The organism is Brevibacterium sp. XM4083 (assembly GCF_006489205.2).
Taxonomy (GTDB): domain Bacteria; phylum Actinomycetota; class Actinomycetes; order Actinomycetales; family Brevibacteriaceae; genus Brevibacterium.
Window position 1 is genome coordinate 287908 of sequence record NZ_VFYR02000003.1, and the last position, 226401, is coordinate 514308.

Annotated in this window: 209 protein-coding genes and 1 pseudogene (1 of these 210 only partly in view); 83 read left to right on the forward strand and 127 right to left on the reverse strand. The window is 68.3% G+C overall.

Annotation, left to right across the window (positions count from 1 at the left end; translation table 11 throughout):
• On the forward strand, positions 1 to 929 hold the 3' portion of the coding sequence (locus FJ887_RS10580; protein ID WP_137825017.1) for a methyltransferase domain-containing protein. The gene continues 304 nt to the left of window position 1, outside the view; the window shows 929 of its 1233 coding nt (coding positions 305-1233); its start codon lies beyond the left edge, outside the window; the stop codon is at positions 927 to 929.
• Here the strand turns inward: FJ887_RS10580 and trpS are convergent.
• Positions 914 to 1963, reverse strand: coding sequence for a tryptophan--tRNA ligase (trpS, locus tag FJ887_RS10585; protein ID WP_137825018.1), 1050 nt, complete (start codon positions 1961 to 1963; stop codon positions 914 to 916). The genes FJ887_RS10580 and trpS overlap by 16 nt on opposite strands.
• A gap of 233 nt (positions 1964 to 2196) precedes the next feature.
• On the opposite strand from trpS, the gene FJ887_RS10590 reads away from it, so the two are divergent.
• Positions 2197 to 2547: a hypothetical protein gene (locus FJ887_RS10590; RefSeq protein WP_137825019.1), complete on the forward strand. Its 351-nt coding sequence runs from the start codon at positions 2197 to 2199 to the stop codon at positions 2545 to 2547.
• A 165-nt stretch (positions 2548 to 2712) separates the two neighbouring features.
• Here FJ887_RS10590 and FJ887_RS10595 read toward each other — a convergent pair whose 3' ends face one another.
• The 12 genes from FJ887_RS10595 to FJ887_RS10650 all read right to left on the reverse strand — a co-directional run bounded on the left by FJ887_RS10595 (position 2713) and on the right by FJ887_RS10650 (position 16387).
• A complete protein-coding gene (locus tag FJ887_RS10595; protein ID WP_171007010.1) occupies positions 2713 to 4413 on the reverse strand; it encodes an ABC1 kinase family protein in 1701 nt (566 codons plus the stop codon).
• Between the two features lie 148 nt (positions 4414 to 4561).
• A complete protein-coding gene (locus FJ887_RS10600) occupies positions 4562 to 5356 on the reverse strand; it encodes an IclR family transcriptional regulator (RefSeq protein ID WP_137825021.1) in 795 nt (264 codons plus the stop codon).
• 3 nt (positions 5357 to 5359) lie between these two features.
• Positions 5360 to 6763: a formimidoylglutamate deiminase gene (locus FJ887_RS10605; RefSeq protein ID WP_137825022.1), complete on the reverse strand. Its 1404-nt coding sequence runs from the start codon at positions 6761 to 6763 to the stop codon at positions 5360 to 5362.
• Entirely contained in the window at positions 6760 to 7986 is a 1227-nt protein-coding gene (locus FJ887_RS10610; RefSeq protein WP_137825023.1) for an allantoate amidohydrolase, read from the reverse strand. The genes FJ887_RS10605 and FJ887_RS10610 overlap by 4 nt, the downstream gene beginning before the upstream one ends.
• A 1-nt stretch (position 7987) precedes the next feature.
• On the reverse strand, positions 7988 to 9673 hold the full coding sequence (gene hutH / locus FJ887_RS10615) for a histidine ammonia-lyase (RefSeq protein ID WP_137825024.1): 1686 nt from the start codon (positions 9671 to 9673) through the stop codon (positions 7988 to 7990).
• A gap of 78 nt (positions 9674 to 9751) precedes the next feature.
• On the reverse strand, positions 9752 to 11068 hold the full coding sequence (locus tag FJ887_RS10620; protein WP_137825025.1) for a YjiH family protein: 1317 nt from the start codon (positions 11066 to 11068) through the stop codon (positions 9752 to 9754).
• Positions 11069 to 11085: 17 nt separating this feature from the next.
• Positions 11086 to 12336, reverse strand: coding sequence for an imidazolonepropionase (hutI, locus tag FJ887_RS10625; protein WP_137825055.1), 1251 nt, complete (start codon positions 12334 to 12336; stop codon positions 11086 to 11088).
• Positions 12336 to 14093 carry a urocanate hydratase gene (gene hutU / locus FJ887_RS10630; RefSeq protein WP_137825026.1) on the reverse strand — a complete coding sequence of 586 codons (1758 nt, stop codon included), beginning with the start codon at positions 14091 to 14093 and terminating at the stop codon, positions 12336 to 12338. The genes hutI and hutU overlap by 1 nt, the downstream gene beginning before the upstream one ends.
• A gap of 194 nt (positions 14094 to 14287) precedes the next feature.
• Positions 14288 to 14785: a hypothetical protein gene (locus FJ887_RS10635; protein ID WP_137825027.1), complete on the reverse strand. Its 498-nt coding sequence runs from the start codon at positions 14783 to 14785 to the stop codon at positions 14288 to 14290.
• A 60-nt stretch (positions 14786 to 14845) separates the two neighbouring features.
• The gene (locus FJ887_RS10640) at positions 14846 to 15583 is read right to left on the reverse strand and encodes a CPBP family intramembrane glutamic endopeptidase (protein ID WP_137825028.1); all 738 of its coding nucleotides are present in this window, start codon (positions 15581 to 15583) and stop codon (positions 14846 to 14848) included.
• A gap of 64 nt (positions 15584 to 15647) precedes the next feature.
• Complete coding sequence (locus FJ887_RS10645) at positions 15648 to 15968, reverse strand: winged helix-turn-helix domain-containing protein (protein WP_137825029.1); 321 nt, start codon at positions 15966 to 15968, stop codon at positions 15648 to 15650.
• A complete protein-coding gene (locus FJ887_RS10650; RefSeq protein ID WP_140955382.1) occupies positions 15965 to 16387 on the reverse strand; it encodes a hypothetical protein in 423 nt (140 codons plus the stop codon). Before FJ887_RS10650 ends, FJ887_RS10645 begins: the two co-directional genes overlap by 4 nt.
• 297 nt (positions 16388 to 16684) lie before the next feature.
• Between FJ887_RS10650 and FJ887_RS10655 the strand changes: the two genes are divergently transcribed.
• The 4 genes from FJ887_RS10655 to catA are packed head-to-tail and all read left to right on the forward strand — an operon-like array spanning position 16685 to position 19959.
• Positions 16685 to 17620, forward strand: a complete 936-nt coding sequence (locus tag FJ887_RS10655) for a LysR family transcriptional regulator (protein WP_137825031.1) — start codon at positions 16685 to 16687, stop codon at positions 17618 to 17620.
• On the forward strand, positions 17617 to 18717 hold the full coding sequence (locus FJ887_RS10660; protein ID WP_137825032.1) for a mandelate racemase/muconate lactonizing enzyme family protein: 1101 nt from the start codon (positions 17617 to 17619) through the stop codon (positions 18715 to 18717). The genes FJ887_RS10655 and FJ887_RS10660 overlap by 4 nt, the downstream gene beginning before the upstream one ends.
• Before the next feature lie 59 nt (positions 18718 to 18776).
• On the forward strand, positions 18777 to 19052 hold the full coding sequence (gene catC / locus FJ887_RS10665; protein ID WP_137825033.1) for a muconolactone Delta-isomerase: 276 nt from the start codon (positions 18777 to 18779) through the stop codon (positions 19050 to 19052).
• A 40-nt stretch (positions 19053 to 19092) separates the two neighbouring features.
• On the forward strand, positions 19093 to 19959 hold the full coding sequence (gene catA, locus FJ887_RS10670; RefSeq protein ID WP_137825034.1) for a catechol 1,2-dioxygenase: 867 nt from the start codon (positions 19093 to 19095) through the stop codon (positions 19957 to 19959).
• A 70-nt stretch (positions 19960 to 20029) separates the two neighbouring features.
• Here catA and FJ887_RS10675 read toward each other — a convergent pair whose 3' ends face one another.
• Positions 20030 to 21124, reverse strand: coding sequence for a zinc-binding dehydrogenase (locus FJ887_RS10675; RefSeq protein WP_171007011.1), 1095 nt, complete (start codon positions 21122 to 21124; stop codon positions 20030 to 20032).
• A gap of 392 nt (positions 21125 to 21516) precedes the next feature.
• On the opposite strand from FJ887_RS10675, the gene FJ887_RS10680 reads away from it, so the two are divergent.
• Positions 21517 to 22959 carry a lipase family protein gene (locus tag FJ887_RS10680; RefSeq protein ID WP_171007012.1) on the forward strand — a complete coding sequence of 481 codons (1443 nt, stop codon included), beginning with the start codon at positions 21517 to 21519 and terminating at the stop codon, positions 22957 to 22959.
• A 41-nt stretch (positions 22960 to 23000) separates the two neighbouring features.
• On the opposite strand, the gene FJ887_RS10685 is transcribed toward FJ887_RS10680, so the two are convergent.
• The 5 genes from FJ887_RS10685 to FJ887_RS10705 all read right to left on the reverse strand — a co-directional run bounded on the left by FJ887_RS10685 (position 23001) and on the right by FJ887_RS10705 (position 29189).
• A complete protein-coding gene (locus FJ887_RS10685; RefSeq protein ID WP_249356702.1) occupies positions 23001 to 23690 on the reverse strand; it encodes a DUF1345 domain-containing protein in 690 nt (229 codons plus the stop codon).
• A gap of 164 nt (positions 23691 to 23854) precedes the next feature.
• On the reverse strand, positions 23855 to 25339 hold the full coding sequence (locus FJ887_RS10690; protein WP_137825037.1) for an amidase: 1485 nt from the start codon (positions 25337 to 25339) through the stop codon (positions 23855 to 23857).
• Positions 25336 to 26715: a M20 family metallo-hydrolase gene (locus tag FJ887_RS10695; RefSeq protein WP_137825057.1), complete on the reverse strand. Its 1380-nt coding sequence runs from the start codon at positions 26713 to 26715 to the stop codon at positions 25336 to 25338. Before FJ887_RS10695 ends, FJ887_RS10690 begins: the two co-directional genes overlap by 4 nt.
• A 107-nt stretch (positions 26716 to 26822) precedes the next feature.
• Complete coding sequence (locus tag FJ887_RS10700) at positions 26823 to 28124, reverse strand: MFS transporter (RefSeq protein ID WP_250786219.1); 1302 nt, start codon at positions 28122 to 28124, stop codon at positions 26823 to 26825.
• 132 nt (positions 28125 to 28256) lie between these two features.
• Positions 28257 to 29189, reverse strand: a complete 933-nt coding sequence (locus tag FJ887_RS10705) for a LysR substrate-binding domain-containing protein (RefSeq protein ID WP_140955383.1) — start codon at positions 29187 to 29189, stop codon at positions 28257 to 28259.
• 234 nt (positions 29190 to 29423) lie between these two features.
• Between FJ887_RS10705 and FJ887_RS10710 the strand changes: the two genes are divergently transcribed.
• Both FJ887_RS10710 and FJ887_RS10715 read left to right on the forward strand, forming a co-directional pair.
• Positions 29424 to 29594: a zeta toxin family protein gene (locus tag FJ887_RS10710; RefSeq protein WP_212743295.1), complete on the forward strand. Its 171-nt coding sequence runs from the start codon at positions 29424 to 29426 to the stop codon at positions 29592 to 29594.
• A gap of 12 nt (positions 29595 to 29606) precedes the next feature.
• The gene (locus tag FJ887_RS10715) at positions 29607 to 29966 is read left to right on the forward strand and encodes a hypothetical protein (RefSeq protein ID WP_212743296.1); all 360 of its coding nucleotides are present in this window, start codon (positions 29607 to 29609) and stop codon (positions 29964 to 29966) included.
• Between the two features lie 18 nt (positions 29967 to 29984).
• Here the strand turns inward: FJ887_RS10715 and FJ887_RS10720 are convergent, their stop codons facing one another.
• From FJ887_RS10720 to FJ887_RS10735, 4 genes are all read right to left on the reverse strand, one after another.
• The gene (locus FJ887_RS10720) at positions 29985 to 31181 is read right to left on the reverse strand and encodes a pyridoxal phosphate-dependent aminotransferase (RefSeq protein ID WP_137825039.1); all 1197 of its coding nucleotides are present in this window, start codon (positions 31179 to 31181) and stop codon (positions 29985 to 29987) included.
• A gap of 138 nt (positions 31182 to 31319) precedes the next feature.
• Entirely contained in the window at positions 31320 to 31673 is a 354-nt protein-coding gene (locus FJ887_RS10725) for a cupin domain-containing protein (RefSeq protein ID WP_137825040.1), read from the reverse strand.
• On the reverse strand, positions 31670 to 33334 hold the full coding sequence (locus tag FJ887_RS10730) for a N,N-dimethylformamidase beta subunit family domain-containing protein (RefSeq protein ID WP_137825041.1): 1665 nt from the start codon (positions 33332 to 33334) through the stop codon (positions 31670 to 31672). Before FJ887_RS10730 ends, FJ887_RS10725 begins: the two co-directional genes overlap by 4 nt.
• A complete protein-coding gene (locus FJ887_RS10735; protein ID WP_137825042.1) occupies positions 33331 to 34917 on the reverse strand; it encodes an APC family permease in 1587 nt (528 codons plus the stop codon). The genes FJ887_RS10730 and FJ887_RS10735 overlap by 4 nt, the downstream gene beginning before the upstream one ends.
• A gap of 154 nt (positions 34918 to 35071) precedes the next feature.
• Here FJ887_RS10735 and FJ887_RS10740 point away from each other — a divergent pair, with 154 nt between their 5' ends.
• Positions 35072 to 35704, forward strand: a complete 633-nt coding sequence (locus FJ887_RS10740; protein ID WP_137825043.1) for a TetR/AcrR family transcriptional regulator — start codon at positions 35072 to 35074, stop codon at positions 35702 to 35704.
• 39 nt (positions 35705 to 35743) lie between these two features.
• Here FJ887_RS10740 and FJ887_RS10745 read toward each other — a convergent pair whose 3' ends face one another.
• Entirely contained in the window at positions 35744 to 36595 is an 852-nt protein-coding gene (locus FJ887_RS10745; protein WP_171007013.1) for a carbon-nitrogen hydrolase family protein, read from the reverse strand.
• Between the two features lie 172 nt (positions 36596 to 36767).
• Here FJ887_RS10745 and FJ887_RS10750 point away from each other — a divergent pair, with 172 nt between their 5' ends.
• From FJ887_RS10750 to FJ887_RS10765, 4 genes are all read left to right on the forward strand, one after another.
• Entirely contained in the window at positions 36768 to 36977 is a 210-nt protein-coding gene (locus tag FJ887_RS10750) for a hypothetical protein (RefSeq protein WP_171007014.1), read from the forward strand.
• Complete coding sequence (locus tag FJ887_RS10755) at positions 36974 to 38428, forward strand: purine-cytosine permease family protein (RefSeq protein ID WP_171007015.1); 1455 nt, start codon at positions 36974 to 36976, stop codon at positions 38426 to 38428. The genes FJ887_RS10750 and FJ887_RS10755 overlap by 4 nt, the downstream gene beginning before the upstream one ends.
• 72 nt (positions 38429 to 38500) lie before the next feature.
• A complete protein-coding gene (locus tag FJ887_RS10760) occupies positions 38501 to 39595 on the forward strand; it encodes an alcohol dehydrogenase catalytic domain-containing protein (protein WP_137825046.1) in 1095 nt (364 codons plus the stop codon).
• A gap of 48 nt (positions 39596 to 39643) precedes the next feature.
• Positions 39644 to 40264: a TetR/AcrR family transcriptional regulator gene (locus FJ887_RS10765; RefSeq protein ID WP_137825047.1), complete on the forward strand. Its 621-nt coding sequence runs from the start codon at positions 39644 to 39646 to the stop codon at positions 40262 to 40264.
• A 32-nt stretch (positions 40265 to 40296) separates the two neighbouring features.
• Here the strand turns inward: FJ887_RS10765 and FJ887_RS10770 are convergent, their stop codons facing one another.
• Complete coding sequence (locus FJ887_RS10770; protein WP_137825048.1) at positions 40297 to 40674, reverse strand: cupin domain-containing protein; 378 nt, start codon at positions 40672 to 40674, stop codon at positions 40297 to 40299.
• A 171-nt stretch (positions 40675 to 40845) separates the two neighbouring features.
• On the opposite strand from FJ887_RS10770, the gene FJ887_RS10775 reads away from it, so the two are divergent.
• Together FJ887_RS10775 and FJ887_RS10780 are read left to right on the forward strand one after the other, a co-directional pair.
• Positions 40846 to 42297 carry an NAD(P)/FAD-dependent oxidoreductase gene (locus tag FJ887_RS10775; protein WP_140955384.1) on the forward strand — a complete coding sequence of 484 codons (1452 nt, stop codon included), beginning with the start codon at positions 40846 to 40848 and terminating at the stop codon, positions 42295 to 42297.
• Between the two features lie 461 nt (positions 42298 to 42758).
• A complete protein-coding gene (locus tag FJ887_RS10780) occupies positions 42759 to 43928 on the forward strand; it encodes a pyridoxal phosphate-dependent aminotransferase (RefSeq protein WP_137826595.1) in 1170 nt (389 codons plus the stop codon).
• Positions 43929 to 43970: 42 nt separating this feature from the next.
• Here the strand turns inward: FJ887_RS10780 and FJ887_RS10785 are convergent, their stop codons facing one another.
• The 5 genes from FJ887_RS10785 to FJ887_RS10805 form a co-directional block, all read right to left on the reverse strand.
• The gene (locus FJ887_RS10785; RefSeq protein ID WP_137826596.1) at positions 43971 to 45314 is read right to left on the reverse strand and encodes a hypothetical protein; all 1344 of its coding nucleotides are present in this window, start codon (positions 45312 to 45314) and stop codon (positions 43971 to 43973) included.
• Between the two features lie 252 nt (positions 45315 to 45566).
• The gene (locus FJ887_RS10790; RefSeq protein ID WP_137826597.1) at positions 45567 to 45755 is read right to left on the reverse strand and encodes a CsbD family protein; all 189 of its coding nucleotides are present in this window, start codon (positions 45753 to 45755) and stop codon (positions 45567 to 45569) included.
• Between the two features lie 53 nt (positions 45756 to 45808).
• Positions 45809 to 46093 carry a GlsB/YeaQ/YmgE family stress response membrane protein gene (locus tag FJ887_RS10795; protein WP_137826598.1) on the reverse strand — a complete coding sequence of 95 codons (285 nt, stop codon included), beginning with the start codon at positions 46091 to 46093 and terminating at the stop codon, positions 45809 to 45811.
• 291 nt (positions 46094 to 46384) lie between these two features.
• On the reverse strand, positions 46385 to 47056 hold the full coding sequence (locus FJ887_RS10800) for a homing endonuclease associated repeat-containing protein (RefSeq protein WP_249356882.1): 672 nt from the start codon (positions 47054 to 47056) through the stop codon (positions 46385 to 46387).
• 37 nt (positions 47057 to 47093) lie between these two features.
• Positions 47094 to 48692 carry an AMP-binding protein gene (locus tag FJ887_RS10805; RefSeq protein ID WP_249356883.1) on the reverse strand — a complete coding sequence of 533 codons (1599 nt, stop codon included), beginning with the start codon at positions 48690 to 48692 and terminating at the stop codon, positions 47094 to 47096.
• 169 nt (positions 48693 to 48861) lie between these two features.
• On the opposite strand from FJ887_RS10805, the gene FJ887_RS10810 reads away from it, so the two are divergent.
• Positions 48862 to 49671 carry a LuxR C-terminal-related transcriptional regulator gene (locus tag FJ887_RS10810; protein ID WP_140955385.1) on the forward strand — a complete coding sequence of 270 codons (810 nt, stop codon included), beginning with the start codon at positions 48862 to 48864 and terminating at the stop codon, positions 49669 to 49671.
• 42 nt (positions 49672 to 49713) lie between these two features.
• On the forward strand, positions 49714 to 52827 hold the full coding sequence (locus tag FJ887_RS10815) for a DEAD/DEAH box helicase (protein ID WP_137826601.1): 3114 nt from the start codon (positions 49714 to 49716) through the stop codon (positions 52825 to 52827).
• Between the two features lie 7 nt (positions 52828 to 52834).
• On the opposite strand, the gene FJ887_RS10820 is transcribed toward FJ887_RS10815, so the two are convergent.
• The 3 genes from FJ887_RS10820 to FJ887_RS10830 form a co-directional block, all read right to left on the reverse strand.
• Positions 52835 to 54460 (reverse strand): zinc-binding metallopeptidase family protein, encoded by a 1626-nt coding sequence (locus tag FJ887_RS10820; RefSeq protein WP_137826602.1) that lies wholly within the window; start codon positions 54458 to 54460, stop codon positions 52835 to 52837.
• Complete coding sequence (locus FJ887_RS10825; protein ID WP_137826603.1) at positions 54457 to 56160, reverse strand: amidohydrolase; 1704 nt, start codon at positions 56158 to 56160, stop codon at positions 54457 to 54459. Before FJ887_RS10825 ends, FJ887_RS10820 begins: the two co-directional genes overlap by 4 nt.
• A gap of 92 nt (positions 56161 to 56252) precedes the next feature.
• Positions 56253 to 57557, reverse strand: a complete 1305-nt coding sequence (locus FJ887_RS10830) for an MFS transporter (RefSeq protein WP_137826604.1) — start codon at positions 57555 to 57557, stop codon at positions 56253 to 56255.
• Positions 57558 to 57614: 57 nt separating this feature from the next.
• Here FJ887_RS10830 and FJ887_RS10835 point away from each other — a divergent pair.
• Together FJ887_RS10835 and FJ887_RS10840 are read left to right on the forward strand one after the other, a co-directional pair.
• Positions 57615 to 57845: pseudogene (locus FJ887_RS10835) on the forward strand (Lrp/AsnC family transcriptional regulator); the annotation flags it as partial.
• Positions 57846 to 58001: 156 nt separating this feature from the next.
• Positions 58002 to 58709, forward strand: a complete 708-nt coding sequence (locus tag FJ887_RS10840; protein WP_249356885.1) for an Lrp/AsnC family transcriptional regulator — start codon at positions 58002 to 58004, stop codon at positions 58707 to 58709.
• Positions 58710 to 58750: 41 nt separating this feature from the next.
• Here FJ887_RS10840 and FJ887_RS10845 read toward each other — a convergent pair whose 3' ends face one another.
• The gene (locus FJ887_RS10845) at positions 58751 to 58945 is read right to left on the reverse strand and encodes a hypothetical protein (RefSeq protein ID WP_137826606.1); all 195 of its coding nucleotides are present in this window, start codon (positions 58943 to 58945) and stop codon (positions 58751 to 58753) included.
• Between the two features lie 170 nt (positions 58946 to 59115).
• Complete coding sequence (locus tag FJ887_RS10850) at positions 59116 to 60105, reverse strand: cation diffusion facilitator family transporter (RefSeq protein WP_137826607.1); 990 nt, start codon at positions 60103 to 60105, stop codon at positions 59116 to 59118.
• A gap of 224 nt (positions 60106 to 60329) precedes the next feature.
• Here FJ887_RS10850 and FJ887_RS10855 point away from each other — a divergent pair, with 224 nt between their 5' ends.
• From FJ887_RS10855 to FJ887_RS18545, 3 genes are all read left to right on the forward strand, one after another.
• Complete coding sequence (locus FJ887_RS10855; RefSeq protein ID WP_137826608.1) at positions 60330 to 61367, forward strand: DUF2891 family protein; 1038 nt, start codon at positions 60330 to 60332, stop codon at positions 61365 to 61367.
• Between the two features lie 136 nt (positions 61368 to 61503).
• Positions 61504 to 61944, forward strand: coding sequence for a (deoxy)nucleoside triphosphate pyrophosphohydrolase (locus tag FJ887_RS10860; RefSeq protein ID WP_137826609.1), 441 nt, complete (start codon positions 61504 to 61506; stop codon positions 61942 to 61944).
• Complete coding sequence (locus FJ887_RS18545) at positions 61931 to 62860, forward strand: HNH endonuclease (protein WP_249356884.1); 930 nt, start codon at positions 61931 to 61933, stop codon at positions 62858 to 62860. The genes FJ887_RS10860 and FJ887_RS18545 overlap by 14 nt, the downstream gene beginning before the upstream one ends.
• Positions 62861 to 63064: 204 nt before the next feature.
• On the opposite strand, the gene FJ887_RS10870 is transcribed toward FJ887_RS18545, so the two are convergent.
• The 6 genes from FJ887_RS10870 to FJ887_RS10895 all read right to left on the reverse strand — a co-directional run bounded on the left by FJ887_RS10870 (position 63065) and on the right by FJ887_RS10895 (position 68831).
• On the reverse strand, positions 63065 to 63946 hold the full coding sequence (locus tag FJ887_RS10870) for an HTD2 family dehydratase (RefSeq protein ID WP_137826610.1): 882 nt from the start codon (positions 63944 to 63946) through the stop codon (positions 63065 to 63067).
• Between the two features lie 2 nt (positions 63947 to 63948).
• The gene (locus FJ887_RS10875; protein WP_137826611.1) at positions 63949 to 65097 is read right to left on the reverse strand and encodes an acyl-CoA dehydrogenase family protein; all 1149 of its coding nucleotides are present in this window, start codon (positions 65095 to 65097) and stop codon (positions 63949 to 63951) included.
• A gap of 137 nt (positions 65098 to 65234) precedes the next feature.
• Entirely contained in the window at positions 65235 to 66551 is a 1317-nt protein-coding gene (locus FJ887_RS10880) for an Nramp family divalent metal transporter (protein WP_137826612.1), read from the reverse strand.
• A gap of 141 nt (positions 66552 to 66692) precedes the next feature.
• On the reverse strand, positions 66693 to 67274 hold the full coding sequence (locus tag FJ887_RS10885; RefSeq protein WP_137826613.1) for a carboxymuconolactone decarboxylase family protein: 582 nt from the start codon (positions 67272 to 67274) through the stop codon (positions 66693 to 66695).
• Between the two features lie 10 nt (positions 67275 to 67284).
• Positions 67285 to 67659 (reverse strand): GNAT family N-acetyltransferase, encoded by a 375-nt coding sequence (locus FJ887_RS10890; protein WP_137826614.1) that lies wholly within the window; start codon positions 67657 to 67659, stop codon positions 67285 to 67287.
• Positions 67660 to 67754: 95 nt separating this feature from the next.
• Positions 67755 to 68831 (reverse strand): pirin family protein, encoded by a 1077-nt coding sequence (locus FJ887_RS10895; RefSeq protein ID WP_140955386.1) that lies wholly within the window; start codon positions 68829 to 68831, stop codon positions 67755 to 67757.
• Positions 68832 to 69054: 223 nt separating this feature from the next.
• Between FJ887_RS10895 and FJ887_RS10900 the strand changes: the two genes are divergently transcribed.
• Positions 69055 to 70296 (forward strand): glutaminase, encoded by a 1242-nt coding sequence (locus FJ887_RS10900; RefSeq protein WP_137826938.1) that lies wholly within the window; start codon positions 69055 to 69057, stop codon positions 70294 to 70296.
• 76 nt (positions 70297 to 70372) lie between these two features.
• Here FJ887_RS10900 and FJ887_RS10905 read toward each other — a convergent pair whose 3' ends face one another.
• The 4 genes from FJ887_RS10905 to FJ887_RS10920 all read right to left on the reverse strand — a co-directional run bounded on the left by FJ887_RS10905 (position 70373) and on the right by FJ887_RS10920 (position 74822).
• Positions 70373 to 70855: a MarR family winged helix-turn-helix transcriptional regulator gene (locus tag FJ887_RS10905; RefSeq protein WP_137826939.1), complete on the reverse strand. Its 483-nt coding sequence runs from the start codon at positions 70853 to 70855 to the stop codon at positions 70373 to 70375.
• A gap of 597 nt (positions 70856 to 71452) precedes the next feature.
• Positions 71453 to 72976 carry a PepSY-associated TM helix domain-containing protein gene (locus FJ887_RS10910; RefSeq protein ID WP_137826940.1) on the reverse strand — a complete coding sequence of 508 codons (1524 nt, stop codon included), beginning with the start codon at positions 72974 to 72976 and terminating at the stop codon, positions 71453 to 71455.
• A gap of 156 nt (positions 72977 to 73132) precedes the next feature.
• Positions 73133 to 73789: a hypothetical protein gene (locus FJ887_RS10915; protein ID WP_249356919.1), complete on the reverse strand. Its 657-nt coding sequence runs from the start codon at positions 73787 to 73789 to the stop codon at positions 73133 to 73135.
• Positions 73790 to 73874: 85 nt separating this feature from the next.
• Positions 73875 to 74822 carry a ketopantoate reductase family protein gene (locus tag FJ887_RS10920; protein WP_137826942.1) on the reverse strand — a complete coding sequence of 316 codons (948 nt, stop codon included), beginning with the start codon at positions 74820 to 74822 and terminating at the stop codon, positions 73875 to 73877.
• Positions 74823 to 74994: 172 nt separating this feature from the next.
• On the opposite strand from FJ887_RS10920, the gene FJ887_RS10925 reads away from it, so the two are divergent.
• From FJ887_RS10925 to FJ887_RS10960, 8 genes are all read left to right on the forward strand, one after another.
• Positions 74995 to 75708: a TetR/AcrR family transcriptional regulator gene (locus FJ887_RS10925; protein WP_137826943.1), complete on the forward strand. Its 714-nt coding sequence runs from the start codon at positions 74995 to 74997 to the stop codon at positions 75706 to 75708.
• Between the two features lie 132 nt (positions 75709 to 75840).
• Positions 75841 to 77742, forward strand: a complete 1902-nt coding sequence (locus FJ887_RS10930) for a dihydroxyacetone kinase family protein (protein WP_140955387.1) — start codon at positions 75841 to 75843, stop codon at positions 77740 to 77742.
• Positions 77739 to 78194, forward strand: a complete 456-nt coding sequence (locus FJ887_RS10935) for a ribose-5-phosphate isomerase (protein WP_137826945.1) — start codon at positions 77739 to 77741, stop codon at positions 78192 to 78194. Before FJ887_RS10930 ends, FJ887_RS10935 begins: the two co-directional genes overlap by 4 nt.
• Positions 78195 to 78197: 3 nt before the next feature.
• Positions 78198 to 78992, forward strand: coding sequence for a triose-phosphate isomerase family protein (locus FJ887_RS10940; protein ID WP_137826946.1), 795 nt, complete (start codon positions 78198 to 78200; stop codon positions 78990 to 78992).
• On the forward strand, positions 78989 to 79744 hold the full coding sequence (locus FJ887_RS10945) for a GntR family transcriptional regulator (protein ID WP_140955388.1): 756 nt from the start codon (positions 78989 to 78991) through the stop codon (positions 79742 to 79744). Before FJ887_RS10940 ends, FJ887_RS10945 begins: the two co-directional genes overlap by 4 nt.
• A gap of 29 nt (positions 79745 to 79773) precedes the next feature.
• On the forward strand, positions 79774 to 80706 hold the full coding sequence (locus FJ887_RS10950) for a sugar phosphate isomerase/epimerase family protein (protein ID WP_137827032.1): 933 nt from the start codon (positions 79774 to 79776) through the stop codon (positions 80704 to 80706).
• Positions 80703 to 81491: an SDR family NAD(P)-dependent oxidoreductase gene (locus FJ887_RS10955; RefSeq protein WP_137827033.1), complete on the forward strand. Its 789-nt coding sequence runs from the start codon at positions 80703 to 80705 to the stop codon at positions 81489 to 81491. The genes FJ887_RS10950 and FJ887_RS10955 overlap by 4 nt, the downstream gene beginning before the upstream one ends.
• Positions 81492 to 81515: 24 nt before the next feature.
• Positions 81516 to 82397 (forward strand): NAD(P)-dependent oxidoreductase, encoded by an 882-nt coding sequence (locus tag FJ887_RS10960; protein ID WP_137827034.1) that lies wholly within the window; start codon positions 81516 to 81518, stop codon positions 82395 to 82397.
• Between the two features lie 70 nt (positions 82398 to 82467).
• Here FJ887_RS10960 and FJ887_RS10965 read toward each other — a convergent pair whose 3' ends face one another.
• Positions 82468 to 83271, reverse strand: coding sequence for an enoyl-CoA hydratase (locus FJ887_RS10965; protein WP_137827035.1), 804 nt, complete (start codon positions 83269 to 83271; stop codon positions 82468 to 82470).
• Positions 83272 to 83353: 82 nt separating this feature from the next.
• Positions 83354 to 84544, reverse strand: coding sequence for a CaiB/BaiF CoA transferase family protein (locus FJ887_RS10970; RefSeq protein ID WP_137827036.1), 1191 nt, complete (start codon positions 84542 to 84544; stop codon positions 83354 to 83356).
• 151 nt (positions 84545 to 84695) lie between these two features.
• On the opposite strand from FJ887_RS10970, the gene FJ887_RS10980 reads away from it, so the two are divergent.
• The 5 genes from FJ887_RS10980 (at position 84696) to FJ887_RS11000 (ending at position 89648) form a co-directional block, all read left to right on the forward strand.
• On the forward strand, positions 84696 to 85424 hold the full coding sequence (locus FJ887_RS10980; RefSeq protein WP_137827037.1) for a GntR family transcriptional regulator: 729 nt from the start codon (positions 84696 to 84698) through the stop codon (positions 85422 to 85424).
• A 63-nt stretch (positions 85425 to 85487) separates the two neighbouring features.
• Positions 85488 to 86459: a tripartite tricarboxylate transporter substrate binding protein gene (locus FJ887_RS10985; RefSeq protein WP_137827038.1), complete on the forward strand. Its 972-nt coding sequence runs from the start codon at positions 85488 to 85490 to the stop codon at positions 86457 to 86459.
• An 8-nt stretch (positions 86460 to 86467) separates the two neighbouring features.
• The gene (locus tag FJ887_RS10990) at positions 86468 to 87502 is read left to right on the forward strand and encodes a 4-hydroxythreonine-4-phosphate dehydrogenase PdxA (RefSeq protein ID WP_140955389.1); all 1035 of its coding nucleotides are present in this window, start codon (positions 86468 to 86470) and stop codon (positions 87500 to 87502) included.
• A gap of 16 nt (positions 87503 to 87518) precedes the next feature.
• Complete coding sequence (locus FJ887_RS10995) at positions 87519 to 88121, forward strand: tripartite tricarboxylate transporter TctB family protein (protein ID WP_137826185.1); 603 nt, start codon at positions 87519 to 87521, stop codon at positions 88119 to 88121.
• A 9-nt stretch (positions 88122 to 88130) separates the two neighbouring features.
• Positions 88131 to 89648 carry a tripartite tricarboxylate transporter permease gene (locus tag FJ887_RS11000; protein ID WP_137826186.1) on the forward strand — a complete coding sequence of 506 codons (1518 nt, stop codon included), beginning with the start codon at positions 88131 to 88133 and terminating at the stop codon, positions 89646 to 89648.
• 15 nt (positions 89649 to 89663) lie between these two features.
• Here the strand turns inward: FJ887_RS11000 and FJ887_RS11005 are convergent, their stop codons facing one another.
• Positions 89664 to 90515 carry an aldo/keto reductase gene (locus tag FJ887_RS11005; protein ID WP_137826187.1) on the reverse strand — a complete coding sequence of 284 codons (852 nt, stop codon included), beginning with the start codon at positions 90513 to 90515 and terminating at the stop codon, positions 89664 to 89666.
• A 74-nt stretch (positions 90516 to 90589) separates the two neighbouring features.
• Positions 90590 to 90997, reverse strand: coding sequence for an MmcQ/YjbR family DNA-binding protein (locus FJ887_RS11010; protein ID WP_249356837.1), 408 nt, complete (start codon positions 90995 to 90997; stop codon positions 90590 to 90592).
• A 153-nt stretch (positions 90998 to 91150) separates the two neighbouring features.
• On the opposite strand from FJ887_RS11010, the gene FJ887_RS11015 reads away from it, so the two are divergent.
• Complete coding sequence (locus tag FJ887_RS11015) at positions 91151 to 92311, forward strand: zinc-binding dehydrogenase (RefSeq protein WP_137826188.1); 1161 nt, start codon at positions 91151 to 91153, stop codon at positions 92309 to 92311.
• Between the two features lie 10 nt (positions 92312 to 92321).
• On the opposite strand, the gene FJ887_RS11020 is transcribed toward FJ887_RS11015, so the two are convergent.
• On the reverse strand, positions 92322 to 93080 hold the full coding sequence (locus FJ887_RS11020) for an HpcH/HpaI aldolase family protein (protein ID WP_137826189.1): 759 nt from the start codon (positions 93078 to 93080) through the stop codon (positions 92322 to 92324).
• A gap of 108 nt (positions 93081 to 93188) precedes the next feature.
• Between FJ887_RS11020 and FJ887_RS11025 the strand changes: the two genes are divergently transcribed.
• Entirely contained in the window at positions 93189 to 93842 is a 654-nt protein-coding gene (locus FJ887_RS11025) for an SRPBCC domain-containing protein (RefSeq protein ID WP_137826190.1), read from the forward strand.
• A gap of 25 nt (positions 93843 to 93867) precedes the next feature.
• On the opposite strand, the gene FJ887_RS11030 is transcribed toward FJ887_RS11025, so the two are convergent.
• The 8 genes from FJ887_RS11030 to FJ887_RS11065 all read right to left on the reverse strand — a co-directional run bounded on the left by FJ887_RS11030 (position 93868) and on the right by FJ887_RS11065 (position 102255).
• Positions 93868 to 94665, reverse strand: a complete 798-nt coding sequence (locus FJ887_RS11030; RefSeq protein WP_137826191.1) for a helix-turn-helix domain-containing protein — start codon at positions 94663 to 94665, stop codon at positions 93868 to 93870.
• A gap of 38 nt (positions 94666 to 94703) precedes the next feature.
• A complete protein-coding gene (locus FJ887_RS11035) occupies positions 94704 to 96218 on the reverse strand; it encodes a tripartite tricarboxylate transporter permease (RefSeq protein ID WP_137826192.1) in 1515 nt (504 codons plus the stop codon).
• Between the two features lie 14 nt (positions 96219 to 96232).
• The gene (locus FJ887_RS11040; RefSeq protein ID WP_137826193.1) at positions 96233 to 96826 is read right to left on the reverse strand and encodes a tripartite tricarboxylate transporter TctB family protein; all 594 of its coding nucleotides are present in this window, start codon (positions 96824 to 96826) and stop codon (positions 96233 to 96235) included.
• A complete protein-coding gene (locus FJ887_RS11045; protein WP_249356838.1) occupies positions 96823 to 97896 on the reverse strand; it encodes a Bug family tripartite tricarboxylate transporter substrate binding protein in 1074 nt (357 codons plus the stop codon). The genes FJ887_RS11040 and FJ887_RS11045 overlap by 4 nt, the downstream gene beginning before the upstream one ends.
• A gap of 105 nt (positions 97897 to 98001) precedes the next feature.
• Positions 98002 to 99291 carry a CaiB/BaiF CoA transferase family protein gene (locus tag FJ887_RS11050; RefSeq protein ID WP_137826194.1) on the reverse strand — a complete coding sequence of 430 codons (1290 nt, stop codon included), beginning with the start codon at positions 99289 to 99291 and terminating at the stop codon, positions 98002 to 98004.
• A gap of 12 nt (positions 99292 to 99303) precedes the next feature.
• Positions 99304 to 100224 (reverse strand): hydroxymethylglutaryl-CoA lyase, encoded by a 921-nt coding sequence (locus FJ887_RS11055; protein ID WP_137826195.1) that lies wholly within the window; start codon positions 100222 to 100224, stop codon positions 99304 to 99306.
• 215 nt (positions 100225 to 100439) lie between these two features.
• Positions 100440 to 100976, reverse strand: a complete 537-nt coding sequence (locus FJ887_RS11060; RefSeq protein ID WP_137826196.1) for a dihydrofolate reductase family protein — start codon at positions 100974 to 100976, stop codon at positions 100440 to 100442.
• Positions 100977 to 100980: 4 nt separating this feature from the next.
• On the reverse strand, positions 100981 to 102255 hold the full coding sequence (locus FJ887_RS11065) for a CaiB/BaiF CoA transferase family protein (protein WP_137826197.1): 1275 nt from the start codon (positions 102253 to 102255) through the stop codon (positions 100981 to 100983).
• A gap of 227 nt (positions 102256 to 102482) precedes the next feature.
• On the opposite strand from FJ887_RS11065, the gene FJ887_RS11070 reads away from it, so the two are divergent.
• Complete coding sequence (locus tag FJ887_RS11070; protein WP_137826198.1) at positions 102483 to 102764, forward strand: hypothetical protein; 282 nt, start codon at positions 102483 to 102485, stop codon at positions 102762 to 102764.
• Between the two features lie 85 nt (positions 102765 to 102849).
• Here the strand turns inward: FJ887_RS11070 and kce are convergent, their stop codons facing one another.
• The 6 genes from kce to FJ887_RS11100 all read right to left on the reverse strand — a co-directional run bounded on the left by kce (position 102850) and on the right by FJ887_RS11100 (position 109644).
• Positions 102850 to 103779, reverse strand: a complete 930-nt coding sequence (gene kce / locus FJ887_RS11075; RefSeq protein WP_137826199.1) for a 3,5-dioxohexanoate:acetyl-CoA acetone transferase — start codon at positions 103777 to 103779, stop codon at positions 102850 to 102852.
• 53 nt (positions 103780 to 103832) lie between these two features.
• The gene (locus FJ887_RS11080) at positions 103833 to 104606 is read right to left on the reverse strand and encodes an SDR family oxidoreductase (RefSeq protein ID WP_212743338.1); all 774 of its coding nucleotides are present in this window, start codon (positions 104604 to 104606) and stop codon (positions 103833 to 103835) included.
• A 41-nt stretch (positions 104607 to 104647) separates the two neighbouring features.
• Positions 104648 to 106003 (reverse strand): MFS transporter, encoded by a 1356-nt coding sequence (locus FJ887_RS11085; RefSeq protein WP_171007078.1) that lies wholly within the window; start codon positions 106001 to 106003, stop codon positions 104648 to 104650.
• Positions 106004 to 106081: 78 nt separating this feature from the next.
• On the reverse strand, positions 106082 to 107206 hold the full coding sequence (locus FJ887_RS11090; RefSeq protein WP_137826200.1) for a LacI family DNA-binding transcriptional regulator: 1125 nt from the start codon (positions 107204 to 107206) through the stop codon (positions 106082 to 106084).
• Between the two features lie 63 nt (positions 107207 to 107269).
• Positions 107270 to 108211, reverse strand: a complete 942-nt coding sequence (locus tag FJ887_RS11095) for a universal stress protein (RefSeq protein ID WP_137826201.1) — start codon at positions 108209 to 108211, stop codon at positions 107270 to 107272.
• On the reverse strand, positions 108208 to 109644 hold the full coding sequence (locus FJ887_RS11100; RefSeq protein WP_137826202.1) for an APC family permease: 1437 nt from the start codon (positions 109642 to 109644) through the stop codon (positions 108208 to 108210). The genes FJ887_RS11095 and FJ887_RS11100 overlap by 4 nt, the downstream gene beginning before the upstream one ends.
• Before the next feature lie 306 nt (positions 109645 to 109950).
• Here FJ887_RS11100 and FJ887_RS11105 point away from each other — a divergent pair, with 306 nt between their 5' ends.
• Together FJ887_RS11105 and FJ887_RS11110 are read left to right on the forward strand one after the other, a co-directional pair.
• Complete coding sequence (locus FJ887_RS11105; RefSeq protein ID WP_137826203.1) at positions 109951 to 110316, forward strand: ArsR/SmtB family transcription factor; 366 nt, start codon at positions 109951 to 109953, stop codon at positions 110314 to 110316.
• A gap of 60 nt (positions 110317 to 110376) precedes the next feature.
• On the forward strand, positions 110377 to 110868 hold the full coding sequence (locus tag FJ887_RS11110) for an SRPBCC family protein (protein WP_137826204.1): 492 nt from the start codon (positions 110377 to 110379) through the stop codon (positions 110866 to 110868).
• 36 nt (positions 110869 to 110904) lie between these two features.
• Here FJ887_RS11110 and FJ887_RS11115 read toward each other — a convergent pair whose 3' ends face one another.
• A complete protein-coding gene (locus tag FJ887_RS11115; protein ID WP_140955390.1) occupies positions 110905 to 111612 on the reverse strand; it encodes a GntR family transcriptional regulator in 708 nt (235 codons plus the stop codon).
• Positions 111612 to 113471 (reverse strand): gamma-glutamyltransferase family protein, encoded by a 1860-nt coding sequence (locus FJ887_RS11120; RefSeq protein WP_140955391.1) that lies wholly within the window; start codon positions 113469 to 113471, stop codon positions 111612 to 111614. The genes FJ887_RS11115 and FJ887_RS11120 overlap by 1 nt, the downstream gene beginning before the upstream one ends.
• 412 nt (positions 113472 to 113883) lie before the next feature.
• On the opposite strand from FJ887_RS11120, the gene FJ887_RS11125 reads away from it, so the two are divergent.
• A complete protein-coding gene (locus tag FJ887_RS11125) occupies positions 113884 to 114567 on the forward strand; it encodes a YoaK family protein (protein WP_137826207.1) in 684 nt (227 codons plus the stop codon).
• Positions 114568 to 114658: 91 nt separating this feature from the next.
• On the opposite strand, the gene soxR is transcribed toward FJ887_RS11125, so the two are convergent.
• A complete protein-coding gene (soxR, locus tag FJ887_RS11130; RefSeq protein WP_395948329.1) occupies positions 114659 to 115135 on the reverse strand; it encodes a redox-sensitive transcriptional activator SoxR in 477 nt (158 codons plus the stop codon).
• Between the two features lie 112 nt (positions 115136 to 115247).
• Between soxR and FJ887_RS11135 the strand changes: the two genes are divergently transcribed.
• A complete protein-coding gene (locus FJ887_RS11135; RefSeq protein ID WP_137826209.1) occupies positions 115248 to 116630 on the forward strand; it encodes an MFS transporter in 1383 nt (460 codons plus the stop codon).
• Positions 116631 to 116759: 129 nt separating this feature from the next.
• Here the strand turns inward: FJ887_RS11135 and FJ887_RS11140 are convergent, their stop codons facing one another.
• The 3 genes from FJ887_RS11140 to FJ887_RS11150 form a co-directional block, all read right to left on the reverse strand.
• Positions 116760 to 119342, reverse strand: coding sequence for a GcvT family protein (locus tag FJ887_RS11140; RefSeq protein WP_137826210.1), 2583 nt, complete (start codon positions 119340 to 119342; stop codon positions 116760 to 116762).
• A 118-nt stretch (positions 119343 to 119460) separates the two neighbouring features.
• A complete protein-coding gene (locus tag FJ887_RS11145) occupies positions 119461 to 120852 on the reverse strand; it encodes a flavin reductase family protein (protein ID WP_137826211.1) in 1392 nt (463 codons plus the stop codon).
• Positions 120849 to 122099: an aromatic ring-hydroxylating oxygenase subunit alpha gene (locus FJ887_RS11150; protein WP_395948332.1), complete on the reverse strand. Its 1251-nt coding sequence runs from the start codon at positions 122097 to 122099 to the stop codon at positions 120849 to 120851. The genes FJ887_RS11145 and FJ887_RS11150 overlap by 4 nt, the downstream gene beginning before the upstream one ends.
• Positions 122100 to 122313: 214 nt before the next feature.
• On the opposite strand from FJ887_RS11150, the gene FJ887_RS11155 reads away from it, so the two are divergent.
• Positions 122314 to 123246, forward strand: coding sequence for a LysR family transcriptional regulator (locus tag FJ887_RS11155; RefSeq protein WP_137826213.1), 933 nt, complete (start codon positions 122314 to 122316; stop codon positions 123244 to 123246).
• 713 nt (positions 123247 to 123959) lie between these two features.
• Positions 123960 to 125174: a formaldehyde dehydrogenase, glutathione-independent gene (gene fdhA, locus FJ887_RS11160; protein WP_137826460.1), complete on the forward strand. Its 1215-nt coding sequence runs from the start codon at positions 123960 to 123962 to the stop codon at positions 125172 to 125174.
• Between the two features lie 233 nt (positions 125175 to 125407).
• Here fdhA and FJ887_RS11165 read toward each other — a convergent pair whose 3' ends face one another.
• The 7 genes from FJ887_RS11165 to FJ887_RS11195 form a co-directional block, all read right to left on the reverse strand.
• Positions 125408 to 126457: an LLM class flavin-dependent oxidoreductase gene (locus FJ887_RS11165; RefSeq protein WP_223289820.1), complete on the reverse strand. Its 1050-nt coding sequence runs from the start codon at positions 126455 to 126457 to the stop codon at positions 125408 to 125410.
• Between the two features lie 176 nt (positions 126458 to 126633).
• A complete protein-coding gene (locus FJ887_RS11170) occupies positions 126634 to 126831 on the reverse strand; it encodes a tautomerase family protein (protein WP_137826459.1) in 198 nt (65 codons plus the stop codon).
• A gap of 4 nt (positions 126832 to 126835) precedes the next feature.
• Positions 126836 to 128317 carry an aldehyde dehydrogenase gene (locus FJ887_RS11175; RefSeq protein ID WP_140955392.1) on the reverse strand — a complete coding sequence of 494 codons (1482 nt, stop codon included), beginning with the start codon at positions 128315 to 128317 and terminating at the stop codon, positions 126836 to 126838.
• The gene (locus tag FJ887_RS11180; RefSeq protein WP_171007092.1) at positions 128314 to 129168 is read right to left on the reverse strand and encodes an alpha/beta fold hydrolase; all 855 of its coding nucleotides are present in this window, start codon (positions 129166 to 129168) and stop codon (positions 128314 to 128316) included. Before FJ887_RS11180 ends, FJ887_RS11175 begins: the two co-directional genes overlap by 4 nt.
• Before the next feature lie 11 nt (positions 129169 to 129179).
• On the reverse strand, positions 129180 to 129731 hold the full coding sequence (locus FJ887_RS11185; RefSeq protein ID WP_137826457.1) for an amino acid synthesis family protein: 552 nt from the start codon (positions 129729 to 129731) through the stop codon (positions 129180 to 129182).
• Positions 129728 to 130381 carry an amino acid synthesis family protein gene (locus FJ887_RS11190; protein WP_212743348.1) on the reverse strand — a complete coding sequence of 218 codons (654 nt, stop codon included), beginning with the start codon at positions 130379 to 130381 and terminating at the stop codon, positions 129728 to 129730. Before FJ887_RS11190 ends, FJ887_RS11185 begins: the two co-directional genes overlap by 4 nt.
• Positions 130378 to 131076, reverse strand: a complete 699-nt coding sequence (locus FJ887_RS11195; protein WP_137826456.1) for a GntR family transcriptional regulator — start codon at positions 131074 to 131076, stop codon at positions 130378 to 130380. Before FJ887_RS11195 ends, FJ887_RS11190 begins: the two co-directional genes overlap by 4 nt.
• Before the next feature lie 116 nt (positions 131077 to 131192).
• Between FJ887_RS11195 and FJ887_RS11200 the strand changes: the two genes are divergently transcribed.
• On the forward strand, positions 131193 to 132167 hold the full coding sequence (locus FJ887_RS11200; RefSeq protein WP_171007091.1) for a flavin reductase: 975 nt from the start codon (positions 131193 to 131195) through the stop codon (positions 132165 to 132167).
• A gap of 165 nt (positions 132168 to 132332) precedes the next feature.
• Positions 132333 to 134012: a BCCT family transporter gene (locus FJ887_RS11205; protein ID WP_223289822.1), complete on the forward strand. Its 1680-nt coding sequence runs from the start codon at positions 132333 to 132335 to the stop codon at positions 134010 to 134012.
• Positions 134013 to 134141: 129 nt separating this feature from the next.
• Here the strand turns inward: FJ887_RS11205 and FJ887_RS11210 are convergent, their stop codons facing one another.
• A complete protein-coding gene (locus tag FJ887_RS11210) occupies positions 134142 to 135341 on the reverse strand; it encodes a M20 metallopeptidase family protein (protein ID WP_137826454.1) in 1200 nt (399 codons plus the stop codon).
• A 114-nt stretch (positions 135342 to 135455) separates the two neighbouring features.
• Here FJ887_RS11210 and FJ887_RS11215 point away from each other — a divergent pair, with 114 nt between their 5' ends.
• Positions 135456 to 136022: a dihydrofolate reductase family protein gene (locus FJ887_RS11215; RefSeq protein WP_212743347.1), complete on the forward strand. Its 567-nt coding sequence runs from the start codon at positions 135456 to 135458 to the stop codon at positions 136020 to 136022.
• 75 nt (positions 136023 to 136097) lie between these two features.
• Here FJ887_RS11215 and FJ887_RS11220 read toward each other — a convergent pair whose 3' ends face one another.
• Positions 136098 to 136466, reverse strand: coding sequence for a VOC family protein (locus FJ887_RS11220; protein ID WP_137826452.1), 369 nt, complete (start codon positions 136464 to 136466; stop codon positions 136098 to 136100).
• 114 nt (positions 136467 to 136580) lie between these two features.
• Between FJ887_RS11220 and FJ887_RS11225 the strand changes: the two genes are divergently transcribed.
• From FJ887_RS11225 to FJ887_RS11250, 6 genes are all read left to right on the forward strand, one after another.
• Complete coding sequence (locus tag FJ887_RS11225; RefSeq protein ID WP_137826451.1) at positions 136581 to 137330, forward strand: SurA N-terminal domain-containing protein; 750 nt, start codon at positions 136581 to 136583, stop codon at positions 137328 to 137330.
• A 338-nt stretch (positions 137331 to 137668) separates the two neighbouring features.
• Complete coding sequence (locus tag FJ887_RS11230) at positions 137669 to 139042, forward strand: OFA family MFS transporter (protein WP_137826450.1); 1374 nt, start codon at positions 137669 to 137671, stop codon at positions 139040 to 139042.
• 36 nt (positions 139043 to 139078) lie between these two features.
• Complete coding sequence (locus FJ887_RS11235; protein ID WP_171007090.1) at positions 139079 to 139249, forward strand: hypothetical protein; 171 nt, start codon at positions 139079 to 139081, stop codon at positions 139247 to 139249.
• Between the two features lie 134 nt (positions 139250 to 139383).
• The gene (locus FJ887_RS11240) at positions 139384 to 139809 is read left to right on the forward strand and encodes a MarR family winged helix-turn-helix transcriptional regulator (RefSeq protein ID WP_137826449.1); all 426 of its coding nucleotides are present in this window, start codon (positions 139384 to 139386) and stop codon (positions 139807 to 139809) included.
• Between the two features lie 75 nt (positions 139810 to 139884).
• Positions 139885 to 140493: a DUF998 domain-containing protein gene (locus FJ887_RS11245; protein ID WP_137826448.1), complete on the forward strand. Its 609-nt coding sequence runs from the start codon at positions 139885 to 139887 to the stop codon at positions 140491 to 140493.
• Between the two features lie 46 nt (positions 140494 to 140539).
• Positions 140540 to 141280, forward strand: a complete 741-nt coding sequence (locus FJ887_RS11250; RefSeq protein ID WP_223289823.1) for a TVP38/TMEM64 family protein — start codon at positions 140540 to 140542, stop codon at positions 141278 to 141280.
• 3 nt (positions 141281 to 141283) lie between these two features.
• Here the strand turns inward: FJ887_RS11250 and FJ887_RS11255 are convergent, their stop codons facing one another.
• The 9 genes from FJ887_RS11255 to paaA all read right to left on the reverse strand — a co-directional run bounded on the left by FJ887_RS11255 (position 141284) and on the right by paaA (position 149022).
• Positions 141284 to 142060, reverse strand: coding sequence for an enoyl-CoA hydratase/isomerase family protein (locus FJ887_RS11255; RefSeq protein WP_137826447.1), 777 nt, complete (start codon positions 142058 to 142060; stop codon positions 141284 to 141286).
• A 16-nt stretch (positions 142061 to 142076) separates the two neighbouring features.
• Positions 142077 to 142973, reverse strand: coding sequence for a 3-hydroxyacyl-CoA dehydrogenase family protein (locus FJ887_RS11260; RefSeq protein ID WP_140955393.1), 897 nt, complete (start codon positions 142971 to 142973; stop codon positions 142077 to 142079).
• Positions 142970 to 143818 (reverse strand): enoyl-CoA hydratase/isomerase family protein, encoded by an 849-nt coding sequence (locus FJ887_RS11265; protein WP_395948330.1) that lies wholly within the window; start codon positions 143816 to 143818, stop codon positions 142970 to 142972. The genes FJ887_RS11260 and FJ887_RS11265 overlap by 4 nt, the downstream gene beginning before the upstream one ends.
• Positions 143815 to 144981, reverse strand: a complete 1167-nt coding sequence (locus tag FJ887_RS11270; protein ID WP_137826445.1) for a thiolase family protein — start codon at positions 144979 to 144981, stop codon at positions 143815 to 143817. Before FJ887_RS11270 ends, FJ887_RS11265 begins: the two co-directional genes overlap by 4 nt.
• 86 nt (positions 144982 to 145067) lie before the next feature.
• On the reverse strand, positions 145068 to 146177 hold the full coding sequence (gene paaE / locus FJ887_RS11275; protein ID WP_212743346.1) for a 1,2-phenylacetyl-CoA epoxidase subunit PaaE: 1110 nt from the start codon (positions 146175 to 146177) through the stop codon (positions 145068 to 145070).
• 1 nt (position 146178) lies between these two features.
• Positions 146179 to 146703, reverse strand: a complete 525-nt coding sequence (paaD, locus tag FJ887_RS11280) for a 1,2-phenylacetyl-CoA epoxidase subunit PaaD (RefSeq protein WP_137826461.1) — start codon at positions 146701 to 146703, stop codon at positions 146179 to 146181.
• A 5-nt stretch (positions 146704 to 146708) separates the two neighbouring features.
• On the reverse strand, positions 146709 to 147686 hold the full coding sequence (gene paaC, locus FJ887_RS11285; RefSeq protein ID WP_095375249.1) for a 1,2-phenylacetyl-CoA epoxidase subunit PaaC: 978 nt from the start codon (positions 147684 to 147686) through the stop codon (positions 146709 to 146711).
• An 11-nt stretch (positions 147687 to 147697) separates the two neighbouring features.
• The gene (gene paaB, locus FJ887_RS11290; RefSeq protein ID WP_095375250.1) at positions 147698 to 148015 is read right to left on the reverse strand and encodes a 1,2-phenylacetyl-CoA epoxidase subunit PaaB; all 318 of its coding nucleotides are present in this window, start codon (positions 148013 to 148015) and stop codon (positions 147698 to 147700) included.
• The gene (gene paaA, locus FJ887_RS11295) at positions 148012 to 149022 is read right to left on the reverse strand and encodes a 1,2-phenylacetyl-CoA epoxidase subunit PaaA (RefSeq protein ID WP_095375251.1); all 1011 of its coding nucleotides are present in this window, start codon (positions 149020 to 149022) and stop codon (positions 148012 to 148014) included. The genes paaB and paaA overlap by 4 nt, the downstream gene beginning before the upstream one ends.
• Before the next feature lie 447 nt (positions 149023 to 149469).
• Between paaA and FJ887_RS11300 the strand changes: the two genes are divergently transcribed.
• From FJ887_RS11300 to FJ887_RS11325, 6 genes are all read left to right on the forward strand, one after another.
• Positions 149470 to 151128 (forward strand): stealth family protein, encoded by a 1659-nt coding sequence (locus FJ887_RS11300; RefSeq protein ID WP_095375252.1) that lies wholly within the window; start codon positions 149470 to 149472, stop codon positions 151126 to 151128.
• A 16-nt stretch (positions 151129 to 151144) separates the two neighbouring features.
• On the forward strand, positions 151145 to 153916 hold the full coding sequence (locus FJ887_RS11305; protein WP_171007089.1) for a bifunctional glycosyltransferase/CDP-glycerol:glycerophosphate glycerophosphotransferase: 2772 nt from the start codon (positions 151145 to 151147) through the stop codon (positions 153914 to 153916).
• A gap of 198 nt (positions 153917 to 154114) precedes the next feature.
• A complete protein-coding gene (paaI, locus tag FJ887_RS11310) occupies positions 154115 to 154681 on the forward strand; it encodes a hydroxyphenylacetyl-CoA thioesterase PaaI (RefSeq protein WP_095375254.1) in 567 nt (188 codons plus the stop codon).
• Between the two features lie 106 nt (positions 154682 to 154787).
• Positions 154788 to 156083, forward strand: a complete 1296-nt coding sequence (gene paaK, locus FJ887_RS11315; RefSeq protein ID WP_095375255.1) for a phenylacetate--CoA ligase PaaK — start codon at positions 154788 to 154790, stop codon at positions 156081 to 156083.
• A 58-nt stretch (positions 156084 to 156141) separates the two neighbouring features.
• Positions 156142 to 156915: a TetR/AcrR family transcriptional regulator gene (locus tag FJ887_RS11320; protein WP_095375256.1), complete on the forward strand. Its 774-nt coding sequence runs from the start codon at positions 156142 to 156144 to the stop codon at positions 156913 to 156915.
• 153 nt (positions 156916 to 157068) lie between these two features.
• Entirely contained in the window at positions 157069 to 158427 is a 1359-nt protein-coding gene (locus FJ887_RS11325) for an MFS transporter (RefSeq protein ID WP_095375257.1), read from the forward strand.
• Between the two features lie 16 nt (positions 158428 to 158443).
• On the opposite strand, the gene paaZ is transcribed toward FJ887_RS11325, so the two are convergent.
• Entirely contained in the window at positions 158444 to 160477 is a 2034-nt protein-coding gene (gene paaZ, locus FJ887_RS11330) for a phenylacetic acid degradation bifunctional protein PaaZ (protein WP_095375258.1), read from the reverse strand.
• 337 nt (positions 160478 to 160814) lie between these two features.
• On the opposite strand from paaZ, the gene FJ887_RS11335 reads away from it, so the two are divergent.
• Together FJ887_RS11335 and FJ887_RS11340 are read left to right on the forward strand one after the other, a co-directional pair.
• Positions 160815 to 162146, forward strand: coding sequence for an MFS transporter (locus tag FJ887_RS11335; protein ID WP_095375259.1), 1332 nt, complete (start codon positions 160815 to 160817; stop codon positions 162144 to 162146).
• Between the two features lie 196 nt (positions 162147 to 162342).
• Complete coding sequence (locus FJ887_RS11340) at positions 162343 to 163362, forward strand: serine/threonine dehydratase (RefSeq protein ID WP_095375260.1); 1020 nt, start codon at positions 162343 to 162345, stop codon at positions 163360 to 163362.
• Here the strand turns inward: FJ887_RS11340 and FJ887_RS11345 are convergent.
• The 9 genes from FJ887_RS11345 to FJ887_RS11385 all read right to left on the reverse strand — a co-directional run bounded on the left by FJ887_RS11345 (position 163355) and on the right by FJ887_RS11385 (position 169717).
• Entirely contained in the window at positions 163355 to 163756 is a 402-nt protein-coding gene (locus tag FJ887_RS11345) for an NUDIX domain-containing protein (protein ID WP_095375261.1), read from the reverse strand. The genes FJ887_RS11340 and FJ887_RS11345 overlap by 8 nt on opposite strands.
• Positions 163757 to 163772: 16 nt before the next feature.
• Complete coding sequence (locus tag FJ887_RS11350; RefSeq protein WP_095375262.1) at positions 163773 to 163955, reverse strand: hypothetical protein; 183 nt, start codon at positions 163953 to 163955, stop codon at positions 163773 to 163775.
• Between the two features lie 98 nt (positions 163956 to 164053).
• Entirely contained in the window at positions 164054 to 164218 is a 165-nt protein-coding gene (locus FJ887_RS11355) for a hypothetical protein (protein ID WP_171006963.1), read from the reverse strand.
• 144 nt (positions 164219 to 164362) lie between these two features.
• Positions 164363 to 165157: an ABC transporter ATP-binding protein gene (locus FJ887_RS11360; RefSeq protein ID WP_095375263.1), complete on the reverse strand. Its 795-nt coding sequence runs from the start codon at positions 165155 to 165157 to the stop codon at positions 164363 to 164365.
• Between the two features lie 138 nt (positions 165158 to 165295).
• Entirely contained in the window at positions 165296 to 165928 is a 633-nt protein-coding gene (locus FJ887_RS11365) for a response regulator (protein WP_095375264.1), read from the reverse strand.
• Positions 165921 to 167162 carry a sensor histidine kinase gene (locus FJ887_RS11370; protein WP_171006965.1) on the reverse strand — a complete coding sequence of 414 codons (1242 nt, stop codon included), beginning with the start codon at positions 167160 to 167162 and terminating at the stop codon, positions 165921 to 165923. The genes FJ887_RS11365 and FJ887_RS11370 overlap by 8 nt, the downstream gene beginning before the upstream one ends.
• A 10-nt stretch (positions 167163 to 167172) precedes the next feature.
• A complete protein-coding gene (locus FJ887_RS11375; protein ID WP_095375266.1) occupies positions 167173 to 168045 on the reverse strand; it encodes an ABC transporter permease in 873 nt (290 codons plus the stop codon).
• Positions 168045 to 168998: an ABC transporter ATP-binding protein gene (locus tag FJ887_RS11380; protein ID WP_095375267.1), complete on the reverse strand. Its 954-nt coding sequence runs from the start codon at positions 168996 to 168998 to the stop codon at positions 168045 to 168047. Before FJ887_RS11380 ends, FJ887_RS11375 begins: the two co-directional genes overlap by 1 nt.
• A gap of 137 nt (positions 168999 to 169135) precedes the next feature.
• On the reverse strand, positions 169136 to 169717 hold the full coding sequence (locus FJ887_RS11385; protein ID WP_095375268.1) for a dihydrofolate reductase family protein: 582 nt from the start codon (positions 169715 to 169717) through the stop codon (positions 169136 to 169138).
• Between the two features lie 180 nt (positions 169718 to 169897).
• Between FJ887_RS11385 and FJ887_RS11390 the strand changes: the two genes are divergently transcribed.
• On the forward strand, positions 169898 to 170821 hold the full coding sequence (locus tag FJ887_RS11390) for an IclR family transcriptional regulator (RefSeq protein ID WP_095375269.1): 924 nt from the start codon (positions 169898 to 169900) through the stop codon (positions 170819 to 170821).
• 61 nt (positions 170822 to 170882) lie between these two features.
• On the opposite strand, the gene FJ887_RS11395 is transcribed toward FJ887_RS11390, so the two are convergent.
• Positions 170883 to 171098, reverse strand: a complete 216-nt coding sequence (locus tag FJ887_RS11395; protein ID WP_095375301.1) for a thioredoxin domain-containing protein — start codon at positions 171096 to 171098, stop codon at positions 170883 to 170885.
• Positions 171099 to 171350: 252 nt separating this feature from the next.
• Here FJ887_RS11395 and FJ887_RS11400 point away from each other — a divergent pair, with 252 nt between their 5' ends.
• From FJ887_RS11400 to FJ887_RS11420, 5 genes are all read left to right on the forward strand, one after another.
• Positions 171351 to 172247 (forward strand): alpha/beta fold hydrolase, encoded by an 897-nt coding sequence (locus tag FJ887_RS11400; RefSeq protein ID WP_137824542.1) that lies wholly within the window; start codon positions 171351 to 171353, stop codon positions 172245 to 172247.
• Positions 172244 to 172822 carry a GNAT family N-acetyltransferase gene (locus FJ887_RS11405; RefSeq protein ID WP_137824543.1) on the forward strand — a complete coding sequence of 193 codons (579 nt, stop codon included), beginning with the start codon at positions 172244 to 172246 and terminating at the stop codon, positions 172820 to 172822. Before FJ887_RS11400 ends, FJ887_RS11405 begins: the two co-directional genes overlap by 4 nt.
• On the forward strand, positions 172819 to 173373 hold the full coding sequence (locus FJ887_RS11410; RefSeq protein ID WP_095375272.1) for a CGNR zinc finger domain-containing protein: 555 nt from the start codon (positions 172819 to 172821) through the stop codon (positions 173371 to 173373). The genes FJ887_RS11405 and FJ887_RS11410 overlap by 4 nt, the downstream gene beginning before the upstream one ends.
• 569 nt (positions 173374 to 173942) lie before the next feature.
• On the forward strand, positions 173943 to 174521 hold the full coding sequence (locus FJ887_RS11415; protein WP_095375273.1) for a CGNR zinc finger domain-containing protein: 579 nt from the start codon (positions 173943 to 173945) through the stop codon (positions 174519 to 174521).
• Positions 174518 to 175159 (forward strand): LysE family translocator, encoded by a 642-nt coding sequence (locus FJ887_RS11420; RefSeq protein WP_171006966.1) that lies wholly within the window; start codon positions 174518 to 174520, stop codon positions 175157 to 175159. Before FJ887_RS11415 ends, FJ887_RS11420 begins: the two co-directional genes overlap by 4 nt.
• 166 nt (positions 175160 to 175325) lie before the next feature.
• Here FJ887_RS11420 and FJ887_RS11425 read toward each other — a convergent pair whose 3' ends face one another.
• The 7 genes from FJ887_RS11425 to glyA all read right to left on the reverse strand — a co-directional run bounded on the left by FJ887_RS11425 (position 175326) and on the right by glyA (position 183077).
• Entirely contained in the window at positions 175326 to 175580 is a 255-nt protein-coding gene (locus tag FJ887_RS11425; RefSeq protein ID WP_137824544.1) for a glutaredoxin family protein, read from the reverse strand.
• Between the two features lie 128 nt (positions 175581 to 175708).
• Positions 175709 to 176554: a formyltetrahydrofolate deformylase gene (gene purU, locus FJ887_RS11430; protein ID WP_095376590.1), complete on the reverse strand. Its 846-nt coding sequence runs from the start codon at positions 176552 to 176554 to the stop codon at positions 175709 to 175711.
• Positions 176555 to 176556: 2 nt separating this feature from the next.
• A complete protein-coding gene (locus FJ887_RS11435) occupies positions 176557 to 177210 on the reverse strand; it encodes a sarcosine oxidase subunit gamma (RefSeq protein WP_095376591.1) in 654 nt (217 codons plus the stop codon).
• A complete protein-coding gene (locus FJ887_RS11440; RefSeq protein WP_137824545.1) occupies positions 177203 to 180166 on the reverse strand; it encodes a 2Fe-2S iron-sulfur cluster-binding protein in 2964 nt (987 codons plus the stop codon). Before FJ887_RS11440 ends, FJ887_RS11435 begins: the two co-directional genes overlap by 8 nt.
• Positions 180163 to 180459, reverse strand: a complete 297-nt coding sequence (locus FJ887_RS11445) for a sarcosine oxidase subunit delta (RefSeq protein WP_137824546.1) — start codon at positions 180457 to 180459, stop codon at positions 180163 to 180165. The genes FJ887_RS11440 and FJ887_RS11445 overlap by 4 nt, the downstream gene beginning before the upstream one ends.
• A gap of 15 nt (positions 180460 to 180474) precedes the next feature.
• Positions 180475 to 181692, reverse strand: coding sequence for a sarcosine oxidase subunit beta family protein (locus tag FJ887_RS11450; RefSeq protein WP_140955394.1), 1218 nt, complete (start codon positions 181690 to 181692; stop codon positions 180475 to 180477).
• Entirely contained in the window at positions 181692 to 183077 is a 1386-nt protein-coding gene (glyA, locus tag FJ887_RS11455; protein WP_137824548.1) for a serine hydroxymethyltransferase, read from the reverse strand. Before glyA ends, FJ887_RS11450 begins: the two co-directional genes overlap by 1 nt.
• 181 nt (positions 183078 to 183258) lie before the next feature.
• Here glyA and FJ887_RS11460 point away from each other — a divergent pair, with 181 nt between their 5' ends.
• Complete coding sequence (locus FJ887_RS11460) at positions 183259 to 183921, forward strand: GntR family transcriptional regulator (protein ID WP_137824549.1); 663 nt, start codon at positions 183259 to 183261, stop codon at positions 183919 to 183921.
• A gap of 149 nt (positions 183922 to 184070) precedes the next feature.
• Here FJ887_RS11460 and FJ887_RS11465 read toward each other — a convergent pair whose 3' ends face one another.
• Positions 184071 to 184649 carry a TetR family transcriptional regulator gene (locus tag FJ887_RS11465; protein ID WP_137824550.1) on the reverse strand — a complete coding sequence of 193 codons (579 nt, stop codon included), beginning with the start codon at positions 184647 to 184649 and terminating at the stop codon, positions 184071 to 184073.
• Positions 184650 to 184733: 84 nt separating this feature from the next.
• On the opposite strand from FJ887_RS11465, the gene FJ887_RS11470 reads away from it, so the two are divergent.
• Positions 184734 to 185699, forward strand: a complete 966-nt coding sequence (locus tag FJ887_RS11470; RefSeq protein ID WP_137824551.1) for an alpha/beta hydrolase — start codon at positions 184734 to 184736, stop codon at positions 185697 to 185699.
• Positions 185700 to 186024: 325 nt separating this feature from the next.
• Here FJ887_RS11470 and FJ887_RS11475 read toward each other — a convergent pair whose 3' ends face one another.
• Genes FJ887_RS11475 through FJ887_RS11485 form a run of 3 tightly spaced genes read right to left on the reverse strand, consistent with a single transcriptional unit; the run spans position 186025 to position 190632 of the window.
• Entirely contained in the window at positions 186025 to 188856 is a 2832-nt protein-coding gene (locus FJ887_RS11475; protein WP_137824552.1) for a cytochrome b/b6 domain-containing protein, read from the reverse strand.
• Between the two features lies 1 nt (position 188857).
• Positions 188858 to 189844 (reverse strand): electron transfer flavoprotein subunit alpha/FixB family protein, encoded by a 987-nt coding sequence (locus FJ887_RS11480; RefSeq protein ID WP_137824553.1) that lies wholly within the window; start codon positions 189842 to 189844, stop codon positions 188858 to 188860.
• 11 nt (positions 189845 to 189855) lie between these two features.
• Positions 189856 to 190632: an electron transfer flavoprotein subunit beta/FixA family protein gene (locus tag FJ887_RS11485; RefSeq protein WP_137824554.1), complete on the reverse strand. Its 777-nt coding sequence runs from the start codon at positions 190630 to 190632 to the stop codon at positions 189856 to 189858.
• A 466-nt stretch (positions 190633 to 191098) separates the two neighbouring features.
• On the opposite strand from FJ887_RS11485, the gene FJ887_RS11490 reads away from it, so the two are divergent.
• The gene (locus tag FJ887_RS11490; protein WP_137824555.1) at positions 191099 to 191566 is read left to right on the forward strand and encodes an Lrp/AsnC family transcriptional regulator; all 468 of its coding nucleotides are present in this window, start codon (positions 191099 to 191101) and stop codon (positions 191564 to 191566) included.
• A 41-nt stretch (positions 191567 to 191607) separates the two neighbouring features.
• Here FJ887_RS11490 and FJ887_RS11495 read toward each other — a convergent pair whose 3' ends face one another.
• Both FJ887_RS11495 and FJ887_RS11500 read right to left on the reverse strand, forming a co-directional pair.
• Positions 191608 to 192594 carry an ABC transporter substrate-binding protein gene (locus FJ887_RS11495; protein WP_140955395.1) on the reverse strand — a complete coding sequence of 329 codons (987 nt, stop codon included), beginning with the start codon at positions 192592 to 192594 and terminating at the stop codon, positions 191608 to 191610.
• 468 nt (positions 192595 to 193062) lie between these two features.
• Positions 193063 to 193689 (reverse strand): TetR/AcrR family transcriptional regulator, encoded by a 627-nt coding sequence (locus FJ887_RS11500; protein WP_137824557.1) that lies wholly within the window; start codon positions 193687 to 193689, stop codon positions 193063 to 193065.
• Between the two features lie 172 nt (positions 193690 to 193861).
• On the opposite strand from FJ887_RS11500, the gene FJ887_RS11505 reads away from it, so the two are divergent.
• The 4 genes from FJ887_RS11505 to FJ887_RS11520 all read left to right on the forward strand — a co-directional run bounded on the left by FJ887_RS11505 (position 193862) and on the right by FJ887_RS11520 (position 198209).
• Positions 193862 to 194341 (forward strand): YqeB family protein, encoded by a 480-nt coding sequence (locus FJ887_RS11505; RefSeq protein WP_137824558.1) that lies wholly within the window; start codon positions 193862 to 193864, stop codon positions 194339 to 194341.
• Positions 194342 to 194512: 171 nt separating this feature from the next.
• Entirely contained in the window at positions 194513 to 195616 is a 1104-nt protein-coding gene (gene pdhA / locus FJ887_RS11510) for a pyruvate dehydrogenase (acetyl-transferring) E1 component subunit alpha (RefSeq protein WP_137824559.1), read from the forward strand.
• Complete coding sequence (locus FJ887_RS11515) at positions 195613 to 196722, forward strand: alpha-ketoacid dehydrogenase subunit beta (RefSeq protein ID WP_212743278.1); 1110 nt, start codon at positions 195613 to 195615, stop codon at positions 196720 to 196722. The genes pdhA and FJ887_RS11515 overlap by 4 nt, the downstream gene beginning before the upstream one ends.
• Positions 196722 to 198209, forward strand: coding sequence for a dihydrolipoamide acetyltransferase family protein (locus FJ887_RS11520; RefSeq protein WP_137824560.1), 1488 nt, complete (start codon positions 196722 to 196724; stop codon positions 198207 to 198209). The genes FJ887_RS11515 and FJ887_RS11520 overlap by 1 nt, the downstream gene beginning before the upstream one ends.
• Positions 198210 to 198309: 100 nt before the next feature.
• Here the strand turns inward: FJ887_RS11520 and FJ887_RS11525 are convergent, their stop codons facing one another.
• The 6 genes from FJ887_RS11525 to FJ887_RS11550 form a co-directional block, all read right to left on the reverse strand.
• The gene (locus FJ887_RS11525; RefSeq protein ID WP_137824561.1) at positions 198310 to 199998 is read right to left on the reverse strand and encodes an ATP-binding cassette domain-containing protein; all 1689 of its coding nucleotides are present in this window, start codon (positions 199996 to 199998) and stop codon (positions 198310 to 198312) included.
• A 190-nt stretch (positions 199999 to 200188) separates the two neighbouring features.
• Positions 200189 to 202258 (reverse strand): heavy metal translocating P-type ATPase, encoded by a 2070-nt coding sequence (locus FJ887_RS11530; RefSeq protein ID WP_140955396.1) that lies wholly within the window; start codon positions 202256 to 202258, stop codon positions 200189 to 200191.
• An 85-nt stretch (positions 202259 to 202343) separates the two neighbouring features.
• Positions 202344 to 203549, reverse strand: a complete 1206-nt coding sequence (locus tag FJ887_RS11535; protein ID WP_137824563.1) for an acyl-CoA dehydrogenase family protein — start codon at positions 203547 to 203549, stop codon at positions 202344 to 202346.
• A 46-nt stretch (positions 203550 to 203595) separates the two neighbouring features.
• Positions 203596 to 204867, reverse strand: a complete 1272-nt coding sequence (locus tag FJ887_RS11540; RefSeq protein ID WP_137824564.1) for a beta-ketoacyl-[acyl-carrier-protein] synthase family protein — start codon at positions 204865 to 204867, stop codon at positions 203596 to 203598.
• A gap of 10 nt (positions 204868 to 204877) precedes the next feature.
• Entirely contained in the window at positions 204878 to 206458 is a 1581-nt protein-coding gene (locus tag FJ887_RS11545) for a class I adenylate-forming enzyme family protein (RefSeq protein WP_137824565.1), read from the reverse strand.
• 33 nt (positions 206459 to 206491) lie between these two features.
• Positions 206492 to 207019, reverse strand: a complete 528-nt coding sequence (locus FJ887_RS11550) for a DUF2207 domain-containing protein (protein ID WP_137824566.1) — start codon at positions 207017 to 207019, stop codon at positions 206492 to 206494.
• 105 nt (positions 207020 to 207124) lie between these two features.
• Between FJ887_RS11550 and FJ887_RS11555 the strand changes: the two genes are divergently transcribed.
• Entirely contained in the window at positions 207125 to 207769 is a 645-nt protein-coding gene (locus FJ887_RS11555) for a ribonuclease FAU-1 family protein (protein ID WP_171006967.1), read from the forward strand.
• A gap of 137 nt (positions 207770 to 207906) precedes the next feature.
• On the opposite strand, the gene FJ887_RS11560 is transcribed toward FJ887_RS11555, so the two are convergent.
• Positions 207907 to 209301, reverse strand: coding sequence for an NAD-dependent succinate-semialdehyde dehydrogenase (locus FJ887_RS11560; protein ID WP_137824568.1), 1395 nt, complete (start codon positions 209299 to 209301; stop codon positions 207907 to 207909).
• 394 nt (positions 209302 to 209695) lie between these two features.
• On the opposite strand from FJ887_RS11560, the gene FJ887_RS11565 reads away from it, so the two are divergent.
• The 3 genes from FJ887_RS11565 (at position 209696) to FJ887_RS11575 (ending at position 211694) form a co-directional block, all read left to right on the forward strand.
• Positions 209696 to 210310 carry a DUF6230 family protein gene (locus FJ887_RS11565; RefSeq protein WP_137824569.1) on the forward strand — a complete coding sequence of 205 codons (615 nt, stop codon included), beginning with the start codon at positions 209696 to 209698 and terminating at the stop codon, positions 210308 to 210310.
• Entirely contained in the window at positions 210310 to 210843 is a 534-nt protein-coding gene (locus FJ887_RS11570) for a DUF6114 domain-containing protein (RefSeq protein WP_181365643.1), read from the forward strand. The genes FJ887_RS11565 and FJ887_RS11570 overlap by 1 nt, the downstream gene beginning before the upstream one ends.
• A gap of 464 nt (positions 210844 to 211307) precedes the next feature.
• Positions 211308 to 211694: a hypothetical protein gene (locus FJ887_RS11575; RefSeq protein WP_137824570.1), complete on the forward strand. Its 387-nt coding sequence runs from the start codon at positions 211308 to 211310 to the stop codon at positions 211692 to 211694.
• Positions 211695 to 211700: 6 nt separating this feature from the next.
• On the opposite strand, the gene FJ887_RS11580 is transcribed toward FJ887_RS11575, so the two are convergent.
• From FJ887_RS11580 to eat, 6 genes are all read right to left on the reverse strand, one after another.
• Entirely contained in the window at positions 211701 to 212447 is a 747-nt protein-coding gene (locus FJ887_RS11580) for a type 1 glutamine amidotransferase (RefSeq protein WP_137824571.1), read from the reverse strand.
• A gap of 3 nt (positions 212448 to 212450) precedes the next feature.
• Positions 212451 to 213227, reverse strand: a complete 777-nt coding sequence (locus FJ887_RS11585) for a 3-oxoacyl-ACP reductase (protein WP_137824572.1) — start codon at positions 213225 to 213227, stop codon at positions 212451 to 212453.
• Positions 213228 to 213294: 67 nt separating this feature from the next.
• Entirely contained in the window at positions 213295 to 214662 is a 1368-nt protein-coding gene (locus FJ887_RS11590; protein WP_140955397.1) for an aldehyde dehydrogenase family protein, read from the reverse strand.
• A 13-nt stretch (positions 214663 to 214675) separates the two neighbouring features.
• Positions 214676 to 215494 carry a gamma-glutamyl-gamma-aminobutyrate hydrolase family protein gene (locus tag FJ887_RS11595; protein ID WP_249356581.1) on the reverse strand — a complete coding sequence of 273 codons (819 nt, stop codon included), beginning with the start codon at positions 215492 to 215494 and terminating at the stop codon, positions 214676 to 214678.
• Positions 215475 to 216920, reverse strand: coding sequence for a glutamine synthetase family protein (locus FJ887_RS11600; protein WP_249356586.1), 1446 nt, complete (start codon positions 216918 to 216920; stop codon positions 215475 to 215477). The genes FJ887_RS11595 and FJ887_RS11600 overlap by 20 nt, the downstream gene beginning before the upstream one ends.
• 144 nt (positions 216921 to 217064) lie before the next feature.
• Entirely contained in the window at positions 217065 to 218501 is a 1437-nt protein-coding gene (eat, locus tag FJ887_RS11605) for an ethanolamine permease (RefSeq protein ID WP_137824574.1), read from the reverse strand.
• Positions 218502 to 218614: 113 nt separating this feature from the next.
• Here eat and FJ887_RS11610 point away from each other — a divergent pair, with 113 nt between their 5' ends.
• Complete coding sequence (locus FJ887_RS11610) at positions 218615 to 219430, forward strand: FadR/GntR family transcriptional regulator (RefSeq protein ID WP_249356590.1); 816 nt, start codon at positions 218615 to 218617, stop codon at positions 219428 to 219430.
• Between the two features lie 54 nt (positions 219431 to 219484).
• Here FJ887_RS11610 and FJ887_RS11615 read toward each other — a convergent pair whose 3' ends face one another.
• Positions 219485 to 220915, reverse strand: a complete 1431-nt coding sequence (locus FJ887_RS11615) for an 8-oxoguanine deaminase (protein ID WP_212743282.1) — start codon at positions 220913 to 220915, stop codon at positions 219485 to 219487.
• Between the two features lie 520 nt (positions 220916 to 221435).
• Between FJ887_RS11615 and FJ887_RS11620 the strand changes: the two genes are divergently transcribed.
• Positions 221436 to 223031, forward strand: coding sequence for a nucleobase:cation symporter-2 family protein (locus tag FJ887_RS11620; protein ID WP_250786220.1), 1596 nt, complete (start codon positions 221436 to 221438; stop codon positions 223029 to 223031).
• A 269-nt stretch (positions 223032 to 223300) separates the two neighbouring features.
• Here the strand turns inward: FJ887_RS11620 and FJ887_RS11625 are convergent, their stop codons facing one another.
• A complete protein-coding gene (locus FJ887_RS11625) occupies positions 223301 to 224944 on the reverse strand; it encodes an HNH endonuclease signature motif containing protein (protein WP_250786221.1) in 1644 nt (547 codons plus the stop codon).
• Between FJ887_RS11625 and FJ887_RS11630 the strand changes: the two genes are divergently transcribed.
• A complete protein-coding gene (locus tag FJ887_RS11630) occupies positions 224888 to 225439 on the forward strand; it encodes a hypothetical protein (RefSeq protein WP_250786222.1) in 552 nt (183 codons plus the stop codon). The genes FJ887_RS11625 and FJ887_RS11630 overlap by 57 nt on opposite strands.
• The last annotated feature ends 962 nt before the right edge of the window (positions 225440 to 226401 follow it).

A 226401-nucleotide genomic window follows, 5' to 3' on the forward strand; every position in this document is an offset into this window, starting at 1 on the left:
GCGGGATCCAGGTGCCGACGATCCGTGCTGTCATCCCCGTGCTCGCCGACTTCCTCGACGCGACCGGCCTCGACCCCTACGATGTCTCCGCCCGCCGAGGTGAGCTGAAGTTCGTCCACGTCACCGCGGCGCCCTCGGGGGAGCTCATGGTCCGCTTCGTCGTCCGCTCGCAGTTCGGACTCGAGGTCATCGCCTCCAGGACCGCGGCGCTGCGCGCGGCGATCCCGCAGGCGACCGTCGTCTCCGTCAACCTCCTCCCCGAGCACAAGGCGGCTCTTGAGGGCAGTCGGGAGGTCATGCTCGTCGGCGAATCGCTGCGGATGAACCTCGAGCGCGTCGACCTCCACCTGCGGCCGCAGAGCTTCTTCCAGACGAACACCGGGGTCGCGACCGCGCTCTGCGATCAGGTCGCGGACTGGGTCGACGAGATCGCCCCGGCCGCGCTGTGGGACCTCTACTGCGGGGTCGGCGGCTTCGCCCTGTGGAGCGCGTCCGGCAGCGGCGATGGCAGGCCGGCGCCGAGGCGCATCACCGGCATCGAGATCAGCGACCAGGCGATCGAGTCGGCGAAGCTCAGTGCCGCCGAACTCGGCGTCGCCGACGTCACGGAGTTCGTCGCGGGGGATGCCACCGAGGTTGCTGAGACCCGCCTCGGTGCCGGGGAGCGCCCGGACGCGATCATCGTCAATCCGCCTCGGCGCGGGATCGGATCGCGGCTGTCGACCGTGCTCGAGGACTCCGGGGTCGAGCACATCGTCTATTCGAGCTGCAATCCGCTCACCCTGGCCGCGGACCTCGACCGGATGCCGAGCTACGAGGTCACCCGAGCCCGCGTCTTCGACATGTTCCCGCACACGAAGCACCTCGAGGTCGCCGTCCTCCTGCGCCGCCGGGCGCGGGAGGCCACGACCGCTCACCTGCGCCCGTAATCCATCCCCATCGCGGTGCGCACTTCGTCGAGGGTCGCCTCGGCGATGACCTGAGCCCGCTCGTTGCCGGCGGCGAGGATCGCCTCGACCGCACCCCGATCCGCGGCCAGCTCGGCACGGCGCTGACGATGGTCGGTGAGGAACTCGTTGACCGCCTCGGCGGTGAGCGCTTTGAGGGCACCCGCACCGGCCTCACCGATCTCCGCGGCGATGGCCTGGGGCGTCCGACCCGAGCACACGGCCGCGGTCGTCAGCAGCGCCCCGATCCCCGGACGGTTCTCCGGATCGAACGTGATCGTCCGCTCGGCATCGGTCGGGGCCTTCCGGATCGCCTGCGCCGTCTCATCGGCGCTCATCCCCAGCGAGATGGCGTTGCCGTAGCTCTTCGACATCTTCCGCCCGTCGAGGCCGGGCAGCTCCGGGGTCGTCGTGAGCATCGCCTCGGGTTCGGGGAACACCCGGTCGTAGCGGTCGTTGAATCGCCGGGCGATCGTGCGGGTGATCTCCACGTGCGGCAGGTTGTCCTTGCCGACGGGAACGAGGCTGCCCTTGCAGAAGAGGATGTCGGCGGCCTGGTGAACGGGATAGGTGAGCAGCAGTCCGCTCAGGGGCCGATCCGAAGCGGCGAGTTCAGCTTTGACGGTGGGGTTGCGTCGCAGCTCGCTGTCGGTGACGAGGCTGAGGAACGGCAGAATCAGCTGGTTGAGTGCGGGGATCGCCGAGTGGGTGAAGATCGTCGTCCGTGCCGGGTCGATGCCCGCTGCGACGTAGTCGATGATCGCCTCCCGGACGTGGTCGGCGACGTTCGCCGAGGTCGCCCGATCGGTGATGACCTGATAGTCCGCGAGGACGATGAACGTCTCGATTCCCCGGTCCTGCAGGGCGACACGTTCGAGGATCGACCCGAAGAGGTGTCCGAGGTGCAGCCGGCCGGTGGGTCGTTCGCCGGTGAGCATCCGGAATCTCTGCGGGTGGTCGTCGATGTCGGCGCGCAGCTGCGGCATGCGATCAAGGGTCGCGGAATAGGAATCCATGGGTGTTCTCCTCAGGGTGTGCGAGTGCGGTGTCGGCGGCACGGGTCGCACGGAGAGTCCCACGTCGGATGCGGGCTGCCATGCAGCCCGCGGGTATGCGTCAGTCGGCTGCGTCGGAAGGCAGCCACCACCAGGTGAGTCCGGCGTTGCGCATGCTCGCAGTCTACGCCGCCGGATGCCGTGGCGGCGTCCACAGGGTGGTCAGTGCCCGATGGGAGCGTTAGAGTACCCGCATGTCGATCGCAGTGAACACCCAGGGCGTCGAACAGGCGCGCACCCTCATCCGAGACGGCAAGGTCGATCGCAACGATCGCGGAGACTGGTCGAAGGATCGCCCCAGCGCCGAGGACGAGGACGTCTTCATCTCCAACAACGGGTGGGACGCCTACGCGAAGTGGCACCTCGGCATCGACGAGTCGGCTGACCCGCGCACGAAGAAGGCCTACTCGTTCCCCTACGGCGACTTCGTCGTCGTCCACCGGGCCGGAGTCATCGCCGCAGAATCGCGTGCCGGGGAGTACAAGCACGCCGAGATCGAGAAAGCGGCGAAGGAGCTGCTCACCCTCATCGACGACGGCCAGTGACGGCCTGAAGTCCCAGAGCTGAGTCAGCCTGGAGCGGCGCCGGGCAGTCTGCGCCGCGTCCGCGGTGATTGTGTGCCAGGTCCATGGCGATCTGGGCTCTGTTTTCGCCATGGACCTGGCGCAGAATCAGTGTGGCAGCCGCTGGCGGCCTCATCGCACGCGCCCTCACCGCACGCGGCGGGCCAGCTTCATGAGCTCCTCGGTGACGGTGATGTGGCTGTTGCGCCGGACCGTGAGGTTCCGCCACGTCACCACGGAGACCCCGGCCGCGGCGAGACCGGCGATCGAGACGCCCTTGACCGTCGGTCCCGTCCGGTTCGCCAGCAGCTGCGAGGCGGCGAGCAGCGACGATGACGCCATGAGGCCGTCGATGAGCTTGTCGGTGAGCTCTTCGGGGTCGCGCAGGTTGATCTCCAACCGGGTCTCGCCCTTGCGCAGCTGCTGAACGAGGATCTCGATGTCGCGGGGCAGCTCACGGGCCATCCGAGTCCAGCTCGTCGTCGACCGCACGAGCCGCTCGAGCATCTTCTTCGGACTGTTCTCCCTGATCATGTGCTCACGCAGGTACGGCCCGAGGTACTCCTCCATTGTCACGGTGCTGCCGAGCTGGATGCCGAAGCCCTCGAGCCGCCCCATGACGCGCACGAGCATCGCCAGGTCGCTCGGGAAGCTCAGCTCCTTGTCGTGGAGCAGCTGCATGCACGCGGTCATCGCGGCATTGAGGTCGATGTCCGTCGACGCCGTGTCCTCGGGCAGGTACTGCGCCATCCACTTGTCGACGGCCATCTCGAGGTCTTTGACATCCGTCGAGGCGGGGGCGTTGCAGACGATGAGGAGGATGTCGGTGAGGTCGGAGACGTCACGTCCGACGACGGCGGTGAGGAGGCGGATGACGTCGTTGCGCCGCGGGCCGGCGAGGTAGCCGACATCCCCGTAGTCGAGAAGGACGACATGCTCGGCATCGGGGATGAGGAAGTTCCCCGGATGCGGGTCGGCGTGATAGAGGCCGTTGTCGAAGATCATCGTCATCCACGCGTTCGTCACGTGCTTCGTGAGATCGTCGACACTCCACCCGGCGCCCGTGACATCGGCGCTGGTCTTCGTCTGGACGCCCGGCATCTGCTCCATCGTCAGCACCCCGGTCGCGCTGAGCTCCGGGTAGGGCGTGGGCACGAGCAGCCAGTCGAGTTCGGCGAGCTCTCGGGCGAAGCGCTGCATCGCCCGCAGCTCGTTGGTCAGGTCCATTGCCTGGCTCATCATCTCGGCGAATTCGTCGACCATCTGCGCCGGGTTGAAGCGCGCGAGCTCCGGGTCCGCGGATTCGACGAACCGCGCGACCTTCTTCATGAGGTCGAGGTCGCCGCGGACCTTCTCCTCGGCCCCGGAGTGGAGGACCTTGACGACGGCCGGGGTGCCGTCCTTGAGCACCGCGTGATGCGCCTGCGCCACCGACCCCGAGGCGAAGGGCTCGACATCGAAGGAGGTGAAGAGTTCGCTCACCGGGGCACCGAGGTCGGCCTCGACCCGCTCCTTCGCCCTGCCCGGCGGATCGGCCGGCACTTCGGCTTGGAGCCCGGACAGCGCCTCGGCGATATCGGCGCCCACGAGGTCGGCGCGCATGCTCAACGACTGGCCGAGTTTGATCCAGGTCGTCCCGAGTTCGGTGAACGCCGCGGTGAGCCGCGCGCCGGGCTCGAGTGTGACGAGGTCGGGATCGGCGAACTTCGTCGCGAGGTTCGTGCTGCCGTCCGCGGCGGCGAGCGTGCGCGCGGATCGTTCGGCGATGCCGTAGCGGGCGAGCACCTCGAGGATCTCGCGAGCGCGTCCGGCGTCGCTGCCGAACATTGTCAGATGTGGGGATTCCATGCCTGCTCCTGGGTCTCGCGCGAACCCTCGGTCGGCTCCGCTGCGGTCTGGGGTGGGCACAGTGTAACCGCCGTTCATCGGTGGCGGATGTCAGCGCGGACGATCGCCGAGGCGGTGCCCGGCGAACGCGGTGACCTCAGCTTCGCGGTCAGCGCAGCTTCGCGGTGACCTCGGCGGCAGCGGCGAGCACCCGATCGACGAGGTCGTCGGGCATCTCGGGCGTCGCGGTGGCGTCCCCGGCCCCGGAGGCTTCACCGGTTCCGGCGGACGGCGCTTCGGGCGCGGGCACGGAGAGCCCGATCGCGGCGATCGGGCGGGAGAGCACATCGTAGACGGGGGCGGCGAGCGTCGCGATGCCCGGCGTCACCTCCCCGTGTTCGATCGCCCACCCGGCGCGCCTGGTCTGCGCGAGCAGGGCGCTCAGCTGCCGCACCGACGTCGGGCCCTGTCCTGTGCGGGTGACGAAGGCGGACTCGGACTGGAACATCGCGAGCACCTCGGACTTCGGCAGCTGGGCGAGGATCGCCCGCCCGGTGGCCGTGAGGTAGCTCGGCATCCGCACCCCGGTCGCGGTGACGACGGCGACGGACTTCAGCGACTGCTCCTTGAGCACGTACACCGTCTCCCACCCGCGGATGACGGCGAGCTGCGCCGTCGCCGCCGTGTCTTCGGCGAGCTGGCGCACGACCGGCTGGGCGAGCCGCTGGAGCGGATTCATCCGCAGGTACGAGCTGCCGAGTTCGTGGACGCCGGGCCCGAGGACGAACCCCGGTTCGGTGCGGACGACCAGGCCGAGCTCCTCGAGGACCGCGAGCAGCTCGTAGACGCTCGAGCGCGGCAGGTCGAGGGCGCGCACGAGGGCACCCGCGGAGATCGCCCGGTTCGACGCCGCCAGATGGCGCAGGATCGCCACCGAGCGGCGCAGTGCGGGAACCTCAGCCACGACTCAGCCAGCCGTCCCGGACACATGGGCCTGGGGCGCAGCCGTCGCCATTCCCAGGGCGTCGAACGCCGCGGCGTAGAGATCGGCGATCGGCCCGAGCTCGGTGTGGACGCCGTCGCGGATGCGGACGATGCCGCCGCTCACCGTCATGCGAATGTCTTCGGCGGTGGCGGTGAGGACGATCTGCTCGCCCAGCGACCCCATCGTCCGCATGCTGTCGGTGGTCACGGCGATGAAGTCGCACGCCGCACCGGGGACGAGTTCGCCGACGGGCAGAGCGAGGCTGCGGGCACCCCCGGTCGTCAGGGCGGCGATGAGCTCGGCCGGAGAGAACCGACCGCGCTGGCCGCTGCGCAGCCGCTCCCCGGCCTCGAGTCCCTGCGTCTCCCTCAGAGCATCGAGGACGACGTGCTGGTCGGAGCCGAGCGCGATCGTCGCCCCCGCCTCGGCGAGCTCCCGGGCCGGGCCGATCCCGTCGGCGAGGTCGGCCTCCGTGCACGGGCACATGACGATCGTCGTCGCACCCTGCCCGAGCGTCGCGATGTCGGCCTCGGACAGATGCGTCGCATGGACAGGTGAGAGCGACTCGCTCACGACCCCGGCCCGGGCGAGGACCTGTGTCGGCGTCGTCCCGTAGGCCGCGACCGACGCCTCGTTCTCCGCGGGCTGCTCGGAGAGGTGGACGTGCAGCGGTCCGGACAGTTCGGTGAAGCGCGGCAGGTCCGCGGCGGCGACCGCACGCACCGAATGGATCGCGGCACCGAGGTGGACGAAGCTCTCCCCGGGTGCGCCGACGGGGAACTCGGCGGCGAGATCCTCACCGAGGCGCGCGTGCCGCTCGAGGTAACCGGCGATCGTCCCATCGCCGAAGCGCGCCTGCTCACGGCTCAGTTCGGCACCGATGCCGCCGGTGAGGTAGGCGGTGTCGAGGAGGCGGATCCGGATGCCCGCCGAGGCGGCCGCCCGGGCCAGCGCCCGCTCCATCGCGTGCGGGGCAGAGCCGGACTCCGTGCCGTAGGGGGTGCCGTCGGGCGCGTGGTGGACGTAGTGGAACTCGCCGACCGCGGTGTACCCGCCGGCGAGCATCTCCGCGAAGACGGCCCGGGCCACGGTTTCGTAGTTCTCCGGGGTCAGTCGGCCGGCGATCGAGTACATGACCTCCCGCCATGTCCAGAACGTGCCGCCGTCACCGTGGGTGCGACCGCGCAGCATCCGGTGGAACGCATGGGAGTGGGCGTTGACTCCGCCGGGGAGGACGAGACCGGGGACCACCTCGGCGCCCTCCGGCGGGACGGCGATGCCGGTGTCGACCGCGGTGAGCGTGCCCGTGTCATCGACGGTGAGGAGGACGCCGGTGGCGACCGCGCCGTCGACCCAGGCCGACGCGCACCAGAATGCGGTGCTCATCGGTCACCGCCGACGCCGAGTTCGCCCTCGAGGACGGCGACGAGCGCGTCGACGCCCGCCCGCGCATCATCGTCCTCGCAGGCCTCTTCCGGCGCGTGCGAGACGCCGGTCGGATTGCGGACGTAGAGCATCGCCGAGGGCACGTGCGGGGCGAGGATGCCCGCGTCGTGGCCGGCCCCCGAGGGCAGCATCGGCGCGGTGGGGAGCACCGCGCGCAGCCGGTCGTTGAGCTCGGCGGTGAAGCGCGTCGTCGGGGAGTACGACTCCTGCGAGACCTCGACCCTGACACCCGTGTCCGCGGCGTGGTCCCGGGCGCGGGCGGTGATCGCCTCGAGCACCTGCTCGACGACGCCATCGTCCTCGTGGCGGATGTCGAGCCAGAAGCTCATGCCCGAGGCGATGACGTTCGTCCCGCCCGGATGGATGAGGGTGCGCCCGACGGTGGCGACGGCAGTCGCGTCAGTGGCGGCCGCTAGGGTCGGAATGTCGCCGATCACGCGGGAGGCCGCGACCACGGGGTCGGCGCGGTGGCTCATCGGGGTCGTCCCCGCGTGGTTGCCCTGACCGGCGAACGCGAAGTGCCACCGACCGTGTCCGATGATGGAGGTGCCGATGGCCACAGCCTGATCAGTGCCGGCCAGCCCGATGCCCTGTTCGACGTGGAGTTCGATGAACGAGCCGATGCCCTGCAGCCGCTGTGGGTCCGCGCCCATGCGTTCGGGGTCGAGGCCGTAGCCGCGGGCGACATCGGCGAAGGTGTCACCGTTCGCGTCCCTTAAGTCCAGAGCCCGCGCGGAGTCGATCGCACCGGTGATGAGCCGCGAGCCGAGGCAGGCGACCCCGAACCGCGACCCCTCCTCCTCAGGGAAGACGGCGAGCGCGAGCGGACGGCCGGCGGAGTCGAGTGCCCCGGAGGCCTTGAGGTCGTCGAAGGCAGCGAGCGCCGAGGCGACCCCGAGCGGCCCGTCGAACGCCCCGCCGCCGGGGACGGAGTCGAGGTGGGAGCCGGTGACGACGGCGTCGTCGCCCGGTGCGGTCGCCCACGCCCACGTGATGCCGTTCGCGTCGATCTCGGTGTCGAGGCCGCGGCGGTCCGCCTCGGCGAGGAACCACGTGCGCAGCTCCCGTTCCGTGGCGGAGAACCCGGGCCGCTGGTACCCGGGTCCGCGCGGATCCCGACCGGTGTCGGCGATCTGGGCGAGGAGGGAGACGACGTCGCTCATCTCACTTGTCCTCGTGGTATTCGGTCGTCGCCGCGGCCGTGCCCGAGGCCTCGGCGGCGGCCTCGAGGTTGCCGAGCGCGGTGAAGTCGGGATCGTTGACGGCCGGGCCGCCGCCCACGGGCTGCCAGGTGCCGGCGGCCGCGGTGACGGTGTGGGCGAGCGGGGTGACCGCCTCGGCGGCGGCGACGAGGGATCCGTCTTTGACCTTCGCGATGGTCTCGGCGAGTTCCGGGGAGAGGAACCGGTCGGGGCCGGGACCGGGCACGGTCTCCCGGATTGCGGCGATGACGGCGCCGGTGACCGGGGCCGGATCAGCCTCGCGCATGTCGCAGGCCCGGGATGCCGCATAGAGCTCGATGCCGATGACGCTCGCGAGGTTGTCGACGACCTGGCGCAGCTTGCGTGCCGCCGACCAGCCCATCGACACGTGGTCCTCCTGCATCGCCGAGGACGGGATCGAGTCGACCGAGGCGGGGGCGGCATTGCGCTTGGCCTCGGAGACCATGGCCGCCTGCGTGTAGTGGGCGATCATCAGACCGGAGTCGACTCCGGCGTCGTCGGCGAGGAACGGGGTGAGCCCCTGGTTGCGGGCGACGTCCATGAGGCGGTCGGTGCGGCGTTCGGCCATCGAGGCGACATCGGCGGCGACGATCGCGAGGAAGTCCAGCGCGTGGGCCAAGGGCGCGCCGTGGAAGTTGCCGTTCGAGGAGACCATGCCGTTGGTGAGGACGACGGGGTTGTCGATCGCGGCCCGCAGTTCGCGTTCGGCGACCTGAGTGGCGAAGGCGACGGCGTCGCGGGCGGCGCCGTTGACCTGCGGGGCGCAGCGCATCGAGTACGCGTCCTGGACGAGGTGGGTCGAATCCCGGTGGCTCGCGGTGATGCCCGACCCGTGGAGGGCGGCGAGCATGTTGGACGCCGAGGCGGCCTGACCGTCGTGGGGGCGCAGCGGGTAGTGGAGTTCGGGGGCGAAGACAGCGTCGGTGCCGAAGAGCCCTTCGATGCTCATCGCCGCGGACACGTCGACGGCGGTGAGCAGGCTCTCGAGGTCGGTGAGGGCCATGATGAGCATGCCGAGCATGCCGTCGGTGCCGTTGACGAGTGCGAGCCCCTCCTTCTCGGCGAGCGTGACTGGGGTGATCCCGGCCTGCGCGAGGATCTCATCGGCGGGCCCGGCGACGCCGTCGGGGCCTTCGGCGACGCCCTCGCCCATGACGACGAGCGCACACGCCGACAGCGGCGCGAGGTCACCGGAGCACCCGAGGGACCCGTATTCGTGGACGACGGGGGTGATTCCGGCATTGAGCAGGTCGACGTAGGTCTGGAGCACCTCGGCGCGGACACCGGTGCGTCCGGTCGCCAGTGTCCGGGCGCGCAGGAGCATGAGCGCCCGCACGACCTCGCGCTCGACGGGGGCGCCGACACCGGCGGCATGGGAGCGGATGAGCGACTTCTGCAGCTGGGTGCGCAGCTCGGCGGGGATGTGCCGCTGGGCGAGCGCCCCGAAACCGGTCGAGACGCCGTAGACGGGCTTCGGCGCGGCAGCGAGCGCATCGATCGCCTCCCGATACGTGCCGACGCGAGCCAGGGTCGTCTCGCTCAGGGCCACCTTCGCATCGTGGCGGGCGACGTCGACGACGTCGGCGAAGGTGAGGGTATCGGGGTCGAGATCGATGACAGCGGACATCGCTGGGCCTTTCGTCGGGGTGGGAAACAGGTGGCGGATGGATGGTCGGTGGGACGGGCGTTCACAGCGTAGTCGCTGTCAGAGCAGCAGGTGGGCGAGCGGGGCGGCGATGAGGATGGTGAGGACGACGCGTTCGAACCAGATGATGACGAGCGCGCCGACGGAGATCGGGATCTCCGTGGCGAGGATCGAGGGCACCATCGCGGAGAAGAAGATGATCGCGGCGACTGAGACGACGGCGATCGTGAAGCGCAGCACGAGGTCGTCGGAGCCGGCGACCTGGGTGGCCGGCAGGAACATCTCGACGAGTCCGAGCGCCGAGGCCTTGCCGGCGAGCACGGGATCGGAGAGCTGCGTGACCCACGTGAAGGGCACGAAGATCCACCCGAGCCAGTCGAAGATCGGCGTGTACTTCGCCAGGAGCAGGCCGATGAGTCCGACGGAGAGGATCGAGGGCAGGATCGAGGCGGCCATGAGCAGACCGTCGCGGAAGTTGAGCCAGAGGTTGCGGCCGAGGCTCGGCGTCTCGGCGAGCGTCGCCTTCGCCTCCCGCCACGCAATGCGGAAGCGGTGCTTCGTCACCGTCTCCTCCGGCTGCGGGGTCGCCCCCGGGAAGTACGTGTCGGGGATCGATCGCAGCGGCGGCAGGTGGACGGTGACGGCCGTGACGACGAACGTGACGACGAGGGTGAAGAAGAAGTAGAGGAGCCAGTGGTCCATGAGGTCGAGCGTCTTGGCGACGACGATCATGAACGTCGCCGACACGGTCGAGAACCCGGTCGCGATGATCGCGGCCTCCCGCGCCGTGTACTTGCCCTCCTTGTAGACCCGGTTGGTGATGAGCAGACCGAGGGAGTAGCTGCCGACGAACGAGGCGACGGCGTCGATGGCCGACCGGCCCGGCGTCCTGAACACCGGGCGCATGATCGGCTGGACGAGGACGCCGATGAACTCCATGAGCCCGTACCCGACGAGGAGGGCGAGGAAGATCGCGCCGACGGGGACGATGAGGCCGACGGGGATGACGAGTTTGTCCCAGAGGAACGGGCCGATGTCCTCGGCGGCGAGCCAGGCGGGCGGGGCGGTGAGGATGAGGACGGCGACGACGAGGCCGGCGACGCCGAGGACCGCGAAGATCCCCTTCGTCACCGACGACTTCCACGTGCCGGTGACGAAGGGGCGAACGGCCCCGAGGAGGATGAGGGCGACGACGATGAACGGCACGACCGGGCCCGCGAACGTGCGGATGGCCGTGACGATGTGGTCGAGCGGGATCGTCGAGACCCCGGCGATCGTGACGGGAACGAAGAACATGACGATCCCGATGGCGCTGTAGGCGAAGAACCGCCAGGTGCCGGCGGGTCTCGTCTGCGCAGGGGTGGTCGGGGTGGTCATGATTCTCCTTCGAATCCTCAGTCCGCCGAGGTGGTCGGACGGTTGTCGGCGACGAGCTCACCGTCGCGGTAGACGCGGTCGACGAGCTGGACTCCGGGCCGGTAGGCCAGGTGCCGGTGGCTGGGGGCGTCGAGGACCGTGAGGTCGGCCCGGGCCCCGGCGCCGAGGTGGCCGATGTCGGTGCGATCGAGCGCGTGGGCGCCGCCGGCGGTCGCCGCCCACACGGCCTGGTCGACGGTGAAGTGCATATCGCGCACGGCCACGGCGATGCAGAAGGGCATGCTGTTGGTGAAGCACGATCCGGGGTTGCAGTCGGTGGCGATCGCGATGTTCACCCCGGCCGCGAGGTAGCGGCGGACGTCGGGGTAGGGCTGTCGGGTCGAGAACTCGACGCCGGGCAGCAGGGTGACGACGGTGCCTGCGGCGGCGAGGACGGCGAGGTCCTCATCGGAGGCGAAGGTCGCATGGTCGACGGAGACGCAGCCGAGTTCGGCCCCGAGCTGGAGCGCCCCGCCGGCGGTGAGCTGGTTCGCGTGGAGGCGCGGCCGCAGTCCCGCGGCGACGCCGGCCTCGACGATCCGCCGGGTGTGGTCCTCGTCGAACGCACCCTCTTCGCAGAACACGTCGATCCACTTCGCCAGGCCGGACGCGGCGGGGATGATCTCGTCGATGATGAGGCTGACGTAGGCCTCCGGGTCGTCCTTGTGCTCCGGCGGCACGACATGGGCGGCCATGAGCGTGGACTCCGGGGTGTGGCGGCCGATGATCTCGAGCGCCCGGATCTCGTCGGCGAGGTCGAGTCCGTAGCCGGACTTGATCTCGAACGTCGTCGTGCCGGACCGGGTGGCCTGGTCGAGGAGGTGGACGAGGTTGGCCTCGAGCTCCTCGTCGCTGGCCGCACGGGTCGCCGCGACCGTCGTCGCGATGCCCCCGGCGGAGTACTTCTCCCCCGCCATCCGGGCGGCGAACTCCGCCGAGCGGTCACCGGCGAAGATGAGGTGGTTGTGGCTGTCGACGAAGCCGGGAAGAACGGCCCGACCGCCGAGGTCGATCGTCTCGACCTCGGCGTCGGGGGCGGTGAGCAGGAGCGCTGCCAGGGCGGCGTCCGCCTCGGCGGCGGGACCGGACCAGGCGATGGTCTCACCGTCGATGATCACCGCGGCGTCGGTGAGGGCGAAGAGGTCTCCCGCGCCGAGGCTGGGGCGGGCCATGAGCTCGGTGGGGTCCGAGTTCGTGACGAGTTCGCTGATGCCGGTGAGGAGCTTCATCACTGGGCTGCCGATTCCTCGTCGCGGACGTCGAGTTCGGGGATCATCGGGATGCGCATGCCGCGCTGCCCGGCGACCTCGACGGCGCGGTCGTAGCCGGCGTCGACGTGGCGGATGACGCCCATGCCGGGGTCGTTGGTGAGCAGGCGGGCGAGCTTCTTCGCCGCGAGCTCCGTGCCGTCGGCCACGGACACCTGTCCGGCGTGGATGGACCGTCCGATGCCGACGCCGCCGCCGTGGTGGATCGAGACCCACGTAGCGCCCGAGGAGGTGTTGACGAGGGCGTTGAGCAGCGGCCAGTCGGCGACTGCGTCAGTGCCATCGAGCATCGACTCGGTCTCCCGGTAGGGGCTGGCGACGGACCCGGAGTCGAGGTGGTCGCGGCCGATGACGATCGGGGCCGAGACCTTGCCCTCGGCGACGAGCTGGTTGAAGAGCAGACCGGCCTGGTGGCGCTCCTTGTAGCCGAGCCAGCAGATGCGGGCCGGCAGTCCCTCGAACTCGACGTATTCGGCGGCGGCGTCGAGCCAGCGGTGGAGGGACTCGTTCTCCGGGAAGAGCTCCTTGAGGGCGGCGTCGGTGACCTCGATGTCCTTCGGGTCGCCGGAGAGCGCGACCCAGCGGAACGGTCCGAGGCCTTCGCAGAAGAGGGGACGGATGTAGGCGGGGACGAAGCCGGGGAACGCGAAGGCGCGGTCGTAGCCGGCCTTGCGTGCTTCGTCGCGGATCGAGTTGCCGTAGTCGAACACCTCGGCGCCGCGGTCCTGGAACTCGACCATGGCCTTGACGTGGGCGGCCATCGCCTCTTCGGCGCGCAGCGTGAACTTCTCCGCGTCCTGCTCGGCCTCGGTCTGCCAGTCGTCGAGGCTGACGCCGAGCGGCAGGTAGGACAGCGGGTCGTGGGCCGAGGTCTGGTCGGTGACGATGTCGACCTCGGCGGCCTCGGGACGGTCGAGGATGAGCGGGAGGATCTCCGCGGCGTTGCCGACGAGTCCGACGGAGAGTGCCTGCTTGTTCCGCTTCGCCTCGATGACCTTGGCGAGCGCGGTGTCGAGGTCGGTCTCGACCTCGTCGAGGTAGCGCTTGGCCTGGCGGCGGTCGAGGCGGGTCCGGTCGACGTCGATGATGAGGCAGGCGCCGCCGTTGAGGGTGACGGCCAGCGGCTGGGCGCCGCCCATGCCGCCGCAGCCGGCGGTGACGGTGAGGGTGCCGGCCAGCGTCCCGTCGAAGCGCTTGCGGGCGATCGCCCCGAAGGTCTCGTAGGTGCCCTGGAGGATGCCCTGGGTGGCGATGTAGATCCAGGAGCCCGCGGTCATCTGGCCGTACATCATCAGGCCTTCGGCTTCGAGGGCGCGGAAGTGCTCCCAGTTCGCCCAGTCGCCGACGAGGTTGGAGTTCGCGATGAGCACGCGGGGCGCCCATTCGTTGGTCCGGAGCACGCCGACGGGCTTGCCGGACTGGACGAGCAGCGTCTCATCGTCCTCGAGGTCGTTCAGCGTTCGCACGATCGCGTCGTAGGCCTCCCACGAGCGGGCGGCACGGCCGGTGCCGCCGTAGACGACGAGGTCCTCGGGGCGTTCGGCGACCTCGGGGTCGAGGTTGTTCATGAGCATCCGCTTCGCGGCTTCGGTCTGCCAGCTCTTCGCAGTGATCTCAGGTCCGCGGTCGGCGCGGATGACCCGGGTCGGGTCGTGCTGGGTGAACGACGGTGCGGTCGCCGAGGTGGTCGCGGCGCCGGTTTCGGACGTGGCGGTCATGGGATTCCCTTTCGTGGGGTCCCGCACGGGGACCTGAGCTCAGTTCGACCGGTGTCCGACGGAGTGGATTCCCGATCGTGGCCTGACGGTGAGAGGCCGTCGGGGCCGAATCGTCTCTGACTACCCTTCCATTGTGTCCGCTGGGAGCGCGGACGGAAGTGGTCTGGCCCAAGTTCCGTCCGATATTTCGGACACTATCCGCCGGCGACCGTGACGGTGCGGCGGCGCCGCTGGCCGGTCGCAAGGCCGAGGCAGAGCACGAAGACGGCGAGCGGCCGGTCGAGACCGTCGAACTCGGCGCCGATGACGCGGCTCGACCAGCCGGTGCGGCCGATCCGGCCGCAGAGCGCACCGTCGCCGTCGCGCAGCTCGAGGTCACGCGAGTCCGGGGCCGGTGCGAGGCGGTAGTCGCGGTCTCCCGCCGCGATGGTCCACCCGGTGGTTCCGGTGCGCTCGGCGGTCGCCACCGGCTGCGCCGACCCGTCGGGTGCGTTAGCGTGCGCCGCTGGGCGCAGAGTGTATGCGGTCCCGAAGGACCCGCTGGTCAGTGCGAAGCGAGCGCCGTCGATGTCGATCTCACCGCCTCGGCGCAGGGTGCGTGAGCCGATCCGCGTCGCCGGGAACCCGGCACCCGTGATCTCATAGCGGGCCGGGATGCCGGTGCGGCGGGAGTGCAGTGTCAGCGTGGTCATGGTTCCTCCTGGTCAGGTGGGCGGATGGGGTGGCGACAGGGTGTTTGGGGTGGGTGGCGGTCAGCCGCCGAGGGCGGGTGCGACGAGGAATGCGAGCCCGGTGCTGAAGAGATTGAAGATGATGTGCGCGATGATGCCCGGCCATACCGAGCCGCTGCGTCGCCGGAGTTCGCCGGTGATGAGGCCGACGATGAAGGCCGAGAGCATCGTCTGCGGAACGCCGTGGAGGATCGTGAAGAGCAGTGCGCTGCCGACGACCCCGACGATCGCACCGTACCGCAGCAGCACGGTGGTGACGACGCCGCGGAAGAACAGCTCCTCCCCGATCGGGGTGAGCACCCCGAGGAGCACGAGTCCGAGCAGCAGGGGAACGAGTCCGGTCGCCGCGGTCTGCGACCAGTCGCTCTGCGCATTGCCCGAGTCCCCGGTCACCGCGACGTAGACCCAGGTGGCCGGGAACTTCAGTGCGAAGGCGATGAGACCGCCGAGGACTCCGAGGAGCAGCCACCGGCCGGCGGTGGGGCGCAGCCCGAAGGCGGAGGCGGAGCGGAGGCGCACGGCCACCGCGGCGGCGAATCCCCCGGTGCCGGCGATGAACGACAGACCCATGAGGACGATGCTGAATGCCTCGGGGCTGATGGCGGGTTTGAGGAGGAACGTCAGCCCGAGGGTGAGGGCGACGAAGACGGCGAAGCCGACGCCGAGCTCGATCCACCCTGGCCGGCGCCCCTGGGGAGTCGGCGATGAGGTCGGGGTGTCGACGGAATTCGGGCGCGACGGGGTAGGGACAGTGGACATGGTGGTCTCCTCACCGGCCTCGATGCCCGCGCAGGGCGGCCGATTCAGTCAGTGGTGGATGGGGTCAATCTGTGGTGGTGGGGGCGGCGAGTGGATTCGCGGCGATGGCGCTGAGCGTCTCCCAGTGCGCGGCGAAGGCCGCCTGGCCCTCGGGTGTCAGGGACAGCCAGGTGCGGGCGCGCTTGCCGACGAATCCCTTGCGGATGTCGACGTATCCGGCTTCCTCGAGGACCCGCATGTGCTGGGAGAGCAGTGATTCGCTGACCTCGAGGGTCTCGCGCAGAGCCTTGAAGTCGGCTTCTCCCGTCGCGGCGAGCGCCGCCATGAGGGAGAACCGCACCGGGGCGTGGATGCGCGGATCGAGGGAGTGGCGCGGATGGCTCATCGGCGATTCCTCCTTCCCGCCCGGGCCGCCTCGGCGAAGGCCGGCAGCGCGACGACGGTCCCCATGAGCAGCCACAGATCCATCCGGTCTCCGAGGACGACGGGCCCGACCCAGGCGACGGCGACCGCGTAGAGGATCGCCCAGGCCGCGACCCATCTCCAGGTGTGGGCCCTGCTCGCCGGGCGGATCTCCTGGCGGGACTTCCAGCGGTAGAGGAGTCCGGCCCCGACGACCACGGCGAGGGTGAAGAGGAGCCCGTCCCAGGTGCCGCGCACCGCGGGCAGGGCGCCGATGATGATGATCGTCACGAGGCCGAAGCCGACCATCATCGGCGGATACCACGCGCCTCTGCGCCGGACGTCGTCGCCGGCCCGCTCGGCCCGGGCGAGCATCTCGCGCGGGTCGTCGTCCTCGATCATCACGGTCGCACCTCCTCATCGCAGCCTCGGCGGAGCACGATCAGCTCCGCACTCACTCACTTTAATACCACTAAAGTGCATGCACAACGGTGAATTCCATGAGCGCCTGCGCAGGCGACCGGACGACTGCGATTCATGCACTGAACGTCTCAATCAAGACGAAATCTGTTCTTTAAAAGTCCTGCCCCCGCGCATAGTCTGACGACACACCCTCGAGATCACTGGAAGAGGAACGACGATGTTCATCCCACCCGCACCCGCCGCGCCGACCGGCGGCCCGCTCACCCCCGCGCGGGCATGATGCTCGAGACCCGCCAGCTGCAGTACTTCGCGATGGTCGCCAGGGAACGCCATTTCGGGCGGGCCGCCGAGCGCCTCAGCCTCGCCCAGCCCTACCTCTCGCAGCAGATCCGCAAACTCGAACGGCAGCTCGGCACAACCCTGCTCCACCGCACAACGCGCTCGGTCACCGTCACCCCGGCCGGCGCTCACCTGCTCGAGGAGGCCGAACGGGTGCTCGCCGAACTCGACACCCTCGGCACCGAGGTCGGTCTCATCGGCTCCGGGCTCCAGGGCCCGCTGCGCCTCGGCTTCACCGGGTCGACGACGTACGGGGTGATGCCGCAGGTGGTGCGCCGCACCGCGGCGCTGGCCCCGCGCCTGCAACTGAGCGTGAGCGGCGAGATGATCACCCCGCAGCTTGTCACCCAGCTGCTCGACCGCACCATCGACATCGCCCTGCTGCGCGGCACCACCCCGGCAACGGGACTGCTGTGCCAGATCATCGGCTCCGAACCCTGCATCGCCGCACTCCCCTCGGATTCGGACCTCGTCGACGCCGAGGCGATCACGGCCGCCGACATCAGCGGCCGCGTCCTCGTCGGCTACCCGGAGACCTCGGTGATGTCGACGACGACGGCGAACTTCCTCGGCGCTCACCGTCGGACCCCGGACTACGCGATCCGCGCGTCCCAGACCTCGACGCTCATGTCCCTCATCGCCGCGGGACTGGGCATGGCGGTCGTCCCGGGCACCGCCTCGGCGCTGGCGCTGCCCGGCGTCGAATTCCGCCCGATCGTCGACGCCCCGTGCACCGAGCTCTCCCTGGCCCGGCGGGTCGATGACGACTCCCGGGCGACGGAGCGGATGACGGCGATCATCACCGAGGTCGTCTCCGCGGCCATCGCCGAACCTGCTGTCACCGCAGCGATCGCCGAGGAGGACGCGTCATGAGGATCACCGCCGTCGAGACCGTGCCCTACCGCATCCCCATGCGCAAACCGCTCGCGTTCGCCAGCGGCGCAGTCGACCACATCGAGCACGTCCTGCTGCGCCTGCACACCGACGAGGGGCTGACCGGCTGCGCCGACATCCCGCCCCGGCCGTATACGTACGGGGAGACCCTGGCTTCCGTCATCGCCGTCATCGACGGCGTCTTCGCCGAGGCGCTCCTCGGCGCCGATCCGCTCGACCGAGCCGGCATCCACGCCTGCCTGCGCCGCACCGTCGGCAACCACACCGCGAAGGGCGGCATCGACGTCGCCCTCTGGGACCTCATCGGGCAGGCGGCCGGGGTGTCCGTGCACCGGCTGCTCGGCGGGTACTGCGAGTCGCTCGCCGTGACCCACATGCTCGGGTTCGCCCCCACCGAGGCGGTCGTCGACGAAGCGCTCGCGTTCATCGACACGCACGGGGTGCGGTCGTTCAAGATCAAAGTCGGCCGGCGCCCGGTCGGCATCGACGTCGACCTCGTCACCGCGCTGCGGGAGGCCGTGGGCCCCGACGTCCTCCTCTACCTCGACGCCAACCGCGGGTGGACGGCCACCGAGGCCGCGCAGATGCTCGCGGGCACGACGGGGGCGGATCTGCGGTTCTTCGAGGAGCCCGACGACGCCGCCGAGGTGCTCGGCCGCCGCCGCCTCGTCGCGACCTCCCCGATCCCGATCGTCGCCGACGAGTCGGCTCCCGATCTCGGCGCGGCGGCCCGGGAGATCCACACGGGCGGGGCGAGCGCCCTGTCGATCAAGACCGCACGCACCGGGTTCACGGAGTCGGGCAAGATCCTCGCCTTCGCCGAGGCGCTCGGCCTCGACGTCCTCATGGGCAACCAGATCGACACCCAGCTCGGCAGCATCGCCACCGTGACCTTCGGTGCCGCCTTCGAGCACTCCTCGCGCTACCCCGCAGAGCTCTCCAACTTCCTCGACATGGCCGACGACCTCGCCGCCGAACCGCTGCGCATCGTCGACGGTCGCGTCGCCGCCCCCACCGCCCCGGGCGTCGGCACGGTCGTCGATGAGGACAAACTCGCCCACTACCGCATCGACTGACCCGCCCGACTCCGCTGTCCCGCCCGACGACGCAGAGTCGACAACCGAAGGAGCCTCCCATGCTGTACCTCGTGAGAATGGACGTCACCCTTCCCACCGACCTCTCCGCGGCCGAGACGACGGCGCTGCTCGCCCGCGAGAAGGCCTACTCCCAGGAGCTGCAGCGCGACGGCCGGTGGAAGGAGCTCTGGCGCATCGTCGGGGAGTACGCGAACTTCTCGGTCTTCGATGTCGCCGACAATGACGAACTCCATGAGCTGCTCAGCGGCCTGCCGCTCTTCCCGCATATGCGCCTCCACGTCACGCCTCTGGCCACCCACCCCTCCCACATCTGACGCCGCACGACGATCCGCCATCACCCCAAGGAGAGAGACAATGTCCGAGAACAGCTTCCAGTCCGAAGTCACGGCGAAGGCCGCCGAATCCGGCGCCAACGCCTCGGCCCGCTTCCGCGAACGCCAGGCACAGGGCGGCACCGCCGCTGTCGACCAGGAGCGGGTCGCCCGGCTCGCCGGCAAGGCGATCAAGGCGCTCAACGACCTCGTCGTCGAGGAGCAGCTGAGCTACGAGGAGTACAACGCGTTCAAAGCGTGGCTCATCAAAGTCGGTGAGGACGGCGAATGGCCGCTCTTCCTCGACGTGTGGCTCGAGCACTCCGTCGAAGAGGTCGCCAATGCCGACCGGGAGGGGTCGAAGGGCACGATCGAAGGGCCGTACTACCTCGGCGGCTCACCGGAGCTGGAGTGGAACGGCACGATCCCGATGCGCGACGACGAACCGGGCACACCGTTCGTCTTCAAGGGCCAGGTCACCGCGGTCGACGGCACTCCGCTGCCGGGGGCGAAGCTCGAGCTCTGGCATGCCGACAACCTCGGCTTCTATTCGCAGTTCGCGCCGGGGCTGCCGGAGTGGAACCTGCGGGGGACGTTCACGGCCAACGACAACGGCGAGTACGAGATCCACACGATCCGGCCCGCGCCCTATCAGATCCCGACCGATGGGGCGTGCGGTCAGCTCATCGCGGCAGCCGGGTGGCATGCGTGGCGTCCCGCGCACCTGCATTTCAAGGTGCACGCGCCGGAGCACCAGCTCATCACCTCGCAGCTCTACTTCCCCGGTGATCCGCACAATGACGACGACATCGCCTCGGCGGTCAAGCCCGAACTCCTCCTCGACCCGCAGCCGAACCCCGACGGCGAGGGAGAGGTCACCGTCTACGACTTCGTCCTCGATCCCGCCTGAGGACCCGTTACGCGCTGAACTGACGGTCGCCTCGGCGGGGAATATCGCCGAGGCGACCGACCGTCAGCGCCTAGAAGCGCGTGATGATCGAGCGGATGACCTCGCCCTTCTTCAGCTTGACGTAGGCCTCGTCGACGTCGTCGAGGGAGATCTCCTGGCTGATGAGTCCGTCGAGGTTGAGCCGCCCCTGCATGTAGAGGTCGGCGTACATCGGGATGTCGCGTTTGAGGTTCGTCGATCCCATGCTCACCCCCTGCACGCTGGCATGGCTGACGAGGGCGGCGAGCGAGGTGTCGAGAGTGACCGTGGCGTCGGGCTTGGCGATGCCGATGAGGTAGGCGTGCCCGCCGACGCGGCGCAGCGCGATCGCCTGCTCCTGGGTGGCCGGCAGTCCGATGACCTCGAACGCGTGGTCGACCCCTCCCCCGGTGAGCTCCCTGACCGCCTCGACGGCGTCGACCTGTGAGGAGTTGATGACCTCGGTGGCGCCGAAGCTCTTCGCGACCTCGAGCTTCGCGTCGATGATGTCGATGGCGATGACGTGCGTGGCTCCGGCCAGGAGCGCGCCGGAGATGACGTTGAGTCCGACCCCGCCGGTGCCGATGACGGCGACGGAGTCGCCGACGCGCACGCCGGCGGTGTTGATCGCCGATCCGGCCCCGGTGACGACCGCGCATCCGATGATCGCCGCCTGCGGGAACGGGAGGTCGTCGCGGACGACGGCGAGCTGGTTCTCGTGGACGAGTGCTTGGGAGGCGAAGCCGCCGAGACCCCACCCCGAGGCGATCGCCGTGCCGTCCTCGGCGCTCAGGCGCGACGGCTCGTCCGGTCCCCGCACCGTCGCCTGCGGGTTCGGGCACTCGTAGGTGCGCCCGGACAGGCACGTCGTGCACACTCCGCAGAATTGGATGAGGCAGCCGACGACGTGGTCGCCGACTTTGATCGTCGTGACCTCGGAGCCGACCGCCTCGACGACGCCGGCGATCTCATGGCCGAACACAGCGGGAAAGGGGAAGCCGTAGCCGCTCTCGACGATGTGGAGGTCGGAATGACAGAGTCCCGACGCCCTGACATCGATGAGGACTTCGCGCTCGCGGGGCTCGTCGATGGCGACGTCCCGCGTGGTGAACGGTGACCCGACTCCCTCGGACACAGATGCTCGCATGGTTGCTCCTTTGCAATCGTGGCGGTGATCGAACCGGTGACGATGACGTCCGCCGGATCGCGGTGACCAGCCGACGATCACGCAGGCAGAGCAGTGACACAACGGTCGGCACCCATTTTTGAGCGTACGCCCGATCAGGATCGGTGTCGATGAATTCCGCGGGTCGAGGCGGTGATCAGTCGGTGCGCGGCCCCTGGTGCGAGGCGATGCGGTCGCCGGGCCGACCGATGATTTACTACCGATCAGTCGTTCTGTTCGGTAGGATGTGTGGCGCCGGTCACCATACGGGCACCCCGTCCTGGTCGACCCCCGCGGCTCCACCGAAGCCCGGGCGGTCGGCTGTTCGCGCACTCTCAACGCCGAGATCCACGACAGAACAGGAATGCAGACCTATGAGCACGCGTCGACCGACTTTGATTCCGCCCCTGCGACGGCTCACCACGGTGGGCACCGCAGCGATCGCCGGCCTCGCGCTGGCGGTGGGCACGATCGCGACCCCAGCCCACGCCGCCGACCCCGTCCCGACGACGGACGCCGAAGCCGAACGCCTCAACGACGAACGGGCCGCCGAGGATCCCGCCGAACTCGATCGCAGCAGCGTTCCCGCCGGTGTGAGCGTCGAACAGGCACGGTCGGTCGTCGAGTCCTCCGACGAGATCACCGTCGCCGATGTCGAATACGCAGCCGCCGTCGAGGACCTCCCGGCTTCCGGTGTCCCCGCGGACTTCTACGACACACCCGCCACGCTGCCGGAGGAGAACGGTGCGGTCGTCAGGCAGGCCGAATCCGACTTCTACCTCGACCCCGTCCGGCTCATCAGGCACAACGCGAAGACGACGACGTTCATGTACCGCACCACCGACGACCGCGGCACCGCCCGTGCCGCCACCGCCACCCTGCTCAGCCCCGCGAACTCCCAGGGTCCGGCACAGGACGCCGTCGTCATCGCCCCGGGCACGCAGGGCACTGCCGACAAGTGCGCGCCCAGCCGGCAACTGAGCATGGGCACGGAGTACGAGGGCATCGGGGTGACCTCGGCGCTGGCTGCCGACCGTCCGGTCATCGTCGTCGACTACATCGGGCTCGGCACCGAGGGCCCGCATCGCTACCTCAACCGCGTCGAGGAGGGCCGAGCCGTGCTCGACGCCGCCCGCGCCGTCCAACAGGTCGAGGGAAGCGGTATCGATGCGAAAACCCAGCTGCAGCTGCGCGGCTACTCCCAGGGCGGGCAGGCGACGGCGGCGGCTCTCGAACTCGCCGCGGAGTGGGCTCCCGAGCTCAACCTCGCCTCCGCCTCGGCGGGGGCCGTCCCGACCGACCTCAACGACGCCGTCGGCAGGCTCTCGGGCGTCTACACCGGTTTCCTCCTCTTCGGGGCGGATTCGTTCGCGGAGCAGGCGGGCATCGACCTCGACGATCACCTCAACGAGAAGGGCCAGGAGACGGTCGAGCGCGCCGCCGGCCAGTGTACGGTCGAAGCCGTTCTCACCAACGCCTTCGTCGATACGAGCACGCTGACGAAGAACGGCGGGGACTTCCAGCAGCTCGTCGAGGAGGAGTTCGCCGCGGTCCTCGACGAGCAGCGGTTGGGCATGACGGCGATCCCGGACGTTCCCGTCCTCGTCAACCACAGCCGCCTCGACGACGTCGTGCCCTTCGCGCAGGGTCGGGGGCTGGCCGCGGCCTGGTGCGATGCGGGCAGGTCGGTGACCTTCGCGGACAATCTCGCGCCCACGCACATCGGCGGGTACCTCGCCTCGCTGCCGCGCGTCGAGGCGTTCACGTCGACGACCTTCGCCGGCCAGTCACCGCTCAACAGCTGCTGGCGGCTCTGATACTGCAGATGGGGAGGAGCCCACGCCGGGGAGACGCTCGACTACGCCTCCATGACGTAGGAGAGGATCATCGAGACGAGGGTGGCGACGACAACGGAGTTGAAGGCGAACGCGACGATGACGTTGGTGCGCACGAGTCTCCACCCGGCGCGGGTGATGGCTCGGCCCGGCAGCGCCGCCGTCATCGTCGAGGTGAGCACGGAGAAAGTCAGGTAGTCGCTGAAGGCCCGTTCCGCCTCCATGTCGAACTCGAGGTGTCGCGCCGCCTGGCTGCCGCCGTCGCACAGGTCGAGGCGCATGTAGTCGAGGGCGAACGAGTAGACCATGACCGCCCACGAGGCGATGACGTTGGCGATGCCGAGGGCACCGGCGACGACGGTCTCTTCGCTCGATCCGAGGGTGACGAGGTAGACGTTGAGCATGATGGCAACGAAGGCGGCGACGACCGTCCACGACACGGCGCCGCCGCTGCCGAAGAGGATCGACGTCCAACGGCGCCTGCGGGCGATGGCCCAGCGCGAGTGGACGGTGAGCTCCGCCTGAGTGAGATCCTGCAGTCCGGCGTGGGTCCAGAGGAGGTAGACCAGCGCGTACACCGGCCACGCGACAAGGAAGACGGCGATGAGTCGCTGCGTCGCATCGACGAAACCGGCCGAATCAGCGCCGAACGGGGAGAATCCGAGACCGACGATGACGACGGCCCCGACGAGGAGTGCGGGGATCAAGCTCACCGTTGAGCGCATGTCATCGGAGATCGTGATGATCTGGCTGTGGCGGGGGCGCAGGCGCAGGACGGCTCCGGTTCACTCGATGTCGGCTGGTCAACTCACCCTAGTCGAAAGGCGCCCGGAGGTTCCGTCAGGCGAGCAGCGGGTTCCCCTAGAACGGGGTGCCCTCAGTCCGGGGCGAGTCCCGTCCACGGGCGCAACAGCTCGATGGCGGCGGCGACGGCGAAGGCCGTGCGGTCGTCGAACGGCCGTCCGATCACCTGGATGCCGGTGGGGATCCCGCAGTCGGCCATTCCCGAGGGCACATTGACGACCGGCACCCGGTTGCCAATGTTGAACGGCATCGTCATGTGCGCCTTCCAATAGTGGTCGAGGCGGAGCCCCGCTCCGTCCCCTTCGCGACCGATCCCGTCGGCGCCGATCCGGATCCCGTCGAGGTAGCTGGCATCGGCGAGGAGAGCTGCCACCGCCGAGGTGGGGGCCAGGAGCACATCGAACCCGGAGAGAGCGGCGGTGAGCTCGGACTGGATCTCGGCTTCCAGGGCGAGCCCGTCGACGAGCGGGCGGCGGGCGGCGACCGCCTCGGCGTCGGCCATGAACTGCAGCGTGTAGTCGGCGAGCGTGTCCTCGTGTCCGCGGGTGGCGGCCCTCATCGCCGGGGCGAGGATGGCACCGAAGTGGGCGAACGCGGTCTCGAAGATCCGGTCGGCCGTCCACGGCAGGACGACCTCCTCGACATCGGCCTCGGCGAACGCGAGCGCTGCGGCGACGGCGCTCGTGTTGCGGGCGATGTCGTCGCCGACGGGGAAGTCGCCGAGCCGGAGGCACACAGCGATCCGTAGCCCCTTGAGCCCGGCAACCACCTCGGCGGGGGCGCTGGGCAGACCGGCGAGGTGGTCGGGTGAGTCGATGGTCGCGTGATCGCTGGGGTCGCGGCCGGCCATGACCCGGGCGAGCAGTGCAGTGTCGGCGACGGTGCGGGCCATCGGGCCGTCGCCCCGGTACCAGTCGGCGGCAAGCGGAGGCTGACCGGGGATGCGGCCGTAGGGAGCCTTGAATCCGACGGTGCCGGTGAACGCGGCAGGCAGCCGCGTCGATCCGGCGATGTCCGAGGCTGTGGCCAGCGGTGCGAATCCGGCGGCGAGCGCAGCGCCCGATCCGCCGGAGGATCCGCCCGGGGACAGGTCCCGGTGCCACGGGTTGCGGGTCACTCCCCACAGCGGTGAATGGGTGACCGTCGCGCAGCTGAACTCCGGCGAGGCGGCGCGGGCGTGGATGTAGCCGCCGGCGTCGCGAATGCGGCGGATGACCGCGGCGTCCTCGACGGCGATGGTGGCGCATTCGGCCACGAGGCCCTGGGAGATCGTGTGCCCGGCGAGCGCGTGCTTCTCCTTGGCGATGACGGGCAGACCGGCGAGCGGGCGCATCGCGAGCACCTCGTCGAGCTCCTCGGGTCGTGTGCGGACGTAGAACCGCTCCGCATCCCGCGCCGAGGCGGCCGCCTCCTCGACGATCTCCGTGACCGCGCCGATGTCCGGGTCCTTCTCCTCGATCCGCGCGATGAGCGCTTCGAGGTAGTCGACGGGTGAGAGGTCCTTCGTCCGGAACCGCGCGAGCACCTCGGTGGCCGACAGGGCCCAGAGTTCGGTCATGCGCCCGCCTCCGCGGTCGTCTGCAGATCGCCACCGGAACGAGAGTCAGCTGCGGGAATCGGGACAGGAGTTTGGGCGGTCGCTGTGGAGCGTCCGATCCATACAGCACCGTCCCTGTCCTCGCTGAGCTCTCCCCGGACGAGGTCTTCCGCCACAGACGTGAGAACGCCGAGGCCCCGCACCATATCGGCGTCCCTCGTGAACTCACGCTCACAGTGGGAGACTCCGTCCACACTGGGGACGAACATCATCACCGCGGGGACACGGTGATTCATGGCTACTGAGTCATGGCCAGCCATCGTCTCCAAGCGACGGACGGACAGCCCCTCATTGGCGACTGCCTTTTCGACGAGTTCGACACCGGTTTCGGGGAAGTACCGTTTATCCCGGATGTCGAAGTCTTCGACGTCGATGGTGATGTCATGGTCTTTCGCGATCTCGGTGATCTGAGCGTGCAGTGAATCCCGCGCACACTGCACGATCGCAGGGTCAGAGGACCGAAGATCAGCCACCATGTGCACTCTTCGGGGAACGACGATCGGGGAGTTCGGTTCGACGACGTGTTGGCCGACCGAGGACACCAGGGCTTCATCATCGAACTCGTCAACGACTCCAGCCACCGCGAGGACGACCTTGGCCGCCGCGACGAGCGCGTCGTGACGGTCGGCCATCGCAGTGGCTCCGGTGTGGGACTGCTCGCCGAGGACGTCGATGTCGAGTTTCTGGGTGTACCAGCTCGATTCGACGACACCGATATCCGTCGCCTCGCGTTCGAGGATGCGTCCTTGTTCGATGTGGATCTCCGCATAGGAAATCGCGTCGGGCGGGGTGTCCGTGCCGGCGTAGCCGATTGCGGCGAGCGCCTCAGCCACCGAAACGCCGGCCAGGTCGCGGACGGCGAGCATCGCGTCGAGGTCGAAGAGACCGGCGTAGACGGAGCTGCCCATGATCGAGGGGGCGAACCGGCCGCCCTCCTCGTTGAACCAGTTGACGACCGCCATGTTGAACTGGGGAACTTGACCCGATTCCGCGATGCTCTCCCTGACCCTGAGCGCCGCATGAAGGGCTGCGATCACCCCGTATGCGCCGTCGAAGCGCCCGCCCAGCGGCTGCGAGTCGAGATGCGAACCGAGTAGGACATACGGAGACCCGGGAACGAATTCGTAGCACGCGAACATATTGCCGATGGCGTCGATACGGACCTCAAAGCCGTGGGCCTCCGCCCACCCGCGCATCCAGTCGCGAGTCCGCGCGTCATCGACCGTGGCAGCCTGCCGGTCGACGCCGGCATTGTCGGTTGCCCCGATTGTCGCGACATGGTGGAAGTCTTCGAGGAAGTCTGCGTCGCTCGAGGCGTTCGCTTCAGTGTCATTCATAGGCTTACTCTTTCCTGATTCTCGGATCGTCTCATGAGGTTCTGACATAACACCTGAGGCATATGAGGCTCGGTCGCAGCGGTCAGTTTGGTGAGGCTGGCTGTACGTCATCCGAGACGTCCTCGGGTTTCGGGTAGGCGGGTGATGAATATCAGAGCGAGGACGACTGCAGCGCACGCGGCCATGTAGAACCCTGGTGCAGTATTGACGCCCGTGGTGTCGACGAGCCAGGTTCCGACGAATGGTGCGGTGCCGCCCATGACGGCGTAGGCGATGTTGTAGCTGATCGCTGCTGACGTGAAGCGGGTCTTCGTCGAGAAACGTTCGCAGAAGAACGTGTAGCATCCACCGCCGTAGCAGCACAGTGCGAGGACGAAGATTGTCTGCCCGATGAATGCCGGCCCCATGTTTCCACTCGTCACAAGGGTGAACGCGGGAATCGACACCACAGCAAGGAGAATCGATCCGGCGATGAGCATCGGTTTGCGCCCGAAGCGGTCGCTCAAGTGACCGGCGATCGGCAGGAAGAGGGTGTAACTTGCCATCGCAATGGCGTTCGTCAGAAGCGCCTGTTCCCGATTGAGGTCGCCGGCGGTCTGGATGTAGGTGACGAAGTAGGCCGAAAGCATGTAGAAGCCAAGAGCGGTGAGGCCCAGAACGAAGAAGACCTGAAGCATGCCGACCCAGTTCTCGCGGAACGACTCGCGGATCGGGCTGAACTCCTTCGGGCGCGCCTCGGCGGTCTTCTTGAAGAGTTCGCTCTCATCAGTGCGCGAGCGGATCCACAGGCCGACACCGGAGAGCGGCAATGCGAGCAGGAACGGAATGCGCCAGCCCCACGACTCGAATGACGCGTCGGAGAGCACCGTCGAAAGAAGGAGGATGAGCCCACCGGCGAAGACCGAGGGCAGCGCCGTGGCGGCCAGAGTGATGTTGATCCACAGCCCGCGCTTCTCGATCGGTGCATGTTCATAGACGAACGACGGGCCGCCGACTGATTCTCCACCGGCGGAGAATCCCTGGCCGAGGCGAGCAAGGATGAGCAGGGTGGGTGCGATCCAACCGATCTGATCGTAGCCGGGAAGGACGCCGATCAGGGCGGTGCAGATGCCGACGAGGAAGATCGTGATCGTCAGGGTCCTGCGACGACCGACCTTGTCTCCTAGGGCTCCGAAGAAGAGTCCGCCAAGAGGGCGCATGACGAATGCGACGCCGAACGTGGCGAAGATGACGAGCAGGCCAGTGATTCGGTCGCCGTCCGGAAAGAAGTACTCGGAGAGGATCACGGCCGAGAGGCCGTAGAGAGTGAAGTCGTAGAACTCGACGAACTGGCCGATGCTGCCGCCGACGAGCACCTTCTTCTGCATACTCGTCGATTTGCCGGTCTGCTGAACCTGTGTTGCGGACATCATTGCTCCCGAGGCTGTCGTCGCGGATTTCCCCCATCATTGCGTCCAACGTCACATTGGTCCAACAGATACTCTTTGCCTTCGGCATCAGGAAAATCTATGGGGCCATCGCGTCCGCCGTGCCCGGACGAGTCACCTCGCTGCCACCCGGTCCGGTCGCCCCAGAATCTCCTCGGTGAGCTCGCAGAACGCTCGCGCCCGCCGGCTCAGGCGCAATTCGCGGGGCCAGACGAAGGCAAGATCGATAGTGGGAAAGTCATCGAGGAGCGGCACGTCGACAGTCTTCGAGCCGATGTAGGTTCCCGAGGACACACTCTGACTGAGCAGCGAATATCCGTGCCCCATCGCGACGAACGACCGCACCGTTTCGTACCCCGAGAATGAATGCCGCACTCGCGGAGCGATCCCGGCAATGCGGAAGAGTTCGTCGTAGTACTGCCGGCTGAACGGCAGATCGAGCTGGATGTAGTCCTCATCAGCGAGTTCCCTCAGGTGCACCGGAGCTGGGATCCGACCCCTCCCGCCGAGGCGGTGGTGCTGGGATACGAGCACATGCGGTTCGACGACGTCGATGAGATAGGCATCGAAGCGGTCGCTCAGTCCCAAGGTGTAAGTCAGCGCGAGATCGCAGTCTCCGGCGAGGACAGCCCGTTGAAGGTCCTGCAGGTCGGCTTCGAGGTAATTCACCCGCACGTCGGGGTAGCGCCTTTCGAACTCGTCATGGATGAGCGGGAGCCTTGTAGGAGCGATCGGAGAGAACACCCCGACCGTGAGGTCTCCGCTTAGCGATCGCGCGAGGCCAAGAGCGGTCTCTCCAAGGGCGTCGGTCGCCTCGAGCACGGCGTTCACCTCGGCGAGGAATCGCTTCCCGGCGGTTGAGAGAAAGACTGACCGATTCCGCCGACGGATGAACAGGTCGATTCCGAGGACCCGCTCGAGCTGAGCCACCGCAGTCGAAATCGCTGACTGCGTGACATTGAGATGCTTGGCGGCCTCGGTCATGTTCTCTCGTCGAGCCACCTCCTGGAAGTACCTCAGCTGGACGAGGGTGAAGTCGAGCGCCATGCGCCTATCCTGCCATCAGTTGAGCAACGGCGGTGGGGCGGACGAAGTGGATCGCTGTGCACGATGTCATCGCCGCACACACGCGGCCGGCGACCTCCCCGTCGACGACACACTTGCCCAGATGGAGCAGGGCCTCGACACAACTCCTCTTGCTGACCTGCTCACAGAGGCCATCGGCTGGCGGCGAACGGTCGGTCTCCTGAGCGGAACCAATCGGCCCGTACACTGACGACCATGAGCGCCGACATCATCATCCTCGCCGGTCCTCCGGGAGCCGGGAAGTCGACGACGGCCCGCGCCCTGGCTCACGATTTCCCCCGATCCGTCCACCTGCACACCGACGATTTCTGGCATTTCATCGCCGCCGGTGCCATCCCGCCCTACCTGCCGGAATCCGAGGCGTAGAACCACACGGTCATGGAGGTCATCGTCCACGCTGCCGAGATCTACGCGCGGGGCGACTACACCGTCATCGTCGATGGGATCGTCGGACCGTGGATGCTCGATCACTTCCGGGTTCTCACCCGGCACCCTGATCCTCCGCCCGTCCACAACCTCATCCTCCGGCCGAGCCGCGAGGTCGCTCTCGACCGCGCCACCGCGCGCACCGGTCCCGACGACCTCACCGACGAGGAGCCGATCACGACGATGTGGTATCAGTTCAGCCACCTCGGCGAGCTCGAGGACCACGTCATCGACAGCAGCATCCAGACCTCGGAGCAGACGCTCGCCGCTGTCCGCGACGCCGTGGGGACGGCGACGTTCCGTCTGCGGTGACCGCCCACCGCCCCTGACTCACCCGGCCTCGACCCAGTCCCTGAGCTTCGTCAGCCCTTCGACGATATCGTCCTCGCCGATACCCGAGTACGCGAGCCGGATGTACTTCTGCTCCTCCCCCGGCTGCGGGCGACCGAAGTGCTCGCGGGTGCAGAACGAGACCCCGGTGTCGTGGAGGGCCTGAGTGGAGAAGTCGGAGAGGGTCGCGATCCCCTTGACCGCCATCGCCTCGGTGACGTCGGGGAAGATGTAGAACGTCGATTCCGGCACGGCGACCTCCATGCCGGGGATCGCGTTGATGAGCGAGCACGCGGCGTCACGGCGGGCACGGAGCACGTCGAGCATCTCCGCGACCGGCTCCTGCGGTCCCTGCAGCGCCGCGATCCCCGCCCACTGGACGTAGTGGGTCGTGCACGATTCGTCGTTCGTGTTCATCGTCGAGATCGCCTCGGCGACCTCCTTCGGGGCCACCGCACACCCGAGCCGGGACCCGGTCATCGCGAACTTCTTCGAGAACGTGTAGAGGATGACGGTGCGCTCGCGCATCCCCGGCAGGGCGGCGATCGACGCGGACTCACCGCCGTAGCGCATCTCGAAGTACGCCTCATCGGAGAGCACCCAGAGATCGTGCTCGGCAGCGATCTGCGCGATCGCCTCCCGCTCCCCCGGCGTCGACTCCGCGGAGATGGGATTCTGCAGATCGTTGTAGATGATCGCCACCGTCGTCTCGTCGATCGAGGCCCGCAGATGGTCGAGGTCGATGGCGAACCCGTCGGCGGTCGGCACGTACCGGTACGGCAGCGCCCGCCCGCCGAGGTATTCGATCTGTGACTCATAGATCGGGAACCCGGGATTCGGGTAGAGCACGGAGTCACCGGGATCCATGACCGCCTGGAGGAACTTCGTGATAACCGGCTTGCCACCAGTCGTGACGACCACCTCGGCGGGATCGATGTCGAGACCGCGCCGGGATCCGATGTCCTCAGCGAGCGCGGCCCGAAGCTCGGGGATCCCCGGCCCCGGACAGTACCCGGTCCTGCCGTCCGTGATCGCCCGGTTCATCGCCTCGACGATGTGCGGGGCCATCGGAAAATCGAGATCGCCGAGGTGGAACGGATAGACCCGATTCCCCTGCGCCTTCCAATCGGCGGCGGCCTGGGCGACGCGGAAGGCGGTCTCCGTGCCGAGGTCGTGCAGTCGCTGGGCAGTCTTCATCGGCGGCTCCTTCGAACGCCCGTTCCCCGACAGCGGTGCCGCAGGGAACGGTGGTGCAGCTGGTGGGAGGCGCCGCTTCCCGCGCGAGGCGGTGGGCGGCGCCTTCCTCACACGATAGACGACCGCGTCAAGGGGTCCTCACTCTGTGACGCCGATGAAGACCTTCCGCGTCGGTTCGAGCGTCACCCAGCGCCCGGCGAAACCCTGCGGGATCGTGAACGCATCACCGGGGCCGTACTCGAAGCGCTCGGCGCCGTCGCGGCTCTCGACGGCGACCCGACCGGAGACGATGACGCAGAACTCCCGGTAGGGCCACGAATCGAACTCGACCCAGCCGGGTTCGCCCGCCCAGCGTCCGGCGACGCTGTTCGACCCGGTCTCGACCTGGAATTCCGTCTCCGTCCACCCTTCGGAGTGGGCGTCGTAGTCGGCGAGGTCGGGGATGACGGCTCGGTCGGCCGCCTCGGTGAGCGTCTGGACGGTGGCGGTCATGAGGTCTCCTTCTCTGATGCGGTGTGACCGGTGGTCGCGGCAGTCTTCCCGCCGGCGATCGGGGTGGCGATGAAGCGGTCGAGGACGTTGCGGGTGATCGTCGTGACGAACGGGTCGTTCGCGGCCAGGCCGTAGGGCCAGTCGGTCGTGCCCGCGCAGTAGACCTCGCCGTCGCCGCGGGCGAACGCGGCCATCATCGCCGATCCGTAGCCGTTGCCTTGGTGGTGCGGGGGCGGGCCGTCGGGGTAGATGCCGGCGAAGAGATCGGCGAGTTCGGCCGCCGGCGCGCCGATCGGGACGCGCCCGCCCCACCGATCCTCACCGCCGGAGACCGCCGGTGCCATCGCGATGATCTCGAGGTCCTCCGGCGCCCCGTCCGCGCCGGTGGCATACGGCAGGCCGTGGCGGAACGTGTAGTCGCAGCCGTCGACCTCGAAGGCCGCGATGCACAGCGGCGCCTGGCCAAAGACGTCGCCGTAGTAGAGGTCGGTGCCGGCCAGCGACCAGTGGTTCTCCCGGTAGACGGTGAAGCCGCCGCTGCCGCGGGGCACCGCCGAGCCGTATCGGATGTACGCGCCGCCGAGCCCGGTCAGGCCCATCGTCGCCGCCCCCGGTCGGCCGATCGCCGGGGCGTCCCACGCCGTCGTCAGCCGGCTCGGGTCGGTCTCGGCGATCGGGTCGGCCGTCGGGTCCTTGAAGCACGTCTGCACACCCTCATCGAGGTCGAGGCGCACCTGCCACACGTAGTTGCCGCCGAACCGCGCGACGTGACCGCCGGCGTCGACGTAGGCGTCGAGGGTGTCGCGCATCTCCCACGACCAGTACTCGTCGTGGCCGACGATGACGACGCAGCCGTACCCGTCGAGCACGTCGGGTTCGGCGTGGAGTTCGACCTGGGTGATGTGACCGACCCGGTAGCCCTGGTCCTCGGCCCACACCGTGAACGGACGCTCGTAGTTCGCCCAGCCGGCGTCGTTGTGGTGGCGGGAGTACCCGCGCTGCCACGCCCATTCGTACGTCGGATGCCGCGGCTCCCAGCCGATGGGGACGCTGACGTCGAGGTGGGCGTTGCGGGGTGCGCCGACCGGTTTGCGCAGCATGCCGCGGGCGATCGGGCGCCGCATCGACGAGTACGGGGAGGGGATGTCGTTGCGGTCGCCGTCGGGCAGCCCCCGGTAGTGGTTGCCGCCTCCCCAGTCGTTATAGGCGAGCATCGTCGAGGTGGCGTGGACGAGGAGGACGTCGACATCGGCGGGACCGGCCGGGCGGACGATGAAGAAGGACTCCTGTTCGACGTCGCGACCGTGGTCATCGGTTGTCGAGAAGACGACGAGGTAGTACGCGGGGGTGAAGTCCGCGCCCAGGTCGACCTGCAGCGAGCTCGACCACCCGCACCCGCTCGCGTACGCGTCCGCGGGGGTCTCCTGCCGTGTTCCCGGCAGGCCGGTGGCGGTGAAGACGGTTTCGGGGCGGGCGCCGTCGCGGATGATCGCGACGTCGAAGGTCTCCGCCGTCGTGTGCACTCGGAGGTCGACGGTCTCGCCGGCCCGGTAGGCGAACCGGTCGCTGTAGCCCCAGAGTTCGGTGGTGTCGGGGTATTCGCCGGGGCGTTCGACGAGTCCTCTCGGGGTCGACCAGGCGTAGTCGATGCGTGCGCTCATGGAGTGGGGTCCTTTCGGTCGGGGCGGGGGTTCGGGTCGGGGTTCGGGTCGATCGCCCTCGCCGAGGCGGTGCCCGCGGTGCGGGCGGACGTCGCCCCCACCTCGGCGATGGTGGTCGTGTCGGGGTCGATGGCTGCGTCGGTGCCGAGGGTTGCGAGCGTCGCCCGCGCCGTGTCGATCCGGCTGGCGCGGACGAGACCCCAGGCAGCGGCGAGGACGAGTGGGGCGATGATGACGGCGTTGCCTGCCGGGCCGAGACCGGTGAGAGCGCCCATCTGGGAGATGAGGAGGATGAGCGCGAGCGCAAGGAGGACGGCGGAGGCGAGCGGGGCGATCATCCGGTTCCATGCCCGCTCCCCGCGGCTCCGGCGGCGGAAGAAGACGATGACGGAGAGCGAGGTGAGGATCTGCAGGACGAGGACGGCGATGATCGTCGGCGTGTTCGTCCAGGTGACGATCTGCGTGTACGGGTCGGCACCGGCGACGGCGAAGAGGCAGAGGACGATGAGGACGAGTCCGGTCTGCACGAAGTTCGCCGTCAGCGGGCTGCCCGACGCCGCGAGCTGGGACAGGCCGGCGGGCATGAGGCCGCCGCGGGCGAGGTTGACGAGGTACCGGGACGAGGTGTTCTGCAGTGCGATCACTCCTGCGAAGAAGCTCGTGACGACGAGCACGAGCATAATCGGCGTGATCGCCGTGCCGACGAATTCGTCATTGAGTGAGAACACGAGCTGGGAGGGATCGCCGGTGAGCAGGGAGGCGAGGCGCGATTCCCCGGCGGCCTGGAGGATCACCCAGGCGCCGAAGGTGTAGCCGAGGACGAGGACGGTCACGGCGAGGTAGGTGGCGCGCGGGATCGTGCGGTTGGGGCTGCGGGTCTCAGTCCGGTAGACCGTCGTCTGCTCGAAGCCGACGAACGCGACGAAGGTGAGGACGAAGACGCCGGGCAGGGCCGCACTCACCCATTTCTCCGGTGCGAAGGCCGTGAGCGTCAGCCCCTCATAGCCGCCCTGGGCGAGGACGGCGACGGCGAAGATCGCGAGGATCGCCGCCTCAGCGACGAGGAGGACGGCGACGGTCACCGCGCCGACCCCGACCCGGCGCAGGCCGAGGATGAGCACGGCGAGGGTGATGACGAGGGCGATCGGCAGCCACGGGACCGTCAGACCGGTGAACCCTTCGACTGTCAGGGACGCGAAGACCGACGCCGAGGCGGTGAATCCGATCTGCCCGCCGAGGTAGCCGACGTAGGCGACCATCCCGGCCACCGACCCCGTGCGGGCCCCGAGGCCGGCGGCGATGTAGGTGAGGAAGGCCCCGCCGCCGGGCACATGACGGGCGATCGTCGTGTACCCGACGGCGAAGAGGAGGTAGACGAGACCGGGATAGAAGAAGCCGAGGACGACCGCGTCACCGCCGGCGAGCATGCCGAGAGGCACGAAGCCGGCGAGGATCGTCAGCGGCGCGGCGGCCGCGAGGACGAAGAAGACGAGTCCGGGGGTGCCGATGCCGCGGGGGCGGACGGCCGACCCCGGGGTGTCGCTCGGAGCGTCGCTCGGAGTGTGAGCAGGAGGGAGAGCCACGGTGCGTCCCTTCGACGAGATGAGGTCAGGGCACAGCGCCGTGCCCAGAGAATTAACCTATCGGTCGATAGATTAAACGCCAATCTATCAGATGATAGGTTCACTGTGAAGAGCCGATAGGCTGTCTCGAGACGCCCACCACGAGAGGACGGCGATGGCACGGCCGACGAACGCGAGCAGCACCGGGGATACGAGAGAGCGGATCCTGCGCGAAGCGGCCCGGCTCTTCTCCGAACTCGGCTATCAGGGGGCGAGCACGCGGGCGATCACCGAGGCCGTCGGCATCCGACAGCCCTCGCTCTTCCACTATTTCCCGGGCAAGGAGGCGATCGGGCACGAGCTCATCGAAACCCGCGTCGCCGCCTCGGCGCTGCTCAGCGGCAGGTTCGCCCGCTCAGCCGACGATCCCGCCCTCGACCTGTTCCGCCTCTTCCGCGATGAGATGGTCATCGAGCTCGGCGGGGAGTTCGACACGCGCTGGCTCTTCCGCCTGCCGCCGGCCGTCGGTGAGAAGTTCCCCGCCTGGGGTGCCGCCGTCGACGTCGCGCGGGCGACGATGGATGCGGTCCTCCGGGACGGCATCGCCGCCGGTCGGTTCATCGCCGAGGACCCCGAGGCCGTGCTCGAGCTCTTCGACGCCGTGGCCAATGAGGCGATGTTCTGGCCCCACGACAGTCACGACGTGCCTCCCGAGACGATTGCGAAGGTGCAGCTGCGCCTCGTCATCGCCGACCCGCAGACGATCGCCGAGGTGGTCGCCCGGGCGGGTGGGAAGCCAGCCGGCTGAGGCCGCCGGACACTCGTCCTCAGCTCAGGGGCGATCGCCTCAGCCCCGCAGTCGCCTGAGGTCGGCGAGATAGGGGTTGCGGGCTCGCGCCTCGGCGATCTCCGCGGCGCTGATCACGGTGACGGCAACGCCGGTGCCCCCGTCGAGGAGATCGACTTTGCGGCCGTTGGGGTTGACGAGGCAGCTGTGGGCGGTGAAGCCCTCACCGCTGTGGTTGGCATAGGCGATCGCGAGGCCGTTCTCGAGGGCCCGCGCGGGCACGAGCAGCGTCGAGGTCTGCGTGGGCGAGAACGCGAGGGCAGGATCGCGGGGCTCGTCACTGGAGGGTGCGGGCACGGCGGTCGGCACGAGCAGCACCTCGGCTCCCGCCTCGGCGAGCGCGCGGGCGAATTCCGGGTACTCGATGTCGTAGCAGATGCCCATTCCGAAGCGCATGCCCCGCCAGTCGACGACATCGCCGTAGGCGTCGGCCGGCGTGAAGAAGTCGCGTTCGATGTCGAAGAGGTGACGCTTGTGGACCCGGGCGAGTTCAGCACCGGAGGCGTCGAAGAACGAGGCCGCGATGAACCGGCGGGTGTCGACCTCGTCGACACTTGAGGCGACGAGCGCGACCCCGAGGTCACCGGCGATGGCGGCAAGGCCCTCCCGCACCCGCGCCCCATCATGGGTCCATGCCCGAGTCGGGTCGTAGCCGGTGGCGAAGAGCTCGGGCGTGACCACCACCTCGGCGCCGAGGTCCCGTGCCTCCGCGATCCCGTGCCGCAATGTCCGCAGGTTGCCCTCGATGTCGTCGATGCGGGCGGCCGCCTGGACGATCCCGATCGCCACTGCCGGACCCGCGCCGGCCTGGCCCGCGCTGGCCACACGTTCCGGTGTGCGCTGGTTGCTCATGGAGCATCTCCTCCTCCGCGCGGAAGTTTTCCTTCCGACACCATTGACGGCACCTTCGCCGGTCAGTGACAATTGTAAACCAAATCGGATTTGGTTTATTGGCCGTCCGGTTCGTCGAGCGCATCGCAGCCGCTGCCCTCGACCCGACCACCGAGAGCCCGAGGAGTCACCGATGACACCGCCCAGCGAGTTCGCATCCACCATGGCCGCGAACGGCACTTCACCCGCCGTCGCCGAGGAGATCGAGCGCAGAATCGCGATCGTCGAATCCACCGAGGCGACCGATCCCTCGCGTCTGCCGCTGTCGGCGACAGAGCTCACCGTCTACACCGGGTCGGCCGTCGCCGCCTGCCTCATCGGCCTGCTGGTGGTGGCACTGTGAACGGGGCACCGGATCACACGGTCGGCGCGGCGACGGCCGCCGAGGACCCGGTCAGCCGCGAACTGCAGCAGGAACACATCTACGGCACGTTCCCGCTCCTGAAATCCGAGCGGACCTGGTCGGGCTGGGACTTCACGTGGGTGAACACGGCGCTCGCGATCGCCACGTGGGCGTTCCTCGTCGGCGGCTCGACCGCCCTGCTCGTCGGGTTCGCCGACGGTGTCGCGGCGATGATCATCGGCAACGCGATCGGCCTGTGCTTCATGGTGCTCGCCTCCGTGCCGGCCTCTCAGCGCTACGGCTCCGAGCAGTACACACTGCTGCGCGGCGCGTTCGGCGTCGTCGGGGTCGGCCTCATCGTCTTCACGGTCATCCTCGTCACAGAGATGGGCTGGTCGTCGCTGCTCGCAGTCATGGCCGGCCGCGCGACGAGCCAGGTCGCGGGCACGCTCGTCGGAGCGGAGTTCGATCAGTACGGCCCGCTCGTGACGATCGGCGGCCTCGTCGCCATCGGCATCGCGTGGTTCGTCCTCTCCCGCGGCCCGGTGACGATCGGGAAGTTCAACAAGTTCGTCGCCCCAGGGCTGGCGATCATCACCGTCGTCATGATGATCGTCCTCGTGGCGACCACCTCGTGGGACACGCTGCGGGACGCGTCCCCACTGGCGCCTTTCGACGATCCGACGCTCAACTTCATGGTCGCCGTCGAGTTCAACGTCGGCGTCGGGGTCTCGTGGTACCCGGTCATGGGTTCACTCGCGCGGATGACGAAGAGCCGCCGGGCAGCCGTCTGGCCCGCCTTCGGCGCCCTGTTCTTCGCCACCCTCATCGCCCAGGCCGTCGGGATGGCCGCGGCCCTGACGATCGGCGACTCCGATCCGACGTATTGGATGGTGCCGCTGGGCGGGCCGATCCTCGGGGTCGCAGTGCTCGCCTTCATCGGGTTCGCCAACATCACGTCGATGTCCTCGATCGTCTATTCGACGATCCTCGCGATCCGCCAGTCCGCCGGTCACGCGCTGAGACGGGTGCCGTGGAAGGCCCTCACGGCGGCCTTCTTCGTCCTGCCCGCCCTCATGACGTTCTTCCCCCAGTTCATGTACGAACAGTTCATGGTGTTCGTGTCGTTCTCGGGAGCATTCCTCACCGCGATCTGCGGCGTCGCACTCGCCGACTACTTCGTCCTCCGCCGCCAGCACATCGACCTGCGCGAGCTCCACCTCGGCGGGCACGGCCGGCTCTACGCGTACACGGGCGGGGTCAACTGGGCGGGGATTGTCGCCGTGATCGCCGGCGCCGCCTTCTACATGTGGCTCTACAACCCCGTCACGCTCGAGACCGCACCGGCGTTCTCGGTCATCACCGCCGCCCTGCCCGCCGCGCTCGTCGCAGCCGTCGTCTACCTCCTGATCTTCCGGGTCGCCTACGCCTCCCGGCATCCGGTCCGCTGAGGACCGACCGCCTCGTCGAGCCCTCCGTTCCCCGTCAGCCCACCGCACCACGCACCATCACCAAGGAGAGACATGCCCACCGCTTCACGTGCCGCCATCCACACCGCCGGACCCGACCTCACCATCGCCGAGGTGGTCGTCCGCGATCCCGGCCCTGGCCAGGTCCTCGTCAAGCTGGGGGCCTCGGGGGTGTGCGGCTCCGACCGGCACGTCCTCGACGGCGACTGGAACCTGCCGAGCCCCACCGTCATGGGCCACGAGGGGGCCGGCACCGTCGTCGCCACCGGGGAGGGCGTGACCGACCTCGACGTCGGCGACCACGTCGTCCTCAGCTGGTTCTACCCCTGCCTGCAGTGCGCGGCCTGCCGCGCCGGCCGCATGTGGGTATGCACGGGCAGCGGCGCCTCGGCCGGGCTCCTGCCCGACGGGACGACGGCGTTCGCGCAGGAGGATGACCCCGTCTACCCGTACCTCGCCGTCGGGTCGATGAGCGAGTACACCGTCGTCGCGCAACAGGCGGCGGTGAAGATCCCCGACGACGTCCCCTTCGACGTCGCCGCCCTCATCGGATGCTCGATCGCCACCGGCTTCGGCGCCGTCGCCAACGACGCCGCGGTCGAACCCGGCCGCTCGGCGCTCGTCATCGGCGCCGGCGGGGTGGGGCTGAGCATCATCATGTCCCTCGCCCTGGCCGGGGCGAACCCGATCATCGCCGCCGACATCTCCGACGAAGCGCTCGCGCTGGCGTCATCGTTCGGTGCCACGCACACGCTGACATCGGGACCGGACCTCGCCGCCGAGGTCGCCGCGCTCACCGGGACCGGCGTCGACTACGCGTTCGAGGCGATCGGCCGGCGCCAGACGATCGAGCAGATGCCTGAGTGCCTGATGCCCGGCGGCACCGCCGTCGTCGTCGGCCTGCCCCCGGAGGACGATCCGGTCTCCATCGACGCTCTGCTCCTGGCCGAGGAGGGCAAGCGGCTCGTCGGCTCGAACTACGGGTCGACGGTTCCCGGCCGCGACTTCCCGCTGCTCGCCGAGCTCTACCGCGCGGGGAAGCTGCCGATCGACCGTCTCATCACCGATCGGGTCGGCCTCGACGAGGCCAATGCGGCCTTCGACGCGATGCGCGCGGGGGCCCAGGGCCGGACGGTCATCGTCCACTGACCGCCTCCTGACGGGAGGGGATGCGCAACGCTCTGAGAGAATGACGCCATGGCGCGACCGAGCAAGAACATCCTCTCCCCCAGCATCATCGCCGAGGCGGCCCTGACGATGGTCGAGCGCGATCACGATTTCACGATTCCCGGGATCGCGAAGGAGCTCGGGGTCAACCCGTCATCGCTCTACCACCACGTCCGGGGCGGTCGCGACGAGATCATCAACCTCATGCGCGAGGCGCTCTACGGTCGCATCGACCTGGGTGCCGCGACCGCGGAGGGCACCCCGTGGCAGGGCCGGCTGCGGGCGTGGATCCGCAGCTACCGGGCGAACATGGCGAAGCTGCCCGCTGCGATGCCGCTGCTCGTCGGCTCCCCGGTCGACGACCTTCCGACGCTGCGGATCTACGAGGTCGCATTCGCGATCCTCGACGAGATCGGCATCCCCGCCGAGGACCAGGTCGACGTCGTCTCGATGCTCGACGCGGTCGTCCTCGGATCGGCGCTCGATCGCGGTGCCCCGGTGCCGATGTGGCAGCCGGGCGATCATGCGGTCCCGCACCTGCAGCGTGCGGTGCCGTTCGGCGACGACGATGACCGTTCGGCCAGGGGTCTCGAGCTCGCGATCACCGGTGCCGTCGCCGCGATCGAATCCCTCATCGCCGAGGCGGCCTGAGGGCCGGCGTCACCCGCGGGCTGGGCTCGGCGTCAGTCCTCGCTCGGGGCGATGAAGAGCTTCCGCAGCGGGGACTTTTCGATGTACCACCGCGTCTTCATCCCCGCGGTCAGGCGGACGAGAGAGCCGGGTGCCAGCGCGACCGGCTCCTGCACGGGGTCGTCGAATTCGATGCGACCGGCACCGGAGAGGACGAGGAAGACCTCGTCGCCCTCGACATCGCGCATCGCGCCCGTGCTCATCTCCCACAGTCCGTAGTCGACGTCGCCGATCGTCCCGAGCTCGGCGAACGCCGTCGTCGTTTCCGCGGCGGGCCCCTCAGCCTCGGCGGGGTCGAGGCGCTGCCACTCCTCGATCGGTTCGTGGTCGAGAGGGTAGGTGGTCGTGTCGATCGGCTCCGCTGCGCTCATGCGCCCAGTGTAGTCATCGGGACCGGAACGCGAGCACGAAATCCGGAGCCGCCTCGGCGATTTCATATGCCAATACGCACGATCGCAACCATTTACAGCGCGACCAACCTTGGGATAGAACTGAATCCGTACACTCGCAGCAAGCGGGCGCACTCGAACAGGAGAGCTCCATTGACCTACCTCAACGGTGAGGCGTCGTTCTGGCTGGCGCAGTCGCCGGCCGCGCCCATCCCCACCCCACTCCCTTCTGACAAGCAGGACCTCGTCATCGTCGGCGGCGGCATGACCGGGCTGTGGTCGGCCTACTGCGCCCGCCAGGCCCACCCCGACTGGGCGATCACGGTCATCGAAGCGACGACGGTCGGCTACGGTGCCTCGGGTCGCAACGGCGGGTGGCTCTCGACGCTCATGCCCGGCAATCGCGCCCGCTTCGCCGAGGCGGTCGACCGTGCCGTCATCGACGACCCGGACGGCCCGGTCGGCTCGGCCCGACGGACCGGCGTCGAGAGCGTCAGGGCCTTCCAGTCCGCACTCTTCGACTCGATCGACGAGGTCCTCGACGTCCTCGAGACCGAGGGCATCGACGCCGAGGCGGTGCGCGGCGGCCACATCGACATCGCCCAGTCCGCGGCCGGGATGGCCCGCCTCCACGACCTCGTCGAGGGCAACCGCCGGTTCGGCTACGGGCCTGAGGACATGGAGGTCCTCGACGCCGCCGAGACCAGGGCACGGATCAACGTCGACAACGCGCAGGGCAGCGTCTTCGTGCTCGGCACCGCGCGCATCGACCCGGCACTCCTCACCGAAGGACTCGCCCGCGTCCTCCGCGAGCGCGGCGTGACGATCTGCGAGGGCACGCGGGCCCGGCACATCGGCACAGGCCTCGTGTCGACCGAACGCGGCCCGGTCACCGGGGAGACGATCTTCGTCTGCCTCGAAGGGTATTCCGACACCGTCGCCGGTGACCTGCCCGGCCTCGAGGGCCGCCAGGTCATCCCCGTGTTCTCCTCGATGATCGCCACCGAGCCGCTGCCGGCCGAGGCGTGGGAGCAGATCGGCTGGGAGGGTCGGGAGTGCCTCGGCGATGCCGCGCACACCTTCATCTACGCGCAGCGCACCGCCGACGATCGGATCGCCCTCGGCGGGCGGGGCGCCCCGTACGCCTTCGGCTCGGGCCTGCCCGGTGACGGGCGGGTCCCCGCCGAGGTGGTCGACCTGCTCCGCACGCGCCTGTCCTCGCTCTTCCCGACCCTCGATGTCGAGATCGCCCACGCGTGGCGGGGTGCGCTCGGGGTGACGCGCGACTGGTGCGCCGGGATCTTCTTCGACCCCGCGCAGCGCATCGGCGTGGCCCGCGGGTATGCCGGGCACGGGGTGACGGCGACGCATCTGGCGGCGAAGACGCTGCTCGACCGAGCGGCCGGCACGCCGACGCCGCTCACCGCGTTGCCATGGAACGACCACGTCTCGGGGCAGTGGGAGCCCGAGCCGATCCGGTGGCTCGGCATCCGGTCGATGTACAAGATCTTCACCCTCGCCGATGGGTGGGAGCGCATCACCGACGCGAAGAAGACGAGTCTCCTCGCCCGTTTCGGTGCGCGGCTCGCCGGCCTCGCCGAGTAGGGGCGTCTCCCCCGACGCCAGGTCGTTCCAGGCAGGGAATCCGGTGGCGGGTTCAGGGGTGCAGTGCACCAGCGGGGTGCCTCCGGGTCACGCCCGCAGGGGGCACTCCCCCCTCGCACGTCTGCCGTTCTCCGGACGCAGAGTGTCGATTTCGGACTCGATGATCGACACTCTGCGTCCGGAGAACGGCGGCGCGGGGCGCCGGGAGCGTCGGGTCGGCGCGTAGGTGTCGGTTCGGTGCGTAGGTGTCGGTTCGGTGCGTAGGTGTCGGTTCGGTGCGTAGGTGTCGGTTCGGTGCGTAGGTGTCGGTTCGGCGCGTAGGTGTCGCTCCACTGCGTCAGTGCGCGGGGCGGCCGGGCGTGCGGGGCTGGGTGCCCGCTGGGCTGGTTGCCAGCTGCTTGCGGTCGGGCCGAGATCTGCCAGACTCAGCGTGAGGACAGCGACGACGAAGGAGTGCGATCATGACGACCCCGGACCAGCGCATCTCGCCGATGGCGCAGACGTATCCGGCCTCGGACATCCGCAGGATGTTCAACCTCGCGCTCGACCACCCCGATGCCGTCAAGCTCACCGTCGGCGAACCGGACTTCCCCACGCCGGAGCACATCAAGGCCGCCGGGATCCGGGCGATCGAGAACAATGAGACCCGCTATGTCGCCAATGCCGGGATCCTGGGGCTGCGTCAGGCGATCGCGGAGAAGTACGCGGTCCGCTGGGATCGGCCGGTCGGCGTCGAGAACGTCATGGTCACCTTCGGTGCGATGGAGGCGCTCACCCTCTCCCTCGATGTCACGGTCTCGCCCGGGCAGGAGGTCATCATCGCCGATCCGAGCTTCCCGAACTACCGCGGTCAGATCCACCGCCTCGGCGCGGTTGCCGTGCCCGTACCCGTGCGCGAGGACAGCGGCTTCAAGGTCCGCGCCGAGGCTGTCCGGGCCGCTGTCACCGAGCACACCGCGGCGATTATCCTCAACTCTCCGTCGAATCCGCTCGGCTCGGTCATCGATCGGGCCGATCTCGAGGCGATCGTCGACCTCGCCGAGGAGTTCGGTCTCACGATCATCTCCGATGAGGTCTATGACGAGATCGTCTTCGACGATGCGACGTTCACTTCGATCGCCGAGGTGCGGCCCGGGTTCGATCGGCACCTCGTCATCGGCAGCTTCTCGAAGACCTATGCGATGACGGGGTGGCGGTGCGGGTTCGTCATCGCCCCTGCCGATCTCATCGCACCGATGCCGCTGCTCCAGGAGGGGCTGACCTCGAGTCTGCCGGGCTTCGTTCAGGAGGCGGCGATCGCCGCGCTCACCGGCCCGCAGGCGGTGGTGGGGGCGATGGTCGAGTCGTATGCGCAGCGCCGTGACCTCATCGTCGACGAGGTCAACGCCATCGACGGGATGAGCGTGCTGCGCCCCGAGGCGACGTTCTACGCGTTCGCCAACGTCAAGGACTGGGGTCTGAGTTCGTGGGACGTCGCGCTCGAGCTGCTGAGGCACCACGGGCTCGCCACGATTCCCGGGTCGGCGTTCGGCCCCGCCGGTGAGGGCTATCTGCGGCTGACGTTCGCCGTGTCCCCGGAGACGATCAGGGAAGCGTGCCGGCGCCTCGCGGACTTCGCGGCGACGCGGTGAACGCGTGACACTGTGACCCAGCGCTGCGGCCCGGCGCTGCCGTCAGCCGGCGGAATCCTCCTCGACGATGTCGGCGCCGTGGGCGGCAGTGATGGTGACGTTCGTCGGCACGGTGCCCGCCCCGCTGACGTGGACGCCGTCGGAGTTCTCCCCCTCTGCGCGAATCCCGCCGGGGACACTCCACGATCCCACCCGGTCGGCGATCTCGACGGTGACGACGTCGTCGCCGGTGGTCCTGATCGCCCCGCCGACGCTGAGCCGATCGACAGCGCCGCCGGGTCTGATGCTCACGCCCACGGCCTTGAGCCACGTCTGCACTCCTTTGACGAGGCTGAGTCCGGCACCGCCTGCGGTGCTGATGTCGCCGTCGACGGTGACTTCGGGCAACGGCTTCGCCAATTGGATGCCGATCGACCCGTCGCCGTGCGTGGCGATCGCGCCGAAGTGGGCCGAGCCCATGGTGCCCTCGTAGAGGTTGAATCCGCGAGCGCCTCGCCCGAACGTTCGGATGGGGCCGGTCACGGTGAGGGTGCCGATGTCGCTGAAGTTGACGAAGCCGATGCCGCTGGGCCCGTACGAGGTCACCGGGGCCTGTGCGATCCACCGGTTCACCGTGCCCCAGTTGTCGAGGACCATGTCGTTCTGCCCGTAGGTCGTCACCGGTCCCTCGTTGGTCACGGTGTCGACGGTGGCGCCGGTGATGACGAAGACGCCGGCGCTGATGAGGTCGGCCGTCCCGGGCACGATGCCGCCATCGGAGTGGATCGGACCGGTCGTCAGCCGGCCCATGGTCAGCGTGCCGCCGCGTGGGACGGTCTCATCGCCGAGGATGCCGAAGCCGCCGACGAAGACGCCGCTGCCGCGCACGGGCTCGTCCTCCGTGCCGGCGGAGACGTTGACCGCCTCGGCGGTGATCTTGACCGCGGAGTGCGACTGTCGATTCCAGATCGTCAGTGCTCCCTGGAGGGCTTCGACGCCGTAGCTGAAGGGGCGGCGCAGCCGTCCGCGCACGTCGGCAGCGGTGATGGTGAGCGTGTCGATGTCGATGTGACCGGAGCGCACACCGTCCTCGGCGATGAGGGAGACCTGACCGGTGGTCGTGACGTTGTGGAGGCGCAGGGTTCCCCACTCGCGCTGTTCGGTGTCGGCGTAGACCGCGGCCTCGTAGTCGGGCACGACGAGCTCGATGTCCTCGAGCGTGTTGTCCTTCGTCATCAGCACGCCCTTCGAACCGAACTCGAGGCGGCCGCCGCGCAGCGCCGATCCGGGCGGCATGACGATGCGGGTGCATCCGGTGATCGTGCCGTCCACGCGGATCTCGGGGACCGCCTCGGCGAGGGCGGCCTGGAGTTCCTCCACCGTGGTGACTGTGCGTGATTCCGACATGGCTGACTCCTCTGGCTGAGCGACCGCGGGGTTGGGAACGCCCTCAGGTGCGAGAGTAGACCTCTTCGACCGTCGCGGCGAGACCCCTGCCGCGGCTTCAGCACGCCGCGAACGCAACAGGGGCGAGTGCACTTGAGTGCACTCGCCCCTGCGCTGCTGGGACCGCCGCAGATGACGCAGCGCGACCGAGCCGCTGTCCGGTGTGAGATCACCGGAGCCAGGACTCGCTGATCAGCGATCAGCGCTTGTCATTCAGCGACGGTCGGTGACGTCCTTCGCGGTGTCCTTGAGCTTCTCACCGGCCTGCTTGGTGCCGGCGGCGGCCTGGTCGGCCTTGCCCTCGGCCTGCATCTGCTCGTTGTTGATGAGCTTGCCGGTGGCGTCCTTGGCCTTGCCCTTGAGCTCCTGGGCCTTGTTGTCGAACTTGTCCTTCGCGCTCATGGCGATATCCTTTCGTTGTTCCAACAGGTGATCCGGAAGAGACCGGATCGTGGTCAGGCAGCGTTCTTGCTGCGGTTCTTGATGATCAGTCCCCAGACGAACGAGAACACGATCGCGCCGATGACGGCGATGAAGAACGAACCCCACGACCAGGGATCCGAGAAGACTGCGCCGATTCCCTTGCCGCCGAAGAGGCCGAAGAGGAGGCCACCGACGAAGGCGCCGATGACACCGAGGATGATGGTGCTGATCCAGCCACCACCCTGCTTGCCGGGCAGAATGAGCTTCGCGAGCGCTCCCGCGAGCAGTCCGACGATGATCCAGCCGATGACAACCATGATTCCATCCTTCTCTCTAGGGAACGGAGCCCGCAGACCGGCAGGCCTGCTTGGTTCCATTCCACCTGTACAGACGCAGTGACACTACAAACCTCACGCACATTTTTCAAGGATTTTTCCCGGAGTTTCACCCAGGTGAACTTGCCGTGTCGGATCACGCAGTCGGGCGTTTCCCCGCGCAGGCCCCGCGCTCACAGGGCAGGCGGCCGTCGAGGTCAGGGTTCCGACGCCGTCAGCGCGGGTCGGCATCGATACCATCGGTTCCGTCGCGACGACGGCTCCGCGATCGGGTCAGGTCGCCGAGGCGAGCGCCGCGTTCCAGCTTCCGTAGAACTTCCGCACCGCGGCAGCCGAGGGCACCTCGCCCTTGTGCGCCGTCGCGTACTCCCCGTACTCCTTGTACGTGGCGCCGACGCCGCGGGATTCGCAGTCGGCGACGAAGGCGGCGATCGCCCGATCGTAGGCAGCGGCGTCGAAGCGCAGCTGCCCTTTCGCGCGGCCCGTGCTGCTCGTCGCCAGTCCCGCGGCCGTGAGCGCATCGTTCCACGATCCGAACCGCTGGACGGCGGTCTGACTCGTCGGCGGCCAGAGGCTCGCGCCCTTGCCCGAGCCGATGCCGAGGTGACGCAGCAGCGCGGTGCGCTCGGCGTCGTAGCGTGCCGCGGTCAGGCCGGGCTTCGTGTCACGACGGCGGATGGAGCCGATCGCCTCGGCCACCTCGGTGACGGTGCGATCGACGAGTGCCGCATCGTCGGGGAACTGGGCGGACAGCGTCGCCTCCACCTCGGCGAGGATCGTCTCATCCGGCGCATCGAGGCCCACGGTGGTGCCGGCCGGTGCGGCGGCCTCGGTCGATGCCGTGGTCGCCGGTGTCGTATCGGTCGTGCGCGCGGACGCGAGCAGCAGCGCCCCGAGCACCGCAGGAGTGGGGGTGTGGGATCTGTCGCGCGCTGCATCCGTCATCCCCACCATCCTACGGGGCGGCTGAGACCTTGAGATCTCAGACCTTGAGATCTCGGAGGACGAAGCGCTGGATCTTTCCGCTCGGCGTCTTCGGCAGCTCGTCGACGATGTGGACCCGGCGCGGATACGCGTGTGCGCCGTACGTGGTGCGCACGGCGTTCTGCAGCCGTTCGACGAGGTCGTCGGTGTCGGAGGAGTCCCCGAGGACGACGAAGGCCTCGATGACCTCGCCTCGCACCTCATCCGGGCGTCCGACGACGGCAGCCTCGACAACGGCGTCGTCGGTGACGAGGATGCTCTCGATGTCGAAGGGGGCGATTCGGTAGCCGGCGGCCAGGATGATGTCGTCGTCGCGGGAGGCGAAGAAGAAGTCCGGTCCTTCCGCCCGGCCCATATCGCCGGTGAAGTACCACCGGCGATCCGGCGTGAACCGCTCCGCCGTCTGGCGTGGTGCGTCGACGTAGCCGGTGAACCACATCAGCGGGCTGTCCTCGACCGAGAGCGTGATCGACCCGCCGGTCGTACCGGCGACGAACCCGGGCAGCGCCTGCCCCATCGACCGGTCGGCGACCGTGGAGCGAAGACGCTCGTCCCACGCGTTGCCGATGGCCATGCCCTGTTCGGTCTGTCCCCAGTGGTCTCGCACCGTCACCCCGAGCGCTCCCGGTGCCCAGTCGACGACGTCCGCGGTCAGCGGCTCTCCCGCCGAGGAGGCTGCGCGCAGGGGTGCGGCAGCGGTGATGCCCGACTTCTTCAGGGCGCGGTAGATGGTGGGGGCGGCCGCGAGGTTGGACACCTGCAGCTCGTCGAGGAGGCGCCCGGTCGTCGCGGGGTCGAAGCCGCCGGCGAAGAGGATGTTGGGCACACCGATGGCGAGCGGTCCGACGATGCCGTAGTAGAGGCCGTAGGCCCATCCGGGATCGGCCGCGTTCCAGAACACGTCGTTGTCGGCGACGCCGAGACCGTAGCGCATGTAGGCGATGAAGGCGGCGAGCGCGGAACCCGGCACACCCACGGCCTTGGGGGTGCCCGTGGTGCCGGAGGTAAAGAGCTGGAGGAACAGACCGTCCCCGCCGATCGCCTCGGCGGTGTCGAGCGGTTGACGCGCATCGATCTCCCGGTCGAGGTCAGGGCCCGTCCCGAGCACGGGAACATCGATCCCCTCGAGTTTGGGCTGCTGGGCGGCATCGGCGACGATGAGCGCGGCATCAGCCCCGGTCACTCGGGTCGCGATCGCCGGTCCGGCGAAGGCGGTGAACAGAGGCACTTCGACCGCGCCGAGGCGCCAGAGCGCCATGAGGACGATCGGCAGCTGCCGCGTCTTCTCCATGAGGACGCCGACTCGCGATCCGCGCCCGACGCCGAGTTCGCGAAGCAGCGCGGCAAGGCGCTGGGAGCGATCGGCGAGTTCGCCGAACGTGAGGCGGTAGGGGTCGAGTCGCTCGTCGACGCAGACGAACGCGGTGTCGGCTGCCGGGCGACTGTCACAGAGCACCTCGGCGAGGCAGAGGTCGGCGACCGTGAACCGACGGCGCAGCTCCTCGACCTCGGCCACGATGTCGGGATGTTCCTGCCACGGGGCGGGCGCCACCGCGACGTCCTCGTGCACCTGTCCGGTCGTCATTGCCTCGTTCATTGTGCGCTCCTCGCTGTCGGTCGTCATCGTCCGGTCTCGACGGCACCGTGGTCCCGTGGGCCGCTGTGTCGAGTCGTTGAAGCGAGACTAGGCAAGGCGCGCATCGTTGACTACCCTCCGAAGTGGGCAGCGGGTGCTGCCGAGGCGATGAGGCGCGGATGGGGCGGCGATGGGCATGGAGCACGACGAGCGCATTCGACGGTCGCTCGATCGCGTGCGCACCGGCACCGGTGTCGACCTCGCCTTCGGCGGGGTGGTCGACGACTCCCGCGGTCTGCTCCTCTCCCACTTCTTCGGGCCCACTGTCGGTGCGCTTCCGGGCGTCACGCTGTCCTACGATGCGGGGCTCGGCGGTCGCACGGTCGCTCTGCGGCGGCCCCTGGCCGTGGCCGACTATGTCGAATCGGAGGCGATCTCCCACCACTACGACGGGGTGATTAGGGCTGAGCGCCTGCGGGCGATCGCTGCGGCCCCGGTCGTCGTCGACCGTGAGACCACGGTCGTTCTCTATGCCGCGTTCCGCAGCGACGCCGTCATCGCCGACCGCATCCTCTCGACCCTGACCGACGAAGCCCGCGAACTCGAGCACGCGCTCATCGTCGCCCGCACGCAGCAGCTCGAGAGCGACGCCGAGGCGGCCCGCACTCTGCTCAACCGGATCCGATCCGTTCATGGGCAGCTGCGGGCACTGAGTGCCGCGGTCACCGACAGCCGCTTGCGCCGTGAGCTGCGTGAGATCGCCGAGGGGCTCGCGCTGCCCGAGCAGCGTGAGCCGACGGTGCCGGTATCTCTGACCGAGCGGGAGACCGATGTCCTGGCGCTCGTGGCGACGGGCATGACGAACCGGGAGGTCGCCGAGGCGCTCGGTCTCACCGTGCTCACCGTCAAGGCGTATATGAAGGCGCTCATGGCGAAGCTCAATGCCCGAACCCGGTACGCCGCGGTCATCGAGGCGCAGGAGACGGGTCTGCTGCCGTAGTTGCATGGGCCCCGTGTCAGGACGGGGTGAGAGGATGGGCTCGTGCCTACCGATCGTCCGACCTCGCCGCAGCCTCGGCGGTCTGAGAGCTCCCACACCGATTGGCGCACGACGTTCGCTTCCTTCGCCGAGGTGACGCCGCAGGAGCACACGCCCGTGGCCCTGGGCTTCGAGCTCATCGAGGTCGTGCCCCGCACATGGTACGAACCGCAGCGCACGGTGCTCCTGACGCGCAATGCCGTGAGCCCGCGGGCGAACCCGACCCTGGCGATCCGTCCGCTCGTCCTCAGCGAATCCGGGAACTGGGTGAAGACGTCGCTGACGTGGCGCACGATCGACCGGATGACCACGCAGTTCGGGGTCGACCCGCGCCATCAGGAGTGGTTCTCCCAGCTCGCGGGCCTGCGCACCCGCGACAAGACCGATTTCACGCCCGACGGTGCACCGTACCACCTCGGCGATTTCCACACCCCGCTGATCTGGGACATCTTCACCCACGGGGCCGAGCTCGGGATCGCGTTCGTCGGTGTCAACCAGGGCATGGACGTCCGCATCGGGCGGAGTGCCACCGCCCTCATCGACGTCGCCCGGGTGCCCGGTCGTCTCCGCGTCCAACCGCAGGTGACGATCGATGAGCGCGAATTCGCGCCGGGGTTGGCGAAGCCGATCTGGACGCACGGATTCTTCGGTGTCGACACCCGCACCGGTTTCACCGTCACCCTTGCGCCGGCGGCGGTGCCGACGACCACCTCGGCGCTGCCGGTCTTCTCCGCCCCCGGCCCGATCACGATTCCCGCGGCCGAGGCCGAGGAGTTCTTCGCGGAGTACTACCCGCTGCTGCGCACCTCCGCGCAGGTCGTCAGCTCCGATGATTCTGTGACGTTTCCGCACTTCAGGGACCCGCGTCTCGTTCTCTTCCTCACCTTCGGGACCGCGGACCGGCTGAGCGTGCGCTGGTACTGGGAGTACTCCGGGCCGCGTCGCAGGCTCCCGGTCCGGCCGGTCGACCGCCTCGGCGAGAACCGCCTCGGCGACGAGCGTCGGGACCACGAGCACGAAGCCGCGGTCCTCGCCGAGGTGAGCACCCACCTCGCCCGGTTCGCCCTGTCCGACCCTGGGGCCGAGTTCCCCACCACCCCGACCGATATCGACCTCGACGACGCCGACACCGCGGATTTCGTCGCGAACATCCTCCCCGGCCTCGAGGAGATCGATCACGTCACGGTCATCACCCGCGGCAGGAGGCAGCCGTACCGTGAGCTCGGGGGCGATCCGAGCGTGAAGATCACCTCGGTCGAGTCGGAGAAGAACGACTGGTTCGACCTCGGCTTCCAGATCACCGTGGGCGGCAAGCCGATCCCCTTCGCGAAGCTCTTCACCGCGCTCGCGAAGGGGGTGAAGAAGATCAAGGTCGTCGACGACACCTTCCTCACCCTCGATCGACCCGTCTTCGACCGCATCAAGGCCCTCCTCGCCGAGGCGGAGCTCATCCCCGAATGGGAACCGGGCGCCCCGAAGATCAGCCGCCTCCACGTCGGTCTGTGGTCGGAGTTCGAGGACCTCGCCGACGAGGCCGAACCCGCCGTGACCTGGCGGGAGTCCGCGCAGGCCCTCACCGAGCTCGACCGGCTTCCCGCCACCCCGGTGCCGCACCTCGACGGCGTCACCCTTCGGCCGTACCAGGTGCAGGGGTTCCGCTGGCTCGCGCTGCTGCACCGGTGCCGCCTCGGCGGGATCCTCGCCGACGACATGGGGCTCGGCAAGACCCTGCAGACGCTCGCGCTCATCGCCCATGCACGTCGTCAGGCCGCCGGCAGGGAGCCGCCGTTCCTCGTCGTCGCCCCCACCTCGGTGGTCCCGGTCTGGGCTCAGGAGGCCGGACAGCACACCCCTGATCTCGATGTCCGCGTCGTCAGTGAGTCGACGAAGAAGCGGGGCACGTCCGTCGCCGAGGTGGCCGCCGGTGCCGATGTCATCGTCGTCTCGTACGCGATCCTCCGTCTCGACGACGACGAGATCGCCGGCCTGGACTGGGCGGGGCTCATCCTCGATGAGGCGCAGTTCGTCAAGAACGCGTCCTCGCAGGTCCACCAGGCGGCGAAGGCGGTGCGCGCACCGTTCCGCCTCGCGCTCACGGGCACGCCGTTGGAGAACTCGCTGCGCGACGTCTGGTCGCTGCTCTCGATCACCGCACCCGGTCTCTTCCCCTCGCCGCACCGGTTCGAGGAGGAGTACGTGCGGCCGATCGAAGGCGGGGAGAATCCGGGGCGGATGCAGCGTCTGCAGCGCCGGATCCGGCCGTTCATGATGCGTCGGACGAAGGATCTCGTCGCCGCCGATCTGCCGGAGAAGCAGGAGCAGGTCATCACCGTCGAACTCTCGGCCGCGCACCGGAAGCTCTACGATCGGATCCTGCAGAAGGAGCGGAAGAAGATCCTCGGCTTCATCGAATCCGACTACGACCGGCAGCGGTTCATCGTCTTCCGGTCGCTGACCCTGCTGCGGATGCTCGCGCTCGATCCGCGCATCGTCGACGCCGAGCACGCCGAGGTGCCCTCGAGCAAGCTCACTGCGCTCCTCGACCACCTCGACGAGGTGGTCGCCGAAGGGCACCGGTCGATCGTCTTCAGTCAGTTCACGTCGTTCCTCGATCACGTCGCCGAGGAGCTCGATCGTCGCGGTGTCCCCTCCCTCATGCTCGATGGGTCGACCCGCAATCGCGCCGAGGTCGTCGAAGCGTTCCGGTCGGGGACGGCGCCGGTGTTCCTCATCAGTCTCAAGGCCGGCGGGTTCGGTCTCACCCTCACCGAGGCGGACTACGTCTTCCTCATGGATCCGTGGTGGAATCCGGCGGCGGAGAATCAGGCGATCGACCGTGCGCATCGGATCGGGCAGACGAAGCACGTCATCGTCTACCGCTATGTCACCGAGGGCACGATCGAGGAGAAGGTGCTCGGTCTGCAGCGGAAGAAGGCGGAGCTCTTCGACTCACTGATGAGTGAGGGCCCTGCGAGCGGCGAGACGCTGTCCGGGTCGGGTTCCCGGTCAGGGTCGGGGGCGTCGGATGGGTCGGCGTCGGGGGCTTCCGGCCGCGACGGGCAGGCGTTCAGCCGGGAGATCACCGCGGAGGACATCCGGGATCTCTTCGACGGGTGAGGGGCGCTCACCAACGTCGTTCTCCATTGAATCTGTCGAATCGATAGTCTGGCCAGGGCAAATCGAACGGTGCCTCGAAATCGGCTGGCAGCAGTGCCGGCATCGGTTCAGACGCTGCCCGCGACTCGAACTCGGCCTTCGCCCTGGCAAGTATCTCCGGCTTCGTCAGCAGATCAAGGAACGTTCCGGCAATGGTCTTCCCCGCAGTGACGATCGTTGGTGAGATGGTTTCCCGAATGCCTCCGAGGGCATTCATCACCCACGCTGGGTATGCTGACACATTTGGCAGAGATGCCAGTGCCGGCCGGGAGACATAGAATCGCACGAGCGGCGCGTAGTGGCTCATCTCGACATAGTCATCGCTCGTCCAGTTCGTCTGCCACGCCGGCATCTGATTGCGAAGCTGCCGCTCGGCTTCCTGTGGTTCGATCAGACGCTCCGATTCCGCAATGAAGGGATGCTCAGCCGCCTCGACGCCGAGAGAGCGCTGCATTGCGCGCGCAATCTCGACCGCTTCGGATCCGTACGTCGGCGGTCCCACTTCCACTAGGTTGTCGTACAGCGCCTGCGCAAGGACGTGGTTCGTCCGTCCTGGACGGCTGCGAGCGACCCACCGCTCTTCCACGGTGCAATGACCCGCGAGAGCGGCCGCCTGTGCGTTGCGATCGAGGACCTTGAGAATGTGCTCGGCCATCTCGATGTCCGGCGTCCTCCACGAGAATTGGACTCGGGCAACTCGGTGAGGAAGATTATCTGCCGTGGCCTGGCCATCCGGCAGAATTGCGTCAGAGAAGCTCCAACCACCGGATGCCGGCAGCATCGAATCGAGCATCGACCGGGACATCGTGTACATGGTCGTCAGCGAGAGATTCGCTCCCGGGGCTCGAGCAGCTGAGTGGGACGCTGGAATCGGCGAGTGAGGATCAGCGCTGCTGAGCTGCCAGGTCTCGGGACTGTCGCAGAGGAATGAGTACACCTTGCTGTAGTAGGCCCCGCACTGGGTGTCCCACCGAGCCGTGTTGCACAGCGGCAGCATATAGAACGGATGGAATGACACGATGGCGTCAGCCGCGTCGTAGTAGCCGCGGAGACCGTGAACGACCTTGGACCCGTGCATCTTCTCTGCAGGCTCCCCGGTATAGAGCAGTGTCCCTGGAATGTTGTGGATCTCCATCGCGTTCTTCGTCGCGAGCAGACCTGCGAGTGTGGAAATACCCAAGGCCGAATGCGGATCGGTGTGACCAGGCGCAAAGCGATTCAGCCCGCTTCGCGGTGTTTCCATCGTTGCATCGGCCTGACAGTTGCCGGGAACTGCATCGTATTCGGCATACGTGAGCAGGGTTGGAATGAACAATCCGGTGTCGCTGCAGTTCGTCCACCGAGCGAAGAATGCAGTCGGCATTCCGCCGGAGCCGCTCTCAACCTCGAAACCTTCTGCTCGCAGCTTGGACACATACCAAGCCTGCGACTCGTATTCACGCCAAGCCGGCTCTGCGAGATTCCAAATATGCGCATGCCAGTCGAGAAGCTCCCCCAGATGGTCATCTACCCACGCGCACGCTGTCGCTTTTGCCTCGCGTCCGAAGATGGGCCCGGTCCCTGATGCGTCTGACCAACCTGCGCCAACGATCATTCTCGGACGCCTACCGGTCGTGCAGATTTCGCAGCAGCCGTTGAATAGCAGCGTCGACCATCAACCCAGGTCTCGATCACGGGAATCGACGCGATATCCTCGACAGCACTGGTGATCGGATCGTCTCCCAGCACCGTGAAGTCTGCGCGCTTCCCTACTGCGAGAGAGCCGAACTCATTCTCACGGCCAAGCGTCTTAGCCCCTTCAAGAGTGTGGGCCCGAAGTGCATCTTCGGCAGAAATACGTAGAGAATCCGGTCCGAGCTTGTGTCCGCGGCTGGTCATGCGAGTAACTGCGGTCTGGATCGCTTCGAGTGGTCGTGGCTCCGCCACCGGCGCGTCCGAGGAGAGTGTCACCGGCACTCCCGCGTGGACAAATTCGCCAAGCGGATTGAATCGCTCTCCGGGTGTGCCAATTGCCTGCTCTACTCCTTCACCCCAATTGAAGTAATGCTGCGGTTGGTTGACAGGTCGAATTCCGAGCTCTGCCATGCGGGTGATTTCGACCGTGTCCGGCAATCCGCAATGTTCGATCCGGTGGCGGGAGTCGGGATCCGGCCGCTCGATCATCGCCGCTTCGATGGCGTCGACCACTATTCGAATCGCCACTGGGGATTGAGCGTGGGTCGCCGTCTGGAGGCCGGCCGCGTGGGCTCGGCGCACGAGGCCAGAGTATTCGTCGACAGAATGATAGAGCTGTCCGGTACGGCATGGATCCCCGACATATCCTTCAGGGAAATAGGCAGTCCATCCACCGAGAGTGCCGTCAGCATAGAGTTTGATTCCCGCTGCCGAGAGGAAGGCATTGCCGAAAGGTCCGGTGAGCCCGAGGTCGAGCACCTGGTCCAGTAGATGCGAGAGAAAGTACATTGACACGCGAACCTTGAGTTCGCCGCGGTCAACCATGCCGAGGTATGCCGCGAATTCGCGCTTGGAGACTTGAGCGTCGCCGATGGCCGTGACCCCTCCAGCGAGGAACTTCTGCTGGACGATATCGAGTTGACGCTGATGTTCAGCAGGCTCGTCTCCGAGGTGGAAATTGGGTCCGTGATGCCCGATTTTCACGCCGCCGAGTCCGGTGAGCACGTTGCTCGCGGCGTCCGAGAGCTCACCCGTCAGTTCCCCGTCCGCGTCGCGAAAGAATTCACCGCCGTCCGGATTCGGGGTGTCCTTCGTAATCCCGAACTTCTCGAGCGTGAACGTGTTGACAACACCACCGTGGCCCGATGCATTCATGACGTAGACTTCACGGTCTCTTGAAACCTCATCGAGCTCGTACCGAGTTGGGTGGCGTCGTTCCACCAGGTTTCGCTGTTCGTACCCGTATCCGCGAATTGGAGTCCCGGGAGGAAGACTTTCAGCGCCGACTTTGAGCCTAGTGACGATATCCGGTATCGAGGCGGCTTTCTCAGGAGAAACGTCGACCCATGTGAGCATCTGCCCAAACATGAGCGGATGCGCGTGCGGATCCACGAAGCCAGGAACAATCGTGGCGCCTCGACGATCAATTCTCACAGGGTCAAGTTGCATCTCAGCGGCAGCGTCCTCGACGTCTGCGGGAGAACCGATTGCGAGGATTTTTCCTCCTTCGATGAGCATCGCTGTGGCATTCGGGGTGTCGTCGTCGACGGTACGAATCAAATCCGCGGTGATGACCGTTGGATCGGAATCGCGATCGTCAAACGTGGCAAGTTTGCGCATGTGATCTCCTTGGACTGCTAATGCTTTTGATTGATTTCGACATCGGACCAGATGGTTTCTGAGGATGAGCGATTGCTGCTCAGATCGTGAGTTCAGTGCGTCACCGGTACGTCGTCTTTGTGCTGCGGAGCCAATGCCGTCGATACCCAGGCGACGATGGAAAGGAAGGCGAACAGACCTATGACTGACCACACGGTTCCCGTCGCTGCTTGGAGAGTTGTGGCCGCGATGGGGGACAGTCCTCCCCACACCGCGGCCCCGACTCCATAGGCGAGCGACATGGAGGTATAGCGCGCCTGCGGCCGGTACATCTGAGACATCAGGGCCGACAAGGGTGCCCAGGTCGCACTCATAGTCACCCGTATCGCCGAGACGAGGATGTAGATGAGCAGCACATTATGCCCCTCGATGACGAGGACCAACGGAATCGCACAGAGGAATGACAGTCCGACACCGAGGTACATGAGCATTTTCGAGCCCCATTTGTCACCGAGCCAGGCCAATGGCAGAGTCACGACCGCTTCCAGGAACGACGCCACTGTCATCGCACCCAGAATGATCGAAGCCGCAAGACCGACATCTGGACTGGTGGCATAGCTCTGCACGTAAGTGGTGGCGAGGTAGTAGCCGCCGGATGCAATAGCCACCATGCCGAATCCCAGCAGGATCGGATACCAGTTGAATCGCAGTGCGTAGAGGATGGGGGTTGATTGGGACGAGCCGGACTCTTCGAAGACTGGAGTTTCTTCGACACGCAGCCGAACCCAGATCCCCACGCCGATGAGGATGATGCTGGCGAGGAACGGTATCCGCCAGCCCCAGCTGAAGAGCGCCTCTTCACCCATCAATGACAGCGCCCAAAAAGCCCCCGACGAGAGGAGCGCGCCAAGAGGGTTGCCCAACTGCGTGAAACCGCCATAGAAGGTCTTGAACTTCTCTGGCGCGCTCTCGACAGCCATGAGGCTCGCGCCTCCCCATTCACCGCCGACGGCGAGTCCCTGCACGATGCGAAGGAGGATGAGGAGAACCGCTGCCGTTGCACCAAGAGTGGCATAGCCCGGCAGGCATCCGACGAGAACGGTCGCAACTCCCATGAGCATCAACGTGATCGTGAGCGCAGGTTTGCGACCGAGTCGATCACCGATGTGACCGAAGATGATGCCCCCGAGCGGACGCACGAAGAAGGCCACCGCATAGGTACCGAAAGACGCGAGTGTGCCCAGCGTTCGGTCGACCTCAGGGAAGAAGACCTGGGGAAACACGATCGCCGCCGCCGTGGCATAGACATAGAAGTCATACCACTCGATAGTCGTACCGACTGAGGCAGCGAAGCCTGCTCGCAGCGCACGCCTATGGGACCGTTCCGGTGCGGTAGGCGAATGAGTTGAGCTGGTCATTGTGAGCTCCTTTGCTCGGACGGGCCCGTTTCATGTTTTCCCGATCACGGACTTGGCATGAGTGTAGGACCGCCGCCTTCAACTGTCACCGACACTTCATTGGTCAAATACGGACGTTTCCAGCTGTTCTGTCGCTATTCATTCCACGACCTCCGCCTATCTGTGCTAATTTCGCTCTACCAGGAACGTTATGGAGGTCATTTGCCGCAGTCTGAGCATTCTGAACTCGACGCCCATCTCATACGCGCCCTGCAACGGGATGGACGGAAGAGCGTGCTTGAGCTCGCCCGCGAGCAGGGAGTTTCCCGGCATGTGGTTGCGGAGCGCCTGCAGGTGCTGCGGAAGCGCGAAGGACTGCGAATAGTGGCCGCTCTTGACCCAAGTGCTGTAGGCCATCACGTTCTCACTCACTGCATGGCACGTGTCGAGGGACCCGTCCGCGCAATGGCTGATCAAGTCGCCGACTTGCCCAATGCTGTATTCGTCTCGGTCACCAGCGGGGACAGGCCTCTGGTGTTCGAGTCACGGCATGCAAACAGCCGTGAATTGCTATCGACATTGGATCAGGTGCGCTCAATCTCGGGAGTCCGGGACATCAGAGTCACTACCTATGTCGATGTGCTTCGCGGATTCTTCGTTGCGCGCGAGTTGAAGCCGATCAGGCTCGATGCACTGGATCACGACCTCATTGCAGAGCTTCAGCAGGACGGAAGGGCAAGCTATCGGACGCTCGCGGACGCCATTCGTTTATCGCCGTCCGCCGTCCGGACGAGGGTACGACGCCTCGTCGATTCTGGAGCGATCAGGATTGCTGCGGTCAAATCCGGAGGACTGTCCCCGGGACGCTTTGCCACTGGATTGGGCATTGTTCTGCGTGGACGTGACGAGAGAGTTCGTGAGTTCGTCCTCGAGTCACAGACGATCGAGTTCGCAGCTCGATCACACGGTGCGTACGACTTCGTCGCGACTGCGGTCGGAGGCTCTTCCGCTGAAGTACTGGACACCATTGAACGAATTCGCGGGTTCCCCGAAGTGTCCATGGTCGACACCTGGGCCCACTATGACCTGGTCAAAGAAGACTATGCAAGAGCACTGGGTCGAGTCCTCAAGACATTGCCGCCGCCTCCTGACGAGGCGTTCAACACAATCTGAAGACGACCAACATCGACAGACAGGCTTTGGATCTCAGGTATTCATTCGGCGGTCTCTCTGAAGTGCAAATCCACAACACGGCGATGTCCAAACTGCTCGCCGCCCACGTTCATTTCGATACCCAGCACTGCTTGGACGTCTAATGTTTCAGAGTCAGAACGCAACGGCGTCGAGGTGACGCAGTCTGGTTCTTCAATGTGGGAGGGCAAACGGACGACCGCCTTGGTCGCTGTCACGCAGGCATCAGCACCGTGACCGAAGCCTTGACGACAGTATCCGGCTAGCGCTCCAGCTCATTAATGAGACTACATCAGTACATGACAGATTCCGTCCTCACGTCAGGGAGAACGATTGGGCCCGTTGCGTCAGCAGGCGCACGGAAGTTCGGGTTCGTCACAAACTGAGGTCAGAATCCCGCATCCACCAGCGGCACGAGCGGCTTCTCCCCGGGAGCCGACGGGGTGAGGACGACTTCCTGGACCATGGGGTTTTCCTCGAGGTGGCGTTCGACGGTGCGCAGGCGCACCGCGAGCTGGCTCTCCTTCGCATCGCCGACGAGGTCGACGGCGGCGACGACGTAGACCTTGCCCGAGCCGACGAATTCGACGTGGAGGTAGGTGACCTCGACGATGTCCTTGTCCTCGAGGAGGGCGCGGAGGATCATGTCGCGGATGCGCGGAGTGACGTTCTCGCCGACGAGGTAGCGGCGGTTGCGGTCGATGAGGACGATCGCGACGATGCCGAGGAGGATGCCGACGAGGATCGATCCGATCGCGTCGAAGGCGGCGATGCCGGTGATCTGGTGGAGGAACATGGCGAGGAACGCGATGACGAGTCCGATGAGAGCCGCGGCATCCTCGGCGAAGACGGCCCGCAGTGTCGGGTTCGAGCCCTTGAGCACGTAGCGGAGGACCGGCTGCCGCAGCTCCGCCGCCCGGCCCCTGGCCTGACGCACCGACTGCAGGAAGGAGAATCCTTCGAGGACGAACGAGATCGCGAGCACGATGTACCCGACGAGGTAGTTGCTGTCGTTGGATTCGTGGGAGAACAACGATTGGAATCCGTGCCAGATCGAGACGGCGGAGCCGACCGTGAAGATGCCGAACGCCGCGAACATCGACCAAACGTAGGCCTCGCGTCCGAAGCCGAGGGGATGTCTGGCGTCGGCGGGGCGGGAGGATTTGCGTTCGGCGATGAGGAGGAACACTTCGTTGCCGGCATCAGCCCAGGAGTGGGCCGCCTCGGCGACGAGGGCTGCCGACCCGGTCATGCCCGCGGCGATCGTCTTCGCGATAGCGACGGCGAGGTTCGCCGCGAAGGCGATGATGACGGTGAGCCAGCTGCCCCCGGCGGCTTTGTGAGCCTCCGTATCGACGCCACCCTTGCCGGCAGTCATGCCCGAACCTCGAGGAGGGACACGGCCTGGATTGCAGGGCACCCTGCGGTCGAAGTCGTCATGGCAGCGTCCTCTCGGTGGGCGGTCGAACCGTTGGAGACCAGCTTACGTCCGACCGCCTCGGCGGAGGGGCTGTTTCACGTCAACGACGCTTGCCGGTCTGGTCGGATCATCCGACTGCACTCGACTACTGTTGGATTACCCCAGCCGAAGAGGACTCACGCATGACCGCACCCGCCGATTTCGTTCATCCGTTCGCGCAGGTCGCGCTGACGAACATCACGCAAGACTATCCGTACGCGGCGCATCACGTGGCGAGCAGTCTCGCCGACATCGTGCCTGCGAGTGAGAAGCACCCGGCGTTTGCGAACTCGTTCGACTGGCACTCGAGCGTTCACATGCACAATCTGCTCGTGAAGCTCCTCGACACCGAGGCGGCGCAGGACGCGCCGTGGCGCGACGAGGCGATCGAGCTGCTGCAGCTGCACCTCAGTGCCGTGAAACTCACTGCGGGGGCCGCGTTCCTGCGCGACCATCCGGGGTGGGAACGGCCGTACGGATGGGCGTGGGCGGTCGAACTCGTCGAGGCGCTGCGGACCAGCTCGGACCCGCAGTTGCGCGAATTAGCCGAGGGCGCGCAAGTTCTCGCGGACACGGTGTTCGATCTCGTGGTCGCGTGGCTGCCGAAGGTTCCGGAGCCTGTTCGGCACGGGGTGCATTCCAACACTGCGTTCGGTCTGCGTCGGATCCTCCTCAGCGCTCGCGCAGAGGGCCGTCGGGACGTCGTCAATGTCATCGCGGGTGCGGCGCGACGCTTCTATGCCCAGGACGAGGCATGGAACTTCCGTCAGGAGCGCAGCGGTCAGGACTTCCTCTCGCCCGGACTGTGCGAGGCCGACCTGATGTCGGAGATCCTCACCGAGGATGAGCTCGCCGTGTGGCTGCCGGCGTTCCTCTCGGAGCTGTCCCCCGAGTCGCCTGCACTCTCACCGGTCGAGGTGCTCGACCCCACCGACGGCCAGCAGAGCCACCTCTATGGCTTGGGGCTGTCGGTCGCGGCATCGATCATGCGCCTCGCCCCACAGCTCGAGGAGATCGCCCAACGACACGACAGGGCCGACCTCGACTCCCTGGCCAAAGGCATGCTGACCCGTGTCGATGCGCTCATGGCACCCGGGCTTGAGGCTGCCGTCTCCGATGAGTACATGTCGTCGCACTGGGTGGCGACATTCGCGTGGGGGGCACTTGAGCTGCGGAGCTGATAAGTCCGGAAGGTTCAGCTTCCTCGGTACACGCCATAAAGTTCCCGATACCTCTCGCAAGAGAATCTTTGGGTGATTGGATAGTATTTGCCACTCGAGCAACGTTGATTCCCGCCTTCTGGCATAGCATGAGGTCATGGTTGAGATGCTCAGAGTTGTGGGAGCGGTAATCGAGCGGGACGGCAAGATTCTTGCCTGCCGCCGCCGGCCCGAGAAGGCCGAGGGCAGCAAGTGGGAATTTCCGGGCGGAAAAGTTGAGAGTGAAGAATCTCCTGAACAGGCACTCAAACGCGAATTGGCCGAAGAGCTCGAATTGTATGACGTTCAGGTACTTAGTCTGGTCGAGCGCGCGACTACCGCAAGCAACGGCAAACACATCGACCTCGCTTGCTACCGAGTAGAGGTGGCGGATCTTCCGGTTACGAGCACCGACCATGATTCGATGCAATGGTGCACCCCAGACCAACTCATCACTTTGGACTGGGCCTTGGCAGATCGACCGATAGTCGACTCACTGGTATCTGTGACTGCCCACCCGGAAGATAAGCGTAAGAGGACCCGTCGTGCCAAATGCTGAACCCTCAGGACTCCGACAGGCCGCAATCGATTGGCTCCAGCTACGCTCAGACGGCGGCCTCGAACCATTAACGCGAGAAGACATTCTTGACTTTCACTTCGCGGGTGAGCCTGTCAGGCTCCAGGCTCCGATGCAAGGAATCTGGAAACCAAGTGGATACCAGGCCGCGTTGTCGTTCCGCACCGCCTACACTAAGCCAGGCGATCCGCCTCCTTATGAGGATAAGACCGGAGATGACGGCCTATTCCGGTACAAATGGCGCGGAACTGATCCCAATCACCCTGAGAACGTCGGACTCCGGGAGGCGATGAAGCTCCGTTTGCCGCTTATTTGGTTCCTCGGTGTCGCCATGGAGCCAGCTAGGTATCAAGTCATCGCTCCGGTCTACATCGTCGCAGAGGAGCCCCGACAGCAACAGTTCGCATTCACTGCTGCCGAAGATGCTGTTGCCGCCTTTGAACTTGAATCCTCTGTACATGAAGAAGTCACCCGTCGCTATCTCCAACGACTGGCCAAGGTGCGGGTACATCAACCTGCTTTTAGGTCCATCGTCCTATCTGCCTACGAGAACCGCTGCACCATTTGCAATCTCGGCCACCCGGGCTTGCTCGACGCGGCGCACATTGTTCCTGACCGAGACGAGGGAGGAATCGCGGCAGTGACCAACGGTTTAGCGATGTGCAAAATTCATCACGCAGCATTCGATCACAACTTCCTCGGCATTCGCCCAGACAGTGTTGTCGAGATCAGGCACGATTTACTCAAAGAAGTCGACGGCCCGATGCTTAGGCACGGTCTCCAAGAACTCCACGGGCGGCGCCTGATGAAAGTCCCGGCGCATCGCCGAGACCGCCCTAAACGGGAATTGCTAGAGACTAAGTACGAAGAGTTCAAAACCGCGACTGCGAGGGGTTGAAAAGACAACAAGTAGTTCGGCACGAAATACGAGCCGATTTAGCCTCCGGCTTGAACTTCCTCGCAGCTGCTGCACGGACAGATGCCATCTGATCTCGCTTGCCCGGAAGTTGGCCCACCATTGTGACCTCAGCGCAGCGCTTCAGAGATCAGTTTCGTAGTACTTGGCTGTCGGTGATAGCGCCCACCTTCTGATCCATCACCGTCACTCCTCCGTCGTCGCCCCTGCAGTCATCACCGTCACTCCGCACGGGCCCACGGCTTCGAGCTCGTACCGTCCCTCCTCCGCTTTCCGTCCGACGAGATGGATCTGCTCGTTGACGAACACCGGCGCCTTCGCCGTGAACGCATACCCCGTCACCTCAGTGTTCGGATGAATCCGGAGAAACGCGTCGAGGAGGAACGTCGCCGTGAGAGGGCCGTGAACGATGAGTCCCGGGTAGCCCTCCACTTCGGTGACATAGGGGTGGTCGTAGTGGATGCGGTGCGAGTTGAACGTCAGCGCCGAGTACCGGAAGAGCATGACCTCATCGGGGCGCACCGTTCGAACCCAGTCCCATCCCTCCGGTGCCGGCGTGTCCGACCGCGGCGCCGCAGCCGCCGACCCCGCGCCGCGGTGTCCCCCGTCGGGCGTTCCTGCCCGAGGTTCGGTCGCTTCCCGGTAGACGATCGTGTGCCGGTCAACGGTGGCAAGCGTGCCGTCTGCACTGATGTCGTGCCGAACGACGACGAAGCACAGTGGCCCGCTGCGTCCGGCCTTCTCCGTCACCGATTCGATCGTGGACGTCCGCGCCAGCGCCTGGCCGGGGCGGATCGGGCTGTGGAACTCAAGCGCGCTGCCTGCCCACATCCGCCGCGGCAGTCCCACCGGCGGCATGAAACCACCGAGCAATGCATGGCCGTCGCCGCCGAGCTCGCTCATCGGCACATCGTCCTCGGGGAACTGGAGCCAGTGCCCGAGCGGGAACAGCGCCGTAGGCTCGTCCGCGGCCTCACCCCCGAGCAGCACAGTCAGCCTCCGAGCCCGCTCAACCGAGGCGACATCTTCCCCGGTCTTCGTCCGTCCGACCCACTCCTGAAGATCCATCGTCACACCCGGTTTCGTTCGATGAGCTGCTTGGCGATGACACCCAACTGGATCTCGTTCGTCCCCTCGCCGACGATCATCAGCGGCGCATCCCGGTAGTAACGTTCGACGTCAAACTCGGTCGAGTACCCGTATCCACCGTGGACGCGGATCGCGTCAAGGGCCACCTCGGCGGCCATCTCCGAGGCGAAGTGCTTCGCCATTCCCGCCTCCATGTCGACCCGCGCCCCAGCGTCGAAGGTTCGTGCGGCGTGAAGGACGAGCTGGCGAGCGGCCTCGAGCTTCGTCGCCATCTCCGCGAGCCGATTGCCCACCGCCTGATGCCGCCAGATCGGCTTGCCCATCGACTCCCGCTCCTGGGCGTACTTCACGGCGTCATCGAGCGCGGCCTGCGCGACCCCGAGCGACCGCGACGCCACCTGGATGCGCCCGATCTCGAGCCCCTTCATCATCTGCTTGAAACCGAGACCCTCGGTGTCGCCGAGCAGCTGCGAGCGCGGCTGACGCAGACCGTCGAAGAGAAGCTCGCACGTCTCTACGCCCTTGTATCCGAGCTTCGACAAATCCCTCGAAATCGTGAAGCCCTCGCCCTTCTCGACGAGGATGATCGAGATTCCGGCATGCCGTGGCTCGGCGTGAGAATCGGTCTTGCACAGGAGCGCGATGAGGTCGGACCGGCGGGCGTTGGTGATCCACGTCTTCGATCCCGAGATGACGTAGTCGTCCCCATCGCGCACCGCCGTCGTCCGGATCGCCTGGAGGTCGGAGCCGCCACCGGGTTCGGTCAGCGCCATCGTCGCACGCAACTCTCCCGTCGCCATCCGCGGCAGGTAGGTCTCCTTCTGCGCGTTGGTGCCGAAGTCGGCGATGAGTTTCGCGACGACGGTGTGACCACCCATCGCCCCGGCCAGCGACATCCACCCCCGCGCGAGCTCCTGGGTGATGAGCGCGTACGCCTCCGTCGAGACCTTCCCCGCACCCCACGGCTCAGCGATCGCGAGCCCGAAGATGCCCATGTCCTTCATCGTCTGGATCCACGCCTCGGGATATTCATCGGCGTGCTCGACCCGGTTGACGTGCGGTCTGACGTCGTCGTCGATGAACTTCGCAACGGTGTCGATCATCATCTGCTCTTCAGCGCTGACAGCCATAAGGCGATTCTCGCCGTTCCGACGCCAATGCGCACCACCTCGGCGGATGACGGGACGGAGCCCCACCTCGGCGCGGTCAGGTTCTCAGGAAACCCCCGCCTCGGCGCGGTCAGCTGGGGAAGCGGAACCGCACCGCCCTACCCCACGAACCCCGACACGGACTCGATGACCTGGAGGACGGCGAGGAACCCGAAGAGGCCGAAGCACACGGCCAGCAGCACATTCGACCACCAGCTGTTGCGCAGGGACACCGGCACCGAGGAGCGGTTGAGGATGACGAGGAGGGCGAGTGCGAGCACGGGGAGGATGAACGCGCTGATCGCGGCGTAGACGAGGACGAGGGTGACGGGCCTGCCGAGACCCATGATGATGAGCGTCGCGACGCTGAGGTAGACGAGGACGACGCGGAACTCGATCGACGTCGCCGACATCTCGAACCGCGCCTCGTCCTGGTGCGGGTAGCGGCGGAGCACGCGGATGCAGTCGGCGGTGACGTAGGCGATGCCGGAGAACCCGCCGAGCACGCTCGTGTAGACGACGGCGAGGAAGCTGAGCAGGAAGATCAGCCGCCCGACGTCGCCGATCGAGGCGATGAGACTGTCGGCGATCGCGAAGAGGGCGTCGTTGTCGGCGATCGTGAAGCCCTGACCGTAGAGGATGAACGCGCCCACCGCGCTCATCGCGACGGCGAAGACGAACACGAGACCGTAGCTGATGAGCAGGTCGAGGCGGACGACGGGCTTCCAGTCGGCGCTGCGCCACGACTTCTCCCGGATCCAGAACGAGTACGCGAGGATCCCCGTCGCCCCGCCGACCCCGCCGATGAGCGACATCACCGTGATGATCGAGGTCTGCGGGAAGACCGGCACGATCGTCTCCGCCGCGACCTCCTGAGCACCCTGACCCTGATAGACCGAGAACGCGAGGGCGATGATCCCGAAGAACATGATGATGCCGAAGCCCATCATCGCCTTCTCGACGATGCCGTAGCGGCCGATCCCGACGAGGACCGCCGCGGAGAGGAGGACGACGATCGCCGTCGGCCAGAACGGCAGGACGGGGAAGATCGCCTGGAGGATGTTCGCGCTCACGGCGACGACGCCGGCGCCGAAGAAGAGTCCGACGAGGAGTTCGGCGATGAGGAAGAGCGCGGGGAACAGTCGTCCCCCGAACCGGGTGAGGTGGGAGAGCAGCGACCGGTCACCGCTCATCTGCAGCCGCGACACCGCCTCGGAGAGGACGAACTTCAGGGCGATCCCGACCGTGAAGACCCAGATGAGGGCCAGCCCGTACTCGGCCCCGGAGTTCATCGTCGTGATCATGTCCGAGGCCCCGACGCTCGCGAGGGCGAGCACGATCCCCGGTCCGATGAGCCGTAAGCGTGCGGGCAGAGTCGCCGGCGCCGAGGCGGTCGCGGGCTCGGTGGTCGACGGCGGTGTCGGTTCGGCTGGCATTCTCGTGTGACTTTCCTCAGGTCGGCGCAGATCGGTCGCACCTCGGCCGGCAGTGGGCCGAGGTGCGACAATCAGTGTGCCTGGAGGCGACCGCCGGTGCCCCGGCGGTCTCAATGGCTGGGCGCGTCAGCCCTGCGCAGCTCAGCCTTCCGCAGCCCTCGTCCCCGCGGAACCGCCGCTGGTCGAACCGCCGCCGGACGCCGCCGCACTACCGCCGGAGCTCGGCGGCGCCCCGCCCCCGGCGGCGAGCATCGCCGCGAGCTGCTTGCCCCCGACGGTGGGATGGTTGCTCGCGATCGAGATGCGGTTGAACGCGTTGATGAGCGTGACGACCCATTCGATCGCTGAGATCTGCTCCGTGCTCAGGTGCTGCCCCACCTCGGCGGCGACCGCTTCATGGTCGACCGGGACGGACAGGTCCGTCAGCGACTCCGCAAGGAGCAGGGCCGACCGTTCGACATCGCTGAAGATCTCCGCATGCCGCCACGCGGAGAGGATGTCGAGTTTGAGCTGGTCGACCCCGGCCTTCCGCGCGGCGGGCACGTGGATGCTCAGGCACGTGTGGCACCTGTTCATCTGTGACACACGGGAGTTGACGAGCTCGATGAGCGCGACGTCGAGGCCCGCAGCCACCGCCGCCTTCCGGGTCGTCTGCGCGGCGGTGACCGCAGCCTTGTAGATCTCGGGATTGGCCTTGTCGATGAAGGGTCTGTTCGCGTGCATTCCGCTGCGCTCAGGCCTCTTGCTTGACCTGATCGAAGTCCGCGCCCGTGGGGTTGCGGAGCTTGCCGCCCTCGGCGATGTACTCATCGCCGGACTCCTGCAGCTTCTTGACGAAGAGCGGGCAGATCGCGACGACGGTCTCGCCCTTCTCCCGGGCGTCCTTGAGCGCCTCGTTGACGAGGATCTTCGACAGGCCGCGGCCGCCGAACTTCGAGTCGACGGTCGTGTGATAGAAGATCCGCTCATTGGCGTCCTTCGCTCCCACGAGGTAGTGCGCCCGACCGGCGACCTCCCCGTCAGCGACCTTGATGTCGTAGGCGAGACCCGCCTCGTCGAGTTCGACGGTGACGTCTTCTCCGGTGGAGTCCTTGAGTGCATCGTTCATCGTTCTTCTCCTTGTGTCGGTGGTGCGGGGTGGGTGGTCGGGGGTCGTGGCCTGGAGCCGGGGGTCGGGAGGGGGTGGGCGGTGAGCCCCTCAGTTCAGAACTGCGTCTCCTCGTAGGTCTCGTCCTCCCCGCCCTGAACCTTCGGCGGCGGGTTCTTCCGGGCGGGGATCGGGGTCTCGGGAAGATCGGGGGCGGGCAGCCTGCCGAGGCCCTCGGCATTGCGGCCGGGCCCGCCGCGACCGACGTAGCCTTCGACGACGCCGAAGCGGTCCGAATGGTCCTGCCACTCCTGCCGGTATTCGACGATCTCCTCATGGGTGCGGCCCACGAAGTTCCACCACATGACGATCTCCTCGGTGAACGGCTCCCCGCCGAGGAGGACGAGGCGGGCCGGGGTCTCACCGCGGTTGGCGATGCGCAGCTCATTCAGCCCGACCCCGGTGTAGCCGATCGCGGCGACCGGAAGGGCGACGTTCTCAAGCGCGACGTCGCCGGCGTCGACGAGGAGGCCGTGCTCGAAGTCGGGGTTGACCGGCAGACCGACGCTTGCCCCGGGGTCGAGCCGGATCTCCGCGCCGAGGAGGGGCGAATGGGTCGTCACCGGGGACGACTCGCCCCACAGCTCCCCGAGGAAGACGAGGAACTCCCCACCGTCGAACGCTCTGGCCTGCGGGGCGTAGTGCTCGAACTCGCGCTCCTTCTGGTTCCGGGAGGAGTCGGGCAGCGCCAGCCACAGCTGGACGCCGTGGAGGGTCGTCGTGTCCTCCGTCGAGACCTCGGAATGGCAGATCCCGCGTCCGGCGGTCATGAGGTTGACCTCGCCGGGCAGGACGAGCCCGGCATTGCCGCCGGAGTCGATGTGCTGAATGGCGCCCTCGAAGAGCCAGCTCACGGTCTGCAGACCGGTGTGCGGGTGCGGCGCGACGTCCATCCCACCGGAGGGGGCGACATCCTCGGGGCCGTAGTGGTCGATGAAACACCACGGTCCGATGAGGGAGCGCTGCCGCTGCGGCAGCGTGCGGCGGACGGTCATCGCGCGCGGTCCGCCGAGCGGAACGTCGCGGGCGGTGATGATCTCGACAGGAGCCCGACCCTGCTGATCGCACTGCGGACCCGGCAAGCCCCCTGACCGGCAGACCACCTGGTCCGGGCGGGTCTCGACGTTGCTCATGGACACCTCCACTCCTGCCTGCTCCGACAGATCCTCCCCCGCCGAGGCGGTCGACCCGACCGAGGTTGCCTCTATGGTGCCACCAGGGGGCACGTCGTGCGCGACCGGGTCCCGCCTCGGCGCGGGATAAGGCGTCGAAGTCGTTGCGATCTCAACAATCCCACACATGTAAGGTTGCGTCCAGAGGCGGCCCGCCGGGCCGAAATCGCAGAGAGGCAGACCCATGCGCACTCCCATTCCCGACTACCTCAACGAGATCCTCGACGACCTGCGCGACGACGACCGTGGCGCCGTCGCGGACTACATCCCCGGACTCGCCGCCGCCGATCCCGACCGCCTGGCCGTCGCCCTGACGACGGTCGAGGGGCGCACGTACGCCGCCGGCGACAGCGACGTCGAATTCACCATCCAGTCGATGTCGAAGCCCTTCGCCTACGCGGCGGCGCTGACCGACCGGGGAACGGCCTTCGTCGACGGTCGCATCGACATCGAACCCTCCGGTGAGGCGTTCAACGAGCTCTCCCTCGAGACGGGCACCTACCGGCCGAAGAACGCGATGATCAACGCCGGCGCGATCACCGCCCACAGCCTCCTCGTCGGTGAGGGGGCGAGCCGGGACCAGCGGGTCGCGCGGGCCCTCGCGTTCTTCTCGACGCTGGCCGGCCGGCAGCTGCGCATCGACGAGGAGATCTACGAATCGGAGCTCGAGACCGCCGACCGGAACCTCTCGATCGCGCACATGCTCCACAACTACGGGATCATCGAGGACGACGCCCACGAGGCGGTCGAGGGCTACACGGCGCAGTGCTCGATCCTCGTCACGGTCTCCGACATCGCGACGATGGCCGCGACCCTGGCCACCGGCGGAGTCCAACCGGTCACCGGGGAACGGGTGATCGCGAAGCCTGTGGCCCGGCAGACGCTGTCGGCGATGGCGGCGGCGGGCATGTACGACGCGGCGGGTTCGTGGTTCAGCGATGTCGGGATCCCCGCGAAGAGCGGGGTCGCCGGTGGCCTCCTCGGCGCACTGCCCGGCCAGGTCGGGCTCGGCGCGTTCTCCCCGCGGCTCGACGAGCACGGCAACAGTGTGCGCGGCGTCGAACTCTTCAGCCGGATGTCCAAGGACATGGGCTTCCATCTCATGGAGGTCGAGACGACGGGGTCGCGGGCGCTGCGCGAGATCCGCACGGCCGGGGACACGACGACCGTCGACCTCCAGGGCACCGTGAACTTCAGCGGCGCCGAGGCGATCCTCTACGAACTCGACGACACGGCCGCACCGTCGGGCGCCGTGGTCTTCGACGTCAGCCGGGTCGACGCGTTCACCGACGTGGGTCGTCGCATGGTGCTCGAGGCGATGCGCCGGCTCACCCTCGACGGACTCGAGGTCGGGCTCTTCGACCCCGAGTCGAAGCTGCCCGACCCGGACATGGGCGACGGCAACCACCCGTTCGACGCCTCCTGAGGCGCGGGATATCTCACCTCGCCGCGGCGCGGTGTGGGTGAGGCGCCGAGGCGCTCGCTCACGCCGAGGCGCCGGCTCACTCCGGAGCAGCCGCCAGCGGTTTGAGCGGCTTGAGTTTGCTGACGAGCCCGAAGAGCTGATCGGCTTCGGCATCGGAGAGCCCGGAGAAGCCGTCGAGGATGATCGCAGCGTTCGTCTGCGCCGCCTCGTCGCGGAGAGCGACGCCCTTCTCGGTGAGCTCGACGAGCACCCCGCGCTGATCCTCGGGATCCGGGGTCTGGGTGACGAGACTGCGGGCCTCGAGTCGACGGAGGAGACGGCTGAGCGCGCTGCGACTGAGCACCATGAGCTGAAGCAGATCGCGCTGGCGGATCTGCTCGTCCGGCGGAGTGTTGATGAGCGCGTCGAATTCGTTGACGGTGAGGTCGTGGCGGTCACGGAAGTCGGCGGAGAATCGCACGATGAAGTCCTGATGCTTCTCCATCATGAGGCGCCATGCGGCGATCTGGATCGGAGCGATCTTCCTGAGGATGGTGCTCACGGGCGTCGTCTCAGTCATCCTGGCCCCTCACTTCCCCTGCGCGCAGACAGCTCGAGGGTCTGTCGCGCCCGGGTCCGGGATTCGCCGGATGATGCGCGCAAGACGCCGCCGCAGGGGCGGAGATGAGCGTCAGAGAGGCGGAACGGACGGGAAGCGACATATCGACTCCTGCAGACATTCGGGCACGGCACTGTGATGGCGAATCGGCAATCCCACTTGCAGGTAACCAACAATCCTGCTTGTGAGGTGGAGATGGTAGCGGAGATGAACTCTTCTCAACATTTGTTGCCACGACAACATTTTCATTGTTCAATGGAACTGTTCGGCATTCCGACGGGCGTAGTGCTTCGCGGAAGGCCGACAGCCCCACGAGTGAACCCGATGCATCCCCGCACCTTCCCCGCTTCGGGCTGACGGTGCGGCGCCCGGGAGGGCGTCGCACCTCAGAACTCCTTCCCAGCATATCCACCGTTTCTGCCTTGTCCAGGTAATCGCGCGTCCGCGCGCGCCTCTCACCACGGATTTCTCGCACGAGGCCTTCGGTTTCCGCTGACAAGCACCGACCGCCTCGGCGAGGGATGATTCCCCCACCGAGGCGGTCGTCCGGTCGTTCGCTCAGCTCCGCGACGCGGGTGCCATCTCCTGCCCGGCGCCGGCCTGGGCTCGGGCCTTCCGGCGCGCTCGCCAGCCGAGGATGACGTCGAGGACGAGGAAGGCGACGAGGCTCAATCCGACCAGCGGCAGGAAGAGTCCGATGCCGACGGCCGCGACGACGACGAGGGCCACGCCCCACCACGGTGCCTGCTTGAGCGCGCCGCGCGCCGGGGCGATGCCGAAGCGGCGCGACGGGTCGTGCTTGGGCCGGCGCTGCCACCACATCGTGTATCCCCACACGACCATCGAGGCGATTCCGATGGCGAGGAAGAAGAGCACGATCTGGTTGGGCAGACCGAACAGGGTGCCCATGTGAAGGTCGATGGCCACGCTCGTGAGCATCGCCGCGACCCCGTAGTCGGAGAATTCGACGCGGTCGGTCTCGGCCATCGTCTCCATGTCGTAGGCCACCGACACCGTGCCCGTGTTGTCCGGGTAGTTGTGCTGGTAGCGCTCGACGAGCCAGGCGGTGTCCGCGTCGGCCGGCGGCACGATCTCGATGTAGGTCGTCGTGAAGCCGGCGTTCTCGGCCATCGAGGAGATCATGTCGAAGTCCGCGGGGCTCGGGGTGCCGGCCGGAGCCGCCTCGGTGCCCCCGGATGCGGCACCGTGCCCGGCATGGGCACCGCCGGCGTCGGCCGCCTCGGCGTCGGTGTCCTCACTGAGTTCGGTCGAGATCGACGGCGTCGTCCAGTTGAGTGCTTCGCGCAGCGCGCCGACGTTCCCGCCGCCGAGCTGCGACCACGTGATCCCGGTGGCGGAGAGGAAGAGCATCCCGACCGCGATCCACACTCCCACCGAGGCGTGCCACGACAGGGTGCGGCGCAGCCCCTTGTGCTTGCGGGAGGGCTTGAGCATCGACCTGATCTTCTTCGCCTTCCGCGCCCGCACGATCCACAGGCACAGTCCCGCGGCGGCGATGATCCCCAACCACGAGGCGGCGAGTTCGCTGTAGTACCGGCCGACGTCGCCGAGGTGGAGGTCGGTGTGGAGGCGGGAGATCCACGTCCGCACCGGCAGGGTGCTCGACGCCGCGTACACGGGAAGGTCGCCCTTCACCTCGGCGGTCGTCGGGTCGACGAAGATCGTCCGGTAGTCACTCGAGTCGAGCGTCGGATCCTCGTACATGACCCGGGTCGTCATGCCCGGTTCCGGGGCAGGACGCACGGTGGCGATCGTCTGGCCCTCCCCGATGTACGCGTTCGCGGATTCGACCTGGTCGGACAGCGGCAGCGCCGGTCCCTCCGTCGAGGCGGTGAGTTCGTCGGAGTAGACGACGCGCTCGATCTGCGGGCTGATCGCGTAGACGGCGCCGCTGAGGGCGGCGATGAGGATGAACGGGCCGACGAGGATGCCCGCGTAGAAGTGCAGGCGGCGCAGGAGCGAGGAGAACCACGGCTGCCGGCGGTCGGAGACAGTCCGCCGGGTGGGCGGCTCGGTGGCGGTGCCCGAGTTTTCGGGCAGGGGTGATGACAGTCCTGTCATGGTCAAGCTTTCTGTGTGGAATGGTCGGCGAAGGGCGACTTCGCCTGCTCGGCGGCGGTTCCGGGCGCACGCGCGGCATCACCGTGGCACAGAGAAAGTCGTGGCACGGCGATGCCACGGCATCGGGCCGGGCGGCCGAGCCGTGGAGGTCAGTGATCAGAAAGCGGGAAGCGGGGGTCCGCGCCGGAGCACCGGTGAGCGCAGGACGCCTAGCGGTGGGGGCACGAAATCGCTGACCGGGACGGCCAGACGGGGGCGCTCGGGCAGCGCACGAACCGTGCCGAGGGCCGGCACGAGGGCGCGGACGACGAGGCGGACGAAGGCGAGCAGCCGGGCCGGGAGGACTTCTGCCCAGTAGATGAGGGCGATCGTGACGATCGCGGCCACGCAGTGCATGATCGTCATCGGCACAGAGAAGTGCGAATGCATTCCGCTCATCTGTCCCGCCGAGGCGGCCATCTGTCCGGCCATCGCCCCCGAGCCGTCCATGCCCGCATGGTCCATGGCCTGACGTTCGACGGCGGTGGCGCCCATCGCCATCGGATGCATCGGGGTGAAGACGGAGAAGAGTCCGTGGAAGAGCCCCTGGCTGACGAAGACCGAGGGCACGAGTCGGGCCAGGGTCATCCGCCGTCCGGCGAGGAGCACGCAGACGAGCATCGAAAGCGCCAGCGGCGCGATGATGCCCATGAGGGTCGGCATCGACCCACCGCCGAGGAGGTGGGAGGTGAGCGCGAGGAAGGTAGCGGCAACCGCGGCGGCAGCGCCCCGCAGGGCGCGCTGGCGGCGCCTGTCCTTCCTCACGCCCACCATTGTCACATGAGCGGGCGGGTGTCCCTCACCGTCCCGACGGGATGCTCCTCACCGCCCCACCCCGCCTCGGCGAGGGACCTTGTCCTCACGCGAAGACGGGTTCGAGGGCCTCGAGACGGGGAACGTCGACGCCGAGGCGGCGCGCTTCGGCGAGGACTCGGCGCGGATACATCGCCGTCATCTCCGGATTGCCGTGCGCACTGGCGAGCACGAGCCGCATGAGGTGGCCGTAGAGGTTGTCTCCGCCGAGGAGGCGGCGCAGACCGAACGCGACCACGCCGGTGGGCAGGGTCCGGAACGCCTTCGCCCCGACCCGGCGCACCCCGCCCTTCGCCTCGAGCACAGCCGTCATCTCGTCGATGAGCTCGACGGTGAGCTGACTCGCCGTCGCCGAGCGGACGTAGGCGTCGAAGCCTCCCGCGGTGCGGATGCCGGCCATGAGTCCCGCATCGAGGATGAAGTGGAACCACAGCCAGCTGCGGAAATCGGCGACCTCGGTGACGGAGAAGCCCGCCCCCTCGAACAAGGTGCGCACGGCCCGGTGCCGTGCGGTCGGCTCCGCGGAGTCGATGAGTCCGAGCGTCACCGCCTTGACCATGCCTCCGCGCAGCGTGTCACCGAAGTACCCGCCGCCCCCGCCGGGAAAGCCCCACACGACCTGATCGCGCGGGACCCCGGCGACGACCTCGGTCGGTTCGTCCCAGACGTTGGAGAAGACGAGCAGGGTCGCCGCGCCGAGGCGGTCGCCGATGTCGGCGACCGCGCCCTCGAGCTGGTCGGGGTTGACGCTGAGGACGACGAGATCGTAGTCATGTCCCGCGGGCAGGTCCTCGCGGAGGGTGACCGACCATCGTTGCCGCACGGGCCGACCCCCGCGCACCGACCTTCCGTCCCTGATGTCGAGGTCGACAGACGGACCGAACTGGGCGGCCCGCCCGGGACGGACGAGGAAATCGACCTCGTGCCCGGCGCGCTCCAGCGCCCAGCCGTACAGCGTCGAGATCACACCGCGTCCGATCATGAGAATCTTCATCTCCGCACTCCTTCTGTGAGCCTCCACCGGCATCCGCCGGGCGACCCACCGCGTTCCGGGCTCCTCACCCGTGAATCCTCACCGCCTCCGACTGTTCCGGAGCGGCCTTTCCACTTAGGCTAAGACCACACGCGGAGCGAGCATTCCGCTCCGCGGGGAAGTGAGAGCAGAAATGAGCGAGACGACTCAGATGGCACCCGACGGAACGCGGGAACCGACCCTGCGAGCGGACGCCGCGGCCAACCGTGCCCGCATCGTCGCCGCCGCCCGGTCGCTCTTCGCCGAACGCGGACTCGACGTGCCGATGAACGCGATCGCCCGCCGGGCCGGAGTCGGCATCGCCACGCTCTTCCGCCGCTTCCCCGATCGCAGCGCTCTCATCGCCGAGGTGTTCGCCACCCAGATCGACCGCTGCGAGATCGTCCTCGCCGAGGCCGCCGAGGACCCCGACCCCTGGCACGGCTTCACCCGTTTCATCTCCGTGGTCTGCCGCATGCAGATCGAGGACCGTGGGTTCACCGAAGCCCTCCTCACCTCGCTTGCGAGCACTGCCGACGTCGACGCCAAGCGCCGCGACGCCGAAGCCGCCTTCACCCTCCTCGTCGACCGCGCGAAGACCGCCGGCATGCTGCGCCCCGACTTCGCCGTCAGCGACCTCACCATGCTCATCCTCGCCAACGGCGGCCTCACGAGCGCCCCGCACGCCCACGCCCACGACCTCTCCCGCCGCCTCGTCGCCTACCTCCTCAGCGCCTTCGGCACCGAGCGTGCGCGTGCCGCGGGCTCACCCGAGGACTCCCCGACCGCCGACCTGCGCGGCGGCCGTCCGCTGCCGCCGCCGAGCCGCCTCGGCATCGACGCCCTCTACTCGTCCCCCGAGGCCTGAGCACCGCTTCCCGAATCCCCGACGCAGCTGTCGGGACCGCAGCACCGCTTCCCGCTCATCAACCCCGGGTCTTGCATCCGACGAATAATCCTATAGGATCTTTGAAATAGGAACTGGTTCGAAGGGGAGCTCGTGGCCCGATTGTTCAATGACCCGAATGACTTCGTCGCCGATATGTCGCGCGGACTCAGCCTCGCCGCCGCGCGCTGGGTGCGCGCGGTGCCCGGCGGGGTCGTGCGCTCGACCCGCGCTGCCGCACCGACCGTCTCACTCGTCATCGGCGGCGGCAGCGGACACTTCCCCGCGTTCTCCGGTCTCGTCGGTCCCGGCCTCGCCCACGGCGCGGCGATGGGCAACGTCTTCGCCTCCCCGTCGACGAAGCAGATCCTCTCCGTCGCCCGCGCAAGCGACCAGGGCCGCGGCGTCCTCTTCAGCTACGGCAACTACGCCGGCGACGTCCTCAACTTCGACCAGGCCCAGGAGCAGCTGCGCGCCGCGGGCATCGACACCCGCACCGTCGTCGTCACCGACGACATCTTCAGCGCCCCGGCCGACGAGATCGACCGCCGTCGCGGCATCGCCGGGGACCTCGCCGTCTTCAAGATCGCCGGCGCCGCCGCCGAAGCGGGCCTCGACCTCTCCGAGGTCGAACGCCTCGCCGCCTCGGCGAATGACCGCACCCGCTCGATCGGCGTCGCCTTCTCCGGCTGCACCCTGCCCGGCGCCGACGCTCCCCTCTTCACCGTCCCGGACGGGCGCATGGCCGTTGGCCTCGGCATCCACGGGGAACCCGGCATCGACGACGTTCCGCTGCCCTCCGCCTCGGAGCTCGCCGAGCTCCTCGTCACCCGGCTCCTCTCCGAGGCGCCCGTGACGTCGGGACGGATCGTGCCCATCCTCAACGGCTTGGGCACCGTGAAATACGAGGAGCTCTACCTCCTCTACGGACTCATCGACCCGCTCCTGCGCGAAGCCGGACTCGTCATCGTCGACCCTGAGGTCGGCGAGTTCTGCACGAGCTTCGACATGGCAGGCCTCTCCCTCACTCTCGTGTGGCTCGACGACGAACTCGCGCCCCTCTGGGACGCACCCTGCTCCTCGGCGGCCTTCACCCGCGGCGCCCTCGGCGTCGCCCACGAGAGAGTCGAGGACGACGACGCGACGACGGCCGACGCAGGAGACCGAGAGACCGCGACCCGAGACACCGCCGACCCAGACACCGCCGCGCCCGACACGTCCGCGCCGGCGGCGGCAGGCGGCGATGCCGGCGGCCCCCGCTCCACCGCCCGGTCGCGCGCGCTGGGCCGGGAGATCGCAGCGGTCCTCACCCGCATCGCCGGCGCCGTCGACGACGCCTCGGACGACCTCGGGCACCTCGACAGCATCGCCGGCGACGGCGACCACGGGATCGGCATGCAGCGCGGCTCGAAGGCCGCGGCCCTCGAAGCCGAAGCGGCCGCCGCCCACGACCAGTCGGCCGGCGCCGTCCTCCGCGTCGCCGGTGAGGCCTGGGCCGACGTCGGCGGCGGCACCTCCGGCGCCATCTGGGGGCGCATCCTCAGCTCACTCGCCGCAGCCGTCGACGACGACCCCACCCCCGAGGGCGTCGCCGCCGTGCTGGCGACCACCCTTGACGACGTCCGCGCGTTCGGAAAGGTCGAGGTCGGCGACAAGACCCTCGTCGATGCCCTGGCCCCCTTGGCCGACGAATTCGCCGAGGCGGTCGCCGAAGCCGCTGCCCCCGGCTCGGACAGCAGCGATCGAGCCGGCACCGGCCCGCTTCCCCGCGTCGCCGCAGCCGCCGCCCGCGCCGCGCATGCCGCCGACCGCGGCGCCGACTCCACCGCCGAGCTCGTCGCCCGCCGCGGCCGCGCCCGCTCCCACGGGGACAAGAGCCTCGGCACCCCCGACCCCGGCGCGGTCTCTCTGGCGATGATCGCCTCGGTGGTCGCCGAGGAACTCACCCGCCGCGCCGCCCCACTGACGACATCGCCACCCCTGGCGCCCACCGAAGGAAAGGCAACCCGATCATGACACTGCGAGTGGTCGTCGGCTCCGACGACGCGGGGTTCGACTACAAAGAGGTCATCAAGGCCGACCTCGAGGCCGATGAGCGCATCTCCGCGGTCACCGACGTCGGCGTCGACGCACAGTCGCACACCTTCTATCCCTCGATCGCCACCGCCGCCGCGGAGATCGTCGCGCGCGGCGACGCCGACCGCGCGATCCTCATCTGCGGGACCGGACTGGGCGTGGCGATCGCGGCGAACAAGGTCAAGGGCATCCGCGCGGCCACCGCACACGACTCCTTCAGCGTCGAACGCTCCGTGCTCTCCAACGACGCCCAGGTCCTCTGCATGGGCCAGCGCGTCATCGGCGTCGAACTCGCCCGGCGCCTGGCACACGAATGGATCGGCTACACGTTCGACCCGACGAGCGCCTCGAACGACAAGGTCGCCGAGATCAGCGCATACGAGTCCCGCTGACCCATGGACGCGGTCACCTCTCCCCTGCCCGATCGGCTCCTCGGCACGAGCCTGAAGATGTACTTCGGCCACCGGCAGACCCTCGACTGGCTCGCCGAGGTGACCGCGCTGACCCGTGACCACCCGGCGGTCACCTCGGGTGCGACAGGGCTCTTCCTCCTCCCGCAGTTCCCCTCGATCCCTGCGTGCCTCGCGGCCGCAGGCCCCGTGCTCATCGGCGCGCAGAACGTCGCCGCCCACGACTCCGGGGCCTGGACCGGCGAGGTCTCGGCCGCCGTGCTCGCCGAACTCGGGTGCCGGTTCGCAGAGATCGGGCACGCCGAGCGCCGCCGCCACTTCTCCGAGACCGAAGGCCTCATCAGGGAGAAGACCGCGACCGCCCTGCGTCACGGACTCATCCCCGTCCTCTGCGTCGGGGAGGTCGACGCGGTCCCGGCTGAGGAGGCCGCCGCCGAGGTGATGGTCCAGATCCGCTCGGCCCTGCCGACCGCGACCGCCGAGCTGCCCCGCCCGCTCACCGTCGTCATCGCCTACGAACCGGTGTGGGCGATCGGGGCCGCCGAGCCGGCGGATCCCGACCACATCGCCGCGGTGTGCACCGTCGTGCGCTCGCGCACCCGCGCCCAGTACCCCGGCCTCGACTTCCGTCTCATCTACGGCGGCAGCGCCCGACCCGGCCTGCTCACCCGCCTCGGAGCTGCCGTCGACGGTCTCTTCCTCGGACGCTTCGCCCACGACCCGGCAGCGCTCCCGGCGATCCTCGACGAGCTCCCCGACGTCATTAAGCTGTCCCCATGAGTTCACTCCCCGAGATCCGCCGCCCCGACATCGAGAGGCGCGGCCTGCGCGACCACGTCTACGATCACATCCTCGAGATCCTCCTCACCGGTGAGCTGACCGCCGGCGAGCGCGTCTCCATCGACGGCCTGGCCCGGCTCCTCGACGTCTCCCCGACGCCCGTGCGCGAAGCCCTCGTCGACCTCGAGCGCACCGGCCTCGTCGTCCGCGAAGCCCTCCGCGGCTACCGGGTGGCACCGCCGCTCGACCGGGAGCAGCTCGACGAGCTCTTCGTCGCCCGTGAGACCATCGAGACCGCGGCGACACGGCTCGCCACCCCCGCCGACGACGCGTTCCTCCGTGCGCTCGAGGACGCCCACGCCGAGCACGAGAAGTCCGGCGTCCGCGTCCGCGAGGCGGCCCGCACCGCTGCGGAGTCGGCCGAGGATCCCGACGCAGCCCGGCACATCGAAGTCGCCGCCGCGCAGGACTACTACGCGAAGGACCGCGCGTTCCACAGTGCCATCCTCGAGAGCTGCGGCAACCGCTACCTCATGAAGATGTCGGCCGACCTCGGCGCCCAGGTCCACCGCCTGCGCCAGGCCCTGCCCCACGGCATCACCGACGTCGACGAGGCGATCGCCGAGCACCGCGCGATCCTCGACGCCTTCGCCTCCCCCGACCCCACCGCCCCCGAAGCCGCGATGCGCCATCACCTGCGCATGGTCGCCCACCGCGCCCTCGTCGAGGACCCGCAGCCACCCGACGCCTGACCGGCACCACCGAAGAAGAGTGAGGACACATGAGTATGATCGCCTGCTGCATGCACGGCTTCGCCCCCGTCGACCGCGACGGCCTCGCCCTTCACGATGCCGACCCCACGGCCTGGCAGCACGTCACCGACACCGTCGCGGGTCTCGGATTCACCGCCCTCGAGATCGCCGACAGCCACATCCGACCCGCCGACCTCACCCCGCAGCGACGGACCGAGCTGGCCGCGGCAGCCGCCTCGGCGGGCATCGACTTCGCCGCCGTCCATGTCCAGCGCCGGTCCGTCATCGACCCCGCCCACGGCGAGGACAACCTCGCCTACGCCCATCGGACGATCGACGCCGCCGCGGAACTCGGCTGCCGGGTCTTCTCCACCGGACTCCACCAGCCCTTCACCCCCGCGCAGAAGCAGGCGCTGTGGTTCTGGACGGCACCGGGCTGGACCGACCCCGATGATCCCGAGGTCCGCGCGCTCGCCGTGACCCGGCTGCGTGAGCTCGGCCGTCATGCCGCCGAGGTGGGTCTGCCGATGTCGCTGGAGATGTACGAGGACACGTACCTCGGCACCGCCGCCTCCGCCGTCCGGCTCATCGAGGAGATCGGGCTCGACACCGTCGGCCTCAACCCCGACATCGGCAACCTCATCCGCCTCCACCGACCCATCGAGGACTGGCGGGAGATGCACGAGGCGACGCTGCCGTACGCGAACTACTGGCACATGAAGAACTACCAGCGCGACGAAGCCGCCGACGGCTCGTGGTTCACCGCCCACCCGACCACCCTGCGCGACGGCATCATCGACTACCGCGCGATGGTCGCCCGCGCCCTCGACCTCGGATTCGACGGACCGTTCCTCATGGAGCAGTACGGCGGCGACAGCCTCGGCGTCTGCGCGGAGAACCGGACGTATCTCACCGGACTGCTCGCCACCGCACGCCGCCCGACGAAAGGTGTCACCCCATGACCGGATCCGCCCAGCCCGGACCGGCGTTCCCCGCCCAGCGGACCGCCGTGCTCACCGGGGTCGGCAGCGCCAACGGCATCGGGCGGCACACCGCCCACCGGCTCGCCGAGGCCGGCTGGAACCTCGGCCTCATCGCCCGGCGGGAAGACGAGGCCACGGCACTCGCCGCCGAGCTCACCGCGGCACACGGGATCGCGGCACGCGGCGCCGGGGTCGACGTCACCGATTCGACGGCCATCGCCGAGGCGGCCGCCGCCTTCGAGTCCTCCCTGCCCCAGATCGTCGCGCTCGCGAACTTCGCCGGCGTCTCCTCCTCGGTGACCTACTTCGAGATCACCGACGACGAGTGGACCCGGGTCATCGCGAACAACCTCACCGCCACCCACCTCGTCACCCAGGCCTTCGGCCGGATCATGGCCGCCCACGGGCTCGGACGCATCGTCGGTCTCTCCTCGGTGACGGCGCAGAAGGGCGGCGGCACGTTCTCGAAGACCGCGTACGCGGCGGCGAAGGCGGGGATCATCGGGCTGATGCGCGGGGTCGCCCTCGAACTCGGTCCGCACGGGGTCACCGCGAACACCATCGCCCCGGGACCCGTCGACACCGACATCATGGGCGGCCCCCTCGACGACGCGCGCCGCGACGCGATGGGAGCGGCCACGCCGCTCGGCCGCATCTCCGTGCCCGAGGACGTCTCCGCGACCGTCGCCTTCCTCATCAGCGAAGGGGCCGGCCACATCACCGGCCAGACGCTGAGCATCAACGGCGGCCTCTACTTCCACTAGACCCCCCGATCCACTGGAGGATCAATGTCTGAGCACGTGACGTTCCTCGGCCTCGGCGCCATCGGCCTGCCCATGGCGCTGCGTCTGCACGACGCCGGTCTCAGCGTGACGGGCGTCGACCCGTTTCCCGACCCCCGCAGCCGTGCCGCGGCAGGCGGGCTGCCGGCCGAAGCGCAGCCGCAGTCGGCGGCGAGGGCCGACACCGTCATCGTCATGGTCGCCGACGGCGCGCAGCTCGAGGCCGCGCTCACCGGCGACCCGAGCGCCGACACCCCGGGACTGCTCGACCTCATGGCCGACGGCTCCGTCCTCATCATCATGAGCACGGTCGGCCCCGCGGCGGTCCGGACCGCCGCGGATCGGGCCGCGCACCAGGACATCTCCGTCCTCGACGTGCCCGTCACCGGGGGCATCGCCGGAGTGCGGTCGGGCACCCTGCGCCTGCTCGCCTCCGGTCCGCCCGCAGTCCTCGACTCCCGGCGGCCCGTGCTCGAGGCGCTCGGCACGATCATCGACTGCGGTGAGCGGATCGGCGACGGGCAGGCGTTCAAAATCGTCAATCAGCTGCTGTGCGCCGTCCACATCGTCGCCGCCGCCGAGGCCCTGTCCCTGGCGGATCGGCTCGGTCTCGACGAGGAGTCGGTGCTCGCGGCGATGACCGCCGGCGCCGGGCAGTCGTGGATGCTCGGTGACCGCGGACCGCGCATGCTCGAGGGCCTCGACGCTCCGGTGGCCAGTGCCGTGAGCATCTTCGTCAAGGACACGACGCTGGTCGCCGAGGTGGCGGCCGGATTCGACATCGACCTCGCCCTCCTGCCGGTGGCGGGGAGGAAGTTCGCCGAGGCGGCCGACGCCGGTCTCGCCCGCCGTGATGACTCCCAGGTCATCCGCACCTATGACCGGTGATGAGCGGAGCGACCGGGGCGCGGGTCAGGGCCTCGCCTCGGTGCGGCTCAGCGCCTCGCCTCGGTGAGTCTCAGCGTCCCGTCCACTCGTACGGGGTCTTGGCGATGAAGGCGCCGACGGCGTTGTGGAAGTCCTCGGATCCGTAGATCCGCTCGACGACGTCGGCGTCGTCGATCGACCCGCCGGAGGCCGCGAGGCGCCGGACGACCTCCTTGACCGACCACATCGTCAGGGGTGCGTGGCCTTTGAGCGTCTCCGCCCACTCGGCGGCCGCCTGGTCGACGTCATCGGTGATGAGACCGACGAATCCGGCGGTGAGCGCTTCGTCGGCCTCGATGAAGCGGGCGCGCAGCAGCATGTCGACGACCCGGCCGCGACCGAGCAGGTCGATGAGCAGACTCAGGGTGTCCCCGGACAGGCAGTTGCCGAGGGTCCGGGCGATCGGCACGCCGAACCGCGCGCGGGGGGAGGCCACCCGCAGATCCGCGCACGCGGCGATGCCGAGCCCCCCGCCCACGCAGTACCCGTCGATCGCGGCGATGACGGGCACATCGACGGCGCGCAGCCGGGTGAGCACCGCGGAGATCCGCTGCTCGTAGGCGACTCCGGCCGGGCCGTCGAACTCCGTGAACTGGGCGATGTCGGTGCCGGCGACGAAGGCGCGGTCACCGGCCCCGCGCAGCACCATGACGCGCACGGAGGCGTCCGAGTCCGCCTCCTCGCAGGCCTCGGCCAGACCCATGTACATGTCCCACGTCATCGCATTCCGGGCTGCGGGACGGTTGAACGTGATCGTCAGGACGCCGTCGGCGAGGTCGACGAGGAGGTCGCCCGAGCTGACAGCGCTCGTGGCCTCGGGCGGGTTCTCGGTCATGGTCGGGCTCCTTCGCTCGTCATCGCGGCCGCCATCGTCGACGGCCCCTCTCCGGCTGCGGCTGACCGCAGCCCCCTGGTGCTCATTGTCCCCTGAGCTTCGCCAACTCCTCGGGCGTGAACCCGAGGTCGTCGAGGACGGCGTTGTCGGCCCCGAGGGACGGTCCCGCCGGCCCGCGACGGGCGGGCGTGCGCGAGAGCCGCATCGGCGAGCCGATCTGGCGCACGGTCCCGGCCACCGGGTGGTCGGAGTCCCAGTAGAAGTCGCGGGCCGTGAGATGGTCGTCGGTGAAGACCTCGCCGTAGTCGCTGATCGGCGCGCACGGGACTCCGGCCGCGTTGAGGACGTCGACGATCTCATCGGTCGTCATCGTCTGCGTCTTCTCCTCGACGAGGGCGATGAGGGCTTCCCGGTGGGCCAACCGGTCATACGACCGGCCGAACCGCTCGTCGCTGAGCAGCTCCTCGAGACCGAGGGCGGCGCAGAACCGCTCCCAGTTCCGCGGCGTGTTCGCCCCGACGGTGACGAACCCGTCGGAGGAATGCACTGCCTGGTAGGGCGCTTGGTTCTGGTGCGCCGAGCCGTTGGGTCGGCCGATCGTCCCGTCGGTGAAGTACGCGGCGGCCTCCCACACGGCGTAGGAGACACCGCTTTCGAACAGGGACACGTCGATGTGCTGGCCCTGACCCGATCGGTCGCGCTCATAGAGCGCCGAGGTGACCGCCAGGGCCACGTACATCGCCGCGGTGAGGTCGCAGATCGGCACCCCGACCTTGGCCGGCGGGGAGTCGGGGAACCCGGTGATGCTCATCAGCCCGCTGCGCGCCTGCGCCATGATGTCGAGCCCGGCAAGCGGCGCCAAGGGCCCATCCTGGCCCCAGCCCGAGGCCGAGGCGTAGATGATGCGCGGGTTGCGCGCGGCCACCTCCTCGTACGAGGTGCCGAGCCGGGCCATGACGCCCGGGCGCATGTTCTCGACGACGACATCGGCGCGGTCGACCAGGCGCATGAACGCCTCCCGGCCCACCGGATCCTTGAGGTCGAGGGTGATCGACTCCTTGTTGCGGTTGAGGAGCATGTTCGGCACGCTCTCACCGCCGACGTAGGGGCCCGTGCTGCGGGTCTGGTCACCGCCGTCGGGGTTCTCGATCTTGATGACCCGGGCCCCGAGGTCGGCCAGCTGCATCGTCGCGAACGGCCCGGCCATGAAGACGCCGAGCTCGAGGACCGTCACCCCGGCCAGCGCTCCCCCGCCTGTCGCATTCTCGTCCATGAGATCTCCTCTGATCGCCGTCGATCCTGTAGGAATCTTCGTCCGGTCCATCGCACACGATGCGACACTCCGGCGAAACACCCATTGATTACTGCTGTGATCCGCGTTACAGTCTTTGCACTACTGTATACAAAAGAGGATCTATTCAAAAGTGTCGACTCTCGTTTCCTCCCAGCCCAGCCTGTCGGTGCTGGCGCGGCAGGCCCTCGAACGCACCATCCTCGAAGGCAACTACCTTCCCGGTGAGCGTCTCGTCGAGGAGCGCCTGTGCGAAGAGCTCGGCATCTCCCGTCCGCCGCTGCGCGAGGCGCTCAAGGAACTCGCCCACACCGGACTCGTCGAGCACACTCCCCGCAAGGGCGTGCGGATCATGGCGATCACCCAGCACGACGTGTTCGAGATCGCCACCCTGCGCCGCGAACTCGAGTCGATGGCGCTGCGCCTCGCCCTGCCGACCCTCGTTCCCGAACGCGTCGACCGGTGCCGGGCGGCGCTGGCGACGATGCAGGACATCGCGGATTCGGGATCCGAGGGCGACATGGTCGCGGCGGGCTTCGAGTTCCACTACGCCGTCGTCGGCCTCGCCGGCCACGCCCGCATCGAATCGACGTACCGGGCGATGGCGATGCAGCTGCAGATGTGCATGGCCCTGAACAACCAGGCGCGGCGGGAGATCGAGGACCTCGACGGCAACGTCGCCCGGCACGCCCACATGCTCGAGGTCATCCTGCGCGGCGACATCGACGAGATCGAGACCGAACTCGACAACCACGGAAACCTCTCATTCCTCATCGACGTCGTCGACCGCCTCGACGGGGCGACTCCGGAATCCGACCGCTGGCTCGAGGAGGTGCGTGCCTCATTGCGCACTTCCGAGTGATCGCCTGATCGCTCCGGCTCCACCGGCACCACCGACCTGGAAGTTCTGTCAAAGGAGATGGACATGCATTCGAAGAAGCTGCTCACCACTGTCGCCGTGGCCGGCGCCCTGTCGCTGGCCCTCAGCGCATGCGGTCAGGGATCGTCGGGCTCATCCGACGGCGGATACGAGCCCCCCGGCAACGTCACGATGATCGTGCCCTTCGCCGCCGGCGGCGGCAGCGACATCGCCGGCCGCGCCACCGCCTCGGGTCTCGAGGAGGCGACGGGCAAGTCGATCACCGTGCAGAACATCGACGGCGGCTCCGGCGCGGTCGGGTACTCGGAGTTCCTCGGACGCAGTGGGGACCCGAGCTACCTGCTCGCCACGGAGACGGCGATGCTCGCCCTGCCGGCGACCCAGGACGTCGAGTTCACGTACGAGAGCTTCACGCCGATCATGAAGCTCGGCGACGACTACACGCTCATCGTCACGAAGGCCGACTCCCCGCTCAACACGTGCTCGGATCTCACGGACAAAGCGCAGAACGAGCGCACGGTCGTCGCGATCTCCGGCGCCACCGGCCTCGACAACATCACCTTCACGCTCATGGAGAAGGCCACCGGGGCGACGTTCGACCGCGTGCCCTTCGAATCCGGCGCCGAGGTGATCACCGCAGTCCTCGGCGGTCAGGTCGAGGCGATCTCCGTCAACCCCGGCGAGGTCGCCGGTCAGCTCGAGTCCGGTGACCTCAAGCCGCTGTGCGCCGCCTCGGACGAACGCTACGAGTACGACGCGCTCAAGGACATCCCGACGGCGAAGGAACAGGGCATCGATGTCGCCTTCGCCCAGTTCCGCGGCGTCATCGCCCCCGGGAACATCCCGGATGAGGCGAAGCAGTACTGGATCGATCAGTCGAAGAAGTTCGCCGAGTCCGATGCCTACAAGAAGTACATCGAGGACAACATGATGCAGCCCAACGTCGCCTACGGGGACGACTTCTCCGCGTATCTGGCGGAGAACGACAAGGAGCTGCGTCAGGCGATCGGGAAGTGAGCGCCGCCGTGACCGAGACCACGACCCGCCCCCGCCTCGTCCTCGTGCCCGGCGATCTCTCCGGGGTCGGCCCCGAGCTTCTCGCCCGGCTCCTCGCCGACCCGGACAACCGCTCACGCGCCGATGTCCTCGTCACAGCCACCCCCGACGAACTGCAGGCCTTCGCCGACACCGCCGGGGTGAGCATCCCCGACCGCGATGCCATCGAGTTCCTCGGCACCGCCTACGACGGTGAGGAGATCGCACCCGGAGTGGTGAGCACGGCAGCCGGTGAGCGGGCCCTGGCCGACCTCGGCACCGCGCTCGACCTCTGGTCGGCCGGACGCGCCGACGGGGTGCTCTTCCTCCCGCTCAACAAGGGCGCGATGGGCCGGGCGGGGATGACGGAGGAGGACGAGCTGCGGTGGTTCGCGAAGCGCATCGGGTTCACCGGCTTCACCTCCGAACTCAACTTCATCTCCTCCCTCGTCACCGCCCGCGTCACCTCGCACGTGCCGGTGTCCCAGATCGCCGCGGGCATCCGCGCCGGCCGGGTGCTCGAGACGATCGAGCTCCTCGACCGCGTCGTCCGAGAGACCCGGACCCCGACACCGAGGCTGGCAGTCTGTGCGCTCAACCCGCACGCCGGGGAGGGCGGGAAGTTCGGGCGGGAGGAGATCGAGGACATCGCCCCCGCCATCGAACTCGCTCGCACCCGCGGCATCGACGTCGAGGGCCCGTTCCCGTGCGACACGCTCTTCGGTCGCGCCGCCGGCGGCGACTACGACGGGGTCGTGACGATGTACCACGACCAGGGGCAGATCGCGATGAAGCTGCTCGGCTTCGATCAGGGGGTGACCGTCCACGGCGGGCTCCCGATCCCCATCGCCACCCCCGCCCACGGCACCGCGCACGGGATCGTCGGCACCCGCACCGCCGATCTCAGCCCGAGCCAGCACGCCTTCGACCTCGCTGTGGCGATGGCCGCCTCGCGCCGGGACACGGCTGCCGCGCAGGACCCGATGACCGGGACGACCGCCTCGGCGGGGGCTGAGACGCGATGAACGGAATGGAGGAGCCATGAACACGGTCACTGCGAAGAATCCGCCCCGCAACCGCCCTGAGGTCTCCGACGTCATCGGCACCGCGATCCTCGGGGTCGTCGGAGCCGTGGCAGCGGTCATGGGGATCGGCTACGGGCTGAGCGTCGACAGCGGCGAGGTGGGGCCGGGCCTGCTGCCGTTCCTCACCGGCACCTTCATCTTCCTCGCCTCGGTGGCGGAGATCTTCCGTCTCTTCTTCGCCCGCGTCGGAACCTCGGGCGGGCGCATCATGTCCGCCGTCGAGGACATCGAGGCCACGGCCGCGGAATCGATCGACTCCGCCTCCGAGGCGGTCTCAGCCAGCGGGGACGACGTCGACACCTTCGGTCGCACGGAGAAGCAGCGCAACCGCGCGCCCTTCGTCATCTTCGCGACCTTCGGCATCGCCCTCGCCCTCGTTCCGGTCCTCGGCCTCATCATCGCGCTGTCCCTGGCGATCCTCTTCCTCCTCATCGTCGTGGAGAAGCAGAAGTGGTGGACCTCGGCGGCGGCGACGATCGGGGCCGCCGTGTTCGTCTACATCGTCTTCGGCCTCGTCCTCTCGGTTCCCATGCCGACGGGGATGCTCGGCCTGATCTGAGGAGTTCTCATGATCGACAATCTCATGCTCGGGCTGGAGACCGCGGTCAGCCCGGAGAATCTGCTGTGGTGCTTCGTCGGCGTGCTGCTCGGCACGGTCATCGGATTGCTGCCCGGCCTCGGATCGACCACGGGCGTGGCGATCCTCCTGCCCGTCACCCTGACGTTCGACCCGGTGACCGCGCTCATCATGCTCGCCGGCATCTACTACGGGTCACAGTACGGGTCGTCGATCAGTTCGATCCTCATCTCGACCCCCGGTGACTCCTCGAGCGTCGTGCTCACGATCGACGGCTATCAGATGGCGCGGAAGGGCAGAGCCGGAGCGGCGCTGGCGATCTCGGCTCTCGCCTCGTTCTTCGCCGCCATCGTCTCCCTCATCGGCCTCATCGCCCTCGCACAGCCGATCGCCCGGTTCGCCCTCAACTTCGGTCCGGCCGAGAACCTCGCGATCATCCTCCTCGGCATGGCGACGATCGTGTCGTTCGCCGGGGAGAACATCCTGCGCGGCATCACGATGGCCGCGGCCGGACTGCTCGTGTCGATGGTCGGGGTCGCCTCGGGATTCTCCACGGCGCGGTTCACGTTCGGCAGCGTCAATCTCCTCTCCGGCCTCGACTTCGTCGCCGTGATGATCGGCATCTTCGCCGTCGGTGAGGTCCTCCACCAGATCCGCCGAGGCGGGGAGAAGCCCATCCGCGCCGGTTTCCGGGATCTGCTCGTGACGAAGGAGGAGCTGCGGCGGGCGTTCCCGTCGACGGTGCGCGGCACCGGTCTCGGCTTCACCGTCGGAGTCCTGCCCGGCGCCGGGGCGACGCTCGCGACGTTCCTCGCCTACGGTGTCGAGAAGCAGGTGAGCCGGTTCCGGCAGTTCATCGGCAAGGGCGCACCCGAGGCCGTGGCGGCTCCCGAGGCGGCGAACAATGCGGCCGCGAACGCGAGCTTCATCCCGACCCTCGCCCTCGGCATCCCCGGCAGCGGCACGACGGCGGTCCTCCTCGGCGCCTTCATCATCTTCGGTCTGCAGCCCGGACCGCTGCTCTTCCAGCAGGAGCCGGATCTCGTGTGGGGTCTGCTCGTGAGCTTCTTCTTCGGCAACCTCATCCTGCTCGTGCTCAACCTGCCGATGGCGCCGGTGTTCGCGCAGATCCTGCGGATCCCCTACGTCTACCTCTATCCGATCGTGCTGATGATGAGCTTCATCGGCGCCTTCGCGCTCGGCAACAACATGTTCACCCTGTGGATCGTGTTCTTCTCCGGGCTGCTCGGCTACTTCATGAAGCGCTTCGACTTCCCCGCCGCGCCGTTCGTCCTCGGCCTCGTGCTCGGCCCGCTGCTCGAGAAGTACCTCGTGCAGACCTCGGCGCTGGGCAACGGCAGCCTGCTCATCATGTTCCAGCAGCCGCTCTCGCTCATCCTCACCCTCGCGGCCCTCGTCGCACTGGCCTACCCGCTCATCGCCGCGGTCATCCGCAACCTGCGGACCCGGCGGGCCGATGCGAAGCAGCGCGAGACCGTGACGCACTGAGGCCGCCGCGGCCGGTCACATCTCTTCGTGCGTGAGCGGGTCCCGGTCCTTCATCCGGCCGCGCTCGAGTCCGGAGATCGCAGCCACCTCGGCGGGGGTGAGGCTGAAGCCGAAGATGTCGGCGTTCGTCCGCTGGCGGGCCGGGTTCGCGGACTTCGGGATCGGGATGCTGCCGATCTCGACGTGCCAGCGCAGCACCACCTGGGCCGGTTCGACGCCGTGGGCGGCCGCCGCCTCGGTGATGGGCGCTTCGGCGAAGAGCCCGCCGTCGCGGTAGAGCGGTGACCACGATTCGGTCTGGACGCCGATCGACCGGTGGAAGTCGACGAGCGCGGTCTGCGGGAAGTACGGGTGGAGCTCGACCTGGTTGACGGCGGGGGTCACGCCGGTGGCCTCGATGAGTTCGGTGAGCATGTCCGCGGTGAAGTTCGAGACGCCGATCGATGTCACGAGTCCACGGTCGCGCAGTTCGATGAGGCCGCGCCACGTGTCGACGTACTTGCCGACGCTGGGGTTGGGCCAGTGGATGAGGTGGAGGTCGAGGTGGTCGAGGCCGAGTCGGGCGAGGGATTCCTCGGTGCTCGCGATCGCCTCGTCGAAGCCGTGGTGGCGGCCGGGGATCTTGCTCGTGACGAACAGGTCCTCGCGGGCGACGGGGCTCTCGGCGATCGCGCGACCGACTTCGCGTTCGTTCTGGTAGTTGACCGCGGTGTCGAGCAGTCGGTAGCCGCCGGCGATGCCGGCGTCGATCGCCGCGACGCCCTCGTCACCGGTCATCGCGTAGGTGCCGAGGCCGATCTGCGGGATCGGACGACCATCATTGAGATCGACGGTGGGAATCGGGGTGCCGTTGCCGGATTCAGTCATGATTCCACCCTACGACCGTCAGCGCACGACCGCACCCGTTGCCCTCACCTGCAAGTGTCGACGTCGGGGTCGTCTCAGGACTGCGAGTCCGCTTCCGCCTCGACGAGCCTGGCCAACGTCCTCGGTGCGGTGCTGCGGTAGGAATCGGTGAGCAGCTCGCGGAGTTCCGCGTCGGGAAGGTCGTCGATGTCGATGCCGATCCATCCGGTGGGCCCCAGGTACATCGGGACGAACGTGTCGTCGCGCTCGAGCATCACCTCGGCGTCTTCAGGATCGAGCAGGAGGAGGACGGCGTGCGGATGCTGCTCCATCTGCCCGGTCACGTGCTTCTCCGTGCCGCCGAAATACGCGAAGATCTTCTTCGTGAAGAACGCCGGGCGACCGTGCGAGACCTTCTCCTGCGCATCGGGATACCCGAGCGCGAGCGTCCGGAACCGCGCGAGCACCGGGTCATCATCGTCGAACATCTGCGCGTGCGCCATGTCCTCACGATACTCCCGCCGAGGCGGGACGGCCCGAACCCCGACGAGGACGATCCTCCGCCCGACAACGGCGCATGAAATCATCGTGGCGCGTGCGTGAACTCGGGCGACTTGTGTAGACAAGTCACGCCGAGGTTGGTCAACTGGTCGTCTATGGACGACCAGACCTCGACTGCGACCGCGGGCTCCAGCCGCCGCGACACCGCGACCCGGACCACCCCGACTGCCTCCGCGACCCCGACTGCCTCCGCGGATCTTCCCGCCGCCTCATCGAATCCTCTGCCCGGGCCTCCGGCGGCGACCGCCGAAGCGCTCGTCTGGCTCGGCGATGATCGCTTCGACCGGCAGACCCTGCCGATCCCGGTCCTCGCGGACGGGGAGAGCCTCGTGCGCCTGAGCGCCGCGACCGTCTGCGGATCGGACCGCCACACGGTCTCCGGCCATCGCTCCGGGGCCTGTCCGTCGGTGCTCGGCCATGAGGGAGTCGGCGTCATCGAGGCGACGAGGGGCGATCTCACCGTCGGCGAGCGCGTCGTCTTCGCCGTCACCTCGGTGTGCGGGACGTGTGAGAACTGCCGGCGTGGACTGAGCGCGAAATGCGCCGCGGTCGCCAAGGTCGGCCACGAAGCAACCGACTCCGGCTGGGCCCTGTCGGGCACCTACGCGTCGCACATCCTCCTGCCCGCCGGCGTCGCGGTCGCCCCCGTTCCCACGCACGTGCCCGACGCCGTCGCGGCGACCGCCGGCTGTGCGGTGGCCACGGTCATGGCCGCCCTCGACGCGGCCGGGGAGCTGGCCGGACGACGAGTGCTCATCAACGGCCTCGGGATGCTCGGACTCGCCGCGGTCGCGGCGGCGAAGGCACGCGGGGCTGCCGAGGTCGCCGCGTTCGACCCCGCCCCAGACCGTCGCACCCTCGCCGCCGCGGCAGGCGCCGACGTCCTCGTCACCGGTGACGGAGACACCCCTGCCGAGGTCGACGTCGCCATCGAACTCTCCGGCGCTCACGCGGGAGTCCGCACGTGCCTGGACGCGCTCGGCGTCGGCGGCACCGCGGTCCTCGTCGGCAGCGTCTCACCCGGCCCGGACGTCACCGTCGACCCCGAACGCATCGTCCGCGGGTGGCGCACGATCACCGGGGTCCACAACTACGAGCCCCGGCACCTCACCGCCGCCGTCGACTTCCTCGCCACCGCCGGATCGGTGCTGCCCTGGGACGACATCCTCGGCGGCCCCATCGGGCTGACCGATCTGCCGGCGGAGTTCGCCCACCCCACCCCGGGCCTGCGCACCGTCGTCGACCTCCGTCGCTGACGGCAGACTCTCAGCTGCGGGCTGCCTCGAGGTCCTCCCGCAGCGCCCGGCCCGCTGCCCCGATGTCACTCGCCGAGGTGATGAACCGGAATCCCTGCTCCTCCCGCAGCTTGGCCTCCGCCCCGGTCGAGCAGTGGATGCCCGGCACGATGCTGGCGGAGTCCGCGGCGGTGCGGATGCGCACGAGCGCCTCGGCGTGGGCGTCGTTGGGCTGGCCCGGATCCGTGCCGACGGCGAACGCGAGGTCCGCCGGGCCGACGTAGACCCCGTCGACGCCGGGCACCGCGCAGATGTCCTCGACGGCGGCGAGCGCCTCGGCGGTCTCGATCATGACGAAGAGGAGCGGACGGGCGGCGCGGGAGTCCTGCACCCGGCCGGTGAGGATCTCCGCGGTCGGACCCCACGAGCGGCGGCCGCCGCGACTCGGGTAGTCGAGCGCGGCGACGGCTGCCTCGGCGTCGGCGACGGAATCGATGAGGGGAACGATGATCGCCTCGACGCCGGCGTCGGCGAGCAGCCCGATCTCCGTGAACCGGTTCGCCGCGACTCGGGCCGTGACGAGCGCGGACCCGTGTGCGCGGACGGCATCGGACAGGCGCACGACGTCACCGGACCGGGCGAGACCGTGCTGGAGGTCGAGGCACACGTAGTCGAACCCGGCCGCCGCCCCGATCGTCGCGAGCTCCGGGGCCGCCGACATCATCCACAGGCCGTTGTAGATCGCCCCGTCGCCGAGGCGGGCGCGATGGGTCTCGAGTGCAGCAGTCATGGTTTCATCGAACCATATCGCGGCGCCGCGGCGGTGGGGACGACCGCGATCCGGGCGGGCCTATGATGAGAAGCGCCGACCGCCGGCGACCGACCCGAAGGAGCACGCATGGCGTACCGCACGGATGACGAGATCATCGCCGCCCAACCCGATTCCGTCGCGCGCACCCTCACCGTCGACGTCGCCGACGGCATCCGGCACACCGCGCAGTCGCTGACCCAGACCTTCCCCGTCTCACTGGAGAACCTCTGGGAGGCGTGCACCGATCCCGAGCGCCTCGGCAAGTGGTTCGCGCCCGTGGCCGGTCACTTCCGGCTCGGCGGACGCTACGTCATCGAGGACAACGCCGAGGGCACGATCACGGCCTGCGAACCCCGCGAATCCTTCACCCTGACGTGGGAGAGCGCCGGTGATGAGAGCGTGGTCGACGTGCGCATGGCCAAGGACGGCCGCCACGCCCGGCTCACCCTCGAACACCGGTTCACCGCCGAGGCCGACGCCGACTTCTGGACGCAGTTCGGCCCCGGTGCCGGCGGGGTCGGCTGGGACCTCTCGTTCCTCGGTCTCGCCCTCTACCTCGAGTCCCGCAGCGATGAGCCCCGCGACGAGGCGACGTTCGAAGCCGAATCCGCCCACGACTTCATCCGCATCGTCAGCGATCGCTGGGCTGAGGCGTCCCGGCAGGCCGGCACCCCCGACGACGAGGCCCGGGCCGCCGCCGAGCGCACGACGGCGTTCTACCTCGGCGAGGGCGACAGCTGACCCAGCACCGGCTTCACTGAGGCGGTCATCGGGGTCCGCTGCGGGCCGCCCCGACCGAGAGGCGGGCGATGTCGCGGAGGACGTTGAGCTCCTCGCTGCCGTCGAGCAGCGACTTCAGCTCGGTCGCGGCATTCGTGAGCAGTCCGCGGTAGGCCCCGGCGACGTTGTCGGGTTCGCGGGAGAGCGGATAGGACACGCAGAGCGCGAAGACCGTGGGCCCGACCGTGAAGGCGACACTCGCCGAGGCGGTCCCCTTGACCCGTGCCTGCTTCGTTGCGTAGAACTCCTGCGGACTGCCCGGTCCGCACAGGGCGAGCGCCCCGGACCCGCCGTCGACGAGCGGGAGGATCGTGCCGACGCTGCGCGTGACCCGCAGTTCGTGGTCGGCTTCGACGTTGCGCACGCACACGCGGTCCTCGCCGACGCGGACCCACAGCTGCACGGACTCGCTCGCCCGGGTCCGCAGGTGCTCGAGGACGGAGTTCGTCGTCGCGATGCTCCGCCGCCCGGGGAACGGCCCGAGTCGCAGCAGACCCGAAGGGTCGCGGACGATGAACCGGTGGGCGCGCAGATCGGCGAGCAGCCGGTAGGTCGTCGACTTCGAGTAGCCGAGTCGCCGGCACACCTCGGCGGCGGTCAGCGGTGAGTCCTGAAGGGCGGTGAGGATCGCTGCGCTGCGGGCGATGACCCCGACCTCCTGCACTTCACCGGTCGGCGGGGTCTCCGCGGACCTGCGGTTGCCGCCGTCGGGCGGGTCCGGGTCCGGTCCGGCGCGCACCTCGGCGATGGGGTTCGCCTCTGCCGTGTCGATGGACCGTGCCATGGGGGCCTTCCTCTCGTGTCTGACGGTGTGCGGTCGGGTCAGCCGACGCTGACGTCGGCCAGGAGCTTCCGCCGACGCACCCACCAGCGGAAGAGGAACGGACCAACGATGCCGGCGAGCATGAGGATGATGATCGCCAGGGACACCGGCCGGGTGAAAAGGGGCGCGATCGAACCGCCGGAGATCTGGAGCATCCGGCGGAAGTTGTCCTCGAGGAGCGGGACGAGCACGAGCGCGAGGATCGACGGGGCGAGCGGGATGCCGCCCTTCTCCATGAGGTAGCCGATGACCCCGAAGATGCCGAGCAGCAGGAGGCCGAAGAGGCTGAATTCGATCGCGTAGGCGCCGATGACGACGAGGACGAGGATCGCGGAGAAGAGGATCTCCTTGGGCATCTTGAGCAGTTTGACGAAGACGCCGACGAGCGGGAGGTTGAGGATGATGAGCGCGACGTTGCCGATGTACATGCTCGCGATGATCGTCCAGATCAGCGCCGAATCGTCACGGAAGATCAGCGGTCCCGGCTGGAGCCCGTACATCGTGAAGACGAAGAGGAGCAGCGCCGTCGTCGCCGATCCCGGAATGCCGAGGCTGAAGAGCGGGATCATCGCCCCGCCGACGCCGGCGTTGTTCGCCGCCTCGGGACCGGCCACGCCTTCGATCGCCCCGTGCCCGAACTCGTGCTTCCGCCGTGAGATCCGCTTCTCCATGATGTAGGACATGAATGATGCGAGCGACGGCCCGACCCCGGGCAGAACGCCGATGATGAAGCCGAGGACCGACCCGCGCGCCCACGGTCCCGCCGAGCGCTGCCAGTCCTCCTTCGTCATCCACCTGTCGCTGCCGAAGCTCTGGATCTCCTCCTTCGCTCCGCGCCCGAGGGCGAGGTTGCGGATCGCCTCGGGGATCGCGAAGAGCGCCATCGCGAAGATCGTGAAGTCGATGCCGTCGGAGAGGAGTCCGATGCCGAAGGTCTGGCGCGGCAGCCCCGTCTGGAAGTCGAGGCCGATGAGGCCGACGGCCAGCCCGATGAAGATCGAGATGAGCGCCTTGGCCCGGGACCCCGCCGACATCGTCGAGGCGAGGAGCAGCGCGGTGGCCATGAGGAGGAAGTACTCGGTGGCGCCGAAGTAGTTCGCGAGCTGGACGAGCAGCGGGGAGAGGAAGGTCAGCCCGATGATGGCGAGCGTGCCGGCGAGGAACGACCCGATCGCCGCGGTCGCGAGCGCGGCTTTGGCCCGACCGCGGCGGGCCATCTCGTAGCCCTCGATCGCCGTCACCGCGCTGGCGACCTCACCGGGGGTCTTGATGAGGGTCGCGGTGATCGACCCGCCGTACATCGACCCGTAGTAGATGCCGCAGAGGAGGATGAGCCCGTGCACCGGCTCCATGCCGAAGGAGACGGGGATGAGGATCGCGATCGCCGAGATCGGTCCGATGCCGGGCAGGACGCCGACGACGGTGCCGAGGAGGACCCCGAGCAGGGCGAAGGCGAGACTGGCCGGCTGCACCGCTGCGGCGAAACCGCCGGCGAGGTCACCGAGAGTGTCCATGTCCGTGCCTCCCTCTACCCTAGGATTCCCACGGGCAGGTAGACCTGCAGCCCGTAGACGAAGGCGACGTAGATGATGACGGAGAAGAGCACCGAGTAGAGGAGGTTGCGGATCCACTTCTCCGGGGCGTAGAGGCTCGTCACCGTCATGAGGAAGGCCGCCGTCGAGAGGAGGAAGCCGACGGGAATGACGATCGCGAGGTAGACGAAGAAGAGCGCGAACTGGAGCACGACCCTGCGGGCCGGCGGGTCCTCGGGCGCGGGGAGGACGACGCCCGAGGCGGGTTCAGGCTCCTTGTCGCCGGGGGCCGTGTCTGCAGGCGTCGCGTCTGCGGCTGTCGTGTCGCCGGGCCCTGTGTCTGCCCTGGTCGCGTCCACAGCCGTCGCATCTGCCCTGGTCGTGCCCGCGGCCGTCCTCCTCCCCTGCCACAGGGCCTGACCGGCGAGGAAGAGACCAAGGATGATCAGTCCTGCCCCGACGATCGCCGGGAACGTCCGCGGCGTGACGATGTCGGACGTCTCCTGGATGGAGAACGTCGCGAGGTAGTAGATCACGCCGATGACGGCGACGACGACCCCGGTGACGAGGTCGCGCCTCGTCGCGGTCATTTCTCCGAACCGATGCCGGTGGCCTTGACACCCTCGTCGACGGTGGTCGCGGCCTCCTTGACGTAGGCCTGCGCGTCCTCGCCGGTCTTGAACTCCGGTGCCCATTGGTTCTTCTTGACCGTGTCCTCCCAGGTGGGTGACGTGCTCATCTCCTCGAGCGTCGTCGCCCAGTAGTCGACGGCGGTCTGCGGCATGTCCGCGGGACCGTAGACCCCGCGCCAATTGCCCAAGGTCACGTCGTACCCGGAGTCCTTCGCCGTCGGCACCGTGTCGAAGGGAGCCGCCAGCGGCTGCTCGGCGAACGTGACGAGGGGGACGATGTCGCCGGCTTCGAGCACGGACCGGAACTCGCTGAGCCCGGCGATCGCGACCTTCGCATCGCCGTTGAGCATCGCCGTCGTCTGTTCGCCGCCGCCGTCGTAGTTGACGAAGTTGACGTCGGCGGGCTTGACCCCGGCGGCCTGGGCGAAGAGCGCGAACGGCAGCGTGTCGTCACCGGCTGCGGCGACGGTGACCTTCTGCGGGTCGTCCTTGAGCGCGGCGACGAGGTCCTCGAGGTTCTGGATGTCGCCGTCCTTCGGGCCCACGACCATGAAGTCCTCGACGTAGAGCGTGGCGATGAGAGTGGCATCCTCCGGGCCGTACTCGCACAGTCCCCGCGCCTTCATCGTCTGGCTCGCCAGCGACGTGATCGCGATCTGATCGTCCTTGCCCTTGTCCTGCTGCATCATCGTCGTCAGCCACGAGCAGCCCGTGCCGCCCGGCCGGTTCTGCACCGGCAGCGGCGAGGTGACGAGTTCGTCGCGCTGCAGCGCCTCGACGACGGCGCGTGCGGTCGTGTCCCATCCTGATCCGGGTTCGGCCGGGGCCGTCACCGTCACCGGGCCGCTCGGGTAGTCCCCGCTCTCGCCGGGCGGCTGCGCCTTGCCCTGGCACCCCGAGAGGACGAGCGCGGTCGCTGCCACCGCGGCACCGATCCCCGCCCAGCGTGTCCTTCCCCGCCTCATCGCCGAGGCGGTCGCCGCGCCGCCCGTCGTTCCTGTCTGACCTGAGATCTCCGTTGATCGCATTGTCACTCCTTCACCGGCTGCAGTTGCCTGCAGTGCCCTTTCTTCTTCCGTCTGCGTGCGGACCTCTGTCGGCGGAAGCCCCGCGGTCGCGGAACCCGTCGCGGGTCATGGCGACTGCACCTCCGCCTCGGTGCGCTCGGGTGCGTCCTCGCTGCCGGCGAGGTCATCGTCGCCGTCACCGGCCGCCGCGTGCGCTCGCGTGCTCGGGTGCTCGGCCTCAGCGCCGGGCACCGGCTCCTCCGGGTTCTGGTCGCGGTAGATCCCGTTGTGCTCCCCCGGGGCGGGCACGTCGCTGCGCTTCGGCAGATGCACACCGTCGAAGGTCAGCGGCAACAGCGGGACGTCGACGCGCTCTCCGGTCGGCAGCGCCGTGGCCGCCAGCGCCCCGGAGGCGACGAGGTGGGGGTCGGCGGTGAGATCGGCGGGCGTGTTGACGGGAGCGACCGGGAGGCCGCGCCGAGTGCACTTCTCGACGATCTCGTCGAGGCTGAGGTGGGACAGCGCGGCCTGGAGGACGCGGTGGATCCGGTCGCGATTGTCGACGCGCCCCTGATTGTCAGCCAGGGCGGGGTCATCGGCGAGCTCGGTGAGTCCGAACTCGTCGCAGAGGTCACGCCACTGTCCGTCGCTGACGGCGGCGACGAAGACCTGGCTGTCGTCCCGGTCGCGGAAGATGTCGTAGACCGCCCAGGTCGCCCGCCGGGTGGGCATCGGCCGCAGCGGTTCGTCGCTCAGCTGCGCTTGGGCCATGTGGGTGCCGACGAGGAACGCGTTGTTCTCGAAGAGCGCGGAGTTGACGACCTGCCCGTAGCCGGTCCGCTCCCGAACCCGCAGCGCCGAGAGGATCCCGATGACCCCGAACATGCCGCCCATGATGTCGTTGACGCTCGCCCCCGCGCGCAGGGGCTGGCCGGGCGGTCCGGTCATGAAGGCGAGACCGCCGAGCATCTGGACGACCTCGTCGAGGGCGGTCCGCTCACCGTAGGGGCCGGTGAGGAAGCCCTTGAGCGAGCAGCAGATGAGTCGCGGATTGCGCGCGGCGAGCTCCTCATAGCCGAAGCCCAGGGACTCCATGCGCCCGACGCGGAAGTTCTCGAGGACGACGTCGGCGGAGTCGATGAGGGTGAGTGCGATGTCACGGTCGGCCGCCTCGGCGATGTCGAGTTGGACGCTGCGCTTGTTGCGGTTGAACGCGGGGAAGAGTCCTGAACCCGAACCCGGGAGGTAGCGGGTCTTGTCGCCGCCTCCGCGGGGTTCGATCTTGATGACCTCGGCGCCGAGGTCGGCGAGGATCATCCCGCAGCTCGGCCCCATGACCATGTGGGAGAACTCGATGACGCGGATGCCGTCGAGCGGCAGCGGTTCGGGGCTCGTGGTCGTGTCCTCTGCGCTCATGGCTCGCCCCGCTCAGCTCGTCAGGTTCGCGGGAACCGCGGGGATCTGGGACAGGCTCGAGGTGAGGTCGTGGCCGACGGCCGCGGTCAGCGGCGTGCGGACCTGGGCGAGCGCGTCGACGTCGATGCCGGTGGCGACCCCTTCGCGGTGGAGGAGGTGGACGAGGTCGTCGGTGCCGATGTTGCCGGCGGCTCCGGGGGCGAACGGGCATCCGCCGAGGCCGCCCATGGCGGCGTCGAAGTTCTCGATGCCGAGGTCGAGGGCGGTGATGACGTTGGCCATGCCGAAGTTGTACGTGTCGTGGAGGTGGAGGCTGACCGGCTTGCCGGGGAAGGCGTCCATGACCGCCGAGGTGTTCGCGGCCACGAGCGAGGGGTTGGCGTTGCCGATGGTGTCGGCGACTCCGATGCTGTGCGCGCCGGCGTCGACGAAGGGACGGAGGACCTCGACGAGGCGGCCGGCGTCGGTGATGCCGTCGAAGGGGCAGATGAAGCTCACGGCCGTCGTGATGTCCCAGCGCAGTCCATGTTCGGTGGCGTAGTCGGCGGCGGCGAGCAGGCGTTCGGTGGCCTGCGCGATCGGAGCGTCGGAGTTCGCCTGCGAATGGCCTTCGGAGGCGGAGACGACGAGTTTGATGTTCTTCGCCCCGGCATCGACGGCCCGCTGTGCCCCTTTGAGATTGAAGACGAGGGTGAAGAACTCGACGCCCTGGTCCTCATAGGGCTGGAGGCGACGCAGCACATCGTCGGTGTCGGCCATCTGCGGGACCTTCTTCGGGTTGACGAAGGAGCCGACCTCGAGCTGGGTGAGGCCTGCGGCGATGAGCCGTTCGGCGAGTTCGACCTTGACGTCGGTGGGCACGATGGTCGACTCGATCTGGAGGCCGTCGCGCAGCGTCGTATCGAGGATGTGAACCGCGGTCGGCCGAACCATGAGACTCCTTCGGGGTGGCTCCCGGTCAGCGGGACGGCCGGCCGGGATGCCTGGTGCTGCACGCACCGTTGCGTGCTGTTGTCAGGGATACCATAGCCCCGCGCGCACGGGGAAGAAGCAGCGGTCGGTATGTGAGAGCGAAAGGGAAACTCATCGACGCAGTTCCCGTTTTTCGGGAATGGTCGCGGCACTCAGCGTCGGGTGCCGACGGTCGCTCAGCGTTGGGGACGGTAGTCGAGGACGACGGCGCCGGATCCGAGTTCGGTCCGCCCTGTGAGTTCGAGGTCGAGTCGCGGCTCGAGGCCCGCGAAGAGGTAGGGTCCGTGTCCGGCGACGCGGGGGTGGATGACGAACTGGTACTCGTCGATGAGTCCCAGCTGTGCCAGCGCTGCCGGCAGGGTCACGCCGCCGACGGCGATGCCGTCGGTCGAGTCGGCCTTGAGGCGTTCGATCTCCGTCCTCAGGTCACCGGTGATGAGCTGCGAGTTCCAGCCGACCTCGGTGCGGGTGGAGGAGACGACGAACTTCCGTGCGGCATTGATCGCCTGGACGAACGAATCCTCGGCGATCTCGGGTGCAGGGTTTCGCCAGGCCGCTTCCATCATCTCGTAGGTGGTCCGGCCGAAGAGGAGGCCGTCGGCGCAGAGGAGGTTCTCGGCGTGATGGCGGTGGAGCTCCTCGTCGACGACACCCTCGCGGTGGTCGACGCAGCCGTCGAGGGTGACGTTGATGGCGTAGCGCAGCGCGGCCATGGGCTCAGTCCGCGTCCGTCGGTTCGGTGGTGCCGCCGTCGTCCGGGCGGCTGAGTCCGAGCCAGGCGAGGACTTCATCCGTGTGTTCGCCGAGGTCGGGGCCGAGGTGATCGATCGGCAGCGAGGCGGTGCCGATGACCGGGGTGATCCCGGGGAAGGCGACGTCGGTCAGCGTCTCCTCGCCGGTGGAGACGTCGAGGTGCTGGATCATTCCGCGGGCGCGCAGCTGGTCGTCGGCGACGAGGTCCTCGGCCGTGTAGATCGGTCCCGCGGGCACTCCGGCGGCGTCGAGGACGGCGACGACGTCGTCGACCTCGCGGGTCGCGCACCAGGCGCCGATCGCCTCGTCGAGTTCGTCGCGCCTGGCCCACCGTCCCGCATTGGTCTGCAGGTCGGGGTCATCGCCGAGATCGGGGCGGTCGATCGCGGCCATGAGGCGGGTGAAGATGCCGTCCCCGTTGCCGGCGATGACGACGGACTTCCCGCCGGCGCAGAGGTAGCCGTTCGACGGCGCGATGCCCTCCATGCGGCCGCCGGTCCGGGTCCTCACCTCGCCGAAGGCGGAGTAGTCGGGCACGAGGGACTCCATGACGGAGAACATCGCCTCGTTGAGCGCGACGTCGACCGTGCGGTCGGCCAGCGGGCCCTCCCCTTCGAAGCCGGTCTCGGACCCGACGACCGCCTCGGCGGCGCCGTGGATCCTCTGCTGCTGACGGTCGAAGAGCATCATCACGGCGCCGAAGGCTGCCTGCATGCCCGCGATCGAATCGCCGATCGAGACGCCCACACGCACCGGCGGGCGGTCGGGATCGCCGACGAGTTCGCGGAAGCCGGAGTATCCCTCGGCGACGGCGGCGAAGCCCGGGCGCGCGGACAGCGGGCCGGTCTGACCGAATGCGGAGATGCGCACGAGGATGAGTTCGGGGTTGACCTCTTCGAGGACGTCGGGGCCGATCCCCCACTTCTCCAGGGTGCCGGGGCGGAAGTTCTCGAGGACGATGTCGGAGCGGCGGACGAGTTCGAGCACGGCCTCCCGTCCCGCCTCGGTGCGGAGGTCGAGGGTGACGGACTTCTTGTTGCGGTTGATCGTGCGGTAGAGCATCGACGTCGTGCCGGCCGTCAGGCGCCAGTTGCGCAGTTCGTCACCGGTGCCGGGACGCTCGACCTTGATGACCTCGGCGCCGAAGTCCGCGAGCATGCGCCCGGCGGTCGGCGCGGCGATGTAGTTGCCGAGTTCGAGGACTCGCACTCCGTCGAGCGGGAGGCGTCTGGTGGTCATGGGAGGCTCCTGTTCTCGGGCGGCCGCGACAGGCACCGCCGGGCGAACGATGGTCGCTTGACCTCCCATAGTGCCAGGTCATGGTCGCGGGCGCGGAGTCCTGCGTGTCCGCAAACTCAGAGTTCGATGAGTATTGCACAAACCTCCTTGCCGAATCGGAGGAGACGGCCAAGACTGACGAACATGTCGCGCAGTGCGACGGTTCGGCACCAGAGAAGGAGTGGGACATGACTTCGGAGAACTTCGGCAACGGCGGCTTCAACTCCGAGCAGGGGCAGGATCCGCAGGAGTCACAGCAGGGCCACCCGGGTCCGGGCAGCCAGTCCGAGTTCGGCGAGCAGGACACCGGCGGGCAGCCGCAGGGCGACCGCGGCGGGGTCGGCGGCCTCGACGGGCAGCAGGCGGGCCGCCCCGAAGGCGATGGCCTCGGCGACGGGCAGGACCGTCGACGCCTCGAGGAGAGCGAGGACGAGGGATTCGGCGGGACGCAGCAGCCTGAGACCGACTGACGCCGCACTCACTCGATCCGGGACCGATGGGTGGGGTCTCTTCGGAGACCCCACCCATCGCCGTCTCATCGGGGTCTGAGCCGGGTCAGAATGCGACCTGATCAGCACCTTTGAGTCCGAGCATGGCACGCGCTTCGTCAGGTGTGGCGACTTCCATCCCGAGTTCCTCGACGATTGCGCGCATCTTGGTCACCTGCTGCGCGTTCGACTCAGCCAGCCGACCCGGCCCGATCCACAGCGAGTCCTCGAGCCCCACGCGGATATGCGATCCCATCGTCACGCCCATCGTCGCCAGCGGCTGCTGGTTCCTCCCCGCGCCGAGGATCGACCACTCGTAGTCGTTGAGCAGTCGATCAGCGGTACGGCGCATGTGCATGAGATCTTCCGGGTGGCCACCGATTCCGCCGAGCAGCCCGAACACCGACTGCACGAACAATGGCCCCTGCGCCAATCCGCGATCCTGGAAATGGGCAAGCGAGTACACGTGCGAGATGTCGTAGCACTCGAATTCGAAGCGCGTGCCGTTGGCGTTGCCGATCTCGAGGATGCGCTCGATGTCGGCAAAAGTGTTCTTGAAGACGAGGTCACGGGAGTTCTCGAGGTGCACTCGCTCCCATTCGTGGTGGAAATCCGGATACTTGTCGAGCATCGGGAAGAGTCCGAAGTTCATCGACCCCATGTTGAGGCTCGCCAGCTCCGGCTTGAATGTCGCCACCGGCTGCATTCGCTCCTCGACGCTCATGTGCGGCGACCCTCCGGTGGTGATGTTGACGACCGCATCGCTGTTCGCCGCGACCTTCTCGAGCACCGGAGCGAAGTGCTCCGGTTCCTGAGAGGGTCGTCCGTCCTTCGGGTCACGCGTGTGCAGATGGAGGATTGCCGCGCCCGCCTCGGCGGCACCGATGGCGGCATCAGCGATCTCATCCTGAGTGACGGGAAGGTGAGGTGACATCGTGGGAGTGTGGATGGCGCCCGTGACCGCCGAGGTGATGATGACTTTGCGTGGTTGTGCCATGACTTCGAGTTCCTCTGGAATCAGTGATCGAATGAGATGAAGGGGCGAACAGCTCAGTAGAGCTTCTCCGTGTTGCCGTCGACGGCCATCGCCTGCCCACTGACATGTGAGGCCATCGCCGACGCGAGGAACACCGCCATATTGCCGATGTCATCGGCATCAGCGAGCTTTCCGAGGGAGGACTGCCCGGTGTAGAGCTCGGTGACTTCAGCCACGGTCGTGCCCAGCATCTCAGCCTTCGCCGCGATGACACCGTCAATGCGCGGACCGCCGACCGCTCCGGGGCAGATGGCGTTGCACCGGATCCCCTCAGGTCCCAGTTCGATGGCCAGGGTCTTCGTCAGTCCGACAACAGCCCATTTCGACGCCGAGTACGGGCTGCGACCGGCCATGCCCAGTCGCCCCGCAGCCGACGACAGATTGACGATGGACGGCCTCTCGCTCTTGCGCAGCAGTGGTAGGAAATGTTTGATGCAGTAGAACTGACTGTGGATATTGACGTCGAAGGTCGACAGCCACGCGGCAGACTCGAGGGTTTCGACCGGTCCTGTCGGGCCGGCTATCCCGGCATTGTTGACGAGGACGTCGAGTCCTCCCCACTCGGCGTTCACTTCGGCGGCGAGTGCGTTGACCTCATCTTCGGCTGCGGCATTCGACACCGTGGTGCGCAGGCCGGCGCCGCGAGCTTCGGTTGCCGCCGCTTCATCGACATCGGTCACCCACACTCGCGCGCCGACGTGGCGGAAGCGCTCGGCGATCGCTCGCCCGATGCCGGCGGCTCCCGCAGTGATGAGGACGCGGGCGTCATCGAGTTCGAACATGTCCATGGCTGGTCCTTTCGCTGTGTCTGCGGTGTCGATCATCGGGATCACTGCCCGGGGTGAGGCGTCGGGGTCCGACCGGGCGATTCGGCGACATCGCTGCGGTCGGTCTCGTGTCCCTGCTTGAGGAACGGGATGAGGCACGCGCCGATCACGCAGACCCCGACGATGAGCCAGAGGCCGGAGACTGCCGAACCGGTCAGATCCTCCATATACCCCATGATGTAGGGTCCGAGGAATCCGCCGAGCAGCCCGATCGTGTTGACGAGCGCGAGTCCGGCCGCGAGGCTGACGCCGGTGAGTCGCGTTGCGGGGAACGTGAAGAGGATCGGCTGCAGCACGAAGAAGTTGAAGGCCGCGAGGGAGAAGCCGATGAGCCCGAGCACAGGTCCCCCGATCGCCCCGATGATGTAGCCGACGATGATGCCGATCATGGCAGCCAGCGCGATGCGCTTCGACATGCTGGCGGTCTTCGCGAACCGCGGCAGGATGAGGGCGCCGACCGCGGAGAACACCCAGGGAACGGCAGTGAGGAGTCCGATCTCGATCGAGCTCATCTCACCCCAGCTGCCGATGATCGACGGCAGGAAGAAGTTGAGGGCGTACACCGCCAGTTGGTGACCGAAGTAGATGCCGATGACGAGGATGATCTGCCGGTCCCGGACGATGTCGATGAGCCGGTGGTTCGCCGCCCCCGATGCTCCCGCCTGTTCTTCGGCAGCGATGGTCTTCTCCAGTCGGTCAGCTTCCTCGGGAGTGAGGAACTTCGCCTGGCGGGGACCATCGGGCAGGAATTTCCAGACGACGAAGGCGAGGAAGCACGCCGGCAGACCTTCGATGAGGAACATCCACTGCCACCCGTGCAGTCCGAGGAACCCGTCCATCGTCAGAAGCAGTCCGCCGATCGGAGCGCCGACGATGTTCGCGATGGAGACGCCGAGGAGGAACGCACCGTTGGCCTTGGCCCGGTCCTTCACGGTGAACCATTTCGTCAGGTAGTACATGACACCGGGGAAGAGTCCGGCCTCGGCGATGCCGAGCAGCATGCGAAGGATGTAGAACGACCATTCGCCCTGGACGAACATCATCGCCGCTGAGATCAGGCCCCAGGTGATCATGATCCGCATGATCCACCAGCGTGCACCGACCTTGTGCATGATGATGTTCGAGGGGACCTCGAAGAGCGCGTAGGTGAGGAAGAAGAGTCCGGCACCGATTCCGTAGGCTGTCGCGGAGATTCCCAGGTCGATCTCCAGGCGGTCCTTGGCCATCCCGATGTTCGTCCGGTCGAGGAACGCGAGAATGTAGGCGGCGATGAGCAGCGGCATGAGCCGGGCGAAGATCACCCGATTGAGGACTTCGGGTGGGCGAGGGGCTGTCCTCGGATTCGCAGAGTTCGACATGATGTTCCTTCGTGAGAGTGGATCCGGTTCGGCTGCGCTGCCGAACCTCAGGTGCGCAGGTGCGCCGGAGGCTGAGAGTCAGCCTCGGTGCGAACGGGTGGTCAGAGCGTTGAAGGTCTCAGGGTTGCAGCCGCAGCTCGTGCCGATATGGAGAGCATGCGCGCAGATCACCGTGCGTGCGGAGGTTCCCGGATCGGAGATCCGCTCAAGGAGCACGCTGAATGCCGTGGTAGCCATCTCGACGACCGGTTGCACGACTGTCGTCAGTCCCATCAGGGGCGAGCGCGAGCGCGCAAGACCGTCGCTGCCGACGACGATGAGGTCATCGGGGATGTCGATGCCGTTGACGAGCGAGTGTTCGATGATGCCCAGTGCGACCTCGTCCGAGCCGCAGACGATTGCTTCGGGGCGGTCCCGCGGATCTGCGAGCAGCTCTTCGGCGGCGACCCGTCCCCCGTTGCGGTTGAGCGGAGTGCTCACCCGCCAGCGACCGGGAATGACGATCCCATGATCGGCGGCCGTGGCGATGAACGAGGTTTCACGGGTCGCCGAGGCGGTCGAGAATCGAGGACCGATGACCGTGGCGATCCGACTGACGCCGTGGTCGAGCACGTGAGTCATGAGTTCCCGCGCGGCTCGTTCGTCGTCGATCCCGATGAAGCTCGCGTCTGCGTGCTCGACGGTGCGGGAAAGGTTGACGACCGGGATCTTGGCAGCGCTGAGCGTGCCGTGCAGACGCGCGTCAAGACGCATCCCGCCGGTCGAGATCACGCCGTCGACGTTGCGCGCAGCCATGGTCGCGGCCACGTGGGCAAGGCGTTCGGGATCGTCGCCGGTGGTGGAGACGAAGACGTCGAATCCCTCTTCGGCGGCGGCTTCGATGATCGCCTGTGCCCAGTGCATGTGCATGTAGTTGACCATCGAGGGCACGATGAGTCCGATGACGCGGGTGAGCGTTCGGTTGTGCTTCGCCGTCGTCAGCGGAGACCGGTAGCCGAGTTCGTTCGCCGTCTCGATGACGTGTCGGCGCACCGTCGAGGACACGCCCTGCTTGCCGTTGAAGACATAGCTGACGGTAGCGGTGGAGACGCCGCAGGCGCGCGCCACCTGGGCCGCGGAGACTCGCGGTCGAGGTTTCGCCGTCCGGTTGTCGTTGTGCATCGTCTGGTCCTTCACGTCCTTGTGCAGATCGAATACTGCCATTGGACGCCCACTCACATTCGTTAAGCAATGTTAAGCAGCAGGAAGGGGCTCTGACGATGCGGCCTACTCCTCCGCGCCGAGATCCGAGCGGCCCCGCGCCTGGGACATGTAACCGGCCTTGGCACGGCGGGGAACGACGACGACGGGGACCGGCGAATTCTGCAGGATCCGCATCGCGTGGCTGCCGAGTGACACCCGTTTGAGCGTGCCGAGCCCCGAGGATCCGAGCATCATCACCTCGGGGTGCTCCCAGCCGATGCTCTCGAGCGCGGCCGCCCAGTTCGGCCCGGTGCCGATCGCGACCTCCGTCTCCCCCGGGTTGATGTGGAGCTGGCCGATCGAGCAGAGGATCTCATCGGTGTCGCGGCGGACGACCTTCGTCCACTCGTCGACGATCCCCGCCTCGGCGTTGAGCCCGATGCTCGCCGCCGACAGCACACGCGAACGCGGAGCGAACGACGCGATGCGGAAGGGAACCCCGGACTCCTGGGAGACGAACGCGGCACCGAGGATGAGCTCCGCCGAGGTCGACGATCCGCTGTAGGCCGCGGTGATCCGCTTGAGCCTCGCCCCCGCCTCGGCGCGGAACCCCAGAGGGGCGAGGACGACGGGCAGCTCCGCACTGTGGAGGAGTCCGTTCGTCACCGACCCGAGCGTGATCCGCCCGTCCCGACCGTCGGCGGCCGAACCGACGACGAGCCGGTACGCCCCGACGCGGCGGCAGACCTCGAGCAGGCCGCGGCGGGAGGAGCGGGCCGCGTGGACGATGTAATCGGCCTCGATGTCATCGGGAATGAGCGGTCGCACCTCCTCAAGGGACGCCTCGGCGACGGTGCGGATATAGGACTGGAACTCCTGGTCGACCTTGTCGCGGTTCGGCGGCCACGCCGTCGAACTCACCGACACCAGGGTGAGTGAGCGACTGTACGACCGGGCGAGCACGACTCCGAGCTCGACCGCGGAAGCGTTCTCCTGACCTGGGGCGACACCGACGACGATGCTCATCGCTGACCTCCTGCGGCGTCGCGGTCGGCGGCGGCCATCTGCTTGCCGAGAACCGAGTTCTTCCGGCCGAAGACGAGGTAGAGGCCGATGATGACCGCCGTCCACACGACGAACACGACGATGGTGATCGGGCGCAGGCTACTGATGATCCACAGGCAGCCGAGGATCGAGAGGATCGGCAGGACCGGGTAGAAGGGCACCTTGAAGCCGCGTTCGAGGTTCGGTTCGCGCACGCGGAGGATGATGACGGCGAGGGCGACGACGACGAAGGCGACGAGGGTGCCGATGCTCGTCATCTCGGCGAGGAAGTTGATCGGGATGAAGCCCGCAAGGATGGCAATGACGACGGAGACGACGATCGTGCCCTTGACCGGGGTCAGCGTGCGGGGGTTGACGTCCTGGAAGAGCTTGGGCATCATCCCGTCGCGAGACATCGTGAAGAGGATGCGGCTCTGACCGTAGATCGAGACGAGGGTGACGCTGAAGATCGAGATGACGGCACCGGCGGCCACCACGGTGCCGGGCCACGTCGAGCCGACGATGTTCTCGAGGATCGCCGACAGTCCGGCATCCTGCCCCTCGAACTCCTCCCACGGCTGCGCGCCGAGGGCGGCGACGGCGACGAGGACGTAGACGGAGGTGATGATGAGCAGGGCGAAGATCAGCGCCTTGGGCATCGTCTTCTTCGGATTCTTCGTCTCATCGCCGGCCGTGGCGACGGCGTCCATGCCGACGTAGCTGAAGAAGATGATGCCGGCGCCGGAGACGACGCCGGAGAGACCGAACGGAGCGAAGTTCGCGAAGTTGTCGGAGTTCCAGCCGGTGAGGCCGACGACGATGAAGAAGACGAGAACGGCGACCTTGATGCACACCATGACGGTGTTGACGACGACCGATTCGCCGGTGCCGCGGACGAGGAGGAAGCAGCACATCGCGAGCAGAAGGATCGCGGGAAGGTTGACGATGCCGCCCTCCTCCGGGGCGTAGGCGAGCGCGTCGGGGATCTGGAAGCCGAAGAGGTTGAAGAGGAGCTGGTTGACGTACTGCGACCAGCCGACGGCGACGGCGGCCCCGGCCACGCCGTATTCGAGGAGAAGACACGCGGCCACGCCCATTGCGGGAAGCTCACCGAGGGTGGCGTACGCGTACGAGTAGGAGGACCCCGACACCGGCACGCTGCCGGCGAGCTCGGCGTAGCAGATCACCGCGAGACCGGCGACGACGCCGGCGATGACGAAGGACCAGATGACGGCCGGACCGGCGACGGGCACCGATTCGGAGAGGATGAAGAAGATGCCCGTGCCGATCGTCGATCCGACGCCGATCATCGTCAGGGAGAAGAGCCCGATAGTGCGCTTGAGGTCGCTGCCGGACTCCTCGCTGTCGCGCGGCACCGGTTTCACTCGGAAGAGCTGTTGTCGCAGGGTGGCCATGACCGTCCTTCCCGACGTCATCGTCGTTGTTGCAGGGCGCGACGCCGAACCGCCGATCGGTCGCAGCAGGCCGCGCAAGTCACTTCTGTTATGCAGACCTTAGTCGACTGTGCGCCGATCGACGGATGAGCCAGGCGAATTGATGCGATGTCTTCGCGGGTCGCGGGGTGTGCGCGCGAGCGAGCGCCGTCGACCGCCATCGTTATTCAACCAAATGGTTGACAAAAACCCTGCGCAGCCCTACCGTTGTAATCAACCGAATGGTTGAGAAGCCGTTCACTGGCGACGGCAGCCGAAGGAGGTGCGGTGACCGACCAACTGTCGAAGGTGTTCGCGGCGCTGTCGGACCCCACGCGCAGGGACATCGTCGCCCGCCTCAGCGTGGCCGACGCCACGGTGAGCGAACTCGCCGAGCCCTACGACGTCAGCGTCCAGGCGGTGTCGAAGCATCTCAAGGTGCTCGAGGACTCGGGACTCGTCACGCGCTCCCGGGACGCCCAGCGTCGACCAGTCCATCTCGAGGACAACGTCTTCGATCTCATGACGAAATGGATCGAGCGCTACCAACACCAAGCCGAGGAGCGCTACCAGCGCCTCGACGCGGTACTCGACGAGATGGCCGCGGACGAGGACGGGGAGGACGCGAACCCGGGGACCGCCTCGGCGAGCTGACGCCCAGCACGACCACACCACCGGAAACGATCGACCGACACTGATGCAAAGGAGCATGACATGACCACCGACACCGATTTCAGCACGACGCGAATCGAGGCGCCCGAGGGCGTCCAGACCGTCTCGATCACCCGCGATTTCCAGGCACCGCCGGAGAAGGTGTTCCGGGCGCACGTCGACCCGGAGCTGTTCATGAAGTGGAACGGACCCGCCGAGATCACCAACACGGTCCGCGCCTGGGATCCGACGACCGGCGGGAACTGGAGCTACGTCTCCACCGACGACAACGGCGAGTACGGATTCTTCGGCTCGTTCCACGATGTGCGCGAGAACGAGCGCATCGTCCAGACCTTCACGTACGAGGGCTTCCCCGACGCCGTGAGCCTCGAGATCCTCACGCTCACCGACCTCGGCGACGGACGCACCCGGCTGAGCTCGACGGCGATCTTCGACTCCCTCGAGTCCCGCGACGGCATGGTCGCCTCGGGCATGGAGACCGGAATCGTCGAGGGCTATGACAAGCTCGACGCCCTGCTCGCCGAGGCGGGATGACCCGAGCTGACTCTCCCGGGACTGCTCCCGGGAGAGTCAGCTGCCGGCGGCAGGACTCTCCCGGGAGCGGTCGGCGGCTTCGGCCACCATCGCGAAGTACGCATCACGGCTGCGACGGACATGGACGGACATGAGGTCAGCGGCGGTTGCCTCCTGCCCGACGTCGACAGCGGCGAGGATCCCCCGATGCTCCGACCACGCCTGCGACCCGCGGGTGGTGACGTTGAGCGAATACAGCCATTCGATCTTGCCCGAGATCTGTCTCAGCAGGCTGGTCAGCGACAGACTGCCGCTGAGTTCGGCGATGGCGAAATGGAAGCGCATGTTGAGTTCGGCGAGCTCGTCGAAGCGCTGCCGCGCGATGACAGCATCACCGTCGTCGAGGATCACCGTGATCTCCTTGCGCACCTGCCGCCACTGCGCATCGGTCGCCCCGCCGCTGCTCTGCGCGGCCGCCCGCTTCGCCGCCTTCCGTGCCGTCGCCGATTCGAGGACGTTGCGGATCTCGAAGAGGTCCTCGGCGTCATCGACCGGCGAGGGGGCGACCACACTGCCGACGTACGGCCGGGATTCGACGAGCCCTTCGGACTCGAGCGCCCGCAGCGCCTCGCGGATCGGGATGCGAGACACCGCGTAGTGGGTGGCGAGCGCCGCCTCCCGCAGCTTCGTGCCGGGTGGCAGCACACCGGCGATGATGTCGTGACGCAGCAGCGCACCGACGGCGGCGGCACTCGACCCGCTCATCATCGCCCCGCCGCGTAGCCTTGGGCACCGCGCGGATTCGCCGCCGCCGCGAGCGTGCCTGTCGTCGGTTCGCGGGTCACACACGACAGACGGCCGAGTTCCCAGTCGCCGGCCCGGGTCACCGCATGTCCGCGCTCGATGAGCCCTGCAATGACGTCCTCGCCGAGGCGGTCCTCGACGACGGCGCCCGCCGGCACCCAGGTGCGGGGCCAGAACGACCCGGCCAGCGCCGTCGTGTGCAGAGCCGGCGCGTCGATCGCCTGCTGGGGCGCGTATCCGCCGACGAGCATGCGGAGGATCATCAGCAGCTGCCACTGCTCCTGCTGGTCGCCGCCCGGGGAGCCGAACGCGATGATCGGCTGCCCGTTCTGCGAGATGAGCGTCGGTGTCAGGGTCGTCCGCGGGCGCTTGCCCGGCGTCAGCGCCGACGGCGAGTCCGCGTCGAGCCACGTCATCTGCAGGCGCGTGCCGAGGCAGAACCCGAGTTCGGGCACGACCGGCGACGACTGCAGCCACCCGCCTGACGGCGTGGCGGAGATGATGTTGCCCCAGTGATCGACGACGTCGATGTGGCAGGTGTCGCCCTTGCTGACTCCGTTCTTCTGGACGGTCGGCTCACCGATTCCCGCTCTGCTGAGCTCCTCCCGGTCCGCGCCTTCGGGGACGAGCGGCGGGGTGAACGTCGGAGCCTCGCCGGCCCGATTCGGCCCGGGTCGGAACTCCGCCGAGGCAGTGTCGGCGATGAGGTTGCGGCGGCTCGCGGCGTACTCGTCACTGAGCAGCCAGTCAAGGTCGACCGCGGCGTCACCGTAGTAGGCGTCGCGGTCGGCCATCGCGAGTTTGAGGGCTTCGAGGATCGTGTGGGCGCCGATCTCCGTCGACGGATCGAGGCGCTCGTCGTCGAATCCGTCGAGGATCGTCAGCGCCTGGAGCAGTGCCGGCCCCTGTCCCCACGGTCCGATCTTCGCGATCTCGTATCCCCGGAAGTCGATCGTCACCGGCGTCTCGTATCCTGCGTCGAAACCGGCCATGTCAGCGACCGTGATGACTCCGGCGTGGTCACCGCCGGTCGAATGGCGGTGAGGGGTCCGCACGAACTCGGCGATCGCCTCGGCGACGAATCCGGTCTTCCACTCGGTCCGGGCGGCACGGATCCGCGCCGCCCGGGCATCCGCACGGTTCCTGGCCCGGCCGCCGTCCGGCCCGTCCGCGCTTTCACCGGCGGCAACGCCCTCACCGGCGGCGATGAGTCGTCGGAGCACCTCGGCGTAGGCCGGATTGACGATGATCTCTCCGGGCTCGGGAACCCGGCCACCGGGCATCCACAGCTGCGCCGAGGTCGGCCAATGGTCGGTGAAGAGCTCCTGCACCCGCTCGATGGTGCCGACGACCCGCGCGAGGACGGGGTGTCCGTTCTCTGCGTAGTCGATCGCGTAGGCGAGCACCTCGGCGAGCTCCCAGGTGCCGTGGTCCTCGAGGAGGGCGAGCCACGCGTCGACGGAGCCGGGCACGGCAGCGGCGAGGGCACCCGCTCCGGGCACCATGTCGAGCCCCTCGCTGCGGAAGTGCTCGATGGTCGCCGCCGCCGGAGCCGGGCCCTGGCCCATGAGGATCTGCGGGGAGGACGGGTCCTCGGCCGTGGCGAACACCCCCGTCATATCGCCGCCGGGCCCATTGAGGTGGGGTTCGACGACGTGGAGGACGAAGGCTCCGGCCACCGCGGCGTCGAAGGCGTTGCCACCGCGTTCAAGGACGGCCTGCGCCGAGGCGGTCGCGAGCCAATGCGTCGATGCCGACATTCCGAAACGGCCTTCGAGCGTCGGGCGGGTCGTGAACGCGGCAGGCGCGGTAAAGGTCATATCGGTGTCCCTCCGTGGAACCGGTGACGCGTCGGGAATTCGTCGTTGAAGCCATCGTAGGCAATCGGGAGAGCGATGCCGGCCTTCCGTTTGCATACAATCTATCGACGGTTATGCTTTTTGTATACAAACCCAAGGAGTCTCCCGCACCGTGGGAGGCCCGATTCGGGCCGGTCCCCAACCGGCCCGCGACTGTGCCCGGCACTGCGCAATCCGCAGGATCCGCGCCAGTCGAGAGAGCCGCGCGCTCGGGCGGCCATGACCTGGCCGAACAGGTGCCGGCTCAGCAATGAGACGACAACACGTACGACTCACCCTCACCCCCACGCGCGTGCGAGAGCACGCGCGTGGACCCCTCCTGACAGGCGGCCCCCGCCTCTGCGCGTGGACCCCTCCCGACGAAAGGGGCGCAATGGATCGCCGCCTCGACCTCGCGATGCTCCTCGTCCTCACCTTCTCAACAGGGATGGTCGACGCGATCGGCTATCTCGGATTCGACAAGATCTTCACCGCGAACATGACCGGCAACGTCGTCATCCTCGGCATGGCGCTCACCGGCGCCGACGACCTGCCCGTCCTCCGCCCGGCGCTCGCGCTCGCCTTCTTCATGGTCGGCGCGGCACTCGGCGGACGCATCCTCGGCCGTCGCGGCGAGGCCTGGCACCACCGGACGACGCTGATCTTCACGCTCGTCGCGCTCGGCTGCGCGGCGCTGTCCGTCTACGTCGCCGTCGTTCCCGATCCGGCCCTCGGGGCGTCCGGCACGATCTTCACCTCGGCGCTCTCCACGCTCATGGGCGCGCAGGCCGCCGCGGCACGGCGGATGAAGATCGCCGATGTCACGACCGTCGTCGTCACCTCGACGATCGTCGGTCTCGCCGCGGACTCCCGGCTCGCCGGCGGCGACAGCACGAACTGGATCCGCCGTGGCCTCGCCGTCGCGCTCATCCTCATCGGCGCCCTCGCCGGGGCCGCCTCCCTGCTCATCAACCAGTGGATCGGCATCGCGCTCGTCGCCGTCATCATCGCCGTCGCCGCGGTCATCGGCCACCGTGCGATGCATCGCCGCACCCTCGCCGAGGCGGTCGCCGCCTGATCCGCACAGGCCGGGTTCGTCTGTCGCCGCGGTGAGAGGCGGTTCGGCGTCGCGGTGGTCACCCGCATCGATCGCGTGTGCCGCCTCCCGCTCACTCTGCGGGGATCTCCGGCAGCAGCCGGGGGCCCGAGCCGTTCGTCCCGAGTTCGTCATCGGGATTGAGCACGCGGCAGCTCTTCAGCGACACGCACCCGCACCCGATGCACTCGACGAGTTCGCTCTCCATCCGCTCGATCTCCCGCCGCCTGGCCTCGAGCTTGCCGCGCCAGCGCTCACTGATCCGCCGCCAGTCCGCCTTGCCGGGCATCCTGTCCGACGGCAGGTCGGAGAACACCTCGGCGACCTCGACGAGGGGAATGCCCATCCGCTTGGCCACCTGGATCACCGAAACCCGGCGGATGACGTGGCGCGCGTAGCGTCGCTGCCCGCCGGAGGTCCGGGTCGAGGAGATGAGTCCCTGGCGTTCGTAGAAGTGCAGCGCCGAGACGGCAACGCCCGTGCGCCTCGCGACCTCACCGACCGAGAGCAGATCGGTGGGCGAGGGCTTCGCGTCGGGAGAATTCTTCACATTCATCATTGACCTCAACTTTGGTTGAGGTTTTAGCGTAGCCGATATGAGAGACGACGACAGGCCCCCAACTGCCTCCGATCCGACAACGACTCCCGATCCGACGACGAGCATGCCGCGTCAAACCGGCAGCTGGCGCGAGCTCTTCGGCCCCGACCATCTCACCGCCTCCCTCGTGCTGGCCGGCGGCATCGCCGTCTACGCGATGAACACCTTCGTCACCGCCGCCCTCCTGCCCTCGGCGATCGCCGACATCGGCGGCGAACCCTACTTCGCCTGGGTGACGACGGCCTTCCTCGTCGCCTCCGTGCTCACGTCGATGCTCGTCGCCCGCACCCTCGGAGCCTGGGGTGCCGCCCGCGCGTACCTCTTCGCCTTCGTGCTCTTCGCCGCCGGCTCCCTCGGCGCGGCGCTCGCCCCGACGATGGAGCTGCTCGTCGGGGCCCGCATCATCCAGGGCGCCGGCGGCGGTCTGCTCGCCGGCCTCGGCTATGCGGTCATCCGTGACGCGCTCCCCCGCAGGCTGTGGACGCGCGCGACCGGACTCGTCTCGGCGATGTGGGGCGTCGGCACCCTCGTCGGGCCGGCCGTCGGCGGCCTGTTCGCCCAATTCGACTTCTGGCGCGGCGCGTTCTGGCTGCTCACCCTCATGTCGCTGGCGCTGGGACTCATGGCGGTGCGCAGCCTGCCCGGCCGCTCCGCCGACCGGCCCGACTTCGGACGGCTGCCCTACGCCTCCCTGACTCTCCTCGTCCTCGCGGCCTCGGCATTCAGCGCGGCCGCCGTCGTCCCCGTCGGCGCGCCGACGGCCGTGGCCCTGACGCTCGGCGTCGGCCTCGTGCTCGCCTTCGTCCTCACCGACAGACGCTCCGCATCGCCCGTCCTCCCCCACATCACCTACCGCCGCGGCAATCCGCTCAAATGGATCTACCTCGTCCTCGGCATCCTCTCCTCCGCGGCGATGATCGAGATCTTCCTGCCGAAGTTCGGCCAGGAGCTCATCGGGATGTCCCCGTTCCTCGCGGCCGTCTTCGGCGTCGCCATCTCCGTGGGCTGGAGCTTCATCCAGATCTTCAGCGCGAGCGTCGACAGCGCCCGTCTCGCCCGCCGCTTCATGGTGCTCGGGCCGATCCTCGTGACCGCAGGCCTGACCGTCTACGCACTCACCCAGCACGTCGACGGACGGTGGATCGCCTGGGTCTGGGCAGCGGGGCTCGTCGTCGCCGGAACCGGCATCGGCCTCGCCTTCCCTCACCTCAACGTCGCGGCGATGAGCAGCAGCGACGACCCGGTCGAGGGCTCGAAGGCGGCCGCGGGACTCGGCACCGCGGAACTCATCGCCAACGCGATCGCCTCAGCCCTCGTCGGCGTGCTCGTCGCCGTCGGCGGCCCCGGCGCGGGCGGGTCGACGACGATGGGTGCAGGGCTCGCCGCCCTCGGTGCCGTCGGCGTCGTCATCGCCGTGCTGACCTTCCGCACCCGTTCGCCGGGGTGACGTTCCATCACGTTCGCCCACCTCGGCGCCCTCGTTCAGCACTTCGCGTGAAAATCGCGTCTTGGGAGAGCCGATTCTCACGCGAAGTGTTGAGCGAGCACTGACAGGCGAGTCACGCCGACTCCCGGTCTACCCGCGCAGTCGCGTCATCTCCGGATCGTAGAGAGGTTCGGCGGAGACGGTCGCCGGCACCCGGCGCCCGAAGTACTCGATCTCGACGGGATCACCGACGGACAGGGTGTTCGGCAGCCACGCGTAGGCGATCGCCTTCCCGATCGTGTACCCGTACGCCGCCGAGGTGACGTACCCGTCGGCCGCACCCGACCCCGAGGCGGTGCCCGATCCTGAGGCCGCACCCGACCCCGACACAGTACCGCCCACCGCGGCACCACCGCCGGCCTCCGACCGCCCGACGTAGACGGGTTCCTTGCCGAGGACGATGTCGCTCGGCTCATCGAGGGTGAGGCACGTGAGCTTCTTCTCCGCCGCCGCGGCACGGGCCGCGAGCGCCGACTTCCCGACGAAGTCATCGGTCTTCGAGGCCTTGACGGCGAAGCCGAGACCGGCCTGCTCGGGTTCGTGCTCGCTCGTCATGTCCGTGCCGAAGGACCGGAAGCCCTTCTCCAGTCGCAGGGAGTTGAATGCCTCCCGACCGGCGGCGATGATCCCGAACTCCTGTCCGGCCTCCCACAGCACATCCCAGAGCCGGTGCCCGAGATCCGCCGAGGTGTAGAGCTCCCAGCCGAGCTCCCCGACATACGACAGCCGCATCGCCGTGACCGGGATGCCGGCGATCGTGATGGGCTTCGTCCGGAAGTACTTGAGCCCCTCATCGGTGAGGTCGTCGTCGCTGACCGCGGCGATGACGTCCCGGGCGCGCGGTCCCCACAGGCCGATGCAGCACGTGCCTGGTGTCGTCTCCCGCACCGTCACCCACTGGCTCGGGTCCTCCTCGGTCTGCCGCCGCGCGGCCCGGGAGATGTAGGCGAGATCGATATTGCTGTTGGCCCCCACCTGGTAGGTCTCCTCGTCGAGGATCGCCACCGTGATGTCCGAGGTGATGCCGCCGGCCTCGTCGAGGAGCAGCGTGTAGCTCACCGCTCCGGGCTTGCGCAGCATCGACGAGGTCGTCAGCCCGTGGAGCAGTCGGCCGGCTCCGGGACCCTTGACCTCGAAGCGCTTGAGCTGGGTCATGTCGAACATCGCGACGTTCGTCCGCGTCTTCCACGCCTCGACGGCGGCGATCGGCGAATGGAACTGGTCGGCCCACGCCTCCCGCTCCGGGGCCCGCCACTCCTCGGGCAGCTCGTCGAGCAGCGCGGCGTTCGCTTCGTACCAGTGCGGGCGCTCCCACGCCGCGGCTTCGAGGAACACCGCCCCGAGCCGCTTCTGCTGCTCGTTGAATGGGCTGAGCCGCACATCGCGCGGTGAGACCCGGGGCTGGAGCGGGTGGAGGACGTCGTAGATCTCGCGGAAGTTCTGCTGCGAGGTCTCGCTGACGTACTCCGGTGTCGTCTGGACGTCCTCGAAGCGGTTGAGGTCGAGCCCGCTGAGGTCGGTCGACGAGTGCCCGCGGGCGATGAGCTCGGCAACGGCCTTCGCGACGCCGCACCCGTGGGTGACCCACACCGCCTCGGCGACGAAGAATCCGTCGACGTTCCGGGACTCCCCGACCAGCGACCCGCCGTCGGGGGTGAAGGAGAAGATGCCGTTGAAACCGCGTTGGATGTCGGTCTGTGCCAGCTCCGGGAGGATCTGCCGGCTGAGCTCCCACTCGCGCTCGAAGTCCTCGGGGGTGAAGGTCAGGGACGACGGCATCCGCTCGGACGTGATCTCGTCGGGGTCGTACGCCGGCAGCTCATCGAGGTCGACGGGCATCGGACGGTGCGCGTACGAACCGATGCCGATCCGCTCGCCCCATTCCCGGTAGTAGAGGTCCTCGTCCTGGTAGCGCAGGATCGGCGCCTGCGCACCGTTGGGCAGCTCGTTCTTCCCGACCAGGCTCGGAACCTCGGTCGACCACGCGAACTGGTGGGCCAGCGGCAGCAGCGGGATCGGGGTGTCGGCCATCGCCCCGATCGTCGGTCCCCAGAAGCCTGCACACGAGACGACGATGTCGGCGGGGATCCGCTCGTCGCCGGCGATGACCGCCGCGACCTTGCCCCCGGCATGCTCGATGCCGGTGACGACCGTGCGGTCGCGGAACTCGACCCCGGCGGCTTGGGCGCGCTCGATGACGAGCTGTGTGCCCCGCGCCGCCAGCGCCAGTCCGTCGCCGGGGGTGAAGAGGCCGCCCAGGACCATGTCCGGGTTGAGCATCGGGAAGAGCCGCACCGCCTCCTCGGCGTCGACCACCTCGGCGTCGACACCCCACGCGCGGTTCCAGCCGGCCCGCCGGTCGAGGTCGGCGAGCCTCTCCGGGGTCGTCGCGATCTCGAGCCCGCCGACGGGGAGGAACGATCCCCGCCCGTTAGGTCCGGTCAGCGATGTCAGCTTCGCGATCGTGTACTGCGCGAACTCCGTCATCGACTTCGACGGATTCGACGAGAACACGAGTCCCGGGGCGTGCGAGGTCGAGCCGCCGGGGATGGACAGCGGCCCCTGTTCGATGACGAGCGTGTTCGTCCAGCCCAACTGGGCGAGCTCATCGGCGAGGTTCGCCCCGACGATGCCCGCTCCGATGATGACGACCCGCGGTGAGGAATTCGACACTGGGTTCTCCTTGCTGTGGTGACGCTGCGATGGACAGGTGTGGTGATGCGTTCGCCGAGGTGGTCGCCCCGTCCCGTCCCCGCGCCGAGGCGGGTGCCGGGACCAGGGACCTCGTGGCCTAGGCGTCGATGACGAGATCGGTCGTCGCTGTCGAGCAGCAGGGGAGGAATTTCCCCGCCTCGATCTCGCGGGCGCGGATGCCGCCCTGGTGGTTCATGTCGACCTCCCCGTCGAGTTTGACGACCTTGCACGACCCGCACATGCCCTCCTGGCAGTTCGCTCCGATCCGCACCCCGGCCCGCCGTGCGGCCTCGAGGATGTTGGCCTCCGGGGCGATGCGGACATTCACCCCGGTGCGGAGGAAGGCCATGGTGAGTTCGCCTTCTCCCACGGTAGCGAAGCTGTCCGGATCCGCGGGTCTCGTTTCGCCATCATCGGCACTCTCGGAGGTCGTCTCGCCCTCGGCGGGCACGGCCTCGAGGGGGACGCCCACGGCAGCGTCGGCCGCCTCGGCGTCGTACTCGGGTTCGTAGAGGTCGAGGGCGGCCGGCTGCTGTTCCCAGTACTCCTCGGTCGACGAGGCGATCTCCCCGGCGATCTCTCCGGCCAGCGCCACCTCCTCGGCGTATTCGAGGCGGGTGGCCCGGTCGCCGGAGAAGAACTCCATGAAGATCGAGGTGTCGTCGACGCCGACCCGACTCAGGCATTCCGTGGCCGTGTTGAGGTATCCCTCGGGCCCGCAGGCGAAGACCTGGCGTCCGTTGGCGTCGGGGACGACCTCGTCGAGGAGCGCGGCCGAGAGCCGGCCTGTCCGTCCCGTCCACGCCTCCGCCGTCTGCGCCCGATCGCCGAGGCAGTAGACGACCTGGATCCGGAAGTCGGCCTTCTCGAGGAAGTCGAGCTCGTCGGTGAAGGCGAAGCGGTCGGGCTCCGACCCGTGGTAGAGGAGGATGACGTCGGCCTGCCCGGGCAGCGAGTGGATCGTGCGGATCATCGACATCAGCGGCGTGATCCCGGCCCCGGCCGCGAGCAGCAGGTAGCGGGCCCGTCGGTCCCAGTCGGCGAGGTGGAAGGCGCCGACGGGACCGAGCATCTCGAGCACCGTGCCCGGCCTGATCGACTCGTGCGCCCACGGTGAGACGAGCCCGTTGTCATCGCGTTTGATCGTCACGGAGAACGTCCACGGTTCGGTGGGCGCCGAGGACAGGGAGTAGCTGCGGGACTCCGGCTCCGCCTCGGCGCCGTAGATGGGGAAGTCGATGTTGACGTACTGTCCCGACCGGAACGCCAGCGGTGCGCCGTCGGTGCGGCGGAAGACGAACGTCATCATGTCCCCGGCCTCGGGGATCGTCTCGACGCATTCGGCGGTGAACTCCTGCGGATGCCACGGTCCCAGCGCGGTCGCGGCACCGGCCGGGCCCGCGGTCGAGCCGAGGACCCGGTTCCACGGCATCTCGAGGCCGCGGATCCGCTGCGCGAGCGGGATGGTCGGGTCGGCGATCGACCTCATTCCACGTGCTCCCGCATCCGGCCGACGTACCAGTTGATGAAGGCCTCGACCTGGTATTCGCTCTTCATGTACGGGCCCTGTTCGTACATCGGGCTGGCCGCGCCTTGCTGGCAGAGCTCGACGAACGCCTTGTCCTGGAGGTTCGTCTGCTTCCACGTGTGGGTGAGCGTCTCGAGGTCGTAGTCGACGCCCTCGACCGCGTCATCGGCGACGAGCCACGTCGTGCGCACGAGCGTCTGGTGGGCGCTGATGGGGAACGCGGCGAAGGTGATGACATGGTCGCCGAGGAGGTGGAACCAGCTGTTGGGCTGCAGGTGCATCGAGCACCGCCCGAGCCGGAAGTCCGGCAGATCGCCGAGGAGCTTCTTGACGAGCCGACGCCCGTCGGCGGAGAACGACTCGCCCTCCCCATCGAGGGACTCCCGGGAGATCCGGATGCCGGCGACGCGGGTGTCGAGCTCCTCGATGACCTCGTACGGCAGCCCGTAGCGGCGGCACCGGTACTCGAGCGAGGCCTGCGCCTGCTGGTTGCGTTCCCACACCTCGGTCAGGTGCGGGGGCACGGTCTCGTCGCTCAGCCCCCAGGTCGGGAAGAGCGAGCACGCGAGCTCGGGATGGCCGTCGCAGTGGTAGCACTCACGGTTGTTCTCCATGACGAGCTTCCAGTTGCCCTCCTCGACGATGTTCTGCTGGTAGGCGACCTTCGTCTTCGCGAGCTCGTGCGGACCGACGTAGGGCGCGAAGAGGTCGGCCACCTCGGCGAAGTCCTCCGGCGGCTCCTCGGCCAGGCAGAGGAAGACGAGGCCGGCGACGACCGTCGCATGGGCGCGCTTGAGCGCGTAGCAGGCCTTGTCGAAAGACATCTCCCCCGGCGCCGAGGCGTGGATGAGCTCGCCGTCGGGCGAATACGTCCACGAGTGGTAGCCGCACACGAGGTTGCCCGTCGTGCCCGAGGGCTCGGTGAGGACCCGGGCGCCGCGGTGGCGGCAGACGTTGTGGAGGGCGTTGACGCCGCCGTCGTCGGTGCGCAGGACGATGAGCGAGTACGGCCCGAGGTGGAGGGTGATGTAGTCACCGGGCTCGGGGATCTCGGCGACGCTGCACGCGAAGACCCAGTGCCGTCCGAAGATGCCCTGCATGTCGAGGTTGAAGAGGTGGTCGTCGGTGTAGAACGGGGCTTCGAGTGAGAAGCCCTGGCGCCTGGTGTCGAGGAGGAGGCGGATCTCGTCGAGCCTCTCCTCGCTGATCCCCGCGGGGAATCCCTGCTTCGTCGGTGCCAGGTTGGTAGCGGTCAATTCCGATCTCCCTTGATGCGCTCATGAAGGCGAGCGGCCCCTCGGGCGTGGCCGACCCATCGCCCAGCCCCGCCGCCTCGCTGATGTCACGATAGACCTGGCGAACACTGCGGGAAAAGCGCGAGATTCCGGAGATCAACGTGCGGAATCAGTGCATAATGTCAGCATGCTTGACCCGCGTCTCATCACGCTGCGGACGTTCGCCGAATCGGGCACGATCGCGGCCACCGCAGAGCTCACCGGATACTCCCCCTCGGCGGTGTCCGCGCAGCTGCGCGACCTCCAGAATGCGCTGGGAATGACGCTTCTGACCAAGGACGGGCGCGGCCTGCGGCTGACGGCGACGGGCCGCTATCTCGTCCGCCGGTCCGACCGGCTGATCTCCGTGTGGGAGGAGATCCGCGCCTCCTCGTTCACTGCCGGTGACCAGGCGCCTTCCCATTTCGGGATCGGCGGGTTCTCGACCGCCTCGGCGAATCTCCTCGCTCCGCTCGCGGCCAACCTGCGCACCACCCATCCGGAGGTCAGGGTCCACGTCATCGAGGCGAGCCCGAGCCGCTGCTTCGACCTCCTCGTCGCCGAGCGCATCGACCTCGCCGTCGTCGTCTCCCCGCGTGGGGACGCCCGGGCGGAGAACGATGCGCGGTTCGAGAAGGTCGACCTCCTCGACGATCCGCTCGATGTCATGGTGCCCGCCGACCACCCGGTCGCCGGTCTCGACGCGGTCGATCTGTCGGATCTCGCCGGCGAGGACTGGATCACCGCGGTGCCCGGCTCGCCGTACCACGCGCTCTTCATCGCCGCGTTCACTGCGGCCGGGCTGACGCCGACGATCGCACACGAGTCCGTCGAGTGGGAGACCTCGGCTGCGCTCGTCGGCGCCGGCATCGGGGTCAGCCTCGTCCCCCGGCTCGCGAACCTCTCCGGAGAGGACAACGTCAGGCGCGTGCGGCTGACCGGCACGGCCCGACTCTCGCGGAAGATCATCGCCGCCGTGCGCACCGGCAGCCGCGGCTCACCGCTCATCCGCGAATCCCTCCGCCACCTGCGCGCGACCTCCCAACGGATCCTCGCCACCCGCCTCGGCGAGCCCGACTGACGAGGTGGGGCGGACGTGCGGGGCGGGATGCCAGGCGGGGGGGGTGCGCGGAGGCGTGTCCAGCCCGCAGCGATTGCGCGCAAGACAGCCGCGTGCGAGGAGGCGAGCACTGCCTTCCTCCACCAGCGACACCGACGCAGTGATTTGACAAATACGCCCTCACCCAACGCCCGCTGACGCATCGACGCCCTCAACCGACAAATACGCGGTTAGCACACGGCGTATATGTCGGTTCACCGCGTCAAAGGACACTCCCGGCCGGTTGCGCACCGGCTGAGCCCCCGCGCCGAGGCGGTTGCGGCGGAGCGGGCACGGGTCTGACCCAAGGAGGCGGTGTGCGCGGAGGCGTGTCCCGCCCGCAGCGATTGCGCGCAGGGCAGCCGCATGCGAGGAGGCGAGCACAGCCTTCCTCCGCCCGCGACACCGACGTGGCGAACCGACAAATACGCCCTCACCCAACGCCCGTCGACGCATCGACGCGGTGAACCGACAAATACGCCGTTAGCGCACGGCGTATATGTCGGTTCGGGGCGTCGATGTCTCCTGCCCCGTCTCCTGCCCCGGAGTCGCACAGTCCGAACTCGGGTATTGACACGGACGGAGACGCCCAGCAAGACTGACAGCACGTCTGATACAAGACTGATATTTCAGGAGGCCGATCGGTTCTCCCGCCGATCACGTCCTCACCATCAGCTCCGAACGGAGGCTCAAGGATGAGCAACAGGGCAATCAGCTACGCAGGTCCCGGCAAGGTCGAGGTCATCGACACCGAGTACCCGGAATTCGTCCTCAAGGACGGCCCCGGCGTCAATCCCGCCAACGTCGGCCGGAAGGTCGACCACGGCGTCATCCTCAAGACCGTCGCCACGAACATCTGCGGCTCCGACCAGCACATGGTCCGGGGCCGCACGACTGCTCCCGAGGGTCTCGTCCTCGGTCACGAGATCACCGGTGAGGTCGTCGAGGTCGGTCGGGACGTCGAGTTCGTCAAGGTCGGCGACCTCGTCTCGGTGCCGTTCAACATCTCGTGCGGCCGCTGTCGGAACTGCAAGGAGGGCAAGACGGGAATCTGCCTCAACGTCAATCCCGACCGTCCCGGTTCGGCCTACGGCTACGTCGACATGGGCGGCTGGGTCGGCGGGCAGGCCGAGTACGTCCTCGTCCCCTACGCGGACTGGAACGTCCTGAAGTTCCCGGACAAAGAGCAGGCGATGGAGAAGATCCTCGACCTCACGATGCTCTCGGACATCTTCCCCACCGGATTCCACGGCGCCGTCGGGGCGGGAGTGCAGGTCGGCTCGACCGTCTACGTCGCAGGCGCCGGTCCCGTCGGTCTCGCGGCGGCCACCTCGGCGCTTCTCCTCGGTGCCGCCGTCGTCATCGTCGGCGACCTCAACGAGGACCGACTGGCGCAGGCGCGGAGCTTCGGCTGCGAGACGGTCGACGTCTCGAAGGGCGACCCGAAGGATCAGATCGAGCAGATCCTCGGTACCCCCGAGGTCGACTGCGGCATCGACGCCGTCGGCTTCGAAGCCCGCGGACACGGCAAGGACGCCGGACACGAAGCACCCGCGACCGTGCTCAACTCGCTCATGGACATCACGCGGGCCGGCGGCAGCCTCGGCATCCCCGGGCTCTACGTCACCGGTGATCCCGGCGCCGTCGACGAGGCGGCCAAGGAGGGCTCGCTGTCGATGCGCTTCGGTCTCGGATTCGCCAAGTCGCACGTCTTCGTCACCGGCCAGTGCCCGGTGATGAAGTACAACCGCGGCCTCATGCAGGCGATCCTCCACGACAAGGTCTCGATCGCGAAGAACGTCAATGCCACGGCGATCTCGCTCGAGGACGCCCCGCAGGGTTACGCCGACTTCGACTCGGGCGTCGCGAAGAAGTTCGTCCTCGACCCCCACGGCCTCATCAGCGCGTGATGGGCTGAGGCCGCGCGAGCCGAAATTGTGCCCTGCGCGGCGAGCGCTGCACCGCGGTTCCGGGGCTCGCACGGCGAGCGCACGAAGAGGCCCGGTGGGCGAAGGAGAATCGCTCCTTCGCCCACCGGGCCTCACGCGCTCATCGACGTCGCCGCGTCTGCAGGCGGCACGTCACTGCGGTCCCCGGAGCGAAGTCGTCTCGGGCATCAACCCCACGCCAACCCTCACCCCGATCACTTGAAGTTCGGCACGACCTCGTCGATGAAGAGCTGCAGCGAGGCCTTCTTCTCCTCGTGGCTGAGCGCATTGTCCGACCAGAAGCTGTACTCGTCGTAGCCGAGGTCCGCGTAGTGCCTGATCCGCTCGGTCACCTCGGCCGGGGTGCCGATCATCGCCGACCGGTGGAGGGACTCGAGTTCGAACTCGGGACGGTCGGCGAAGCGCTCCTCGGGGGTCGGGTCGAGGAAGCCGTCGACGGGGTCCTTCTTCCCGAACGCCCACGCGGAGAACGTGCGGTAGTACTTGTTGATGCCGGCGGCCCCGACCTTCCAGCCCTCCGGATCCTCCGGGGAGTGGAGGTAGGTGTGGCGCAGCACCATGATCTCCGGGCGCTTCTCGACCTCGGGGTGGGCGGCGAGGGCCGTCTCGAACTTGTTCATGAGGTCCTCGACCTCGCGGTCGTCCTTCATCAGCGGCGTGACCTGGACGTTGCAGCCGTTGGCGACGGCGAAGTCGTGGGTCTCGGGGCTGCGGGCGGCGAGCCAGATCGGCGGCGTCGGCTGCTGCACCGGTTTGGGCACCGCCGTCGAGACGGGGAACTGCCAGTGCTCGCCGTCGTGGGCGTAGTCGCCCTGGAGGAGAGCGCGCATCGCAGGCACGAGCTCGCGCAGGTACTCGCCGCCGTCGGCCGCGGGCATGCCGCCGGCCATCCGATCGAACTCGAACTGGTAGGCCCCGCGGGCGATGCCGACCTCGGCGCGCCCGCCGCTGATGACGTCGAGGAGCGCGACCTCACCGGCGGCGCGCAGCGGGTGCCAGAACGGGGCGATGATCGTGCCCGACCCCAACCGGATCGTCGAGGTCTGCGCGGCGAGTGCGGCGAGCTGCGGCATCGGGCTCGGCGAGGAGACGTACTCCATCGAGTGGTGTTCGCCGATCCACACCGTGCCGAAGCCTCCGGCCTCGGCGATCTTGACGAGTTCGACGAGGTTGGCCCAGTGCTGTTCGGGGCTGATCGAGTCGTCCCAGCGTTCCATGTGGAGGAAGAGCGAGAAGCGCATCATCGGTCCTTTCCATCCGCCGGCGGTGCCTGGCGGATCTCTGCTCGTGGGGTGAGCGAGTGGTGTCGTTGTGGTGGTGAGTTCGCCGAGGCGGCCGTGCCACCCGCAGCCGGCCCCGGTCCACCCGCGGCAGGCCCAAGTCCGCCCGCGGCAGGCCCGGGGCCGCCGCGGTCAGCGGGTCAGCCGGAGGCTTCGCGTTCGGCGATCGTCGTGTTCGACCGCGACCAGAGCTCCTTGTCGACTTCGCGCACGATCACTGTGATGTTCTCGTCCGCGGCGCCCGTGGTGCGGGCGGCGACGTCGTGGACGCCGGCGATGAGGGCGCGCAGCTGCTCGGGCGTGCGGCCTCGGCCGATCGAGATGTCGATGAGCGGCATGTCCTCACCTTCCCAGCACGAAGGGATCGGCGACCGGGCCTTCGTCCGTGTTGATCCAGATGCTCTTGAGTCGGGTGTACTCGTGCATCGACTCGATGCCGTGCTCGATGCCCACCCCGGAGTTCTTGAATCCCTGTCGCGGCGACATCGGCGACATCGCGCGGTACATGTTGATCCAGATCGTGCCGGCCTCGAGCTGCTGGGACATCCGCATGCTGCGGGCGAGGTTCTGGGTCCACACCCCGGCGGCGAGCCCGTAGTCGGTGTCGTTGGCGAGCTCGAGGACCTCCTCCTCGGTGTCGAAGGGCATGACCGCGGCGACGGGTCCGAAGATCTCCTCCTGGACGACGCGCATGTCGTTCGTCGTGTCCGTGAGCACGGTGGGCTGGAAGAAGTAGCCGGGGAGGTCGACGTCGGGACGGTCCCCGCCGTAGGCGATCCGTCCGCCCTCCGAGACGCCGAGGTCGACGTACTCCTTGACCTTGCCGAGCTGTGCTTCGAAGGCCAGCGGCCCGAGTTCGGTCTCCGGGGCCATCGGGTCGCCGATGACGATGGAGGCGGCCCGGGCGGTGACCTTCTCGAGCAGCTCATCGTAGATCCCGCGCTGCGCGAAGACCCGGGACCCGGCGATGCACGTCTGCCCGGCTGCCGCGAAGATGCCGGCGATGACGCCCATCGCGGCATTCGAGACGTCGGCGTCGTCGAAGACGATGTTCGGGCTCTTCCCGCCCAGCTCGAGGGTCGAGCCGATGAACCGGCCTGCAGTCGCCGAGGCGATGGCTGCGCCGGTGCGGGTCGATCCGGTGAAGGAGATCTTCGCGAGCTTCGGGTTGTCGACGAGCGCCTGCCCCGCCTCGGCACCGAGACCGGTGACGACGTTGACGACACCGGCGGGGAACCCGGCCTCATCGGCGAGCTCGGCCAGGCGCAGGATCGTCCGCGAGGTGTATTCGCTCGGTTTGATCACCGCGGTGTTGCCGGCAGCCAGTGCCGGTGCGAGCTTCGAGAGCGTCAGCGTCATCGGCGAGTTCCACGGGGTGATGAGCCCGACGACGCCGAGCGCCTCCCGCTGCGTGAAGTTGATGACCTCGGGCGAGTTCGTCGGGATCTGCGACCCCTGCACCTTGTCGGCGAGTCCGCCGAAGTAGTAGAGGTATTCGGGCAGCCCGGCGAGCTGGCCGACCATCTCCCGCAGGAGCTTGCCGTTGTCCTGGCTCTCGAGCCGCGCGAGCTCGTCGGCGTTCTCCGTGATGAGATCGCCGAACCGTCGCAGCAGGTGCCCCCGCTGGGTCGGCGTCATCCGCCGCCAGATCCGTGAGGAGAAGGCCTGCGCGGCGGCATCGACGGCCCGGTCGACATCGGCCGCCGTGCCGCGGGCGAATTCGTAGAGGGTCTCCAGCGTCGCCGGGTTCGTGCTCGTGAGGTAGCCGCCGTCGGCCGGGGCGCTGTGCTCCCCGCCGATGAAGTGGTCGAGTCGCAGCGTCATCGCTGACTCCTTTCGCTGTGGTCGTGGGCAACGGCAGTGTGGTCGTGGTCAACTGGGCTGCCGCCTTGGGCAACGGGACTGTCGTCGTCGAGGACAGCATCCAGATCCGTGGGAACAGCACTGTCGTCGATGAGCGCGCCCACCCGGCGGGCGAGCGTCTCGGGATGGGTGACGGGAAGCATGTGGCGGGCACCCGGAATGATGACCACCTCGGCGCCGGTGATGAGCGCGCCGAGGCGACGGCTCATATCCGGTGTCGACCCGGGGTCCCTCTCCCCGGTGATCGCCAGGGTCGGGGCGGTGATCGCCGGCAGCCGCGGGGCGATCGCCCGGTCGCCGGTGGCGAACACCGCATACGCGTGCCGATAGGAGTCGGGGTCGTTGGCGAGCAGGACCGTCCGCGTCTCCTCCCGCCAGTCCGTGGTCTCCGGGCTCTCCCCGGCGGGGAACCAGCGGTCGAGCGCACGTTCCATGCTGCCCGTGAAGTCCTCGTACGCACCGTCGAGGCGGGCCCGGACCGCGGCGGCCTCGTCATCGGTGCGCGCGGCCACGGAGCTCACGCACGTCAGGGTGCGGACGCGTCCGGGCAGCGTCGCCGCCAGCTGCTGGGCGATGAGCGAGCCGAGGGAGAATCCGACGAGATGGACGGGTCCGGCGGGCATGCGCGCGGCGATGTCGCCGGCCATGTCCTCCAGGGTCGTCGCCTCGGTCAGCGGCGGCTGGCTGCCGTGCCCGGGCAGATCGAGGGCGACCGTCGGACGGTCGAGGCGGTCCTCGACGCGCGCCCACACGGTCCGGTCGAGGCCGACCCCGTGCAGGAGCACGACGGGGGTGCCCGCATCCTCAGCCATCATCGCGCCGACTACTTGTCCGCCGAGAGCGGGGCGAGCCGCTCCTGCGGCCGTCCGCCCGTGGCACCGGCGAGCGCGACGAGGATCTCGTCGGCGTGCGGGGCGTCGGAGACCCGCCATTCGAAGGTCTGGTGGTGTGAGCGGATCGTCGCATCCGTGAAGTGCTTGAGCGGGATGTCGAAGATCGCTCCTGCGTCCGCGCGCTTCTCGACGGCGGGCAGCAGGGTGCTCGCCGAGGCGGCCCTGCGGAAGTGGTCACCGAACTTCAGCGTGTGGATGAGGGCAGAGCCGTGCTCGATCTCGCCGTCGAGTCCGACGATCGCCGCCTTCCCGTACGCTTCGAGCTCACCGCCGAGGGCCTCCATGACGCGGGGAGCGAGCAGGGCGCCGAGGTCGCTGGCCGTGGCGTCGATGCCGGGCCCGAGGTCGTCGACGAAGCCCTGCCCTGCCCACGGGTTCTCGATGACCGCGGCGACGGCGGCGACGCGGGTGATCGGGTTGACGTCGCGTCCGCCCTCGGTGAGCACGTCTTCGACGACGGTGGTGATCTTGCGAACCTTCATGAGATGAGTCCTTTCAGGATGTCGGTGGTCACGGCGCCGTCGGTGCGACGGTCGCCGATGCGGGCGAAGGGCCGGGGCCCGTTCGAGGCCGCGGCGATCACGCAGATCTCGTCGGCGTGAGGGGCGTCGGGGAGATTGACCTCGATCGACTGGTAGTGGTCGCGTGAGGTCGCGTGGGTCTTGTGCCACAGGGGCACGCGGATCGTCGTCCCGGCTGGTCCGCGGCCGTCGGCGAAGCAGAGCACCGAGGTGCCGGCGAGGAGCTCGCGCATGATGTTGCCGAAGTACGGGGTGTGGATGAGGGCGCCGGCGTGTTCGAGCTCCCCGCCCGTGCCGACGACCGCACCCTTCCCGAAGGCCTCGACCGCCTCGGCGGATCCGATGGCCGCCAGCAGACGGTCAGTGAGCACCTTCGCGAGCACCGGCGCGAGCTCCTGCGTCGCGGCGGCGAGGTCGGCCGCGGGTCCCTCCCCGATCCACGGGTTGGGGACGACGGCGACGGCGGCCGCCTGGACGAGCGGGCGGTCGAGGTCGGTGCCGGCCTCGGAGAGGATCTCCTCGCGGTGGACGGTGAGAGAGCGCACGCCGAGGCGGCGGGCGAGTTCGTCGAACGACGCAGGCAGGCGCTCGGTCGGGGCTGCCGCGCTCACTGTGCCTCCTCGGTGCCGGCTCCGGCGGTCTGCCGGTCCTGTTCGGTCAGGGAGAGCAGGGCCGCGCGGGAGGAGGCGCTGACGTGTTCGCGCATCGCGATCTCCGCGCCGATGGCATCCTTGTTCTCGATCGCGTCGATGACGGCATGGTGTTCGCCGACCGATTCGCTCAGCCGGCCCGGCCGCTGCACGGCCTGGAGGACGATGCGGTGGTAGGCGAGCTGGTGCATGAGGCGCTCGTAGGTCTCGGTGAGCTTGCGGTTGTCGGCTCCGCGGACGAGCGCCCAGTGGAATTCGTGGACGAGCCGGGCGTAGGTCTCGGCGTCCTCGGCCAGCGCCGCGGCGTCGGAGGCATCGGAGTTGTCCTTGAGCATCGCGAGCTCGGGGATCGCCCCCCGCTTGGCGAAGAGGTTCGCGGCGAGGCCCTCGAGGGACTCCTTGAGCTGGAAGAGCTCGACGATCTCCCGGCGCTTGGGCTGGCGGAGGAACGTCCCGACCCGGGGGCGGATCTCGACGAGGCCCTCGCGCTCGAGCTGCTTGAAGGCCTCGCGGACCGGGGTGCGGCTGACGCCGAAGGATTCGGCGAGCGTCGATTCGGGGATCATGTCACCCGGCTCGTACCCGTCGCTGAGGATGAGCGTGCGGACCCGGTCGAGGAACGATTCGGTCTGTGCGTCGCTGGAGATCTGTTGCATACAAGAAATCTACTTGCATACATGCGAGCATGTCAACAGCATGGTTGAAACCTTGATTTCACTGAGTTTCCCGAATCTGTTGACGGATGCATGGTGGCCAATCTATGGTCTCTGGTATGCAAGAAACACAGAATGCCGCCCTCAGTGGTGTGAAGAAGACCATCAGCGACGCGTGGCACGCCGTCTGGGACACCGATGACCTCGACGCCTTCGACGCCCTCGTCACCGACGACTACGTCCGCGTCTCGACGAATTCCGGACAGGAGAAGGACGCCGCCGCGATCAAGGAGGAGATCGGCGAGATCCGCGCCGCGTTCCCCGATCTCACGACGACGATCGACCACATCCTCATCGAAGGCGACGAGGGTGCGATCTACTGGCGCTCCGTCGGCACGTTCACCGAGCCGATGGGCGACATCCCGCCGACCGGGCAGCAGGTGACGACCCACGGCTCGAACCTCATCACCCTCGACGGCGATCGGATCGCACGGGAGACGGTGACCTGGGATGCCCACGAGCTGCTGGCCGACCTCGGACTGAAGTCGCTGTCCTCGGCGTTCGAGGTCGCCCCCGACGACGTCGTCACCGCCGATCTCACGGGCAGTCCGACGAAGGATTCGCTCAAGGCCTTCAACCGGCAGTTCATCACCGGCGTCACCGTGGTGACGACGACCGACGACGAGGGCAGGCCCCGCGGCCTCGCCGTCAACTCCTACAACTCCGTCTCCCTCGACCCGCCGCTCGTCCTCGTCTGCGTGCAGAAGACCTCGTCGACGTATCCGGCGCTGTTCCGTTCGACGCACATGGGCATCAACATCATGAGCCGCAACCAGCGGGACACGATCGGCGTCTTCGCCTCGAAGGCCCCCGACAAGTTCGCCACCCTCGACTGGCATCCCGCCGCCGGCGGCTCGCCGCTCATCGACGGCTCATCGGCCTCGATCGAGGTCGAGATCAAGGAGCGGTTCCAGGCGCTCACCCACACCGTCTTCATCGGCCGGGTCAAGAGCGCCGAGACCTCGGAGGACTCCCCGATGATCTACAAGGCGGGCAGGTTCTTCGACAGCGAGGACCTCACGTCCCTCGACTGAGCCATCCCGACCGCCGTCCCCACCGGTCGAGTGCCCCATCCGACACCGGAGTCCCCGCCAGCACCCCCTTACCCGCTCCCCTGAGCACCGCAGCTCCACCAGCACCACCCGCAGACCGATCACCGAAGTCCCGAAGAACTGACTCACAAGGAAGTGGAGTTCGCCATGGAACACGTCCCCGGCCCCGCCGATGACCCCTCATCAGGCCCACCGCACCGTCACGCCCAGCTGCCCGGCGGCGGCATGGACTACGATGCCGGGATCTCCCCGGCGATGGCCGAGGCCAACGCCCTGCGTCACCGGCCGGGGTCGGTGTTCTGGATCTCGATCGCCGGCGTCGTCGCATTCACCCTGTGGGGCGTGATCTCACCTGAGGGCATGTCGACGACGATGACGACGGCGATGAACGCGGTCGCCGCGAACGTCGGCTGGTCCTACCTCGTCGTCACCCTCGGCTGCATCGGCCTCCTCGTCTACCTCGGCTTCGGCCGCTTCGGTCGGGTCCGCCTCGGCGCCGAGGACGACCGTCCCGAGTTCAGCACGTGGGCGTGGCTGGCGATGATCCTCTCGGCGGTTATGGGCATCGGGCTCATCAGCTACGGCGTCGCCGAGCCGATCTCCCACTTCACGACACCCCCGCATGACCTCGCCGAGGCGGGCACCACGCAGGCGGCGGTCGTCGCCCTCCAGTACTCGTACTTCGACTGGGGTCCGCACGCGTGGGCGGTGTTCGGGGTCTTCGGGCTCGCGATCGCCTACTCGACGCACAAGCGCGGGAACACCGGGCTCATCTCCCCGATGCTCAAGCCGCTCTTCGGCAGCGCGATGGACCGGTGGCCGGGCAAGGTCGTCGACATCATGGCCGTCATCGCCACGCTCTTCGGGACGACGACGTCGCTCGGCCTCGGCGCCTCCCAGATCTCCGAGGGCCTCAACCGGGTCTTCGGGATCCCCAACGAGCTCTTCGTCCAGATCATCATCATCCTCGGCATCACCGTCGTCTTCACCCTGTCGGCGCTGTCCGGGGTCAACAAGGGGATCAAGTTCCTCAGCCAGACGACGGCGGTGCTCTCGATCTTCCTCGGCCTCTTCGTCCTCATCGTCGGCCCGACGGGGTTCATCGGCAACCTCTTCTTCCGCTCGACCGGCCAGTACCTCGGCGAGTTCTTCACGACGAGCCTCCTGACCCCGCTGGCCTCCGGGGATGTCGAGTGGTACCAGTTCTGGACGTACTTCATGATGGCGTGGTGGCTGAGCTGGGGCGCTTTCGTCGGGGTGTTCCTCGCGAAGATCTCGAAGGGCCGCACGGTCCGCGAGTTCGTCCTCGGCGTCATGGGAGTGCCGAGCCTCGTCTTCTTCGCGTGGTTCACCGTCTTCGGCGGCACCGCGATCAAACTCGATATGGACGGCAGCGGCGAGATCGGCCAGGCCGCGGCGGCCAACGTCAACTCCGCGTTCTTCGAGACGCTCGGGCAGCTGCCGTGGACCGGTCTGACCTCGGTCATCGCGATCATCCTCGTCATCCTCTACTTCGTCTCCGGGGCGGATGCGAACACCTTCGTGCTCAGCATGCTCACCTCGCGCGGCACGCTCGAACCGAGCCGCTGGGTGCTCACCGTGTGGGGCGTGCTCACGGGCACGACGGCGATGGTCCTCTTCTTCGCCGGCGGTCTTGCCGCCCTCCAGCAGGCGGCGATGCTCTCGGCCCTGCCGTTCGCCGTCATCGTCGCACTCCTCGGCATCTGCATCGTCAAGACCCTCCACGAGGACCACACCTTCGACGCCTACCGCACGGTGCGGCGCCGGGATCTCGAGCAGCCGGTCGCCGTCGCCGACGAGACCTGAGATACCCAGCTCCCTGGCTCCCCAGCCACCGAGCCACCGAGACCGCCACTTCGCATCGAGACTGCCGGTGAGAACTGTCAGTCTCGGTGCGAAGTGGCGGTCTCGGCGCTCAGTCGCCCTGCTCGGCGCTCAGTCGCCCGCCTCGTCGCGCAGCCGGGCGAAGGCGAGGTGGGCGAGCGCGGCGGCCTGATCGCCGAGCAGTCCGTCGTCGAACTGCACCCTCGGCGAATGGTTCGTCTCCGCGTCGGGGTCGATCCCGACCGGAGTCGCGCCGAGGAAGACGAAGGCACCGGGCACCCGCTCGAGCACGTAGGAGAAGTCCTCGGATCCCATCCGCGGATGGTCGAGGACCGTGACGCTCTCCTGCCCGAACAGCTCCCGCAGGCGTCCGAGGACGACGCCGGTCTCGCCCGGGTCGTTGACGGTGACGGGGAACCCGACCTCGAAGTCCACCGAGGCGGTGCACCGGTGCGCTCGGGCGATGCCTTCGGCCACCTCGGTGACCCGCTGCCTGAGCAGGGCGAGCGAGTCCGCGGAGAGGAAGCGGATCGAGGCGCCGAGTGACGCGGTGTCGGGGATGACGTTGTTCGCCGCCGACCCCTGCAGCTGGGTGACGGAGACGACGACGGGGTCGAAGATGTCGAAGGACCGGGTCGTCATCGTGTTGAGCGCCAGCGCGATCTCGGCGACCGCGGACACCGGGTCACGGGTCGCCTGCGGCTGGGAGCTGTGGCCCCCGGCGCCGTGGACGGTGATGTCGAGGTCGGCGAAGCCGGCCATGAGCGGACCGCCCCGGGTGGCGAAGCGGCCGCGGACGTCGGCTTCGACGTGGATGCCGTACGCGGCGACGACGGGTGCACCGGCCGCCTCGAGGACGCCTTCGGCGATCATCGGCTCCGCCCCGCCCTCGCTCTCCTCGGCCGGCTGGAACATGAAGATCACGGAACCGGGCAGCTCGTCGCGGTGGGCGGCGAGCAGCCGGGCAGCACCGACGAGCCCGGCCGTGTGCATGTCGTGGCCGCACGCGTGCATCGACCCGTTCGTCGACGCGAAGTCGAGTCCGGTCTCCTCGGTCACCGGGAGGGCATCCATGTCCCCGCGCAGCAGCACCGCCGGTCCCGGGCGTCCGCCGCGCAAGACGGCGACCACCGAGGTGAGCGACTCCCCCGTCGTCACCTCGAGCCCCAGCCCCGCAAGGGCCCGGAGCACTTCGGCCTGCGTGAAGGGCAGCTGCGTGCCGAGCTCGGGGTGGGCATGGAGCGTGCGACGCAGGGTGACGAGATCGGGCAGGAGGTCGGTCGCCTCGGCGCGGAAGTCAGGGATCGTCATGGTCCCGATCCTAGCCGGGCCGCACGACACCGTCGCCGGGGTGAGCACTGCCCCTTTACGCCCGCTCACCGGGTGCGTAGCGTGATGGGCACACGCCCGACGAAGGAGCCCACCGTGCGCATCATCATCACGCAGAACGTCACCCTCGACGGTCGGGTCGAGATGCTCGACGACTGGTTCGACCCGCAGGCCCAGGACGACGAGCTCGTCGCCGAGCTGATGGCGCAGTCCGCGCGTGAGCAGATCCTCCTGCTCGGCCGGCAGACGTTCGAGGACTTCCGCGGCTACTGGCCGCAGCAGACCGACGACACGACGGGCATCGCCGCGCATCTTGAGAAGGTGCGCAAGGTCGTCGTCTCCTCGACGCTGACCGAACCTGCATGGACGAACACGGAGATCATCACCGAGCCCCTCCTCGAGGTCGCGGCGCTGCGCTCCCAACCGGGCCTCGACGTCATCATCACCGGCAGCATCACGCTCGCCCACGAGCTCATCGCCGCCGGTCTCGTCGACGAGTACCGGATGTTCGTCCACCCCGTGTGGCAGGGGCGCGGACGCGGCTTCTTCCCCGACGGCCACCCGCAGCCGCAGCTCTCGCTGCTCGACTCCCGGCCCTTCCATCGCAGCGGCGTCGTCTACTCCTCCTACGCCCCGACCGGAGAGGTCCCCACGAGCCTGTGACCCGGGCCCATCCCGTGATCACGCCGTTCCCCGCCGAGGCGGTCGCGGGCCCGCCGAGGCGGTGCTGAGCCGGACTCAGGCCGTCCCGAACATCACCTTCCGACCATCCGGGTCGGCGACCGTGACGACGACATCGTCGAGCGCGACCGGGATGATCCCGGCCGCGTCGAGGCGGTCGAGGAACGCCGCGCGGTCTGCGATGCGGAAGTAGAGGTGGGTGAGGTTCGAGTCCGGGTTCGGCGGCGTCGTGTAGTCGGCGAACGCCTCGGCGTCGTGGAGGGCGAGCTGGATTCCGTCGACGTCGATGAGATGGTACGTATAGTCCTCGTCCCCGGCTGGGGTGAGAGCGAGTCCCGCGATGTCGCGGTAGAAGGCCGCCGTGGTCTCAACATCCGCGCAGGTGAGGAACACTCCGCGGAACTGGGTCTCCGTGGGTTCGGTCATGTCCGCAGTCTAGCTGCGCAGTCACCGCGCGCCCAGGCTGTGACCGCCTGCGCACAGGCCGCACTGATCCCGGCCTGTTAGCGTGGTGGGCTGAATCGATTCGCAGGAGTGATTGTGGTCAAGTCCAAGTGGTGGGTGGGACTCGCCGTATCCGTCTCCGTCGTCGCGCTCGCCGGCTGCGGGACCAGCGGCGACGACTCGTCGGCCGCTCCGACGACCCCGGCCGCCGAGCAGAGCGACACCGGAGCGCCGAACACCGACGACATCCCCGACGTCGTCGCCGAGGTCAACGGTGAGCAGATCACGAAGGACGAGTTCGTCCCCCTCTACGAAACCCAGTACGGGCAGATGATGATGGCCGCGCAGCAGGGCGGACAGCCCGTCGACGAGGCCGCACTCAAGCAGCAGACCGCCGACAACCTCGTGAGCACCGAGCTGCTCAGGCAGGAAGCCGACAAGCGCGGCATCGAGGTCACCGACGACGATGTCGCCACCGCTCTCGACGAGACCGCCCAGGCCTCGCAGATGAGCACCGAGGAGTTCCTCTCGGCGATGAACGACCAGGGCATGGACGAAGCGCGGGTGAATGAGGAGATGAGGACCCAGCTGAAGATCGAGGGCCTCATCGCCGACGAGTTCGGAGAGTTCGACGTCACCGACGAGGAGGTCGGGGCGGCCTACCAGCAGGCGAAGGACCAGCAGGAGCAGATGGCCGCGCAGACCGGTCAGGAGGCGCAGGTGCCCTCGATCGAGGAGATGCGCCCGCAGCTCGAGGAGCAGGTGAGGAGTGACAAGGCCAACGAGGCGACCCAGAAGTACGCCGGGGAGCTCCAGGACCAGGGCGACGTGACGATCAACCTCTGAGGCCGCTCGGGACACCCCGCCCTGTCGCTTGCGCGGAAACGCCTCTTGTCACCGTCGACCGGGGACTGCGGAATCCGCGCGCACAAGGCCACCTGAGGACAACCTCGGCGAGGATGCCCGACACACCGCGGATCACGGGCATCGTGGCGTTTTCAACTACCTGCCCGTAGGTCACGGATTCCAACGATTCTGGGGAATGTCTTTCAGGATCTCGCAAAATCGGTGAGAGGCCTCTAGTCTGTATGGGACGAACGCGGTTCTCGGGAACCGCTGGCAGCAATCCGCTTCCCCCGCCGACGTCGGCGACCGGGGATGCGGCGCAGACGAAAAGGGTCCTCATGGCTTCCGTACTCTCCCGCTCGGCGATCATCGCGCCGATGGACTTCAACCGCTGGCTGATGCCGCCGGCAGCGCTGGCGATCCACCTGTGCATCGGCCAGGTCTACGCATTCAGCGTCTTCAAGATCCCGTTCATGTCGCGCTTCGACGCCGGTGAGATCTCGATCGGCTGGATCTTCTCGATCGCGATCCTCATGCTCGGCATCTCCTCGGCGATCTTCGGCACCTGGGTCGAGAAGGCCGGTCCCCGCGCCTCGATGGTCGCGGCCGGCTCGTGCTGGGTCGGCGGCTTCCTCATCGCCACCCTCGGCATCATGACCGGCCAGCTGTGGCTCGTCTACTTCGGCTACGGCTTCGTCGGCGGCATCGGACTGGGCATCGGCTACATCTCCCCGGTCTCGACCCTGATGAAGTGGTTCCCGGACCGCCCGGGCCTCGCCACGGGACTGGCCATCATGGGCTTCGGCGGCGGTGCGCTCATCGCCAGCCCGATGTCGAACGCGCTCATGTCCTTCTACGGCGGCGGCTCCGAGCCGCAGAACCTCGTCGCCGGCCTCGCCCCGACGTTCCTCACCCTCGCCGTCGTCTACGCCGTCGTCATCGCCGCCGGCGCCTACGTCATCCGCGTGCCGCACCCGGACTGGAAGCCCGAGGGCTTCGACCCCTCGACGATCAAGGCGAAGCCCCTGCAGACGACGGGCAACGTCTCAGCGAAGAACGCGATCCGCACCCCGCAGTTCTGGCTGCTGTGGATCGTCCTCTTCCTCAACGTCACCGCCGGCATCGGCATCCTCGAGAACGCCGCCCCGATGATCCAGGCCTACTTCGGCATCACCGCGGCCGCGGCCGCCGGCTTCGTCGGCCTGCTCTCGATCGGCAACATGGCCGGTCGCTTCGTGTGGTCGACGACCTCGGACTACCTGGGCCGGAAGAACAACTACATGATCTACCTCGGGGGCGGCGCGCTCCTCTACCTCGTCGTCGCGCTCTTCGGCGGTGGGTCGATCGTCCTCTTCGTCGTCGCGACCCTGCTCATCATCTCCTTCTACGGCGGCGGCTTCGCGACGATCCCCGCCTACCTCCGCGACCTCTTCGGGGTCTACCAGGTCGGTGCGATCCACGGTCGCCTGCTCACCGCGTGGTCGGCCGCCGGTGTGGCCGGACCGCTCATCGTCAACTCGGTCGTCGAGGCCGGTGACAAGGCCGGCAAGACCGGTCCCGAGCTCTACACGCCGGGCATGTTCATCATGGTCGGGGCGCTGGCGATCGGCTTCGTCGCCAACCTCCTCGTCCGCCCGGTCAACGACAAGTACCTCGAACCGGAGACGAGCGGCGCGAACCCGTCGACGGCGACCGCCCCGAAGAACGACTGACCCCGACACAACGACTGAAGGAAGGACTAGAGACTCATGAGCGCACCAGAATCGTGGTCATCGGTTCCCGCTGAGGGCTCCCCGCAGTCGCCCACGGGCGGCGCATACAAGGTCATCGGCACCGGCCTCACCGTCGTCGTCGTCGGCGGCCTCGCCTGGGGGCTGACCCTCACCGTCATCAGGGCGGTCGCGATCTTCACCGGCTGATGCCGGCAGCACACCCCCACTCACAGGCGGCCCCGCCCCGGATCCAGCGTCCGCGGCGGGGCCGCTGTCGCATTCATCGTGACGGGGTGCGACACCTCTTGCAGTCCATTAACTTAAGTGCTTAACTTAGTGCCATGGACCTCGCCTTCGAACTCCACGATCTCGTGCGCACCCTCGACCGGTGGGCCGAGCGGATCCTCGCCCCCGAGGGCCTCACCTACAACCAGTACGTCGCCCTCGTCATCCTCGGTCAGCATCCCGGCATCACCGGACGGACCCTGGCGACATCCCTCGGCGTCACCGAGGCGGCCGGATCGGGCATCGTCAAGGCCCTCCTCGGCGCCGGCTTCGTCGACAACCAGGCGGCCAAGGGCTCGGGCAATCGGCGGGAACTCCACCTCACCGAGGCGGGAGCGGAGAAGGCCGACCACTGCGGTCGCCTGCTCGGGACCTCCCTCGACGACAACGCCCGCGCGATCGGACTCGACCCGGAGCGCCTCGCGCTCACGATCCGCAGCCTCCACGACGAGGTCCGCACGGTCCGCCACCCCGACGGCTGACCGGACCCACCTCCCCCACCCGCACGCCGAACCTCAGCACAGCGAACCTCACCACCCCGAACCTCAGGAGCACCCATGGCACTGTCCCTCGCCCTTCTCGCGCTCGTCTTCGGCCTCGCCCGCCTCGGCGTCTTCATCGCCCTCCACCTCGTGCCCAGCGACTACACGATCGTCGGCCATGCCGTCAGCGACTACGCGGTCGGTCCGACCAGGCGGCTGAGCAGCGTGATGACGTGGCTGACCGCGATCTTCTGGGCCCTGCTCGCCGCCGCGGTGGCCACCGGCGTCCCCGACTGGTCGGACGCCACCGGCATCGTCATCGCCCTCATCGTCCTCGCCGTGATCTTCGCCGTCCTCCCGTTCGCCCCGACGACGCTCGAGGGTGAGGCGCCCACGCTCATCGGCCGGCTCCACTATCTGCTCGCGATCGCATGGTTCGCCATCAGCTACGCGTGCATGGGCAACTTCTCGCGCTTCTTCGCCGGCACCGGACCGGCCTGGCTCGGCACCACCCTGACCGTCATCGGGTGGATCGCCGCGCTCTCCCTGGCCATCAGCGTGCTCGTCCTCATCGTCAAGCGCCTGCGGCCGAAGGTCTTCGGCATCTCCGAGCGGATCTTCATCCTCTCCGTCAGCGTCTTCTACTGCCTCGTCGCCCTCGGGCTCGCGCTGCTGGCCGTGTGAGCGCCGCGAGCGACGTCCGCTGGGCCGCGAGGCGTACACTCGACCCGTGCCGCTGACGAATCCCGGACCCGCCAGGCGCGGCCGCCCGCGCCTTCCCTGGGGCTCGATCCTGCGCAATCTCGCCCTTGCGCTCGTCATCCTCGCCGGGCTGTGGCTCGTCATCAACGTCCACCTCCCCGGCCCGGGTGATCTTCGGGAGGACATCGCCGAGGCGGGGGTCTGGGGCGCCGGATTCTTCGTCCTCCTCTACACCGTCGTCGCCGCGACTCCGATCCCGGTGACGATCGTCGCCGTCGCCGGCGGACTCGCGTTCGGCCTGCCGCTGGGCACGCTGCTGTCGATGATCGGGGTCGTCCTCGGCGGGTGGGCCGGCTACTGGGTCGCCCGGGTGCTCGGACGGCAGACGGCTGCGAAGATGCTCGGCTCCCACGCCGAGGCGGTCGAATCCCAGCTCCGCGGCGGTGGCCTCTACGCGGTCGCCACGCTCCGGCTCATGCCGGGGTTCCCGTACTGGCCGGTCAACTACGGCAGCGGCGCATTCGGCATCGACAATCGCACGTTCGTCATCGCCACCGTCATCTCGTCCCTGCCCGGTCAGCTCTCCCTCGTCGCGATCGGGGCGTTCATCGGCGACCCGACGATCCTCAACGGCATCGCCGTGGCGGTGGCGTGGCTGCTCGTCGGCGGACTGACGATCCTGTCCTTCCGCCGCTGGCGCGGGACCAGGCACTCCGCACCCGCGCCTCCGCCGGACGGACCGGAGCCTGGGGCCACCGCCTCGAGCTGAGGCTCACCCGAAGTTCGGGGTGCGGCGCTCCTGGAAGGCCCGGAAGCCCTCGACGTAGTCCGGTGTCTGCCGGGCCGCCTCCTGCAGCTTCGCCTCGGCCTCGAGGACCTCGGCGATGCGCGGGCGGTCATCGACGAGCTTCTGCACGAAGCTCTTCTCCATCGCATACGCCTCGGCGGGTCCGGCGACGATGCGCTCGAGCTTCGTCGCGACGAAGTCGCTGAGTTCGGACGCGGGCACCGCACGGGAGACGATCCCGCTCGCTGCCGCCTCGGCGCCGGTCATGAAGTCACCGGTGACGATGAGGTCCATCGTCCGGTGGTAGCCGACCCGATCGAGGAACACGTGGTGGGCGCCGGAGTCGAGCATCGCGCCGATCGCGGCGAACGGCGAACCGAACTTCGCGTCATCGGCGGCGTAGATGATGTCGGCGGCCGCCGCGATCCCGAAGCCGAGCCCGAGCGCGGCCCCCTGGACCTGTGCGACGACGGGGATCGGCAGCCGCCTGATCGCGCGGAACACCGGGGTGAACGACTCCTCGAGGAACGCGTACGCGTCGTCGGTGGCGACGTCGACGGCGGAGATGTCGCGCCCGGAGGAGAAGACCTTCCCCTCCCCGCGCAGCAGGAGGGCGCGCATGCCCGGCGTCGCCTCGGCGACCTTGCCGACAGCGGCCGCCAGCTCACCGAGGTTGTCGGCGGTGAGCGCATTGCGGGAGTCGGGTCCGTCGAGGACGATCTCGGCGATCGGTCCGCGGACGTCGAGTCTGATCTCGGTCATCGGCTGTCCTTCCAGGTCACCAGTCGTAGAAGCCCTTGCCGGTCTTGCGACCGAGCTCCCCGGCTGTGACCTTGTCGCGCAGCAGCTGAGGCGGGGCGAAGCGGGGTCCGAGTTCGCGCTCGAGATGTTCGGCGATGCCGAGGCGCACGTCAAGTCCGACGATGTCGGTCGTCTTCAGCGGTCCGGCCGGATGCCGGTACCCGAGCGTCATCGCGGTGTCGATGTCGGCAGCGCTCGCCACGCCCTCCTCGACCATGCGGATGGCTTCGAGGGCGAGTGTCACGCCGAGGCGGGAGGAGGCGAAGCCGGGTGAATCGGTCACCGTGATCGGGGTCTTCCCGAGGCCGGCGACCCAGTTCGCCGCCGCTGTGACGAGCTGCGGTGAGGTCTGGGAGCCGACGACGATCTCGACGAGGTCGGAGACGGGCACCGGGTTGAAGAAGTGGAGGCCGATGAGCGCCTGCGGACGCGGCAGTGCGGCGGCGAGTTCGTCGATCGACAAGGCACTCGTGTTCGTGCCGATGCTCGCCGCCGGGGCGTACTTCGCGATCGCGGCGAGGATCGTGCGCTTGAGTTCGATGTCCTCGGGCACGGCTTCGATGACGAGCAGCGCCTCATCGAGCAGGGTGGGGTCGCGGACGACGTCGACGCGGCCGGGCACCGCGATGCCCTTGGCCTCGGACTTCGCGATCGAGGCGTCGACCCGGTCGCGGGCCGCGGCCACGGTCTCCTCGGTGCTCTCGATGACGATGACATGGGCGCCGGCGGTCGCGAAGGCGTGGGCGATGCCCGCCCCCATCCGGCCTCCGCCGTAGACGCCGACCGTGTCGGGGACGTGTGCCCGGTCCGTCGCCGAGGCGGTCGCCTCGACCGTGCCGGTTCCTGTGCCTGCTGGGGTCGTCGTCTCGCTCACTCGTGACCGGCCTCTCTCTTCGCCTGCTTCTTCGCATCGCGGCGGGCGAGGAACGCATCCATCCGCGCGAACTTCTCGTCGGTTTCGAACAGCACCGCCTGGGCGATGTTGTCGATGAGGGGGTGGGCCTCGCGGGGGGCGTGGAAGGCCGACTTCGTCAGTCGCACGGCCAGCGGCGCGAAGCTCGCGATCCGGTCGGCGAGCGCCTCGCCGGCGACCTCGAGCTCATCGGGGTCGACGACATCATTGAGGAGGCCGATGGCCCTGGCCTCGTCGGCGTTGAGGGTGCGACCGGCGAGGAGGATCTCCTTGGCCCGCGGCTCCCCGACGAGCTCCCGCAGCCGCCAGGCGGCACCGGCGGCGGCGAGGATGCCGAGGCCGGGTTCGGGGTTGCCGATCTTCGTGCTCGGGGTGCCGATGCGGAAGTCGGCGGCGAACGCGAGTTCGGCCCCGCCGCCGAGGGCGTACCCGTCGACGAGCGCGATGACGGGCATCGGCAGGTCGAGGATGCGGCTGAAGATCTTCGAGTTGATGCCGGCCAGGGCGTCGTCGCGACGGCGTTCGCGCAGCTGTCCGATGTCGGCGCCGGCCGCGAAGGTCCCCCCGGTGCCGGTGATGATCGCGACCTGCGGGTGCGCTTCGAGTTCGGCGCACACCTCGTGGAGGGCCTCGACCATCGGCAGGTCGATGGCGTTGCGCACCTCGGGGCGGTTGAGCCGGATGATCATCCGGTTCTCCCCGCGCTCGACGAGCAGCGGTGAGCCTGCGTCCGCGCCCGCCTGCGTCGCGGAGTCCCCGCCCGCAGGCGCCGCAGACCCTGCGCCCGTGCCGGCCTGCTCGCTCATGCGCGTTCCAGGAGGACGGCCGAGCCCTGCCCGACGCCCACGCACATCGTCGCGAGTCCGCGCTTCTCCTCGCCCTGCTCGAGGCGGTTGAGCAGGGTGAGGGTGATGCGGGTGCCGGAGGCGCCGAGCGGGTGGCCGAGCGCGATCGCCCCGCCGAACTCGTTGACGATCTCCGGGTTGAGGTGGAGGTCTCGGATGCACGCGAGCGACTGGGAGGCGAAGGCTTCGTTGAGCTCGACGGCGTCGAGGTCGTCGACGCTCCAGCCGACGCGCGCGAGCGCCTTCTCCGAGGCGGGCACGGGGCCGATGCCCATGATCTCCGGCGGCACGCCGGCGCTGGCACCGGCGACGACGCGGGCCCGCGGGGTGAGTCCGTGCTTCTCCGCGTAGCGGTCGGAGACGAGGATCGTCACGGCCGCACCGTCGTTGAGCGACGACGAGTTGCCGGCGGTGATGACGCTGTCCGGGCCGTGGAGGGTGCGCAGCTTCGCGAGCTTCTCCGGGGTGGTGTCGGCACGCGGGCCCTCATCGGCGGTGACGTCGCCTACGGGCATGATCTCCGGGTCGAACTTCCCCTCGGCCTGCGCGGCGAGCGCCTTCTGGTGGGAGGCGTAGGCGAAGGCGTCGAGCTCTTCGCGGGTGAGGTTCCAGCGCTGCGCGACGCGTTCGGCCGTCTCCGGCATCGACAGCGTCGTGTCCTCGTCGAACTGCGGGTTGGGGAAGCGCCAGCCGATCGACGTGTCGAAGGTCTTGCCGGGCTTCGACCAGGCCCGTGAGGGCTTCTCGGTCACCCATGGGGCGCGGGTCATCGATTCTACACCGCCGGCCACGACGACGTCGGCATCGCCGGCGGCGATCATCGCCCGGCCCTGGATGATCGAGGTCAGGCCCGAGGCGCAGAGGCGGTTGACGGTGAAGCCGGGCACGGAGACGGGCAGCCCGGCGAGCAGCACGGCCATGCGGGCGACGTTGCGGTTGTCCTCACCGGCCTGGTTCGCCGCCCCCATGATCACCTCGTCGATGTCGGCCGGGTCGATCCCGGTGCGGTCGACGACGGCCTTCAGCGTCGTGGCGAGCAGATCGTCGGGCCGCTGATCGGCGAGCACTCCGCCGTAGCGGCCGATGGGGGTGCGCAGTCCGTCAAGGATGTAAGCCTCAGGCATGGTGCTCCTTATTCTCGGGTCAGACGTGATGATCGTAGCGCGGTGCCCGGCCGGACGTGCGGACGGGTCATCCTGCGGAATCGGGCTCAGGAGTCGAAGTCGATGGTGACCTCGTCGCTGACGGGGAACGTCTGGCAGGTGAGCACGAAGTTCGCGGCCACCTCGGCGTCCTCGAGGGCGTAGTTGCGGACCATGTCGACCTCACCGGCGCACACCTTGGCCCGGCAGGTTCCGCACACGCCGCCCTTGCACGCGAACGGCAGGTCCGACCGCGATTCCTGCGCGGAGTCGAGGATCGTCATGCCCTGTGACATCGCCGAGGTGGTCCGCCGTCCGTCGAGGATGACCGTGACCTCGGAGGTCGCCCCCTCGAGGACCTTGTCGGCGTGGACGACCTCGGGTGGGGGCTCGTCGACGTAGAAGAGCTCGAAGTGGACCTTCTCCTTCGGCACCCCGAGTTCGTCGAGGACCGCACGGGAGTCGCTGAGCATGCCGAAGGGGCCGCACAGCCACACGTGGTCGACGTCGTCGATGGGCACGAGCATTGTCAGCAGCTGACGCAGCTTGTCGGCGTCGAGGCGGCCGGAGAAGAGGTCGACCTCGCGGGGTTCGCGGGAGAGGACGTGGACGAGGTCGAGCTGCTGGTTGCGGGCGTCCTTGAGGTCGGCGAGCTCCTCGGCGAACATCACGGTGTTCGTCGAGCGATTGCCGTAGAGCAGGGTCACCGAGGCGTCGGGGTTCGCCAGCACGGTCGTGGCGATCGAGAGCATCGGGGTGATCCCCGAGCCGGCGGCGATGCACAGGTGCTTTCCGCCGAGGCTGGGGTCGGCCTGGAAGCTGCCGCTGGGCGGCTGGACCTCGATCGTCTCACCGGGGCGGACGTCGCGCACGAGCCACTGGGAGAAGAGTCCGTCGGGGATCTCGCGCACGCCGATGCGCGGGGCGGTGCCGGCCGGGGCGCAGATCGAGTACGTGCGGCGGTGCTCGACGCCGTCGATGATCCGGCGCAGGGTCAGCGACTGGCCGGCGGCGAAGTCGAAGAGCTCGGCGAGGTCGGCGGGCACGTCGAAGGTCACGGCCGCGGAGTCTTCGGTGAGGTGGTCGACAGAGGCGACCGTGAGCGGGTGGAAGCCCGTGCGGTCACCGGACTGGGGGGCTGCGGAGGTCGGCGTGTTCGCACCCAGCGTTTCGGTCATCTCAGATCTCCTTGACGTGTTCGAAGGGTTCGAGGCAGGTCCGGCACTGGTACATCGCCTTGCACGCGGTCGGCCCGAACTCCGAGGTCAGCGCCACATCGTCGGATCCGCACAGGGTGCACACGATGGCGCGGCGGGTCGGCATGAGGGTGAGTGCGACCGGGCCCTGGCGGCGGGGCGCCTGCCCGGGCGGGGAGATCCCGGCTCCGGCGAGTGCGGCCCGTCCCTCCTCGGTGATCCAGTCGCTCGACCACGCAGGGGTGAGCGAGACGCGGATCTCCGCATCGGGGAAGCCGGCGTCCTGGAGTTCGCGCTGGAGGTCATCGCGCATCGTCGCCATGGCCGGGCAGCCCGAGTAGGTGGGGGTGATCGTCGCGACGACGTGATCGTCCTCGATCGTGACGTCCCGGAGCACGCCGAGGTCGACGAGCGTGAGCATCGGCATCTCCGGGTCGGTGACGCGGGCGGCGGCGGCACGGGCGCGGTCGACCGCCTCGGCGCCGTCGGTGAGCGGGGTCAGGGGCATCGCGGTCACCACTGTCCCTCCGGGTGGGCGCGGGCGACGACCTGCATCTCGGCGAGCATGCGCGAGAGCGCCTCGGTGTGGAGGCCGTCGCGGCCCTTCTTGCCGCGCACGCCGGCGAGCGCCCCGCGGTCGGGACGGTCGATGCCGGCGGCGGCGAAGACCTGGTCGAGGATGACCCCGGCTTCGTCCTCGACCGCGGCGGGGTCGACGCCGATGCCGGCCGCGGCGACGACCGCTTCGGTCGGGTGCGTCTCGAAGAGCTCGGCCCACAGCGGCCACAGGCCGGACAGGGCGGTCAGCAGCCGGGCCCGGGACTCCTCGGTGCCGCGGGCCAGGGTGAGGACCCAGCGGGCGGAGAAGTCGCGGTGGTAGGACATCTCCTTGACGCCCTTGGCCGCGATCGCCGCGAGCACGGAGTCGCGGCTGTCCGTCAGGCGCTCGAAGATCGCCAGGCGCCAGGTGGAGTAGATGAGGATCTTCGCGACCGCCTCGGCGAAGTCGCCGTTGGGGACCTCCGCGAGCCGGACGTTGCGGAAGGCCATGTCGTCGCGGAAGTACGCGAGCCGGTCCTCATCGGGCACCGGCGAGGAGGCCGGCAGCTCGGGCACGAGGCTCGGGTCGGCTGCGGCGGCGCGGGCGAGGAGGAGACGGGCCTGCCCGAGGAGGTCGAGGGAGATGTTGGCGAGCGCGATGTCCTCTTCGAGGTCGGGGGCGTTCGAGCACCACTCGGAGATGCGCTGGGAGAAGACGAGGGCGTCGTCGCCGAGCATGAGGCAGTAGGCGGCGAGCGCGGCCGGGTCGACGCCCTCGGGCACGGTCGTGTCGACGCCGGCCAGCGGGTCCTCGAAGTCGGTGCCGAAGGCCCAGTGGGCGTCGTTGACGAGGAGACCGGAGTAGGCGCTCTCGTGCGAGTCGTGGTCGACGGTCGTGCCGGCCTCGTCGTGTTCGACGTGGACCTTGGGGGCGTTGGGTTCGTTCGTCATCTGCTCGTCACTCACATGTGCGGGACATCGTCGGGGATGTCGTAGAAGGTCGGGTGCCGGTAGACCTTGTCGCCACTGGGGGCGAACATCGGGTCCTTCTCGTCGGGACTCGACGCGGTGATGTCGGACGAGCGCACGACCCAGATGCTCACGCCTTCGTTGCGGCGGGTGTAGACGTCGCGGGCGTGGCGGAGCGCGAGCTGGTCGTCGGGGGCGTGGAGGGAGCCGACGTGGACGTGGTTGAGGCCGCGCTTGCCGCGGACGAAGACCTCGTAGAGCGGCCATTCGCCGCGGGCGCGGGGGGTATTCGCCGAGGTGGTGTCGGTCATTTCGCGGTCTCCTCGGTCGTCGTCGCGGGGGAACTGCCGGTCTGTCCGGGGGCGCTGCCGGTCTGTGCGGGGGCGGCCGCCTCGGCGGACTGCTCAGCGAAGGCGAGCGCAGCCTCGCGGACCCACGCCCCCTCGTCCCACGCGCGCTTGCGGTGGGCGATGCGCTGGTCGTTGCAGGGGCCGTTGCCCTTGACGACGGACCAGAACTCGTCCCAGTCGGGCGTCGAGAAGTCGTAGTGGCCGCGCTCTTCGTTCCACTTGAGGTTCTCGTCGGGGAACGTCACGCCGAGGGCCTCGGCCTGCGGGATCGACATGTCGACGAACTTCTGGCGCAGCTCGTCGTTCGTGTGGGTCTTGATGCCCCACTCCATCGACTGCGCGGTGTTCGGGGAGTCGTCGTCGGGGGGTCCGAACATCATCAGGGCCGGCCACCAGAAGCGGTTGACGGATTCCTGGACCATCTCCCGCTGCTCGTCGGTGCCGCGCATCATCGTCATGAGCAGCTCGTAGCCCTGACGCTGGTGGAAGGACTCCTCCTTGCACACGCGGATCATCGCGCGACCGTAGGGTCCGAAGGAGGTCCGGCACAGCGGCACCTGGTTGCAGATCGCGGCACCGTCGACGAGCCAGCCGATCGTGCCGACGTCGGTGTAGGACAGGGTCGGGTAGTTGAAGATCGACGAGTACTTCTGCTTGCCGGCGATGAGCTTCTCGGTGAGCTCGTTGCGGCTGGCACCGAGGGTCTCGGCGGCGGAGTAGAGGTAGAGGCCGTGACCGGCTTCGTCCTGGACCTTCGCGAGCAGGATCGCCTTGCGGCGCAGCGAGGGGGCGCGGGTGATCCAGTTGCCCTCCGGCTGCATGCCGATGATCTCCGAGTGCGCGTGCTGCGCGACCTGCCGGATGAGCGTCTTGCGGTAGGCCTCGGGCATCCAGTCGCGCGGTTCGATGCGATCCTTGGCTTCGATCGTGTCGGCGAACTGCGCCTCGAGCTGTGCTTCAGTTGTCATGACCACTCCATCGGACCATTTACTGACCATTTGTTCTGTAAAGTTCTCCACCAGTGTGGCATACCCCACGCCCGCACGCAATAGGTCACCCCGCGCAGGCGAGGCGCCGAGGCGGACAGTCGTTGACGAGCAGGGCGCCCTGAGGCGAGCGGCCGATCAATCCTCAGGCGCCGCGGCGGACAGTCGTTGACGACCCGACTGCCCCGGAGGTGGCTCCCGCTCGATTCCGCGCCGAGTATCGAGCGGGATTCACCTCTGGAAACATGGGCGCACAGCATGAATTGGCAAGCATTGTTGTTTTTCTGCTCTCCCCGTCGGACTACAGCTCAGAATCCAGGCGATTCCCGTGATCCACTACACCTGATTTGCTCGTGTCAATCCGCGGTGCAAAGATGACTTCGCATTAAATTGAAAGTGACGTGACAATGACCTGCGGAGGTACTGCCAGTGAACGGGCTGAAGTCGAAGGTGAATACCGTCGTCGGCGGTTTCCGCAGAACCATGGTCGACGCACTCAGCGACCAGCAGAAACTCCTGCTCTCCGAAGTCCGTCACGGAGAGACCGAATGGCAGCAGCGAGTGCGGTCGACGGTGCGCAATCGCTCGCCACGGTCGTCGGATGCGGTGGCCCATCAGGCGCATGATTCCCGGGCCGCCCGAGCCGAGAATCTTGCCCAGGTCCGCGCAATCCTCGCCGCCGCACAGGTGGACTTCGTCGAACTCCCGCGCAGGTCACGCGAGAAGACACGACTTGTCGTTCCGCGCTCGCAGATCCGGCGCGTCCTCGCCGCAGTCGCGCGACTGACACCGGAGAACGGCTGGGCGAAGGTCTTCCGCGATCAGTTCTCGTCGTCGATCGGTCTGCAGAAGATGCGCCACGATCCCGGTGTTGTCGCCGCCATCGAATGTCGCCGCCTTGCCGCAGCACCCGATGGCCGACGCCTCAACACCGAGAATGAGACGATCATCGTCGAGGCCTGGGCCGACCTCGGTCCCCGGGAGCCCCGGGTCGACGGCTCGTGGCATGTACCCGGCACTCTTCACCGCGTTCTCACTCAGCCGCGCACCCTGGTCGAGTACTTCACGCCGGCTGACTGGGCTGCCTCGCTGGCCAACGGCAACCGAACGGCTCAGCCGAGTGCTCCGGATCTGTACGAGATCGACGGTCCTGTCGATCTCGTCTACACCTGGGTCAACGGCTCCGACCCGACATGGCTGTGGAAGAAGCTGCAGGCCCAAGCGGCTCTCACCGGGGAGACCATCAACAAGTCGGCGGTGTCCGACTCACGGTTCGCCGATCGCAAAGAGCTGCTCTATTCCCTGCGATCAGTCGAGTCGTATGCGAGTTGGGCGAACCACATCTACCTCGTCACCGACGACCAGGTTCCCGACTGGCTCAACGTCGATCATCCGAAGCTGACGGTCATCGACCATCGCGACATCTTCACTGAGCCCGGAAATCTCCCGGTCTTCAATTCGCATGCGATCGAATCACAGCTGCATCACATCCCCGGGCTGAGCGAGAACTACGTCTACATGAACGATGATCTGTTCTTCATGCGCCCGACCGAACCCGATCTGTTCTTCACCGGAAGCGGGCTTTCGCGCTTCTTCCCCTCGACTGCCCCTCTCGACCTCGCCGAACCGACCGCTCGGGACCTCCCCGTGCTGTCGGCCGCCAAGCACGGTCGTCAGTTCATGCTCGATGAGCATGGCAGGCGTGTCGGCAACAAGTTCAAGCACACCCCGCATCCGCAGCTGAAGTCGGTGATGACCGAGTTCGAAGAGTCACATCAGGATCTGTTCGACAGCGTGGCCCGATCGAAGTTCCGGCACCCCGATGACTACTCCATCGCCTCGGCGCTCTACCACTTCCACGCGTATGCGCAGGGCAGGGCCATCGACTCCGGGATTCGGTACGCATACATGGACATCTCGCGCCCGGACGCCGAGCTCTACATGCGACGTCTGCTTCGTCGCAGGGATCTCGATGTCCTCTGCCTCAACGACACCGATTCCTCCCCGGACATGCAGGACCACCTCGATGAGATCGTCAGGTGGTTCCTCGATGAGAAGTTCCCCCTCCCGAGCACCTTTGAAAAGTAGAGGACACCAGCCTCCGATGCCGCAATTCAGTCTGATCTCCGCCGTCTACAACGTCGAGCAGTACCTGCCCGACTTCCTGCGCTCCCTCGATGAGCAGACCTTCGATCACAGCGCAGTCCAGGTGGTGCTGGTCGACGACGGGTCGACGGACTCCTCCGCGGAGATCATCGAAGCCTGGGCGGCGACCACCGACTATTCGGTGGAGGTCATCCACCAGGCGAACGCGGGGCAGGCAGCAGCCCGGAACACCGGCCTCGACCACGCAAGCGGTTCCTGGGTGAGCTTCCCCGACCCCGATGACATCCTTGAACCCGAATACCTCGCCGCAGTTCACGATGACGTGAACGGCGATGAGACTCCTTCCATGGTGGTGTGCCGACTCATCGACTTCTGGGAAGCGCGAAACGAAATCGGGGAGACTCACCCGCTGCGTTTCCGGTTCCAGGGCGGTACGCAGATGGTCGATATCGATCGCTTCCCCCGAAACATCACACTTCATTCCACAATGGCGTTCTTCCTCAGAGATCGGGTTGAACGGCACGGTCTGCGCTTTGATCCCCGCATTCGCCCCGTGTTCGAAGACGCCCACTTCATTCAGAGCTACCTGTTGGCCTGCGATTCTCGCAAAATCGTCTTCGACGCTGTTGCCCGTTATATCTACCGCCGCCGAGCCGATGGCAGTTCGTCCCTGCAGACAAGCTCCGCGGATCCTCGACGCTACACGGATGTGCTGCGCTACGGCCTGCTCGAGCTTCTGAAGCGAGCGAAGGCATCCGGTCCGATTCCACTCTGGTTGCAGAACATCGTCCTCTACGAAGTGTTCTGGATTCTGCGATCGGAGGAGTCACTCTTTCCGAAGACAGGTCACCTCTCATCGGCAGTCGCTGAAGAGTTCTGCGAAATCATGGCTGAGGTACGGAGTCATATCGAAACCCCACTGATCGAAGCTTTCGATCTCATCAAGGTCTCACACTCACAGCGAGAAACACTTCTCCATGGCTTTTCGGGATCCGATTGGTCTTGGGACTTCGTGCAAGTTCAACAGTTCGACGCAAAGAAGAAGCTCGTCAAACTCCGTTATCGGTTCACAGGCGAACGCCCTGATGAGGTGCTGAAGTTCCGTGGACTCGAGGCGGAGCCGATGTACGCCAAAACCCGCGCCATGAAGTATCTCGGTCGCCCGCTGTTGTTCGAACGCATCCTCTGGGTGAGCGCCCGCGGGACCATCACGATCTCCCTCAATGGGATGGACGTGCCCATCACAGAATCTCTGCCCACGCCAAAGCAATTCGTACTTCGTCCAGCGCGGGCAGAGAAGCGCGGCCCTGCACCGCGGGATCGGGCCACACGCTCACATTCACGGACCCGGAGACACCGGAACGTGTCGATCGACGATCGAATCACGACTGCGCTCGCTGACTCACCTCGGCTCCGTCGCAAGTTCAAGGATGCCTGGGTGTTCATGGACCGCATGGACAAGGCTGGCGACAACGCCGAGCACCTTTTCAAGTATGTACGCAGCTCGCAGAAGAACTGCAATGCCTGGTTCGTCCTAGACAAGGATTCTCCCGATTGGGCCCGGCTCAAGGCCGAAGGAGTGGACCGGCTTATCGCTCACGGTTCGCGCCTGTGGAAAGCTCTGTGCCTCAACGCCGAACTGCTCGTGTCGTCGAACATCGAACGGAATCTCACCCACCCGTTCAAACTGAGCAATGGACGTCAACCGCAATGGGATCACGTCTTCCTTCAACACGGAGTCACCAAGGACGACCTCTCAGGCTGGCTCAACACAAAAACTCCCCGGCTGGTGGTGACAACAACTGAGCCGGAACATCAGTCGATCGTTGGTGATGGAGGCGCGTACGCCCTCAGCAACAAGGAAACGATGATGACAGGAATGCCGCGCTATGATCGGCTGGCTTTGCTCGACGCCTCCCGCAAGGATTCGCCTTCATCAACGATCACTTTCATGCCGACGTGGCGAAGAGGACTTGTCGACGCCCTTGCCACGATCGATGATCCTTCGCGACGCGGAGATCTCCTCCGGCAATCCGACTGGTGGCTCCAATGGTCGGCGCTGATGCGCTCACAGGAACTCCGCGACTTCGCCGGCAAACACGATCTGCGCCTCCGCTTCGTGCCTCACCCGTCAATCGACAAGCACATCGAGCAGCGGGATCTTCCCGATGACGTCGAGTTGGTTCGCCATGCCGACATGGACTTTCAGAGTGCACTGGTCGATTCGCGGCTCATGGTGACCGACACCTCGTCAGTCGCCTTCGACGCTGCGTTCATCGACCGCCCGGTGGTGTATTTCCAGTTCGACGTGGACAACATCTACGGGGGTGGGCACACTGCTCGACCCGGTTACTTCTCATTCGACAATGATGGGTTCGGTCCAGTTGTGTCCACCGCCTCCGAGGCAGTCGCAGCGATCGTCTCACTCGTCTCGGGTGACGATCCTCGTATCGCCGAATTCGCCCGGCGACGGAGTGCAACGTTCACCCTCCCGAAAACGGGGAACTGCGAGCGCACTTACAAGGCGATTGCCCGGTCCCTCAAAGTGGTCTCGCCCAAGGACGGAACCGCGCTCAGACCAAACCCGACGGCACAGCCCACCCGATACCTCGACGACCTTTCACGAGCCGAACGATCACTGAAATCCGAACATGTCTCTCACCTGGCCGTCGAGTCCCAACCGAAGGCAGATGCCGCCGTGCATGCAACGACAGAGCCGGTGCACACGAGCTCAGAAGAGACATTGTCGGAGACCGCACCCACAGGTTGAGGTGGGAGTCTCCTGTTCTCACCGATGATGTGCCCGCGCTTGTCCGCTCCATTCGGAGTCAGCCGCCACTTCGCTGACTTGACAGAGACGCCGATCACAACGATATTTATTGACCAGATGGTCGTTTATTCTCTTGCCGCCGTGCGGCACGTCTGAGACGGCGACCCTGCAGCGCAGCGACTCGAGGAGGAGCCCGACATGGCACATGCCGACATCGACGCGACGGACACCGCCCGCACCGACACGGCCGCACCCCCGGCTCCGGCCGCCTCGACAAGCGCAGCCTCGGCAAGCGCAGCCTCGGCGAGCACATCCGCCTCACCTGAGCGAAGCACGCCCGGCATCGGCAATGAAGCGCACACGGGCGCGGCGGCGATGTACGCCAACGATCGCGCCTCCCAGCACCTCGGGATCACTCTCGACGATCACGGACCCGGCTGGGCGCAGTGCTCGATGACCGTCACCGACATCATGGCCAACGGTCACGAGATCACCCACGGCGGCTACATCTTCCTCTTCGCCGACACGACGTTCGCGATGGCCTGCAACTACCCCGGATCGGTCACCGTCGCCTCGGGCGGGGACATCACCTTCCTCAAGCCCACCCGCGTCGGCGACGAACTCGTCGCCCACGGCCGCGAGGTCGTCCGGCAGGGCCGCTCCGGCATCTACGACGTCGAGGTCAAGCGCGGTGATGAGACGATCGCCGTCTACCGCGGCCGCTCGCGCACCCTTCCGGCCCCGAAGCCCGACGCCGCCCCCTGACCCTCACCCCGCGGACCCCGCTCACCCGGCGCCGCCCGCGTCGCGCCACCACCTCGGCGCTCCAGGACATCCACACCGCATTCGACACACCCGCCAGGAGACCACGATGACCGCGACCGCCAGCGACGCCGGTGAGACGATGAGCCTCGATGAACTGCGCGCTCATCAGCTGACCAACCTCACGACCACGGTGTCCACCGTCTACGAGAAGGTCCCCTTCTACCGGAAGGCCTTCGACGAGCTCGGCATCACTCCCGCAGACATCACCAGTCTCGACGACATCGCGAAGCTGCCGTTCACGAGCAAGCAGGACCTGCGGGAGAACTACCCGTTCGGACTCTTCGCCGTCCCCCGGGAGAACGTCGCCCGCATCCACGCGTCCTCGGGGACGACCGGACTGCCGACCGTCGTCGGATACACGCAGAACGACCTCGACGTGTGGAGCGACCTCATCCGCCGCTCGATCATCGGCGCCGGCGGACGCCCCGGCCAGATGCTCCACAACGCCTACGGGTACGGACTCTTCACCGGCGGACTCGGCGTCCACGGCGCCGAACGCCACGGCTTCACCGTCGTCCCCATCTCCGGCGGACAGACCGAGCGCCAGGTCCAGCTCATCCAGGACTTCCAGCCCGACATCATCACCGCCACCCCGACCTACCTGCTCACGATCCTCGACGAATTCCACCGGCAGGGCATCGACCCGACCTCGACGAGCCTCAAGGTCGCGATCTGCGGCGCCGAACCGTGGACGGACGAGATGCGCCGCGAGATCGAGAAGTCCTTCGACATCGACGCCGTCGACATCTACGGCCTCTCCGAGGTCATGGGCCCCGGCGTCGCCTGCGAATCCGCAGTGACCAAGGACGGCCCGACGATCTGGGAGGACCACTTCTACCCCGAGATCGTCGACCCCTTCACCGGCGAGGTGCTGCCCGACGGCGAGGAGGGCGAACTCGTCTTCACCTCCCTGACGAAGGAGGCGCTGCCGATCATCCGCTACCGCACGCACGATCTCGCGAGCCTGCTGCCGGGCACCGCCCACCCGAACTTCCGCCGCATCTCACGCATCACCGGCCGCTCCGACGACCTCATCATCATCCGCGGCGTCAACGTCTACCCCGCCAACGTCGAGTCCGTGCTCTTCGAGTTCGAGCACCTCAGCCCGCACTTCCAGCTCGTCCTCACCCGCCCGGGCCGAATGGACGAGGTGACCGTCGAGGTCGAGTGCCGCGACGGCGTCGGCGCGGTCGAACGCGAGGGGCTCGGCAGCCGCGTCGCCGCGCGGATCAAGGAGCGCCTCGGCGTCTCCTCGACCGTCGACGTCAAGGATCCCGGGTCGCTGCCGCGCTCGGTCGGCAAGCTCAAGCGCATCATCGACCATCGCGAGAACATCCGCTGAGGCCGGGTGTGACCCGTGTCGCGGCGGCGGCAGCGTCTCGCTGATTAGACTGGTGCGCATGTCCAAGAGCCCGTCACCTGCGCAGACTCCGCCGACCTCGGCCGGAGAGGCCGTCGTGCCGTCGGCTGCCGGCGGGGATCCTGCCGCTGAGGCGGCCGGTGCGAATGCCCCGGGTGGGGCTGGTGCCGCCGGTGGGGCTGGTGGTGCCATCGTCGCCGAGGCGACCGCACAGTCGCGTCCGCGCCGTGGCCGTCCCGGCTACGACCGGGAGACGCTCATCAACAAGGCCACCGAGGTGTTCGTCCTCCGCGGCTACGACGGGACGTCGATGGACACCGTGGCCCGCGAGCTCGGGATCACGAAGTCGGCGATCTACCACCATGTGAAGTCGAAGGAGGAGCTGCTGCGGCTCGCGATCAACCGCGGCATCAGCGCCCTCGATTCGGCGGTCGAGACCGAGAGCCGGCGCACCGGCACCGACGCCCTCGAGCGTCTGCGGCTCGCCGTCCACGCCAGCGTCCTCATCCTCATCGAATACCACCACTCCGTCACTCTGCTCCTGCGGGTGCGCGGCAACTCCGAGGTCGAACGCGAGGCCCTCGAACAGCGGCGCGGCATCGACGACAAGATCCGCGCCCTGGTCGCCGAGGCGATCGCCGAGGGCGGCATCCGCGCGGACTTCCCGCCCGGCCTCGTCACCCGCCTGCTCTTCGGGATGGTCAACTCGATCACCGAGTGGTACCGCCCCGGCTATCCTGTCGACCCCGAGACCATCGCCGAGGCAGTGACGGCGATGGCGTTCACCGGCCTCGAGGCCCCACCCCCGACGTGAGAGGCCCCGAACCCGCCGACTTCCGGTCGCAGAGTGTCGATGACGGGCGCGCAGATCGACACTCTGCGACCGGAAGTCCGAGACACGAGCCTCACCGAGTCACGCGCCGCGACCTTGCCCAGTGAGCCTTGCCTGAGGGCGTACTCTGACAGGGTGACTTCTCGCATCCTGTGGATCGCCGTGCTCGCCTCGTTCGTGGCGTTCCTCGACGGCACAATCGTCAACGTCGCTCTGCCCGCGATCGACCGTGAGCTCGGCGGCGGGCTCGTCACCCAGCAGTGGGTCGTCGACGGCTACTTCATCACGCTCGGGGCCATCATGCTCGTCGCCGGCTCGATCAGCGACGCCTACGGTCGCAGCCGAGTGATGGTCATCGGCCTCATCGGGTTCGGCATCGCCTCGGTGATCATCACGCTCGCCCCGGACCCGCTCATCCTCATCATCGCGCGGATGCTCCAAGGTGCTGCCGGCGCCTTCCTCGTCCCGAGCTCGCTCGCGCTCATCAGCGCCCACTTCTCCGGTGCGGCCCGCGCGAAGGCCATCGGCACGTGGACCGCACTGACCACCGGCGCGATGATCGTCGGTCCGCTCATCGGCGGCGTCCTCGTCGACTTCGCGAGCTGGCGGTTCGCCTTCCTCATCAACGTCATCCCGATCGCCATCACACTGTGGCTGCTGCGCAAAGTGCCCGATCCGCCCCACCGTCCCGACGCGCGCATCGACATCCTCGGGGCGATCCTCTCGATCCTCGGCCTCGGCGGCCTCGTCTTCGGCCTCATCGAACAGCCGCGGCTGGGGTGGGGCAATCCGCTCATCCCGATCACCCTCCTCGGTGGGGCCGCGCTCTTCCTCCTGTTCCTGCTGCGCCAACGGCGGGTCAGCGACCCGATCCTGCCCCTCGATCTCTTCCGGGCCAGGAACTTCTGGGTCGGCAACATCACGACGACGCTCATGTACGGAGCCCTGTCGCTCAACGGCTTCGTCGTCGCCATCTACCTCCAGGAGGAGGCCGGACTGACGGCCACGGCCGCCGGTCTCGCGAGCCTGCCGACGACGATCATGATGATCCTCTTCAGCTCCACGAGCGGTCGCCTGGCCGGACGCATCGGTCCGCGGCTGTTCATGGCGCTCGGACCGATCCTCATGGGCGTCGGGTCGCTCATGCTGCTCCTCGTCCGCGAGGACTTCAACTACTGGTGGCAGGTGCTGCCGGCGATGATCGTCTTCGGCCTCGGACTCGCCGCCACCGTCTCCCCGCTGACCTCGACCGTCCTCGGGGCGATCCCGGAGGAGCGCAGCGGCATCGCCAGTGCCGTGAACAATGCGATCTCGCGCGTGGCCGGGCTCATCACCATCGCCATCGTCGGCGTCATCGTCGGCGGGGCCATCGATCTCACCGGCTTCCATCGTGCCGCCGTCTTCGTCGCGATCCTCCTCATCATCGGCGGGCTCGTGTCCCTGGCCGGCATCCGGAATCCGGCCGTCCCCGCCGAGGACGAAGCGCGCACCTGAGCATCCCCGCCGGCCCTCACTCCTTCGCGACGAGGGTGAGGACGTCGTAGTTCGCGACGGGCTCGCCGTCCTGGTTGACGACCTCGGCGTCCCAGCGGACCTCACCGTATTCGTCGGTCTCGCGCGGGGTGATCCGCTTGGCGGTCAGCGTCACCTTGAGCTTGTCACCCGGGGAGACAGGCGTGACGAAGCGCAGGCCTTCCAGCCCGTAGTTCGCGAGCACCGGACCGGGATCCGGCTGGACGAAGAGGCCGGCGGCGAAGGAGACGATGAGGTACCCGTGGGCGACGCGGCCCGGGAAGAACGGGTTGGCCGCCGCGGCCTCCTCGTCGGTGTGCGCGTAGAAGGTGTCCCCGGTGAACTCCGCGAAGTGCGCGATGTCCTCGAGCGTGACCTCCCGCCACTCCGATTCGAGGGCGTCGCCGATGCGCAGATCAGCAAGGGACTTCGTGAACGGATGGTCGCCGAGGTGGCGCTCCGCTCCCGTCACCCATTCCCCGCCGATCGCGGTGAGCATGTCCGGGGAGGCCTGGACGGCGGTGCGCTGCATGAAGTGCGTGACGCCGCGCAGACCGCCCATCTCCTCGCCGCCGCCGGCACGGCCGGGCCCACCGTGGACGAGGTTGGGCAGCGGGGACCCGTGACCGGTCGACTCCTCGGCGTCATCGCGGTCGAGGACGAGGATGCGGCCGTGCCACGGTGCGACCGAGCGGACGAACTCCGCGGCGAACGCGGGATCGTGGGTGACGACCGAGCCGACGAGGGACCCGCGCCCGCGCGCGGCGAGGTCGACCGCCTCGGCGAGGGTCGAGTACGTGATGAGCGTCGTCACCGGACCGAAGGCCTCGATGTCGTGGACGGCGTCGACCCAGGGGTCGTCGGCCTGGAGGACGGTCGGGGCGATGAACGAGCCGCCGAGCTCGGCAGCGAGGGCGTCGGAGGCTTCGCGGCCGCCGGTGAGGAGGTGGGCGCCGCCGGCGACGATCTCATCGACGGCGTCGAGGACGTCTCCGCGCTGTTTGTCGGAGATGACGGGGCCGAGCTTCGTCGACCTCTCCCGCGGGTCGCCCGCGGTGACGGTGGCGAGCTTCGCCGTCAGGGCCTCCCCGACCGCCTCGGCGTGCTCGGCGGGAACGAAGGTGCGGCGGATCGCGGTGCACTTCTGCCCGGCCTTGACGGTCATCTCGGCGATGACGCCGTCGACGAAGAGATCGAACTCCGGGGTGCCGGGAGCGGCATCGGGGCCGAGCAGGGAGAAGTTGAGCGAGTCGGCCTCGGCGAAGAAGCGGGTGCCGCGCTCGGTGACGCAGCTCAGCGACGCGAGGCGACGGGCGGTGCCGGCCGAACCGGTGAACGCGATCGTGTCCTGTTCGGCGAGTTCGTCGAAGAGCGGGGAGATGTCGCCGGTGACGAGCTGGATCGCTCCCTCGGGCAGGAGTCCGGAGGCAATGATGTCGGCGACGACGGCGCGGGTGAGGTGCGCGGAATCGGTCGCGGGCTTGACGACGACGGGGACACCGGCGACGAACATCGGGGCGAACTTCTCGAGCATGCCCCACACGGGGAAGTTGAACGCGTTGATCTGCAGCGCCAGACCCTGGCGGGAGGTGAGGATGTGGCGGCCGACGAAGGTGCCGTTCTTCGACAGGCGCTCGACATCGCCGTCGAGGAGGACCGTCGAGTTCGGCATCTGACGGCGTGCGACGCCCGAGTAGGTGAAGAGCGTGCCGATGCCGCCCTCGATGTCGACGAACGCGTCGCGCTTCGTCGTGCCGGTGGTGAACGAGATCTCGTGGTAGTCCTTCGCGCTCTCCATGAGGTGCGCGCCGAGCTGCTTGAGGATGACGCCGCGCTGGTGGAACGTCAGCTTCTGCAGGGCGGGGAGGCCGACGAGGCGCGCGTGGTCGGCGACGGCGGTGAAGTCGATGCCGTCGGAGGACACGCGGTGGAGCAGCTGCCCGTTCGTCGCATCGCGGACATCGCGTGCCCCGGCGGTGTCGGCCGGAGTGTGCCAGGTGCCGGCGGCAAAGGAGCTCAGGGTCTCGGTCATAAGGTCTCCCGCATTCTCGACGCTCGGGGCCGCTCGTGCCCCGTCGCCGCTGTCGACTGTTCAGCGCCCGGATCCGCACCCGGGCGCGGCCCGGAGGTGATGGTTTCCGAACCTGGCCCGGAATGTGTGTCCGAGCTCACCGATCAGTCCATATACTAACCAATCGGTCGGTAATTGTCATCGGCGGTCCCGCGGGTGGTGCGGGTCACCTCGGTGGACTATGATCATCCGTATTAACTGACCAAACAGTCACCAAAGGTCGCCTCCCTGCCGCTCACCGCAGAACGACAGGCAGCGTGCGACCAGCGGGCCCCGGATTTCAACGGAGAGATCACCCATGTCCACCGCGACACAGCCGATCACCCGCGAGGAGCGCAAAGTCCTCGCCGGCACCCTCGTCGGCACCACCATCGAGTGGTACGACTTCTTCATCTACGCGCAGGCCGCGGGCCTCATCCTCTCGGTGCAGTACTTCGGTCCGCTCGCCGCCGACAACCCGGCGCTCGGCCAGATCATGGCATGGGCGTCCCTGGGGATCTCGTTCCTCTTCCGTCCGCTCGGCGCGATCATCGCCGGCCACCTCGGTGACCGGATCGGCCGCAAGCGGATGCTCGTCCTCACGCTCATCCTCATGGGAGCGGCGACCTCGCTCATCGGCCTGCTGCCGACGTACGCGGCGATCGGCGTTGCCGCCCCCATCCTGCTCACCCTGTTGCGGATCCTCCAGGGGTTCTCCGCCGGCGGCGAATGGGGCGGGGCGGCGCTGCTCTCCGTCGAGCACGCCCCCGATGCCAAGCGCGGCATCTTCGGGGCCTACCCGCAGATCGGCGTGCCCGTGGGCATGATCCTCGCGACCGGCGTCATCTGGATCCTCACCACGGTCCTCACGCCCGAGCAGTTCGCGAGCTTCGGCTGGCGCATCCCGTTCCTCTTCTCCGTCGTCCTCGTCATCGTCGGCTACTACATCCGCAAGCAGGTCGAGGAGAGCCCCGTCTTCGCCGAACTCGCCGAGCGCCGGGCCGAATCCTCGGCCCCGCTGGGCACCCTGTTCAGGAAGAACACGAAGGAGGTCGTGCTCTCGGCGATCATCTTCATCGGCAACAACGCCGTGGGCTACATGATCATCGCGTTCTTCGCCGCCTACGCCTCCCGCCCGCTCACCGAGGGCGGCACCGTCGGCCTCGACCGCGCCCCCGTGCTGCTGGCGACGACGCTCGCGAGCTTCGGCTGGCTGATCTTCACGATGTGGGGCGGGGCGCTGTCGGACCGGCTCGGGCGCGTGCGCACCTTCCAGATCGGCTACATCCTCCTCATCCTCTGGCTCATCCCGACGTTCCTCATGATCGACGCGGTGAACATCTGGATGTACGGCATCGGCATCTTCATCCTCACCGTCGGCATGGGCCTGAGCTACGGCCCGATGTCGGCGATGTACGCGGAGATGTTCCCGCCCCAGGTCAGGTACTCGGGCGTGTCGATCGGCTACGCGCTCGGCGCGATCCTCGGCGGCGCGTTCGCCCCGACCATCGCCGAGACCCTGCTCGCGCGGACCGGCAACTCCCTGTCGATCGCGATCTACCTCATCATCGTCTGCGTCATCTCGCTCATCGGCGTCAGCCTCGTCAAGGAGACGAAGGGCACCCCGCTGGGCGTGCCCAAGCACCACTGACGCGCATCGTCGGCCACGGAGGGATCCTCGCCGAGGCGGCCGGCCGGAGCCGTGCCACCTCAGCGGCCGACCGGAGCCGTGCCACCTCGGCGGCCGGCCGGAGCTGTGCCACCTCAGCGGCCGGCCGGATCCGGGATTCGATCCCGTGCGTCTAGGGTGGAGAGACACGTCAGTGACGACCACCGAGGAGGCGCCCATGCCCGAGCCCACCCGCACCCGGCTCGACTATCCCGACATCGAAGCGGCCGCCGAGCGGATCACCGGTCGCGTGCGCGCGGTGTCCGTGGCTGCCGCGCAGCACGGCCGTCGCCCCGAGGCCGAGACCGACACCGGGGCGACGTGGGTGGCGCTGCCGACCACCGACCCCGCGGCCGCCGGGCTCTACTTCGCGCTCGAGTTCATGCAGTACACGGGGACCTTCAAGGCCCGCGGCGCGCAGAACTTCATCCGGGCCCACCTCGACGAGGGCTCGTTCCCCGCGGCGGGGGTGACGATCGCCTCGGGTGGGAACGCCGGGCTCGCGTGTGCGTGGGCCGCCCAGGCGGCCGGGGTGCGGGCGACCGTCTTCGTGCCCGAGACCGCCCCGGCCGTCAAGGTCGACCGACTGCGGTCCTACGGTGCCGATGTCCGGTTGGTCGGATCGGAGTACGCCGAGGCGGCCGCGGCCTGCGCGGAGTTCGCTGACTCCTCCGGGGCGCTGGCGTCCCATGCGTATGACAATCCGCTCATCGCCGCGGGTGCCGGCACGGTGTTCACGGAGATCCTCGCCCAGGTGCCCGATCTCGACACCGTCGTCGTCTCGGTCGGCGGGGGCGGACTCTTCGCCGGGGTCGCGACGGCGGCGACGTTCCACGGGGTGCGCACCGTTGCGGTCGAACCGCAGGGGTCGCGCGCGTTCAATGCCGCGCTCGAGGCCGGTGCGCCCGTCGACGTCACCGTCGATTCCGTCGCCGCTGATTCCCTCGGCGCACGGCGCGCGACGCCGCTCGCGCTCGCGGCGGCACAGACCGACCTCGTCACCTCGGTGCTCGTGAGCGATGCCGACATCAGCGCGGCCCGCCGTCATCTGTGGGCCGAGCACCGGCTCGTCGTCGAGCACGCGGCGGCGACCGCGCTCGCCGGGGTCCACAGCTCGGGCGGGTACACGCCGGAACCCGGCGAGAAGGTCGCGGTCGTCCTCTGCGGAGCGAACACCGACCTCGGCGATCTCACCTAGGGTCGAAGACCCGCGCCCGACGCAGATAGCCGGCGAGGTCGTCGGTGAGGTCGAGGGCGTCGAGTTCGGCGTCGGTGAACCAGCGGACGTCCGCGGCGTCGTCACCGGCCTCAAGAACGCCGCCGATGACGGTGGCGGCGAAGTCGTGGACGTCGTATTCGCGGCCGCCGGCCGCGGGGATCGTCAGGGACCAGAGTTCGCGGTCGACGCGCACGTCGAGGCCGGTCTCTTCGCGCGCTTCCCGGGCGGCCGCCTCGGCGAAGGTCTCCCCGGCTTCGCACTTGCCGCCGGGCACCGACCACTTACCGCGGTCGGGTTCCCGGCCGCGCCGGACGAGCAGCACACGAGCATGCTCGTCGACGATGACGACGCTGGCCGCGCGAATGGTCTCCACGGGTGACGGGGTGCCGCTACTGCCGGTCCTTCGCGCGGAATGCGCCCTTGAGGAATGCGTAGACGACGGCCGCAACTGCGACGACGATGAGGGCTTTGACGAGGAACCATGCGATCGAGAACACGACGCTGACGAGCCACCACGCAATGATGATCGCGAGTACCGCGCCGACGACGCTCCAGACTGTGCTCATCTTCATGAGTCCAGCCTAGGTCGCCGCGGCAGCAGGCCGCAATGCGCTGCGACCCGCGCCGAGGCGACCGGCGCCGAGGTGGCCCACCCCGAGGCGGTCGTCACTCACTCCTCCGCCGGCAGGCCCTCCTTGCGGCGCTCGTCCTGCGACCCCGAGTCGTCGACGTCGCCGTCGGTCTCCGCGAAGACCTCGTCGCGCAGGTCCTGGCGGTGCTGTTCCTGCTCGAACCGCTCTTCGCGCAGTTCGTCGTTGTTCTTGTGGTGTCCCATGGCGTCCTCATTTCCCTTGCGTGTCGGGCTGAGCATGCCCGTGTCCACAGTCTGCCCGTCCGCGGCCGCCTTGGCCAGACCCCTTGTCGGACTGCCGTGGGTCGTGGTCGTCAGGTGAGGGGTATCGAGAGGTAAAGAGCGTTGTCACACCCGCGCACGCACCGTCCGTGCTGACCAGCGTCCGTCGGCGTGCCCGACGTCGATCGGGTGCTCGAAGGCCGCCGAGACCGCCTCGGTGGTGAGCACCTCGGCGATCGGGCCGGCGGCCGTGAGCCTGCCGCGGGAGATGAGCACGGCGTGCGAGGTCGTCTCGGGGATCTCCTCGAGGTGATGGGTGACGAGCAGCGTGGTGAGCTCCGGCGAGGACTCGGACAGGGCATCGATTGTCTCGAGCAGCTGTTCGCGGGCGGCGACGTCGAGGCCGGTGGTCGGCTCGTCGAAGAGGAGGAGTTCGGGGTCGGCGATGAGCGCGCGGGCGACGAGAGCGCGACCCCGCTCCCCCTGGGACAGCACCTGCCACCCGGCGTCGGCACGGGAGGTCAGCCCCACCTCGGCGAGCATCGCAGCGGCGCGCGCGAGGTCGGAGTCGGTCGGCTCCCACCGCAGCGGTCGCTCGATCGTCCCCGTCAGACCGGTGAGGACGACGTCGCGGACGGGCAGGTTCGACCGCAGCGGATGGCGCGGATTGACATGCCCGATGTGCCGGCGCAGGGCCGCGAGCTCGACCCGGCCCATCCGCTGCCCGAGGACGTCGACGGTCCCCGAGGTCGGGAACACCTGGGCGCCGGCGAACGAGAGGATCGTCGACTTCCCCGCCCCGTTCGGGCCGAGCAGCACCCAGTGCTCGCCGCGCGCGATCCTCAGGTCGATCCCGTGGAGGATCTTCGTCTCCCCGCGCCGGAACGTCACCGCGCTGAGATCGAGGACTGCTTCGGCCACAGCGCCGCCTTTCATCGTCCGGTCAGGATCGATTCGAGTCTAGGACCGACGCTCACCGAGGCGGTCGACCGCATCCGCGATCGTGTTCCGCATCGTGGATGGGTGGCTCTGTCGGCGGGACCGACCCCGCCCGTGACCTCACGGTCCGGGGAGATACCCGGCCCGCATCGCCTCGAGCACCGCGCGCGTCCGATCCTGGGTGCCGAGCTTCGCGAACGCGCGCACGAGATGGGTCTTCACCGTCGCCTCGGTGATGTGGAGGCGTCTGCCGATCTCGGCATTGCTCAAGCCCTCGCCGACCCCACCGAGGACCTCGATCTCCCGCGGTGACAGCGGCGGTCCGGACGGGGCGCGCAGATGGTTCATCAGGGTCGTCGCCATCCGCGGCGCGAGCACCGTCTCCCCCCGCGCGGCGTCCCGCACCGCGCGCGCGATCTGGTCGGCACCGCTGTCCTTGAGGAGATACCCGACCGCCCCGGCCTCGACCGCGCGGACGATGTCGGCGTCCTCGTCGTACGTGGTGAGGACGACGACCTTCGTCGCCGGATGCGCCGAGGTGATCGCTGCGGTCGCTGCGGCCCCGTCGAGGCGGGGCATCCGCAGATCCATGAGCACGACGTCGGGATCCAGCCGCGCCACCGCCTCAACGCATTCCTGCCCGTCACCCGCCTCGGCGACGACGGCGATGCCGTCCTTCGAGGCCAGCAGCGCGACGAGTCCGCTGCGCACGACCGGATGATCGTCGGCGAGGATCACTCGCACATCAGGCATGCCCGGCCTCCCTTCCGGTGCGCCCGACCGTGATGTCGAGGCGGGTGCCGTGCCCCGGCCGGGAGGCGATGGAGAGGTCTGCGCCGATCTCGGCGGCACGCTGCCGCATCGACGGCAGTCCGAAGTGGCCGTGTCCGTCGGTCGCGCCCTGTTCGGCGTCGGGATCGAAGCCGATGCCGTCGTCGCTGACGCTCAGGCGCACCGTGTCCTCAGCAGCGGTGAAGGTCACCGTCACCGAGGCGGCCTCGGCGTGCTTGATGACGTTCGACAGTGCCTCCTGGAGACCGCGGAGGACCACGATCTTCTCAGTGACGTCGAGTCCGGTCGCGGACTTGTCGATGGCGGCCCGCACCTCGGTGCGGCCAGGACTCGCCGTCTGGGCTCGGGCACATGTGCGCTCGAGCGCCCCGAGGAACGCGGTGTCGTCCCACCGCTGCTGGCCGGACTGGACGAGCGCCCGGGCCTCGCCGAGGTTGTCGTGGGCGACTCGACGGATCGAGCGCAGGGTCGCCTCCGCCTCGGCGGGCCGGCGCACCTGGTCGAGTCCGGCTTCGGAGAGGAGCACGATCGAGGTGAAGCCCTGTGCGAGGGTGTCGTGGATGTCGCGGGCCACCCGTTCCCGCTCCGCGGCAGCCCCGGCGAGGTGGTTGACACGGGCGAGCTCGTCCTGGGTGCGCCGCAGCTCCCGCAGCAGCTCGGCTCGGTCCTCGCTCTGCCTGATGATCCGATCGATCCACAGGCCCATGGCGAAACTCCCCGCGCACGGCAGCACCACTTGGAGGACGATGTCCAGGGGATTGAGTCCTCCGGTGCGGATGCCGATCCCCGCAGTCAGTCCCGCGGCGAGGACGATGAAGGCGATGACCACTTCGCGCAGCCCGCCGGAGAACATCCAGATGTGGCCGAGGGCGAAGAAGTACATGAAGGCGCCGTAGGGCGTCAGCGTCGTGGCGACGACGAAGCAGACGATGACGATGAGGACATAGGCGCGCCCGCGGTTCGGCGACGGCCAGTCGGGAATGACGAGCAGCGAGTAGGCGACGACGATGACGGCCAAGGGGGCGAGCGCCAGCAGCGCCTCGGGCCACGGGATGACGACGGCATAGAAGACCGCAGTGCCGGCGAAGCAGAGGTAGAACGCGAGATGCCACCAGCGCGCAGAGGTCTCGACGACCGAGGTCCCGCCCACCGCCTCGGCGTCGGTTCCCTCGTCCCTCACCGCTGCCCTGTCCATACCCATGACTCTATGAGTCTTTCGGCTTCCATTTGAAGGTCTTCATCGCCAGAATCAGTCCGAGCACGAACCAGGCGGCGATGATGCCGATGCCGAGCCACGGGTCGGCCGTCTTCATCTCCGGGATCTCGAACGCCCACTCCGGGAGGAATGCGTATTGGAGTCCCACAGCCGTCCACCGCAGCGGGAAGATCGCGGAGATGCCGAGCAGCCAGTCCGGCAGGAGGCTCGGCAGCATGTAGACGCCGGAGATGAACGACAGCACCATCGTCGGCGCGACCGCCAGTGTCGTCCCTGCCTGCTCGGTCTTCGCAGCGGAGGCCAGCGCGATCCCGAGCACCGCCCCGGCCGCCGTCGACAGCAGCATGACTCCGGCGATGACGACCCAGCGCATCGGGTCCGCGGGAAGTGGGACGTCGAAGACAAGCGTGGCCACGAGCAGGAGGAGGACGCTCTGAGCGACGACGAGAACGAGAGTCATCCCGATCTTGCCGAGGAAGTAGCTGACCTCCGGCAGCGGGGTGGACGAGAGTCGGCGGATGGTGCCGTTGAAGCGGTCGACGGCGACGTAGCCGGTCAGGTTCTGAAAACCGCTGAGAACGGTGCCGACGGCGAGCAGTCCGGGCAGGTAGGTCTGGGCCACGGACAGACTCTGACCGTCGGGACCGGGCAACGGCGGCATATCGTCGAAGATCATCCCGAAGAGAAGCATGAGCAGTGCGGGGAAGAAGAGGACGAGGAAGAGGGAGAGGTAGTCCTGGGAGAGGATGGCGATCTCGATCTTCGTCCGCTGCCAGCCGAGCGCGACGACCGACGGCCGCCACTGGGGACAGATCGTGGTTGCGGACCGTCGGTCGACCTCGGCGGTGTGCTGTCCATTCATCACCGGCTCCTCACCTCAGCGCTCGGGGAATCTGCTGTCGCGGGTGACTGTTCGGTCGGCGCCCCCGCGGCAGCGTCACTGACAGTGCCGGCATCGTCGGCACTGCCGATGAGCTCGACGTAGACGTCTTCGAGGCTCGGCCTCACCACCCGCAGACCGGTGATCTCCCCACCGTCGGGCGGGGCCAAGGAGGAGATGAGGGCGGTCGGAGTCTCGGTGCGCTCGACGCGGTCGGTGCCGACCTCATCGACCCACCGGACGCGGGGCACACGGGCGAAGGGACCCCCGATGGCATCGGGTGGGCCCTCATCGATGAGCACGCCGTGGTTGATGATGCCGATGCGATCGGCGAGCGCCTCCGCTTCGTCGAGGTAGTGGGTGGTCAGGACGATCGTCGTGCCGTCGCCGTGGAGTCGGCGGATGAGGTCCCAGAACTGCCGTCTCGAGACCGGATCGAACCCGGTGGTCGGTTCGTCGAGGAAGAGGATCTCCGGGCGCCCGACGAGTCCGAGCGCCACGTCGAGTCTGCGCCGCTGCCCGCCGGAGAGGCTGCTCACCTTGTCGTTCGCCTTCTCGGACAGGCCGACTGCGGCGATGAGCTCGTCGCAGTCGGCGGGATTCGGGTAGATGCGAGCGAGGTGGCGCATCGTCTGCGCCACAGTGAAGTGAGAGCCGTCCGTGGCTTCCTGCACGACGACGCCGATGCGGGCGCGGAATGCGGCAGGGGCGCGGGCGGGGACGAATCCAAGGACGGAGAGCTCGCCCGAGGTCGGCGTTCGGGCACCGTCGAGCATCTCCACGGTCGTCGACTTCCCCGCACCGTTGGGTCCGAGCAGGCAGTAGCACTCGCCGAAGTCGATCTCGAGGTCGATCCCGTCGACGGCGTTGACCGGATCCTGTTGGGGTCGCCGATACGTCTTGACGAGTTCACGGGCGATGATTGCGTGAGCCATGCCTCCATCCTCGGCGCACGGCGGCCTGCCCGAAACGCCCGAGCAGTGGACGACCGCTGTCCCCCGATCGGTGGACACCTCCGGTCACGACCGCGCCGAGGCGGCTCGCCCTCCCGCCGTCAGTGCAGGTGAGGCGCTCAGTGCAGGTGCGGGCGGTAGATGAGCTCCTGGGTGCGCCCGTCGAGGGTGCGGCAGTAGAGGAGTTCGAGGTCGAAGTCCTCGGCGCCGTCGAAGATCGGTTCGGTTCCGGTGCGGCCGGTCAGGGCGGGGAAGATCGTGACCTGCAGGCGGTCGACGAGGCCCGCGTCCATGAGTGCGCGGTTCATCGCGAGGCTGCCGTGGGAGCGCAGCGGCACATCGGAGCTCTCCTTGAGCCGGGTGACGACCTCGACGGCATCGCCGCGCACCAAGGTCGCGTCGGGCCAGTCGAGCGGTTCGCTCAGCGTGTTCGAGATGACCGTGGTCGGGAGGTTGCGCATCTCGGTCACCCACGGGTCGAAGACCTCGGAGTCCTCCCCGGCTGCGGCGATCATCGCGGCGAACGCCCGGTACGTGTTCGCCCCGAGGACGAGCCGCTGGCTGCCGGAGTACTCGCCGAGGCGCTCTTCGAGGAGTTCGGGACCCTGCTTTCCCCAGTAACCGCCCCAGTCGGACTCCTCGGAGACGGTGGCGCGTGAGTTGAGGCTGCTGAACACGTCGAACGTGTACGTGGCGGTCATGGCGGTCCTCCCAATGCAGCGGTGCATGTGGTTGTCGAGTGCTTCGAGACTAGCCCTCGAACCGCCTCGGCGATAGGGGTTCGGAACAGGACACCTTGGGACTGTCCGCTCTGCCGTCGCCGAGGTTCCACATCATGGATTCTCCGTGGTGGGACCACCTCGGCGCGCGATAATCGAACCATGGTCACTGGCGTGGATCCCGAGGACATCGGGCGGATGAAGATGCGGGGGAAGATCCTGCGCCGGTCCGCCTCGTTCAACGTCGCCCACGCCGTCGATGACCTCGAGCCGGGCACCGGCGCGCAGAGCATCCAGCGGGCGCTCTCGCTGCTGGGACTCGTCGGTCTGCTGGCCAGTGACGGGAAACACGGGGCGAGCCTGTCGGAGATCGCCTCGATCAGCGGCCGGCCGAAGGCGAGCGTCCACCGGATGCTTCAGGCGCTCATCGCGATGGGCTATGTCGAGCGCCTCGATGAGGGCGGGTATCGCCTCGGGGTGCAGTCGCAGATCCTCGGGCAGCTCGCGCAGAAGTCCGTCGACCCTCTTGTCATCGAGTCCGAGTCGAGTCTGCTCAGGCTCGCCGAGATCACCCAGGACACCGCGTTCCTCACCCTGCGCACCGGCAGCTATTCGATCTGCGCGCGGCGCGAGGAGGGCTTCGGGGAGATCTTCAACAACGCCCTCGCCGTCGGCGACCGGCATCCGCTGGGCATCGGAGCCGGCAGTCTCGCGATCATGGCTGAGCTTCCCGGCGCCGAGGTGGACGCCCTGTTCGCGGCGAACGAGCAGATTCTCGCGCAGCGCTATCCGAAGGTCCGCATCGACCAGCTTCGCGACATCATCGACCAGGCCCGCATCGACGGCTTCGTCCACAACCCCGGACTGTTCGCGCAGGGGTCGTGGGCCGTGGGAGTCGCACTCAAGGTCCGCGGGGAGCGCCCGCGCGCCGCCCTGTCGATCGCCTCGATCGCCGATCGCGTCACCGGTCAGCGGGTCGAGCACCTCGTCGCCCTGCTCCGGCGTGAGGCGAAGATCATCGCCGAGGCGCTCGCCGCCGACGCGGAGCCGGGGAGTTCACCGTCGTCCGCCGAGACGGCCAGTTAGCGCCGAGCCCGACACTTCTCAGCGTCGGTCTCGGTGAGAAGTGGCGGTCTCGGTGCGGACGTCAGAGCAGAGCGAGGTCCTTGAGCTTGGCCTCGACCTCGGGGTTGGTCGGCTCGACCTGATGGGAGCCGTCGGGGTAGACGACGACTGGGATGTTCGTCCGACCCGAGATCGCCTTCGCGTCGTCGGCCCGCTCGGGCTCCGCGACGAGATCGACGTAGTCGAAGTCGAGTTCGGTCAGAGGAGTCAGTGGTGCGCGAATACGCGTGCGACGGATTCCTTGATTTCGGAGAGCGAGCTGGTCTCAGCGATCAAGATGTGTTCGTCAGCGAAGCCCCGACGCCGCATCTGATGAACAGCAACCCGATCAGGAGGCTGCTGTCTTCAGAATCGGCCTCGTCGTGGACAAGGTCAAGACAATTCGGCCGCCTCGGTCGAACCCCGCTCTGTTCGTAACCTGGCAGTAACCGTTAAAATAGCAAACAAGGGTTACTCATGAGGGGCGAGTCGGTAAAGAGAGGAGAGCCCCATGAAGCACATAGCCAAGACAAGGCATCGCGATCGTGAGGTGGCAGGCTTGCGGGTTCACTACCGCGAAGCGGGGGCGCCCTCATCAACGGCGGTCGTGTTGCTGCACGGAGCACCAAGTTCGTCTTACTCCTTCCGCGAGGTGCTCCCGGCCATGGGCGAGCATGCCTACGTGGTCGCACCCGACATCCCGGGCTTCGGGTTCTCCGACTCCCCGCCGGTGGAGCAGCATGATTACACATACGAGGGGCTGTCTCGAGTGGTCGAGGCGCTGCTGGACGACCTCGGCGTGGAGCGGTACATCGTTTTCGTGACGGACTACAGCACGCCGGTAGGCTACTTTCTGGCCACCCGTCACCCGGAGCGGGTGCTGGGTCTGGTGGTGCAGAACGGCAACGCGCACGAGGCCGGCTTGGGTGAGGGGTGGGACTCGGGCCGTCGTTACTGGGCCGCGCCCACCGAGGAGAACAGGGCTGCGTTGCCGGACTGGTTGACCTTCGAAGGCACTAAGGACACCTATCTCGGAGGGTTGCCCGAGGGGGTTGCGGAGTTGCATCCGCCGGAGTCGTGGCATCTGGACTGGGAGCACTTGTCGCGGCCGGGCAATATCGAGGTGTACTTTCAGTTCTTCTACGACTATCGCAAACATGTGGCCCGCTTCGATGAGATTGCCGAGTATCACGCCACGTACCAGCCGCCGTGCATGGTGCTGTGGGGACGTCACGATCCGGCCTTCGATATCAGCGAGGTGCTGGCTTACCACCGGGCGTTGGACACGTTCGAAGCGCACATCTTCGACGGCGGGCACTTCCTGTTGGAGACCCATGCCGCCGAGGTCGCCGACCTATTGGTCGCCTTCACCCGTGACGTCTTCTACCGCGCGAGCGCCGGCACATGAGCGGGCTGACGCTGACGGTCAAGTCGCTCGAATCGGCCACGTGGGACGACTTCGAGACAGTGATGGGCAAAAGGGGCGGTGCTCGTGGCTGCTGGTGCATGCACTGGCGGCTGAGAATCGATGAGTGGATGGAGAACAAGGGCGAGGGCAACAAGGCGGCCATGCGGGAACTGGCCGAAGGCGATCGGTCGCCGGGCATCGTGGGGTATCTGAACCACGAACCGGTCGCATGGTGCGGTTTCGGTGACCGCGCCGACTTCTCCCGCCTGCGACGCTCGACGCTGCTGAAGTCGGTCGATGACGAACCGGTCGTCTCATTGACCTGCCTGTTCATGGTCAAGAGTCATCGCGGCGAAGGACTGCTGTCGGCGTGGATCGCTGCCGTGTGTGGCCATATCGCCAAGACGTCGCCGACCCGCATCGTCGAGGCGTACCCCGTTGAACCTCGCAAGAGGCGCAGGGCTGGCCCGGACACCGCGATGACCGGCATCTCCAGCGCCTTCACTGATGCCGGGTTCACCGAGGTCGCCCGGCGCAAGCACGATCGCCCCGTTCTGAGATACGAGCTGCCATGACCGCCACCACCGAATGGATCGAGGACCACTTCATTGCCGGGAACCTCGCACTCGACTTCGCCAACACCGTCTACCGCCGCTGGCCCGAGCCGGGCCCGGACCTGTTCAGCGACACCACCGATCTCGCAACCTGGCTCGCCCACACCGGTCTGCTACTGGACGGTGAATCCGACGTGGACGAGGGGACTCTGCACGAAGCTCGCGCGCTACGAGCGTTGCTGTGGACGGTCTTCGATGCGCACAAGGACGACCGCAGTATTCCCGCCGACGCCTTCACAGACCTGCTCGACACCACCCAGCGTTCCATTACCGACATGACCGTCCACGCTGACGGGACAGCCACTGCGCAGAACGCGCAGGGTTCACTCGCTATCGTGGCGCTCAGAGCTATCACGCTCCTCCTCGATCCACCGCCCCAGGGTGTACGCGCCTGCGATCGGTGCGGGTGGTTCTTTGTTGATTCCTCCCGCAGTCGTCGGCGGCGCTGGTGCAGCATGAAGACTTGCGGCAACCAGGCAAAAGCCGCGCGTTACCGTTCCACTCACGCATGATTCATTGGCAGACCCCGGGCCAACCGAATCTGCGACAACCAGGTCTCGCCTGAAAGTCCACTGCGATGCAAGGGTGGATCGTCGGCCGCCGCTTGCCGCCCGATATTTGGTCGGTCTCGCCGCATCCATCAAGTGATCGCACCGACTCCGCCAGACTGATCCTTTTTTCTTAAGTCCAGCGTCGGCGATTGCATCTCTCACGACGTCTGCCATCGTCGCCTGGATCGGCGAATCGGAGCAGCCGAGCTTGCTATGCGTTCACCCGATGAAGGATCGGGCAGCAATCGACTCCCCTTAGAGCCGGCGTTCACAACGTCACCGCAACTGCGGAAGTCCCAGGCCGATTTCGCCGAACCACCATCATCGTGACTCACGTCTGGGTCATCGGTCAACGGATATCTATGATCTGGAACATTGCTTTGCAGAACGTCGCATCCAGGGTCGCGATCGTTCCGACAGTGCGCGATGGCGCACGCTGGGCGATTTCCTTCAGTCGGTCAAGCGACGCCCTCAATGTGGTGATGTAATGGTTTTTGCAAAACTTTCCGTTACCCCTCCACACTGGGTCTATGAATCGATCAGAGAAGTGGATTTGGCTCGGCGACCATCTTGCCGTCGATTTCGCGAACACGACTATTGGTCGCGAGTTCGAGACGGTTGACCTCATCGCAACAGTGGAGGACGCACACGAGTGGATCGACCTCGAGCCGACCGAACTGCCGAAAGTGGAGATCACCGATGAGAATCTGCCTCATCTCCGCGCCCTGCGAGATGCCGCCGGTCGCACGCTGCGTGCTGCGGTCCGTGAAGAGGAGTGGGATCCCGCCGACACCGCCCTCATCAACAGCCTCGTCGAAACGGGTCGGGTGTTCCGTCTGCTCGGATCCCGACCCCGCGGCAGTCGGCTGACGGCTGGCGACGGATTCGCCGCCTTTGCCGGGGTGCTCGCGGCATCGGTCGTCGACCTCCTCGGCCGGGATGACCTGGCGGCCATCGCTATCTGCGAGGCGCCAGGCTGCGGACAGATCTTCCACCGCTCACGGGTCAACCAGAAGTGGTGCAGCCCGGGATGCGGGAACCGGGCACGCGTCGATCGGCATCGCCACCGGAATCCACACGCCCAGCGCCGAGCAGCGGTGTCGCCATGATCGACATCAGCGTCCTGCCGCCGTTCGTGCTCGCAACTGTGCTCATCTGCATCGCGCCCGGAACCGACTTGGCGTACATGATCGGCGTCGGCATCGCCGGTGGCCGGGGAGCGGCGCTTCGCGCCTCGGCCGGCGTGGCCGTCGGCGTGCTCGTCTACAGCTTCGTCGTGGCCGCGGGTGCCGGTCAGCTCGTTGCACGAGTGCCGTGGGCACTGACCGTCCTCCAAGCGGTGGGCGCCGCTTATCTCGTCTGGCTCGGAATCGACTCACTGCGCTCGGCGCGGAAGGGTGTCTCGCTCAATGATGCCGACACCGGAGACCATCGCTGGTTCCTCCGAGGCGTCATCGTCAACCTGACGAATCCGAAGATGGTCCTCTTCTTCCTGTCGTTCCTTCCGCAGTTCGCAGGGGATGCAGGGTCGACGACTGCACAGTTCATCACTCTCGGGCTCATCTTCATGGTCATCGGGCTGACGGTCGACTCGCTTGTCGGCGTCTTCGCCGGCACTCTGCAGCAGCGCCTGTCGGACAGCCCTCGCGCAGCCACGACTCTCCATTCCGTGGCGGCCGCAGTCTTCTTCGGCTTGGCAGCGTTCGTCGTCTACGAGATCGTCGCCGGTGCTCTCGCGGGTCACTGACCGGCCGGGGAGGCTCTGGCGCGTCGGGCCCGCCGCTGGCCTATAGCGCTCGCCGCCGACGCGGAGCCGGGGAGCTCGTCCTCGTCCGCCGAGACGGACAGTTAGCGCCGAGACGGACAGTCATAAGTGTCGGTCTCGACGCTAAGTGGCGGTCTCAGTGCGGACTTCAGAGCAGAGCGAGGTCCTTGAGCTTGTCCTCGACCTCGGTGTTGGTCGGCTCGACCTGGTGGGAGCCGTCGGGGTAGACGACGACCGGGATGTTCGTCCGACCCGAGATCGCCTTCGCGTCGTCGGCCCGCTCGGGCTCCGCGACGAGATCGATGTAGTCGAAGTCGATGCCGAGCTCGGTCAGCTGCTTCTTCGTGCGCCGGCAGTCGCCGCACCATTCCGCTCCGTACATCGTGATGGTGTTCTCAGCCATGCTCGACCTTTCGTGTGAGGCGCTATCGCCGGAGTCGACCGGCGCATTCTTGTGAACCGCAGCCGCGGCCTGACTATTCCACCCGCCGGGCCCGAATGCCGCAGTCGACTGCGACCCCACCCCACCTCTCACCGGAGGACGACGGTGCGCTTCCCATTGAGGAACACCCGGCCCTCGCAGTGCCAGCGCACTGCGTTCGACAGTGCCTTGCATTCGGTGTCCCGGCCGGCGGCGACGAGATCCTGCGGACCGAAGGCGTGGTCGACCTCGGTGACGGCCTGCGCGATGATCGGCCCCTCATCCAGCTCGCTGTTGACGAAGTGGGCGGTCGCGCCCACGGTCTTCACTCCCCGCTCGTACGCCTGATGGTAGGGCTTCGCCCCCTTGAACGAGGGGAGGAACGAGTGGTGGATGTTGATCGCCCGCCCCGTGAGCTCACGGGCCAGATCGTCGGAGAGGACCTGCATGTACCGGGCGAGGACGACGAGGTCGATCTCGAACCGGTCGACGAGGTCGAGCAGCTTGGCCTCGGCCTCCGGCTTCGTCTCTGCGGTCACCGGGATCCGGAAGAACGGCACGTGATGCCATTCGACGAGCTCCCGATGGTCAGGATGGTTCGACACGACCGCGGCGATCTCGACGGGCAGCTCCCCGATCCGGGCGCGGAAGAGGAGATCGTTGAGGCAGTGCTCGAACTTCGAGACCATGATGAGGACTCGGCGCTTCTCCCCCTTCGGCCAGAGGTTCCACGAGGCATCGAGATCCCCGGCCACCGCCTCGATCTCACGGCGCAGATCCTCGAGCGCCTCAGCCTCGAGCTCGAACTCGACGCGGAGGAAGAACCTCTTGCTCAGGGCGTCGTCGAACTGTTTGAGCTCCCTGATGTCACCGCCGTGTTCGAGCAGCGCCCCGGTGAGTGAGTGGACGATTCCCCGACGCTCATCGCATTCGAGGGAGAGGACGTATTCCGGCATGCTCAGCCCTTCCGATCGTGGTTCGCGGCCCCGGTGACCCCCGAGGCCCCGGTGAACTCGGCCATTCCGTCGAGCAGCCACCGCACCATGAAGTCGGCGAAGCTCGAGCGCGGCAGGATCCGGAACTCCTCCTGACCCGACCGATGGAGGAGGACGGGCACCGGCCCGAGCTGCGTGACGATCGCCGTGCCCACCCCGAAGACCCTGGGGTGGAGGTCGGCGCGGCAGCTCTTCTCGAGCACGGTCCGCGCCCGTGGCCCCGTGAGCTCGAGGATCGTCCGGTTCGCCGAGAGCTCGACGACCTGCACGGGCGGTCCCTCGAGCGCGGCCTCGGCCTCGTCCGTCTCGCCCGGGCGCTGCGTGGCCGCGACGTCGACGGTGAGGAATTCGTCGGGGCTCAGCCACAGCGTGTGCCGCCCGGCCGCATCCCCGGTCACCTCCCCGACGGCCTCGGGCAGAGTGATCCCCAGCGCGGACTCGATCGCCCGCGCCGAGGAGGTCCCCGGCACTGCGCGCACGCCGATCTGGACGGCGAAGGGACGTTCCCGCAACCCCACCTCGGCGCCGGACGCACTCGCCTCAGCCATCGCCTCGGCGAGGTGGGCGGCCGGGGACACCCGCAGGTCATCGAGGGCGGTGTCGGTGGTCTCAGCCATCGCGACGCTCTCCTTCCGGATCGTAGAACACAGGTGAGGTGATCTCGACGTCGATGACCGTGTCACCGAGCGGTGATCGGACGATCTCGCCGAGGCGGTTCCGGCCGTTCTCGACGAGCGCGAGCCCGAACGGCCGGTCCAGGGTCGGGGACAGATACGACGAGGTGACGTGCCCGATCATCGGCACCGGTCCCGCCTCCGGGGTGAGCGGGGTGCCCGCGGCGACGAGCTGCGCGCCCTCGATCAGCCGGGTCTCCCCGTCGACGGGGAGAACCCCGACGAGGTGCTTGCGGTCCTCGCGCGCGGTGTCGACGCGGGAGTACGAGCGCTTGCCGATGAAGTCCTTGACCTTCGAGACGATCCACTCCATCCCCGCATCGGCCGGGGTGACCGTCCCGTCGGTGTCCTGCCCGACGATGATGAACCCCTTCTCCGCGCGCAGCACGTGCATCGTCTCCGTGCCGTACGGGGTGATGTCGAACTCGGCCCCCGCCTCGGCGACCATCTCCCACACAGCCAGCCCGTAGAAGGCTTCGACGTTGATCTCGAACGCGAGCTCCCCGGAGAACGAGATCCGGCAGATCCGCGCCGGGATCCCGTTCTCCAGCGTCGCGTGCCGGAACTCCATGAAGCCGAACGCCTCATTGGACACGTCGAGGTCGGGGGCGACCCGGGCGATGACCTCCCGCGACTTCGGTCCGGCGACGGCGACGGTCGCCCATTCCTCCGTCACCGAGGTGAAGACGACGTCGAGCTCGGGCCATTCCGTCTGGTGCCACTCCTCGAGCCAGTCGAGGACCTTCGCCGCCCCTCCGGTCGTCGTCGTCATGTAATACCGGTCCTCGGCCACGCGCAGGGTCACGCCGTCGTCGAAGATCATCCCGTCCGGGGTGCACATGAGCCCGTAGCGGGCCTTGCCGACCCCGAGCTTGGCGAACCCGTTGGTGTAGATCCGCCCGAGGAACTTCCCGGCGTCGGTGCCGCGGATCTCGATCTTGCCGAGCGTCGAGGCGTCCTGGAAGCCGACGGACTCCCGCACTGCCCGGCATTCGCGCAGCACCGCGGCGTCCATGTCCTCGCCCTCCTGCGGGTAGTACCACGGCCGCTTCCACTGCCCGACGTCCTCGAACTGAGCACCATGGGCGACGTGCCACGGATGGATCGACGTGACCCGGGCGGGATCGAAGAGCTCCCCCTTGCGCCGCCCGGCCAGCGCCGCGAACGCGACCGGGGTGAAGGGGGCGCGGAACGTCGTGTGGCCGACCTCGCCGAGGTTGTCCTCCCCGAGCACCGAGGCGATCGTTCCGATCGTGTTGACCGCTGAGGTCTTGCCCTGGTCGTTGGCCGTCGAGATCGACGTGTACCGCTTGATGTGCTCGACCGAGCGCATGCCGGCGTTCATCGCCCGGAGGATGTCGGCGACGCTCTGGTCACGCTGGAAGTCGACGAAGTGCGTGGTCAGGTCGCCGGGATCGGCCTCGGCCGAGGTCACCGCCCACAGGGGTCGATGCGGGGCGGGGGGCGTGTCGGACGTGTCGGGGCGCGGGATGGTCAGCTCGGCGTCGAAGCCGGTGGCCGCCGCGGCGGCGTGGCCTGCCTCCGCGCCCTGCCGCAGCGCCGAGGCGAGCGCATAGTCCCCGGTCATCGCTCCGACCGTGGACTGGTCACGGACAGGGCCGGTGGGCACGAAGGCGGCGATGTCGGCGTCCCAGGCGATGGGCCCGCGACGCTGGCCGTGGAGGTGGATGACCGGCGAGTGGCCGCCGGAGACGGCGAGGAGGTCGACCGCGACGTCCTCGCCGCCGGGTGCGGCGACCGCGTCCTCGTCGAGTGCGGAGACGGTGATCCCGGAGATCCGTCCCGCCGGGCCCTCGCCCGCGGTCCCGGTGACCGCGGCGCCGAGGATGAGGCGCACACCGGTGTCGGCGACGACCTGGGAGGCCCGCGCCGAGGCGGTGGCACGGGAATCGATGACCGCGACGACCTCGACTCCGGCGGCCTGCAGCTCGGGGACGAGGGCGTAGGCGGAGTCGTTCGTCGTCGCGATCGCCACCCGCTGCCCGGCGACGACACCGTAGCGACCGAGGTAGGTGCGCACGGCGGAGGCGAGCATGATGCCGGGTCGGTCGTTGTCGGCGAAGACGATGGGACGTTCGTGCGCTCCGGTGGCGAGGACGACCTGACCGGCCCGGATGTGCCACACGCGCTGCCGGGGTCCCGCCTCGGCGCCGGTGCGGTCCTCGAGGGCGACGAAGTAGTTCGAGTCGTAGCTGCCGAAGACGGTCGTGCGAGGAACATAGGTGAACTCCTCGGCGGCGGTCGCCTCGGCGAGAGTCGAGGTGATCCACTCCGGGGCCGGCACCCCGTCGATGATCTCCGCGGGAGCGGCGAGGAGCGCCCCGCCGGGCACGGGTTCGTCGTCGAGGAGGAGGACGCGGGCCCCGGACTTCGCGGCCTCCCGGGCGGCGGCGAGCCCGGCGGGACCGGCCCCGACGACGAGGACGTCGGTGTGGGCGTGCGTGTGCTCGTAGACGGCGTCGTCGCGGCCGGGGTCGAGGATGCCGAGCCCGGAGAGGTAGTCGGCCTCCAGGCCTTCGCGGATGAGGACGCGGGTCGCCGGGAGCATCGATTCGGCCACCTCGGCGCGGTCGGGGGCATGGACGTCGGGGGCGTGGACGCGGACGAGGGCGTTGGGCTCCTCGACCCCGGCGGCGAGGATTCCCCGGGGCCGGTCGAGGTACGTCGAGCTCCCGCAGTCGAGGCGGCCGGCGGCGATGAGGGCACTGGCGATCGTGTCCCCGGCGAACCCGGTGTAAGACCGGCCGTCGACGCGGAAGGTCAGCGGCCGGGTGCGGTCGATGCCGGTCGCGTGCGGCAGGCGCTCGCGCTGTCCGGTCGCCGACCCGCTGGTCTCGGTGTGCGACTCTGCGTGCGAGTCGGTGTGCGTCGAGGTCATCGCTTCACGCCTCCTTCGAATTCGGCGGGCCGCGGCTGTCCCATCGGGTAGACGGCGGCGAAGTCATAGGTCACGGTGTCGCGGATCGCGTTGAACCACTTCCGGCAGCCGAGGCTGTGGCACCAGCGTTCGGCGAAGAGGCCGCGGTCGTTGTCGCGGTAGAAGAGGTATTCGGCCCATTCGCGGTCGGTGAGCGCGTACGGGTCCTCGGGGTAGGGCACGTGCGCCTGACCTCCGTAGGTGAATTCGGATTCGTCACGGGCCCCGCAGTTCGGGCAGGTGATGAGCAACATGGCGGTCCCTCTCCCTCAGTGGGCCACGGCGGCGGCGCCGTGTTCGTCGATGAGATGGCCGGTCTCGAACCGCTCGAGAGCGAACGGCGCGTTGAGCGGGTGCGGTTCGTCGTTGGCGATCGTGTGGGCGAACGTGTAACCCGCACCCGGGGTGCCCTTGAACCCGCCGGTCCCCCACCCGCAGTTGACGTAGAGGCCGTCGACTTCCGTCTTCGACACGATCGGGGACGCGTCGAGGGTGACGTCGACGATGCCGCCCCAGGTCCGCAGGACGTGAGCACGGGCGAAGATCGGGAAGAGCTCGACGGCGGCGGCGAGCTGCTCCTCGATGATGTGGAAGCCGCCGCGCTGCCCGTAGCCGTTGTAGGAGTCGACGCCGGCGCCCATGACGAGTTCGCCCTTGTGGGCCTGGGAGACGTAGACGTGGACGTGGTTCGACATGACGACCGTCGGGTGGACGGGTTCGAAGAGCTCGGAGACGAGCGCCTGCAGCGGGTGGGATTGGATGGGCACGCGGATGCCCGCCATGGCGGCGACCACCGAGGTGTGGCCGGCGACGGCGATCGCGACCTTCTCCGTGGCGATCCTCCCGAGGTTCGTCTCGACTCCGATGACCTGGTCGCCGTCGCGGTAGACGTCGGTGACCTCGCAGTTCTGGATGATATCGACGCCCATCTCGTCGGCCTTGCGGGCGAACGCCCACGCGACGTGATCGTGCTTGGCGATGCCCGCCCGCGGCTGGTACGTCGCCCCCATGACGGGGTAGCGCAGGTCGTCGCCGATGTTGATGATCGGGCAGACCTCCTTGACCTGGCTCGGGTCGAGCCATTCGGCGTCGATGCCGTTGAGGACGTTGGCGCCGACGCGGCGCTGCGACTCCCGGACGTCGCCGAGGGTGTGGGCGAGGTTGAGCACACCGCGCTGGGAGAAGAGGAAGTCGTAATCGAGCTCCTCGGGCAGCTGCTCCCAGAGCTTTAGCGACTTCTCGTAGATCGCCGCGGACTCGTCCCACAGGTAGTTCGAGCGGATGATCGTCGTGTTCCGGGCCATGTTGCCCCCGGCCAGCCAGCCGCGCTCGAGGATCGCGATGTTCGTCATCCCGTGGTTCTTCGCGAGGTAGTAGGCGGTCGCGAGCCCGTGTCCCCCGCCGCCGACGATGACGGCGTCGTAGGAGGACTTCGGCTCGGGATTGCGCCACAGGAAGTCGGGGTGTTCGGGCAGGTGGTCGGCCATCAGCGTGCTCCGATCGGGGTGAGGTGCGGGTAGAGCGGGTGGTCGGCGGCGAGGCGGGAGACCCGGGCGCCGAGGTCGTCGATCGTCTCCTGGCTCGGTCCGCCTTCGTCGGTGCCGGCGATGAGGACCTCGGCGATGATGTCGGCCGCCTCGGCGAAGGCAGCGGAGCCGAAACCGCGGCTGGCGAGCGCGGGCGTGCCGATGCGCAGCCCCGAGGTGACCATGGGCGGACGCGGATCGTTGGGCACGGCGTTGCGGTTGACGGTGATCCCGATCCGCGCGAGGAGATCCTCGGCCTGCGCCCCGTCGAGGACGGAGTCGCGGAGGTCGACGAGGACGAGGTGGACGTCGGTGCCGCCGGTGACGATCGTGATGCCGCGCTCGGCCACGTCATTCTCTCCGAGGCGGCGGGCGAGTTCGGCGGCGCCGGCGAGGGTCCGGCGCTGTTTGTCGGCGAACTCCTCGGTCGCGGCCAGACCGAAGGCCACGGCCTTGCCGGCGATGACGTGTTCGAGCGGTCCTCCCTGCTGACCGGGGAAGACGGCCGAGTTGACCTTCTTCGCCACCTCGGCGTCATTGGTCAGGATGATGCCGCCACGGGGACCGCCGAGGGTCTTGTGCGTCGTCGAGGTGACGACGTGGGCGTGCGGGACCGGGGAGGGGTGGAGGCCCGCGGCGACGAGGCCGGCGAAGTGGGCCATGTCGACCATGAGGTAGGCGCCGACCTCGTCGGCGATGCGCCGGAACTCGGCGAAGTCGAGCTGTCGCGAGTACGCCGACCACCCGGCGACGATGAGCTTCGGCTGGTGTTCGCGGGCCAGTCGCGCGACCTCGGCCATGTCGACGCGGTGGGTGTCCTCGTCGACGCCGTAGGCGACGATGTCGTAGAGGCGGCCGGAGAAGTTGAGCTTCATCCCGTGGGTGAGATGGCCGCCGTGGGCGAGGTCGAGGCCGAGGACGGTGTCGCCGGGACGGATGAGGGCGTGCATCACCGAGGCGTTGGCCTGGGCGCCGGAGTGCGGCTGGACGTTCGCGTAGGCCGCTCCGAAGAGCTCCTTGACCCGGGCGATCGCGAGGCGCTCGACCTCGTCGACGAACCCGCAGCCGCCGTAGTAGCGGCGGCCCGGGTAGCCCTCGGCGTACTTGTTCGTCAGCACCGAGCCCTGCGCCTCCATGACGGCAGTGGCGGTGTGGTTCTCCGAGGCGATCATCTCCAGGCCCTCGCGCTGACGGCCGAGTTCGGCGTCGATGAAGCCGGTGATCTCCGGGTCGAGTTGCGCGAGCGGAGTGCTCAGCTCCTCGGGGGCGCGACTGGGGAAGTCGGTGGGCAGGGCCGTGGACCCGGCCTCAGGCGCGTCCGGGATTCCTGTGAGCTGCTCGGTCATGCGATCTCCCTCGATCGTTAATCGTCAACTAATATATCAGCTGTGTTCCTGTAGTCTAGGCGCAGAATTTCAGCCGTGGCAATGGGTGCGGGAGAACTTTTCCCCCGGCCTTGCCACCTGACCTGTCCACCCGCCCGAGCCTCACTGGCCGGGTCGGCTCGACGACGCATGGAGGAGTGGGATGACAACGACGGCGGACACCTCGGCAAGCAGCTCGTCTCTGGCCGACCGCGCGTATGAGGCGCTGCGTCATCGGCTCGTCATGCTCGACATCGCTCCCGGTGACGTCATCAACGAGGCGGCTTTGAGCGCCGAACTCGAGGTGGGGCGCACCCCGATCCGCGAGGCCCTCAAACGCCTCGAAGGGGCCCACCTCGTCGTGTCCTACCCGCGGCGCGGGACGTTCGCGGCCAATGTCGACATCACCGACCTCGCGGCGATCACGGAGATGCGCCAGGCGCTCGAGCCCATTGCCGCAACACGGGCCGCCCGGAACATCACGCCGGAGCTGCGCGAGGAGTTCGCGGCGACGATCTCCGAACTCGGCGAGCTGAAGGCCGGCCTCGACGCACGCACGCTCATCGAACGCGACCTCGAGGTCCACCGCCTCATCTACCGCGCCGTCGACAACATCCACCTCCAGGAGACGCTCGTGCGCCTCGACGACCTCGCCACCCGGATCTGGTGCCTCGTCCTGCCGAAGATCCCCGACCTGCTCGGCCACATCCGCGAGCACATCTCCCTCCTCGAGGGCATCCTCGCAGGCGACGAACCCGCCGTCAGCGCGCTCGCCGGCGAACACGTCCGCGAGTTCGAGGCCACCGTCCGCAAGGCCCTCGCATAAGGGCGGTCCACACCCTTCTGCGCCACCTCCATGGCGAAAATCAGACCGATCTCACCATGAACATGGCGCACAATCACCGCGGAAGCTCCCCACATTGCCGGCGCGCCCACTGATCACCCTGGCGCCGCGCGCGTCCGGCCGCCGGGCGCTCACATCCCCGGGGTGAGCACTCCCATCGCACGATCGAGGTCGTCGGCGATGCCCTCGGCGCCGGTCGCGCGCGCCTGGCGCATCGCGACCGTCAGCGCTGCCCCGCAGGCTCTGGCGAGCATCTGCGCCCGCACCTCGGCGACTCCGCGGGAGACGAGGACGGCGGAGAGCGCCTCGGCGAGGAGGTCGACCTTCGCGACGAATGCCGCGCGCAGGGACGGCGTGGAATCGACGACCTCGTCGAGGGCATAGCTGTCCGTGCGCCGAGCAGGATCGGCGTAGTGCTCGACGACGCCGGCCAGCGACGCGCGCAGCGAGGCCCACGGCTCCTCGTCGGCGGGACGCTCGATGAGCGCGACGACGATCCCCTCGCCCATCGCCGTCCACTTCCCCGCGAGGACGTCCTCCTTCGACGGGAAGTAGCGGAAGAACGTGCGCCGTGACATCCCCGAGGCGGCGGCGAGGTCATCGACGGTCGTCGCCTCGTACCCGCGTTCGCGGAACAGTCGGAGGGCGACCGCCATGATGTCCTCCTGGATGAGGAGGCGCTTGCGATCGCGCAGGGAGGGCAGGTCCATTCCAGCATTGTACGCACGAGTCAGTATTGACACTCGGTGTCATTTCTGTCGTAAGGTGTTGTCATCGTCGACGTGAGGACACGCATGGCAAGCGCAGCGCTCTATAAGGATCAGCAGGCGTGGCAGGACCTCCAGGAGTTCCTGCCCGAGCGATTGCGACTCGACGAGACCTCCGCTCCCGATGAGGAGTTCTGGGGGTGGCGGGGGCACGGGATCCATCTTGATCGCTATCGCCGACCCGAGGCGAAGGCCCGTGTCATCCTCCACCACGGCGTCGGGACGAACGGGCGCCAGATGTCGCTCATCCTCGGTGCTCCGCTGGCCCGGCAGGGCTACGACGTCGTCGCGCTCGACAATCTCGGCTACGGGATGACGCGGGTCGAGTCCGGGTACGTGCCGTCGTATGCGGACTGGGTCGACATGGTCATCGACTTCCTCGCCGCCGAGCAGGCGCGAGACCCGAAGCCCACGGTGCTCTACGGCCTGTCGGCCGGCGGCATGCTCGCCTACCATGTCGCCGCGAAGGCCTCACCGGGTGCGCTGAGGGGCATCGTCGGCATGACGTTCCTCGATCAGCGCCATCAGGAGGTCGTCGACCGGACGGCGCGCAGTCTCATCACCGCCCGCGTCGGCATGCCCTGGGTCCGCCTCCTGGCGAGGACTCCGCTGCGCAGCGTCCGTTACCCGATGCGTCTGGCGTCGAAGATGTCGGCGCTGGCCAACAACCCGGGCGCAATGAAGGTCTTCCTCGCCGATCAGACCTCGGCGGGCAATGCGATGTGGCTGCGCTTCCTCGCCGACTACGCCACGTACGTCCCGGCCGTCGAGCCGGTGGACTTCGATGCGTGCCCCGTCCTCCTCACCCAACCCGGCGAGGACCGATGGACCCCGCGAGATCTGTCGGACCCCGTCGTCTCGAGGCTCGATCCGGAGCTGTTCTCCGAGGTCATCCTCGATCGCGCGGGCCACTTCCCGCTCGAGGAGCCTGGGCTGCAGCAGCTCGAGGAGGCCGTCGTCGAGTTCGTCGAGCGCGTGCGTGCCCCAGCCTGAGCGTCACCTCCCTTGGATTCTGCGCCAGGTTCATGGCGACCCTGGGACTCTGCGCCAGACTCATGGCGAAAATCGCGTCGAGATCGCCATGGGCGCGGCGCACAATCGCCGTGAACCTGCCGCAGACCGAGAAACGGTCGCCTCTCCACGCTTCCAGCGCCCGACGACCCCCGCGACAGAACCATGAGGCAGACGCCAGAAGGCCCCGCGTGACGAGATGCCACGCGGGGCCTCCGACAGGGCGAACGCGCCAGCCTGGCACCGCGAACCCTTCAGTTCGACTGCCTGCTCAGGTGGGGTGTCCAGCCTGCTCAGGCGTGCTGTCCTACCTGCTCGACACCCTGCCGAAGAGGTTCGCGATCGGGGCGAGCACCAGCGGCCTGGCGGCGAACCATGCGCCGACGACCACGGCCAAGGCCACGAGGAACCAGATGGCTCCGGCCCAGCCCACGACGTTCGTCCCGGCGAACATGTAGCCGAGGTTCTGCCTCAGCCCGGTCGTGAAGACCAGGAACACGTGGACGGCGATGAAGAACACGAAGAAGATCATCGTCGGGAAGTGGATCGCCCGCGCCAGCGGTGCCGGGTAGATCTTGTTGAGCGTCGTCGCGTTCTTCGGCCACCACTCACTCATCCGCACACCCGTGATCGCAGCCAAGGGAGCGGCGATGAAGACGACGATGAAGTACATGAGCTGCTGGAGCGAGTTGTAGTTGACCCACGCGTCCTCCATCGGCCATTCCAGGGTCATGTACTGCAGCATCGCCGAGAGGGCATTCGGGAAGACCTCCCAGCTCGTCGGCACGATCCGCGCCCAGTGGCCGGACACGAAGAGGAGCACGACGAAGACGACGCCGTTGAGCAGCCAGAGAACGTCGAGGCTCGTGTGCAGCCACAGGTTGATGCTGATCTTCTTCCCGCCGTTCTTCGGCGTGTAGAACGCCGGGGGCTTCTGCTGGTGACGCACCTGCAGTCCCGTGCGAATGATGAGGACCATGAAGAAGAAGTTGAGGAAGTGCGTCCACCGCGCCCACGCCGGGAAGCCCGGTTCGACGAAGTCGGGCAGGTGATACTCGCCCGGGTAGCGCTCGAGGAATCCCGGCACTCCGGGCAGGGTCGTGACTCCGCGTGCGGCGAGGATGAGGATGCCTGCGGCGACGATGAGCCCACCGAGTCCGAGCGAACCGAGACCGATCCACTGCCCCAGCGACTTCGATCCGATCATGATCGGGTCGCGCTTTGCCGGGGCGGCGGGGGCAGGCTTATCGGATGCAGGCTTCGCCGAGGCGGTCGACTTCGCGGCCGTCGAGTCCCCTGTGGACGTCGTGGACTTCGCCGCTGTTCCCGCCGAGGCGGTCGCTGCGGCCGCCGTCGAACCCGCGGCTGCCGGTTTCGCGCCGGTCCCCGCGGCCGGAGTCTTCGCCGCCGGCTTCTCGGCCGGTTTCGTCGCCGGTCCGCCGGTCTTCGGCAGGCCGGTCCGTCCCGCGGGCTTGTCGCCGGGCTTGCCGGTGTCAGGGCCGGTGGACTTCGGCAGGCCAGTCCTGGTCTTCGGCAGACCCGTGCGGCCCGCAGGCTTGGCGGGTTCGTCCGCCGCAGAGTCAGCTGCGGCACTGTCCTTCTCAGCGGCACTGTCCTTCTCTGCGGCACTGTCCTTCTCTGCGGTGTTCCCACTCGCCGAGGCGGCAGCGCCGGCAGCCACGGCGCCGGCCACCCCAGCGCCCGCGACTGCCGCCGTGGCACCCGCGGTGCTTGCTGTGTCGGCGGTGTCCGCTGCACCGGTGGCATCGGCCGTCGGTGCAGGCGTCGGCTGCTCATCGGTGGGCGCAGTGGCCGTTACTGGGGCGAAGCCCTCGGGCGGCCAGGGGTCGCCACCTGCGGTGCGCGGCAGACCGCGGCGCAGCGGAACATCGCTGAGCTCAGCGGCACCACTCACTGGAGCGGTCTTCGCTCCACCGGCGGCAGGTGCCGCGGCAGCAGCTGTCGAGGCTGCAGGGTCAGCACCTGCAGGAGCCTCAGCACCTGCCGAGGAAACGGACGTGGTCTCGGTCGCAGTCACAGCGTCCGCAGTCACAGCATCCGCAGGCACAGCGTCCGCGCTGGCAGAGTCGACACTCTGGTCACCCGCCCCGGGTGCTGCGGAATCAGCGCTCGCGGCAGAAGGCGCTGCGCTTCTCGAGGGTCCCGTAACCCCGGCAGGGGCGAAGCCCTCCGGCGGCCACGCGTCCCCACCGGACCGGCGAGGCAGCCCACGGCGCAACGGCACCGATGACGCTTCGTCCCCGGCAGAGGCAGCGGCGATGCCGGCTCCGGCAACGCCTGCCCCGGCAGCAGAGCCGGCACCAGTCACACCAGCATGCTCCGTCGCCGCACCGGCGACGGCGTCCTCGGCGGACGTCTGATCGGCAAACGTTTCATCAGCGCGGGAGGTCTGCTCGACGACGGGTTCTCCACCACCGGGCTCAGTCGCACCCGGCTCGGACAGCCCGGTACCAGGCTCGGCGGCTCCTACGGCCTGCGCGGGAGCTTTCACTCCGGCAGGGGCGAGCCCTTCCGGCGGCCAGGCCTCTCCACCGCTCACGCGGGGAAGACCACGGCGCAGGGGAACCTCGGCCGCAGGCGCCGAATCGGCCGAATCAGCGGCGACGGCAGCAGCCGCGCCTGCTCCAACAGCTGCACCCGCGCCGGCAGCGACAGCGCCGCCGGCCGCCTGTGCATCGGCGTCGCTCGAGGCACTGGCGTCGCTCAAGCCAACAGCATCGCTCGCGGCACCGGCAGGCACTTCGGCGTCGGACCCACCGTCGGCCTCAACGGCCACGGTCTCGTCGACACCAGTGTCGACGCCGGAGTCAGCACCGGGCTCGACCCTGGTCGCATCCGATTCGACGGAGTCCACGGTCGAGGTCTCGGCAGCGGTCACCTCGGTGACGGCTCCCGAATCGGCAACGCCCGCAGAATCGACGGGAGCGCCCGAATCGACGGCGCCCGAATCGACAGCACCCGCAGGCTCAGCCGCAGGATCAGCGGCACCCGCCTCGGCGCTCACCCATTCCCGGGATTCCCACTCGACAGCCTGACCGACCGTGCCCTCCGGCGGCCACGGATCGCCGCCGGAGACCCGGGGCAGACCCGAGCGCAGCGTGTTGGAGAAGGTGGCCATATCAGCCCTGTTTCGCTTTCAGGGTCTCGACGGCCTGGGGGACGACCTTGAAGAGGTCGCCGACGACGCCGAAGTCGGCGATGTCGAAGATCGGCGCTTCGCCGTCCTTGTTGACCGCGACGATCGTCTTCGAGGTCTGCATGCCCGCCTTGTGCTGGATCGCCCCGGAGATGCCGAGCGCGACGTAGAGCTGCGGGGACACGGACACACCGGTCTGTCCGACCTGGTGGGACTGCGCGATGTAGCCGGCGTCGACCGCGGCACGCGAGGCGCCGACAGCGGCACCGAGGACATCGGCGAATTCGCCGACGAGCTCGAACGACTCCTCCGAGCCGACACCGCGGCCACCGGAGACGACCTTCTGCGCTCCGCGCAGCTCGGGGCGCGAGGAGGTCTCGACGACGGCTTCGTACGAGGTGACGTCGGCGCTTCGCTTGCCGGAGTCGGTCACCTCGAGGGTCTGCGCGTTCGCGGGCTGGGCCTCAGCGCGGTTCTCGATCGCGCCGAGGCGGACGGTGATGACGGGCGCGCCGAAGGTCGGGGCCGACTGCGCGGTGTAGCCGCCGCCGTAGACGGAGTGGTCGGCGACGATGCCCTCGGAATCGCGTTCGACGCCGATCGCGTCGACCGAGAGCGCCGAGCCCGTGCGCACGGCGAAGCGGCCGGCGAGGTCGCGGCCGTCGATCGAGTTCGGGACGAGGACGGCATCGGGTGCGGTGAGCTCCGCGGCGCCGACGAGGGCGTCGACGGCGAAGGTGCCGAGCGCGGAGCTGCCCGCGGGCACCTCGGCGATCAGGGTCTGGACGGCACCGAGCGAGGCCGCCGTCTCCGCCGCGGCGTCACCGGTGCCGGCAGGGGCGACGATGAGTGCGACGGGGCTGCCGATCGCGGCGGCACCGCCGAGGAGTTCGGCAGCGGGCTTCTCGAGAGCGCCTTCGGGATCGACCGTGAGCGCGACGAGGATGGTGTCCTGGGGGAATTCAGCCATGTCTTCTCTCCTTAGGCGAGGCGGTTCTTGATGAGGAATTCGGCGAGTTCGGCTCCGCCGTTGCCGTCGTCGACGACCTTCTCGCCGGCTTCGCGCGGGGGCTTCTCGGCGACGGAGACCATGATCGACCGGGCGGTCGACTGGTCAGCGGCGTCGATGTCGAGATCGGCGAGGCCGATGACCTCGAACGGCTTCTTCTTCGCCGCCATGATGCCCTTGAAGTTGGGGAAGCGCGCTTCCGGCAGCGCCTCGGTGATCGAGATGACGGCGGGCAGCTCCGCGGTCACCTGCTGCTGACCGCCGTCGACGGCGCGCGTGCCGGAGACGGTGGAGTCGGTGAGTTCGACGGTGCTCAGGCCGGTGACGTGCGGGAGGTCGAGGTGCTCGGCGAGCATCGCCGGGAGCATGCCGGCGTTGCCGTCGGTCGAGATGTTGCCGGTGACGACGAGGTCGTAGTCGCCGCGGCGGATGGCGGCGGCGAGCACCTCGGCAGTGAGCCCGAGGTCGGCGCCGAGGAGTTCCTCATCGGAGATGTGGACCGCATTGCCGGCGCCCATGGCCAGGCCCTTGCGGATCGTCGCAGTCGCACCCGACGGGGCCATCGAGATGACGGTGATCTCGGTGCCGTCGTGGCTGTCCGCGTAGTTGAGGGCGACTTCGAGGGCGCGTTCGCCGATCTCGTCGAGCACGGCTTCCGAGGCGGCACGGTCCGCCAGGCCGGTTTCGAGATCGAGCTTGCGATCCCCGTACGTGTCCGGGACCTCTTTGACCAACACAGCGATCTTCAACGTGGCTCCTATTCGAATGACGCAGGTCCGCCGCCGAGCAGTCAGTCCTGCTGAGTGTCGTCTCCCCCATAATCTACAGGCGGGAAACATGCCGTTCGCCCGCCGCATCCGCGTGCGCATGCGGCGGCGTGCTCCGCCCTCCATGGTACGTGGTGGAGGCCACACTTCGGACACCAGGGTGCCTGTCGGTGCGGGACGAGCTCATCGTTACTGAACGAACGATCGATTTTAAGCCTACCAGCCCGCCGAGGCGGCCCGCACCTGCCGTCGACACCGCCGTGACCCGTGAGCGCCACCGCGATCCCGGTCGCCGGGATCCGCTCCGGCCCCCACGACCTGCCGCACCCACTTAGAATGGTGGAACCTCGACCGGATGCTGGTTCACGACGAGCGCGACCCCGGTGAGGAGCACGACGCACCGAGGCTGCCGGGCGGCAGCCAGCAGCGACGCCGAAGGAGCACGCCCTTGTCATTCGACCTCGACGACATCGACCGCAGCATCATCGCTGCCCTCGTCGAGGACTCCCGGCTGAGCGTGCGCCAGCTCGCCGAACGCGTGCACATCTCCCGCTCCGCCGCGCACAAGCGCCTCACCGCCCTCCTCGAGTCCGGGGCGATCAAGGGCTTCACCGCCGAGGTGGATCGCGCCGCCCTCGGCATGTCCGTGACCGCGGTGGTCGTCGTCAAGGTCGGCGAGCGGCCGTGGCCGGAGGTCCGTGACGAGCTCGCCGCACTCCCCTTCGTCGAGAAGGTTCAGGCCGTCAGCGGCGACATCGACGCGCTCGTCACCGTCAACGCACCTGACAACACGGCGCTGTCCCAGGTCATCCTCCGCCGCATCCACGAGGTTCCCGGCGTCACCTCGTCACGGTCGCTGCTCATCCTCGACGAGGCCGAGGGTCACCGTCCCGGAGCGCAGAGCTCGCTGGGCTGAACAGCCCACCAGGCTGAACAGCCCACTGGGCTGAGCTGCACTCACCTCTGCCGGTACGCCTGCAGCGCCTGTTCGACCATCTCGAGGCTGTAGTTCGCGTCGGAGTATCCGGCGATCGTCGACTTTCCGTTGGGATAGACGTTGCCGGCCTGCGCGGCGGGCAGCTGAGCGAAGACCGGTGAGTCCATGAGCGCGGTGCTCAGCTCGTCGTACTCGCCGCGCAGATTCGAGGTGACGAAGACGATGTCGGCGTCCCCGGCGGCCTTGTCGACGAGTTCGAGCGAGACCTCGGCTTCGGGCTCCGCCGCCTCGGCGTTCTCCGCGATGACTCTGTCCTCGTCGGCCGACCACGTGAGACCGAACGGATCGTAGATCGTTCCGAGCATGTTCCCGCTCCCCCACAGGTACGCGGTGTTCTCAGTGAATGAGGAGAGCGTCGCGATCGTCGTCCCGTCGGTGACGTCGCTGTACTCCTCGCTGATGCGCGTCTGCTCGGCGATGAAGGCGTCGTCGAGGGCCTTGAGCTCCGTGCTCCGGTTGACCGCGTCGGCGACCTCCCCGACCCGCTGCTTCCAGTTCGCGCGGTCTCCGCCGCGCAGGGTGAACTGGTAGACGGGAGCGATGTCCTCGAGCTGGTCGACGACACCGGTATCGAGGGTGTTCGGGGCGAGGATGAGGTCGGGGTCCGTCGTCGCGAGCCGCTCGATGTCCGGTTCGTCGGTCGCCACGACGGGCACCTCGCCGAGGCGGTCGACCCACCCCTGAGGCACCGAGGCCTCCTGGTACTCGCCCTGTCCGACGGGCGTCATCCCGAGGTCCATGAGGGTCTCGGTCGCGGCGTAGTGCAGGGTGGCGACAGCCTGCGGCTGGGCGGGAATGACGATGTCGGCTCCGGTGGCGTCGGTGACGGTGCGGGTCTCGCCTCCGCCTGCCGCCTCGGCGTCGGCGGAACCGCCTCCCCCGCAGCCGGCGAGGAGGGCGAGCGCGGCACAGCCGGCGGTCAGCGCGGTCATCGTCTTCAGTGTCATGGCGTCCTTTCGCGGAGCGAACGACGGAAACCCTCGAAGCGGTCGTCGCTGAGTCGTGCGCGCACGATGATCGGCAGCATCTGCGCGGACGACCGAATCACCGCTGTCGAGGGTTCCGTGTCGGATGAAACAGTGAGATCCCGCGGGACGCGACTCCAAGCAGGTGTGTCAACTGCCGTGATGCGCGGTCCGTTCGTGATCTCGTAGGTTAGCCTAACCTGATTTATCGTCGCCCCGCAATCCGCCGAGGCGGTTGATCGTCAGGCGAACACCGCGCCCCGACGAATGCCGTGTGCCGACCCCACAGGGCCGCTTGCCCCGACTCCCCGACGCCGACACGCGGGCGATGTCGGCGAGAAGTCGATGCGCCGGCGACGAGTTGCCCGCCTGACGATTTCCTGCCGACATGGCGTGCGTGTCGCCGTTCAGCGCCCGCACAGTCGGCACCCGCACAGTCGGCGGCCAGGGTCAGCCGGCGGCCAGGGTCAGCCGGACGGCGCGGATCGTCAGTGCGAGCGCCCGCGCCCGAGCCTCCCGATCAGCGACTCCGGCGCTGACGGAGTGGAGATGCCCGGAGCCGACGGTGAGGAACACGTACATCGCGGCCCACTCGACGGGCACCTCGGAGGTGATCGACCCGTCGGCCTGACCGCGGGCGATGACCGCCTCGAGGGCGTCACCCTCAGCCCCACCCTGCTGACCGACGGCAGCATCCCCGTCGCCAGCCGCGGCGGCGCGACGCTCGCGCTCCACCTCGGCGAAGGTGTCGTCGGTGATGATGGGATTGTCGGCGAAGAGCAGGGTGAGCACGTCGGGGACGGTGAAGAGCTGGGTGCACACCCGCTCTACGGCGTCGAGACCGTTGCCGACCTCGGGCCGGGCCGATCGGAAGGCGTCAGTGAACACCCGCGCACCGTGGCGGGCCACCTCGGCGATCATCGCCTCCCGATCGCCGAAGTGCCGGTAGAGCGTCGTGCGACCGACTCCGAGGTGCGTCGCGACCTCGCCCATCGACGCCGCCGGATTCGCCGCGAGCACCGCCAGCGCTTCCCGCACGAGGGCATCCCTGCCGAGCCGTCCCATCCCTGTGCCCATCTGCGCCCTTCGTCGTCGGATCGTGTCTCATCGCCCAGCCGCATCGCCGACCGTCGGATCGAGAGATCGCCGTCTCTCGATTCTCCCCCATGGAACACTAATGTTCCATCCTGGTACACTGATGTTCCAGAACGGCGTGAGATCCGCGCTGTCACGAGACCCGGGAGGATCGATGTCACGCGCGCCCGCCGACGTCTTCGCCCTCAGCCGTTCCGACATCGTCGTCATCAGCCTCGTCTGCGTGGCCGCGGGCATCGCGCTCGGCTTCTTCCTGCCTGCGGTCGCCGGGCTCGCCGCCCGCTTCCCGATTCCCTTCGGCGACATCATCGAGAAGCTCAGCGCCTTCGACGAGCAGTGGATCGTCGTCGCCCGGCCGATCCTCGGCGCACTGCTCGGCGGTGTGGCCGCGCTCGTCGTCGTCGAGTCGACGTCGCGGCTGACGATCGGCGAGGACGGGATCACCGTCGGGTCGCGCAGCGGAGACCCGGTGCGGATCACGCGGCAGTCGTTCGTCACCGCCTACTTCGACGGCCGTCAGCTGACGATCCTCACCACCGGCGGCCACCAGGCCTTCAAAGGCGGCGTCGAGGGCAGGAGGGAGAAGGTCGCCGAGGCATTCACCGCCCGCGGCTACCGCTGGGGTGAGATCTGAGCGGCTCCCACGCTCAGCAGCTCCCGCTCGACCATTCGACCCCGGCCATTCGTCCCCTCCACCCCGCCTCGTTCGGGCAGTTCGTCCACCGTTCGCGACACGATCGGCACCCCCGTCCGTGACCGTCTGGAGAGCCTGGATCGGTGATCGCGGTCACGTCATCATGAAGTCATGACCATCGACGTTCCCACCACAGGCCGCGCTCTTCCCCAGCTGCAGCCCATCAGCTTCATCGGCCCCGACGGCCGACCGACCGACACCCCGACCGAGGGACTGACGATCCCGAGCGATCGGACCCTGACCGGCCTCTACCGGCAGATGGTCCTCGTCCGCCGGTTCGAGGCGCAGGTGACCCACCTGACCAGGCAGGGACGCCTCGCCACGTATCCGTCGGCGGCGGGACAGGAGGCGTGCGAGGTCGGCGCGACGACTGCGCTGTCGCCGAACGACTGGCTGTTCCCCACGTACCGCGACTCCGCGGCTCTGCTCACCCGCGGCGTGCCCGTGAGTGAGATCCTCGCCGCCTTCCGCGGTGACTGGCACTGCGGCTTCGACCCGCAGGAGTACCACACCTCACCAGCGGCGACGCCGCTGGCCACGCAGACCCTCCATGCCGCCGGCTTCGCGATGGCCTCGAAGCTCAAGGGCCGTCACGCGGCGACGCTGACGTTCCTCGGCGATGGTGCGAGCAGTGAGGGCGACACCCATGAGGCCTTCAACTTCGCCTCGGTGTGGCAGACCCCGACGGTCTTCGTCATCCAGAACAATCAGTACGCGATCTCGACCCCGCTGCGCGAGCAGTCGAACGCGACGATGCTCGCCGACCGCGCCGCCGGTTACGGGATGCCCGGCATCCGCGTCGACGGCAATGATGTCGCCGCCGTGTTCGCCGCCGTCTCCGCGGCCCTCGAACGCGGTCGCGAAGGCGACGGGCCGACCCTCATCGAATGCCTCACGTACCGGATGGAGTCGCACACGAACTCCGACGATCCGACGAAGTACCGCGACGCCGAGGAGGTCGAGCACTGGAAGCAGTTCGACCCGATCGACCGCCTCGAGACGTTCCTCCGCGACCGCGGCGTCCTCGATGACGACCGCGTCGCAGAGATCGCTGCCGAGGCCGAGACGCTGGCCGCCTCGGTGCGCGAGGCGATGAACACCGAGGCCGAGGTCGACCCGACCGAGCTGTTCGCCTTCGTCTACGGGACCGAGCGCACGAGCCTGAGCGAGCAGCGCGCCCAGCTCGAGGCCGAACTCGCAGGGGCTGAGGCATGAGCGTCGACTCCACGACCGACACCGCGCCCGCCGACACCCCTGAGCCGGCGACCGCAGCGACGGCGACCGCAGCGACCGCGGACACGGCCACAGACACAGACACCGCTACGACCGCGACCACCGCCGCCCCCGCCTCGGTGACGATGACGAAGGCCCTCAACCAGGCGCTGCGCGATGCCCTGGCCGAGGACGAGAACGTCGTCGTCTACGGCGAGGACGTCGGCCGCCTCGGCGGGGTCTTCCGGGTCACGGAGGGCCTGCGGAAGGAATTCGGACCCGAACGCGTGTGGGACTCCCCGCTCGCGGAGTCGGGCATCGCCGGCACCGCGGTCGGCATGGCGATGGCGGGAATGCGCCCGGTCATCGAGATGCAGTTCGACGCGTACGCCTACCCCGCGTTCGAGCAGATCGTCTCCCACATCGCGAAGATGCGGAACCGGACGAAGGGCCGTGTCACCCTGCCGATCACGATCCGCATCCCGTACGCCGGTGACATCGGCGGCGTCGAGCACCACTCGGACTCCTCCGAGGCGTACTGGACGTCGACGCCGGGACTCACCGTCGTCACCCCGTCGAATCCGGCCGACGCGTACTCGCTCCTGCGCGAGTCGATCGCCTCCGACGATCCCGTCATCTTCATGGAGCCGAAGTCCCGGTACTGGATGAAGGACACGCTCAGCCTGCCGGTGACGACGGCTCCGATGAACCGCGCCGAGGTGGTCCGCGAGGGCAGCGACGTCACTCTCCTCGCGTACGGGCCCACCGTCCGCACGGCCCTCTCGGCCGCCGAGGCGGGAGCCGAGCACGGACTGTCCATCGAGGTCATCGACCTGCGCTCGCTCTCGCCGTTCGACGACGAGACCGTGTCCGCCTCCGTCCGCCGGACCGGACGGGCCGCGGTCATCCATGAGGCCGCCCAGTTCGGCGGCTACGGCGCCGAGGTGGCCGCCCGGGTCACCGAACGCAACTTCACGTACCTCGCCGCCCCGATCCTCCGGGTCACCGGCTTCGACGTGCCCTATCCGTCCCCGAAGCTCGAGGAGTACTACTTGCCGACCGCCGAACGCGTCCTCGACGCCCTCGAATCCTGGGATTGGGAGCTGTGATGAGTGCTGTCTCGACCACCGGAGCACGCGACTTCATCCTCCCCGACCTCGGCGAGGGCCTCACCGAGGCGGAGCTCATCGGCTGGAAGGTGGCCGTCGGCGACACCGTCCACGTCGACCAGATGGTCGTCGAGGTCGAGTCCGCGAAGAGCGTCGTCGAACTGCCGTGCCCGTTCGCGGGCACGATCGTCGCGCTCCACGCGAACGCCGGTGACACCGTCGAGGCCGGGCAGGCCCTGCTCTCCGTCGCCGAGGCGGGGGCCACTGACGCTGCCCCCGCGGGCGATGCCGCCGGTGCCGGTTCCACTGGTGCCGATTCGGGTGCCGCCGCGGACGAACTGCCCACCGACGACGCCGACCCCGTCGGCATCGAAGGCGGAGGAGCGAACCTCATCGGCTACGGGACGACCGCGCCGAAGGCGCGCTCGGGCAAGAAGCGCTCATTCGGCGCGAAGTCGCCCGTCTCACCGGCGGAGACGCCGAGCACACCGGCCCAGTCGGCTGAGCCGGCCGCGCCGTCCACCCCGGCTCCCGCGCAGCCGGCAGACACCGCCACCACCTCCCCCGTCTCCTCGCCGATCGTGCGCAAACTCGCGAAGGATCATGGCATCAGCGCGAAGCACCTGCCGGGAACCGGCCCAGGCGGGGTCGTGACCAGGGCAGACGTCCTCGCCGCCGTCGACCGACAGGGTGCGGACGGCCTCCAGGGCACTCCTGAGCGCCAGGCCACGCCCACCTCGGCGCCGGGCCAGCCGCACACCGCGGCCACGACGGGAACCCCGATCCCGAGCACGGACCGCGACACCCGCACTCCGATCACGGGACTGCGGAAGGTCGTGTCCGAGCGGCTCTCCCAGTCGCGGAGGGAGATTCCCGAGGCGACGATCTGGCTCGACGTCGACGCGACCGAGCTGCTGACGACGAAGAAGGCCCTCGAGGCCCGCACGGGCGAGAAGTTCTCGCTGCTCGCCCTCGTCGCCCGCTTCGTCATCGCCGGGCTGAAGAAGTATCCGATCCTCAACTCCTCGATCGACACGGCCGCGAACGAGATCGTCACCCACGGCGACATCAACCTCGGGCTCGCAGCCCAGACGCCGCGCGGACTCATGGTTCCCGTCGTCCACGGGGCCGGGGAGATGAGTCTGCGGCAGCTGCGCGACGAGATCGGCGAGACCGTGGGCAAGGCCTCGACCGGCAAGTTCGCGTCCTCGGAGCTGACCGGCGGGACGTTCACCCTCAACAACTACGGCGTCTTCGGCGTCGACGGGTCCGCCCCGATCATCAACCTCCCCGAGGTCGCGATGCTCGGCCTCGGTCGGATCAAGGACCGGCCGTGGGTCTCACACGGCGAGCTCACGGTGCGCAAGGTGATGTTCCTCAGCTTCGTCTTCGACCATCGTGCGTGCGACGGTGCCGAGCCGAGCGAGTTCCTCACCTTCGTCGCCGACTGCATCGAGAACCCGATCTCCCTCCTCCCGGAGGTCTGAGCCAGCGGCGGTCGTCACGCCGCCGCGTGACGGAAGTTCCGGACGCGGAGTGTCGATTCTGGTCACCGAGATCGACACTCCGCGTCCGGAACTTCGTCGCTCACGCCGAACCTGAGGACTCGAGTGCGAGCTGCGGCCATGTCGCGAGGTCAGCGCGCAGCTGCCGGTCATGCGTGGCGACGACGATCGCCGAGGCGGTCGTGCCCAGGGCATCGGTGAGATCGTCGACGAGCGACGCGGAGAGATGGTTCGTCGGCTCGTCGAGGAGGAGCAGATCGGGCTGCTCGGCCAGGCACAGCGCGAGCTGGAGGCGTCGCTGCTGCCCCTGGGACAGACGTCCGACCGGCGTCCTGGCCGCTGCCGAGTCGAGCAGGCCGAGACTCGTAAGCGACGGCGCGCCATCGTCGTTTCGCGCGCGTGCCCGACCATTCTCCCGTGCGCTCCGCTCGACGTGTTCGACGTGTTCGACGTGTTCGGCGTAGATGCGGAACGCCGGCGTCGTCGCGTCCCAGTCGGGTGGCTCCTGGGTCAGCAGTGCGATCCGCGCCTCAGGATGCCGCGACACCACCCCGGTGCTCGGGGTGACCAGTCCGGCGAGCACCGCGAGCAGCGTCGACTTGCCTGCCCCGTTCGGACCGCTGAGCACGAGCCGATCGCCGCCGTCGACAGCGATCGACACCGGCGCAGTCAGACGCCGCTCGACTGTGATGTCGTCAGCGCTGAGGATCGGTGACCCGGGGCGCGTCCGCGACACCGGCCAGGACAGGCGCAGCGGGGGTTGCGGCACCGTCACCCGGTGGGACTCGAGCTCCTCGACTCGCCGGTTGAAGGCCTGGACGACTCCGGCTGCCCGCGTCGCGCGCTGGTGCTTGCCCGTGCCCTTCGGCGGTCGCCACCCGGTGGAGAGGCGCCCCCGGGCATCCTCGGCGGCCTGCGTGAGACGGGAGTGCTCGGCCACCTCGGCGGCATAGTCCTGCTCCCAGCTCTCCCGCTCGCGTCGCACCCCGTCGACCCACCCCGCATAGCCGCCGGCGTACGTGCGTGGCCGCCCGTCCCGGCTGGGATCGAGGTCGAGGAACGTCATGGCGACGTCGCGGAGCATGGCCCGGTCGTGGCTGACGATTGCGATCCCGCCGGGATGCTCCCGCAGGCGGGTCGTCAGGTAGTCAAGGGCAGCGGCGTCGAGGTGGTTCGTCGGTTCGTCGAGGAGGAGCAGGTCCGTGGTCGATCCGAGCACCATGGCCAGGCGCACACGGTAGCGCTGCCCGACCGAGAGGCTGGCCAGAGTGCGGGTTCGGTCCGTCGTCGCGTGCAGCCCGGCAAGGGCGATGTCGATGCGCCGTTCGGCGTCCCACGCGTCGAGGCCCGTCGCACGGTCAAGGGCTGCGGCGTAGTCGTCCTCGGCCCCGGTCTCACCGCCGGCCAGCCTCGCGGTCGTCTCCTCGAGCGCCGCCAGTGCCGCGAGTTCGTCGCTGATGGACTCGGCGATGAGGTCGCCGACAGTCCGCTCCCCCACGGCGTCGAGCTCCTGCTCGACGAGCGCGAGCGTTCCGGTGCGGGTCACCGTCCCCGCGTCGGGAACGAGCGCACCGGCGAGAACGTGGAGCAGGGTCGTCTTCCCGCGCCCGTTCTCGCCGACGATGGCCAGCCGGGAGCCGGCGGAGAGCGTGACGTCGACGCCGTCGAGGACCAAGCATCCGCCGCGGTCGACGGTGAGGTTCTCAGCGCGGATGTGCGCGGCCGCGCCTGCGGGAAGGGTGATGTGTCGAAATGGTGAAGTCAGTGGCATTGCAGTCTCTCAGCTCGTCATGGAGCCGGACAGCACAATGGAGCCGCCCGGCGATCAGCCTGGACGGCGAACGAGAGATCAGAGGGTTGAGAAGACCGGTCCCGCCGCCGTCAGCGGCGGTTCCACAGTTTCATCGAATCGATCATGGCACCCAGTCTAGCAAGCGGCTCGCCCCGGTCAGCAGACCCGCTCACGCCCGGGCGGGCTCGGGGCGGTTCTCGTGGGCGATGCCCGAGTGCTCGTCGCCGTTGCCGAACCGCAGCAGCCGCAGAGCGTTGAGGACGACGAGGAACGTCGATCCCTCATGGATGAACACGACCGGTCCCATCTGCAGCCCGAGCAGGCTCGCGGGGACGAGGAAGGCGACGATGACGAGGGAGGCGATGAGGTTCTGCCGGATGATCGCCGAGGAGGCCCGGCTCAGCCTGATGAGGAACGGAACCTTGCCGATGTCGTCGCTCATCAGTGCGACATCCGCGGTCTCGAGCGCGACGGCCGAGCTCGCGGCCCCCATCGCCACCCCCACCGAGGCGTTCGCCATGGCCGGGGCGTCGTTGACGCCGTCGCCGACCATCGCAGTGTCGCCCTGCGAGGAGAGTCGGCGGATCGTCGACACCTTGTCCTCGGGCATGAGGTCGCCGGCGGCGGTGTCGACGCCGACCTCGGACCCGATCGCGTCGGCAACGCACTGATTGTCCCCGGAGATCATCACGAGCTCATCGACGCCGGAGGTCCGCAGGGAGCTGATGACGGCCTTCGCCTCGGCGCGCGGGGCGTCCATGACGCCGAGGGCCCCGAGGAACCGGCCGCCCCAGCGGACGACCATGATCGTCCGGCCCGCGTTCTGCAGCTGCGTGACGAGGTCCTCGATCTCCGGAGTGAGATCGCCTGAGAACATCCGCAGGCTGCCGAGTTCGGCGCGCTGCCCGGCGATCGTCGCGGTCACGCCCTGACCGGTGACCGATTCGACGTCGCCGGCCTCGAGCCGGTCGGCGGCCGGCACCTGCGGGTCGAGCCCGGTGACGATCGCCGTGGCCAGGGGATGGTCGACGGAGGATTCGAGGGCGAGGGCGACGCGGGAGAGCTCGTCGGCCTCGACACCCGCGGCGGGTCGGATGTCGGTGAGCCGGGGCAGTCCCCAGGTCAGCGTGCCGGTCTTGTCGAAGGCGATCGAGCGCACCTTCCCGAGCGTCTCGAGGGGTCCACCGCCCTTGATGAGCAGTCCCGCCCGGGCCGCGCGGGCGACACCGGAGAGGACGGCGGCGGGAGTGGCAATGGCGAGCGCGCACGGGCTCGCTGCGACGAGGACGAGCATCGCCCGGTAGAAGCTGTCGGCGAACGTCTCGTCGAGGACGAACCAGCCGACGGCGAGGACGATGAGGACCATCGCGATGACGGCGGGAACGTACCAGCGCTGGAACCGGTCGATGAAGCGCTGGGTCGCGCTCTTCGTGTCATCGGCTTCGCGGACCATCGTCACGACCCGGGAGAGCGTCGAGTCCGCGGAGACGGCGAGGACGACGATGTCGAGGGAGCCGGAGCCGTTGACCGTGCCGGCGAACACCCGGGAGGCCGGGTCGATGCGACCAGGGTTGTCGACAGCCTCGGTGCGGTCGGTGACCGGGGACTTCTCCGCGGGGATGCTCTCGCCGGTGATCGCCGACTGGTCGACGGCCGAGTTGCCGACGGCGACGAAGCCGTCGGCGGGGATGCGGGCATGGGGGCGCACGACGACGACATCGCCGATCTCGAGGTCCTCGGTGGGCCGCTCCACGACGACATCGCCGATGCGCACGAGCGCGGTGGCCGGGGCGAGCTCCGCGAGCGCTTCGATCGAGCGCTTGGCCCGTCCCATCGCGTACTCCTCGAGGGCGTGACCGAGGGAGAAGAGGAAGAGGAGCACAGCGCCTTCGGCGAACCGGCCGACGCTGGCCGCGCCGATCGCGGCGACGAGCATGAGGAAGTCGACCTCGAACCGGCCGTGCCGCACGGAGTTGATCGCCGTGGCGAAGGTGAAGAACCCGCCGAAGAAGTACGTCGCGAGGAAGAGGGGGATGGCGATCTGGGTCAGGGGTGCGCCGGGGACGAAGTACTCGAAGATCGCTCCGGCGATGTAGGTGACACCGGAGGTGATCGCGAACCCGAGCTCCCAGGCAGGCCCGCCGAGGCGACCGTGGCCGTGCCCGTCATCGCCGGGTTTCGCACGCGACCGGTCGTTCGTCGCTGTGACAGCTGCCGACTCGTTCCGCTTCTCGTCCATACCCCAATCGTATGCACGTATATTTATATGTCAATATGTTTGCGGGAATTCCCAGTCGTCCAAGGGCTCAGTCGCCGAGGAGCGCTCAGTCGTCGAGAAGCACTGCGGCGTACATCGGGCGGGCGGCGTCGGGGCTCGGCGGGTGGAAGAGCCCGGCCGTCGCGTCACGGTAGAGCCGGGAGGCCTCGTGGCTGTTGTCGAAGCCGCTGCCGCCCGTGCTCAGCAGGGCGGCCTCCGCGGTGCGGCGGGCCACCTCGGCGGACTTGATCCGCGCACCGACGAGGCGCAGAGGCCAGCCGGCGCCGTGATCGACGAGGTCGTCGAAGTCGCGGGAGTACGCGTCGATCATCGCGGGCACCGTGAGGGAGTCGAGGTGGGCGTCGGCGAGGCGGGCGCGGGCTTCGGGGACCTCGGCGAACGTCGTCCCGGACTTCGCCGATCTCCGCGTCTTCAGCGCTGCCGCCCCGACTTCGAGGGCGCGCGCGGCGATGCCGGCGTAGACGGCGGCGATGAGGAGCTGGAAGTTGCTCGTGATCGCGAACGTGAGCAGGTCGGGGTGACGACCGGCGGGGATGACCCGCGAGACGCGGTCGGGGCGCATCGGCACGCGGTCGAGGATCGTCGCCCGCGACTGGGAGCCCCGCATGCCGAGGACGTCCCACGTCTCCGACACGGTGATTCCCGGGGCGTCGCGGTCGATGAACCCGTAGACGAGTTCGCCCTCCGCCGGCTCGTCGCCGTCGGGGCCGGCGATGCCGTCGTCGACCGGGGTGATCGCGCCGTGGACGATGAGCCGGGTCCACACGGGTGACAGCGAGGTGAAGATCTTCACCCCGGTGAGTTCGTAGCCGCCGTCGGGGGTCGGGACCGCCTCGGTGTGCGAACCCTGGAGCACCCAGTCGTTGCCGGGTTCGGAGATCCCGAACGCGAAGATCTCACCGGCCATCGCCTCGTCGAACACCCAGTTCAGCGAATCGTCGCCGCGATCGGCCAAGGCCTTGACGACGCCGGTGGTCATGAGGTGCATGTTGACGGCGAGCGCGGTCGCCGGGGCCGCCGAGGCGAGGCGCTGCTGGAGTCGGGCGACCTCGAAGAGGCTCAGCCCCGGTCCCCCGTGGGCGACGGGGACGAAGAGCGTGAGGTAGCCGCGGGACTTGAGCTCCTCGAGGTCCGCGTCGAAGAAGCCGTTCTCCCGGTCGGTGACAGCTGCGCGCTCCCGGAAGCGCTCGAGCATCTCTGCGGGCAGGAAGCGCTCGCCGAGTTCGGTGATGTGGGCTTCGCGATCGGTCATCGTCTCTCCTTGTTCTCTGTTGTCACGCTGTGATCCGGGCGAGTCCTCACGGGGTGATCCGGGCGAGGATGATCGCGCCGTTGTGGCCGCCGAAGCCGAAGGAGGTCGACAGCACGGTGTCGATCGGCGACTCGTCACCCACTGACCTCGCCTGACCAGCGACGATGTCCCAGCCCTCGGCGTCCGGGTCGCCGAGGTTGAGCGTCGGCGGCAGAGTCTGATCCCGCATCGTGTGCACGGCGATGATCGCTTCGACGACTCCGGCGGCGCCGAGGAGGTGGCCGGTGCTCGACTTCGTCGCGCTGATCGGGATCGTGCGGGCGGTCTCGCCGAGGGCGGCGTCGAAGGCGGCGAGTTCGGCTCGGTCGCCGGCCGGGGTGCCGGTGGCGTGGGCGTTGATGTGGTCGATGTCGGTCGGTTCGAGTCCGGCATCGGTCAGTGCCGCGCGCATCGCCGCTGCCGCACCGCGGCCCTCGGGGTGCGGGTTCGTCGGATGGTGGGCGTCGCTCGCGGCTCCGAACCCGGCGAGCTCGGCGAGCACCGCGGCACCACGGGCGGCCGCGCTGTCAGCGGATTCGAGGAGGATCGCCGCAGCCCCGTGGCTCATGACGAAGCCCTTCCGGGCGGCGTCGAAGGGTCGGCTCGCCGCATGCGGATCGTCCTCGTACCCGGCGGCGAGGGCCCGGAGGTTGGCGTTCGAGGCGAGGTTGACCGGTCCGAGGCAGTCCTCCATCCCGACGACGAGGACCGCGTCGGCGTATCCGTGGCGGATGCGCCGCATCGCCTCGCCGAGGCCGATCGCCCCGGACGCGCAGGTGGCCGACACGCCCTGTGCGGGTCCGCGGAGGTCGAAGCGCTGACTGAGCAGGGCGGCCGCGGAATCGGGGGCGCCGTGGATGGCGAGGGTGAGCGGGACACCGCGCGGGCCCGCCGCGTCGAGGGCGCGGGTGGCGGCCTGCATGGCATCGACGGGTCCGGATCCGGTGGCGGCGATGACGCCGACGCGCTCGCGGTCCCACGGCAGCGCCGCGGCAGGGTCGGGAATGCCGGCCTGCGCCAGCGCCTGGTCGCCGGCGGCGATCGCCCAGTGCTGGACCGGGCTGAGACGACGGGCGAGCGCTCGCGGGAGGACCGCCTCGGCGTCGAAGTCCGTGATCTGCCCGCCGATGCGCACGGCGAGGTCGGCGAACTCCTCGCCGACGAGGACGTCGATCGCGCTCCGTCCCGCGCGGACCGCGTCCCAGAGGCTCTCGGGGTCGAGCCCGCTCGGGGTGATCGCGCCCATGCCGGTGATGACGGCGCGGCGGTCACCGCTCACGGTCGCCGCCTCACAGTCTGCGTCCCTGTTCGTTCACGATGAGGTCAACGGTTTCTGCGCGTCGAATCTTCCCGCCGACCGTGCGCGGGAGCTGATCGAGGACGTAGAACCGCCGCGGCACGAACTGCGGTGCGAGCTGGGTCCGCCCGTGCGCGAGGAGAGCCGCCTTGTCCGGGAGGCCCGCCATCGACTCTGACTCCGGCTCCGACTCCGGCTCCTGCGTCGGCGTCGGCCGGTCGCCGCCGTCCTCGATGACGAGGGCGACGACGGTGCCGAGGTTCGCATCGGGGAGGGCGATGGCGACGACCTCGCCGAGGTGGGGCACGGTGCCGTACGCCCGTTCGACCTCGGGGAGGGAGACCTTGTGTCCCCCGGTGACCGCGATGTCCCCGGCCCGTCCGGCGAGCTGGAGGAGACCACCGGCCATCCGCCCCTGATCATGGACGGTGGCCCAGCCGTCGGGGCCGCGGAGGACCTCGGTGCTCGTGCCGGTGACGTAGCCCTCGGAGCATGCGGCGGCGAGGATCCACAGCGTCCCGAGCTCACCGTCGGGCACGGGGGAACCGGAGTCGTCGCGGATCTGTGCGCCGATCGTCGGATAGATCGTGATCCACGTGCCGTCGCCGGCGCGGGAGTCTCCGATGAATCCGATCTCCGCGGCCCCGTAATAGCTGATGAGACGGGTGTCGGGAAGAACGGCGCCGAGGCGGTCGCGGATGACTGCGGGCAGGTTCGCTCCCCCGGTGACGACGAGGTCGAGACCGGCGAAACGCTCGGGGTCGCGGTCGGCCGCCTCGGCGAGCGCCCGAACGATTGCCGGCACCGCGACGATCCGGGTGACGTTCTCCTCGGCGATGCGCCGACCCATCGCGGCGGGGTCGAACTCGTCGGCGACGTGGACGCTGCCGCCGGTCGCGAGGCTCTCGATGACGGCGTAGAGGGTGAGGCTGTAGGACACGGGTCCGGGCGCGAGCGTCGCGACGCCCGGCAGCGGTTCGAGGTGGGCGGCGGAGACGGCGACGTTCGCCCGGTACTGCTCCCGGGTCTTGATGAACGCCTTCGGGTTGCTCGTCGTGCCCGACGAGAAGAGCATGAGGAAGGGCTCCGCGGGGGCGCGCACGCGCGGGGCGGTCAGGTCGGGATCGGACCGGTGGGCGGCGACGGCGGCCTCGAAGGCGGTCGCGGAGATGACGGTGCCGGTCCATGCGGAGGCGGCGAGCGCCTCGGCGAGGGCGGGTGAGTCGCTGATGACGACGCCGATGCCGGTGGCCCGGATGATCCCGACCTGGTGGCTCAGCGGCCAGCGGGGGTCGATCGTCGCGGAGACCGCGCGGAAGCCGGCGAGCCCGGCGACGATGCGGGCGGTGAGGAACGCCGAGGTGTGGCTCACGGCTGTGATCGGCACGCCCGCGGCCTCCGGGGCCGGTGTCGGCGGGGCGCTTTGGGCGCGATGGAGGGCGTCGACGGCGGCGAAGACGGCCCGGGAGTCCGCGACGAGCTCGGCGTAGGTGAGCCGGTCGTCGCCGCCGACGATCGCGGGACGGTCGGGATGGGACGCCGCGGTCTCGAGGATGCTCGCGGTGATGGGCACGGGGACCTCCGTCGGTCGTGCGGCTCGAGGCGGTCAGGCCGCCTGGCTGCGCGCGCTCATGTCCGGCGCCTTGGCCGGTGTCGGGTCCGTGGAGACGGTCTTCGGGGCGCCGACCATGATCTCGGCGTCGGGGGCCGGAACGATCATCCCGAGCGGGTCGGTCAGTCCCGCCTCGGCGTAGAGCCGGGTGACGCGGGAGCGCAGGGCGCGCATGATGAAGATCGCGGCGATGGGGATGAGGACGATGATGATCACCGAGGTGACGCCGACGGCCAGCGAGATCGAGTCGGCGACGCCGTACATCGGGAGGCCGAAGAGCCCGAAGATCACACCGAGGATCGCGAGTGCGCCGAGCCAGACGAAGACCATCGTCACCCGGCTCCACACAGTGTCGAAGCGGCTGAGCTCCTCGTCGAGGGCGACGATCTCGGAGAGTTCGGGGCGGCGGTCGGCGGGAATCCGCCGGAACACCTGTTCGCCTGCGTCCGTGCTGTTCGACCACTGTCGGATGACCTGGCCGTTGCCGGTGATGTGCCACCGTGATGTCCACTGCTCCGTCATAGTGCGCAGTCTAAAGGGTGGAGATGAGCGCAGAATTCAGGGCTGATGTCGAGCGGGATCCGCCTCGGAGGCGATGCATCCACCTCGGAGGCGATACTGGGAGGCATGGATGACCGACGATGGCACCGCGGGGACGCGATCCTGTGGACCTATATCAACCCCGATTTCCCTGATCTCGTCGATCAGCGTCCTGTCACGGTCGTCGCCGACGACGAGCGGCATCTGGCGGTGTGGCTGGCACCCGGAACGCGCGTGCTCCATCAGGTCCTCGCGGACGGTTCGGAGCTGCGCAGCGCCGAAGGATCCGCACGATTCACGGCTCCTCGGGCGCAGGCGGTGCGGTCCTGGGTGGGCAAGGGAATCCTCGCGGTGTTCCAACCCGACACGATGCACTCCGTGTGGTTCTTCGAGAGCGCGTCGGGACGACGCGATTCCTACTACGTCAACATCGAGGCTCCGTTCACCCGCGACGGCTCAGGCATCACGACCTCCGATCTCGTCCTCGATCTCGTGGTCACCGCGGACGGCACGCATCGGTTCAAGGACGAGGACGAACTCGAATTCGCCGAGGCAGCGGGGCTGTTCTCCTCCGCCGACGTCACGTCGATCCGCGAGGCCGCTCAGCGTGCGGTGGCCGATGTGGAGCAGTGGCGGTTCCCCTTCGGCTCGGGCTATGAATCGTTCCAGCCCGATCCGAGCTGGCCCGTGCCGTCGCTGCCTCACGATGCCGACTGGGAATTCGAGACCTGACGCCGCCGGATCCGGCGGCGAGCGATCAGCGCACAGCGACGCGGGCGCCGCACCGAGCCCTGGGATGACTCCCGGACCCGGCGCGACGCCCGCGCGGTGATCGGTGCGCGACCGATCAGGCTGAGTTCACCAGGTGGTCACTCGGCGACGTAGTACATGCGCTTGTTGACGAACTCGTCCATGCCGTAGGGACCGAGCTCGCGGCCGAAGCCCGAGCGCTTGGTGCCGCCGAACGGGATCTCCGCGCCCTCACCGGCCGGGGTGTTGACGTTCGACATGCCGACGTCGAGGCGCTGTGCGATCTTCGCGGCGCGCTCCTCGTCCTTCGAGAACACGGCGCCGCCGAGGCCGAAGTCCGTGTCGTTGGCGAGGTTGAGGGCGTCGTCGTCGCTCGAGACCTTGTAGACGGTCGCGACCGGGCCGAAGAGCTCCTCGCGGTAAGCGTCCATCTGCTCGGTGACGTTGGTGAGCACGGCCGGGGTGATGTAGGCCGAACCGTCGTCGGCGAGTTCACCGCCGACGAGCGTCGCACCCTGCTCGACGGCGCGGTCGAGCTGCTTGCGCAGGTTCTCCGCGGCAGCGCGCGAGGACAGCGGCGAGTATCCGCCTTCGATCGGATCGGACGGGTTCGACTTCTGCGAGCTCTGCGCGCGCTCGGTGAGACCGGCGACGAAGTCGTCGTAGATGTCGTCCATGACGATCATGCGCTTGTTCGCGTTGCAGACCTGACCGGTGTTGTAGAGACGGGTTCCCCACGCGGTGTCGACCGCCTCGTCGAGGTTGTCGGTGTCGAGGATGATGTAGGGATCCGAACCGCCGAGCTCGAGGACGGCCTTCTTGAGGTACTTGCCGGCGAGCGCACCGACGATCGAACCGGCCCGCTCCGAACCGGTCAGGGACACACCCTGGACACGGCGGTCGGCGATGATCGTCTCGATCTGGTCGTGCGAGGCGTAGACGGTGTTGTAGACGCCCTTGGGCACACCGGCGTCGTCCATGATCTGCTGGATCGCCGCCGCCGAGCGGGGGCAGATCTCCGCGTGCTTGAGGATGATCGTGTTGCCGAGCACGAGGTTCGGGGCAGCGAAGCGCGCCACCTGGTAGTACGGGAAGTTCCACGGCATGATGCCGAGCAGCACGCCGACCGGGCGGCGCTGGATGAACGCCTTGCCGCCGGAGAACGACTTGATCTCCTCGTCCTTGGAGAACTCGGGTCCGTTGTCGGCGTAGTAGTTGAAGATCGCCTCGGAGAACTCGGCCTCCTCGACGCCTTCGGGGATCGGCTTGCCCATCTCCTCGGCGATGATCTTCGCGAGCTCCTCCTTGCGCTCCCCGAAGAGGTCGGCGACCTTGTTGACGATCGCGGCGCGCTCCTCGATGGTCTTCTCACGCCAGGAGAGGTAGGCCTCGGCAGCGTCGTCGATGACCTGGCCGATCTGCTCGTCCGTCGCGGTGTCGAACCGCTCGATGATCTCGCCGGTCGCGGGGTTCTCGACCCGGTAGCCGGTCGCGGCACTGACTGAATTGCTCATATCGGACTCCTTTGACTCGCGGTGCCCTGGGTGGGCTCCGATGACGCGATTGCATGCCACAGCACCGTCTGGGGCGACGGATCGCGCATGCCTGCGTCTCACGCTATCAACACGTGACCTGAGCAACAAGTGGCGAAACCTGGGCGAATCATCACTGCTCGGACGGTCATCATGCCCTCACCGAGGCTGTGCGGATTTCGCGGCGGACCCGACGGAATCCGCACACCGGCACTACGGATGTCACGGTTTCGGCGGGGGTGCCCGCGCTCCGGTCGACCCGCGAACAGGGTGTTGATTTGCCGCCGACGATCGTTATACCGTGCAGTAACACCCCGTAGTAACTTACGTCACATTCGAGGCGCCGACGCTGCAGTCGGCGTCGGGAAGAGGATCAATGAAGTTCCCCATGCTCCGTCATCTGCGCGCACTCGGCTCGACTCACGCAGGGCGCATCGCCCTCGTCGCGATTCCCGCGGGCATCGTCTCCGCCGGCCTCATGGGCGGGGTCGCCCAGGGTGCCGTCCCCGTCTCGTTCTCCGTCTCCGGCAGCCAGTTCCAGATCAGCGCCTCCCAGCTCGATGGCACCGGATTCTCCCAGTACGGCGGTGTCGCCAAGGACACCGAGGGCGGCGACCACACTGTCGCGATCGCGAACATCAAGAGCGCTGAGCTGAACGATCTCTGCCAGTCTGCGGTCACCGACACGCCGCTGGGCAAGGTCGGCGTCCTCATCACGGCCGGAGGAAACGGCGAACCAGCGACCGCGAGCGATCTGCAGATCGGCATGACCGGACTCAAGGGCGACGCCGAGTTCGAGAACATCCGCATCGGCGTTGACGCCTCGGACGTCGAGACCAAAGCCAAGGGCTCGCCCGGCGACTTCGCCCAGGACGCCGATACGATCGCGATCTCGGGCCTCGAGCAGACGGCCTGGAGCACCCAGGCGTCCGTCTTCACCCTCAAGGGGATGAAGCTGGAGCTCACCGACGGCTCGAAGACGTGCTTCTGATGGCTGAGGCATCGACCAACACCGAGAGCACCGCCACCACCACTGACGCGGCAGTCTCCCCGGACGCGCAGGCACCGCCGTCGCGGCGCAGCCGCCGCAGCACGGAGAAGTCGCGTGCCACCGAGAAGTCGCGTATCGCCGCGACGACGCGCACGGCCGAGAACGGCCGGGGCTTTCGGCACTGGCGTCGGCAGCGGCCGTTCATCGGCGGGGTGCTCGTCGTCCTCGGCGGGCTCGAGCTCTTCTTCTCCGGCCAGCTCGACACCGGTAACATCCAGATCCAGTTCGGCATCGAGGGCCTGCAGGCCACGGTCATCCCGATCGCGCTCGTGCTCCTCGGCGTCCTCGCGATCACGATGCCGACGCATCATGTGTTCTACGGGATCCTCGCGCTCATCGTCGCGATCTATTCGCTCGTCGGGGTCAACCTCGGCGGATTCGTCCTCGGCATGCTGCTGGCGAGCATCGGCGCCGTACTCGTCGTCGCCTGGATGGGACCGCGCGCCACGGCGAGCGATGAGGGGACTGGATGAGGGCGCGGGGGCGTCGGACGGCGCTGCTCCTGGCTGCTCTCGCGCTCACGGTCCCGGCGTCCGTGGGGGCCACAGCCCCCGAGGCCTCCGGGGCGACGACGGTCGATCGGACGGGTGGGCTCTGCTCGCCGCTGACACCGTGCGAGCGCCCCGTTCTGCCCGGTCCGGCTGCGGGACCGACGCCCCAGGTGCCCCGAGCACCGGTGGCCCCCGGCCCGGCTGAGCCCGGACCAGCCGAACCGGGACCAGCCGAACCGGGACCAGGTGACCTCGGACCCGGAGACCCCGCACCCACCGAGTCGCCAGCGCCGACCGGGCCAGCGCCGATCGGCCCATCACCCACCGAATCACCGTCACCGACCGAGTCACCCACCGAGTCACCGAGTCCGTCGCCGACACCGACGGCACCCGTCGACGCGGAGGAGGACGACAACGCCCCGGTCTTCGCGAAGACACCCGCGTCGATGGGATCGGAGAAGCTGTCGTTCACCGGCCTGAGCGGGATCTCGATCGTCAGCGTGCCCACGGCCGACGGCGGGAGCATCCGCGCGCTGAAGATCACCGCGGAGTCGATCACGATCGACGGGTTCTCACTCACGGTGCGGCCGCCCGATGAACCGGGGCTCGTGACGAAGGCCGACCAGATGACGCTCAAGGGCCACGTCAGCGTCTACCTCGGGTCGATCACCGCGACGACGAAGAGCGGGGATTCGGTGACCATCGGCACCGACACGCCACCGCCCCTCGACGATGTCGAACCGGGGCTGCTGCGCGTGACGATGGGCCTCGTCGGCTCGATGGCCGATTCGATCAGCTACAGCAACACCGACCAGAAGATCGTCTACCCCTGAGGTACGTCAACCCCGCTCCCTGAGGTACGTGACGAAGCTCTGTGCGAGCAGGCGTCCCACGCGCACGAGCTCGGCATCGGCGGCGTCGAGCTCGGCGACGATCGAGTCCGTCGTCTTCCCCTCGGGCAGTGCGACCGCGTCCGAACGCAGCCACCGCCGGATCTGGCCGGCGTCCGTCTCCGGGTGGAACTGCGTGCCCCACGCGAACTCGCCGACGCGGAAGCCCTGCACCGGGGCGTCCGACCCGGTGACGAGCAGCTCTCCGCCCTCGGGCAGCGCCATCTCCTCCTGGTGGAAGAGCACGGACGGCAGGGTCATCCCCGACAGGGCGGCGAACACCGGGTCCGCCTCCCCCGCCGAGGTGGTGTGCAGATCGTAGATGCCGATCTGCGGGCGCGCTCGCCGGGTGATCGGCGCGTCCGTGGCCGCGGCGAGCAGCTCCCCGCCGAGGCAGATGTTGAAGCTCGGGAACTCGCCGTCGGCTGACCGGCGCAGCAGGCTCCTCACCTCCGGGAACCACGGATTGTCCGCGTCCTCGAGGGGACCGGACGCCCCACCGAGGACGATGAGGGCTGCATAGTCGCCGAGGCCGCCGCCCCCGTGACCGTCGACGTCGACCGGGATCGCGTCGCCGAGGTACGGCCGGACGACGACCACCTCGGCGCCGGCCTCCTCCAGCCACTGACCGAACCGCTCCGGCCCGGTGCCCTTCTCGTGCTCGATGACGAGGATCGTCACGCCGCCTGGTCCCATGTCCTACTCCGCGGTGACGTACGCCGAGGTGATGCCGCCGTCGACGGTGAACGTCGAGGCGTTGACGAACGTCGAATCGTCGCTGGCGAGGAACGCGACGGCCGCCGCGATCTCCTCGGGCTCGCCGAAGCGTCCGCTCGGAACGTGGACGAGACGCCGCTGCGCCTGCACCGGGTCAGCGGCGAAGAGCTCGGTCAGCAGCGGCGTGTTGACCGGTCCCGGGCACAGGGCGTTGACCCGGATGCCCTGTTTGGCGAATTCGACGCCGAGTTCGCGGCTCATCGACAGCACCCCGCCCTTCGACGCGGAGTACGAGATCTGCGAGGTCGCCGCCCCCATGAGCGCGACGAACGACGCCGTGTTGATGATCGATCCCGACCCCTGCTTGACCATCTGCTCGAGCGCGTACTTGCAGCAGAGGAAGACAGAGGTGAGGTTGACCGTCTGCACCTTCTGCCACGCGGCGAGGTCGGTCGTGAGGATCGAACTGTCATCGGTGGGGTTGATGCCGGCGTTGTTGAACGCGACGTCGACGCGTCCGTAGTGCTCGACGGTGCGGGCGAAGAGGTTCCTCACGTCCTCCTCCTCGGCGACGTTGACGCGGACGAACAGGCCGCCGAGCTCCTCGGCAACCTCGGGCCCGCGCGTCTCGTCGAGGTCGGCGATGACGACCTTCGCCCCCTCTTCGGCCAGGCGCCGCGCGCTGGCCAGCCCGATGCCCGAGGCACCGCCGGTGATGACGCAGACTTTGTCCTTGAGTCGGGTTGCCGCAGTGGTCATTGCTCTCCTTGATGCTCTGGTGTGGCTGGTGTGACTGGTGTGGTGTGGGGTGGACTCGGCCGGTCGCTCAGTCCGCCGGCTGGGTCGCGAAGAAGACGTTCTTGACCTCGGTGAACGAGGCGACCGCGTCGGGTCCGAGCTCCCGGCCGAAACCGGACTGCTTGAACCCGCCGAACGGCGTCGAATAGCGCACCGAAGCGTGCGAATTCACCGACAGGTTCCCGGCCTCGACACCGCGGGACACGCGCATCGCGCGGTCGAGGCTCGCCGTCCAGATCGACCCGGAGAGCCCGTACTCGGTGTCATTGGCGATCCGCAGGGCTTCCGCCTCGGTGTCGAAGGGCACGACCGAGAGGACGGGCCCGAAGATCTCCTCGGTGAAGTCGACCGTCGAAGTCGTCGGCGGGGTGAGCACGGTCGGCGGGAACCAGAAGCCGGGCCCGGTCGGCGCGGTCCCGGTGAACGCGACGTCGCCGGCAGCGACGTAGCCTGCGACCCTGTCCCGGTGGGCGGCGGTGACCAGCGGACCCATCGCGGTGTCGGGCAGGGTCGGGTCGGCCGCGGCGAAGTCCCCGACAGCCTCCTCGAGCGCGGCCATGAACTCGTCGTAGATGCCGCGCTGGACGAGCAGGCGCGACCGCGAGCAGCAGTCCTGCCCGGAGTTGTCGAACACCCCACCGGGGGCCGCGGCCGCAGCGGCGGCGACGTCGGCGTCATCGAACACGATGTTCGCGTTCTTGCCGCCGAGTTCGAGGGTGAGGTTCTTCACCTGGTCGGCGCACCCGGCCATGATCCGCTTGCCGACCTCGGTCGACCCGGTGAAGACGACCTTCCTCACCGCCGGGTGGGTGACGAAGCGCTCCCCGACGACCGATCCCTTGCCGGGGATGATCGTCAGCACGCCCTCGGGGATGCCGGCCTCCCGGGCGAGCTCCCCGATCCGGATCGCCGTGAGCGGTGTGATCTCCGCGGGTTTGAGGACGACGGTGTTGCCGGCCGCGAGCGCCGGGGCGAACCCCCATGCGGCGATCGGCATCGGGAAGTTCCACGGCACGATGACCCCGACGACGCCGAGCGGTTCGTGGAACGTGATGTCGACCCCGCCGGCGACGGGGATCTGCCGGCCGAAGAGGCGCTCGGGCACCGCCGCGTAGTACTCGATGACGTCGCGGACGTTGCCGGCCTCCCACATCGCGTTCGAGATCGTGTGCCCGGCATTGGCGACCTCGAGCGCGGCGAGCTCATCGATCGCGGAGTCGACGGCGGCGGCGAAGCGCCGCAGCAGCCGGGCCCGATCGGCGGGGGCGACGTGGCGCCACGTCTCGTACGCCTCGGCGGCCCGCGCGATCGCCCGGTCGGTGGCCGCGAGGTCCGCGAGCTCCACCTCGGCGATCGACTCCTCCGTGGCCGGGTTGACGACGGTGTACGTGCTCAATGCGGTGTCTCCTTCACGCTGGTGCGGTCATGCTCATGGGGGCGCCGAGGCGGTCCCGCGCGGCGTCGACGAGGGCGGTGACGACGCGGGCGTCGTCCGGGTTGTGCTCGGGGTGCCACTGCACCGCGAAGAGCCATCCGGTCCCGTCGTCGGGCTGGTGGGCGGGGTCGATCTCGATCGCTTCGATGAGGCCCTCGGGGCTGCGCGCGGTGACGGTGAGTCCCGCGCCGAGGCGGTCGACGGCCTGGTGGTGGTAGCACGGTGCCGTCGCCGTCTCCCCGAGGACCGCGCGGGCGATGGTGCCCGGCTCCGTCGTCACCACGACCTCACCGTAGACCCCGGGGCTCGGCTGGTAATCGGTGTGGCCGGTCACCTCGGGCAGGTGCTGGATGAGCGTGCTGCCGTGGGCGACGGCGATGACCTGGAGGCCGCGGCAGATGCCGAGGACGGGCAGACCCCGCTGCCGCGCGGCGGCGAGCAGGAGGAATTCGCTGTCGTCGCGGAACGGCTGCGAGCCGGTGCGCTCGTGCGGCTGCGCCCCGTAGGCCGCGGAGTCGACGTCGGCACCGCCGGCGATGAGGAGCCCGTCGAGGCGCTCGAGCACCGCAGGCGACTGACCGTGCGGGGGCAGGAGGACCGGGATGCCGCCGGCGGCGGCGACCATGCGGACGTAGTCGGCGGGGACGAGGGCCGCCTCGGTGTCCCACACTCCCCACTGGGCCTGCTGCAGGTAGCAGCTGATCCCGATGACGGGAGCGGGCACCACGGGATCCTCATGCGCTGCTGCGGACCCGGGTCCCGCCTCGGCGATGTCAGAGTCGTTCGAAGCCACGGATCCTCTCCCAGTCGGTCACGGTCGAATTGTAGGCGGCGAGTTCGATGTCGGCGGCGTGGACGTAGTGGCGCACGACGTCCTCGCCGAACGCCTCCTTCGCGATGTCGGAGGTCTCGAGGAGGTCCCGCGCGCCGGTCAGCGTCGTCGGCAGGCGCTTCGCATCGGACATGTACGCGTTGCCCTCGGTGATCGCCGGCAGCGGGAGTTCGTGCTCGATCCCGTAGAGCCCGGCGGCGATGAGGGAGGCCGCGGCGAGGTACGGGTTGAGGTCGGCCCCGCCGACGCGGCATTCGACGCGCAGCGAGGGACCCGAGCCGACGACCCGGAACGCGCACGTGCGGTTGTCGAAGCCCCACGCGACCGCGGTGGGGGCGAAGGAGCCTTCGACGAAGCGCTTGTACGAGTTGATGTTCGGGGCGAAGAAGTACGTGAAGTCCTCGATGCACGCCAGCTGCCCGGCGATGAAGTGGTTCATGAGGGTGGAGAAGCCGTGCTCGCCGTCGCCGGCCATGACCATGTCACCGTCGGCGGAGCGGAAGCTGAGATGGATGTGGCACGACGACCCCTCCTTCTGGTCGTACTTCGCCATGAACGTGATCGACTTCCCGTGTTGGGCGGCGATCTCCTTCGCCCCGTTCTTGTAGACCGCGTGGTCGTCGCAGGCCTTGAGCGCCTGCTGGTAGCGGAAGGTGATCTCGTGCTGGCCGAAGTTGCATTCGCCCTTCGCGCCCTCGACGTAGAGGCCGGCACCGGCCATCGAGTTGCGGATGTCGCGCAGCAGCGGCTCGACCCGGGCGGTCCCGAGCAGGGAGTAGTCGACGTTGTACTGGTTCGCCGGGGTCATGTTCGTGTAGCGGGAGTCGAAGGCGTCCTCGTAGCTCGTGTCGAACGTGATGAACTCCAGTTCGGTGCCGACATGGGCGCTCAGTCCCGCCTCGGCGAGCCGGTCGAGCTGGCGCTTGAGGATCTGCCGCGGGGAGGCGGTCACGGGTTCGCCGGTCGTCCAGAACAGGTCGCAGTTGACCATCGCCGTGCCCGGCTGCCACGGCAGCAGCCGCAGCGTCTTCAGGTCCGGCTGCATGACGAGGTCGCCGTAGCCGGTCTCCCACGAGGACATCTCGTAGCCGTCGACGGTGTTCATGTCGACGTCGACGGCGAGCAGGTAGTTGCAGGCCTCCGAGCCGTGTCCGGCGACGTCGTCGAGGAAGAACTGCGCTCCCAGGCGCTTGCCCTGGAGCCTGCCCTGGGCGTCGGTGACGGCGACGACGACGGTGTCGATCGAGCCGTCCTCGGTGCGCCGTCGCAGTTCCTCGAGCGTCAGGGGCTCAGCCTGCACCGATCCGCGCGACGTCCGCTGAGGCGAGTGCGCGGTCGTGGGCGCCGAGGTGATCGTCGGTTTCGGTGAGGTCGTGAGGTCGTTCATCAGGGTTTCCTCTTGTTCTCAGTTGTCGTGCGTCGGTGTCGTGAGTCTGTGTCGTGAGTCGGTGTCGTCAGCCTGTGGATGAGTGGGGATGGGGATGAGTGGGGATGGGGATGCGCCGGGGGTCGGAGACGCCGAGTGGTTCGGCTATTTGAGTTCGCTCTCGGCGGCCTCGATCTGTGCGAACTCCTCCTCCGGGGCGCTCGCGACGAGGCGGTGGCGGGAGTAGAACCAGAAGTAGGCGAGCGCGACGAGGAAGACGGCTGCGGCGATGCCGGCGGCGAGGATGTCGACGAAGAACGTCGCGATGACCGCCACCGAGGCGAGGACGAGCGCGATGCCCGTGGTCACGACCCCGCCGGGGGTGCGGTAGCCGCGCTTGAGGTCGGGCTCCTTGAAGCGCAGCCGGATGTGCGAGAGGTTGAGCAGCACGTAGGAGACCGTGGCACCGAAGACCGCGACGTTGAGGAGGACACCGCCGTTGCCGCCGGAGAGCACGGCGATGAGGAAGCCGATCGTGCCGGGGACGATGAGAGCGAGCACGGGGGTCTTGCGCTTGCCGGTGTGGGAGAGCCACCTGGGCAGGTAGCCGGCCCGGGAGAGGGCGAAGAGCTGCCGCGAGTAGGCGAAGATGATGGAGAAGAAGCTCGCGACGAGTCCGGCGAGTCCGGCCCAGTTGACGAACGTCGCCAGCCACGAGCCCTCCCCGTAGGCCGCCCGCAGCGCCTCGGGCAGCGGGTTGTCCGACTCGCCCATGGCGGCCGCACCGGCGATGCCCGGGACGAGGAGGAGCATGAGGGCGCCGAAGACGACGAGGATGGCCATCGCGGTGATGATGCCCCGCGGCATATCGCGCTTGGGGTCGGCCGACTCCTCGGCGGCCAGGGGCACACCCTCGATGGCGAGGAAGAACCAGATGCCGAAGACGAGGGAGCCGAGCAGGCCGCTGATGCCCATCGGGAGGAACGTGCTCGAGCCCAGCGCCGCCGTGGGTGCGATGTCGAAGAGGTTGCTCGCATCGAAGTGCGGGATCGCGGCGAAAACGAAGACGATGAGCGCGATGACGGCGACTGCGGTGATGACGAACATCAGACGCAGCGCCTCGCCGACGCCCCACAGGTGGATGCCGATGAAGATCGCGTAGGCGACGAGGTAGATCGTCCACGAGGGCACGGACTCCGGCAGGATGCCGAGCGCCTGGACGTACCCGGCGATGAAGGTCGAGATCGCTGCCGGGGCCATCGTGTATTCGATGAGGACGGCCATGCCGGTGGCGAAGCCGCCGAGGGGGCCGAGCGCGCGTCTGGCGAACCCGTATCCCGCACCCGCCGTCGGCAGGGTCGAGGAGAGCTCCGCGAGACCGAAGACCATGCACACGTACATGAGTCCCATGAGGAGGAATGCGATGAGGAGACCGCCCCACCCGCCTTCCGCGAGGCCGAGGTTCCAGCCGGAGAAGTCGCCCGAGATGACATAGGCGACGCCGAGGCCGGCGAGGAGGATCCACCCGGCCGCGCCCTTCCTCAGCTGTCGCTTCTCGAGGTAGTGCTCATCGACGTTGCCGTACTCGATGTTCTTGGACATATCCGCTCCCAGCGATTCAATGGATCATGTTCAGACCATTGGCTGGAGTCGAATGTAGTATGACCCAGATCACGGTGTCAAGGATCGCCCGAGGTTAGTCTTGAGGAGTGGACGTGGATCGGAACGCAGACGACTCAGGCGGCGGCGTGGGCGGCAAGGCTGACGTCACCGCGGACGCCGGTGCCACCGAGGAAGCTGATGTCACCGAGGCGGCTGCGGGGTCCCAGCGTCCGGCCCGGCTGCGCGGCGGCAACGTCTTCGAGCACACGATCGCCGAGCTGCTCCGCGCGATCCGTCTCGGCCAGTACCTCGTCGGCGACAAGCTGCCGCCCGAACGCGAGCTCGCCGCGCGGATCAACGTCTCCCGGGCGACTCTGCGGCAGGCGCTCAGCGAGCTCCAGACCGCCGGTGTCGTCAGCGTCCGCCGCGGTCGCTACGGGGGCACGTTCGTCACCCGCCTGCCGGCCGCCGACAGAGAGGCCGGGATCGACCTCGGCGAACTCGACGATGCGGTGCGGTTCCGGCTCATCCTCGACACTGCGGCCGCCCGGGTCGTCGCCGCCCGCGAGCTCAGCGCCGAGGAGCGGGAGACGCTCACCGCCGCGGAGCAGGGCTGCTGGATGCCGCTGGGCAGCTCGGCCGAGGACATCGAGCAGTTCCGCGCCCTCGACGCGCGGTTCCACCTGACGATCGCCGAGCTCACGGGAATCCCCTCGCTCGCCGAGGCGGCCGCGACGACCCGGGACCGGATCAACGCGCTGCTCGATCAGATCCCGTTCATCCACACGAACGTCGAGCACTCGTGCATGCAGCATGCGCGCATCGTCGAAGCGATCTTCGACCACGACGCCGAGGCGGCGGCGACGCTGGCCGCCCAGCACGCCGAGGGCACTGAGCAGCTGCTGCGCGGATTCCTCGACGGGAAGTGACCGGACCCGGCCCCGGCGTGACCGACCGAGGGCGACCCCGCCTCGGCGAGGGCATCACCCGGCGACGAGCCTGCGGGCCTCCTCCCGGTGGGCGGCGATGAGGGCCTCGGTGTCGAGCGTCTGACCGTCCGCGCCGATCGCGCGACCGTCGCGGACGCGCCAGGCGCCGGCGACCATGACCCGGTCGGCCTTCTCCGCCCCGCAGAGGACGAGGGCGGGGAGCGGATCGTGCGCGCCGGAGAACGCGAGCCCGTCGAGGCGGAACAGGGCGAGGTCGGCCTGCTTGCCCACGGCGATCTCGCCGATGTCGTCGCGGCCGAGGGCCGCCGCGGACCCCCGGGTCGCCCAGTCGAGGACGCGGCCGCAGGTGACCGCCTCGGCGCCGTAGCGCAGACGCTGGATGTAGAGGGCCTGGCGGACTTCGCGGATGAGGTTCGAGGCATCGTTCGAGGCGGAGCCGTCGACCCCGAGTCCGACGCTGACGCCGGCGTCTTCGAGTTCGACGGCACGGGCGATGCCCGAGGCCAGGCGCATGTTCGAGGTCGGGCAGTGGGCGACGGAGACCCCGGCCGCGCCGAGGCGGACGATCTCCTCGTCGTCGAAGTGCACGCCGTGGGCGAGCCACGTGCGGTCGCCCAGCCAGCCCACGGATTCGAGGTAGTCGACGGTGCGCAGGCCGAAGCGCTCACGGCAGAAGTCCTCCTCGTCGAGCGTCTCGGCGAGGTGGGTGTGGAGGCGGACGTCGAGGTCGGCGGCGAGCGCGGCGCTGTCGCGCATGAGTTCGGTCGTCACGGAGAACGGTGAGCAGGGGGCGAGGCCGATCTGGACCTGTGCGCCGATGCCGCGCTCGTGGTAGGTCTCGACGAGGCGGCGCGAGTCGGCGAGGATCACCTCGGCGTCCTGGACGGTCTGCTGCGGCGGCAGGCCCCCGTCGTCCTCACCGAGCGACATCGAGCCGCGGGTGAGCATCGCGCGCATGCCGAGGTTCCGGACGACGCCGACCTGGACGTCGATGGCATCGTCCATGCCGGTCGGGAACAGGTAGTGGTGGTCGGCGGCGGTCGTGCATCCGGATTCGAGGAGTTCGGCCATCGCGACGGTCGTGGCGAGTTCGAGGGCGCGCGGGGTCAGGCGCGCCCAGACGGGGTAGAGGTTGGTCAGCCAGCCGAAGAGGGGGAGGTCGGCAACGGGCGCCCAGGCGCGGGTGAGCGTCTGGTAGAAGTGGTGGTGGGTGTTGATGAGTCCGGGCGTGATGACGTGCTCGCTCGCATCGACGATCTCGTCGGCAGGGATGCCGGGCGCGCCTCCGGCGGGCACGAGTTCGACGATCGTGCCGGACGCGGTGTCGACGACGATGCCGCCGCGTGCGTCAGTCGCGTCATGGGTGTCGTGGGTTGCAGGGCTCCCCGCCGGGGAAGCGCTGTCTGCCCGGGTGGAGCGCCCGAGGTGGACGGCCAGGGGGTTGCGCAGCCAGATTCTCGTCATCGTCATCGCCTCTCGATGGGTGGGCTGTCGCGGTCGGGCGCGTGCCCGGCCGCCGGTGAGGCGAGGACGCTGGGGCCATCGCCACCAGCTCAGGTTTCACGGCGTCTGCTGCTCCGCCGGTCGATGCGGGGGTGATTCGCGCTGCTCGTCCACCCTGTGCGGATCCGGCGCTGATCTGTGGGATCCGGCGCTGATTTGTGCGCGGAACCGACACCGACAAGACTGAACTCTAACATGTGCTCCGCATCACGATTTCGAGTTGCCAACCCGACAGCATTCGCTTAGCATTCTGCGATAAGGAAAAATACTTTCACATCTTGGAAGTGATATTCGCCAGAGGAACATTCCGGCCGACCTCACCGGAAGCAGTACAGCGATCCGATCCTCTCAAGGCGCAGGCCGGGTTCACGATGTGAGCCTTCGTTCTCGGCGGTGCATTGACGCACTCCCGGACGGCACCGCCTTCAGCGACCGGCCAGCAGGTTCGCGCCCGATCATTCGGGGCGCGAGCAGGAATTCGATGGAGAAGACAATGTCGGTGTCCAAACAGTCCAAGCACAAGACGCAGCGGCCAGAGGACGAGCGGCTGCCGGTCGGCACGTCGTTCGCGTACGGCCTGCAGCACGTCCTCACGATGTACGGCGGCATCATCGCCGTCCCCCTCATCATCGGCAAGGCCGCCGGTCTCGACGATGCCGGCATCAGCGTGCTCATCGCATCGTGCCTGTTCATGGGTGGTCTGGCGACGATCCTGCAGTCGTGGGGTGTGCCGTTCTTCGGTTCTCAGCTCCCGCTCGTCCAGGGCGTGTCGTTCGCCGGGGTCGCCACGATGACGGCGATCCTCGCCGGCGGCGACGGTCTGCCCGAGGTCTTCGGAGCAGTGCTCGTCGCCTCGGCGATCGGGCTCATCGTCGCGCCGGGGTTCGCCCTCATCGTCAAGTTCTTCCCACCGGTGGTCACGGGCACCGTCATCACGACGATCGGCCTCTCCCTCATGCCGGTGGCCGCCGGGTGGGCGATGGGCGGCAACGCCGAGGCGCCTGACTACGGCAGCGCCCGCAACATCCTCATCGCGGTCGGCACTCTCGCCGTCGTTCTGCTGCTCAGCAGGATTCCCGTCGCGATGATCTCGCGCCTGTCGATCCTCCTGGCGATCGTCGTCGGCACCGTCGTCTGCCTGATCTTCGGGTGGGCGGACTTCTCGAACGTCCTCGATCGCGGCATCTTCGCGTTCCCCGAGCCGTTCGCGTTCGGCATGCCGACCTTCTCCGCCGCGGCGATCATCTCGATGTTCATCGTCATCATCGTCACCTTCGCCGAGACGACGGCCGACATCATCGCCGTCGGCGAGATCGTCAAGACGAAGGTCGACTCGAAGCGCATCGCGAACGGCCTGCGCGCCGACATGCTCTCCTCGGCCGTCTCGCCCGTGTTCAACTCGTTCACGCAGTCGGCGTTCGCGCAGAATGTCGGCCTCGTGGCGATCACCGGCGTGAAGTCGCGCTTCGTCGTCACCGCCGGCGGTGTCATCCTCGTCGTGCTCGGTCTGCTGCCGGTCATGGGCGGAGTCGTCGCAGCGATCCCGTCGCCGGTTCTCGGCGGTGCCGGCATCGTCCTCTTCGGCACGGTCGCGGCCTCGGGCATCCGGACGCTGTCGAAGGTCGAGTACGAGGGCAACCTCAACATGATCATCGTCGCGGTCTCCCTGGCCTTCGGCATCATCCCCGTCGTCGAGCCGGACTTCTACAACTCGTTCCCGTCGTGGGTCGGCATCATCCTCCACTCGGGCATCTCGTCGGCGACGATCATGGCCGTGCTGCTCAACCTCATCTTCAACCACATCGGCGCGAAGACGAAGGACCGCTCGGACCGGTCCGTGTTCGTCGCGGGCACCGGGCGCGTGGTTCGGCAGCAGGATCTGCAGCGTCTCCTCGACCACGAGGCGATCCTCGCCGAGGGCGACACGATCAAGGACGGCAAGATCGTCGACTGCAACGGCGAGGAGGTCCCCGTCGTCACCGATGACCAGCACGAGAAGATCGTCGAAGCCACGAAGAACGGCGAGGTGAAGACGAAGGACGACGTCCGCCGCGTCATCGAAGAATCGGAGCAGTGACCCGCCGAGGTTGTCGTTCGTGATCGTCGACGTCGCCCAGCGGGGGTGAACGCGAATGGCGCGCAGCGTCGGAGATCGTGAAGGTCACACGGCGGGGTGATCGTGATCGCCGGCGTCGCGTGGCGGGGTGATCGCGAATGTCGCGCAGTGTCGGTGATCATGAGCGTCACACTGTGGGGGTGATCGTGAACGTCGCCCGGCGGTGGTGATCGTCAGTGTCGCGCAGTGTCGGTGATCATGAGCGTCACCCCGAGGGCGCTGTCAGGCTGTCAGAACGGCGGGGGTTCGCCGTTGTCCCACACCCATTCCCTGTCTTTCGGGTTCTTCCACTCGATCGACCCGAACTTCGCCCACCACCCGGGGTGTCCGCCGCTTCCCTCGGGTCCAGGAGATTCGGCGGACCGCCGCACCTCACCCGAGCGGCGGACCTCGCCGCCCTGTTCGCACGGCGCCTCGTTCCGATCGGGCAACCTCGGTGATCGAGATGCGTCGTTCGGATCGGGCAACTTCGGTGATCGAGATGCGTCGTTCGGATCGGGCGGCCCCGGTGGTTCAGGCATGTCGCTTGTGTCGGAACGCGTCCATGAATGGGATGGCGGCGGTGGGTCGAGAGACGTCGATGGGTCGGGCGGCTGGGGTTGCACCGGAGAGTCCGGCAGGTTCGGTGACTCCGGCAGGTCAAGTGAACCTGGCCGGATCGATGACTCTGACCGGTTCGGTGAGTCCGGCTGGTCTGGTGAGTCCGGCGAATTCGGCAGGTTCGGTTTGCCCGGCAGGTTTGGCGACTCTGGCAGGTTTGATGAGTCTGGCGGACTCCCTTGCCCCGGCGTATCGTGCGGATCCGATGGGCCCGATGAATCGGGCGGACCGGATGGCGCTGGCGGGTCGGCATCGCCGATCTCGCGCATGAGTCTGGCATTCTCGGCGTTCACCGGGTGATCGGGTGGCGGTACGGTCGCGGTGCTGCCATGGGCGAAGCGGTACTCGATCACGCCGGGTTCCACCATCCGCACCGAGTACTTCCCGTCGGTTTTCGCCTGGTGGTGCTGTTTGCAGAGCGGATGGAGGTTGCCGAACACGGTCTTGCCGCCGGATGCCGGATCGTCGTGATCGAACGGGATGATGTGGTCGATCTCCGAGGTCTCGGCCCGTCGTCGACAGCCCGGAGCGGTGCATCCGCGCCATTGTGCGATGAGCGTCTGTCGGATCGCGGCGGGGATCTGATAGCTGAGAGCTTTCGCGTCGATCGGCGTGCCGGTCGCCGGGTCGGTGAGGATCCGGGTCCATGTCCTCGAGTGGGCGGCGATGTATCGCGCGGTCTCGGCGGGAACCGGGGATCCGTCGGAGAAGGTGCCCGGCAGATCCGCCTGCTGCGCCAGGGACATGCAGGGCACGGTGGTGATCATCTTCGCTTGGGCACGCATCCAGAACTCGTCGGTCGGCATCGAGACCGACAGGGCGTACGCCGCCCGACCGAAATCATCCAGCTCAACGCCGGGGAGTCGCTGCAGTCGGTGCGCAACGTCAAGGCCCGTAGGAGAAGGGTGGTCCTTGGTGTCGCCCGCTGAATCGGCGATGACCGCTGAGGCATTGCCGCCGGAGCCCACAGGAGCGTCTGTGGTGTCGGAACGGCCGGCGGCGTCAGCACGGCCGGTGGTGTCGGAACGGCCGGCGGAGTCAGAACCCCCTGAATGGTCGCCGCCTGCTGAGCCATCGGCAGTGGTTGCTGCGGTGGCAGTGGTTGCTGCGTCGGCGGTGATTGCTGCGGCGACTGCGGCGTCGATGTCCTCGGCAGTTCTGACGTCGTCGAGGTCAAGGGGAATCTCCCTTGTCGTCGTTTCGCCCGTGTCGGTGTCGTGGGCGCGCACCTGAATGCTGACCTGAGGAACCGTGCGGGTGAAGATGTCGAACATGAGTGCGGCGATGCCGCGGTCGTCGTCGATGACGGCCCCAGGCGGAAGCTGGTCGGCGATGGCTGCGGTGCTGCCGTTGCGGATGAGCTTCGCGAAGGCCTCGATGCGCACGTAGAGGGCCTGCAGGTCTGCCGACGACCCGGTCAGGGTCAGGCACGCCGTGCCATCGGGGTACGTGGTGAGATCGACGCGACGGTGTTCGCGGGCGCTCTCCGTCCTCTCCTCGCTGGGCTGCAGAACCGCGATCTTCATGGCGAGCGACTTCTTGAAGGTTTCGATCGTGATGTCCGCGCGGCGCTCGTCGAGGTAGCGATCGATGGCCAGCAGCTTCGTGAACCTGAGATGGCGGCACGCCTGCGCGGCGGCAAGGATGTGCTCGATCGTGAACTCTCCGGCCGCGCATCGCGCGTGGAACCTGGGCAGCCCATGGACGAGCGTCATTGCGGCGACAATGTGCGCGTAGGTGCCGGACACCGTCGAGCCGCGGATCGCTGAGAGCTCAGCGACGTCCTCGGTGTGGGAGAACCGGTGAACCCATCCATCCATCGTCTGGGTCTCGCTGAACTTGGGGAATCCCGGCAGAAACGCCGAATCGACACTCTCTGCTCCCGGCGCCCCGGGTGCTCCTGTGCCGCCCTCAGCAGGCGCCGGGACTTGGGACTCGGAATCATCTGAACCGGTTCTGCCGGGCTCCGTGTCGATCGGGCCGGCGACCGGGTCACCGGCCCCGGCGTCTGAACAGGCCCCAGCATCTGAAGAGAACTCGACATCAGAAGAGAACTCGGCATCGGAAGAGAGCCTGACATCGGGAGAGGAGCCGGCATCGGACGAGACCTCGGCATCTGAAGAGAACTCGGCATCAGAAGAGAGCCTGGCATCAGAAGAGAACTCGGCATCGGGAGAGGAGCCGGCATCGGACGAGACCTCGGCATCTGGTGGGCCCGCGGCGTCTGGTGGGCTCGCGGCGTCGCCACAAGTCGCACTCTGTTCGTCGGGCTCATCACCGGTGCCCTTGCGGGGTCGGATGAACCTCCACGCCGTCTCGGTGAAGGTCGCATGCCGGTAGGGGCTGCCGGGATCGGGATTGAGGAGGTCGAGATGACCGATGACATCGGCGAGGAAGGCGCGCGCCGTCGCTTCGAGAGCCGCGATCTGCGCCCGGTCCGAGGATGTGTAGACCGCGTAGACGTCGGCGTAGGGAGAGGTCGGATCGACCTCGACACCACGGGGATTCGAGCCAGGCTGATCTGCGGATGGAACCGATTCGATTGTGTCAGTCACGGGATTCACCTGTCTTCCCACATCAGCGTGGCTAATGACATTAGTGTAGTTCACGTCGCATTCGATGTCAATGCTTATTTCGAAACTCGTTCGAACGTGAAATTCATTCGCTTCGCAGTAATGAGCGATATTCGGGGGCGGTCGCGAGCGAAACCGTCAGGTCCGAGTGCGCCTCG

What these genes read in the sequence shown, in the direction of transcription:
- trpS (WP_137825018.1), bottom strand. Translation starts at nt 1,963, where the DNA reads ATGGATTCCTATTCCGCGACCCTTGATCGCATGCCGCAGCTGCGCGCC.
- FJ887_RS10590 (WP_137825019.1), top strand. Translation starts at nt 2,197, where the DNA reads ATGTCGATCGCAGTGAACACCCAGGGCGTCGAACAGGCGCGCACCCTC.
- FJ887_RS10595 (WP_171007010.1), bottom strand. Translation starts at nt 4,413, where the DNA reads ATGGAATCCCCACATCTGACAATGTTCGGCAGCGACGCCGGACGCGCT.
- FJ887_RS10605 (WP_137825022.1), bottom strand. Translation starts at nt 6,763, where the DNA reads ATGAGCACCGCATTCTGGTGCGCGTCGGCCTGGGTCGACGGCGCGGTC.
- FJ887_RS10610 (WP_137825023.1), bottom strand. Translation starts at nt 7,986, where the DNA reads ATGAGCGACGTCGTCTCCCTCCTCGCCCAGATCGCCGACACCGGTCGG.
- hutH (WP_137825024.1), bottom strand. Translation starts at nt 9,673, where the DNA reads ATGTCCGCTGTCATCGATCTCGACCCCGATACCCTCACCTTCGCCGAC.
- FJ887_RS10620 (WP_137825025.1), bottom strand. Translation starts at nt 11,068, where the DNA reads ATGACCACCCCGACCACCCCTGCGCAGACGAGACCCGCCGGCACCTGG.
- hutI (WP_137825055.1), bottom strand. Translation starts at nt 12,336, where the DNA reads ATGAAGCTCCTCACCGGCATCAGCGAACTCGTCACGAACTCGGACCCC.
- hutU (WP_137825026.1), bottom strand. Translation starts at nt 14,093, where the DNA reads ATGACCGCCACGTCCGAAACCGGCGCCGCGACCACCTCGGCGACCGCA.
- FJ887_RS10635 (WP_137825027.1), bottom strand. Translation starts at nt 14,785, where the DNA reads ATGACCACGCTGACACTGCACTCCCGCCGCACCGGCATCCCGGCCCGC.
- FJ887_RS10640 (WP_137825028.1), bottom strand. Translation starts at nt 15,583, where the DNA reads ATGTCCACTGTCCCTACCCCGTCGCGCCCGAATTCCGTCGACACCCCG.
- FJ887_RS10645 (WP_137825029.1), bottom strand. Translation starts at nt 15,968, where the DNA reads ATGAGCCATCCGCGCCACTCCCTCGATCCGCGCATCCACGCCCCGGTG.
- FJ887_RS10650 (WP_140955382.1), bottom strand. Translation starts at nt 16,387, where the DNA reads ATGATCGAGGACGACGACCCGCGCGAGATGCTCGCCCGGGCCGAGCGG.
- FJ887_RS10655 (WP_137825031.1), top strand. Translation starts at nt 16,685, where the DNA reads ATGATGCTCGAGACCCGCCAGCTGCAGTACTTCGCGATGGTCGCCAGG.
- FJ887_RS10660 (WP_137825032.1), top strand. Translation starts at nt 17,617, where the DNA reads ATGAGGATCACCGCCGTCGAGACCGTGCCCTACCGCATCCCCATGCGC.
- catC (WP_137825033.1), top strand. Translation starts at nt 18,777, where the DNA reads ATGCTGTACCTCGTGAGAATGGACGTCACCCTTCCCACCGACCTCTCC.
- catA (WP_137825034.1), top strand. Translation starts at nt 19,093, where the DNA reads ATGTCCGAGAACAGCTTCCAGTCCGAAGTCACGGCGAAGGCCGCCGAA.
- FJ887_RS10675 (WP_171007011.1), bottom strand. Translation starts at nt 21,124, where the DNA reads ATGCGAGCATCTGTGTCCGAGGGAGTCGGGTCACCGTTCACCACGCGG.
- FJ887_RS10680 (WP_171007012.1), top strand. Translation starts at nt 21,517, where the DNA reads ATGAGCACGCGTCGACCGACTTTGATTCCGCCCCTGCGACGGCTCACC.
- FJ887_RS10690 (WP_137825037.1), bottom strand. Translation starts at nt 25,339, where the DNA reads ATGACCGAACTCTGGGCCCTGTCGGCCACCGAGGTGCTCGCGCGGTTC.
- FJ887_RS10695 (WP_137825057.1), bottom strand. Translation starts at nt 26,715, where the DNA reads ATGAATGACACTGAAGCGAACGCCTCGAGCGACGCAGACTTCCTCGAA.
- FJ887_RS10700 (WP_250786219.1), bottom strand. Translation starts at nt 28,124, where the DNA reads ATGTCCGCAACACAGGTTCAGCAGACCGGCAAATCGACGAGTATGCAG.
- FJ887_RS10705 (WP_140955383.1), bottom strand. Translation starts at nt 29,189, where the DNA reads ATGGCGCTCGACTTCACCCTCGTCCAGCTGAGGTACTTCCAGGAGGTG.
- FJ887_RS10710 (WP_212743295.1), top strand. Translation starts at nt 29,424, where the DNA reads ATGAGCGCCGACATCATCATCCTCGCCGGTCCTCCGGGAGCCGGGAAG.
- FJ887_RS10715 (WP_212743296.1), top strand. Translation starts at nt 29,607, where the DNA reads ATGGAGGTCATCGTCCACGCTGCCGAGATCTACGCGCGGGGCGACTAC.
- FJ887_RS10720 (WP_137825039.1), bottom strand. Translation starts at nt 31,181, where the DNA reads ATGAAGACTGCCCAGCGACTGCACGACCTCGGCACGGAGACCGCCTTC.
- FJ887_RS10725 (WP_137825040.1), bottom strand. Translation starts at nt 31,673, where the DNA reads ATGACCGCCACCGTCCAGACGCTCACCGAGGCGGCCGACCGAGCCGTC.
- FJ887_RS10730 (WP_137825041.1), bottom strand. Translation starts at nt 33,334, where the DNA reads ATGAGCGCACGCATCGACTACGCCTGGTCGACCCCGAGAGGACTCGTC.
- FJ887_RS10740 (WP_137825043.1), top strand. Translation starts at nt 35,072, where the DNA reads ATGGCACGGCCGACGAACGCGAGCAGCACCGGGGATACGAGAGAGCGG.
- FJ887_RS10745 (WP_171007013.1), bottom strand. Translation starts at nt 36,595, where the DNA reads ATGAGCAACCAGCGCACACCGGAACGTGTGGCCAGCGCGGGCCAGGCC.
- FJ887_RS10750 (WP_171007014.1), top strand. Translation starts at nt 36,768, where the DNA reads ATGACACCGCCCAGCGAGTTCGCATCCACCATGGCCGCGAACGGCACT.
- FJ887_RS10760 (WP_137825046.1), top strand. Translation starts at nt 38,501, where the DNA reads ATGCCCACCGCTTCACGTGCCGCCATCCACACCGCCGGACCCGACCTC.
- FJ887_RS10765 (WP_137825047.1), top strand. Translation starts at nt 39,644, where the DNA reads ATGGCGCGACCGAGCAAGAACATCCTCTCCCCCAGCATCATCGCCGAG.
- FJ887_RS10770 (WP_137825048.1), bottom strand. Translation starts at nt 40,674, where the DNA reads ATGAGCGCAGCGGAGCCGATCGACACGACCACCTACCCTCTCGACCAC.
- FJ887_RS10780 (WP_137826595.1), top strand. Translation starts at nt 42,759, where the DNA reads ATGACGACCCCGGACCAGCGCATCTCGCCGATGGCGCAGACGTATCCG.
- FJ887_RS10785 (WP_137826596.1), bottom strand. Translation starts at nt 45,314, where the DNA reads ATGTCGGAATCACGCACAGTCACCACGGTGGAGGAACTCCAGGCCGCC.
- FJ887_RS10790 (WP_137826597.1), bottom strand. Translation starts at nt 45,755, where the DNA reads ATGAGCGCGAAGGACAAGTTCGACAACAAGGCCCAGGAGCTCAAGGGC.
- FJ887_RS10795 (WP_137826598.1), bottom strand. Translation starts at nt 46,093, where the DNA reads ATGGTTGTCATCGGCTGGATCATCGTCGGACTGCTCGCGGGAGCGCTC.
- FJ887_RS10800 (WP_249356882.1), bottom strand. Translation starts at nt 47,056, where the DNA reads ATGACGGATGCAGCGCGCGACAGATCCCACACCCCCACTCCTGCGGTG.
- FJ887_RS10805 (WP_249356883.1), bottom strand. Translation starts at nt 48,692, where the DNA reads ATGAACGAGGCAATGACGACCGGACAGGTGCACGAGGACGTCGCGGTG.
- FJ887_RS10810 (WP_140955385.1), top strand. Translation starts at nt 48,862, where the DNA reads ATGGGCATGGAGCACGACGAGCGCATTCGACGGTCGCTCGATCGCGTG.
- FJ887_RS10820 (WP_137826602.1), bottom strand. Translation starts at nt 54,460, where the DNA reads ATGATCGTTGGCGCAGGTTGGTCAGACGCATCAGGGACCGGGCCCATC.
- FJ887_RS10825 (WP_137826603.1), bottom strand. Translation starts at nt 56,160, where the DNA reads ATGCGCAAACTTGCCACGTTTGACGATCGCGATTCCGATCCAACGGTC.
- FJ887_RS10830 (WP_137826604.1), bottom strand. Translation starts at nt 57,557, where the DNA reads ATGACCAGCTCAACTCATTCGCCTACCGCACCGGAACGGTCCCATAGG.
- FJ887_RS10840 (WP_249356885.1), top strand. Translation starts at nt 58,002, where the DNA reads ATGGCTGATCAAGTCGCCGACTTGCCCAATGCTGTATTCGTCTCGGTC.
- FJ887_RS10850 (WP_137826607.1), bottom strand. Translation starts at nt 60,105, where the DNA reads ATGACTGCCGGCAAGGGTGGCGTCGATACGGAGGCTCACAAAGCCGCC.
- FJ887_RS10855 (WP_137826608.1), top strand. Translation starts at nt 60,330, where the DNA reads ATGACCGCACCCGCCGATTTCGTTCATCCGTTCGCGCAGGTCGCGCTG.
- FJ887_RS10860 (WP_137826609.1), top strand. Translation starts at nt 61,504, where the DNA reads ATGGTTGAGATGCTCAGAGTTGTGGGAGCGGTAATCGAGCGGGACGGC.
- FJ887_RS10870 (WP_137826610.1), bottom strand. Translation starts at nt 63,946, where the DNA reads ATGGATCTTCAGGAGTGGGTCGGACGGACGAAGACCGGGGAAGATGTC.
- FJ887_RS10875 (WP_137826611.1), bottom strand. Translation starts at nt 65,097, where the DNA reads ATGGCTGTCAGCGCTGAAGAGCAGATGATGATCGACACCGTTGCGAAG.
- FJ887_RS10880 (WP_137826612.1), bottom strand. Translation starts at nt 66,551, where the DNA reads ATGCCAGCCGAACCGACACCGCCGTCGACCACCGAGCCCGCGACCGCC.
- FJ887_RS10885 (WP_137826613.1), bottom strand. Translation starts at nt 67,274, where the DNA reads ATGCACGCGAACAGACCCTTCATCGACAAGGCCAATCCCGAGATCTAC.
- FJ887_RS10890 (WP_137826614.1), bottom strand. Translation starts at nt 67,659, where the DNA reads ATGAACGATGCACTCAAGGACTCCACCGGAGAAGACGTCACCGTCGAA.
- FJ887_RS10895 (WP_140955386.1), bottom strand. Translation starts at nt 68,831, where the DNA reads ATGAGCAACGTCGAGACCCGCCCGGACCAGGTGGTCTGCCGGTCAGGG.
- FJ887_RS10900 (WP_137826938.1), top strand. Translation starts at nt 69,055, where the DNA reads ATGCGCACTCCCATTCCCGACTACCTCAACGAGATCCTCGACGACCTG.
- FJ887_RS10905 (WP_137826939.1), bottom strand. Translation starts at nt 70,855, where the DNA reads ATGACTGAGACGACGCCCGTGAGCACCATCCTCAGGAAGATCGCTCCG.
- FJ887_RS10910 (WP_137826940.1), bottom strand. Translation starts at nt 72,976, where the DNA reads ATGACAGGACTGTCATCACCCCTGCCCGAAAACTCGGGCACCGCCACC.
- FJ887_RS10915 (WP_249356919.1), bottom strand. Translation starts at nt 73,789, where the DNA reads ATGGTGGGCGTGAGGAAGGACAGGCGCCGCCAGCGCGCCCTGCGGGGC.
- FJ887_RS10920 (WP_137826942.1), bottom strand. Translation starts at nt 74,822, where the DNA reads ATGAAGATTCTCATGATCGGACGCGGTGTGATCTCGACGCTGTACGGC.
- FJ887_RS10925 (WP_137826943.1), top strand. Translation starts at nt 74,995, where the DNA reads ATGAGCGAGACGACTCAGATGGCACCCGACGGAACGCGGGAACCGACC.
- FJ887_RS10935 (WP_137826945.1), top strand. Translation starts at nt 77,739, where the DNA reads ATGACACTGCGAGTGGTCGTCGGCTCCGACGACGCGGGGTTCGACTAC.
- FJ887_RS10940 (WP_137826946.1), top strand. Translation starts at nt 78,198, where the DNA reads ATGGACGCGGTCACCTCTCCCCTGCCCGATCGGCTCCTCGGCACGAGC.
- FJ887_RS10945 (WP_140955388.1), top strand. Translation starts at nt 78,989, where the DNA reads ATGAGTTCACTCCCCGAGATCCGCCGCCCCGACATCGAGAGGCGCGGC.
- FJ887_RS10950 (WP_137827032.1), top strand. Translation starts at nt 79,774, where the DNA reads ATGAGTATGATCGCCTGCTGCATGCACGGCTTCGCCCCCGTCGACCGC.
- FJ887_RS10955 (WP_137827033.1), top strand. Translation starts at nt 80,703, where the DNA reads ATGACCGGATCCGCCCAGCCCGGACCGGCGTTCCCCGCCCAGCGGACC.
- FJ887_RS10960 (WP_137827034.1), top strand. Translation starts at nt 81,516, where the DNA reads ATGTCTGAGCACGTGACGTTCCTCGGCCTCGGCGCCATCGGCCTGCCC.
- FJ887_RS10965 (WP_137827035.1), bottom strand. Translation starts at nt 83,271, where the DNA reads ATGACCGAGAACCCGCCCGAGGCCACGAGCGCTGTCAGCTCGGGCGAC.
- FJ887_RS10970 (WP_137827036.1), bottom strand. Translation starts at nt 84,544, where the DNA reads ATGGACGAGAATGCGACAGGCGGGGGAGCGCTGGCCGGGGTGACGGTC.
- FJ887_RS10985 (WP_137827038.1), top strand. Translation starts at nt 85,488, where the DNA reads ATGCATTCGAAGAAGCTGCTCACCACTGTCGCCGTGGCCGGCGCCCTG.
- FJ887_RS10995 (WP_137826185.1), top strand. Translation starts at nt 87,519, where the DNA reads ATGAACACGGTCACTGCGAAGAATCCGCCCCGCAACCGCCCTGAGGTC.
- FJ887_RS11000 (WP_137826186.1), top strand. Translation starts at nt 88,131, where the DNA reads ATGATCGACAATCTCATGCTCGGGCTGGAGACCGCGGTCAGCCCGGAG.
- FJ887_RS11005 (WP_137826187.1), bottom strand. Translation starts at nt 90,515, where the DNA reads ATGACTGAATCCGGCAACGGCACCCCGATTCCCACCGTCGATCTCAAT.
- FJ887_RS11010 (WP_249356837.1), bottom strand. Translation starts at nt 90,997, where the DNA reads ATGGCGCACGCGCAGATGTTCGACGATGATGACCCGGTGCTCGCGCGG.
- FJ887_RS11015 (WP_137826188.1), top strand. Translation starts at nt 91,151, where the DNA reads ATGGACGACCAGACCTCGACTGCGACCGCGGGCTCCAGCCGCCGCGAC.
- FJ887_RS11020 (WP_137826189.1), bottom strand. Translation starts at nt 93,080, where the DNA reads ATGACTGCTGCACTCGAGACCCATCGCGCCCGCCTCGGCGACGGGGCG.
- FJ887_RS11025 (WP_137826190.1), top strand. Translation starts at nt 93,189, where the DNA reads ATGGCGTACCGCACGGATGACGAGATCATCGCCGCCCAACCCGATTCC.
- FJ887_RS11030 (WP_137826191.1), bottom strand. Translation starts at nt 94,665, where the DNA reads ATGGCACGGTCCATCGACACGGCAGAGGCGAACCCCATCGCCGAGGTG.
- FJ887_RS11035 (WP_137826192.1), bottom strand. Translation starts at nt 96,218, where the DNA reads ATGGACACTCTCGGTGACCTCGCCGGCGGTTTCGCCGCAGCGGTGCAG.
- FJ887_RS11040 (WP_137826193.1), bottom strand. Translation starts at nt 96,826, where the DNA reads ATGACCGCGACGAGGCGCGACCTCGTCACCGGGGTCGTCGTCGCCGTC.
- FJ887_RS11045 (WP_249356838.1), bottom strand. Translation starts at nt 97,896, where the DNA reads ATGCGATCAACGGAGATCTCAGGTCAGACAGGAACGACGGGCGGCGCG.
- FJ887_RS11050 (WP_137826194.1), bottom strand. Translation starts at nt 99,291, where the DNA reads ATGAGCGCAGAGGACACGACCACGAGCCCCGAACCGCTGCCGCTCGAC.
- FJ887_RS11055 (WP_137826195.1), bottom strand. Translation starts at nt 100,224, where the DNA reads ATGGTTCGGCCGACCGCGGTTCACATCCTCGATACGACGCTGCGCGAC.
- FJ887_RS11060 (WP_137826196.1), bottom strand. Translation starts at nt 100,976, where the DNA reads ATGGCCGCGCTGCGCTACGCCATCAACGTCACCCTCGACGGCTGCGTC.
- FJ887_RS11065 (WP_137826197.1), bottom strand. Translation starts at nt 102,255, where the DNA reads ATGACCACCAGACGCCTCCCGCTCGACGGAGTGCGAGTCCTCGAACTC.
- FJ887_RS11070 (WP_137826198.1), top strand. Translation starts at nt 102,483, where the DNA reads ATGACTTCGGAGAACTTCGGCAACGGCGGCTTCAACTCCGAGCAGGGG.
- kce (WP_137826199.1), bottom strand. Translation starts at nt 103,779, where the DNA reads ATGGCACAACCACGCAAAGTCATCATCACCTCGGCGGTCACGGGCGCC.
- FJ887_RS11080 (WP_212743338.1), bottom strand. Translation starts at nt 104,606, where the DNA reads ATGGACATGTTCGAACTCGATGACGCCCGCGTCCTCATCACTGCGGGA.
- FJ887_RS11085 (WP_171007078.1), bottom strand. Translation starts at nt 106,003, where the DNA reads ATGTCGAACTCTGCGAATCCGAGGACAGCCCCTCGCCCACCCGAAGTC.
- FJ887_RS11090 (WP_137826200.1), bottom strand. Translation starts at nt 107,206, where the DNA reads ATGGCAGTATTCGATCTGCACAAGGACGTGAAGGACCAGACGATGCAC.
- FJ887_RS11095 (WP_137826201.1), bottom strand. Translation starts at nt 108,211, where the DNA reads ATGAGCATCGTCGTCGGTGTCGCCCCAGGTCAGGAGAACGCTTCCGCG.
- FJ887_RS11100 (WP_137826202.1), bottom strand. Translation starts at nt 109,644, where the DNA reads ATGGCCACCCTGCGACAACAGCTCTTCCGAGTGAAACCGGTGCCGCGC.
- FJ887_RS11110 (WP_137826204.1), top strand. Translation starts at nt 110,377, where the DNA reads ATGACCACCGACACCGATTTCAGCACGACGCGAATCGAGGCGCCCGAG.
- FJ887_RS11115 (WP_140955390.1), bottom strand. Translation starts at nt 111,612, where the DNA reads ATGAGCGGGTCGAGTGCCGCCGCCGTCGGTGCGCTGCTGCGTCACGAC.
- FJ887_RS11120 (WP_140955391.1), bottom strand. Translation starts at nt 113,471, where the DNA reads ATGACCTTTACCGCGCCTGCCGCGTTCACGACCCGCCCGACGCTCGAA.
- FJ887_RS11125 (WP_137826207.1), top strand. Translation starts at nt 113,884, where the DNA reads ATGGATCGCCGCCTCGACCTCGCGATGCTCCTCGTCCTCACCTTCTCA.
- FJ887_RS11135 (WP_137826209.1), top strand. Translation starts at nt 115,248, where the DNA reads ATGCCGCGTCAAACCGGCAGCTGGCGCGAGCTCTTCGGCCCCGACCAT.
- FJ887_RS11145 (WP_137826211.1), bottom strand. Translation starts at nt 120,852, where the DNA reads ATGAGGTCGATCGCCGACCCGACCATCCCGCTCGCGCAGCGGATCCGC.
- FJ887_RS11155 (WP_137826213.1), top strand. Translation starts at nt 122,314, where the DNA reads ATGCTTGACCCGCGTCTCATCACGCTGCGGACGTTCGCCGAATCGGGC.
- fdhA (WP_137826460.1), top strand. Translation starts at nt 123,960, where the DNA reads ATGAGCAACAGGGCAATCAGCTACGCAGGTCCCGGCAAGGTCGAGGTC.
- FJ887_RS11165 (WP_223289820.1), bottom strand. Translation starts at nt 126,457, where the DNA reads ATGATGCGCTTCTCGCTCTTCCTCCACATGGAACGCTGGGACGACTCG.
- FJ887_RS11170 (WP_137826459.1), bottom strand. Translation starts at nt 126,831, where the DNA reads ATGCCGCTCATCGACATCTCGATCGGCCGAGGCCGCACGCCCGAGCAG.
- FJ887_RS11175 (WP_140955392.1), bottom strand. Translation starts at nt 128,317, where the DNA reads ATGACGCTGCGACTCGACCACTTCATCGGCGGGGAGCACAGCGCCCCG.
- FJ887_RS11180 (WP_171007092.1), bottom strand. Translation starts at nt 129,168, where the DNA reads ATGGCTGAGGATGCGGGCACCCCCGTCGTGCTCCTGCACGGGGTCGGC.
- FJ887_RS11185 (WP_137826457.1), bottom strand. Translation starts at nt 129,731, where the DNA reads ATGAAGGTTCGCAAGATCACCACCGTCGTCGAAGACGTGCTCACCGAG.
- FJ887_RS11195 (WP_137826456.1), bottom strand. Translation starts at nt 131,076, where the DNA reads ATGCAACAGATCTCCAGCGACGCACAGACCGAATCGTTCCTCGACCGG.
- FJ887_RS11200 (WP_171007091.1), top strand. Translation starts at nt 131,193, where the DNA reads ATGCAAGAAACACAGAATGCCGCCCTCAGTGGTGTGAAGAAGACCATC.
- FJ887_RS11205 (WP_223289822.1), top strand. Translation starts at nt 132,333, where the DNA reads ATGGAACACGTCCCCGGCCCCGCCGATGACCCCTCATCAGGCCCACCG.
- FJ887_RS11210 (WP_137826454.1), bottom strand. Translation starts at nt 135,341, where the DNA reads ATGACGATCCCTGACTTCCGCGCCGAGGCGACCGACCTCCTGCCCGAT.
- FJ887_RS11220 (WP_137826452.1), bottom strand. Translation starts at nt 136,466, where the DNA reads ATGACCGAACCCACGGAGACCCAGTTCCGCGGAGTGTTCCTCACCTGC.
- FJ887_RS11230 (WP_137826450.1), top strand. Translation starts at nt 137,669, where the DNA reads ATGGCTTCCGTACTCTCCCGCTCGGCGATCATCGCGCCGATGGACTTC.
- FJ887_RS11235 (WP_171007090.1), top strand. Translation starts at nt 139,079, where the DNA reads ATGAGCGCACCAGAATCGTGGTCATCGGTTCCCGCTGAGGGCTCCCCG.
- FJ887_RS11240 (WP_137826449.1), top strand. Translation starts at nt 139,384, where the DNA reads ATGGACCTCGCCTTCGAACTCCACGATCTCGTGCGCACCCTCGACCGG.
- FJ887_RS11245 (WP_137826448.1), top strand. Translation starts at nt 139,885, where the DNA reads ATGGCACTGTCCCTCGCCCTTCTCGCGCTCGTCTTCGGCCTCGCCCGC.
- FJ887_RS11255 (WP_137826447.1), bottom strand. Translation starts at nt 142,060, where the DNA reads ATGACCGAGATCAGACTCGACGTCCGCGGACCGATCGCCGAGATCGTC.
- FJ887_RS11265 (WP_395948330.1), bottom strand. Translation starts at nt 143,818, where the DNA reads ATGAGCGAGCAGGCCGGCACGGGCGCAGGGTCTGCGGCGCCTGCGGGC.
- FJ887_RS11270 (WP_137826445.1), bottom strand. Translation starts at nt 144,981, where the DNA reads ATGCCTGAGGCTTACATCCTTGACGGACTGCGCACCCCCATCGGCCGC.
- paaE (WP_212743346.1), bottom strand. Translation starts at nt 146,177, where the DNA reads ATGACCGAAACGCTGGGTGCGAACACGCCGACCTCCGCAGCCCCCCAG.
- paaD (WP_137826461.1), bottom strand. Translation starts at nt 146,703, where the DNA reads ATGCCCCTGACCCCGCTCACCGACGGCGCCGAGGCGGTCGACCGCGCC.
- paaC (WP_095375249.1), bottom strand. Translation starts at nt 147,686, where the DNA reads ATGACGAACGAACCCAACGCCCCCAAGGTCCACGTCGAACACGACGAG.
- paaB (WP_095375250.1), bottom strand. Translation starts at nt 148,015, where the DNA reads ATGACCGACACCACCTCGGCGAATACCCCCCGCGCCCGCGGCGAATGG.
- paaA (WP_095375251.1), bottom strand. Translation starts at nt 149,022, where the DNA reads ATGACAACTGAAGCACAGCTCGAGGCGCAGTTCGCCGACACGATCGAA.
- FJ887_RS11305 (WP_171007089.1), top strand. Translation starts at nt 151,145, where the DNA reads ATGCCGCAATTCAGTCTGATCTCCGCCGTCTACAACGTCGAGCAGTAC.
- paaI (WP_095375254.1), top strand. Translation starts at nt 154,115, where the DNA reads ATGGCACATGCCGACATCGACGCGACGGACACCGCCCGCACCGACACG.
- paaK (WP_095375255.1), top strand. Translation starts at nt 154,788, where the DNA reads ATGACCGCGACCGCCAGCGACGCCGGTGAGACGATGAGCCTCGATGAA.
- FJ887_RS11320 (WP_095375256.1), top strand. Translation starts at nt 156,142, where the DNA reads ATGTCCAAGAGCCCGTCACCTGCGCAGACTCCGCCGACCTCGGCCGGA.
- paaZ (WP_095375258.1), bottom strand. Translation starts at nt 160,477, where the DNA reads ATGACCGAGACCCTGAGCTCCTTTGCCGCCGGCACCTGGCACACTCCG.
- FJ887_RS11335 (WP_095375259.1), top strand. Translation starts at nt 160,815, where the DNA reads ATGTCCACCGCGACACAGCCGATCACCCGCGAGGAGCGCAAAGTCCTC.
- FJ887_RS11340 (WP_095375260.1), top strand. Translation starts at nt 162,343, where the DNA reads ATGCCCGAGCCCACCCGCACCCGGCTCGACTATCCCGACATCGAAGCG.
- FJ887_RS11350 (WP_095375262.1), bottom strand. Translation starts at nt 163,955, where the DNA reads ATGAAGATGAGCACAGTCTGGAGCGTCGTCGGCGCGGTACTCGCGATC.
- FJ887_RS11355 (WP_171006963.1), bottom strand. Translation starts at nt 164,218, where the DNA reads ATGGGACACCACAAGAACAACGACGAACTGCGCGAAGAGCGGTTCGAG.
- FJ887_RS11365 (WP_095375264.1), bottom strand. Translation starts at nt 165,928, where the DNA reads ATGCCTGATGTGCGAGTGATCCTCGCCGACGATCATCCGGTCGTGCGC.
- FJ887_RS11370 (WP_171006965.1), bottom strand. Translation starts at nt 167,162, where the DNA reads ATGGACAGGGCAGCGGTGAGGGACGAGGGAACCGACGCCGAGGCGGTG.
- FJ887_RS11375 (WP_095375266.1), bottom strand. Translation starts at nt 168,045, where the DNA reads ATGAATGGACAGCACACCGCCGAGGTCGACCGACGGTCCGCAACCACG.
- FJ887_RS11380 (WP_095375267.1), bottom strand. Translation starts at nt 168,998, where the DNA reads ATGGCTCACGCAATCATCGCCCGTGAACTCGTCAAGACGTATCGGCGA.
- FJ887_RS11385 (WP_095375268.1), bottom strand. Translation starts at nt 169,717, where the DNA reads ATGACCGCCACGTACACGTTCGACGTGTTCAGCAGCCTCAACTCACGC.
- FJ887_RS11390 (WP_095375269.1), top strand. Translation starts at nt 169,898, where the DNA reads ATGGTCACTGGCGTGGATCCCGAGGACATCGGGCGGATGAAGATGCGG.
- FJ887_RS11400 (WP_137824542.1), top strand. Translation starts at nt 171,351, where the DNA reads ATGAAGCACATAGCCAAGACAAGGCATCGCGATCGTGAGGTGGCAGGC.
- FJ887_RS11405 (WP_137824543.1), top strand. Translation starts at nt 172,244, where the DNA reads ATGAGCGGGCTGACGCTGACGGTCAAGTCGCTCGAATCGGCCACGTGG.
- FJ887_RS11410 (WP_095375272.1), top strand. Translation starts at nt 172,819, where the DNA reads ATGACCGCCACCACCGAATGGATCGAGGACCACTTCATTGCCGGGAAC.
- FJ887_RS11415 (WP_095375273.1), top strand. Translation starts at nt 173,943, where the DNA reads ATGAATCGATCAGAGAAGTGGATTTGGCTCGGCGACCATCTTGCCGTC.
- FJ887_RS11420 (WP_171006966.1), top strand. Translation starts at nt 174,518, where the DNA reads ATGATCGACATCAGCGTCCTGCCGCCGTTCGTGCTCGCAACTGTGCTC.
- FJ887_RS11425 (WP_137824544.1), bottom strand. Translation starts at nt 175,580, where the DNA reads ATGGCTGAGAACACCATCACGATGTACGGAGCGGAATGGTGCGGCGAC.
- purU (WP_095376590.1), bottom strand. Translation starts at nt 176,554, where the DNA reads ATGCCGGAATACGTCCTCTCCCTCGAATGCGATGAGCGTCGGGGAATC.
- FJ887_RS11435 (WP_095376591.1), bottom strand. Translation starts at nt 177,210, where the DNA reads ATGGCTGAGACCACCGACACCGCCCTCGATGACCTGCGGGTGTCCCCG.
- FJ887_RS11440 (WP_137824545.1), bottom strand. Translation starts at nt 180,166, where the DNA reads ATGACCTCGACGCACACCGACTCGCACGCAGAGTCGCACACCGAGACC.
- FJ887_RS11445 (WP_137824546.1), bottom strand. Translation starts at nt 180,459, where the DNA reads ATGTTGCTCATCACCTGCCCGAACTGCGGGGCCCGTGACGAATCCGAA.
- FJ887_RS11450 (WP_140955394.1), bottom strand. Translation starts at nt 181,692, where the DNA reads ATGGCCGACCACCTGCCCGAACACCCCGACTTCCTGTGGCGCAATCCC.
- glyA (WP_137824548.1), bottom strand. Translation starts at nt 183,077, where the DNA reads ATGACCGAGCAGCTCACAGGAATCCCGGACGCGCCTGAGGCCGGGTCC.
- FJ887_RS11460 (WP_137824549.1), top strand. Translation starts at nt 183,259, where the DNA reads ATGACAACGACGGCGGACACCTCGGCAAGCAGCTCGTCTCTGGCCGAC.
- FJ887_RS11465 (WP_137824550.1), bottom strand. Translation starts at nt 184,649, where the DNA reads ATGGACCTGCCCTCCCTGCGCGATCGCAAGCGCCTCCTCATCCAGGAG.
- FJ887_RS11470 (WP_137824551.1), top strand. Translation starts at nt 184,734, where the DNA reads ATGGCAAGCGCAGCGCTCTATAAGGATCAGCAGGCGTGGCAGGACCTC.
- FJ887_RS11475 (WP_137824552.1), bottom strand. Translation starts at nt 188,856, where the DNA reads ATGGCCACCTTCTCCAACACGCTGCGCTCGGGTCTGCCCCGGGTCTCC.
- FJ887_RS11480 (WP_137824553.1), bottom strand. Translation starts at nt 189,844, where the DNA reads ATGGCTGAATTCCCCCAGGACACCATCCTCGTCGCGCTCACGGTCGAT.
- FJ887_RS11495 (WP_140955395.1), bottom strand. Translation starts at nt 192,594, where the DNA reads ATGACACTGAAGACGATGACCGCGCTGACCGCCGGCTGTGCCGCGCTC.
- FJ887_RS11500 (WP_137824557.1), bottom strand. Translation starts at nt 193,689, where the DNA reads ATGGGCACAGGGATGGGACGGCTCGGCAGGGATGCCCTCGTGCGGGAA.
- FJ887_RS11505 (WP_137824558.1), top strand. Translation starts at nt 193,862, where the DNA reads ATGTCACGCGCGCCCGCCGACGTCTTCGCCCTCAGCCGTTCCGACATC.
- pdhA (WP_137824559.1), top strand. Translation starts at nt 194,513, where the DNA reads ATGACCATCGACGTTCCCACCACAGGCCGCGCTCTTCCCCAGCTGCAG.
- FJ887_RS11515 (WP_212743278.1), top strand. Translation starts at nt 195,613, where the DNA reads ATGAGCGTCGACTCCACGACCGACACCGCGCCCGCCGACACCCCTGAG.
- FJ887_RS11520 (WP_137824560.1), top strand. Translation starts at nt 196,722, where the DNA reads ATGAGTGCTGTCTCGACCACCGGAGCACGCGACTTCATCCTCCCCGAC.
- FJ887_RS11525 (WP_137824561.1), bottom strand. Translation starts at nt 199,998, where the DNA reads ATGCCACTGACTTCACCATTTCGACACATCACCCTTCCCGCAGGCGCG.
- FJ887_RS11530 (WP_140955396.1), bottom strand. Translation starts at nt 202,258, where the DNA reads ATGGACGAGAAGCGGAACGAGTCGGCAGCTGTCACAGCGACGAACGAC.
- FJ887_RS11535 (WP_137824563.1), bottom strand. Translation starts at nt 203,549, where the DNA reads ATGACCGATCGCGAAGCCCACATCACCGAACTCGGCGAGCGCTTCCTG.
- FJ887_RS11550 (WP_137824566.1), bottom strand. Translation starts at nt 207,019, where the DNA reads ATGACGGAGCAGTGGACATCACGGTGGCACATCACCGGCAACGGCCAG.
- FJ887_RS11555 (WP_171006967.1), top strand. Translation starts at nt 207,125, where the DNA reads ATGGATGACCGACGATGGCACCGCGGGGACGCGATCCTGTGGACCTAT.
- FJ887_RS11560 (WP_137824568.1), bottom strand. Translation starts at nt 209,301, where the DNA reads ATGAGCAATTCAGTCAGTGCCGCGACCGGCTACCGGGTCGAGAACCCC.
- FJ887_RS11565 (WP_137824569.1), top strand. Translation starts at nt 209,696, where the DNA reads ATGAAGTTCCCCATGCTCCGTCATCTGCGCGCACTCGGCTCGACTCAC.
- FJ887_RS11570 (WP_181365643.1), top strand. Translation starts at nt 210,310, where the DNA reads ATGGCTGAGGCATCGACCAACACCGAGAGCACCGCCACCACCACTGAC.
- FJ887_RS11575 (WP_137824570.1), top strand. Translation starts at nt 211,308, where the DNA reads ATGGGATCGGAGAAGCTGTCGTTCACCGGCCTGAGCGGGATCTCGATC.
- FJ887_RS11580 (WP_137824571.1), bottom strand. Translation starts at nt 212,447, where the DNA reads ATGGGACCAGGCGGCGTGACGATCCTCGTCATCGAGCACGAGAAGGGC.
- FJ887_RS11585 (WP_137824572.1), bottom strand. Translation starts at nt 213,227, where the DNA reads ATGACCACTGCGGCAACCCGACTCAAGGACAAAGTCTGCGTCATCACC.
- FJ887_RS11600 (WP_249356586.1), bottom strand. Translation starts at nt 216,920, where the DNA reads ATGAACGACCTCACGACCTCACCGAAACCGACGATCACCTCGGCGCCC.
- eat (WP_137824574.1), bottom strand. Translation starts at nt 218,501, where the DNA reads ATGTCCAAGAACATCGAGTACGGCAACGTCGATGAGCACTACCTCGAG.
- FJ887_RS11615 (WP_212743282.1), bottom strand. Translation starts at nt 220,915, where the DNA reads ATGACGAGAATCTGGCTGCGCAACCCCCTGGCCGTCCACCTCGGGCGC.
- FJ887_RS11620 (WP_250786220.1), top strand. Translation starts at nt 221,436, where the DNA reads ATGGAGAAGACAATGTCGGTGTCCAAACAGTCCAAGCACAAGACGCAG.
- FJ887_RS11625 (WP_250786221.1), bottom strand. Translation starts at nt 224,944, where the DNA reads ATGTTCGACATCTTCACCCGCACGGTTCCTCAGGTCAGCATTCAGGTG.